Consider the following 230686-nt stretch of genomic DNA (forward strand, 5'->3'; position numbering starts at 1 on the left):
TAAACAGCTATGTTATAAAAATAGATGCCGATGGTGAACCTGCTGGTGTTGTTAATTTTGGTGCTATTAACAGTGAGCGCTTGCCTGATTTTCATCGTTTAGATGCTTCAATTTTACATGATTTTAATATCAATACTAGAAATAAGAAATTAAAAGCGCAATTAGGTATTTCCTTCTTAAATTTATACAATAGAGTTAAGCCTTTAAACCTAATTTATAAAGCTGAACGTAAGCCTTTAGACGATGGTGGTATTGCTGTTGAAGGAACTACAGGTAGTACTCCAGAGGAATTAGAGGTTATTTTAGAACAAGTTATTCAACGATTCTCTTTAGGTTTTACTCCTAATGCCGTTTTTAGAATTTACTTTTAATTTTTATAACTATATACAAACACAAAAGCTTAGAATAGAATTCTAAGCTTTTTTATTTTCTAAAAGTTTTATTTCTTTAACAAGAGCAGCAATTATCTGATGCTGTAGTTTCTTTAAAAGAAGCATCTACTCCATTGTTAATAGCACTTTTTAATTGTTGAAATGCCTTTTGAATTATTGAAAATGGCGAAGCTATATTCATTCTCATAAATTGTGTATGTCCTTTTTCAAACCAATCACCTGGAGTTAAAGCTAATTTTGCTTGATTTACAACTAAATGTTTCAATGCTTTATCTGATAACTTCAGCTTGCTAAAATCTAACCAAATTTGATAGGTTCCTTCTGGTTTGTATAGAGTAACTTCAGGCAATTCTTTTTGAATATAACTTTCTACCCAATTTAATGTTTTCTCTAAATAAACTAATAAATCATTTAACCACTTCTCTCCTTCTTTATAAGCTGCAATAGTAGCGTGTGCTGAGAGGATATTTCCATGATTTAAATACAACGATGCTACACTTGCTTTTACCTGTTCTTTAAAATTCTCATTAGGAATATATAAATAACCATTAGAAATACTTTGCATTCCAAATGTTTTGGCTGGAGATCCTATAACTGCGATATGTTTTTCACTGTTTTCTATAGATGCAATACTATTAAACTGGGAATTTGAATACACAATATCTGAATGAATTTCATCACTAATAATAGTTACATTATGTTCATTTGCAAGGTTTACCAAATTTTGTAATTCTTCCTTAGTCCATACTCTTCCCACTGGATTATGCGGATTACAAAGTATGAATGATTTTACATTTAACGTTTTAAACTTGCGTTCAAGGTCTTCAAAATCCATTTCATAACGCTCGTTTACTAGTTTTAATTTGTTCTGAATTACTTTTCTACCTGCCGATTCTATTAGCTTAAAAAATTGATGGTATACAGGTGTTTGAACCATAATACTATCGCCCTTTTCAGATAATTCTCTAATTAGAATCCCAATTCCCGTTAATACTCCAGAAACTTGTACAAATGATTTTGGATGTAACTTCAGGTTATTACGTTTAAGATTCCAATCTGAAATAGCTTTAAAAACTTCTCCTGTATTAAATTCATATGCATATACATTTCTATTCATTAATTTTTTCAAAGCTTCTTGGATGGGTTTTGCAACTTCAAAATCCATATCTGCTATCCATAAAGGCATAACATCTGTTGCTCGAAACATTGCTTTTAAATAACTTGAATTACTCTTTGCAAAGTTATTTTCTACTGTGTGTACTGTATCAAATTGATTCATTATAATTTTCTCTAATTCATTATTAATTCCATTCAGCTTTAGCAGCTTCAAAATCCTTTTGAAACGTACTCGTATTCCACATCAATAACAACATTCTATGAGCTATTTGTCTTGCAGTTTCATCATCACTAGGAAAATGTACTCCCATAATTTCTCTAGACAAACCTACTTCATAAGCTAAAGATATAAATTTACTTCTTTTTTCTGGAATCAACTCACTCAAGGTATAGGCCTGAATATAAGCCCATAATGTATGACCACTAGCAAATGAAGGAGTTGGTATTTTTTGTAACGGTTTTATGTTTGAATCTAAATGATAAGGTCTTGCTCTAATTTTATTAAACTTTAAAACAAACTCTAATAACCTTGCATCGTTCATAATTCCTTTTAATAATTTTGTTGTATTTGGAAACTTTTTTGCATTGTAACTTTCGTCAAAAGTTTCTCTTACTAAAAAGAATAAATCTTTTAAATTATGCTCATATCTATCGTCAGTTTTAGTGTAATTTTTATGAGGCCAATACCCTACTCTTGCTAATTCCATAACTCGTTCCTCTTGCTTTTCTGTTCTCTTTTTTTGAAGAGAAAGTAAAAAATCAAGTTCAGCTCTGGTTTGTTCAGAACTATTTGCTGGAAAATTCACGGACTGCATTATAAAGTCTACCTGATTAGAACTCAAATAGTATGGTTTATTCGAGGCATAAACCAATATAAAATCTAAATAATTGTCGGTAGGATATTCAATAGTATCCATAAACGCATATTCAGCTCTTTTTTCATTACTAAGTTTTTTAAATTCTTTATAATGATTTTTCACTGGTTCTATTTCATGAATTGTAGAAAAGATGGAGTTTTGTCCATACATTCCTAGAGTAACTGTTAGTACTATTAATGTTATGTTTAATCTGTTCATTCTTTTATTTTCTTTACTTCTTTAAATCCAACCTAATAACAATCCGAAGCCTAACAGTATTAGGGAAATTCCTGAGATTTGATTTATAATTTGTTTATTTTGTAATAATTTATCTGAAACTTTACTAAATCCGAAGCCCATTCCTATTAATAATGTTCCTAAAGGAATACTATAACCAATAGCAAACACAAAAAGAGTTAACCAACTTAGAAACAAACTACCTTGTAAGTATGATGTACCTAAAACTATTGGAAAAATTGGACTACAACCAACAGAACAGGCAGTTGCGAAACCTCCTAAAAGCAATCCAAATAAAAAGCTCTTATTAGCTAAACCTGCGATTTTGGATGAAAAACTCCCTCCAATTTTTAAGTTAAATGGAAGCATATTTAAACTCATCAAACCTAAATATACTACCAAAACTCCTGCTATAATTGTCCAGTATTTCCCTACTATTTGCCCAATAGATACACTAATTATCCCTGTTAAAGCTCCTATTAATGATAAAGAGATAATATTTCCTAATAAAAATGATAACCCCGTTTTTATATGTGATTTTTTGTTTTTTACACTTGCTTCTGAACCTGCATAGCTGCTTACAGCAGCTAAGACACCTAAATTACAAGCAGATCCTATTGCCGTAATAACTCCCAACATAAAAACTGCTATAAAAAATAGTGGAGAATTCAATTGATTTTCAATGATAGCATTCGTCCATTCCTGAATATTTTCCAACATACTTTCTAATTTTACTTATTGGAACTTTTACAAGAAGCTTTTTGCTTTGTAGCACATGTTTCTTTCAACTTTGTATTACAAGAAGCTTTACTATTTACCGAGCACGATACTTTTGAATCTAGAACTGAATCATAAGCTCTAATTAACGTTGTTAGATGAATATTTTTGACAATTGACACTCCTTTTCCCAAGACAACAATAGTGGGTATTTCTTTAATATTCAACTTAGAAACAACCTCTTTGAAATTATTCTCAGTTTTCTCTAATTCTAAATAATCTGCAGCCCCTTCTGAACTATTTAATTCTGAAACTACATTTCGAGTTATATTACTTATAACTTTATTTTTATTACTATCATTTCCTTTTAGAAATACGTAAACAACTTCTTTATCTGTTGCTATCCATTTAAAATCATCTTTTGAGACTACTTCTTTAGTTATTGAACTACAACCAGACTCAGCGCTTGTAGCTTCTTTAAAAGCTGATGTAATTGCTAAAATGAATGCTAAAGTAAAAATTCCCAGTCCTAGTTTAATTTTCATTCCTTTATTCCCTCCTTTCTTATTTGGAGAACAACAATTTGAAGGACAACTATCTAAATCTTCTGTGTTTTGCATTGTAATACTTTTATAGTTAATTTCTCTATAGACGCATCACTAAAAAAAAGACGCAAAAAAATAAGCCTCTTTTTTATTGAGACTTATTTTATGTGTGGATTAACTTATTTTTCAGCATAAACACCAAGGCTAATAACAGCATTATTGCTAGCCTTAAATGTTTCCAACTCTTGAGAATTCACATAGTTTAATAAAACATCATCAGGCATTTCAACTACTTTTTCTTTAGTAATTCTAATATTCTTAAATCCCGCATCTTTTATTGCTTGTATGTAGTCTTCTTGCTGTAAAGCTCCAGAAATACATCCTGCATACATTTCTGCTGCATTCATAATACCTCTTGGCAAATCACCCTGCAAAACAATATCAGACATACTAAAGTGACCTCCTGATTTTAAGACACGGTATACTTCTTCGTACGCTTTCTTTTTATCTGGAACTAAGTTTAATACACAGTTACTTACCGCAACATCAATACTATTTTCTTTTAGCGGTAAAGCTTCTATTTCTCCTAAAATAAAATCTACATTATCATAACCTAGTTTTTGCTTATTTTCATTGGCTTTTTCAATCATTGCTTCGGTCATATCTACTCCAATTACATGACCTGTTTCACCAACAATACTTCGAGCTACAAAAACATCATTTCCTGCTCCTGAACCTAAATCAAGAACTGTATTTCCTTCTTTTATATTGGCATGCTCTGTAGGAATTCCACATCCTAAAGCATAATCGGCTTCTGCTTCATAACCGTCAACTTTCGAATAACTTTCACTTAATGTCCAATCCTGAGCTGGCGATCCGCAAGAAGTAGGTCCACAACCACATCCTGCTCCTGAATTTGCTACTCTTGTATATGCTTCTTTTACTTGTTCTTTTATTTCTTGTGACATAATCTGTTTATTTAAAGTGTTTATTTTCACTCTATAGACGTCACTCTTTAAAAAAGATGCAAAGATTTTTTATTTACATGAAGTATTACATTTTTTCTCTTTATAATCTATAACATCTCCGTATACATCGGTAGATATTGTACAACATTCTTCATAAGCAGACTTTAACATTTCTCTTCCTCGCTGTACTCTCGATTTTGCTCCTGAATAAGAGATATTTAAACGCTGAGCTATTTCTTTTTGAGAAATATTTTCTAAATCTGCCAATACAATAGCTTCTTTATATTTATCAGGAAGAGAATTTATAAATGGACTTATACAACTTGTAAGTTCTGAGGTAAGAGTTTCTTCTGAAAAGTCTTCAGAGTCAATATTCTCTGAAGTCTCATTATATCTAAACTTTCTAAAATGAGAAACAATTTCATTTCTTGTAATTTGATATATCCAAGAAACTAATTTCTTTTTATTTTTTAAGGTCTCGTATTTAGTAAATACTTTTAAAAACACATCTTGAACGATATCTTTAGTCAACTCAGAATCATGGACTTTAGAATTTACAAAATTGGTTAATCTTGTATTCATATCGTTCCAAACATGTACTATTTCATTGCTCATAATAACAAAAATAAATCTTTGATTTATTTGTAGACGTATAAGATTAAAAAAGACGCAAACTTTTTTAATAAATTAAATCACACGCTCATCTGCTTTATAGGCTCCACGACGATGTAATATCCACTGAGCTTCATCTAAAGGATTTACTCCTTTATATTCTCTAATCACTCCTTCTCCTTCTGGACAAGTATCGTAACCATAAAATTGTAATCGTAGTCTTAATTTACCTCCTGTTATAGCATTTAGTTTAATACTTAAATCTAAGGAAGTTGCTACAGGAATGGTTCCTTTTAAACTAAAAATATCGTCTTTAAACTCTGGAGAATCAAAAATAGCTCTTCGAGTACTTAATTCAGAAACTATTTTTCCTAATAAAGCTTCTTTTGCTTTGATTTCAAAACTTAAGATGGGCTCTAATAAATGAGTTCCTCCAGCTTGCAATCCTTTCATAATCCCCATAGGAGTTGCTAAATTAAAATCGCCCGGTCTTGAATGTACATTATGATCCTCTCCTTTTATCAAGGTAATCTTTACATCGGTTACCTCCCATCCCAATATTCCTTGCGCTAACGCTTTGGGTATTGTACGCTCTACTTCATTTTGATACTTAATATGCACATCATTTTGTGATACAATAGAACTATAACTCACTCCTGAATTTAAAGGTGTTGGCTCAATTAAAAAAGTCATGATTGCCCAACAAGGTTTTGGCATCCAATACCTAATATAGCCTTCTGCTTTTGTGCTAATTGTTTCTTTATATACCACTTGTGGCTCTGTAAAACTTGCTTTGATTAAAAACCTGTCTTTTAAAACATGTTCTAAGATTTCAATCTGCATTTGCCCCATTAACAACAACTGTAATTCCTTTTCTGCTTTAAACCATTTAAAATTTAAAGAAGGATCTTCTCTATCTATTTGCTGAAGTGCTTCAGCCAAACTATTATAATCGGCTTTATTTTCTGGAACTACTTGAACACTTAGTACAGGAATATGCAATTGTGGAAGCTTAGGGATATCTTCTGGACTACCTAAAATATCTCCCGACTTTGTTCCTAAAACTCCAGTAATTACACCTATATCTCCCGATTTTAAAACTACATTATCAATATACTTAGTATGATGTAGCTGTTTGGTTTGATTAATCTTGGTTTCTAATTGCTGTGTATGGTTGTAAATTGTTGTTTTTGAAGATAATTCTCCCGAAAAAACTTTTACATGTGCCATGGTACCATATATCTTATGATGCTCTAACTTAAAAACAAAGGCTGACAATTCTTCTTTTGCTACTACTTTAGAAGTAGGACAATAGGCTATTATTCCATCTAATAAATCGGTTACTCCTATATTATTTTTGGCTATTCCTGTAAATACTGGAACTATTTTATGTTCTTTCGTTAGTTTAGAAATACTATTTAAATATTCTTCATCTGTTATAGCTTCTGAATTTAAAAAGCGTTCTAACAAATCCTCTTCTCCTTCTAAAATATGTTCAATCGATTTTTCTTTAACTATTGTGTGAGCATCCGTATTAAAAACAGGAACGGTTGTAGCATTGGTTAGCCCATCGTTTTCTGAAGCATACAATACAACTGGTTTAATTTTTAAATCCTGCTCTAATTGCGCTAGGGTAGCTTCGGTATCTGCTCCTTGGCGATCAATTTTATTAATAAAAATAATAGTCGGTATTTTCAATTCTTGCAAAGAATCCCAAATATTTAGCGTATGTGCTTGTACTCCTTCCACTGCCGATACTACTAGTACTGCGGCATCTACTACACATAATGCTCGTTCTACTTCACTAGAAAAATCTACGTGGCCTGGTGTATCAATTAAATTGATTTTTGTTCCTTTCCACTCAAAAGAAGTAGTTACTGCTTTTATAGAAATACCACGTTCTTTTTCAAGCTCTAAACTATCAGTACTTGTCGAACCTTTATCTACACTCCCTAAAGTTCTAATGGCTCCTGAATTGTATAAAAAATGCTCCGTAAGTGTTGTTTTTCCTGCATCTACGTGAGCCAATATTCCTATATTGATTGTTGGTTTTGTCATTATTTGGAGTGTTTTATCAACCTTTTTAATTAAATAGGTTCACTTGAAGTAATTACTACTATCTACTCTACAAACTTACTATATTTAATACTTCTTTGTAATATTGAGTATCTTTTATTTCAAACTGTATTTTAAATTAATTTTAAAAGTGATGCAGATCACTTCTTTTTTATTCATAATTCCTCATTTTTGTTTTTTAATACTATTTGTAATGCATCCACTTAGACAACATATAGAAGAAATTATTTCTCTTTCTGATGATGAGTTTGACTTTGTTTTAAGTCATTTCGAACATACAAAGAAGCGTAAAAACCAATATATTTTACAAGAAGGCGAAATTGCTAATAAGGAATATTGGGTACTTAAGGGATGTTTAAAAAGTTGTTTTTTTGATGACAATGGTAAAGAACATATCTTACAATTTGGTATGGAAAATTGGTGGATTACAGATTATGAATCATTTGTTAAACAAAGTCCTACCAAACTTTCTATTGATTGTATTGAAGATTCTGAACTTTTATACATTACCTATGAAAATAGAGAGAAACTAACTCAATCTATGCATAAAATGGAGCGATTTTGGGCTAAAAAAAGCAAATATGGTCGTATTGCTTTACAAAATAGAATATTATCTCTCTTAAAAAACTCGACTAAAGAGCGTTACGAATTACTTTTAAAACAATACCCTAAACTTTTTCAACGAGTTCCTAAAAAACTTATCGCTGCTTATCTAGGTGTTTCAAGAGAAACCTTGAGTAGGTTAAAATCATAATTCATTTTAATGTGATTTTTATCACTCATTAATAGCGACTTAACTCCTATTAGATGTCTCTGTTTTACTTGAATTTTGTACTGATATTAATTCACAAAATTTTAAAACATGAACATCTTAGAAAAAATTCAAAACAAGGAAATTGGTACTCTCATTCAAAGACTTAGTATAGGATTACTTATTCTTTTTCATGGTATCGCCAACACGAGTGCTAACTATTCTTTTATCAAAAGTTTATTAAGCGGAATAGGATTACCTGAATTCATTGCTTATTTAGTTTTTATTGGAGAAATCGTTGCTCCAATTCTTATTCTTATTGGTTTTAGAGCTAGACTTGCTAGTTTTATTCTAGCTTTCAATATGCTTATTGCTATTTTAATGGCACATGCTTCTGATATTTTTGCTCTGAATAAATATGGCGGTTGGGCTATAGAACTACAAGCCTTATTTTTATTTGGAGCTGCCTCTATTGTATTCTTAGGAGCTGGTAAACACGCTATTTCTACAAGTTCTAAATGGGACTAATTATTATTTCAATTACAACATATTAATCTTAATTCATAAAAACATGCCATATATTAATTTTAGAATCACCGACGAAAATGTAACTCAAAAACAAAAAAGACTTTTAATTGAAGGAGCTACCCAATTAGTTGTCGATATTTTAAATAAGAAACCAGAAACCACTCATATTGTTATTGATGAAGTTCCTATGGGAAATTGGGGCTATAATGGGAAACAGTACTTAGGTAGTAAAAAGGAGTAAAATTAGTAGGAAGTAATGGCTTGAGCTATGATTATACTAACACATTACTTCCTCTACTTCTTAGTTTAGCTTTTCTATGGTTATTGTTTTTTTAGTAAAGAAGAAGATTCTATTTTCAATCTGATCTATGATAAAATCATCCTGATCTTCGTTTAACTTGGTTACTAGTTTTTCATCTCCACTATCAACAAACAATCGTATTATTTTTTTGGTATCATCCTTATCATTAGCTACAGTTACCAATAAACTTTTGTCATTCTCTTGCCCTTTTTTATAACGACTAAATATTTGCATTAAACTCGAATTGAAGTCCATAACATTCAATTTCGTTAATTTTCCTAATGTTCCTTCGTAAGATTGATAGGTTCCATATACATCAGAAGCCATCGTGCTCAAAAAACCTAGGTCTTTTGTAACTAATACGTTTTTGAATGTTTGATTTAATTGACTTCCAACAAAACCAATAGCTGCTGTATATACACCTAGACCATCTTGTACAAATCCAAAAGCTTTTTCAAAAAATGATCGGTGCTGATTTGATGGATATTCTCTTTCGTAAATTAAGTTCCCTTTAAAATCGAACAGGTAAAACTTATTATCGCAATGCATAAAATATCCTTTTTCACGAATATCTAAATCTGGAATTTGTCCTTTAAAATTAAACTTGAATGATGATTTTGGTAAAGAATCATTGATATTAAACACGTACAACTCATTTTCGTTATACACAGGAAACTGTTGCTTTTTTTGGTCGTACCAAATTCTAAAAAAATGCTTTTTCAACCTTAAGTTTCTTACAATAAATCCTTCATCGTTTAAGGCGATTTCTTTATCCAAAGCTTTCCCAGTAAATAAATCAATAATATTTGCCTTAGAAGGTGTTATGTATAACACTTTTTCTCCTTCATTAAATAAATGTATTGGATTTTCATTAGGCATTAATGAAATTCTTACAGACTTTTTCCACTGCTTTTTCCCTTTTGTGTTAACAAAATTCAATTCCTTTTCTTGAACTACTAAATATCCTTTTTCTATTGGAACTATCTTTCTTATTAAGGGAAGTAATTCTGGTTTTTTCCATTGCTTTTGGCCTAAACTATCTATTACATTAAATCCTTTAGATGTAATAACCACCATTTTTTCATTATCAACAATCGTATTCTTTATGTTACCTACAATTTTTATAGGGGTTTCCCATACAGGTTCCATGGAATTGGTATGCTTAGCAAAAATTGCAGTTTCTTCGTTTAGCTTTTTTAAAGCTATCTTATCTGTAAATACAAAGACTATATCTTTTTCTCTATTCATCTCTATAGTATTCACATCCTTTTGGTGAAATACTATTTTACCAGTAAGCTTATTTATTTTTAGGAGCTGCTTATTATGTAACCAAAAGATATCGCCATGCTTATCTAACATTATTTTTTCAGTATCAAGAAAAGCTTCTTTAACTGCCTTGAAAAAACCACTTTTAGTTAAATCGTTTTCCCAAATAAGTTTTCCGTTATCGTAATTGTAAAGAGCCAATACTACTTTTTTCTTTTTTAATCCATTGACTAAAATAGCATCCTGCTCTGGTATTAATAATGTTTTATTTACTGCTTTAAACCCGTGTTTTTCTGAGTTAAAAAGTATTTTACCATTGATACTATTTAAGATAATTCTAGAAACACCTTTTGTTCCAAATGCATTGGATAATAGTTTAGAGCTTATTAAAGGATCTTTTTCAAAAATAACGATAGGTGTAAAAGGAATTTCTTTGTAGGAATCCATATCTACCTTCTTCAACTCTTTATTTTCCCAAGCTACGGTTTTATTTTCTGGATTAACTCCTAAAACTTCTTTCTTTGTTTTTACTATTAACATCCCAGTATTAGAGTTGACTACTTTTCCTTTTATTTTAGCTTTCGTAGTTATTACCTCCTGTGCTATAGAAGATTGGATACTAAAAATAAATAAGAGAATAATTACTTTTTTCATATTATATAAACTGAATATTTTGTGCTGTTAAACTGCCAACTACTACTAACTGCGCATTAAAAATACATATAATTAGCAGTTAACAACACTTTTATAATTAATGAAACTAAAAAAATTAATTGTTGCTATAGAACTTTATAAAATCCTATACTTATATTTCTTTTAAAGTTCTATTGTCTTATTTAAAAACTGCAATTTCTCAACATTTCTTAAAGTATTTTTACCATCTCTTGATGATGTTTTATCAATCACTGTAATTTCTCCATCTTCATCAATTACCTCATAATCTTCATAATTACCTGAAAATAGAACTGTATTAACTCCTTTATTTCCTGTGATGTCATTATCTAATTCATTTACCACAACATTAGTATTATTAGTTCCTAATAGCGTAATATCTTTCAAATACTGTGAATGATGTGTATAAGGTATTCCTTCATTAAATTTTAGAGAAAAGTTCCCTTCAAATCCCTTGTCTATTCTTGCATTATAGGTTAAATATGGATGAAAAAAGGTATTTTGCATCAACTCATAGGCTACAGGGTCTTTCTCTTTTAAATCCTTTCTTTCTTTTGGAGCGTAGAATCCCCACATTCCTCCTTCTCTTTTCTTAAACGCTCCCCATAAACCATAATATGTATCAATTACTGATGCTAAATACTCTTGCGACAAACTATTTTCTGCACTAATTTCTTCTAACCATCCTTTCATTCTTTCGTCATTTGCCCATAGTTTCTTCTCTAATCCATTTACTTGAGCAGCTCTAATTTCCTTTTGAAATTCTGGTGCAGCACCTGGCAATGTATTATTCTTTCCATCTACCCCAATTCCATTATCATGTACAAAGTGTAATATCTCTTCATAAGCAGCATCTCGGTGCTTATAATTCTGATTTACATACCATGGATGTCCTTCTACTTGGATTTCATTTTTATACAATGGTTGCGCATTTACTTTTACATCATTTGTTCCATCATCTTGTCCATTCATTAAAGCTAATACAGCATTATTTTCAGTCATCTTATTAGCAATCTCATCTTTATTTTCTCCAAATTTAGAACCCGGATAGTCTTTTAAATAATGCTCTAAAATACCTCTACATCTCACCGCTTGCTCATCGGTTACATCATCTTGAATTACAATATGAATTGGTTTTCCATTAGGTGCCATTACCTTGGTATATCTGTCAAAGTGTTTTTGATAGGATTTCCCTAAACTACTAGGAACTGCTTCTATACCTAACTCAGTATTAAAAACTCTTTTTATCGATTCTTTTTTTGATACTTCTTTTTCCTTATTAATCGCACAACTTTGTATCAATATTGCTACAAACAATAACAACTGACTTATTTTAATTGAATTTTTCATTACTCTTTTTATTGTATTACATAATTTACTTTTGCTACCTCTCCTAACCTAAAATATCCTAGTACTTCCTCATTTGAATCGGTTATATTTTTACAATTTCCTTTTAACTGTGCTGGTGTAGATGTAAATGGTCCTCCAGAACTAGACTGTTGTACTAAAAGGTTTATATAATTGTAATACTGCTTAGATATTCCGTATAAACTTATATTCAACGTACTTCCAACAACAAAATCTTTATTTTCATACTCCATAAAGTTTTGATTCCCATTGGTAAAACTATCGCTAATAGGATCCAATACGGGTACAGGCTCAGTAGCTGTTAAAAATTCTCCCAAATAATGATTCTCTTCATTTTCAGGATCATCAAAATAAATAGTTACTTCTTTATCTGTGGTACTATCCCCCTTGTCTGTTGTCTGCTCTACCTTTTTAATATCAACAACTGACATTAACGTTTCTGTAGCTTCATAAGTCTTAGAGTTATAGATGATTTCTAATTTATAAGTATCATTAACTACTGGTATAAAAGAATTGGTAGTGTACCTTCCATTTCCTTGATCGCTAAACACAAACTCAGCATTACTGTTGGTATTAATTACTTTTACTTGAGCTCCTGTTACTGGTACATCCTTATTTGTATCAAAATAAGCTGTTGATGTTCTTAATATTATGGTTTGATCTCCTCCTGTAGTTCCTTTAGTCCAATTTATAGAAGCTTCTACCACTAATCTTGGTCCTGCATTGGGTACTGAAACATTTATAACTTCAGTACAAGATATATGAAAGCATATTAGAACTAAAAACATGCTTATTTGCTTATATATTTTTTTCATTTTCTTAAAATTTAAAGTTATAACTCACCGCTGGCATGATTCCGAAAATAGAAGTTCGAGTCGCCTCATTTGCTCCCGTATCTAGGTTTTGACCAAAAGCTATTGATGCAGCGTTTCTACGATTGTATAAATTATAGATACCGAATACCCATTCTCCTTTCCATCTTCTATTTTTATTTTTTCGAGGCGTTAATGTCGCGGAGATATCTAATCTATGATAAGCTGGTAATCTGCTCGCATTTCTAGTAGAATAGGTTGCTGTTGAAATTCCGTTATAAATGAATTGTCCGTTAGGGTATGTTACAGGACGCCCCGTTTGGAAAGCAAAATTAGCTCCGAAGCTCCATTTATCATTAAGCTTGTAGTTTCCTGTTATTGATACATCATGTGTTCTATCGTAAGCAGTGTTATACCAATTTCCATTATTAATTCCTAGACCTCCAGCTTTTCCTCCTTCTGTTTTTTGCTCTGCTTTTGACAGTGTATAGGCTATCCAACCTGTAAAATTCCCTTTGTTTTTTCTGAACAATAATTCCAAACCATACGATCTAGATTTACCTGTTAATATTTCAGTTTCTATATTGTTTTGAGCAATTAAATCTGCTCCATTGATATAGTCTACTCTGTTTTTTACAGTTTTATAATAGGCCTCTGCTTCTAGTGAATATTCATTGTCATTTATATTTCTAAAGTATCCTACTGCGTATTGGTCTGCCAATTGTGGCTTTAAAAACTTCCCACTTGGCGCCCAAACATCTAACGGAGTTGCTGATGTTGTGTTGGATATTAAATGTAAATACTGTGCTGTTTTATTATAGCTCGCTTTTACCGACGATTTTTCATTTAATTTATACGACAGTGCTAACCTAGGTTCAAAGTTTCCAAACGATTCTATTACTTGTCCCTTTTTATAAGTAGTTTCTCCTATACTATTGGCTCTTTCATAAATTCCTAAGGCTTGATTATAAACCACTGGTGTATTGTTTGCATATTCACGTAAAGTTTGATCTCCTAGTCTCATAAAATTACTATATCGTATTCCATATTGAGCGGTTAACTTATCCGAAATCTTATGCTCTAAGCTCGCATAAGCGCCAGTTTCTAAAGCAAACTTATTATCTAATTTTCGTGGATTTACTCCCGATGATGGTGTTAATGGATTCAATCGCCCTGGATTGAAATCGTAGTAAATACCACTGACACCAAACTTGAATTTATAATTATTGTTCAAATAATATCCGACATCATACTTTAGATTGTAATTTTTAATATCTGACTTCCAATCTATTCCTGATGCGTTTATTTGTAAATTATAGTTGTACTTACTGTAGATTAATGATAGGTTAGAAAATAGCTTATCATTAAATAAATGATTCCAACGTAAGTTTCCTGTTAAATTCCCATAAGAGTTTTTAAAAGAGCTTCCGAAACCAATATCGTCATTTCCAAAATATCCTGATAAATACAGCTTATTATTATCGTTAATCTTATAATTGGTTTTAAAGTTGATATCGTAAAACTTAGTAGTATTGTTCTTAAATTCTTCAGAAAGTTTTAAAAACAAGTGTGCATACGATCCTCTACCTGATATTAAAAAAGATCCTCTATCTTTAAAGGTAGGTCCTTCAACAGTTAATCTGCTTGATATAAAACCGATTCCTCCTGATAGTTTTATATTTTTACTATTCCCGTCTTTCTGGCGAATATCTAATACAGAAGATACTCTTCCTCCAAATCTTGCAGGAATTCCTCCTTTGTATAACTTTATATCTTTTACCGCATCGGCATTAAAAACTGAAAAGAACCCAAATAAATGCGATGAATTATAAATGATTGCTTCATCTAACAACACCAAATTTTGATCTTCAGCTCCTCCTCTTACATTAAAACCAGAAGCTCCTTCTCCCGAATTGGTTACTCCTGGTAATAACTGTATGGATTTAATAACGTCAACCTCTCCTAATACGGTAGGTATTTTTTTAATGGCTTTTGCCGATAATTTTGCCACACTCATTTGTGGCGTTCTTAAATTAACACGTTTTGTTTCTCCTGAATTGATAACAACTTCGTCTAATTGCCCTGCATCTTCTTCTAGTTCTGTATTGAATTTAATATTCTGATTAAGTACTATTTTTTTAGAGATTGTTTTATATCCTAAATAAGATACTTCTAATACATAGGTTCCTTTAGGGGCTGTTATCGAGTAAAATCCATACTCATTGGTTATGGTTCCTATAGTAGTTCCTTGTAATAATACGGTTGCTCCTAATAGTGTTTCTCCATTTGCATGATCTTTAAGAGTACCGCTTACGGTAAACTTTTCTTGAGCATATCCCACCGACAAATAAAGAAGCATTATTAAGTTTAAAAAAGTGTGTTTCATGTACGTTCATTTTATTTTGCAAAAGAACGCAGTGATGTCTTAATATATTCTTAAAACAGGGGGCGTATGGGTTCGTTTAAGCTTAATCGAACTCTTTTAATGTCTGTTCGTACTGCTTAGGAGTCATGCCTTCTACAGCTTTAAAAGCACTATAAAAAGTTGATTTAGAAGAAAATCCAACCTCTTGAGCTAGTCCAAAAACCGATAATTGCTTAGATTTGGTAGATTTCATGCTTTTTTTGAACTCTTCCACTCTAAAACGGTTTATAAAGTGATAAAATGTAGTTTTTGAATGCAATTTGATGAGTGCAGAAATTCTATTTTCCTTCATTTCTAAACTCAATGCCAAATCTCTTAAAGTAATATTTTGCTTAGCATATAATCTTTTTTCTTGGATGGTTTCTTTTAAATAATCATATTCCTTTTGGCTTTTAGCTAAAGTATCTTCTTGTTTAATTTCTTTTATTTTATCCTTTGTTATATCTACAACATCATTAAATATTTCTGGCTGCGAAAAACCATTATATCCAATCCAATATACCATTGTAAATATGATTAAAGATGGAAAACTATTAAATAGTAATATGATATTGCTATTTTCTATAGGTAGTATATTTTCTAAAATGAAGGAAGCATGTAATAATATTATAAAATAAATTAAGCTCTTTAACCAAGTAAGTGTTTTTTGTTCAATATTAGAATAGTAATTATTCACCTTCTTTTTATGGTTTCCTAATATTTTAAACACATAAATTACTAATACTAAATCGAAAAGATAAAAGATTTTAAAAATATTCATCTCATCGTTATCTCTACTTAAATTATCGTTTAAAAACAATACAATATTCATTAAAATCCCAGGAATAAATAACAACCAATACCATTTTTTAAAGGGTTTATTTATGGTTCTTATTAAATAGAAGAATAAAAACACCAAGATAAACAAGCCTATTTCAAAAGTTGTCTCTAGTTTGCTTAAGAAATTATCACCTTCTATTTCTGATAATTGGATGTATGACAAACTCCACAAGAATAGTCCTAAAAATAAGTTTCCTTTTTTGTTTTTAAAATGTGCCGATAAAAATAGCAGTCCTATCATAAATGACGCTCCTATAGTTACCGTATTTATTAGTGTGTTAAAATTTCCCATTGGCGCAATTTACATTTAAAAAAGTATTTATTTACGATAATCTTTTTCTAGCTGGTTTTTCAATATTTTAGATTACAAAGAATAATTATTGTTCAATATGTTAGTAATATACATTTATGTTAAAAAGTTTTACTCTCTGAATCTTCAGTAGTATTTTTATGCCGTTTATTACATTGCTATGTTCTTAAATCTATTAAGAAACCACTATTGCATCTCAACAGCAAACAAATTTAAAATGAAAAAGATTTTACTAATTCTAATTTCAACGATATGTCTATTCTTATTGATTTTTATTATTGGCAATTATAACAAGAATACTAGTAGCATTATGCATTGGATATCCTTCAAAATAAAAACCTTACCTCTCATAGCTCTTTTACTTATTTATGCTGCCTTATTGTTTTATATTTTAAAAAACAAATAGAATATTGTTAGTTCATTTTACTCCTAAATTTTAACTGTTAAAAATCAATTTTTATACTAAGCTTAACATTTTATCAATATTTTAAAAATCATATTTGCTTTCTTTTATATCAACCCCCGATAGCTATGCATACTTTCAAAAAATATATTGAAAGGTTTATCAATTTTAAGGATGATTAGTTCTATTTAGCTTTCGTTTTTTCCCTTCTACAAAAAACAAATTATCGTGGTATTCCACATTAATCCAAGCTATAAAAGAATTAAACATGTATAATGTTTGTAAACCTAAATCAGAAATCTTAAAAACATATATTTCTGAATTTACATTACTTAAAAAAGAAAACTTTAAACCTATTAGTTACCTTGCTTTTCCCCACAATAATAGTTCTATTGCATTTTTATCTAAAGCAACAGTAATTCTAAACAACAACAAATTAACAATAAATCAAAGCCCCAACAATACACAATCTATCATTGCATTAGGGAAATATTTACATCCAGTTCAACTATTTTATTCAGATGCAGTTGATGAGATTGGTATCATTTTTACCCCCACCGGATTGAATTATTTTTTCAAACAAAATTTTAAGCAAATTGCTGGGAAACCAATTCAGTTTGTAAACAATGAAATCTGGACTAATTTTTCTAAACAATTGTTCAATTATCCCAAACAAGAAAGGATTGAACTTCTTGAAAAATTTCTATTATCACAATTACAAAAGAAGGACTTAAGTACCATTGAACAACTAACAAATATCTTAACAAACGACTTAACTATTAAGGTAAAAGATTTAGCTCTAAAAACAAATCTATCACCAAGAACTATTAATCGTTTATTTCATACGTATTTAGGACGTTCACCATCAGCATTCAAAAAAATACAACGCTTTAGAAATGCTATCGAAATGAAAAATAATCACAATTCATTAACTGAAATCTCACTACTAAATGAATACTATGATTCTGCTCATTTCAACCATGAATTTCAGGAACTTACTAATACTAACCCAACATCTTTTTTCAATAAAGTATCAAAAGTTGGCGATAAAAAGTTCTCATATATTTTTAAGTGATGTCCGTTTTATACAATTTTCCCTTTTCATTTTTTTAGAATTTTGTGGTACTAAAATTAATATTAAAAATAGACTTCCCCCTATTTAACTAAACAAAAACAAAAAAGTTAAACATCTATGATTAGTAAAAAAAGAAAACTTACCGCAATTATTTGTTCATTCGTTTTGTTCCTAATTATACAATCGTGTAGTAGCGATAGTACGGGAAATTTAATTGAGAATGATACTACACCCCCTGTTATCAAATCATTTACAGTAAATGATATTAAAAATGATAAAATTAAGACCCCAATAGTAATTAGTAATACTATTGAAATTGATGCCACGATTACCGATAATGTAGAAGTAAGCAATGTTGAAATTTTTATCGACGATATTAAAGTTACCAATACTACCAAAGCTCCTTTTGAGTTTGATATTAATGTTTCCAATTATGAATCGGGAGATCATACATTAAAAATCAAAGCTCATGATGCAGCTGGAAATACAACGCTTTCTGAGGTTGTTCCGTTTATTATAGACAATGCCTTACCGTCTATTACAGATATTTCTATTAAAGAAGCATCTATCATTAAAGGAACTAACAAGCTTACCTTTAAAGTAAGTGATGATAATGGTATTAATAATGTAGCAGTGCTTTTTGACAATACACCAATTGCCAACATTACCGATGGAAATTATACAATTGATATCAATACCACTAATATTACAGATGGTAAGCATACCTTAGAAATTATTGCTACCGATTCAAATAACAATGTCTCTAAAAAGCTGATTAATTTCACCTCTGATAATTCAGGTCCAAAAATTACCATTACGGCAATTAACGAAGGAAAAGTAATCTCTGAGATTATTCAATTTTCACCAAAGGTAGTTGATGATTTTTCTGAAATAGCATCTTTTGAAGTATTGTACAACAACAAACGTATTCAATATTTTGACAACGGAACTATCAACTCTTTTGACTTTGATCCAAAAGCTTATGCTACAGGAAATGGAGTCTTTAAATTTATAGCTAAAGACACTTTAGATAATACAAGTGAACTCGTTATCAATACCAAGATAGAACATATTCAGGCACTCATAACTCTTAAAATACCTGTTGATCATTTTGCGTCAAACATTGCAAAATCTTGGGTGTTTGCTTCAAAGCCTGACGGAAGCCCTATTAATACAGTTAAAATAGAAGCTGGTATGACAGAAGTAACTCTAAATTCAACAGAAGCATTTAGTGCTGCAGATGAATTTATGCTAACTTTTTTCGATGTGTTAACTAATGGAGTTAACAGAATTTCTACCATTAAGAATTTAACCATAAATGCTCCTGGTACTATGGAAGTACCTTCTAAAAATCCCTATTCAAAAGATTCAGAAGCAACCTATGAATTGAAGAATTTTACAGCAAATCACAATATTTATTCTGAAGGAATCGATTATAAAGGTAGAAAACTAGGAAATACGCAGTTTAAGGTAGACTATTTAGCTCCTAATAAAACGAACCGTATGTACTTCTATTCATATAATATTGCTGATCCTGCAAACAGCTATACTTATCAGTTTGTAAATAGTCCTGTAAACAATGGTTTTAAAGTAAATAGTACCGATTTTGATAACCAAAATATAAGTGTAAAACAGTTTACCTTAAAAGATTATTTACCGGGTGCAGACCTTAGACCTGTATTAACTATCCAAGGCTTTGAAAATCAAAATGATTATACAAACAATGTATATCACCAAATATTCAATGCGAAACTAGGAAGTAGTACTTTGGGAACAAATAAGCCAAACGACTATCCCTTAAATACCAACTTTGATGCATACAGACATCGTTTGGTTTCTAGAAATTATATTACAGAAAGAAAAGGAACTCCTTTAACTAATTTTGAAAAGCCTAATTGGAATGTAAAATACAACACTGTTACTGGAAATACAGTTAAAATTACCACTAGTGGAGCTACACATAATGTTGGTAGACTGTGGTTAAAAAACAAAATTTCTATAGGTGCTACCTACGATTATAGCTGGACTTTTGTATACGACAGTCAAAAAAACAGTAATGAAGTTATCATCCCTACGTTACCAGAAGCCTTAAAGAACTTAGATTTTTATAACTATAGTAAAAACACATTTTGGCAAATAAAACAAGTAGAATTAACACGTTATGATAATATTGTTACTTATGAAGACTATATAAATAAAGTTATTAAAAACAACGATCCTTATTATAAAACTTCAGATTTTGTAGAATCTGTATACCAAGTAATTAATTATAAAGAGTACCCCGTATATTTAAAAGACTTATTCAATTAAGCAACAGAAAAGGCAGCTAGTATTTAGCTGCCTTTTTTATTAGTATTTTACATACTCTATAACACTTCTTTACATAATTCATAAACAATTACTTCAATAAAAGAAACAGGGAAAAACCTTACTTTAAGTAAGGTTTTCTTTAAGTTTTATTTATTTTTTTACATTATATTCGGGAAATCAAACGTTTAGCTTAGGTTTCAAAACAAAAGCTAGCATTAAAAAATATAATTGAATATTATGAAAAGAATCTTATTAATTTTAGTAACAGTGCTTTTTCTTACAGGATGTGATAGCAATGATTTAGTTCCAACGCAACCTAGTCAATTACTTCATACTTGGAAACTAGTTTCTTTTGGAAACAAATCTAATAATTCAATTATTACTGAAACTAATTTTACCAATGCTAAAGAAATAACCATTACTTTTAAAGATGGAAACAATTTTGAAGGAACTACAAATACAAACAATTTTTGGGGTACCTTTTCTAGCGATGAAAGACCAAATCTCCTAACTCTTAATGGTATTGTAAGTACCGAAGTTAATGAACATGGATGGGGAGAAATGTTCTACGACAGTTTACAGTTTGGATTTATCAAACAAACTTCTAATTATCAATATACTTACGAAATTGAAAATGATATTCTAAAAATTCATTTTACAAATCAACAGTTTATGACTTTTGAAAAGTTATAATTGCTTATAAATATAACAAAGATTTAAGGGGATACTCACTTGATTGCTACTTCTCAAAGTCGGCAAAGGTTTTATATGTAGTTTGCTTTTTATTAATTTAGAAGCATAGAAAGTCACATAGATTAGCTTATATACCCTTATGAAAACAGAATTTATTGAAATATCACCTGTGTTGCCAAGTCAAAATATTGACAGGGATGTAAACTGGTACCAAACAAAGGTTGGATTTAAACTCTTGCATAAAGACAGCATGTATGCGGTGATGAGACGAGAAAACCTTTGTATACATTTACAATGGCATGCCGATACGGAAGACGATCCGCTTCTTGGTGGTTCTGTGATTAAAATATTTGTTAGAAATCTAATGCCCATTTTTAACGAACTAGTTGAAAGAGGAACCCTTAGTAAAGATAAATTAAGACTTAACACTCCTTGGAATACTAACGAATTTGGTTTTTACGACTTAAATAAGAATGCCGTGTTTTTTGTAGAAGGTATATAAAACAACCTCTCTCCTATTCTTTAACAATACTTGCTCATTCTCTTTCTTGTGAAATCTTCAGCTTGTTTTCTGATAGAAAAACTAAGAAAATCATATTCATTTTTATACTATATTCGAAATCTCAAAAATTTAGTGAATATTTTAAGTTTTATAAAAACACCAAAAAGTTTAGCATAGACTTAAACTAAGTGTAATTTAAAATCAATTATGTTATGAAAAACAAACTATTATTACTTCTTTTTACACTAATAGCTTTATCATCATGCTCTGTAAATGATGATAATATAGTATTACCAGAATCAGAATTTAGCGAACACGAAATTAATGTTATTGAGTATTTTAAAGAGGTGGCTTTAGGTTTTGAGTTTGGAAATGCAAGTAAAATAACTAGAAAATGGAATTCAGATCTTAATATATTTATTGGAGGAGAAAAAAATAAGGAGTTAATAACTGAATTAGAAAAAATAATAACAGAAATCAATGAATTGGCTACTGATGGTTTTAAAATAAATATTGTAAACAATTCTTCTCAATCTAATTATTATATTTTCTTTGGAAGTGGAAATGAATATGCTCAATTATATCCAAGTCAGGTTAATTTGGTTGATTATAATTGGGGGCTTTTTTCAATTTTTTGGAATAGTCAAAATCAATTAATCAAAGGACATATGTATGTCGATATTTATAGAGCCAATCTAGTTGAACAAAAACATCTTTTGCGTGAAGAGTTAACACAATCACTTGGACTCGCTAGAGATTCAAAAAAGTATCCAGAGAGCATTTTTCAATCAGAATGGACATCTACAAATAAATATACTTTAATTGATAATGATTTAATTAGATTGTTGTATCATCCAGACATGAGCGTTGGCCTTACTGAAACTCAAGTTGATGTAGTTTTAAAGGAGATCTTAAGAAAGGAATAAAAACACTTAAAAGTTCCGTATGCACATAAGCTGCAGTAATATGAAAAACTCTTTCAAAATTAAAAACGACTTGAATGATTTGTAAAAATTGTGATCAAGAATTTAGTGGTAACTTCTGCAATAATTGTGGACAAAAATCTAGTACCGATAGAATTAATTACAACTACTTAACTAATGAAATATTGAGTACAGTTTTTCAAGTAAATCATGGAATATTTTTCTCAATTAAGGAGTTATCAATTAGACCAGGACATAGTGTTAGAGAATTTTTAAATGGAAAAAGAAAAAAACATTATAAACCGATAGCTTTTGTTTTATTAACGTCTGCATTATATGTGCTAATTACATTGATAATAGATGAAAAAACATTTTTAGGAGATGCATTTTCAGGCGCGGCAAGAGCATTAAATGATAATAATTTAGAAAAATCAATAACCGCTAATATTTTAAATTGGTTGTCTAATAACTTTGGATATTCTTCTTTATTGCTTCTACCTTTTTTTTCATTAGCATCATACATTTCTTTTATCAATCAAAAATATAACTTTTTTGAGCATTTAATTTTAAACTGTTACATAACTGGGCAACAAACACTAATTTATTTAGCTTTCGCAATAATCTTTTTTATCCTTAAAATTGATGGATATTATACGAAAGCTGTTCCGTCTTTAGTTGCAACATTATTTGTGTTTTGGACTTTTTATCAATTTTTTGAAACCAAAAAAACATTTTCAAAAATATTGCTTACTATAATTACTTACATTTTATATGTTAGTTCAGCTATGCTTATTTCTATGATATTTGGATTTATTGAAATTATAATTATTAGAGGATAAAATACTACTCATCTACTCTTTAACAATACTAGTTATAATTCTTGCGAAACCTTCAGCGAGCTTTGTTTATAGAAAAGACTTAGGAAAACCATATTCTTTTTTATGTTATATTCGAAAACTCTTAAAAATTGCGCATATACAATAAGTTCTAGTTAATTATGATAAACAGTATTTTCCATAACAAAGAGTTTGAGTTATATGGAATCTCTGTGCCCGAATTTGAACTTAAAAAGGGAAAACTAATCCGACTTTATATTCCGAGTACAAGAATTATTGGATTTGACTTAACAATTGAATTAATAAAACATTTTCAAAATAAGAATGAGAATTTACCTTGGACAAAAAATTACTCGCAAAATTCAATTTTAGAAAAGTTATTTCCTCTTACAGTTGAGATGTATTTGATTAAGAAAAAAAAGATTGACAAACAAAACGCAATAAGAATTGTAGAAGAAATAGGAATTAAATTAAATGATAAATTTGAAGAAATAGGATTTATCAATCGAAAAGCATTAATAATAAAAGCTCTATTCGAAAAAAACAACTCTATTCTTATCGATTATTATGGTGCTGACGCAATTGGAATAAAAAAATTGGAACAAATTGTAAATACAGAAATTGAAAAAGGTAAAACTGGAATTGCATTTGACCTATTAGAATATATAGAGGAAAAAGAACCCTATGAAAACATTGAACGAATAAAAATAACAAAATGAAATATTACTCGATTTTAGCACTCCTCATTTTCCTTATGTCTTGTACTAATAAGCGAACTGAAATAATATTGAATGCAGAAAATGTTGATGGACTAACTACTGAAGCAAACATAACTCTAAACGGATTTGAGATTGGAAAAGTAGAAGACTTGAATTTAACCTCAGAAGGAACAATTGATATAAAGTGTAAATTAAAATCTGACATTAAAATTCCAGTTGATTCTAAATTTGCAATTGAAAATATCAATTTACTTGGCTCTAAAGGAATCTTCGTCAAATTAGGTAAAAGCCCAGAGAACTTGAAAAATGGAGACAATATAAAACTTTCAAAAATTGAATCAACAAACTTGGAAGACTCTTTAGCTATTAAAGTTGGAGATTTTCTAGAGAGTATAACAGGCAAACAAAAACAAGATTCAATATTGGTTGAATTACGCAGACTTAATGATAATCTTGAAAAACAGCATAAATAAAAACTAAAAGAAGATTTTAAGGAACTATAACATCTTCTTTATTTATATTGCATCTTATAAAATTGCTAAAAATAAACGGAACCTATTTTTTTTAAATTCCGCATATAAACAAATTGCTATCAATATGAAAAAATCAATAATATTACTTATAACTTTATTCTTGACAGTATTAACTTATTCTCAAAATAAATTTGTTGTAACCGCTGAAAACGGTTTGTTTTTAAGGGAAAAGCCTAATTCAAAAGGTAAGAAAATAGGAAAGCTATATTTTGGTGCTGAAGTTGGTATAATTGAGAAAACCAATAATAGTCAAACTATAATAGATAATGGACAAGAAATAATAGGTAATTGGGTAAAAATAAATTTTAAAAACTTTCCCACTTTCATTTCTAATGCAAAATATGGATATGTATTTGACGGATATTTAAAACCGAAAAAAGAAAGTATTGGAGAGATTCAAAATGAAATTAACAAATACCCAGAATTCGATAAGCTTACTTTAAACACTAGTATTACTCCTTTCTATTTGAAAGGTGATTTTTTCGGAGATAAAAAAAATGATCTTGTAATCTTATTAAAAAACTCTGATGGAGAAACAAAAATAGGATTTATCAATAAAGGAACTAAAACTAAAATATACATATTAGGAAATGAAAATGACCCTTTCAATATGACAGATTATAGTTGGATTGGTATATTTGAAAAGGTTAAGAAAGGAGAGGTTTTATGGTCAAATTACGAAGATGATTTTGTTGACTTTAAAGATGTCCCTGAAAGTAAAAAAGTTAAATTAAGTTACAACTCTCTATATATGCACGCTTCTGAAAGTTGTGGGGGTGGTTTTGTCTTTTGGAAAAATGGGAAATTTAATTGGCTACAACAAGAATAAAATACTAATGGAAACACTATTTTATTAAAAATTCCGCATATAAACAAGTTAGCTACAATTTAAAAAAATGAATGTTAATCATATACTGACCCAAGATTATATTGAGATAAATGGATATAAAATTTTTATTGGAAATAGTTTTAAGGAAATAGAAACTAAAATAAAATCAACACTTTTTATTTCTCAAAAAAACAATGACTCCACAATTGTATCTGAAGGAGATTTTCAACTTCATTTTAAAGAGAATCTTTTTTATATGTGGACTATTTCTCCTTACAAATCATTCTTGTTTTTTGATAAAACTAAAAGGAAGCTTAACGGAATAAAATTCAATCAGTTTCTTAAAATTTTATTTAAGGAAAAAATAAAATGGGAATTCAATCAAGAATTAACTTTTTCAGACCAAATTTCAATACAACTTGAAAACAAAGTAAATTTTATATTTAGGTTTGATGAAAAAAACAGAAAAGGTCATTTAGGTAAAATTGGATTGACAAAACAATTGTAACTAACACCGTATAAAATTAATTGCTGGTTTTGGCATACTTACAAAAGTCTAAACTAACCTTATGTATATGATCTATTTACTTATTTTAGTGCTTTAAACAAGCAACTAATCTTATACATCAACGTTAACCATAATATTGAAAAACGAAAAATGACAAAGCAAGAATATGCAAAGTATTTAGGACAAATTATTAATGAAGATATTGATATTGACTCAAATGATTTGAGTTGTCAATTTTATGGGTATTTTCAATATTTTATGCCTGATGGAAATGGGCTTGAAAAAGTTTTTAAACCTATCATAAACGGGAATTTATATTTTGAGAGATTAATTAAAATATATAGTGCAACCGAACAAAGATTTAACGAATTATCGAAAGAGGGAAAATCACCGGGTTATTTTTGCCCAAATCCGAGTGAAAACAAAGAATTACTAATATTAAATGGAGAAAAATACATAGAGAATTTAAAACTATTCTCTGAAATAGTTACCGACCAGGAGTTTATCGATACAATGGCGGGAATAAAAACTATTGAAATAATTGAATCTGACAAAAGAACTAATGAAAATAATACTAATGCAATAGTTTATGATTCAATATCAGACTGGTTTATAGACAATACTGATTTTGATTCAATTATTAAAATATTGGATGAAGCATATTATTCAATTAATTGTGACTATAACCTTTCACATTATTTTCAGTATCCGAGCTATCAAGACAAGTTAGAATTTGATTTATTTGCTCCTTATTTTGAAATTTGGAAAATGGGCTATTATTGTTGGTTTGACGAAGAAAAGTTAATTATCGGAAAATAAAAACTATGGCTAACATTGGCTATAAGTAATTGCTTTATTCTCGTCCACTACTCACCTATTCTTTAACAATACTAGTTATACTACTTTCGAAACTATCAGCAAGCTTCGTAAATAGAAAAACTTAAGAATACCATATCCTTTTTTTATGCTATATTCGAAAACTAAAAAAATTGTAAATATTTTGAGTTTTATTAAAACACCTAAAAATTCTGCATAGCCAGACATATTAGGTGAATAACAGGAACAAAGTTCCGTATATAAACGAATTGGCATTAAATAAAAACAAACTAATTTAAAAAGTGAATTTACTTTCAAAACTACGAGCTTACTTTCAAAAAACATCTAAAAATTCAACTAATTCTGAAATTGATAAGACAGATTATTTATCTGATTTTAAAGAAAAAAGAAAAGAAATGAGAGATAAAGAATTAGGTAAAGATTATGTTTCCGAAAAAATAAATGAATTAGCTCAAAAATTGCTTGAAGATAAAAAAGAGGAAGTTGATTACGAAGCAGAAATGATTGGCCAAAAACTCAAATTGGATGAAATGAAAAGAGCAGTAGATATTTATTTACATAATGCAGTAGATATGTATCCAGAGCCAATTAATTTCAAGCGAAGAGGAGTTGTTATTAGGTATTGTGTTGCATTTGGTGAAGGTATTTGTGAATACATAGACAAAATTGCTTTTGGAGAATATGATTGGACCCAATATGAAGCAATTGATTTATTATGCAGAATGGCTTTAATTAAGAACATAAGAAAAAAAACAACATTAGAGTTAATTGATAAAAACATTGATAACTTTAGATATACGTCATTAATGAATTCCTTACAGTCAATGCAATACTTTAAGGATGAACCAATAGTTCAAAAAATTTATGAAAGACAACTTGATGGGGCTAAAGATGATTACCAAGAATTTATTAATATTTTAGAAATGTATTATTATTCTAATCAAAATCGTTTTGAACAGTATTTGCCAAATCTAAAGAAGATTATTATTGAAAGTGGAAATAATGATTATTCTGTATTAGCTATGTCCCACATAATGAAAAGTGAGAATGGTGGAGAGATGGTTGCTTATAACGAAGATGGTAGTATTTTTAACGAAGAAGAAGGAATTGAAGCCATAAAACTAAAAGCTGGAATAATATATTATCTAACTAATAAAACAGATACTGAAGTAAATAATTATCTCAAATACATTAAATCACATTCGAAGTTTGAAAACCATAAAGAATACATAATGAAAACTATTGAATTATAACTATTACTAATAAAATACAAAAATAATAGTGGTTTAGTCGCTAAAACGTAAATTGATATATAAACTAACGACAGTAACAAACCGAAAAGTAAGGGCATAAAATCCATAACTGACGGTTATACGAGACCGTTGTGTGCAATATGAAAATGAAAAAAACAGATATCATATTTCAAGAATCAGAAGTCGAACTGGTCTTCCAAAAACTTATATCTGATTGGAATGAATTGACTGATTTCTATAATAAGGAAGTAAAGTTTAACTATAAAGATCCTAGTGATCGATTGGCTTACAGTGACATTGCAGACATTTCTAGATTCATAGTTGATAAGAAAAAATCAGGGCAAACTGAAAATTTTGAGAACTTTTTCAAGAATGTTGAAGAATTAATGATTTTTGGAGATGATTATGTTAAGAATTTGATTGTAGTAGGGTTATTTGAAGGAATTCAAAACATAGGAGGTTCTGAAATTGACTATTATAAATCCTTTGATAAATGGTTAAAGAAAAACTCATTAAAAGCTTGGAGGGACTTGATAAATAGCTGGGAAGATTTGGACTGGAAAAAGACTAATTAAAACCAAAAGATTTAAAATAAAAGAAAATAAACTACCTACAATAATAACTATAACCTATTAATTTCTTACTCTCGCCTACCACTCACCTATTCTTTAACAATACCACTTATAATTCTTGCAAAATCATTAGCGAGCTTTACTGATAGAAAAGACTTAGGAAAACTATATTCTTTTTTATGCTATATTCGAAAACTCTTAAAAATTGCACATATAAACAAATTGTAAATAATTATGAAGAACAGATTACATAGAACAATATTACTTCTGACTATAATTGTCATCAGTTCTTGCAAAAAGGAATTTAAAACTAACTCAAAAGAAAAAATATTATTCAATGGATTAAAGCAAAGTTTGTCTTTTGATAAAGTCAAAAATCAAAATGACAATTTATCTGATTTTACATTTAGAATTGACACTTCAAACATAACGACAACAAACTCAATAAAAGGATATTTTAAAAATATTGAATTCTATAAATTGAATATATCTCATTACGATTCAATTTATATCGGACAAAGGAATGATACAATATTTACACTTGACCAAGGAATGGATTTTGTAGAAGTGTTTTTAATTCTAAACAAAAATAACATCTCAAACTTAGGTAGACTTGGAAATGATCATGGAATTAATTTATTAAAATCTAATGATTCGATATTTGATTTTCACATTAGAGAATTAGAAGGTTCAAAATACCATGACGTGATTTATACCCCTCCTAGATATCCAAAACAAACGATTTCAGAAATTAGAACCGACCTAAATGGGAAAATTTTAAATATAAAAATAAGAGATAAAAATTAGTTACTTAAACCACACAACTAATCTTATACAAACACGCTAACAACAACCAACCAAAGCACCTCTTCAAACTCCTTATACCCTTTTCTTAGGCTATTTTAAACCCACTACTCACCTATTCTTTAACAATACCACTTATAATTCTTGCGAAATCATCAGCGAGCTTCGCTGACGTAATAAAAACTCTGCGAAACCTTCAGCGAGCTTCGCTGATGCAATAGAAACTCTGCGAAACCTTCAGCGAGCTTCGCTGACACAATAAAAACTCTGCGAAACCTCCAACGAGCTTCGCTGACGCAATAAAAACTCTGCAAAACCTCCAGCGAGCTTCGTTGACATAAAAAAAACAAAAACACCTCATTTTTAAATAATTACACTCTCACCAAACACTCACTAAGTGTTTCTCCTGATAAAAAAAGAGGGAAAAACCCTACTTAAAGTAAGGTTTTCCGCAAAGTCAGCTTCTTTTTTTAGGCTACATTCGGGGACTTTAAAATTTGGAGTAGATAATTTTTTAGGGATATTATGTACTCAAAACATATTATAAAAAATAATAGTAACAAAGTTCTATTTATAAACAAGTTAAAATTAATTTGAGAAAACCTTAAAAAATTAATGAATAAAAAACAATTAAACATCATAGATTTAACTTTATAATTAATAAACCTAACTAAATAATAATGACAAATATCTTAGATAAAAATATAGGATTCATTAAAAATCCATTTTCTAAGTTTTCTGCTGAAGAAGAAAAAGAATTTCATACTGAAATATTTTACCCACCTACTTTTTACAATACATTACTTGATGATTTAAAAACTGGAACAAGTAGATTTATTTTAGGACAGAGGGGGCATGGTAAATCCTCAATAATACATAAACTTAAAATTGACCTTGAAAAATCAGATGTATTAACCATTATTATTGATAGATTTGATGAAATTTCTTTAACAAACAATAAAATAGAAATTCTTAACTTAATACTTAATCAATTTGTAACTAAATACGTTATATTTCTAGAGAAAAATAAAGAAGTTTTAAAAAAATTAAACAAAAAAGACAAAGAAGAATTAGCACTTTTAATAAAACTTTTTTTTAAACCACTAACGAATTCAGAATTCGAAAAAAAATATAATAATGTAACAAAAATTGAAAGAAAAAACATTTTAAAAAAAATTTACAATTATATTATCCATCCAACTAATGCACTATTAAATACTGGTGTATTAATAACTGCTAAACTTGTTTCAGAATCTTTAAAATTACCGGAAGACATTGAAACTAAATACACTGATTTTTTAAAAGAATTTGATATAAAATCTGAGTATGATGCTAATAATGATGAAAAAAAACTATTAAAAAGTAAAAGGCAATTAAAAGAATTATTGGACAAATTAAATTTAATTGCAAAAAAATCTTATTTCAAATCTTCTGTAATACTTTTTGATAAGGTAGATGAATTTCAAGATTTAGAACAAGACATAGAGAAAATTGCAAATTTCTCTAAAGATTTACTAACAGATACAGAACTATTAATGCAAAATGATATAGCAATCGCATTTAGTTTATGGTCAGAGGTTAAACCTACATTATCAAAAACAGTTCGTTTCGATAAATTTAAAGAAATTGATATTCGTTGGACATCGAATGACATGATTCCTCTTATCGATCAGAGAATAAAATATTTTAGTGGAGGAAACAGAAAGTTTAATGACTTATTCGATTCAGGAACTGAAGTAAAAGAAGTTATAACTATTTCTAACAAATCACCTAGAGACCTAATATCATGTATGTCTGATATTTACGATTTCCAGAGTACAAGACCAGATGTTTCTCGATTTGATGGTACATCAGTTTCAAAAGGTTTAATAAAATTTGCTAAAAGATATGATTACTTGTCAATGTATCCTTCGAGAACCGCTAAAAACAAGGATGTTTTAACAACCATTAATAATATTTTACGGATTAAAAAGGTATCATTTTCAATAAAAGACTTAAACTTAACATTTAATCAAAAAAGTAATTGGTCTAGAAGACAAGTTGAATTAATGCTAAAATATAATCTAATAAAAGAAAACATGATTTTAGGTCCAAATAATGAAAAAATTTATGATGTATTAGACCCTAAAATAATTCATTTAATAAAACGGAATATTAAAAGTCTCGATGAACAATAAATACTAATTATTATAGATTTAACTAAATCTGAATCCAATCATATAGTTCGTAAAAAAGTAATTAATTGAATAATCAAATTGTTACTCATTTTAAGTTAAATACAAAGAAAACCAAAAAAAGGCAGCCCAACAGCTGCTTTTTTAAGTATCTACTTACACCACCTCCCTACTTCCAAACCTTTAAAAAGTCTAATTTATAGGTTTCGCTTATCGGGAACAGTTCTCCGTTAATATGTACTCTGCTGCCCTCTACATAGGTTATATGGGATAGATTCACTATATAAGATCTGTGAATTCTATAAAAAGTGGTGGAAGATAAATCGTTTAACACATCTTTCAACGCTCCATGTACCAATAATTTCCCATGGTTTTGAGTTACATACTTTACATATTCACTTTCAGATTTAATATACAATATCTCAGCAATAGGCACTCTATATTGTTTTTTACCAGAGCGAATCAATAAGGTTTCATCCGTAGTTTGAGTGTTTGTTTCTACCACTTCTCTTTTCTGGTACAGTTCTTTTACCTTTTCTACAGCACGTACAAAGCGATGGAACTCTATGGGTTTTAATAAATAATCAATCGCATTTAATTCAAAGCCTTCCAACGCATAGTCTCTATAAGCAGTGGTAAAAATAACTTTGGTATGATTGGGTTTGAGTAGTTTTATAAAATCAATTCCAGAAATATCAGGCATCTGAATATCTAAAAATAAAATATCAATCCTATTCTCATTCAACGTATCAAGGGCTTCCAAAGGAGATTTATAACTTCCTACTACCTGCATCCCTTTAATTTTAGTACAATAATTTTCGAGCAATCTCCTTGCTGGCTGCTCATCATCTATTATGACACAATTAAATACCATTTGTTTGTATTTTTAAACTCACTTTATACACTTGGTTCTCGTTGGTTATTTGTAAAGAATGTTTTTGAGGATATAATAACATCAATCGCCTCGTTACATTCTTAATACCAATCCCTCCTACTTTATCCACTGTTTTTCCTTCAACAAAAGAACTCACACAGCTAAAATTAATCTCGCTTTCGTTAGACGAAACTTCAATATCTACATACCCCTTGTCTACATCTTCAATATTCCCATGCTTAAAGGCATTTTCAACAAAAGGCAATAATAACATAGGCGCTATGCTGCTTCGTTCATCAACTTGTTCATGAGTAAAAGAAATCCTGTGAATACTATCGTCTTTTAACTTAAATAAATCAATAAAATTGGTAATATAAGTTACCTCACTCCTTAAAGACACATACTCGTCCTTGTTGCCATACAATGAATAATCTAACATTTTCGACAATTGCAAAATGGCTTCAGGACCTTTAGGATTGTTGTCAATAGTTAACGAATAGATATTATTCAAGGTATTGAACAAAAAATGTGGATTGATTTGCTGAATTAAGAAATTCTTTTCCGCTAAAATTCTCTTCTTCTCTTTCTCTTCTCTTTTCAACTCCTGATGATAGTTATGCAGAATTAACGCCACAAAAACACCTATAAAAGCAGGTACAGAATGCGCCATGAGGGTTTCAAAAATATCGTAACCACCGCCAAAAATTTCCTCTGCTCCTTCCTCTAAAAGCGTATTGATAAAGGCGGCTAAAATGATTAAAACTAGATTAGACAGTATAAAAAGCACATACTTTTTAACATCTAGTAAAAAAGGAAACAACAGCTTGGTATTCATACAAAAAGCAGCTAACTGAATTGTAAAGAAAATAGCCGTATGCTTTAAAGGGTTTTCAGTTTCTATTATAAAAGAAAACAAAAGGTATAGTAACAAACTATAACCTACCCACGCCAACATATTTTTAGTAAAAAACCTCATTTCTTTATCAAAAGTACTTTAAAACCATCAGTCTACATTCAAATTTCAGCGAAACAGCCAAAAAATTCAGCGAAATTAAAGTTAACTTAAATTAAGCAGCTATTCATCACTTTACTGATAAAAAACCTAGTTCCACAGAATTAGCGCTCACAGTTATTGAATCTTTTTTCTCAGTCTTTTGAACCTCTCGTTATTTGTACTTAATTAAAACAAGTCTAAATAAAAACTAAATGAGGTTTCTAAAAAACATCCTTTTTGTGTCCTTAGCACTTACACTATCAGCCAACGCACAAGAGATAAACATTGACAGTTTAAAACAACAAATAAAAAAAGAATTAAGAGAAGAAGGAATTACAAAAAGCTCAAAAAGCTTACTACGATGGCAGAACTTTAAACTGCGCGGTTATGGAGCAATTAACTACTACAACAATAACTTCGATACCAATCCCAATGAAAAGAATAAAGTAGATCCTGAGCGTTTAAACGTATACTTAGATTATCATTTTACACCAAAAATTGCTTTAAAAACAGAGATTGAGTTTGAACACGGAGGAACTGGTAGCACTTTAGAACTTGAAACCTTTGAAGAAGGTGGAGAATTTGAACACGAAGTAGAATCAGGTGGTGAAGTCAAGTTAGAACAGGTGTATATCAACTTCAACATCAACGAAAATCTAAACGTTAAGGTCGGACGCTTTAAAGTACAGTTCGGATTGGCACAAAACTTAGATACTCCAGACGAATACTTTACATCATACAGACCAGAAATGGAAAATCAGTTATTGCCTTTAGGATGGTACGAAACTGGTATAGATGTATACGGTTCTTTCTTTAAAGGGAAACTACGATACCATGTTGCCTTGGTAAACGGATTGGATGGTACCGGATTCAACTCTCAAAACTTTATTAGAGACGGTCACCAAACACGTTTTGAAATGATGAACGCCGAAAACTTCGCCATCTCAACTCGTTTAGACTATAAGTTTGGAAAACACAAAAATACCTTTGTTGGTTTTTCTACTTACTACGGAAACACTAGTGGTAACAGACCAAAAACAGACATTGATGTTGATGCTTTCTTAACCATGTTAGAAGGACATTTCTCTTATAATGAACATCCGTTACGAATTGCTACCACAGCTATTTGGGGGAACTTAGGAAACTCAGAAATTGTAAGTTTCTTTAATGCTAACTTATCAAATAACCTTGGTGTTAAAAGAACACCAGTAGGAAAAAATGCTTTAGGATTTGCTGCAGAAGTTGGGTACGACATTTTACCACTTTTTACCAAACAAGCCAATCAAATGATGTTATACCCATTTGTACGATATGACTACTACGATACTATGCAAACAGTTGCCAATGGAATTACCGACAATCCAAGATGGGAACGAAATGTAATTACAGGAGGATTCAACTGGTTTGTACATCCAAAAATTATCATCAAAGCACATTATTCAGAAAGAAAACTGGGCTCTAAAAACATTGATCCTGTTACGGGAAATCAACTATCCAACAACCAAATAGACAAAATATTTTCAACAGGTATTGGATTCACTTTTTAAACATTAAAAAAACGCGAAATGAACACACAATTTGTAAAAAAAACATCCATTTTATTAATCGCTCTTGGGCTATTTGCCTCATGTAGCAGCGATAATACGAGTAATGCTTTTAACAATCAAAAAGACTATGCTACAGAAATAACAAACATTACTAACAATGTAATTATTGCTACGTATAACAATTTAAACAACAAAGCGCAAGCCATGGTAACCTTAGCACAAACTTTTACCGTTGGAAATGCTACAGGTTTAGAAAGTTTAAGACAATCGTGGAGAGATGCAAGAGAACCTTGGGAGCAATCGGAAGGTTTCTTATACGGTCCAGTAGATACGGAAGGAATTGATCCAGCTATAGATTCTTGGCCTTTAGACTTAACATTTTTAAATACTGTTTTAGGAGGTACCGATCCTATTACTGATGCATTTTTAGCGAGTCAGAATAACAACGCCAAAGGTTTTCATACCATTGAATACTTATTATGGGGAATTGATGGAAATAAAACTGCTGCTGACTTTACAGCGAGAGAAATTGAATATCTAAAAGCAGCTACTAAAGACTTACAGAACAATACCCAAGCTTTATACGACGGATGGATTGCTTCTTCTGGTAATTTTTCTGCACAATTCTTAAGCTTACCATCAACTAACTATGCATCACAAAAAAATGTATTACAAGAAATTACAGACGGAGTTTCTATTATTGCTGATGAAGTTGCGAATGCTAAAATTGAAGTTCCTTTAAACGGAAACTCAGGAAGTGCAGCTCCAGACCAAGAAGAATCGCGTTTTGCACACAATTCAAAGGCTGATTTTGTAAACAATATGAAAAGTATTCAAAACATCTACTTAGGAGGATTGTCTACTGTAGTTGCGGCTTCTAATAGTGCTTTAGATACTACGATTAAAACACAAATAACGGATGCTATTGATGCCATTAACGCGATTCCTGGAACTTTTACAGATGCTATAATCAACAACAGATCGGCAGTACAAAATGCACAAATGAAGGTAAACACATTATTCAATACAACTGAAAATGAGTTAAAGCCTTTTATGAATTCATTAAATTAATAAAAAAGAGGAGATTCATTTCTCCTCTTTTCACAAAAACTAACAAAAACAAGTGAAAAAATTATTATTAATTACATGCATTACATTGATTATTAGCTGTTCTGACGAACCTGTTACTAATGAATATACACCTTTAACGGATTTGAAAGAAAGGGAATTGGCAGGAGGAGAAACAACTATTTTTTCTTCAACATCTTTCGCTTTTGAGAATCCAGCAGCCAATCTTACTGGGTTAAATTTAGATTTACACCTAGCCGGAGATGCTGAATTTGAAAATACATTTGTTACCGCTGGTTCGCCAATAAATCCAGGTTTAGGACCTCGATTTAATAATACCAATTGTGTTGCTTGTCACCCAAGAGACGGTCGTGCTGCTTTTCCTACAAACGTAAATGCAGTTAGCGGATTACTTTATAGAATCTCTTTAGGCAACGATCCTGCAACTGGACCTATAGCCGTTCCTAACTATGGAACACAAGCTCAAAACCAAAGTGTGATTGGTTTTGTTCCAGAAATGGATTATAAAGTAACTTGGCAAGAACACAACGAAACCTTAGCAGACGGAACTGTAGTAACCTTGAGAAAGCCTATATTTAGCTACGAAAACCCGTACATGCCTATACCATCAGGAGTTAAAATTTCTGCTCGTATTGCGCCTCCTGTATTTGGTTTAGGACTCTTAGAAGCCATACCTGAAAACGACATAGTAGCTTTAGCCGATGAAAATGATGTGGATGGTGATGGTATTTCTGGAAAGGCAAACTATGTAATCAATCCAGAAACAGGCGCTAAAGAATTAGGGAGATTTGGATGGAAAGCCAATACTTCTAACCTAAGAATACAATCGGCAGCAGCCTACCATGAAGACATGGGAATTACCAATGAAATCTTTTCAAAAGATATTCCGGAAGATGGTTTTGCCGATGATCCTGAAATAACTCCAGAAGTTTTAAATCAGGTAACTGTGTATTGTCAAACCTTGGCAGTACCAGCCGCTAGAAATATAACCGACGAAAAGATACAAAGAGGTGCTACTATTTTTAATCAAATCAACTGTGCTTCGTGTCATACGCCTAAACAGCAAACACAAGCAGCATCGATAAACGCTTTGGCAAATCAAACTATATGGCCTTATACAGATATGTTGTTACACGATATGGGAGATGGTTTGGCTGATAACCGTGGCGATTTCTTAGCAAACGGAAAAGAATGGAAAACACGTCCTTTATGGGGAATTGGTTTAACTCAAGTTGTTAACGGACATACCAACTTTTTACATGACGGTAGAGCTCGAAACATTACCGAAGCCATATTATGGCATGATGGAGAAGCAAAACAGTCAAAAGAAGCATTTAAACAATTAACTAAAAAAGATAGAGATGAGTTATTAGCATTCATTAACTCGCTTTAATCGTAACTTTTTATTTTTATTTAGATTTGGAAGAGGTTCACGTTTATTTGTGGCCTCTTCCTTTTATTTACTGAAAAATTAAAGCAACTCGTTGATTTTATTTGAAATCCCAAAACTCAAGTAGGTATTTAGCTAAAAAATAAAAACCATGTTAAAGTATCTATTTGTAAAAGTATTCGTTTTTTTCAGTCTCATCTCATTGGTAACATCCTGTTCAAGTGATCCTGGATATATTCCAGCTCCTGATACCGTAGCCTTTGGTCAGAACTTATCCGATTATAATATCTATCAAGGTAATATTGTAGATTTAACTCCTACTGCAGATTATCATTTAATCGAATTGTCTTCTTCTCTGTTTGTAAACTATGCAGAAAAACAACGTTTGATAAAGCTTCCAGCGGGAACTAAAATTACCAAAGTAGACAATGGTATTCCTAATTTTCCTAACGGTACTATCTTAGTTAAAACATTTTACTACTACAAAGACAAACGTAAACCTAGCTTAGGGAAAAAGGTAATTGAAACCAGACTTTTAATTAAAGAAGCTGACATGTGGAATGTTGCCACCTATGTTTGGAATGATGCACAAACGGAAGCTATTTTAAACCTTAATGGCGTAAGTAAAAATGTATCTTGGATTGATGCTAATGGAAATAGTAAAACTGTAAGATACCAAGTACCCACAGAGCAGAACTGTACTACTTGTCACCAAAAAACCTCAACAGTAGCGCCTTTAGGACCTACATTAAGCAATATGAATATTGAAGTTACTAGAAACAATACTGCCATAAATCAATTACAACATTTTCAAAATGCAGGGTTAATGGATAATTTCAATCATACGCAAATACCAACATTACCCGATTATTTTAATCCATCGTATACTATTTCAGAAAGAGGAAGAGCTTATTTTGAAATGAACTGTGCCCACTGTCATAATCCAGCAGGTTTTCCAAAAGCAGCTAAAAAGGGATATGATTTCAGGTATACTACTCCCCTTTCTCAAACGAGAATTCCTTCTAAAAAAGGAAAAATCAGCGGTGTAATTGCTTCTGGTGAAATGCCTTGGATTGGTACAACTACCTTAGATGTTGAAGGATACGATGTCGTAAAACAATACTTAAACAGCTTATAAACAACAACTAATGAAACATTTATTAAAAATCTTTTTACTCATAGTTACAACGTCGGTTTTGACCTCTTGTAATACTAAAGAAACTTATAAACCAGTGCAAGGTCAGTGGATTAAAGGTACTGATCAAGAAAAGTTAAAAACCATAGAATCGCAATTTAGAGGTTTCGACAAGGCGATGGTTGAAGTCGGATACCGATATCAAGAATTGTACTGGGCGGGTCAGGATGAAAATTGGGATTATGCTGACTATCAGCTAAACAAAATTAATAAAGCTATTAAACTAGGGCTTATACGCAGACCAAAACGAGCTGCTTCAGCTGAAAACTTTTTAAATTATGTAATTCCTGAAGTAAAAAAATCAATTACTGCTAAGAATAAAGAAACGTTTAATAAAAACTTTGAAATGATGCGTACCAATTGTACCAGTTGTCATATGGCTGAAAGAAAACCTTCTTTCACCGTTCAAATTCCTACAGATAGGCAATCTCCTATTAGAAAAGAAAAATAGTTCGTTAAAAATCAAAAGACAGTGATCATTAGTTCACTGTCTTTTTTACTACTGCTGCTTCTTTTGTTTTCTAATTAAATTCAACTGTAATAGTATTTTACTGAGGTACTTTTGCTTTGTAAATTACCGCAGTGTCTGTTGTTTTTATTTTGTACTTACTGCCTGCTTTGAAAAATACAGACTCTCCTTTTTTAAGATATAATGACGATTTTTCTTCTAAAACATCCACTTCTCCACCAATCACAATTAAAATCTCTACTGTTTTTGCTTCTGACTTATAAATTTCTCCTTTAGAAAGATTGATCTTACTCAGTTCAAAATCTTTTGCTTCTGTAGTATACACGCGCTCTAAACCATCTTCTTGCAAGTCTCCCAATAATATATTTGGAATAGTTTCTTCAAAAAGTACATGCTTTAAAAGTTCTGGAACATCCACATGTTTCTGTGTCAACCCACCTCTTAAAACATTATCAGAATTTGCCATCAGTTCAATGTTTTGCCCTTCTAAATAAGCATGTGGCATCCCTGCTTTCTGATAAATCGCTTCTCCTTCATTTGCTTTAACGATATTAAAAAAGTAGATTGAAAAAATCCCTCTGTCTAAATCGTTCTTATCAGTCGAAGTCGCTACAGCCTTAGCTGCCCAATAATCTGGCGAACTTTTTTCTAATTTGTTTTCCTTATACAAAGGCATTATCCTGTCAATTAAAGGAGCTAACATTGTATTAGTTTCCTCTTTTGACTTTTCCATCACATTCTTGTACAAACCAAAATATCCTTGGGTTTCAAAAATGCTAACTAAGTCGGCAAACTCAGGCGTTGCCTTTAATACTTTCATCAGTTTTTCTTCTGATAAAAAACCGTGCAACAACCAAAATTCACTCAAAGCAACCATAATTTCTGGCTTATGGTTATCATCTTTATAATTTCTATGAGGTGCCGTTAAGGGTATCCCCAATTCGTTTTCGTATTTAAATCCTTTTTCTGCTTCAATTTTACTAGGATGAACCTGAATTGACAACATCTTATTTACATCTAATACTTTGAATAAGAAAGGGAGTTTCCCATAGGTATCAACCGTTTTTTTGCTCAAGCACTTTTTTAAGTTTGCTTTTAAATACTCCCTTAATGATAAGTTTCCTTGCGATGTTTTAATTACCGAAGGTGCTTTGATATGAGCTCCAAGCCAATATTCAGCGGTTTTTACATTGGAAATTTTATTGTTCAACAATGTTGAAATATACTTTTTTCCTCCCCATGCATAGTTTTGCACTTTTCCCTTAAGGGCAAACATGTTAAACGATTGTGATGTATTACTTATCATAACACTATATGCTTTTTAAAGCTCAGAATTTCATCAATTGAGAAGATGTCTCTTAAAATTCTACTTTTCTTTCTATTCTTAAATAAATCAGTTCCTAGTTTAATTTGAGTTTTCAATGCTTTAAAATAGCTTAGCATGTTGGGTCTCATATAAACTATATAATCAATATCTGTTCTGCTAAATAAATATCTAGCACCAGCTTTAACAGCTGCATTGATACCTTTATTCTTTTTAATATCTAAAATTGATATGTCAATTTTCGCATCATCTCTAATTACCTTTAAGGCTCTTAGTGTATTATCTTTACTTCCATTGTTGATAAAACATATTTCGGAATCACTTTTTACATTAAATAACTTTGCCATTTCATACTCAATAATTTCTTTTTCGCTATTACAAAATAATATCAGGATTCCTACTTTCATATATTCTACGGATTTTAAGGATTAAAGAAAAACGACTTAATGCTAAACTTAGGCTGCGTGACGTTTTTCGTGTTTTTTATGTTTTTTTTTCTGTAAGACCAGGCTATTTGCCCTAATTGCCCTATAATTCTAATTGAATCTCTCATTGATAATTTAGAACCATCTGCATGTACCCATCTTTTCAATGGTTGCTCACACATCATTTCTCTGGCTTTATCTATTTTGTAGTATCTCTTTACTCTTAAAAAGATTTCTACATCAAATAACCATTTGGTAATAAATTTTTTATCGAACGCTATATTGATTACATCTCTATGGAATATTTTTGCCCCACACTGTGTATCTTTAAAGTTCATTGATAATATCTTTCTTATGATATAGTTTATCGTTAAACTTATAATTTGTCTCGCTGATTGCTTTGTAATGTTAGCCCCCATTCTACTAATTCTAGAACCGCTAACAATTTTAAAGTCTGAATTTTCTATCGTGGTTACTAAATCGTCAAAATCAGATAAGTCTGTAGATAAATCTGCATCTAAGAAACCTATATAATCTAAACCTTCATCTTCTGCCAAATGCAACATTCCCAATCGTACGGCTTCTGCTTTCCCCCCATTCTTTTCACAGTCGTAAACGCTAATAAAATCTTCTCTTCCTTTTCTAAGATTATTTAATACATCTAATGTTTTATCGGTACTACCATCATTGACAAAACACAATAAGTATCCGGTATGTTTATCTATAAAGTTGATAAACTCTTTACTTAATAATCTTTCTTCTTCGTTATAACAAGGAATTACCACTCCTACACATCTTTGCTGAATAATGGTATCGTTAAATACTTTTTTATCAGCTCCTTTTTCTGGTACTCCTATTAATCTTTTAACTCTTGCACAAACCTCATTTAAACTTAAAGGCTTTTTCATATAATCATTTATCCCTAAATCAAAACCTTCTGTTATGACATCATCATCAGTATTTCCAGATAGCACCATTACAGGGACATCAGATTTTTTTACTTCTCTTATATGCTTTATTACTCCTAATCCAGAAATTGTAGGCATGTTCATATCAACAATCACTAAATCTGGTTTAAATGAATCAAATAATTCAATTCCTTTCACAGCACTAATCTCAGTTTGAATTTCGTACCCTAGTTCCTTTAATCTATTTTCTAAAGGAATTAGTACTAATCTTTGATCATCTATAGCTAAAATCTTCATATATAATAGGTTGTTTGATGGTTATAGTCAAAAATAACTTTGATTGCAATAAAAAAAGTTTATTTTTACTTAAAGAGACAGTTTCCTTAGATGAATGGTTCTTTACTATAGATGAATTAAAAAATAAAGCGTTTAAATTCATTTATATTTACATAATTGCAAATGATTAACCCGCTAAATGAGAGGTACTTCTAATAAATTTTTAATTATCGCCATACTGCTTGGAGTAGCGTTCCATGGTACTGCTATTTTCTTTACTTTAGAAACCACTTACGATGCTTTAATTCATTTATTTTTTGCTGAGCATTATGCTAATAGTTGGTTTGAACCTTGGAACTATAAATGGTATACTGGTTTTACTGTAATGAGTTATCCTCCTTTGGTTCATCAAACCATGGCTGCCTTATCCTATATTGGTGGATTAAAGTTTGGGCTTTTTACACTTGCCATCATTGGAGTTATATTATTTGCAACAGGAACCTATCGATTTTCCTACTTAATTACTTCAAGTAAAAAAGCAGCTGGATACGCTTGTATTTTGGCCATGTTTTCATCTTCTTTTGTGGAAACGCTTCATATTTTCGGACAGTTGCCTAGTATTATGGGAATATCCATTCTAATGCATGCAATGCCCGAAATTTATCAGTGGTTAAAAACTGGTCGATATAAATATTTATTTACTTGTTTATCTTTAATTTCTGTTACGGTTACTTCCCATCATGTTACTCCTATTTTCGGAATGGTTTTTTTCATTTTTCCTTTGATAGGTATGGTTGTAATGGATGCTTGTAGAGAACAAGTAGAAACCTCAAAAGAAATAACCTTTAAACTATTTTTACAAGTATTTTTAAAACTCTTTAAACGAATTATTGGTTTTGGTTTTCTTTCGTTAATGACTATTATTTGTTGTTTACTGCCTTATTGGATTAACTCTAAGAAAAATCCGATAACTCAGGTACCAATTCCACATGGCTCAAGAGATAACTTTTTAGAAGTAACTTCTTCTGGTTTAGTATTTTTCACCATTCCTTGGGGAATATTACTTTTTATTTTGCCTTATATATTTTATCGTTATTACAGCAAGCGATATTTATTCTTTGGAATTTCAATTACTATGCTAACGATATTAGGTACTGGAGGAACTACCCCACTTCCTAAAATGATGTTAGGTGATAATGCTTTTAATATTCTTACGCTAGATAGATTTACTTTATGGGCATCCATAATGTCTATACCGCTTCTTGGAGAATTTACATACCGATTTGTTGAAGGTGATTTAAAGGAACTCATTCAAAAAAAATACGGTCCTCTTTATCATAGAGTTATTGGCGGATTTTTAGCCAGTTTATTTATAGGAACTGTAGTTTTCACCATGAGTTTAGGTTACTTTAGACCTTCACAACCGCAAAAGATTAAAATGCTACCTATTGTTAACTTTTTAACGCAAGATCAGCACGATCAATGGCGTTATTTAACTTTAGGTTTTGGTGATCAAATGGCTTGGCTTGGTGCTCAAACAAAAGCCTTAACTGTAGATGGAAATTATCATTCTGCAAGACGTTTACCCGAATTGACTACTAGACCAATTGAGCGTTTAGAAAATTCAAAATTTAAAGGAGTCGCAGGAATTGGATCTTTACAACAGTTCTTAACAACTCCTGCTAAATATAATTTGAAATACATTTTTTCTAACGATAAATTTTACGATCCCATTTTATATTTCTGCGGTTGGCAACGTTTACCTCAGTTAGAAAACGGTATTATGGTTTGGGAGCGTTTAAACATTCCACCAATGTCGTCCATCCTTCCTAAAGAAGATGTAGGTACTTGGCAAAAAATATTATGGGGCACCGTACCTTTTTTAACTTTTATTATAGCGCTATTTCTTAATACTAGATTGTTTTTTTCCAGGTATATAAATCCAAGAAAGTACATTCGTTCGGACTATTTAAAATTTAAGAATGATTATACTAAATTTTCAAACAATCTTCTACGAGTATCTCACGTTTGGGCAGTTATTTTAATAATCATATTCGTTTATGGTTATTATATATTCCATATGAAAAACGATTCGCAACGTTCTCCTCAAAATGTCGTTGCTGCCTATTATGATCATTTAGACTTTAAACGATTTATAAAAGCACATAAACTTATTAGTCCTAAAAGTAATGTCGCTCTAGACCAATACATGTTAGAAATTTCTGTTACCGATGGTTTATTAAGTTCTTATGCTAAATTGGATGCCTTAGAATCTACTGTTATTAAAAGTACTGACAGTTTAGCTACCTTAAAAGTAGACACCAAATGGATTACTCCTTTGGAAAAGGTTAGCTTGACTGATTATAAAACCGCGGTAAAAGAAAATGGTAAATGGTATTTAAAACCTGAACCTATAGATTTAGACTTACCTCCTGATCAGTTATACTCTAATAATAAAACCGCTTATTTTAATCAGGGAAGAAAAAGGATTACTACAGAGCAAACACATCACGAAGATGTTTTGAAACAACCTGTATTAGAAATTATTGAAGCTAAATTGGTGAAATATAAAGATCAGTATTCAATAATTGGTGAAGTACAAAACATTGATAATGTTCCTGCCGATGTTGTTTTAAAAGGAACGTTGTATAACGATGATAATAAAGAGCTTGCTATATATGATGCTAAATATCATATGAAACATAAATTGATGCCTAAAGAAATTACTTCATTTAGAATAGATTTTGAAGGGATTGCTTGGACAAAAATACAAGACTCTATTCCTAAAACATTTAATCCAGATGAGTTTACTCCTATTGAGTTAGAAGAGCAGCCTACTAAGTTTAACATACAAGCTGCTGGTAATGTTTCGGGTTCTGATTTATTTAAAAATGTGGTGTTAAGTGATCTTTTTATTGAAGGTCAAAAAGTTAGTGGAAGTTTATTTAATAGTGGTATTCAAGAAATTACAATACCTCAGCTCATTATTACTTACTACAATGAAAACAAAGACATTGTATGGGTAGATCAAATGTTTGTAGACGCTGGTATTAGACAACAACGAAAGCAATATTTTAAATATAATTTAGTTGACGATTCTGAAGTAGAAATTATTAGTACCGATATGGACTACTGTTATGTAAATGGATTACCTAACAACAACATTGCTGATGAAATAGTACCTAATAGAATTGAAAAACACACAGTTAAGGAACTTCAAAAAATTGATCATCCTGTTTTTAGTTTTGTTAAAATTGAAATGAATATTTATATTGGAGCTCCTAAATGATGCCTATAAAAAACATATACTTTTTACTACTCAGTATTCTTATACTTTCCTTTAACGAAAGTGTAAAAAAAGTGAATGGGCCAATAACATTATTAACTACTTCAAAAGAATTTAAAGCTGGTAGTAAAATTTCATTAAGCTTTTCTGGTATTGAAAATGATTCTATTAAGTTATACTGTTCTAATAGTTATGGTACTACTCTATTAACATCTTCTAAAACAGAAAATAATCAAACCCAATATATCTTTCCTGAATATATTAGTAATAAAATTGGTACGGTTAACTGGAAACTTTTAACCGATGATACAACGCTTTCAGGAAAGTTTATGATAACTCGTAAGCAACAACCCGTAAGTTTAGAAACTTATCTAGGTCCTCCAAGTATTGAAGCTGGCGGGAAAGATTACGCCATGATGGTTACCATTCCTACTGATGTTTTAGACAATCCTATTAAAAACAATACTAAAGTAACCTTACAATATCAGTTTTTAGCTTCGGAAAGAAAAGAACAAGTTTTTACTAAAAACTTAATTGCTTATAAAAACATTTATTCTCCTAAAAAAAGTGGAAGAATGTTATTATCTTCAAACTGCTTAAACTTAGATTCAAAAGAATATAATTTAAGCATTATGCCAGCTATATCTGTAAACTTTGAAATTTTTGCAGAAAGACATCATGAATATGCCGATGGAAATCAAATTACCACTTTTACTACTTCTATTTTAAAAGACAAACATGGTAATGTTGTTAGCGATGGTAGCTTTGTTGAATTTTTTATAACCAATTCTGAAGGAAATATTTTAAAAACAACAGGAACTACAATTAGAGGAATTGCTACCGCTCAAATGATTCATCCCGATCATGAAGAAAATTGGTCGATAAAAGCCTATGTAATTGGTATTTCTGAAAGTAATGTATTAAAAATTAGGTATAAAAAAATTATACACGATTTTAATGTAACCTTTTCTGAAAATAATAGAACCATAAAAATAGGCCCTATAAAAAGCTTTATGAACCAAATGATTCCTGATGGTTTAGAAGTACGTTTAGAAATTTACAGAGGTGATACAATTCTAGACGAATATTTAAAGGAATCTCGAGAAGGTTATGTTCGCTTCCATTTAAACGAAAATATATTTAAAAATGGGACCTATAACTTAAAGATAAAGTCGGCAGGTATTACTCAAAATTTTAAAGATAAAAAGCTATGGTAAAAATTGACAAAAATATTATGAGAGGCATTATTGTATTATCATATACACTTAGTGTTTCTGTTTTGATATTTCTTATCAGTTCGGCTTTTACTTATCTAAATACGGGTGCTGACAGAAGTAAACTTCTACATACCGAAGTAAGAAAACTAGATCAATATTTACCTAAAACCATATGGAAGTCTGATGGAAATGAGGGACGTTATGTAGATCCTCAAACACTTGGTGAAGTTGAAAATGATTATTTAGATGCCTGGTATGTACGACATGTAGCTTATAAATCGAATAAAACAGTTGGTATTGACGATTATTATACTGATAATGCTAGAAAGAACTTATTCAGTTTTATTGAACAAAACGCAAAGAATAACATTTCAATAGAATCCACCACAGTTGAACATCATCCTGATATTCTATTTTTTAGTGAAGATGGACAATTAATTGTTTTAAAAGATGAAAATGTAGTTGAGTACAAGAAAATTTATCATAATAAAAAGTTGATTTCTGAAATTACAGAAGTATCAAGTTATAAAATGATTTTATTGTTAGAAGATGGTTTTTGGAGGATTCGTCATTTGGTGAAAGAGAATACAGATACTTATAACGAACCTAAGAATGATGCTTCTTTAAAATATGCTAACATAAAAGGTATTAACTATTACCCACAAGCAACACCTTGGGATATGTTTGGTAAAAAGTTTGATATTGAAATCATAAAAAAGGATTTTAAAATTATAAAGGATGCTGGGTTAAATACTATTAGAATTTTTGTTCAGTATGACGATTTTGGCAAGGCAAAAGTTAAATATGAAAAGCTCGACAAACTAAAACAAGTACTGGATAATGCTGAAAAAGCAGGTATTGATGTCATAGTTACTTTATTTGATTTTTATGGAGACTATAGTACTTTAGATTGGACTTTAAACCATAGACATGCCGAAAAGATTGTTTCAACATTTAAAGATCATAAAGCAATTATGGCTTGGGACGTTAAAAACGAGCCTAATTTAGATTTTAAATCCAGAGGTAAGGAAAATGTAATTGCGTGGCTTAAAAGCATGATTACACTTATAAAATCTATAGATACAAAACATCCGATTACCATTGGGTGGTCTGATGCCGATAGTGCTCCTATTTTACAGGATGAAATCGATTTTATTTCGTTTCACTATTACAAAGAGTTGAATAAATTTGAAAATGAGTTTTTAAACTTAAAAGAAAAAATCAAGAACAAACCTATAGTACTTGGAGAGTTTGGAGTTTCTTCTTACGGTGGATTTTGGAGACCATTTGCAGGCTCGGAAAAGAAACAAGCACTATATTACAAAAAAATGCAAGAAGTCTTGAAAAAGCATAAAATTCCGTTTATTTCATGGACTTTGTATGACTTTAATAAAATTCCTGCTTCGGTAGTTGGAAGACGTCCTTGGAGAGTATATCCTCAAAAGAAATTTGGTTTCATAAATAAAGATGGCCAAAAAAAGCCATCTTTCGCGCATATATCAGAATAACATATGTTATCCTTTTAAACAATTAAATCTCTAACGTATACTTCTTTTTTAGCCATAATAGACTCAAATTCTTTCATATACATGTCTGTTATCCTTTCCATAGGAAAAGCAGTAGCTGCTTTGTAATTAGCTTTTCCTAAAGCAACTCTGTATAAATCATTGGTAACTATTGTTTTGATTGCATCGGCTAAACTAACAACACTTTCAGGAGCAAAAAACTCTCCCAAATAACCTTCATCTTTTACTAAAGAAGCTAAATCTCCCAAATCTGGCATTACAACAGCTTTACCATAACTACCTGCTTGGTGTAATACTCCAGAACTTCCTGTAGTTGATGTATATGGGAACACTACCACGGCACTATCATTAAAAATACCTTCAACATCTTCTTCTTCTACATAACCTGTAAAAGTTAACTGTGGTACATCCTTGTATTGATTCTTTACTCCTTCTAAATAACCTGGCACATTAGGATTATCTGTTCCTGCTATTACTATTTCTAAGTCTAAACCTGTAGCTTTTCTTACTTTCACCACAGCTTCAATCATATTCTCTACTTTTTTATAAGTTCCGAATTTTCCAAAACTCATAATTTTCATAGGTCCTTCTGGTAGTTCATAAGAAGGCTTTTTAGCTACTTCAAAAGTTCCATGTGGTATATTCATTACATTGTTAGTTCCATATTTTGAGTCTAAAATATCTACATATTTTTTCATGGTAACTGCAACTGTATCGGCTTTCAAAATTAATTTTGTTAGCGTTTTACCTATAAGATTATAGGTTTTTTGTAGAATTTTGTTTGAAGTAAAACCAGCACTTTCCAAATCAACTTGTTCCAAAATATTATGCAACAAAACTATGGTTGGTATTTTCTTCATTTTACATATCCAAGGTAACATTAACCCTAAAGCTGCTGCTACTTTTTTATCTCCAAACTTCATAAACTGAAGATTGAATAAAATAGCATCTGGCTTTGTCTTGTTAATTGCTTTTACAACCGAGAATATATTTCTATAACTATTAAATTTCCAGCATTCTTTTACTGTTATTTTACATCCTTTTTCTGTAAAGTTTAGATCTTTCTCTTTTGGAGTTTCATCTACCAATAAAATCAACTCTGTTATTTTCTCTTTCTGACGAAAACTTTTAACTAAATGATAAGCATACTCATTTAAAGTTACTTTACTTGGCGGGTACGAAGTTACAATGGCTAATTTCATCTAATTTAGTTTTAAGTTATTATATAAATTTGGCTTTTAAATATTAGAAACAACGGTATAACCAGTTTAAATACCATTATGTGTAGATAAAAGGAATAAAAGCTTAGATATTCTGCTGATTTAGGAATCCTTTTCTATTTTCCAAAAAGAAGAAAAACAGCTGTACAAATAGTAGTAAAAACATAGCTATAATCTGTACATGTACTACCTGGGCTAAGTCTTTATGAAAAAGGACAACTAGTACTATTTGTAGCATTCCGAAAATACCTGACAATACTACTGGAATATATTTTTCTAACGATAAATAATAATAAGCAAATATATTAGACAGTGCAAAGATACCCGTGGCTAGTGCATACTTCCATAGTAGTGGTGTTACGCTTAAATAATCACCTCCAAATAATATCTGAATAATTGTATTTGGGAATAAAAAACAAGCAAATATTATTGCTGCAGAAATTACTGAAATATATCCTACATATTTTAATAAAACTGTATGAGTAGACTTTCCTTCTTTTTTTAGTTGAACTACTGTTGGTAATAACATCATTACAAACATCCAAGCTATAAAATATACTACTCTACCAATTAATGCTAACGACGCATATAAACCTGCTTCATAAGCTTCAAAATAATGTTTAACGAGTAATATATCGCTATTATTAATAATAATTTGAGTTAGTTCGTAAAAAGCTGTGATAATAAAAAAGTTACGCACTAACTTCTTCTGTGAGTCATCTAAACTTACAGATTTGAAGAAAGATATGTTTTTTAGTTTATATGGAAATAATCCAAAAACAAAAGAGCATAAAATTCCTAATGCAATTATGATAGACGATTCTATATTGAGTATATATAATAATCCTAGAGTAATTAACAACCTACTTATCATTTCTGATTGATAGGTTATTGCCAAAGAATTAAATAATTTTTTCCCTTGAAAAACACCTCTATTTATACTCATCATAAAATAAAAAGGCACCCCTATTCCAAACACAACAAACATATTGCTTGTTTTGGTTTTGAAAAAAGCTTGAAGTTCTGGGGAAAAAATTACGATGAGTGCTCCAAATATAATCCCTGTAAAACAGGCACTCTTATAAACGTTTGATATAAACGTATTAAAAGCATCTCCTTCAAAAACGATAGCAAACTTGGCTGTTACCAATTGAAATGTCATAGCTATGAATGAAAGCACTAGTAAAAAAGTGATCATAATTGCTGCATCTGCAAACATTTCAGGTCCTAATATTCTACCTAATAATAAATTGTATAGATAATTTCCTCCATTTACAAAAAGAGCACTTATCATAAATAAATGCTCTTGGGAAATTTTTATTTTTACTTTTTTTGATAATACAATCAACATTCTTTTTCAATTTATATTACTATGATATACCAAAATTGTTAAGATGTTTGAATGCACCTTTGTATCCAACTGTTAGGAATTTTTTTCGCTTTTTTAATGCAATAGCTATCAATGTTTTTATTGCATCCATACCAGCCATATCAATCTCTTTTACTTTATCCATGTTTATGGTTACGCTTTTACTCTTTGATATGTAATGTTCGAAATAAATTATAAAAGATCTAACGGTAGAACAGTTAATTCTTCCATTTAAGTAATAAACCCCTTTTCTTTCTAAAATTTGTAAAGCCATGATAAAAAAGTTTAATTGGTTAATAGTGAAACAAATATCTTTCTTATATTTAAAAAAAAATGTAATTATCGTTGAAAGGCAATTTCCTTTCGATGAATGGTCAATAACAAATGCTTAAAGCGCATTTATTAAAAAAAGGTTATGATTTTAAAAAAAGTCCCCCACATCATACTTCTTTTTATGAGTATTTCTGTGGTTTCACAAAATATGAAAGAAGGTTTTACTTACTTAGAAACTGGAAAATATAAACAAGCCGAAACTTTTTTTAAAGAAATTTTAGGAGACTATCCTACCAATAAAACTGCAAGACTTTGTTATGGTAGAGCCGTTGGTTTAAATGGCGATGCTAAAAAGGCTAAAACCATTTTTATCAACTTATTAAAAGATTATGAAAATGATTTTGAAGTAAAGTTAAATTACGCTGAATCTTTACTTTGGGACAAAAGTTTTTCAGATGCAAAATCCTATTATAAAAAATTAATTGATGAAGATTCTAAAAGCTTTTCTGCATTACTAGGTTATGCAAATACCTTATCAAACTTAAAAGAGTATGAAGATGCTATTGTATATATAAATAAAGCTTTAGCGGTTTCTCCAGGGAATCCTAATGCTTTAACTTCTAAAAAATTTATTTACTTAGGATATGCTTATCAGCAACAACAATTACAAGACTATCCTAAAGCTGAAAGTATTTTAAAGAAAAACTTAACTTTTTTTAATAACGACAAACAAACTTTATTCAACCTAGCCAATCTATACCTAATTGCAAATGAATTGGATAAAGCAGAAGAAATTTATACTCTCTTAGAAAAAAAAGAAGAAAGTAAACTAGCTGCTTTAAATGGTTTAGCATTAGTTTCTCACTTAAAAGGAAAAGAGCCTGATGCTTTAAATACTAGTAAAAAAGCTTATAATTTATTATCAGATTCCTCTTCTCCTACTATAATTCAACAAACAAAAGAGCGTTATGTTCAAGCATTAATTTGGAATAAAAAATTTAAAGATGCTGAAAGTTTAATCAAAAATCTAGTCAAAGAATACCCCAATGAAAACTGGGTACTATCTTTAAGGGCAACTCTTAATATTTATAGAAGTGATTTTGAAAAAAGTGTTGCTGATTACAATTTGATTTTAGAGAATGATAGCTCTTCTTTTGATGGAAACCTAGGAAAAGCTAATGCTTTAAAAGCGCTGGGTAATTATGATAATGCTTATAAAAGTGCAGAGAATACTTTAGTTTTTTATAAAAATCAAAAAGATGCTAGTAACTTTATTAAAAAATTAGATGAAAGTTTTACTCCATTTATAGACAACAAAGCTTCTTACTCTTTTGATAATGGTGACAACGAAGCCTATTCTTATACTGCAAAAATTGAATTCCCTTTATCTACAAGATTTAAAGTTCTAGGGAACTACAACTTTAGAACCACAAAAAATACCGTTAGCAATATTAAAGCTACTTCAAATAACTTTTTAGTAGGAATTTCTTATGATTTATTAGGTAATTTAAATTTTAGCGGAAGTGTGGGGATTACTTCTTCAAAAGCAGAAACGAAAAGCTTTAATCAGATTTTAAGTGATGTTTCTTTTAACTACAAACCTTTTAAACTTCAAAACTTAAAAGTAGGTTATAAAAGAGAAATTCAAAATTTTAATGCGGAGCTTATCAATAGAGAAATTGTTCTAAATAATTTTTATGCTAATTATAGTTTAAACACAAACTTTAATGTTGGATTATTCTCTCAATACTTTTACACAACTCAAAGTGATGACAATGCTAGAAATTTACTTTTTGCCTCTTTGTATTATAATATTATGAATAAACCTTCTATAAAAGCTGGTTTCAACTTTCAAAATATATCATTCAAGAATCAAGTTCCTGCTATATATTTTAGTCCAAGTAAGTTTAATGCTTATGAAGTTTTTGTAAACATTATACGAAATGAAGTTGCTATTAAAAGTGAGGAATGGTTTTATGAATTAACAGCTGCTACTGGTTTCCAGTTCATTGAAAATGATGCAAAACAAAGTACTTATAGAGTTCAGGCTAAACTGGGTTACAAAATATCAGATCGTAGTTTGGTAAATATATTTGCTTCTCAAAGTAATATTGCCTCTGCAACTGCTTCTGGGTTTCGTTTTACAGAAATTGGAGTTCGTTTTAAATGGTTACTCTTAAAGAAACCTATATTCAAGAAAAAAGAGCAAAAGAATTAACTTTTGCTCTTCAAAACTTAAACTACTTTGGAATTAATATCTCATTTTTAATTAATGAGTAATTTTAATGTGCTATACTTTTTTGAATCGCTTTCAATTCTGCAGATATACATTCCTGACATTAAATCTTTTCTTCCTATTGGAATTAAATTCTCTCCTACTTTTGTAGTGTAATTTGTTTTATAAACCAATTGGCCTAAGTAATTATATATATTTAACTTTACTTCTTCATTAATTTCTGATGTGAAATAGATATTACCTGAATTGTTTATTGGATTTGGTAATGCTAAAACCTTGTTATTAAACTCAACTACTTCTTCTACTATTTGCTCAGCTTTTAATCCGAACGCTACATCATTTACATTCATTTCAAATGGAACATAAGTACTATAATCTCCTTGTAATGAGAATACAATTGTTTTTACATCTGTAATATTTCCTGGTTTTCCACTTTTGTCAAGAAAATCATTAAATGAAATACTGTATTCTTTTTCAAATTCGTTTGCTGGAATTTTAATTCTTAAACGGTTATCCCAATCTGTTAATCCTTCTTGTACTAAGATTACTTCAACTGACTTTGTATTTTGGATTTTAAATTGAATAGACTCATACTCTGATACATCTAATGTTTGATCTCCTGGTAATACATGTCTAAACAAGTTAATGGTTCCTTTTACTTGCCCGCTTACTGAAGGCTCTCTTTCTATTTGATAAATATTTTCGTCGTAATCTTCATCATTATTTTCTACAATGAAAGAGCTTACATTTACATTTTCTTCTAAATAATCAATTCCCCAAGGACCGTCTGCTAAATATAAAGCATCTTGCTGCTGTGATAAGTTTGTACTTAATGAAAATCCAACATCAAATAATTGACCTGTAGGAATAACTACTTCATCTTTCCAAGTACCTTTCAAGCTAATTACTTCTGACATGTTTGTTTTATCTGCCACTTCTGTTTTAGATAATACTGCTTCAAAATTCATAGAACTTGCTTTAACTTTGTTAACTATGTTTAAATGTAAGTTTCCATTTTTATAGTATCCAGAACTAACAAATACTGGTGGTACAACATCTTCTAACGATGTACTAACTAAAGGCTTAATATTTGTGAATGTATCTAAGATATGGTTACTCAATGTAAATACTTGTGAAAAAGAGCTACCCCATACTTGAAAATTATAATAATCGCCATTAGGATACTGTTCAATATTCCAAAAACTATATAATTCATTCGCTGCATCTCCTAACTTCACTGAAAATCCTAATGTATACTCTACTTCACCTGTAGCCCTTTTTATTTTTGAACTTATTATTTGATGCCCTCTAACTTTTACTGTTCTAATATCTTCTAAAACCGAGTTATTTAACCTATCACAAATTTCTTTTGAATGATCGTATACTTTTCCTTCTGTTGCAGTTGCTAAAACTGCTGATATTCTTTCTTCTCCTGTATATAAGTCTACTGAAAATACTTCTTTAGCATTGGTAATTCCTAATAAATCTGTTGGAGTTGATACATATGCTTTTTCAGATCCATACATTCCAGTTTCTGGTAAGAAAGCTTCAATACTTGATGGATTTGCTCCTTTTGCTAGTAACAATTGTTTCTTTTTGTATCTTTTTTGTAATGCTTTTTTGTTTAAAAGATTACCCTTTTTTTCACGCTTGAAGTTTCTCTTAGCAATTAAACTTGCTAACTTTCCATTACTTTCTAATCCTCCATCATGCGCTGATGTTACATCTGTTGCACTAGATACATCTGCAAAATTTGTAGAAGTAATTGCTGAATATGGATTTGCTGTTACATAAAAAACTGCATCGTTAAAATCGTTATCACAAGAACCATAATCTCTTCTAATATCTTCAAAACCTAAGATGATTCTTTCATTATCTGGATCATTTAATAATACATTATGGTGTCTTAAATTTTCATCTGCTTCAGGGTTATAATCTGGATTAGAATATACTTTCCAATATCCGTTCATAACTGTACTATAGTTAGCACTCCATGCATTTGCTAATAACACCCAACCAATACCAGTTCCTGCTGGAAATGTTCCTATTTTTACTTTATCTCCTACTTGAAGTCCACCTCCACTACCTAATGCAGATGCATTTGGAAAAATAATAGTAATATCTTCTGGTGCTGGTGCTGTAGGTGATGGATTGTTCACATCATATGTATAAAATCCTAATACATTTCTATATCCTGCTCCTTCACTAACAAAAGTTACATAAACATCTGCTTCTGCAGTTAATTTTAAATCTGTATCATAACCAGAAGAAATATAATGTGGATTGTAATCTGGCACAGGGTAGCTTTCAGGAATTGAGTTACTAATCATTTCTAATGTTTCTACAGATACATCATCTCCTGGGCTTTCTAAATAAAGAGGAGTTCCATTTGATGTAAACTCTCCTAAATACTGGTAATTCTGCGCGTAGATATTCGCCGTCGTTATTAGTATTAATAATGTAAGTAATATTTTCTTCATAGTGCTTAAGTTTTAATGTTATACTGTAAAATTAGGCACTTATTAGACTGTTTTCTTAAATCTTCGCTATGTAGAACTTAAGAGTAGTTTAAATACAAATTACTATAGATTAGGGCTTTTTAATACCATTCGTCGATACTAAACTCCTTTTTAAAGTCATAATCATTATCTGTAATTTTAAAAAAATATCCGCTTAGTTAAGCGGATATTATAATTTTAACGAGTGTTAAACAACTTAAAATTATTAGTGCACCATTTCTAATGCACTAATAATTTAACTGGCTTAAATGTATATTTTTTACTAATAATCTTACAGAAATACAATCCTGTATTCAAAGATTTACGTTCGAAGTTAATTTTATTAATTCCGACTTCCGCTTTGTAATTAGTTTTATATACTAGCTTCCCTAATTGATTATACACTACAAATTCTAGATCTTCTTGTTCTTGTGCTTTAAAATATAAGCTTGTACTTAATGTTACTGGATTGGGTACAGCAGTTACTAGTCCTCCTTCATATTCTATTAATTCAGTAAAATCTATTTTAGAAAAACGAATATTGGTTAAATTCATTTCTTTGGTTGTTACTGAACCATCTTCTGAAACCATTTTGAAAACTATAGTTGCAATATCATCTAATACTAATTCTCCTCCTTTTTTAGAAACAAAACTTGTAAAAGGTATCACGTAATCTTTAAAAGAATCAGATAATGCTATAGTGGTTTTATATTGATCTTCAAAAGAAGCAATACTTTTCTTAACAAAAGTAATTTCTAATTTTCCTGTTCCTTTTGCTTTTAGTTTAAACCCGTTGTAGTCCGACAAATCAACTGGCATAAAACGTGGAGTCAACGCTCTGTACGCTGCTATAAATGTACTTGTTGTTGCTGTTAATTCAACGTTTCTTTCAACTGGAAAATCTTTTGCTTCAAAAGTATAGTCGTTTGGTACTATTGCATAATTTGACACTACTGTATTTGCTCCCGAAGCATCTACTCCCCAGGGTCCATCAGACATAAATAAATCGTCTGGTGTTGCAATACCATCACCTATTCTAAAACCTATATCAAATAAGTTACCTGTTGCTACTTTTAAGTTTGTTATATAATTTTGTTCTAGGTTTATAGTTGAGTTTGAGTTTTTCAAACTACTAGTTTCTGTTTCTCTGTAACCTGCATCAAATCCTACTTCTCCACTTCTGTTTCTATTAATAATTTGTAAATCTAGAGATCCATTATTATACTTTCCTTTTCTAACAAAAACTGTAGGAGGTCTTGATGTTTTATAACCTGAAATTGGTTTCGCTGCATTTAACAAACTCACTACCTCATTTGCTAAAAGATATAAATCATCTAGTGAATTTGACCATATTTGAAAATTATAAAATCCTACATTGCTCTCATACTTATCTAAATTCCAATGACTTTCTATTTCAAAATTAGCATCGTTATTAACTACTTTTGCTGAAAGACTTAATGAGAATTCTACAGTGTTGTCTGCATTTTTAATTAACGATTTTATAAATTGATGTCCTTCAATTTCTATGGTTGATACTGATATTAACTCTGCTCCTAGTAAACGATCGCAAATATATTTGGTGTGTTCATATACTCCATTCTCGGTTTTTAAAGCTAGTATTGAAGCTACTGGAGTTCCTTGTTCTACATAATCAACTGCATAAATATCCGTTGCGTTTGTAATAGCAATTAAATCTTTTGGTGATGATTCCACTACTTCATCTTCCTTAATTACATCTAAAGGAATAAAGTCTTTTAATTCTATTGCTCCACCTTTCTTTTTATAATCTAAAGATTTAGTTACTCTTGCTGCTTTGCTTCTATCAAACTTGTAATTAACTTTTGCTCTATTGTAATTACGTTTGTTAATTTGTTCTGATAATCTATTATTACTTTCCAATCCTCCTTCGTTTCCTCCTGAAGTTGGAGCCAATATTACACTACAATTTCCATAACCAGAACATGATGGATCATCACAATCTACTAAACCATCTCCGTCATCATCAATTCCATTATCACAAATTTCTTGAGGTACTGGTGCTGTTGGACATCGTGCTCCATCATTACTTGAACTAGATGGTCCAAAGGCAAATAAATTAGAATCAATTGCATTAGAACCAGTTAAGTCTTGAACTGCTTGTATTACGTATATAGTACCTGTTTGGTTTGCAGATACATAAAATCGACCAGAAGCATCAAAATATACCGCTCCATAGGTATAATTTAATCCTGACATAATTGGTACTTCTCCTAAAGATTGTACAACACCATTAGAAGGATCTACTCTATATAGTTTGTTTGTCTTTTTTTCTACAGTGTATAAATTACCATCTACAGCATTAAAGGCCCAATCATGGATATTGATATTTGCCGATAAAGTTTCTGTTGCTAAATGTTGCCCGTAGGTTGGTGAATCTGGATCTAAATCTATTTTATAATAAGTTGTTCCACCTCCCTTAAGATAATATACACCGTCTGGATTAATTCCTCCAATGTATCTTCCAGTTGTAGGTAATTCATCAATGTAATAGGTAGTTACTTGAAAATCATTCCCTATTCGAACAATTGTTTTTGAAGGTGTACTTAATGACCCCCATATAAATCCATCTTGCGGATTGTAAGCTGCTGCATTGATGCTACCTGGAGTAATATCTTCTGCTACTAGATAAGAGTTTCCTGAAGCTAAATCGATTGAATAGACATCATTGAATTGAAATAAATAAGCATTGTAAACACAATTGAATGGCGTGTTTTGGGAAACAATACTTAAACTAAAAAATGCAATAAATATGCATAATAGCTTTTTTAAAAGAGTAATAGTTTTAATCATAATATAATAGTGTAAAATCTCTATTAAAAATAATTAACTATTAACTCTCCTCTTTAAAAGCTCGTTAAGTTGTAGCTTAAGTGTAGACGAAATGCAAAATTCCTTAGATTAAAAACTATAATAAGTCTAAACGCTTCATTAATTCAGGTCTTTTTGATCGACTAACTGGAATAACATTTTTCTTTATTAAAACACTATTATCCTCTATATCAATTATCTTTTTAACATTGATGATGTACGATCTATGTATTTTTAAGAACAATGATTCTGGTAGTTTTTCTTCTATTTTTTTAAGAGTAGAATGCACTACATAGTCTTTTTCTTCTGTTTTTATATTAATATAATCTCCTTTTGCTTCAACAAGATAAATGCTTGGTAAATCGATTTTTATTAAACGTCTATCAATATTTACATAAAAATCATTATTAATCTCTTGTTCTTTAGAAGAAGAAGATTCCTGAACTTTTGCTGCTTCAATACTCTTTTTATTCTTTGCTTTTTCTATAGCTTTATCAAAACGTTCTGCATCAATAGGTTTTAATAAATAATCTACAATACAATCATATTGAAAAGCTTCAATTGCAAATTGTGGATCTGAAGTAGACAGAATAATTAAAGGAGGATTCTTTAACGTTTTTACAAAATCAAATCCCGTAAAATCAGGCATATGAATATCTAAAAAGATAAGGTCCACTTTATTCTCATTCAAATACTTAATGGCTTGAATTGCATTAGGAAATTCCTCAACGACGGTTATACCTTCCTTTTCATTACAAAGTGCTTTTATAATTGACCTTGCTAGTTTTTCATCATCAATAATAATACTGTTCATAAAGTTTAAATAGTTTTCAAATATTCAGAAATTGTTTGTAAAATTTTGTCAAATCCTTCAGCTCCTTCTATACTATCTTCTCTAAGATTATGCTCATATTTATTAGCTTCTTCATAACTCTTAGTTAACCCTAAAATACTAATTTTATGTTTAATTTTATGAACATTTTCTTCAATCTTTTTATATTCTTTTTTTTCGAAGCTTTCTATATATTCTTGCTTTTCTCCAGGAAACTCTGATTTAATAACATCTATCAATGTATTTTTTACTGACTCATCTCCTCGAGCTAATTGATCTATGTATGATAAGTTTGGTTGTTCCATAATTTATTTTTTTAATGTAAAATAAAATGTTGTTCCTTTTGTTAGTTCAGACGCTATCCATATTTTACCTTCATACTGTTCTATAATTTTTTTCACTATGGATAATCCTATCCCTGCCGATTTATAATCGTTCTCTAATTTTTGAAAGGCTAAGAATATTTTTTCAAAGTATTGCTCTTCCATTCCTTTTCCATTATCCTTAATACTAAATTCCCAAAAATCTTTTGTATCTGTAAAATTAATTATTATCTCCCCCTCTTCCTTATCGTTAAACTTAACTGCATTGTCTATAATACTATAAAACAATTCTTCAAGTCTAAAATTGTCTCCCTTTACTATTGGTAATATTTCAGGGATACTTACTGCAATATTTTGAGGTATTGATACTTTCTTTAATACTTTGTTTACAATTTTATTCAGGTCTACTTCATAGGTATCTTTAATTAGTTTTCCAATGGTTGAATATTTGGCTATTCCTTTAACCAACTCATCCATTTTTTCTACATTTTCTCTAATTAAATTAATTTTTTCTCTTCCATCTTCTCCTAACGCTTCTTTATAATCATCTCGTAACCAAAACGTAAGAGCATCTATACTTTGTAATGGCGATTTTAAATCGTGCGTTACTAAATGTGTATATTCATTTAGTTCTTTATTTCTACGTTCTAAGTTTTCTAATAATCTATCTCTTTGTTTATTTATCTGAAGTATTTCTTTAGTTTGATTATCAATAACATCCACTAATTTTGAAGAATCTAATTCGGAGATTTCATCATTCTCTTCTGTTAAATCATAAGAGTTTAATGTACTTATTACATTCTTCAGTTTTTCTATTACTTCTTTTTGAGATTTCGACTCTTTTCTAAGTCGCTCATTTGCTTGATAAAGTTCTTCGGAACTTATGGCTGTTGCCCGTTGCAACATACTAAACTGCTCTTCAGAAGTATTATAGGATTTACTTACCGCTTCAACAAGACTCTTTACCTCTTCATTCTCTTGTAAAGAAGGGCTTAGGTATTTTCGTAACTGTCTTTTTATTAACGGGTTCATTATTCACTAATTAACGTAATTGTCATTGTTTGATTATGCAATTGGCAGTTCGTTTCATTTCTAAAAGGAGCAATTTCTCCATATGAATACAAGCCACAAATAGTTGTATCTTTTCCTACTACTTCTAACACTTCTTCTACTTCCTCCTCTACTCTTTGATCTAAAACTAATTTTCTTCCAATACAACTCACCAAGATGGCTAATTCTGGATCAGTTTTTCTTAATTTTAAAGCATCAGAAGCTGCTTTTTCAGAAGCATTTACAATACTATCTACATTTGTCATCATCAATTGAACTCTAGAACCTTCTAAAATATCTCCAGCTAAAATCATTGAGTTCTTTTCTTCATCAATATTTAAAATAGTTCTTACTATTGATTGTTTATCGTTTGTCGATTTTACTTTTAAAGGGTATAATAAAGCTGCTCCTGGCAATTCTTTTGATTTATCTCCCAAGTATTTTTTATATAAATCTAAGGCCGGTAAATCATCTAATTCATATAAAATATTGGCATCAGATTTTGTTACAATTCGTTCGGGACCAAAAGGAGTCCAACCTCCATTGATTGAAAAACTTACATCTAAGGTTTCTCCATATAATCCTATAGCTACTATTTCTCCTTTTTTAGGCTGTTCATTATAAGAAGCAATCGTTTTCTCAAAACGTGCTGCATCTCCACATAAAGCTCCTGTAATTAGCAATTCATTATCTGTAGCCGCATTCATTCCTCTTGCTAACTGACTTCCATTTATAAAACTTCCTTCAGAAACAATAAATACATGTTTTAAACCTTCACTTGAGAACTGTTTAATTAAGTTTTCTCCTGTTACAAAACTCTTCTTGTTAGAATCGTCGTTTAATACATTTGCTGTTTTTATAACATACTTACTTTTTTCAAATTCTATTGCTGTAATTGTTATACTCTCATCATCAACATATTTTGACGTGATATCTCCAGATGTTGACCCAAAAACAATATGTCCATCGTCAAATAGCCCTCTTACTTCATTATAAATATTTTCATCTTCTAATAAATATCTATTTCCAAATACCAATACTAAAGGCTCTTTTAACGAAACTTTTTCACTAATATATTCCCAATCTGAATTCTTCGTTTTTTTTAATTGTACAGTCTTCATATGTTATTATTTTTTAATGGTAAAATAAAAGGTAGTTCCTTTGTCTACTTCACTATCTAACCAGATTGTCCCTTCATATAAGTCAACTATTTTCTTAACTATTGAAAGTCCTATACCTGTAGATTCTTTACTTTTATTTAATGAATAGAAAATTTTAAATATGCGATCATGGAATTTTTTTTCTATTCCTATTCCATTATCTTTTACATAGAATTCATAAAATGAAGGTTCTTCTTTAAATCCAATATCTATAATTCCTTTTTCTTTATTTCCAAACTTTATAGCATTACTAATTAAGTTTTGAAATAATTGCTGGAACTTTGTTTTATCTCCTTTTACTATTGGTAAACCATCCTGTATATTTATAGTAGTATTTTCTGGTATGTAGAGCATTTCCTTTAAATCATTTAAAACCACATTCAAGTCTACATCTTGTGTTTCTGTAGTTACAGAATCTACACTTGAGTAGTTTAAAATATCTGAAATTAAACTCTCCATTTTTTCAAGAGTATTCTCTATTAAATCGAAATTTTGAAGTGTCATTTCGTCTAATTTCCCTTCATTATCTGCTTTTATCCATGAAGTAAGTGCGTGTACACTTCTTAGAGGTGATTTTAAGTCATGAGAAACGATATGAGCGTATTCGTTTAGCTCATTATTACTCTTTTCTAGTTTATTAAGTAATTGAATATTTTTCTTTTCAGCCTTTTCTCGTTCTCTAATATTCATAGCACTCTTTAGTTGCATTGAAACTAAACTTGCTATGTGTTCTAAAGTATCAAGGTGATCTTTTCTAAAAAAGTTTTTATCAGGGTGCTCAGAATCTATAACTCCTATTACCTTTCCTTCACTAATAATTGGTACTGATATTTCAGAAAACCTTTTTTGTCCGTCAATAACATAACGATCGTCTTTAGAAGTATCTTTGATAATCTCTGCTTTTCCTGAATTTGCTACGTGCCCTACTATACCTTTACAAATAGGTAAGGAAAATTTATCTATAATTTCTTTAGCCTCACTTACTTTTGCTCCATAGGATGCTATTTTTTCTAGCGTATTGTCTTCTCTATTTACTAAATAAATAACGCAATCGTCTGTACCTAAATACTCTGCTATTTTTTGAGTCATTTCCCATGCTATCTCAAAAATATTATTTTTCCCAAGGATAGATTTTGCCAAATCATTAATCATATCTATAATTAACGTTCTTTCTCTCTCATGAGTAATATCTTCTATAATAGCAACTTGAAATTTGATTTCCTCTTGACTATTTCTAACTGCATTTACATTAGTTTTTGCCCATAAAACTGATCCGTTTTTTCTTTTATATCTTTTGTTTAGCACAAAATTATCGATCTCTCCAGAGTTCATTTTATCAATTAATTTTTTAGACTCTGGATAGTCTTCTTTAAAAGAAATATCGGCTACAACAAGTTTAGAGAATTCTTCTTTTGTATATCCTAATGCTTTTTGAAAAGATTCATTGGTTCTTAAGATACTTGTACCTTCTGTAAGCACAATTCCAAACGGTGAGTTTTCTACAATGATATCAAGTTCCTTCTTTTGTTCTTCTATTAATGCTGAAGTACGTTTAGTTTCTGTGATGTTTCTGATAATTCCTTGTGCAGCAACAGGTTTATTATCTTTGTCATACACTATACTTGCATTAATTTGCACCCATTTAACTTGCTTATCTTTACTAAAAATTCTTGCAGTGTAATTTGAAAAGGTACCTTTATCCTTTAACTCCGTAAAAGATTTAAATGCATATACTGCATCTTCTGGATATATTAAGTTAACTACGTTTAGTTTTTCTTTTTCTATATCATATCCAAAAATATCAACTGCAGCATCATTCATTCGAAGCACATTTCCTTTTAAATCCATTATAAGGTATGCATCGATGAAATTTTCGAAAACCCCCTCTAATTGAGAAGATTTCTCGTTCAGTAAATTTTCGAGTTTAGCATTCGCGGCCTTTAACTCTTCAGACATCAAGTATAGCTCTCTTGATTTGTCTTCTAAGATTTTTTCTGCAGCTTTTCTGGCCGCTTTTTCTCTCGTTAAAGCGCGCTGCAATAGATCTGTCGTTGGGGGACTCATTTATTTTTCTTTTTAAAAACCCTTCTTAATTTTTACCCTTTAAAAAAAACAATAGCTAAGTATCTTTAAAAGTGCTAAATGTTACATTTTATCAGATATTAAATTCAGTATAGTTTATTAGCGTCTGTACCAAATCTAACATTTTTTTTTGATTTTTAAAAATTTTCACACAAGTTTTTTCACTCAAAACCAACCATTTATGGCTCTAAATTAAATTACGAGGTTTTAAAACACCTCCAACGACCTGATTATTTATTTACTTCTATTTTCGAAATAACTTTAATTTTTATTAATAATAAACTTTACTTCACTACCATCTTTCTTGGTTCTCTCTAGCACAATAGTAGCCGTACTGTTAAAGTATTCAAACGTTTTGTTCATTAAACCTAAGCCAAAGTGATGCATTGCTCTACTCGACTTATAGATTAAAATTAACGAACTCTTCGTTTTTTCTTCTACAATAAATGTAGGAAGCTCTGCTTTTGGGTATATTTTACGCACCTCTACATGAATATGATTCTCAATTGATGCCAATAGTTCTATTGGATCAGTATAAGTGTTTAAAAGCCCTGGATAACTTTCTTCTAAGACGCTAAAAAAATGCTCTCCATATACCAAAAGTAAATTGTCTGTCGAAATCCCAGTATTATTACTCAGATTTCCTAACAATTGAAGCATCTCTGAAAAACGATATGTTCCAATTGCAGTATAGGCCCCTCCAGATTCCAATTCAGATTGTGATATAATTTTATCAACCATTTCTAATCCAAATTTACTTTCTACGAGGTCCAAAAACTCTGTAAAAACTATCCCTTTCAAATGTTAACTATTCTTTAGTTCATTTATTGACCAATATGCTAGGGTTGCTTTTATTTTTTCCACATAATCATCATACTTTAATGGCTTTAACATATAACCAGATACCCCTATTCTATAACATTCGTGAATGTCTTTTTGGTTATCTGATGTTGTTAAAATCACCGTAGGTATGTGTCTTAGATCTTCATCTTTTTTTAAGATTGATAAAAATTCTATACCATTTATTTTTGGCATATTTAAATCTAATAAGATTAGATCTGGTAAATTCTTTTTTGTTTCTAAAATGACCAAAGCTTCCTCGGCCGTTTTAGCTTCTGTGATATTATGTTTTAGTTCTAATAATGAAACTGTTCTATTCATTTTCATTATTTCTATCATATTATCCTCAATTAATAGTACATCTAATATTTTTGCCATCGAATTATTACAAATAAATTATGGGTCCAATTTAAGTCTAATTATCAAAAATCAAAGATAGATTGCGTCTAAATTAAAATAAGTGTCGATAAACGGTAAAAAAGTGTCGGTAAACAAAATTCAGTTTCCTTTAACGGTTCTTTAAAAATTTGCTAATGAATTAATATTACCTTAAGTTTTTGTAAACATTATTAAATGTTAAAGTATATACAAATTAACAATATCTAATAATGAGTTTATTCCTAAAATTATTATTAAGAATAACGCTTGAAATCCAGCCAAAGGAACGTTTTTTTCTTTTAAACTTGGTTTTAGTATTACAAATAATATATATGAAAAGATTAATGACACTGAAAAGAGAACAAAAAAACTGATAATTGGAAAACTTACTGCTAAAACTCCAAAAAAGAAAAAATCTCCTAAGCCTATGGTTTCAAAAACACCTTTCTTCATCTTATAATTACTATAAATTTTAAGAATAAAAAATAATAGTAAGATGAATAGTAAATTGACACTAATATTAATTAAATATACATATGGTGTGGATTTCAAATAATAAATTATACCTCCTACAATAGCAGTAAGCATAAATAAAAAGATATAAACCTGCCTATCTTTTAAGTCTTGTATAAAGATTACTGCTAATAAAACTAAAAATATGAGAAATAAATACACCAATTTTTTATTTACAAAACTACTATAGTTTCTTTATAAACAATAGAATTAATTTCGATTTTATTACAACTAACTTAATTAAAAATATAGTTATGTCCTTGTTTTTAAATTTCATTACTTAAATTTGCAGGGCTATAATTTTTTTGCATGGAAAAGTTTTTGACAGATATACCTACTGAATTTTTACAAAAAATTAGTTCTGATATAGCTTATGGCTATCGTATTGTTCCTTTTGATTACCAAAATGGGACTATTCATGCTGTTACTGATACCGATAATTTATTGGATATTGCTTCGGAATTAGAGATTTTATTAGGTCAAAAACTTCATTTGGTTAAGAAAAACAAAGAATCTATAAACTTTTTATTACAAAAAAACTATAGAAAAACGAATAGCTCTACTATGAGTTATTCTGAAGATTTTCTTCTAAATTTAATTCACGAAGCCAAACAAATTGGAAGTAGTGATATACATTTTGAAGTTTTTGAGCATAAAAATAGAGTTCGCTTTAGAATTGATGGTAAACTATTAGAAAAGTATATTATTTCTAAAAGTGAATATCCAAAAATTGTAAACCGAATAAAAATAATGGCTGGCTTAGATATTTCTGAAAAGAGATTACCTCAAGACGGTCGTATTAATCTTTCAAATGCACAAGAAGATTTTGATATTCGTGTATCTTCTCTACCTACATTACATGGAGAAAAACTAGTACTTCGTATTCTTTCTAAAAACAGTTTAACTGTTCAATTGGAAAATTTAGGGTTTTCAGAAGAAGAGCTAAGTACTTATAAAAACTCAGTTAAAAGACCTAATGGTATTGTTTTAATTTCAGGCCCTACAGGATCAGGAAAAACAACTACTTTATATGCTACTCTTAAGCTTTTAAATACAAACGATACTAATATTTTAACTATTGAAGATCCTATTGAGTATACTTTAGAAGGAGTAAATCAAGTACAGTTAAAAGAAAGTATTGGATTGGATTTTGCTAGTACGTTACGTACTTTTTTACGTCAAGATCCAGACATTATTATGGTTGGAGAAATTCGTGATGTGGCTACTGCTAATATGGCTATACGTGCCGCATTAACTGGTCACTTAGTACTTTCTACAATTCATACAAACTCTGCTTGGGCTACAATTTCTAGGTTAATTGACATGGGAGTTCCTCCTTTTTTAATAGCTAGTACTTTAAATGTAAGTGTTGCCCAACGATTGGTTCGTAAATTATGTGACAACTGTAAAACTAAAGTCACTACTGATAAAAATGCTCTTCCTAAAGAAGCTCTCTTAAATGAGGAAATAGATACTCATTATAAAGCCGTAGGCTGTCCTACTTGCTACCAAACTGGTTATAAAGGAAGAAAAGCTATTTATGAAATAATCCCTATTACAAAAGAATTAGTTGAAAACATTCAGCAAAAAGACTTAGATATCACAGATTATTTAAAGGAAAAAAAGATTGCTACATTAAAAGATAATGCTATTAGTATGGTTAAAAATGGTGTTACATCTTTAGATGAAATTTATCCTTTATTAATTAACTAATTATCTACTCACATATATAATTATTACTATGAAAAAATTATTTTTTATTGCATTGTTATTCTCTTTGAGCTTATCTGCTCAAAATTATACACCTTTGAATTATTATTTTAATGGAACTCCAACACATGGAGTTAAAATTAAAACAAATTTACCATACACAGATGGTTCTCAAATGCCTACAATTATAATAGAGGGGTATAATTATGGAAAAAGTCAATCTATTGGACTTATTCTTAATTATTATATATACAATGGAGGCTATAGAAATTATGCCGCTACAAGTTTTGGTGCTTATGCTCCTCCAATTCAATTAGCTAATGAAAACGGAAAAGTTGTGATTTTCTTAGATTCAAGAGAATATTTTAACAGATTTCAGGTAAGAACTTACGCTAAAGGGTTATCTCAAGAATATGTTGAAGCAAATTTCCAAAATTGGCATGTTGTAGATGAAGTTATATCTGGCACCAACGTAGTTACCGTTCCATATAAAAATAACGTTACTGGAGATATGGAAATTGTGGGTAGTGTTAATATTGGAGGCACAGAAAATAAATCTCTTAGAGTAAGACATATAAACGGGAAAAATGGTGCAAGTGCTGACTTTGACCATTTATTTCTTAATTATAGTACAGGAAAAGATGTTTGGATAGGTAGCTCAGGTACAACTTCAAATTTAATCACTTATGGTAGAATAACAGGAAATAGTTTTACTTCTAAATCATCTATATCTGTTTTTTCTAATGAGGTCGGAGAACCTGATAAAAGATTAACCATAAATACTAATGATGCTGACAATACATATATTTACAATTATGATTCCAGTAATAATTCTTTTCATACAATTAACTTAGGAGGAACACATTCATTATCAAACGGATTAACTGTTTTTGGAAATGGTGATGTAGGTATAGGTACAGATGATACTCAAGGGTTTAAATTAGGTGTAGATGGTAGAATAGCTGCTACAGAAGTTAAGGTTGCAACTTATTCTAACTGGCCAGATTTTGTTTTTAACAAAGACTATAATTTACCAACTTTAGAAGAAGTTGAAAAACATATTAAAGAAAAAGGTCACCTTAAAAATATTCCAAGTGCTAAAGAAGTAAAAGAAAATGATGGTATAGAGTTAGGTGAAATGAATAGAAAATTATTACAGAAGATTGAAGAACTTACTTTATATACTATTCAACAACAAAAAGAGTTAAAGGAGCAAAAAAGTAAAATTGAAAAATCTCAAAGTAATAATGAAAAATTACTTTCCATCATAAAAAAATTAGAAAAAAGAATTAATAATCTCGAAAAAAATAAATAATGAAAAAGACTATTACACTACTATTTTTAATCATTAGCTCAATTTCTTTTAGTCAAAACAGTATCAGTCAAAATGGATTAAACTCAACTGTAACAGGTCAATTTGCTGCAAATGCATTACAAGCCAAACGATATGAAATAGCTAAAGTTATTTATAATGCACATCATTGGCAAAACAGCAGTATTATTGAGGTTGAACTATTTAATGTACGCTATTCTTCAGGCTATGAGAAGTTTTTAATTCAACTAGGATACGGTACAGGAACTACTGGTACCTCTCCTATAGTAACTCATTTAGAATCTTATGGTATTGCACATAATGCAAAAATTACATTAGGAGAACCTGTAAATCATAGTACTAGTTCTGGAGGTTATCCTAATAAAGTTATATCTATTTATGCTGATGTTCGATATTACAGTATTTACAAAGCTAAGATTTCTCATCTTAGACAAAAAGTATCTTCTTTTACAGCTCATCAACAAATTATAATTAATGAGAATCCAACTGGAACCGACATTGATGATTTTACACCTCCTGCTCTAAAAAAAGGAAAAGAAATATTTGAGACTTCTAATACTTCATTTGATTTAAGAGGTAGATCAAATAAAAGTTTAATGCTTTTAGAAATTAATAATGAAAGACCTACTTGGAAAGATCAAATTTCAATAGTTAGTAATTTAAGTACTCCTTATGGTATAGCTTTCTCAGGTAGTGGACATCATCGAGGTGGTTTATATGCTGAAAATTTAACTTCACCTGGAAGTGGAAATATTACTTTATGGGCTAGAAATAATGGTAAAGTTACTATTGAAGGTCATGATATTATTTTAAATAATAGAAATAAAGTAGGAATAGGTACTACTTCTATACCAGATGATTATAAAGTTGCTATTGCAGGAAATGTTATTACTGAAGAAATTAAAGTACAACTAAAAACTAATTGGTGGCCAGATTTTGTTTTTAACAAAGACTACAATTTACCAACTTTAGAAGAAGTTGAAAAACACATTAAAGAAAAGGGACATCTTAAAAATATTCCTAGTGCTAAAGAAGTAAAAGAAAACGATGGTATAGAGCTAGGTGAAATGAATAGAAAATTATTACAGAAGATTGAAGAACTTACTTTGTATACTATTCAACAACAAAAAGAGCTACAGAAACAAAAAGAAAAAAACAGTACTTTAGAAGCCCGTTTATTAAAGCTTGAAAAACTAATTTTAAAATAAATTGACTAAACAACAAAAAACATATTTATTATTAGCTGCTGTAATCCTTATTTGGGGAATTATTGGTTATCAGTTTTTTAATCAGTTTTCTTCAAATACACCAGAAGTAACTACAGCTTCTTCTTTTGAGTTTGTTCCCCAAAAAATAACCAAACAAGAAGCGTATACCGTAAAAGCTGATTATCGTGATCCTTTTCTTGGAAAATTACCTTCTGACAAAAAGAAAAAAGTAATTGTTAGAAAAAAAGCACCCAAAACCAACATTCCTTTTCCAAACATTACATACAATGGGGTTATTGAAGGAGGTTCAAAGTCTTTTATCCTTACAATTAATGGTAAACAAGAAGAGATGTCTATTGGACAAACCTTACATAAGGTTACCTTAAAAAAAGCAAATAGCTCAAAAGCAGTTGTTGTTTTTAACTCGGTTTCAAAAACAATTCAATTGTTAGAATAATGATTTTTTTCAAAAAGCTTAAAGCGGGTGCTTTACAATATGTATTAGCTATATCTACTATTATAGCACTCGTTTTATTTGCTTTTATTTCTTTAGTATACCTTCAACAAAAACTACAAACAAAAAACGCTTTTTTTAAAGAAGCTGTTCTTAATGTTCAATTCGGATTCCACTCTTTAGCCAACGATGAACTTTCTTACAACCAAGTTAAAGAACTCCAAGTTTCTGATAATATTCAAGAAAAAACAAGTATTGTAAAAAAACATTGGGGTGTTTTTGATCTTGCTACTGTAAGCTCTAACGTAAAAAACGAACATTTTTCTAAAACTGCTATTTTAGGAAATCACAATTTAAAAAGAGAAGCTTTATATCTTAAAGAAACTTATGCTCGTCTTATTTTAGTAGGTAATTCTAAAATTGTAGGTAATGTATCCTTACCAAAACAAGGTATCAGTACTGGTAATATTGCTGGAACTTCGTTTAATGGAGACAAACTGTTTTATGGAACTAGAAAAACTAGTACTAAGACATTACCTGAAATTGCAAACAAAGAATACTTTAAAAACTTGCTTCGTTTAAATTTCTTAAATGATAACACATCTTTTTTCGAATTAAGTGATGGTCTTCAAAAGCATCAATCTTTTACTGAAGAAACATTAGTAAATACCAATAATGGTCATTTATTTTTAAGTAATATTAAACTCAAAGGAAACATTATTCTCCATTCTAGCACTAAAATTATAGTAAGTTCTTCAGCAATTTTAGAAGACATTATTTTAATTGCTCCTGAGGTAGAAATTAAATCGAATGTTAAAGGGAATTTCCAAGTGTTTTCTTCTAAAAAAATTCATGTAAATAAAAACTGTCATCTTGCCTACCCTTCTGCTTTGGTTTTACTTAATAAACAACAACAAAACACCAATTCTAATAATAAAGACAAAGTATTAATTCAAATAGATGCTAATTCTTCTGTCAAAGGAGTTGTATTATTTGAGCAAGAATCATTAAAAACCAGTATCAATTTTACTCCACAAATAAAAATTTCAAAAAATAGTATTGTTACTGGTGATGTATATTGCAATAAAAACTTAGAATTACTTGGTACCGTTTATGGTTCTGTATATACAAGTAGTTTTATCACATTACAGTTTGGTAGTACCTATACAAACCATATTTACCATGGCGTAATCAACAGCGATAAGCTACCAAAACAATATTGTGGATTGTCATTTAAAAATCCCAAATTAAAAGTTGCAAAATGGGTTTATTAAAGCGTTTACATACATATATCAACAAAAAAGTTAAAGCATCTTCTTTAACAGAAGTATTGGTCGCTACTACCCTAATTTTATTGATTTTTGGAATCGCTACAGCAGCTTTAAACAATATTCTACATAATATTACCAGAGTAAATAATCAGGCTATTGAAACTGAGCTAAACGAACTACAATACCAATATTTAAATGGTACTTTGCAAGTTCCTTTTTATGCTGAAGACGATGAATGGAAAATTGAGGTTTTAAAACATACTGAAAACAATCATAGCTTTATTATTTTTGAAGCGACACATATACAGTCGAAAAAGAAACGTACTAAAAAACTAGTTGCTATTGAAAATAACTAAAAAAATACAAGCCATAACTTTAAGTGAAATGCTAATAGTATTGGTAGTTTCTAGTATAGTTATTTCTTTAGCCTTTGTTACCTTAACATTGGTACAAAAACAAGTATCTTCTATTAAAAACAATTTTCATACAAGACAAGAAACTCAGTTTTTAGAGCGCATATTATGGCAAGATTTTAATAAGTATCATTGTAAATATAATGCATCTATAAACAGACTTGAACTTGTAAATAGCGTTGATACTGTTTTTTATAGTTTTCAGAATGATTTTGTAATTAGAAATAACGATACTTTAGAGGTACAAATACAAAACAAACAATTGTTTTTAGATGGTGTAACAGTTACTAACGGAACAATAGATGCAATTCAGTTAGAAACTAGTGTGAGTTTTAGAAATAACAAATTGTTTGTGTATAAAATTAAAGACGCATCGTATTATTTAAATAGTAATTAATGGCTTTTCAATTAGATAACATCCCTAATCAAACCAAAGAAAAAAAAGAAGGTTTTGACATCGATTCTTTACTTAAGAAAGAAATTACGCTGTTTAGCAGTTTTTCTAATAAAAAGAAGGAAGCCTTTTATATTGAATTAGCAGTATTACTAAAAGCAGGCTTAGAACTAAAAGATGCCTTAGAGCTTATTGCTAACGAACAAAAAAAAGAAATAGACTCACAACTATTCAAAAACATAATAAACGACTTAATTACGGGTAAAAACCTTTCTGAGGCTATTAAAGCTCAGAATAAGTTTTCTGAATATGAATACTACTCTATTCAAATAGGAGAAAGAACAGGGACTTTACAAAGTGTTGCCGAAGAATTAGGTAATTTTTATAAACGAAAAAATGAGCAACGTAGAACTGTAATTAATGCTTTAAGTTACCCTATTGTAGTTTTATGTACTGCCTTTTTAGCTGTTTTATTTATGCTACAATTCGTAGTACCTATGTTTGCTGATATTTTTAAACAAAATAGAGTTGAACTTCCTTGGATTACTCAAAAAATTATTGCCATGTCTAATAGTTTTACCAAATATTATTGGGTATTCTTTTTATTCATTGTTTTAATATTTGTGTTTATCAAAGTTTTTAAAAACAAGGAATGGTATAAAAGAATTAGCTCTGCTATTCTTCTTAAAATTCCTTTTGTAGGTGGGTTTGTTCGTAAAGTTAAACTAGCACAGTTTACACAAGCTATCTCTTTATTGGTTGGGGCTAAAGTTCCTTTATTAAATGGAATTCAGTTGACTAAAAACATGATTGAGTTCTACCCGCTTCAAAAAGCTTTAGACAAAGTAGAAAACAGTATTTTAATTGGTAAAACCTTGCATGAAAGTATTTCATTAGAACCTTTTTTTGACAAGAAAATGAGTTCATTGATTAAAGTTGCTGAAGAAACTAACCAAACTGAAACTATTTTTAATCGATTGACTTACCAATACAACCAAGAAGTTGAAAATAAATCTAAAATGATTAGCGCTACTGTTGAGCCGTTAATTATTGTAGTTTTAGGAGGTATTGTAGCAGTTATTTTAGTAGCTATGTATTTACCTATGTTTAAATTAAGTACTGTAATGGGATAGTTTTTATAACTCATATGTACTATAACTTATTATTTTTCTTTTATACTCAACAATTTTACGAGGACTAAGTCAAGATTTATTTGATATCATCAGCGAGCTTCGCTGACCTAATAAAATCTTTGCAGAACCATCAGCGAGCTTCGCTGACGTAATAAAAACTTTGCAAAACCTTCAGCGAACTCCGCTGACCAAATAAAAACTCTGCGAAACCATCAGCGAACTTCGCTGAAAGAAAAAACTACCTTAATTAATTAAAATTAAGGTAGTTTGTATTTTTATTGTTAATAGTTATAAAACTATTAATCGTTCACTGTAAAAACTTACTCATGCTTGCCACTAGTTGCAAACTAGCGGGAACGGGGGCCATTACAAATGGCTAGTATATATGTTAGCTTATTTATTAACTTTCTTTAAAAACTTACCATTTCTGCTAACGCTCAAATATCAAGGTGCGGGAATGCCAGTTAGGAATAGCTGAATAGAATTGATAAACACCAGACTCTAGATAAAAGCGTAAAACATTATTACCAAATTTTTCAAAGTACTTATATTGATAATTTTGTTTTCTAAATAGATTAAAAAAACTGAACAAAAAATAATTTTGCTTCAAATTTTGCTCTAAAAACCCTTGTAGAGATTGATTCTTATTATTAAAAATCATAAATTCTCCAACTTCTCCTTTATAATTTGTAAAAAAATCAATTAATTCATCCAAATAAGCCTCTATAAAAAAATAATTATTTGAAAAATTAAATTTTGAAAAATACTTAGTAATAATATTTTTCTCTGAAATACTTAATTTAATAAATACCTTATTATTCTTTGTATAAATTTTCTGAATTAAATAAAGGTGAATACTATTCTGAAATACTTCATCAAATTTTTCTGACGTTCTCTTGTCAATACTGTAAAAGTTACTAATATAATCTGATGTAACATTTCTTTCTTTAAAGGTTTTAAATAAAATATAATTATTAATATTGGATTCTTTCATTTAACGCTTGTCTTATTTTCTTTTCTATTCCTCCTGCCTTTTTCGAAATAGGGCCTTTGTATAATCTTTTTAATCCATGTAAACCAGAAGTCTTAACAAACTTTATTATATCAAGATGATTACTCGCTTTTGAAATACCTTTTTGAATATAATGACCGTGTAATCTTTTCGCCCCACCAACAACTATTTGATGATAATCTAAAGAAAAAACCCTCTTACTAAAATACTTATGATGTCTAATACTAATACCTTTTAATGACTTATATCCATATCCAAAATATGTAATTCCTCTTTTCCCATAGTACTTTAATCCTTTAAATCCCTTACTTACAAGGTTAAATCGTCCAAATTTACCTACAAATTTACTAGCTCCTCCCAATATTGGTGGCATTGGTAAAAACATCATAACTGCCTGTGTAACTTCATGATTAAAAAACTTAGTTCCAGCACCTCTTACGGCATTTTGAAATTCCTGATGCTCTTCATAATATTCATTTTTATAATTTATATAACCAGCAGATTCTCCATTAACCACCACTTCGCTTAATCCAAAACGGAATTCAGTATTCCAAGCTCCATCTGAATAACTCCATGGATTTCCTCCTCCATCATATGCAAGTTCACCTGGTTTAGGTATTGGGCAAGGATTACCTTTATCATCAACACACCCTCCATCAGGATCAACCAGTAAATGTGGTTTGTTCCCCATTGCTAGATATGGCGAATCGTATTGACCATATGGATCAGGAGAAATCCATCTATTTATCCTTGGATCATACAATCTAAGTTGAAAAGCTGGCTTCCCAGTTTCTGGGTCTGTTTCGGCATATTCTCCTTGATACGCATATCTATATGGTTGGCCATTAATTATTTGCCTATTAGGCATTGGCATTCCGCCAGGATAATAATCTGTTTTTGAAATAGCAATGGCATTATCTCCATCTTTTACAATTACAGCACGTACATTTCCTAAATGATCTGTTAATTGATAAACGTTTGCTCCGGATACTTTATTGTGTATTCCTAATCTGCTTGCTCCATAAATAGGCAACTCTTTTTGTTGTTGACTTTCATAGATAGCCATCGTATTACCTGAAGCATCCAATACATAGTTTGTTTCCTTTATAACTGTAATACCATCGGAATCATAACTCAATTTTTGAATTCGATATCCTTTATCATTATACTTAAAAGCTACTCTTAGTTTATCTTCGTATAATACTTTGGTAACTAAACCGCTTGCATTGTACTCATACTTAATATCTTCACCTATGTTTTCTGTTAGCTGTCCTATACTATTGTACTTATAATTATCTCCATTTTGATCTTTAATATCATTTGAATTTGTAATTCCAGTAACTGAGTCATCAACTCTTAACAATTGGTTACCTAATAGTTTTTCACTGGCATCTTTTTTATATTCATACCTAAGCTTATCCATTTCATTTTTATCTACTCCGCCTATCTCTTCAGTACTCTTATTTCTATCTAAACTTAATAAATTCCCATTCGCATCATAAGTAATATTACTAACGTTATAATCATTTGGACCATAAGTACCACTAGAACTTGAACTTACTATTTTTGCAGAAAACTCTAATGAAGCACTTGCTTTAACTTCAAAACCTAGTTTGAAAACAATAGATTCTGTTGCTTTTAAATGCTGTGCACTTGTTATTTTATAATTCAATTCTAATTTTGTAGGAGCAGATGTTTGTTGACTTCCAAATCCATCAAAAATAGCTTCTTTTAACCAATCATTTCTATCATACCTATAATTGTATTGCAATGGACTACTCGTATCATCTTTTGTGCTCCTTACATTCCACTTCATAGATTTTATATTACCATTATACTGATCTTCAAATTCAGGCATATGACTTGTTTTAAATCGATCATCTTTTATATAATCACCTACGTGATAGTCTAACTTTAACCCAAACAAATCATTTCCTTTTGGATTTAACGTTGGTTCTTGAGCTAAAGTTGGATCATTAATTCCTTTTAACTGTCCATTTAAATTGTATACATAATCAATATCTTGAATCCCTTCTGCTAAAATTGTTCTTTTTAAAGAGCCATCTTTATAGTATTCATAAGTTGCGTGTATTGTAAAAGTACTATTATCTTTCGATGTTTCTACCATTACTAAAGCTTGTGTGTCCGGATCATAAGTATACCTATGAATAAAACGTTCTCCTTCATTGTCTTTTTCAAAATCTACTTTTACAACTTGACTCGTTACAGGGTCATATTCATAATCTATTGTTTTAGCATCATCTAATCCTATATTTTTTTGTACTATCCATTTTACACGTCCATATACATCGTAACTATAATAAGTTTCAGAGACATCATTAAAAGTCCTTGCTACATTTCCTGATAAAAAAGTCGGATTTTTATAATCATCTCCTGCTTTATTTTCTAACCATGTTTTCTGAGTATTATTTATAAAATCGTACTGAGTATATTGTACTTCTTTTAAAGAAGTATATGGAAAATATATAGTTCCTGGTAAACTTCTTTCAGGGTCAGCAGAAGAAAAAGATCCTCCTACTGCAACTCCACTTTGATAAGGTCTTCCCAATTCATCATAATGTGTAAAAGAATATTCACCTGCTAATTTTTGCTTACTATTTTGAGAAAAACGTATTTGCCCATCTTTACCATATTTAAACCATGCTTCTCCCTCATCTGGACTTGTCGTTCTTTTTAATTCTCCTAACGAAGTATATTCGAATGTGCTTCTTAAATTATTATTATGATCTATAGAAGCTTTTTCTTTTAAACCAGTTAAACAGTCTTCATTAAAACCTAAGGGTTGTAAACTTGCTGTTAACTGCCCTACGGTATTATAATAATTTAAACTATAATCATAATAGTTTACTTTATAACGTATTCCCGCTGCATCTGATAATACTGGTTGGATTACTTTTGAAGATTTATCTATATAAGTTAGCCCATGACTTTTGGTAAGCTCATTAGTCCCTATATATTCTATCCTGTAAAAACCTGGTTCTGTAATACTTCCTATAATTTGTTCTGTTTTTAAATTATATATTTTATAATCAGCACTATTTCCTAAAAAAGATAATGTGTTATGACATTCTTTTGGAATATGTATATCAACAAACTTTTGTTCTCCAATTAAAGACAACACCTCATATTTTTTTGTTCCTCCAGAACGTGCAGCACCTAACGTTTTTCCATCAGTATCAGTAAATACTACTGATTCATTCCCATGTACATCTTGTACTACTGTTTTTCCTGCCTTTAACCAAACTATATGATTATTACTTCCATTTAAAACCGATGTAATACCTGCATAAGTACTTGCTTCTGATGGATTGTGAGGAAAAGCATCATAACCAAATACATAATACATTTCTTGTCCCGCTGGCATTGAAAAAATATAACCTCTTTTCCATTTATCATTGTCCTCATCTATAGTACCATTCCCATTAGTATCGTGCTTATTTCCTCCTATAACCTGCTTTACACTTCCAGGTATTAAACTACTATAAATGTTACGAGAATAAGGACGATCAGTCTTATCTTGAAAAGGCTCTGAAGCATTAGAATTACTATAATACCACCCTAAAGAATTCAATTCATCTCCTATTTTAGGGGAATTTTCAGGTAATACTCCATCAAAATCGGTTCCTTTATAAACAGTTCCATCTGGTTTCTTAACAAAATCAGATTTAAAAACTAAAGTCTCATTTGAATAAGCTGGGCTACTTAATGTTTGTACAGATAAACGCCCTTCTGCATCATAAAAAGTATGAGATCCCCAAACTTTTTTAGTTTTTATATCTAAACTCAAGCCTTGTTCTATCTTACCCAAATCGTTATAATAAGTTTTAGATTCGCTTGTAACTTTCTTGTTAATCAAATAACTCTTCTCATACAAAGAGTTTCTTGCTTCAATAACAAACCCTTCACCAACTGGACATCCTGAATTTGCCGAACTACCCGCATTCAATGGACACTTATCATCCTTATTAGTCACATACCCCTCCGCTTCACAAACACTAGTAAACGTACTATTATTAGCATAATGTGGTGTATTTGGATCTCCCAATCCATCATTATCTTGGTCCCTATACAATTTTATAACTCCTACACTTGAATTAGAATCATTGCAATCACCTTTTTCCAAAGACCAACCGGATAATACATTTCCTAATGCACATACCACCTTTGACTCACTTCCGATTCCTATTCCGTCTCCATCTGCATCTCGATACCATGTCAATGGTTTTATGTCAGCCTCAGTATCATCACAATCTCCTACTACCAAAGACCATCCTGTTAAACTATTGCTTAATACACATTCTATTTTAAATTCAGTATCTAATCCAAACCCGTCTCCATCTGCATCTCGATACCAAGTTCTAGGCTTTACTTCCGCATTATTATCATTACAATCACCATTTTTAATCGAGTATCCAGGTGTACCAATTGTTAATCCACAAATCTGTGAACCCGCACCATAGCCATCTCCATCTGCATCTCTATACATACACACTGTAGTGCTTCCTCCTCCTACATCTGGATCTTCAATCTTAATCTGTGCTTTAACTGAAAATACACCTACCAATATGAAAACTAAACTTACTATAAACTTATTCATTTTTCTTAGCTTTTATTGTTCTTCTATTTCTTTTATATCTCCATCACCATCGCCACATGCTCTAATATGTGTACCTATTGCCTCTCTAATAGCTCCCGTAACCTTATCTTTTACTTGGCATCTGTAATATTTTCGTTCATCGCAATCTAAGTACATAGGTATTTCACTAAGGGTATCACTCCATGAACTATAAGTAGTATTTGTACTTGATGAATTAGGTAATACCCATCTATACTCAAAATCTCCACTTCCGCCTGAAATATAAGTCCTAACAACATAACTACCTGTACTTGAATTCAATAAAGAAGCTCCTAAACTTAAATTTATTGTAGTATATACTTCACTTAATTCTAACTCTCCATTTCCATTTGTATCCATTTCTACAAACTTCTTATAGGTATACCTATACTCTTTTATCTTTACTTTACCTTCAGTTATCCCTGTATCATTCGTAACCTCAGCCCAAATTTCAGATAACTTCCCTACTGCATCATATTTATAATGTGTATATAACCCATTAGTTCCTATTATGTGTGTTACTTGATCCCATTCGTTATATACATAACTCATCATACCCGAACTCATTGGATGTAACCTAAAATCATCTAACTGCACTTGTACACTTGGACTCTTAATACTAACTGTAGTTCCTTCACTTGGAATTGTAATATAGCCTTGCTTTTTTACCCAATTCCCAGCTCTAACATCTTCTCCATCTTCAAAATCTAAATCTCCTATAGAACTTCCAACATTTATTTTTAATGTTGGAACAGTTCCATTACTTAATTTTTTAACCCACACCGAAAGCTTAAAGCGTTGATAAATTGCCTTATTTCTTTCTTTTCTTTCAGGCACTAACGTTTCAAAAGCAGGAATATTTGCTCCAACCTCTACAATACCTCTTCCTGTATGCGCTTCTGATTCTAAAACAGTTTTATACCCAGTAGCCTTTATTCCTCCATCGAAATAAGCTCCGTCAACATATTCCGCACCACTATAGTATACATCATCATAATTTGCATTAGCAGTTGCAATTACTTTAGAATACGAATCTCCCATCTTTGTAGTGGCGTAATTACCATTAATATCTTTTACCTCTATTGGCTGAGAATAGTGATCATAACGAGTAGTTTCATTAAGTAGTTGCCAATTATCACTTTGATCAATTCCAATAGTCCAATTAAAATCAACTTCTCCTTGTGTTTCAGTAAAACCTAAAGTTCCATCTTCATTTTTAAGTCCTTTCCAAACATAACTACGATGTTTTCTCCAAATATCATTTGTTGAACTAGTTGTCCTATTATTAAGAATGTAATCCCAAGAATTCTTCCAAGTAGTAATTCCAACTCCTAGAGCTTTCCATGTATTATCTCTAAATATATAACTGTAATTAGCAGCTTCCTGAACAAGCATGTTTTTATTGGTTTCATTGTCAACTTTTGAGCCCATTTTTGAGTAAGCACCAATTGTATGAGCTGGAACTTTTTTGGTTTTATAAAGTTCTCCTTGGCTCATATAAGATTTAGTTTCAAGTAATTCTCCTGTATTAAAATCATATTTACTAAAAACATCTCTTCTTAATTGACCTCCTTCGGTAATCACAGTTTCCTTTAATACTGACGGAAATACTGATTTAGACGTAATACTTAATTGATATGTTTTGTAAATTTTGTTCACATCCCAATAATCTCCAACTACTGAATACGTATTAAAAGATTCGCTTTTAACACCTTGTTTAATTTCACTTAAAGGCAAATATTTATTTTCATGTTTACTTAGTAATTGTTCTTCTTTATTATAAACATTGTGTTCTAATAATTTACCAAGCATTGAAAAATTATTTTTTATTTCATACTTCCCTTTATTTAATTTATTAATAGAAGTTTTTAAGTGATCTCTGTTATAATAAGTAACATCAATTGGAAGGTTTTTTTCATCTTGTACTTTGCTGATTTGAAGTACATCTCCTAAACTATAACTAGTACCAGATTCAACTTCCTTAGCTAGTGTTTTAAACTTATAATTATTTATAAATTCATCACTCTCAACAACTACATTACCATACAGTACAGAAGGTGCAGGTAATTCTGACATATATTTAATATTCTTATTATATTTAGAAGGAGCGTATGATGTTACTCCAGATGATTTATAATTGATATCATTCTTGTTTTTATCAAAACCTTCTTGATTATAATAATAATTTGTAGTATATGTTTTATTATCTCCTTTAACCCTAATTTGTTTAACTCTTACACCTCCACCGTTTTTATTTTCTTCAGTTATATTAGAAGCAATATTATAATAAAAAACGTGTTTTGTAGCATCAGGACAACCTCCACCCATGTCAGGACAAAGACCTCTCTTTCTTAATTGTAAATCTTTCATATCATAAGAAAACTCTCTACCAAATAAGTAACTATCTCTACCACTCCTATGATCTTTAGAAAAATTTAAATCTGTTTCAAAAACTACTTTATTATTAACAACACTAACTACATCTACAAGTTTATCTTCAATATTTACCTTTCCCCATCTCACTTGACAATCCCAATCTCGATATTCATGTCTCGTACAAGCCCAAATATTAACTTTTGCTTTTAAGTTCTCCTTAAAAAAATTTAAGAAGTTTACGTTATTTGGATTATTTGAATATAAGTTTGTCACATCAAATCTTAACTTCCCATTATAGTTATAAAAAACAAACTTCAAACCTTCCTTAAAAAAAGTCTCATAATTGACTGCTTCAGAATAATCATCATTTTCATAGTCAATTATTACTTCTGAACCTATTGGATCAATAATTTTATTCATACTCCAAGCCGCCGCACTATATTTTTGATACCCCCAATCATCTATATCTTTATAACTATACGAGTAATTAGCTCCATATTCAAACTGGTAAGGAGGAACCAATCTAATACCATTCCTTCCTTTCAATTGTACTTTCTTTAACGTTAATCTTCCACTCAATGTATTATTTGCATTAGGTGTTCTCGTAGCTAAGCTATAGTCTTGTATTAACTCTATGGTGTTACTAGATAAATTATCTATGTTGGGTATATGATGTAATAAATCCTCTTCCTCTAACACATTTTCATGGTACTCACCTTTCCAACTTTTATCATGAATTGTAACTGGTGCTTTATAATTATCCCAAGAAGATACTGCTCCCCAATTATCTTCAGATAAAGTTATTTGTTCTACTAACTTTATCCTTGCCTTAATCTGTGAAGTTGACTCACTTGGATTTGAATAGTTAAAATCACTTGGTATTAACTTATTCTTTAATACCACTATTTTATTAAGTTTTAATAAGTCATGATTATATCTATTATACTCAACGTTAACTTTATGAACAGTTCTATACTTACCTGCACTAAAAGTTCCATAACCTTTAGGTAAAGTTTCTCCTAAACCTTTAAAATAATAGCCATCATCTTCAGGATTATACTCAAACTTTTTTATAACATAATTATTAGCTTGATAGTTTTTTGAATTCAACTTAGCTATTGACTTATTATCTTTTCTTTTTCCTTTAATAAACAAAGCTGTATGCGTCCTTGTCTTAACTGCGTTTAAATAATATACTTCTCTTACACCCCATTCATAAGTTTTAGAAGTAGGTGTCGTTCTAAGGTCACTTCCTCTAGGTGTTCTCCATGTATATCCATCACTCCATTTTCCATAATCAAACATTACCCAATAACCTAAATCATTTTCTGATAATTTACCATCTCCATCATCCACATAATCAGATCCAGTAATTGCCGTTAATAACCAATGAGTAGCATAAGGGGCCAACTGAAACTCTTCATAAAATTTTTCATTAATATTCTCATCATACTTTGCAAATCTTGAAAATCGTTCTCTTTGATAAACTGGTACAGAATAATGGTATGTTTTACCATCTGCCGTAGTTATTTTAAATGCTCCAATTCCATCCTTTGGAACTTCAACATGATTCCTATTAAAATTTGCAGGACTATAAACTAATGAAGGGTTATCAATTAGTTGCTTATTTGTATATGTTTCAATAAAATCTCCTTTTTTCAATCTTTTGGATACTTTATTCAAATTATCATATTCAACTCCATCAATAGTTACTTTGGAACTTAAGGTAGATGTTGGTGAAGCAATATCTGAAAACTCATAAACACTTGCTGGAGTAGTTCCCCATTGATTTGCATTAATATTTAAATATGAAGAATTTTCATTGTTAAAATAAAAATATATATTGTCACTATTATTACTAATCTCCTTAGTAAAAGAATCTCTAATATATGACTCTGTCATATATCTTACTCCTTTCAAATTAAAATCTCTCTTCTTTGGTGTTAAAGAACCGTATTCAAACAAATTAGGGCTTATATTACCTGACACTCCTTGACCAGATACTGAATAAAAATCATAAGAAGGCAAATAAATTTCTTTATTAAGTACAGACTCATCTGTTTGGTCATACGTACTAGAATAAGTATCAAAACCTACAAGGTTTCCAAACATCTCACCATCTCTTACCTTTTTATTATTACCAGCATACAATGTACCAATACTTTTATAGGCTTTAGAATCAAAATGCCAATATCTAATTTTACTACTTGAAAAATTAATATTCAATAAAAAAATAGAAATATTTAAATTAAAACTATCCCCTGCAGGTGCAATACTCATTGAAGAATTTAAATCTCCACTACCTCCTCCTAAAGAACTTAAACTACTAATACCCACCGAACCTTTGAATTTGGATTTAGCATTTGCTCCTGTTCCTGTTCCTGTACTACTATTTTTTTCTACTCCATAATCTACTGAATAAGCTATAGAAAAAGCTCCTTTCTTAAAGGAATAACCTATACCAATAGCACCTCCTGCACTAACAGAAGTATTTTCATTCTTTGAGTTATATCTTTTGCCAAAAGCTAACCCTACACCATCAGTACCAGCTCTTCCTTGTAAATTCCCATATCCACCAGAAACCCCTAGATCAAAACTATATGTAGTTTCTCCTCCAAACGCTTTATTTTCAGCATACGAAGCATACAACCCTACTGAATATTTACCTTTTCCCCAACCTACTCCAATACCAAAATCATGACTAGTAACCGTACCTCCTATATCATACACTAATGAAGAGAGCTTTTCTTCTTTCCAATCATCTGGAACTCCATTGACAGATCTATTAATTGCTCCAGGATTAATATTCCAACCTAGACCAACCCACGAAGCTTCTTGATCTACAGCAATTCCTGCATGATAACTTAAAGTTAATGGATAACCTCCTTCTGGACTTGGCACATTTAATATGGGTAAAACATAGGATAAATCTCCAGTTACCAAATTTACCATATCCATTGCATCTACTGGTTCAAAAGTTGCAGCCTCAGGTGCTACAGGACCTTGTGCTCTTACTCTCCATGAAAACAATACCAATAAACTAACAACAATAGCAATTCTTCTAGTTTGTTTATTCTTTATCATAATTTTAGTATTTTCTCTTTTTATATGTTTAATACCTTATAACTAATTAGTAGTACAACTTTATTTAAAATTCAGTATAGGTTCGTTCTTTATTAATTTGGTTGGAATCTTAAACTTTACTTCTCCTGTATAAGTTCCTAAATCACCTATTGTTAAGTTTAAATACTCTTCCTTTAAATATTTGTTATCTCTTGGATACACAAACAACATTGTTGTTGCTCTACTCATCCCATACATTCTTGGATATACATAATCCAGCAATCCTAATGTATCCTTCTTTGGTGTAAAAACATGTACTTTTTTATCCATTCCAAAGGCTAGCTCATTCACCATTCGTCCAAACTCATTTCGATTTCGTGGTGTGGTACTCAATAACTCTTTGTTATTTCTTGACATCGATAAAGTGAAATATAAATACTGTCTGTATTTATCTCGAAGTTTTTTTATTTTTTCTTTATCATTTACCTCACCTAACTCTTGTAGTACTAATAAATCTGTAGGTTTATATAGCAACGAAAAATCATAGTTATTTACATTTTTCTCTTGTAAATAACCATGATCTGTATCTTGTAAGTAGCTCCACATTTCATCTTTTGTATCAAAAGATTTTGTTCTGCAACTACTTAACAATAGTATACCTATAAGCAATACATAATAACGATTCATAGCTTAATCGTGTTTAACTCTTTTTATTTATAGCAATATTTAAATTCTATTTTACTTTCCTTGAAACTCTTTATTTAAGCCTTCTAATACTACAGCTGTTAAATCTGAACTTTCATCTGCATACATTACATTACCAGATCCACTTGCTCCAAAGATAATTTTATAACCATTCTCTTTTCCGTATTCTTTTACATAGTCGTTAATATCATTTACAACAGTCTGAGTAGCTTTTTTATCAGCTTCTTGAATTTGCTTCTGAATTGCTTGCTGATAATTATTTATTTGCTGTTGTTTATTCCCTAACAATTCTTGCTTTAATTTCAACTCTTTCTTCGAATATCCTGAACGCTCCTTTTCATATAACTTTAACTCCTTTTGCCAGTCAACTACCAAACTATCTACATTCGATTTTAACACCTTGGCTTTTTTCTCAAACTCTGCTCTTACAACCTTAGTTCTCTTATAACCATCTAATAATTTATTCACATCTACATACACCAACTCTGATGAATTCTGTGATAAAAAAAAGGTTAAGATTGAAAATATTAGAGCTAAAGCTGCTAAAGGAAAAGCTAGTTTCTTCATGCTTGTTTTTTAATTATTTTATTGATTGAATTTGCAATTTTTTGGAAGACAAATATATTATTTAATTTTTGTTAAAAAAAGCTTAATTTATTTATTCTTTAATCTTCTTAAATAGATTTTGGCTGTTAAAAACTCTTTTCTTGTTCTATAATTTTTTTTCTTTTCAAAACTCACAGAAAATAGTTCTCCTAAATTACTTTTTTCTATATAGTTGATGAGTTTTAATATTTTCATATAACTACCTTTTATCTCAAAAGAATAGGTTTCTAATACTGTAGAATTGTTTTTCTGTATATGAGGTTTATTAAAAGCTTTTATTTCTACTTTGTCTTCTAAAGAAAACTGCGTTATTTTTTGCAATAATATTTGCTGAAACGAACTATTTACAGATATTTTATTTTCTTTTAAAAAAGCATCTAAATGCCTTTTCTTTTTATTCAAGTAATTAATTTCCGCTGTAGCATTATCTAACAGCTGTTTCTCTTTCAATAACTCAGAATATTCTGACTTTAATTCTAATGTATTTTTTATTGCTAGCTTGTACACTATAAATAAAGCTGCTAAAAAAACTACAGGTATCAATATTTTTTTCTGAGAACTATTCATCTCCTATATGTATTAATAATTCAAATAATGAATTAGCAGTTTTTTCTTTTCCATATTTAATAATGGTAATATTTTCTACCCAATCATTCTTTTTTAAACTTGATACTAACCTCAAAAAGTCTTCATTGCTTTTTGTAATTCCTTTTATCAAAATATTCTTTTCATCAGCTAATATTGGTTTATCTTTTTTTACCTGCGATTTTATTGGCTGATACTTCAGCTCTTTTAATAATATTGTATTAGGAATTTCTTTAGCTATGATATCTAAATATCTTGATACATTTGATAATGATGCTGTTTCTAAACTTTTAACTACTTTTTCTTTTTGAGCTATCTCTTTTTTTAATCGTAGTAAAAATTCTTTTTGAGTTTTATTCAGAACAACATACTCATTTAATTCATTAACTTTTGAATTATAACTACTGAATAACAAGAAGTTTATCAACAAAACAATAAATAAAAACCCTAAGCCTACTTTCAGGCTTATATCAAATAGTTTTTTAGATGTAAAACTCTTTAATAATCTTGAGTTTTGTTCCTCTAAGCCTTTTTGAAATATACTTTTATCAAAAAAAACACTTAATACACCTGCTAATCCTAATACCTCATTATTAGCAATACTTAAATCATTAATTGAATACGTTTCTTCTTTAACTTCTAATTTACTTATCTCTTCAACTCGCTTATTATTAATTGCAACATAAGCATTAGAAGTATATAAACTTCTTTCATAAAAAGGTAATAATTGTTGAACTGATAAATTACCTAATGAAAAACCTACAATTGATATTTTCAACTTTTGGTATTTTTTTATCAACTCGTCAACATAGTTCTTTCTACATATAGCTATAAAAGTACTTTCTTTATTTGAATACATTTCATAATAAAAATCACCTAATACTATATTTGGAAATGTGTTTCTTACAACTAATCTTTCGTCTTCATCTACAATATTTACCTTTTTTGATAATACTTGCTGATTATTTATTACTAAATATGAATGCTTTTGTGTTTTAAAACTAGTTAAAACTTCTTCTGGTGTTTTATATTGATTCCTATCTGTTATTACTAACTCATTCTTTTTTTTGGAAACATTCAAAACATTTATTTTCTCTGAATTATCAGAAATAAAATGTTCTATAGTGCAATAACTATTCTTATAAAACAACCTTTGTTTTAACTTATTCATCTTCCTGCATTTTTAATACTAACGTATAATTGTTGGTTTAATTAATACTGAAAGCTTGGTTTTTGAATCCGTTCGAGTTTTTTTACTAAAAAGCCATTTTATTACTGGCACTCTTGATAAAAATGGCACTCCTCTCCCTGAATCATTCTTTAAGTTTTCTTCTAACCCTCCTAAAATAATTACATCTTGATCTCTTACTCTTATAGTTGAATTAAACTCTCTAGAATTCATACCTGGAGGTGCTTCTGGCTCTATACGTTCTCCATTAAAATTAGACTGCACTACATTTATACTCATCGTAATCTGTTCATTTCCAGAAACCATAGGTTTAATCGCTATTGATAAATCTGCATCTATTGGAACATAATTCTTAATTTCAGACGTTTGTGGATTTTGAGACCCTATAATATCTCTTCTTGTTACCGCATAGTATTTACGCTGTCCATTAGATAAAGTAGCTTGGTGTCCGTTTAATGTTGATAATTTAGGTGTAGATCTAATTTTTACATTACCGTTAGATTCCATTGCTTGAATCTTAGCATAAAAATTAGGTACCACTCTTCCTATATTTTTAGATCCGAATCCTTTAAACCCACCAATAATTTTATTAATTGAAGTTGCTCCTAAAGTTAAATCAGTTGCTGAAAATAAGGTTCCTTGATCAGTCGTAGGCTCTTTTCCTAAACCTAACTCTACTCCAGCAGAAACCGTAGCTGATTTCTGTACTTCTAAAATCATAACCTCTATTAAAATTACTGGAACAGGTTTATCTATTTTCTTTATAAAATCTTTAAACCTTTCTACTTTTTGTGAGTCTCCAGTTACAACAAAACTATTCAACTCCCTATCTGTTTGGACATCTAAACCATTAGTTATATCTTTTGGTATAATATTAATTAGAGCTTCTGATTTTGAACTATAACTACCAAAATTGCTATTTTGAGTAGGTACATTTCTTCTATTATTATTGAAATTATTGCTATTGTTATTAAAATTTCTATTTCCGTTAAAATTCTGATTCTGGTTATTGAAGTTATTCGTATTAGACGTATATATTCCTCCTGTATTGTAGCCTGGACTAAAACTATTTCTATTAGTCCTACTTTGCATTGGCTGATTCATAACCTCTATTGAACGATGCATTAAGGAAATAATAGCTGTTGTTTTTAATGAAGCTTGAGTTTCTTCTCCGAAATAATAAACTCCATCTTTCTTTTTAAAAGTAAACTTTTTATCCTCCAATAATTTTTCTAATAATTTATCAAAAGTGATATTATTAGCTTTTACCGAAGCCATCCCAATGTTATTTAAAGGTGCATTGGTAAACATATTTACGTTTAATTCATTCGCTATATCCTTTATAACAGAACCTGTCTTTATATTTTCAAAATCAACATCTAGGAGCTGTTTTACACTATCTTTAACTTTAAAAAAGAAATTCGATTCTCTATACCTTTTAGGTTTAATTATCCCTCCATTTCTTCCATTTCTAATCCTTTGAGAATTACTAGAAGCTATTTCTCCATCATTTTCAAATAAATAATAATCGTCTTTTGTTTTTGTTACTCTTAATTGATTTGAAAAAGCTAATTTATCTACAGCGCTTTCAAAAGATTTGTTTTTTATATATCCTGAAAGTTTCTTTCCACCTAAACCAGGAGAAAAAACTAGGTTCTTACCAGTTACATCCGTTATTTTTTTAAAAGCTACTGCTAAAGAATCATTTCTTAAATCTATTGAAAATAAATCTCTTCCCTTATCATACTCTACTAAAATATTTCTCGGAATATAACTTGGTTTTTCTGGAACTGGTATAAATTTCCTTAATGAAATAATATTACCTGTAACATTAAATGTTAACTTATATTCTTTACATAGATATAAAACTATATCTCTAACTGAAGCGTTTGTAAAATTATGAGTTAATACTATGTTTGCAACTCCTTCTAGTCGTATACTTAAGTTTACTTTAGACTCTTTACTAAGTGTTTTAATGAATAATGGTAATTTTAAATTTGTAATATTAAAATTTACTTTATTCTCTAAATTAGGTATGGTATTCTTTAATGTAGTTAAAGTTGTTTCTAGTTTGTTTATTCTTTCAAATTCTGTTTCTTTTTGTGCTAAAAGAACACCTGAATAGACAAAAAACAGTACTATGAATATTTTTTTTATCAAAATAGTATATTTTTTTGGTAAGAAGATTTTCTCTCCTCTTTCTTAGTCATTTTTATTTCACTTCTATAGTGAATGTACTACTCTTTTCACTTTTGTTACCCGCTTTATCAAAAGATTGTACATACCAATGATACGTGTCTTTCTCAACATTATCTTTTGTAAAAGCTTTGTTTGCCCCTATTCCTTTAAAGCTTAATGTTGATAAACTAGCATCTGTAAACACATAAATACTATCTACCTCTTCCGTACCTACTATATCAGCTCTTTTCCATGTAAAATTTATTGTAGTCTCCGTTTGTGAAGTACTATTCGCTGGAGTTAAATTTTCTGGAGTATTTGGTTTCTTTGAATCAATGGTAATTAATCTTGAAGAATATTTACCATTTTGTGATGCACTTTGTGGTCTTACTTTCCAAACAAAATCACCTTCTGTAAAATCAAAAGTAAATGAATTATCTGTTACTATTACATCCTTTATATTGGTTCCTTGGTCGTTTGGTTCCCAAATTTGCAATCTGTATTCTGTAGCACTTGCTAACTCTTTCCAACTTAATTTTTGAGTTACTTGATTACTTACAGCTTTATCTATTGGTAATAACAACTCTACTTCTGCATTGGTTAAATCGGCATTTATCACTTCCATTCCCTGAGTTGTATAACCCGTTTCATATTCTGTGTTCTTTGCCTTTACTCTCCATTCGTATACTCCTATTTTTAGAGTATGTGTAAATGAATTTTTAGTAATAACTGTATCCAATACAATTTGAGAAGCTTGAGCAAATGTTGGCTTAGCTATTTGTAATTGATATGATGATGCATCTGCTATGCTTTCCCATATAAAATTTACTGCACCTTCTTCAACTGTAACATTATCTGTTGGTGCTACAATTTCTACAACACTATCTGATATATCCTCTAATAAGATTGCTTCGCATGCAAAAAAAACAAATACTAAAAGTGCTAAGCTCTTTTTTGCTATTCTCTTTATTTTATTCATAGCTTTTAAAATTTAAAAGTACTTTTTCTTAATTCTTTTTCTAATTTCTCTACATTTTTATTTGTAGCATTTTTGCAAGTCTCTCCTTCTTCAAGAATCGTTGCTAACTTTAATTTCTTTCTATCAGTTACCATCCAACAAAAAGACGCTTTTTTATAAGCAAAAACATCGTTTTTACTCATATCTATTTCTCCAACTTTACTTTGGTTTTTATAGATATATAAACGCTGTTTTTTCTGATTATCGGTTGTCAAATAAAAAGCATCTGCACTAAGTAATTTGTTACTTAACGATTTTGGAGCAACAAAACGTAAACTTGTTACAATTTTTGCTTCTGGAGTCTTTTTTAGATAATTAAATAGTAATGAATTACTATTTATTGCATTTATCACTTCTACTTTATCATTAAGATTTATTTCAAAGTATTTAGGTTTATTTTCAATACTATCAATATATTTAACACTATTCAATACTTTTTTGTTTTTAATAGCTTTTAAATATTGATTATAATTTTTTTTAGTAAAGTTTTTTTCTATTAAGGAAATTTTAATAAGGTTTTCATAATTAGGTATACCTATTTCTTCAAAATCAGTTTTGTGAACTGATTTCTTCTTAACTCCAATAACTCCTAACTCTACATTCTTTTGTGTTTTGTTAAAATTATTTTTATGGGGCAATACTCCACAGGACATAAATATTCCTACCATGAATAAGCATAGCAATTCTCTTATTTTCATATCTTTTTTTATTTTCTAAATAATCCCAGCAAACAAAAGTAGTATTTTTTTTTATTTTTGTCTCTCAAAACAATATCTATGAAAAATAAAAATATAGTATTCAAAAAAACTGATGCCTTTAACTTACAGGAATTATTAGTTGTTTTAGTTATTATTGGAATCTTAATATTAATAGCATTACCTAACTTAATGCCTTTAATTACAAAAGCAAAAAAAATAGAAGCTCAAACCCAATTAGAACACATATACAATATGCAACGTAATTATTTTTATATGAATTCTAAGTACTCTAATGATTTAAGTGCTGTTGATTTTATTCCTCCAAAAACTATAAATCAAGGTGGAACTTCTAATTATAACTACGAAATAATACAAGCTACAAATAATGCTTTTAAAGCCAAAGCAGTTGCTATAACCGATTTTGATGGTGACGGAGTTTTAAATATTTGGGAAATTGATCAGGATAATAATTTAGTTGAAGTTGTTAAAGACTAATTTACCTATTGATATACAATAAAAAACCAAGCATTTAGCTTGGTTTTTTTTATGTTTTTTATTTCTTTACTAATATTTTATACTCCCATGGTTCTAATGAGATTTCTTCTCCACTTAACTTAACTTCTTCTCCCGACATATAATCAACAAAACTCCCTTCATATTGAATATTTTCTTTAATTGGTTGTTTTGATAGATTTCCGATAAATATCACTTCTTTATTATTTTTTTTTCTTGAGAATACTAAAGCTTCTTTTGTTGTATTGAATAAATCATATGATGCTGCTACTTTTCCTCCATTTAAAGCTACATTAGTTGTTTTAAGTTCTCCTAACTTTTTTAATAAGCTCCACTCTTTTCCTTTTGTATGTGGAATAGAATCTTTTTCAAAAAACTTTAACCTGTGGTCTAATCCATATTCTTGACCTGAGTATATTAATGGCATTCCTGGAGCTACATAGGTTAACGCTGTAAAAAGCTCTGCTGCATCTCCCATTCTTTCTTTAATTGTACCATTCCAAGAGTTTTCGTCATGATTGGTTACAAAGTTCATTAGAATATCATCTTTTTCATACAAAGTATCTATTTGTACCATTCTTTTATTCCAATCTTTTACACTTTCTTCTCCTTTTGCAATATGATTCATTCTATGGTGTGTATCCCATCCATATCCCATATCAAACAAACCTTCTTTCATTAATTCTGGTTCCCAAGCTTCTGCTAACATAAAAATGTCTTTTTTAGCTCTTAATTGTGGAATTGCTTCTTGCCAAAAGTCAGTAGGTACTGATCCTGCAACATCACAACGGAATCCATCCACTCCTTCTTTTGTAATCCAATATTGCATGTCTTTTACCATCTCTTTACGTAACTCTTTGTTATCGTAATTTAAATCTGCTACATCTGCCCAACCTACTGGTGTTCCATCTTCATTTAAAGGGTCTGTAATTTCTCCTTTATCATTTTTAGTATAAAATTCTGGGTTTGTTTTTAACCATGTATGATCCCATCCTGTGTGATTTGGTACCCAATCTAAAATAACATACATATTATTTTCATGTGCTGTTTTCACTAATTTTCTAAAGTCCTCTATAGTTCCAAACTCTGGATTTATCTTAGTAAAATCTGATACTGCATAATAACTTCCTAATGCTTTTGCTTGTTCTTTTGGATCGGTTAATTTTGATGCAAAATCTCCTCCTGTTGCTTTTCTTTTTGTTTGTGAAATTGGAAAAACTGGCATTAACCAAATAATTTTCACTCCTAATTCCTTTAACTGAGGAATGTCTTTTGTAAACTGCTCAAATGTCCCTTCTTTTGAATATTGACGAATATTTGCCTCGTATATAATAGCATTCTCCATCATTTCATTTGTAACTGGAGCTATTGAAACTTCTTTTGTTTCTTTTACCTCTTTTTTAGCTACTTCTTTTTTCTCTGTTTTACAAGCAAACAACATTGCTGCTACTAAAAAAATACTAATTGTTTTTTTCATTCTTTATTGTTTAATAATACTCATAGCTACCCCCCCACCTGAAGCTAATTTTATGTTCATTTTAGTTTTATTGGTTACTTCTATTGTTTCTATTTCTAAATCTAATGGATTGTTGTTCCAATGCGCATTTTTACCATCTTTATAAATGGTTACTTTATAAGTTCCTTCTTCTAAAAAGTTAAAATCTAATGGTATCTCTCTTGATTTTTCATTTGTAATTGCTCCTAAAAACCAATTATTGGTATTTCTTTCCTCTCTTGTAATTATTACATATTCTCCTACCTCTCCATTTAAAACTTTCGTTTGTTTCCAATCTACACCTACCTCTTTTATAAATTGTAAGGCTTTTGGATTTGCTTCATAATGTTCTACTAAATCGGCCGCCATTTGTACTGGACTATAAATAACAATATATAAAGCTAATTGCTGTGCTAAAGTGGTATTTACTTGATTATCTTTTTTAAACTCATCAAACTTTATATTGAAAATCCCTGGTGTAAAATCTATAGGTCCTGCTAACATTCTTGTAAATACAACTATTGGTAAGTGCTCTGGTGGATTTCCACCATCAGAAGCCCAAGCGTTGAACTCTTGCCCCCTCAACCCTTCTCTTGATATTGTATTTGGATATGTTCTTCTTAATCCTGTTGCTTTAATTGGCTCATGAGCATTAATTGCTATTTGATATTTAGCTGCTTTCTCAACAGTATTGTTGTAATGATTTACCATTTTTTGCCCATGATGATACTCTCCTTTTGGTAATATCTTACCTACATAACCTGTTTTTACTGCATGCATTCCGTACTTTTTCATTAATGCAAAAGCAGTGTCTTGTTGCTTTGTATAAGTAGCTGTTGCTGCTGAAGTTTCATGGTGCATTATAATATCTACTCCTTTTTCTTTTCCATAACGAACTATTTCTTCAATATCATAATCTGGATATGGCGTTACAAAATCAAAAACTCCTTCTCTATCTTCAAATCCTATCCAATTTTCCCAACCTGTATTCCAACCTTCTACTAATACTCCTTTGATATTATTCTTTGCTGAAAAATCGATAAATCTTTTCACATTTTCTGTCGTTGCTCCATGTCGTCCATGAGCTTTACCAGTATCTACCCATTTTCCATTTTCATCTTTAGTCATTCCGTAATCCCAAGACGATTTACCTAAATGCATTTCCCACCAAACTCCTGTATACTTCATTGGTTTAAACCAAGAAACATCTCCTAATTTATTTGGTTCATTTAAATTAACTATCAAATTAGATGCTATTAAATCTGGAGCATTATCTGTTATTTGAATTGTACGCCAAGGTGTATTAAACGGCAGTGTTCTTTTTACTTTATAATCATTGTTTTTTGAGCCTACCAAAATACTCTTCAGCTTTAATTCTTTTTCATCTACTCCTAATGTCATACCTGAGTAATCTACTAATGCAGCCTCATGAAAACTTAAATGCAATCCGTTTTTACCAACCATAGTTACTGGTGTATTAACAGCATTATGTGGTATTTGTGTTTGTGCTAAATTTCCGTGATTTGCTTTTGCTAATGCATCTATTTTCGACAATGGTGTTGTATTGTATAAATGCTCATAACTATCCCAATCTCCTGGAATCCAAAAAGTTTTATAATCTTCCGTTAAATTAAATTCTGTATGCTCTTCTGTTATTAAAACTTCTGATAATCCTTCTTGTTTTGGAAACTCGTATCTGAAGCCTATTCCATCATTATAAACTTTAAATACTACTGAGAACTTACGTTTTGAACCATCTTCTTCTAATTTTACTTTTAATTCATTGTAATTATTTACAACTTCTTCTTGTTCTCCCCAAGGCATTTGCCAAGTTTCATTAAAAGTACTTGTTTCTGTATTTAATACTTTTAAGTTTTCTTTTAATGCTTTTGCATTTTTAAACTCAAAACCTAAATACGATGTATCTATCACTATTTCGTTTTTTCTTTTAACGATATAGTATGAAGATTTACTCTTATCTAAACCAAACTCTACTTTTAATTGCGTATCTGGTGAAGTTATTTCTATATCTTTTTTACTCTTACTACATGAAAATAAGAGTACTGTAACTGCTAATAAGGCTAGTTTTTTCATCTTTAATTTATCTTTTCTAATAAAACTACTGGCTGACTTCCTTTTACCGCTATTTTTCCTTCTTTTACTTCGCAAGTAAGATTTGAAAAAGTATCTTTCAGTTTATCTCCATCTTTAAATATAGGAGAAACCACAATCTCATTGGTTTCATTAACTAAGTTTAATCCAACCACGACTTTATCTGTATAATCTCCTTCTTTATAAACTCTAGAAAAAACATAAGGTTCTTTAGTTATCATCTGATGTTTTCCCGCTCCTACTGCCGGATGATTTTTACGAAACTGCCCTAACTTTTGCCAGTATTCTAATACTTTTTGCGTTTGTTTATTATTCGTTATTTCCTCCCAATTCATAAATGAACGTAACGTTGCATCTCCTTCTGTTCCTTCTATGACTAAAGAACGTGCTGACTCATCACCATAATAAACTTGCGATGTTCCTAATCCTAATAATAATCTATTTGCTGTTTCAAATGGCTTTTCTCTCTTTGGATCAAATGGCTGACCGTCATCATGTGAACTAACATAATTTAAAGTTCCATAACCTTTTAATTTTTTATTTAAAATACTATCGTACTTCACATTCGAGTCTTCATAACTCAATTGTTTTGCATTCCATTTAAATTCAAAATTGATTAAACTATTAAATGCTTTATCAAAATAGTTCACTTTTTTATCGCCAAAATCATAGTTTTTTTCACCACTTATTCCATATCCATATACTTCCCCTACTAAATAAAATGGCGTTTTATCTAACACTTTCTCTGGGTGATCTTTTTTCCATTTTTCAAATGCATAATCACATTCTTTTTTAAATTCTTGCCATACATTTTCTTCTGTATGCTTTACTGTATCTACTCTATACCCATCTATTCCATATTCTGTAATATAGTCTGTTAACCATTTTATAATATAAAATCTTGGTGCTCTTGGGTAACCTGTTCTAGCAAAAAACTCATCTAATTCTTTTACTTCTTCTTCATATCTACCTTCTTGCTTCCATTTTTCTACCAGTTGTGATGGTAATTCTACATTTTCATTACTCTCTGTTTTTATATCTGGTAAATTTTTAACCAATGTACATGTTACTGTATTTTTATAATTATTATATACACATTGTGGCTCTGTTCTTACCCATTCTGATGGCCATACTGGATCTTTTTCCGTGACTGGACCTGTATGGTTTATTACAGCATCTAACAAAATTCTAATTCCGTTTTTATGTGCTGTTTCTACTAGTTCTTTTAAGTCCTCTTTGGTACCATAATTAGGATCTATTTTTGTCCAATCTTTTGTCCAATATCCATGAAAACCATAAGTTACTCCTGTTCCTTCATCTGTTCCTCCATGTATTTGTTCAACTATTGGAGTCATCCAAATAGCATTGATTCCTAATTTGGTAAAGTAACCTTCTTTTATTTTTTGGGTAATTCCTTTGATGTCTCCTCCTTCAAAACCTCTTAACTTCCCTGGTTCTTTTGTTCTATCAAAATTAACGTCATTGCCTGTATCACCATTATTAAATCTATCGGTTAATAAAAAATATAAGTTTGCTCCGTTCCATACAAAAGGAGTTTTTTGTTCTTTTTTTACTGGTTCCTGCACTTTTGTTTTACAAGCGACCATACTTACCACTAGAAGAATTACAATTGCTAGTTTCCTCATTTTTTAAAACTTTATTTTTATGTTTTTTGAAGTTGTTGCTTTCCAAGTAACTGGTATTCTTAAAACTTTTGTTTTAGCATTCCAGTCTATTTTTTCTTTCTTTTTCCCTACTTTAATTCTTGTAGGCTTAGCATCAATATTGTGAATTATTAAATTAATTTCTTTTTCAGAAGTAGCATATTCTTTTCCTTTTTTTGAACTTAATTTAATCTCTAAACCTTTTTTGTTTGATTGACTTTCAAAAGTGATCAATTCAAATTTTCCTTTTTCAAAAGCTTTTACTGTTCTTCCATCATCATTATATAACTCTCTTTTACTTTTTTCTACTGAGGCATCATGATAATAATGAACATTTATTTTATTCTGATTGTACTCTTCTGTATTTTGAATTGTTTCTGTCATCGGAATAAAAGCCCCTGCTCTTACGTAGGTAGGTATTGATGTTTCTTTTACCTGTACTTTTTGTGCCTTACCTCCAGTAATTTTTTCATCTGTATAAAAGTCAAACCAAATATTGTTTTTTGGAAAATATACCTCTTGCTCTCTAATTTTGGATTTCATTATTGGTGTTACTAAAAAATCATTCCCCCATAAATAAGTGGTTGATTTCCCTTGTAAAACTTTGTTTTCTTTTTCTTCAAAAAACAGTGGTCTCATTAATGGTTTTCCATATTGGTTATTTTCAAAAACTAAGTGATAGTTATAAGGCAACAACTGATATCTTAATTCTATCGATTTTTTTGCTAATGCTTTTGTTTTTGGCTCTCTAAATACTGGTTCACTCGCTACTTCTTCTTGTGCGTGTGGTCTGTATATTGGCTGAAATACTCCATATTGTAACCACCTAGTATATAATTCGTCATTTAAGTTTGCTCCTGCAAAACCTCCTAAATCTGAATGCATATACCCTAAACCTTGCATTCCCATTTGTAATGCTATTTCTGGCTGACTATGTAATCCTCCCCAAGTTCTATTTACATCTCCAGACCATGGTACCATTCCAAATCGTTGTGATCCTGAATATCCTGCTCTCATTAATATAAATGGTCTTTCATTTGGATATTCTTTTTGGTAACCCTCAAAAATTAACCGTGCCCAATCATGTCCGTAAATATTATGTACTTCATCTGCACTTCCTGTTGCATGTTGTACCCAAGTTGGATGTACTTCTGGTTCTCCTAAATCTCCCCAAAAACCTTGTATTCCTAATGATTTTATATCTTTATAAATATTCCAAAACCATTCTTTTCCTTGTTTACTGTATATATCTACTATTCCTGTATTTCCAAAATAGAAATCGTAAGTAGCGGGATTCCCTATAGAATCTTTTGCTAATACATTTTTAGCTACAGCATCTTTCCATTTTTTTGATGTTGATATTATAAATGGCTCTGTTATTAAAACTGTTTTAACTCCTTCTTTTTTAAAATTTGAAACCATCTTTTTCATGTCTGGGAAAGAGTCTTTATAAACCTCTAAATTCCCCATTGTTCCTTGAATATCTTTACCAAACCAATATAAATCAAGGATTACTGCATCTACAGGTATTTTTTCTGACTTAAATTTCGCTATGGTATTTTCTGTTTCTTTTTGTGAATGATATCCAAATCGACTTGAAAAATTTCCTAGCGCCCAACGTGGTAACATTGGTTGTTTCCCCGTTAAATCGGTATAATTATCTATTAAATTCAACCAAGAATCTCCTGCAATTACCTGATAGGTTTTTCGTCCAGAAATAGTTTCATAAGTCAATGTATTATTTTTCTTACTATCTAAATCTAAATAACCAATTGGTGCATTATCAAAATGAATAGCATACAGATTCGAAGAGTACACTAATGGCATTGTATAGTTCATTAGTTTCGATTTCTCTTCATAACCATAATGCGCTCTATTATACAAACGTAAACGATTCCCTCTTCTATTCATTCCTAAGGCTCTAGCCCCTCCGCCATATAAAACTTCGTTTGGTTGTAAGTTAAATTGTAGCGTTTCAAAATCGTCATTTCTTTGATAACCATTTTTCTCTGAAACTAACTCTTTTCCTTTGTACCAATACGAAATATTAAATGGTCTTTTTTGAATGACTACAGAAACATCTTTTGTACTAAACTTTATTTTTTCTTTACCTTCTTTAAACTTAACATCTTTATATACTGAATTAATAACCACTGCATGTGATGCTTTTTTAGCTTCTTTTTGATCTTTAGGAACAAAGGTTGTTTCTACAATTTTAGAGTTTAAAAACTTAATCAAATAAGAACCATCAGAAACCTTTATTTTTAATTCATCTTTTACAAATTGTACAAAATCGAATTTTCTTTCTTCTATTTCATTTTTAAATAGCCATAGAATAGTTTCTTCAAAATTTGTTCTCCATAATTCTTCATTATGCTTTCCTTCTGGAACAACCTTTACTTTTATATTTTCTGATGGGAAGTTCTGTTCTTTAAGAACATCTACCATCAAATTCATATCTCTTACTGTCTTACTTATTTCATTAAAAGCTGTATTTCCACCTTCTTTTCCTCCTGCTAAAAAATACATTTTTGTATCTGATAGATTTCCTCGTTTCTTTGAAAACTCTACAACCTCTGGAGCAAACCAAAAAGAAGGAGAATACACTCCTATTTTACCAAATACTTTTGGATATTTTAATCCTGCATAGTGAGAGATTAATCCTCCCATAGAACTACCAATAATTCCTGTATTTGATTTATTCTTTAATGTTCTGTACTTGCTATCTATATATGGTTTTAATGTTTTTACAATAAATTCTAAGTAAGCCTCTCCTTCTCCTCCTCCATATCTATTATTCTTCCATGGTGAGTACTCATCTAATCGTTTAGAACCTCCATTGTCAATTCCTATAACTATAAGCTGTAAGTTTTTATCCTCATACAATTTATTTAACGCTTCATCAACTTCCCATTCTCCTGAGAAAGAGGTTTGTTTATCAAAAAGATTCTGTCCATCGTGCATATACACTACTGGATAAGATTTTTTCGATTTTGTATAACCTGGTGGTAAATACAGTCGAATTGTTCTTTTCCTATTTAATTCAGGAATTTCAAATTCTTCTGATATAACTGTTACGTTTTTAGAAGCTGTTGAACTTTTCTCTGAACTTGTTAAATGAGACCAACCGGCTATTTTGATTTTTAAAGTATCATTTGCTTTATTGAACTTATATGATCTATTATCTATACTTGTTCCATCAGCTGCCGACTCTGCAGTTTTCCAAGAACCTTGAGTAAACTTGAATAAAATGTTTTTTGATTGATGTGGAAGTGTTATGCTATAAACTCCCTCTTTATTGTCTAGTTGATATTCTTTTTTACCACCAGACCAACCTTCAAAATTTCCAGAAATGAATATTGGAGTATCTTTTGAAGTTCCACTTGGTAATTCATCTATTGTAATAGTTACCTGTGCTAATAAATTGTAACCTATAAATAAAAATAATATACTTAAAAGTTTTTTCACTTAGTTTTATTGTTTTGTAGTTAATAACAAGCTTCCTTTTTTATTTAAAAGAAGACTATCTTGCCATACAGTAGTTTTGTTTGTAATTATATTTTTAAACGCTTTTCCTTTAAGATTCATTTCTTTAAAGCGACTCAAGTCTAATATATAAGGTTTATCGTTCTTATTTAAAATCAGCACTACTACTTCATCTTCATATTTTCTAAATAAGACATATACTCCTTCTTTTGGAGCAAAATGCACTGTTTTTCCATCTTGAATTGCTTTACTCTTCTTACGATAAGTTAATAGTTTTGCAACAAAGCTTTGCATTTCTATTTGTTCTTTAGACAAACCGTTTTTTGTAAATGCATTTATTTTATCGCCTTCCCAGCCTCCTGGAAAATCTGTTCGAATTAATCCATGATCTCCTGGTTTAGCTGTATCGTCCATTAAAATCTCAGTTCCGTAATATACTTGTAATATTCTTGGTAAAACTGCATAAGTAGCTAATGCCATTTTTGTATTTACAACATCCTCTTTAAGCTGCGTGTAAATTCTACTTTTATCATGGTTATCTGGAAAAATTAAAATGTCTTTTGGTGTTTTATAGTGAAAGTCGTTGGCTAAACCTTCATATATTTTAACTAGTCCTTTATCCCATTTTTCTGGTTCATTTAAAGCATCTACAACATTTTTTTGCATTGCAAAATCCATGGTAGACTTTAAATTTGATTGATAACCATCTCTATTATTTTTTCCTTTCTGCCAATATCCTATTAACAATGGATTATAACTCCACTCTTCTCCTACAATTGAAAAATTCGGATATTCATTCATAATAGCATTTACCCAATTTGCCATAAACTTTTTATCAGGATAAGGGTAGGTATCTTGTCGAATTCCTCCTAAACCTAAGGTTTCTATCCACCAAATTGAATTTTGAATGATATAGGTAGCCATAAAAGGATTACGCTGGTTTAAATCTGGCATATCGGAAACAAACCAACCTTCAGTATTTTCTTTCGCATCTATTTCTGAAGCATATAAATCTTGATTTGTTGTTCTTTTATGATTTGAATGCTTTACAGTTTTCCATGACCAATTTTCTTTATTTTTTTCATAGTGTGATTGATAATTAACCCAATTATCAAAAGGTAAGTCTTTCATCCACCAATGCTCTAATCCACAATGATTAGCTACCTGATCCATTATTAATTTCATTCCTTTTTTAGACAATTCTGATGATAATTTTTTATAATCATCTAAAGTTCCAAATCGAGGATCTACTTTATAATAATCGGTCATAGCATAACCATGATAAGAAGCATTAGGCATATCATTTATTAAAACTGGAGTTGGCCAAATAGCCGTAAAACCTAAGTTTTCTATATAATCTAAATGATTTATAATTCCTTCTAAATCTCCTCCATGTCGTTTATAATCATCATTTCTATCGACATCTGTTTCTTTAAGATTTTGAAAACTATCATTCTTTGAGTTTCCATTTGCAAAACGATCGGGAGTTATTAAATAAATTGCATCTGAACTATTAAAACCGATATACTCATCTGCTGATTTTTTTCTTGGTTTTAATTCGTACGTATGTGTTTTTTTTGAGTTATCGTTTAAAGTAAAAACGATATCAAACTTTCCTGGTTTTGTGTTTTTATTAATCGTTAAATCGATGAATAAATAGTTGTTACTTTTTGCCTTATGAATCTTGTTTATAGTTATTCCTTTGTAAGAAATTGCAGGTTTTGAATTTCCTATATTTTCTTCTTTCACTAGTAACTGAAGTGTATCATTTGTAAAACCCACCCACCAGTTTGGAGGCTCTGCACGTTCTAAAAAAGTATTTGAAACAGCTACCTGAGTTTCTTTTATTTCACCTTCTTTTTTTTCAGAGTTACATGAAATAAAAACTAATAAAATAATATATAAACCTATTTTTTTCATAAGAATAAAACCTCACAGAAATTCATCTGTGAGGGATTAATTTTGATTACACAGTAATCATACTATTAGGGGATATTTTTATGCTTTTTGATTCGAATAAAACTTCTAATTCTTCAGTTCCTTCTAATTCAAATTCAGTCTTTTCGTGATTTACAGATACTTTTAATATTTGATTTCTAAAGTTAACTTTAAAAGAGTATCCATCCCATTGCTTAGGAATTTTTGGTTCAAATGAAAGTTTATTTTCTTTAATTCTCATTCCTCCAAAACCTTCAACAATACTCATCCAAGTTCCTGCCATTGAAGTAATATGTAACCCTTCTTCTACTTCTTTGTTATAGTCATCTAAATCTAAACGGGAAGTACGTAAATAGAATTCATATGCTTGATCCATTCTATCTAATTTAGCTGCTTGAATACTATGTACACAAGGCGACAATGAGCTTTCGTGAACTGTAAATGGCTCGTAAAAATCGAAGTGTTTCTCTAATTGTTCTTTTGAAAAATGATCTTCAAAGAAATAGAAACCTTGTAATATATCTGCTTGCTTAATATATGGTGATCTTAATATTCGATCCCAACTCCATTTTTGATTAATTGGTCTTTGCGACTTATCTAAATCTGCCACTGACACCAATTCTTTATCTAAAAATCCATCTTGTTGTAAGAATACGTCATGCTTTTCCGAATACGGGAAATACATATTTTCTGCTACTTTTTTCCAAGCTTCTAACTCTTCATTAGTTATTTGTGTTTTTTCTAAAATTCGCTCGTAATCTTTAGCATACTCCTTAGCTACTTTAGCAATGCTTTCTAAAGCATATTCTATACACCATTTGGCAGTATAATTTGTATACCAGTTATTGTTTACATTGTTTTCGTACTCATTTGGACCTGTTACTCCAAGAATTACATACTTATCTTTTGCAGTTGAGAATGTAGCTCTTTGCTGCCAAAAACGCGCAATTCCAATAAGTACTTCTAATCCTTTTTCTGGTATATATGAATAGTCTCCTGTATATCTGAAATAATTGTAAATAGCAAACGCTATAGCTCCATTTCTATGAATCTCTTCAAAAGTAATTTCCCACTCGTTATGACATTCTTCTCCATTCATTGTTACCATTGGATACAATGCAGCTCCATTGGTAAACCCAAGTTTTTCTGCATTTTCTATAGCTCTATCTAAATGATGGTAACGATATTCTAACAAGTTTCTTGCTACTTTTTCATCTTTTGTAGCCATGTAAAATGGTATACAATATGCTTCGGTATCCCAATAAGTACTTCCACCATATTTTTCTCCTGTAAATCCTTTAGGTCCTATATTCAATAAAGGATCAGTACCTAAATATGTTTGATTTAATTGAAAAATATTAAATCTAATTCCTTGTTGAGCTTTTACATCACCAGAGATTGTTATATCTGCAGTTTCCCAAATCTTTGCCCAAGAGTTTTTCTGTAGTTCTAGCAAGTCATTAAATCCTAATGACGTAGCTTTTATTAAAACTGATTTTGCAGCTAAAACTAACTCGCTTTTATCATGATTTCTATCAGCAGTGTATCCAGCAAACTTAAATATGGTATAGCTTTCTTTTTCCTTAACTTCTTTTGTATAATTAAAAGAAACTTTCTTTTCAGATTTTACTACTTCTGGCTGAATACTTAGTTGTTTTCCGTTCAATTCTAATTGAGACTCCATGAATGTACAAGTATGGAACTCAGTTTTCATTGTATGCGCCTCTATAAATGCTTGACTTCCTTCTGTTGATACATTTAAAGTATTCCAGAATTTCGCATCCCAGTTGGTATCTTCATTAGTAATTCCACTATCTAAATATGGCTCAAAACTAATTATGGCATCAGAATTTAAAGGAGTTATTGCATACTTAATAACACCTACTTCATCTAACTCTAAACTTAAAAAACGTTTTGCTTCTACAGAAATTTCTATTCCATTTTGTAAAGTCGCTTTGAAGGTTCTTGATAACCAACCTTCCTTCATATTCAACTCTCTTCTGAATTCTGTAACTTTTGAACAGGTATTTAAATCAACTTGTTCATCATTTACTTTTACGTTAATTCCTATCCAGTTTGGAGCATTTAAAACTTTTGCAAAATACTCTGGATAACCATTCTTCCACCATCCAACTCTTGTTTTATCTGGGTAATATACCCCTGCGATATAACTTCCTTGAAAAGTGTCTCCTGTATATGTTTCTTCAAAATTGGCGCGTTGCCCCATAGCCCCATTTCCAATACTGAAAAGGCTTTCTGATGATTTTACACGTTCTGCATTAAATCCCTCTTCTATAATACTCCATTCGTTGGATTTGATATAATCTTGATTCATTTTAAATCATTCTATTTTTTAAAACTCTACTTAAGTTTTATATTCTATTTCTCTATTAACTCTTTTAAAAAGGCGATGCTTATCTCAGTAAAATCACTAAAAACATAATCTGCTTCTTTTAAAACATCTTTATCTCCAATACCTATTGATATCATATTTGCATTGTTAGCAGCTTGAACTCCTGCTAAAGAATCTTCAAATACAATACAGTTTTGCGGAATCATTTCTAACGATTTCGCTGCGTTTAAAAACACTTCTGGATCTGGTTTTGCTTTTGATACATCATTACCATCAACAATAGCATTGAAGTCTGAAATTAAATTCACCTTTTTTAAAATTTGTCTAGCATTTTTACTTGCTGACCCCAGCGATATTGGCTGGTCTTCTTTTTTTAAGTAATTCAATACTTTAGGAACATCTGGCAAAATCTCACTTTCATCCATCTTGGCTATATAACTCAAATAATCATTATTTTTTTTTGCCATGAGTTCCATAAACTCGTCTTCTGGGATTGTTTTATTTCCCCAAGACAATATTTTTTCTAAAGATCTTACTCTACTTACTCCTTTTAATTGTTCGTTTTGAGTTTCGGTAAAATCTATTCCTATATCATTTGCTAATTTTTTCCAAGCTAGAAAATGATATTTTGCGGTGTCAACAATAACACCGTCTAAATCGAAAATAAATCCTTTCTTCATTTTTATTCTTCTACTGTTTGGTAAGTAATTGCTTTAGGGTTTGTTATTAAGAAGTTTGCTAAACCAGCTAATAGTAAACTTACCCCAGCTACTGTCATTGCATTAATAGCTTCTTCACCTAATAAACCAGAAATAAAATTAACTCCTCCTAAGGCAGCAACTATTTGAGGTATCACAATAAACATATTGAATATCCCCATAATTACTCCCATCTTTTTAGGATCAACGGAACTTGATAACATTGCATATGGCATTGACAAGATACTTCCCCAAGAAAATCCTATTAAAACAAACGAGATTGTTAAATATTCTGGCGATGGTATAAACTTCATCATTAAGAAACCTAATCCCCCAAGGATTAAAGAAACCATGTGAACATACTTTCTATTAATTCTTCTTTTTGATGTATATAACACTAATAATAATGCAAAAGCCATTGATGATAATCCATATGTCCCCATATATGACCCCACCAAGTTTGATGATTTTTGAAAAGCTGTATTTGCTACATTAAATGCTTCTGCTTGTGCTGCCACAGCCATATCATAGTTCGCTTTAATTGGTGCGGGCGTTTTAAATACGTGCTCTGTAAGAGCAGGGTTCGCCATACTCCACATAGTAAAAAAAGCAAACCAACTAAAGAATTGTATTACACCTAACCTTTTCATTGTTGAAGGCATGCTTCCTACATTATTTAAAATATCTGGAATAAATTGATTCTTCTTAGCTTTTTCTTTTTCAAAAGCTTCCATATCCTCTGGAGGATACTCTGAAGTAGTAAAAACTGTGTAAAGAATACTTACTAAGAAAACAAAAGCTCCAATTGCAAAGGCTACTTTTACCGACATTGGCACCACTCCTGAAGCAGCAGAATCACTTACTCCAAATTGTGAAACCATCCACGGTAAATTACTTGCTACCCAAGTTCCAATACCTATAATTAATGTTTGTACAACAAACCCATAAGAACGCTGAGATTCTGGTAACTTATCTGCTACTAAAGCTCTAAAAGGTTCCATAGACACATTAATTGACGCATCTAAAATCCATAGGAAACCAGCAGCAATCCATAAAGCTGGAGAATGCGGTACTAAAAATAATGCTAAGGAACTTAAAATAGCTCCTATTAAAAAATAAGGACGCCTTCTCCCCCATTTCACACTCCAAGTTCTATCACTTAGATATCCAATAATTGGTTGAACTAATAGTCCTGTTAATGGAGCAGCAATCCAAAGCATAGGAATGTCATCCTTAGCAGCACCAAGAGTTTGAAATATTCGAGACATAAAGCCTCCTTGTAAGGCAAAACCGAACTGAATCCCTAAGAAACCGAAACTCATGTTCCAAATTTCCCAGAAACTTAATTTACGCTTTTTCATTATCGTAATTAATTAGTTTATACTACGATAAGCGCTATGACTTATCTATTTATTTGTGGAATAAAAATTATTGATAAGTCTTTTTGTCGTGATAAAGATATAACTTAGATTGTTAACTATAAAAAAAAGTTACTATTACGATTTCGTAGATTCTCTAATCTTCAAGTTACTGGAAATCACTTTTGTTTGAAATCTTTTTTTATCATCTCCATTTTCTATTCTATCTATTAACATTTCCGCTGCTTGTTTCCCCATAGTAAACCCATGTTGAACTACTGTAGTAATAGATGGTGATGAATATTCTGATATTAAACCATCTGTAAATCCGACTATTGAAATATCCTCAGGAACTCTCAAACCTTTTTCTTTTGCTATTCGTATAGCGATAGCTGCATAAATTTCGTTTACAGCAAAGACAGCATCTACATCATGTACAAACAATTCTTTTATTTGAGTATAAATATCCTTTTCTTCATCTACCTCAATAATTAAATCCCTATCAATAACTTCTCCTCGCTCCTTTAATGCTTTTTCGTAACCTTGTTCTCTATGCAAACCTACTGTTACATGCTCAGGAGTTGTTACAATTGCTATTTTTTTACAACCTAAATCTAATAAATGTTTGGTTGCTTTATAACCAGCCCCTATATCATCTACTATTACCTTATCACAGTTTATAGATGAGTGTGTTCTATCAAACAATACTAAAGGAACTTCATTTTCTGTTAATCTTTTAAAATGAGAGAAAGTGTTATTCTCTAATGTTTCTTTTGCTATTGAAACTAATAAACCATCAACACTTCCATTAGTTAAAACATCTATGGTTTCTGCTTCTTTCTTCTCATTATTATTAGAAAAGCAAACCATGATATTATACCCCCTTTTATTCGCCTCGTCTTCAATACCTTTAATCACTGTTGAAAAAAAGTGATGTACAATTTTGGGTAAAATAATACCAATAACTTTTGTTTTCTGATTTCTTAATTGTAACGCTAAATTATTAGGTCTATAATTATAGTAATCAGCATATGCTTTTATACGATCTTTCGTCTCTTTACTAATTTCATAACTATCTCTTAATGCTTTAGAAACAGTTGAAACTGACACACCTAACTCTTTTGCTATTATCTTTATGGTAATTTTTGGCTTCATATTTTACAAAACTGATAAATTTTTCGGTTAATATTATCGATATGTTAAGTTAAAGTAAAAAAGTTATTAACACGAAAACGTTTTCGCAGCATTAATAGTACCTAGAAAGACATTTTAATGACTACCTTCACGGAGTGGAATTTAAATTATTGATTGCTTATTAATCAAATTTACAGTTATTATTTAATAATTTATACATGAAAAATTTAAAATTATTGTTCAGTGGAATTCTACTACTTTCCTCTATAACAATGTTTGCCCAACAAACTGTTACAGGTAAAGTTACAGAAAAAGACACGGGTGAACCTTTACCCGGTGTAAGTATTATCATAAAGGGGACAATTAAAGGTATTGATACCGACTTTAATGGTAATTATAGTATTCAAAATGTTAAACCTACAGATGTTCTAATCTACTCCTTTATAGGTTTAAAAACAAAAGAAGTCTTAGTAGGTAACCAAACAACAATCAATGTTTCTTTAGAAAACGACAACCAAAACTTAGATGAAGTTGTTGTTGTTGGTTATGGTACTACTACGGTAAAAGATGCTACAGGTTCTGTAGAAGCTATTACTGCTAAAGACTTTACAAAAGGTAATGTTGTAACTCCAGAAAATTTATTAAGTGGACGAGTTTCTGGTGTAGAAATCAAAACAAGTGGTGCTCCAGGTTCTGGTTCTCAAATTACCATTCGTGGAGGTTCTTCTATTACTGCTTCGAACTCTCCTTTAATAGTAATTGATGGATTACCTATTGAAGAAAATAGTGTAGCTGGTTCTCGTGGTGTTTTAGCAAATATAAACCCTAACGATATTGAATCATTCTCAGTATTAAAAGATGCTTCTGCTACCGCTATTTATGGTTCTCGTGCCTCTAATGGTGTAATCATTATTACAACTAAAAAAGGTAAGAGAGATTTCACTTTAGATTTAGATTATCAATTTACTTATGGTGAAATTAGAGATAGAATTAATGTTTTTTCAGCTGATGCCTTTAGAAGCTTAATTCAACAAAGAAGACCTCAAGATGCTGGTTTATTAGGTAGTGCTAATACTAATTGGCAAAATGAAATTTTTAGAACTACTGGTTCTTCATTAACAAACTTAACAGCTAAAGGTCAAATCTTCGGAGCTATCCCTACTAGGTTGTCTTTAGGGTTCGCAAGTCAGGAAGGTAACATACTAACTTCTAATTTTGATAGAAAAACTATATCGTTATCGATGAATCCTTCTTTATTAGATGATCACTTAAAAATTAACTTAAATTATAACAGAAACTTCGAAGACAGTAGGTTTGGTGATGCTGGTCAAATTGGTGCTGCATTACGTTATGATCCTACACAACCAGTATATGATGCTAGTTCTCCTTTTGGTGGTTTTTACCAACACAGAAACGGAAACTTAGTTTTAAACGGTACCCAAAACCCTGTTGCTGCATTATTATTAGCTAATAGTAGAGGTAAAGTATTTAGACACTTTGGAAACTTAAACCTTGATTATAAACTTCATTTCTTCCCTGACTTAAGAGCAGTTATTAATGTTGGTTTTGATAAAGCTGAAGGACAAACAACTTATACAAACCCATATGATATTGGAAATGCTGATGAAACATTACGTTTTGCTGGTATTAATTCTTCTGGATACTCTGAAAGAAGCAACCAATTATTAGATGGTTATTTAAATTATACTAAAAAATTAGAAAAAGTAAACTTAGATGTTACTGCTGGTTATTCTTATCAAAAATTCAAAAACTTTGGAGGTGACTCAGGAAATACATCAAACCCAGATTCTTTTGCTACTACTTTTGCTGATCCTAATGTTGTAAACATTGGTTTCTTTGGTAGAGTAAAAGTTGATTATTTAGATAAATATTTACTTACCTTAAACTATCGTAGAGATGGAACTTCACGTTTTAGTAGTGAAAATCGTTGGGGTGACTTTGGAGGAGCTGCTTTAGCTTGGAAGATAAGTGAAGAGGATTTCTTAAAAGATTCAGAAATATTATCTAACTTAAAATTAAGAGTTAGTTATGGTTTAACAGGACAACAAAACTTACCTGGGGTAAATGATGTTTATTTAAACAGATATCGTTTCGGAAACCAAAACTCTCAATTTCAATTTGCAAATAACGTTATTAAAGCAACTATTCCATCTGTTATCAACCCTAACTTAAAATGGGAAGAAACAGCTACTTTAGAATTTGGTATTGATTATGGATTATTTAACAATAGATTTGATGGTTCTTTAAATTACTTTAATAAAAAATCAACAGATTTATTATTTAACACAGGTTTACCTGACGGAATTAATTTTAGTAACCAAGTAATTCAAAATGTTGGTGATTTAGAAATTAACGGTATTGAATTCACTTTTAATGGAGATATTTTAAAAACAGAAGATATCAACTGGAACTTTACTTCTAATGCTACATATCTTGACAGAAAGATTACTGCTTTAGCTAATAACAGTGATATTAGAACTGGTGGTACTGCCGGTGGTACAGGAAATACTATTCAACTTTTAAGAGAAGGATTTGCACCAAACTCTTTCTATGTATTCAAACAATTATATAATAGTGCAGGAAAACCTATTGAAGGTTCTTATGCTGATTTAAATGGAGATGGTATTATAAATGACAATGATCGTTACTTAAAAGAGAACCCAGCAGCTGATTTAATTTTTGGTTTTCAATCAAACTTTAACTACAAGAACTTCGACTTATCTTTTAACTTAAGAGCTAATATTGGGAATTATGTTTATAACAATGTAAATTCAGCAAGAGCTCAGTACGCTTTATTACAAGATAACGCAGTTTTAGGAAATGTTCCTACTTCAGTTTTAGCAACTGACTTTGTAAATACATCGGATGTTTTAAACTCTGATATCTTTATAGAAAATGCATCATTCTTAAGAATGGATAATATTACTATTGGTTATACATTTAATAGACCTATTAAAAAGTTTTCTAAAAATAGTATTCGTATTTGGGCTGGAATGCAAAATGTATTTACCATTACAAATTATAGCGGTTTAGACCCTGAAGTATTTGGAGGAATTGATAATACTATTTATCCAAGACCAAGAAACTTCCTTATCGGTACTAATATTAAATTTTAATACTAAAAAAATGAAAAAATATATTCAATCAATAAAGTTCATAGCTTTCATAGCAAGTATAGCTTTGGTTGTTTCTTCGTGTACTAAAGATTTAAATATTACACCACAAGATGACCAAACTGTATTAAGTGAGGAGTTATTTAAAAATGAAAGTGCCTACAAAGAGGTTTTAGCAGGTGTTTATGCTAACTTATCTTTAACAGGTGTAGATGGTGCTGGAAGTTCAAACGTACAAGGTTTGGATGCAGGTACAAGTCAATACGGACGTGTATTAGTATACTTACAAACTTTATCTGCCGATCAAATGATTTGGTCATACGAAAACGATCCAGGTACTAGAGAAATTCAGCGTAACATATGGACTGCTCAAAATCCATTATTATATGGTTTCTTTGGTAGAGCTACAGTTTCAGTTTCTTTTGCAAACAACTTTTTAAGAGAAACAACTGATGCTAAATTAGATGCTAGAAACGTTTCTGCTGCTACTAGAGCTGATATTAAAACTTTTCGTGCAGAAGCTAGATTATTAAGAGCTTTATCTTACTATCATTTAATGGATTTATTTGGAAAAGCACCAATGGTAGTTGAAACAGATCCTGTTGTTAATTTTAATCCACCACAAGCAGATAGAGCTACTCTTTTTACTTTTATAGAAAGTGAATTAAACGCTATCGAAGCTGATTTAATGGATCCTATGGCAAATGAATATGGACGTGCTGATAAAGGTGTAGCATGGATGATATTAGCTAAAATGTACTTAAATGCAGAAGTATATGTTGCTCAAAATAGATATACTGAATGTTTAACGAACCTTAATAAATTAATTAACGGTGGTTATACCTTAGCTCCAAATTATCTGAACAATTTCATGGCAGATAATAATACAAATGCTGCTACAAATGAAATTATCTTCCCTTTAATTTCTGATGGTATTACGACACAAAACTATGGACCAACAACTGTTATGGTAAACGGAGAAGTTGGTAGTATTGAAGCAAACGGTGTTTCGTTAGGTGTTGGTGCCGGCGGATGGGGAGGTGCTTTAAGAGTAAGAAAGCAGTTCGCCGACTTATTTAACGGTGGTGTATTTAATAACGACACAAGAAATACATTAATTACAGCACAAAGAGATGTAAATATTAATGATATATCAGATCAAGACCAAGGATATATTATTGCTAAATATTCTAACCGTACTTCTACAGGAGTACAAGGTAGTAATCAAACGTTTGTTGATACAGATTTCCCTTTATTTAGATTAGCTGACGTATATTTAATGTATGCCGAAGCTGTATTGAGAGGTGGTACCGGTGGTACGAGTGCAGATGCTGTTAACTATGTTAATCAGTTAAGAACTCGTGCAAACAACCCACAGACAATTACAGATGCTGAGTTGACTTTAGATTTTATTTTAGATGAAAGAGCTCGTGAATTACACTGGGAAGCTCACAGAAGACAAGATTTAATTCGTTTTGGAAGATTTACAGGTGGAAACTACAATTGGGCATGGAAAGGAAATGCTAGTAATGGTATTTCAATCCCTAACCATATGAATGTATATCCAATTCCTAGCAATAGTTTAGCTTCAAATCCTAATTTAACTCAAAATACTGGGTACTAATATTTGAAAACATTAATTATGAAAAATAAATTTTTAAAACTAACAAGTTTAGTCATAGCAATAGTAACACTTAGTGTGTTTAATGCTTGTGATGATACTTCAGATATATTTACAGTATCCGATGGAACTGCATCGGTATTAGCCGATGTTAGTATTAATAAAATAACATTAGATCCTGTTAACACTACAACACCAGCGCTAACTTTAAATTGGTCTAATGCTGATTATGGACAACAAACGGCCATTAATTATGCTGTACAATTTTCTAGTGATGAAGCTTTTACTTCACCTGTAACAGCTACTACCTTAACTGGAAAAAACGATGTAACTTTTTCTATGGCTGAATTAAATTCTGCTGCAGGAAATGCAGGTTTAAATCCTTTTGAATGGAGTACTATTTATGTAAGAGTTGTTTCTTCATTAGGTACACAAAATGGAAATCCAGTGAATTCTAACACAATTAATTTAATGGTTTATCCATACTTTAACTATGTGTTTAACGACTATTATTTAGTTGGAAATGCAACTGCTGCAGACTGGAATAACAATAATAACAACCCTGCTTTATTCCGTAATCCTAACGATGAAAATGAATACACTTACACAGCTTATTTTGGAACAGGTGAATTTAAAGTTCTTGAAACAAAAGGTTTATGGCAACCTCAATGGGGTACTAATGATGGTGTATTAGCAGGTGGAGAATATTCAGGTACAATTGAAGTAAACCCTGGTGGAGGAACTGATCCAGGTACATTCCCTGCTAATAACAATGGTATAACAGCAGGTTTTTATACTTTAAAAATCAACTTTGCTAGTAAAACATATTCTTTCAAATCTTATGATGCAACTGGAAAAACTAGCCCTGCTTCATTAGCTTTACAAGGAACTGCTGTAGCTGCTTCTACTCCACTAACAGCATCTACTTTTGATGGACATATTTGGAATATTAACAATGTTCATTTAACACCTGGAAACTTAAAGTTTGTAACTGGAGCTGGAGCTTCTTGGGGAAGTAATACTTCATTTTCAGGAACTGCAACTGATGGAGGAGCAGATATTCCTGTAGTGGTTGAAGATGATTACGATGTATGGTTTAATGATTTAACAGGAGAATATATCCTTGTTCCATTAAACTTATAAAAAATAGATTTTAACATAATCACAAAAAAAATGAAATATTTACATAAATTAAGTCTGATATTAATAGCTTTCACGCTAATATTCAGCTCTTGTGATACAGAAGAAAGTTTAAATATTGTTACTCCAGAAGCTAAATTTGTATTAAACACTCCTGGAATTTCAAATGTGTTTTTAAATTTTTCTTTACCAGATAACCCTGCCTTTACTATTACCTGGATTGACGAAGTTACAGGAAGTTCAGAATACATGGTAGAAATGGCTTTAGAAGATACTTTTGCTAGTCCGGTACTTTTAGGAACTACAGATAAAGATAGTTTCACAATGACAGTATCTGAATTCAATACTGTTTTAAGTAACGCAAATATTAAATCATTTACAGAAACTGGTGTTTATATCAGATTAAAAGCAGGTAGTGAAACTTCTAATACTATTTTATTACAAGTATCAAAATTTGCTGTAAAAGTTCCTGTAATAACTAGTCCTGATAATACATTTACTAAAGTATTATCTGATACAGATCCTAGTTTAACTGCATTAACAATTAATTGGGACGATCCAGAAGCAGCTGATAATAGTAGTGTTAAAATTACTTATGAAGTAGAAATGGCACTAGGAGGAACTAATTTTGCTACTGTTAGTAATATTGGATCAACAGAAAATAAGTCTTTTGAAATTTCTCACGAAGCTTTAAATGATGCGGTAATCGCTGCTGGAGGTGTTGCTAATACTGCTGCAAACTTTGATTTTAGAATTAAAGCAGTTGCAAAAACAGCTTCAGGAGATTTATTTAGAACATCTGAAATGATTACTATTTCATTAACTCCATACAAAGGTGCAGTGCCAGATAACTTATTCATGGTAGGTTCTCATAATGGATGGAATAATGCAGATGCTACGCAACAATTTTATAATGATGGAAACGGTGTATTCTCAAGAGTACAAATGTTCAATGCAAATGATGAATTTAAAATGTTACCAACTTCAGGATCTTGGGATGGAGACTGGGGAGAAGATCCAACTAATGCTGGTAAAATAGTACAAGATGGTGAACAAAACATTAAAGTTACTAATGCAGGAAACTATATCGTAATTATCGACTTTAACACATTAAGCTTTAAGCTTTCTAAAATAGATAACTTATACATGGTTGGAGCTCATAATGGATGGAATAATGCAGATGCTACACAGCAATTCAACACTTCTGGAAATGGAGTATTCACAAGAATTCAAACTTTCTCTGCAGGTGATGAATTTAAAATGTTACCAACTTCAGGATCTTGGGATGGTGATTGGGGAGAAAATAAAAACTCTTCAGGAAAAATTATCCAAGACGATGAACAAAACATAAAAGTAGCTGACGCTGGTACTTATATGGTAACTGTAGATTTCAATGACTTATCATATTCATTAGTAACTGTTCCTGCTGCATTACATTTAGTAGGATCAATTAATGGATGGGATAACACCACTGCTGCTCCATTCACAAAAGTTTCAGAAGGAGTATTTGAGATTAATCAAGTATTAACTGCTACTGATGAATTTAAGTTTTTACCAATGCAAGGATCTTGGAATAACGATTGGGGTGAAAGCTCTAAATATCCAGGAATGATTGTTAGAGATGGTGAAAGCAATGTTAAATCACCAGGAAACGGTACATATAAAATTACTGTAGATTTTAACAAAGGTACAGTAACTGTTGAATAATTTTTTGAAAAGGCTGGTTTACAAACTAAACCAGCCTTTTCTTTTTCTACCAAATTACAATGAAAAAAATCCTACTATCCCTTTTTACATTTATAGCATCAATAAATTTGTTTTCTCAACAACAAAACATTGATTTTGCTATAAATCCAAATACGTTTAATGAAACAGATGATATAACAATTACTTTTTCAAATATAAATCCTGCAACATGGGGTGTTACTGATTTATATTTATGGAGCTGGTCATACGATACAAATGATTTAAATTCAATGGATGCTCCAAATAATGGTACTTGGACAAACTCTAATGAAGCTCAAAAACTAACAAACAATAACAACGGAACATATTCAATTACATTAAAACCAACTACATTTTACAACAGAACTGGTATTGGTAAAATAGGTTTTCTAGTAAAAGCAAAAGATGGTTCTGGAGATAAAAAATCGCAAGATATGTATGCTGAAGTTGGTGCTGCAATACCAGACCCAACTGTAACTGAAGCAACATTACCTAGTGGAATGAAAGATGGGTTAAACTTAGACCCTAATGACAATACAAAAGCTACTTTTGTACTATATGCACCGCAAAAAAAGTTTGTAAATCTTATTGGTAGCTTTAATAATTGGCAAAGAGACGATGTAAACTACCTATTAAAAAAAGACAGTGCTAAAGACCGTTTTTGGATTGAAGTAACAAACTTAACTCCTCAAACAAATATCACCTATCAATATTTAGTAGATGGTGATTTAAGAATAGCTGACCCCTACTCTACCACAATATTAGATCAGAATAATGATTCTGGTATAAATGCTACAAGTTATCCGAATTTACCAGCATATCCAACAGGAAAAACAGAACATGCTGTATCCTTATTCAAAACAGGAGAAGCTGCTTATAATTGGCAAATTACCAACTTTACAAAACCAGCTAGAACAGATTTAGTAATCTACGAACTATTAATAAGAGATTTTGATCAATTACATAGTTTTGATGCTGTAAAAAACCGTTTAGATTACATCCAAAATTTAGGAGTTAATGCAATCGAATTAATGCCTGTTAGTGAATTTGATGGAAATGAATCATGGGGATATAATCCTTCTTTTCATATGGCATTGGATAAATACTATGGAACAAAAGAAGCGTTTAAGCAATTTATCGACGAATGTCATAAACGTGGAATTGCTGTTATTTTAGATGTGGTTTATAACCATGCTACAGGGCAAAATCCATATTTCAGAATGTGGAATACAAGTAATGGTGGTTACGGAGGTCAACCAGCAGCAGATAGTCCTTTCTTTAATGTTTCTGCAAAACATTCATTCAATGTTTTCAATGACTTTAATCATAGCAAACAAGCTACAAAAGATTATGTAAAAAGAACCTCTCAATACTGGATTGACGAATTTAAAATTGATGGATTCCGTTGGGATTTAACCAAAGGTTTTACTCAAAATTGTTCAGATGGCAACGATTCTTGTACAAATGCATATCAAGCAGACAGAGTTGCTGTTTTAAAAGAATATGCCGATTACCAATGGGAAAAAGATACTGATTTCTATGTTATTTTCGAACATTTAGGAACAAATCAAGAAGAAACCGAATGGGTTAATTATCGTTTAAACGAAGGAAAAGGTATTATGTTTTGGAGCAATTTAAATCATCAATATAATGAAGCTACATTAGGATATCATGATAGTGGAAAATCAGATTTTTCTTGGATAGATTATCGCAAAAGAAACTGGACTACTCCTGCTAACATTTCTTATATGGAAAGTCATGATGAGGAACGCTTAATGTATAAAAACTTACAGTTTGGTAATTCAAATGGAAGTTATAGTGTTAAAAATTTAGCAACAGCATTAGAAAGAATGAAATTAGCTGGTGCGTTTTATTTTACCATACCAGGTCCTAAAATGATTTGGCAATTTGGTGAATTAGGTTATGATATAAGTATTGAAGAAAATGGTAGAACTGGTAATAAACCTATTCTTTGGAATTATGAAAACGAGACTAATAGAAAAGCTATTTATGATACTTGGAAAGATTTAATCAAATTAAAAAATGGAGAACCTATTTTTAAAACTGAAGATTTTACTTTAAATGTTTCTGAAACTACAGGTTTAAAAACTATCCATTTAACACATAGTTCTGCTACAGGTAATGAAGTTAAATATGTTACTATCATTGGTAATTTTGGAGTTACAACACAATCAATAAATCCAAAATTTCAAGAAACTGGTGATTGGTATGAGTTTTTAAATAACAACTTAAAAACAACTATTACTGATGTTAATGGATTAATTTCACTGGCGCCAGGAGAATTTAAAATCTTTGGTAATAATCCTTCTAATTTATTTGCAAATAATGATACTGATGGTGATGGGGTTTTAAATAGTGATGATAACTGTCCAAATACTCCTGCAGGAGCTAAAGTAGATGTTTTTGGGTGTGAAATATTTACCTTACCTGCAAACAACTTTTCTTTACAAGTTTTAAGTGAAACTTGTAGAACTAGTAACAATGGTAGTATTATAATTTCTGCTCAAAAAAATTTAAACTACACAGCAACGCTTACTGGTAATTCAGTTTCTTTAACTAAAACATTCACTACAACACATACTTTTGAAAATCTTTCAGCTGCAACTTATGAAGTTTGCATTACTGTAGATGGGCAACCTAATTATAAGATATGTTTTAATTCAGTTATTACAGAGCCAGAAGATATTACGGTGGTTTCTAAAATTGCAAAAGAAAATAAAACAGTAGAGCTTAAATTAGACGGTAGTAAAAACTATAATATTACGCTAAATGATGAAACTTATAAAACATCAAACTCGTTTATAGAATTACCTCTTTTACAAGGAAAGAATACATTAAAAGTTGTGGGGAATAAAGATTGTCAAGGAATTTTTGAAAAAACAATTTATTTAGGTGAAGAAATTAGCACTTTCCCTAACCCATCAACTACTCATATTAATGTTTATTTAGGTACTTTAAAAGAAAAAGCATCAATAGATATATATGCGTTGAATGGAAGTTTAATTTATCAAACATCAGCAAATTCTGAAACAAAAAGAATCGATGTTTCGGATTTAGCTAAAGGAATGTACATCTTATATGTAACAAAAAACAATGAAAGTAAATCGTTTAAAATAATTAAAGAATAATGACTTTTCGTAATATATATTTTATCCTTTTTTCAGGTTTAATTTTAACTTCTTGTGGAGGTGGTAGTAGTGCGGAAGATATTCCACCAGCTGCTCCAACTAAAGCTACATTAGTTTTTCCTGAACAAAATTCTGAATGCAACGAAGGAACTATTATTAGTGATACTAAAAGTTCAGTAACGTTTAATTGGTCTGATGCGACAAACACAACTAATTATGAAATTTTTGTAAAAAACTTAGACACTGACGTTACTTCTACTTATACAAGTAGCGATTCCGAGAAAATTATCACTATTAACAGAGGAACTCCATACTCTTGGTATGTAGTTTCAAAAAATTCAGGTACACAGATAGCACAAAGTGATACGTGGAAGTTTTATAATGCAGGTCAACCTGTTTCATCACACGCTCCTTTTCCAGCCGATTTAGTTAGTCCTGCTATGGGAGCTAACTTATCTAATAGTACGACCTCAGTAAATTTAAAATGGACAGGTAGTGATGTTGACAATGATATCAGTAAATACACAATTCAATTAAATACAACAAGCCCCCCTACTAGTTCTATAGGTACAGTAACGACAACTTCGTTAGACACCAATGTAAGCTCTAATACGACATATTATTGGAGAGTAATAACTGAAGATTCTAAAGGTAATACATCAACCTCAGAAATATTTCAGTTTAAAGTTAACTAGAAAAAAAAGGCATTTACTAAGTAAATGCCTTTTTTATTTCCTCTCTTTAGTGGTAAACACTAGCCCTAACCTATTATTTTTCAAAAAATTAAAAAAGAATAGCATTAATTCAAAAAAAAGTATACATTTGAATCGATGTTAAACAACAAAGGAAATATTAATTCTTTACCAGTCGTAAACTTTACGACTTCTTTTGTTGGTACTACTACAATTACTACTATCATTACGGGTACCCTTTAGGGGGTTCATTTTTTACATATCATCTTAGGCTATAGTTATATTTTTGAAAGACTCAAAAACAGATAACTCACTCAAAATCAATTTATAATTTCACACATTAAACAATGAAAGTTTTAAAATTTGGTGGATCATCAGTTGCCAATCATAAAAACATCAAAAAGGTTTTACATATTGTAAAACAAGTATCTAAACGCGAAAAAGTTGCGGTTATAGTCTCTGCTTTCGGAAAAACAACCGATAAATTATTAGCAACAGCACAAGTAGCTTTAAAAGATAATAGTAACGTTAATCAATCAATTATAGAATTAGAAGAGTTACATTTTTCTGTAATTGAAGAATTAATTTCTGAAGAAAAACAACCTAAAGTAATTCAAGAAGTTCAGTTTTTATTTAACAGATTGAAAGCTATTTATGAAGGTATTTTTCTCTTACAAGAGCTTTCTCCTAAAACTCTAGCTAAAGTAGCTAGTTTTGGTGAAAGACTGTCATCTTATATTATTGCCAATGCTGCAAAGGAATTAATAAATGCAACACATAAAGATAGTAGAGAACTTATAATTACAAATAGTGATTCTTTAAATGCTCAGGTAAATTTTGAACTAACTAATAAAAACTGTAGTAGCTTTTTTAAAGAAAATTCTTTTGATGCAGTTATCTTAGGTGGTTTTATAGCTTCCAATGTAAAAAATGAAACAACAACTCTAGGACGTGGTGGTTCTGATTATTCTGCAGCCATTTATGCAGCTGCTCTTAATGCTAATGAACTTCAAATTTGGACAGATGTTAGTGGAATGTATTCAGCAAATCCTAGCATAGTAAAACAAGCATTTCCTATTACTCAAATTTCATATGAAGAAGCAATGGAATTATCGCATTTTGGAGCTAAAGTCTTGTATCCTCCAACTATTCAACCAGTATTAGAAAAAGAAATTCCTATTCGAATCAAAAATACATTTGATCCAGAAAATGAAGGAACTCTAATTTCAAAAGAATCTACCAATCATAAGCCTGTAAAAGGAATTACGCATATAGAAAATATAAACCTCTTAACTCTTGAAGGAAGTGGCATGATTGGTATTCCTGGTTTTTCAAAGCGAATGTTCGAAACATTATCACAACAAAATATCAATGTAGTATTTATAACACAAGCTTCTTCTGAGCATTCTATTTGTATTGGAATTTACGAAGAAGACGCTTCACTAGCGAAAGAATCATTAAATGAAGCTTTTTCTTTTGAAATTCAACAGCATAAACTTAATCCAGTTTTGGTTGAAAACAACCTTGCTATTATAGCTTTAGTAGGTGATAAAATGAAAAATCACCAAGGTTTGAGTGGACAAATGTTTAGTGCTTTAGGAAAAAATAATGTAAACGTAAGAGCGATTGCACAAGGAGCTTCAGAAAAAAATATTTCGGCTGTTATAAATAGTTCAGATGCAAAAAAAGCGCTGAATACATTACATGAACAGTTTTTTGAAGAAAAAGTAAAACAATTAAATCTGTTTGTTACTGGTGTTGGAAATGTAGGTGAACGGTTTTTAGCACAGGTTTACCAACAAAAAGAGTTTTTAAAAGAAAACTTAAAATTAAACATTCGTGTAATTGGAGTTTCTAACTCTAGAAAAATGGTATTTCATGAAGAAGGTATCGATTTATCGAATTGGAAAGAACAGTTAAAAAATGGCGAAGAAAGCTCGATACAGTCATTTTTTGAACGTTCAAAATCTTTCAATCTTCGTAATTCTGTTTTTGTTGATAACACCGCCAATCAATCGGTTTCTGAAGTTTACGAAAACTACCTACGTAATAATATTGCAGTAGTTACTTGCAATAAAATAGCTTGTGCTTCAGATTTAGAAAATTATAAAAAACTAAAGAAAGTTTCTAATAAGTATAATGCTCCATTTTTATTTGAAACTAATGTTGGTGCTGGACTACCAATTATAGATACTTTAAAAAATTTAATCGCTTCTGGAGATAGAGTTCATAAAATACAAGCTGTTTTATCTGGAACTTTAAATTTTGTATTCAATAATTTTAATAACAAGAATACTTTTCATGATGTTGTTGCTGATGCACAAGCACAGGGCTATACTGAACCAGACCCGAAAATTGATTTAAGTGGAATTGATGTTGCTAGAAAAATATTGATTTTAGCTCGTGAAAGTGGTTTTAACTTAGAATTATCAGACATTAAAAACAATGCATTTTTACCTGAAAAAAGTTTAAAAACAACCAATAATGATGAATTTTACGTTAGTTTAACTGAATATGAAGCTCATTTTCAAAAAATATTCAAAGAAGCTAGCGATCAAGATTGTCGTTTAAAATATGTAGCTGAATTCGAAAATGGTAAGGCTAATGTTGGTTTACAGCATATTCCTTCTGACCATCCTTTTTACAATTTAGAAGGTAGCGATAATATTGTGTTATTCTTTACAGATAGATATCCTGTAAATCCATTGCAAATAAAAGGTGCTGGTGCAGGTGCAGATGTAACTGCTTCAGGAATTTTTGCTGACGTTATTAGAATAGCTAATAATTAAATTTGAATGGTAAATAAGTATCAACATATCATAGAAACTTATAATAAGGTATCACAGCAATACCATGATAAATTTATGGAAGCAACTGTATATCATCATAGTTACGATAGGCTTTTAAAACATTGTAAAAATGACCATAAAACAATCTTAGATGTTGCCTGTGGTCCTGGAAATATTACTAAATATTTACTTAATAAAAGGAGTGATTTTAAAATTCTAGGGATAGATGCCGCAGAAAATATGATTCAATTAGCTAAAGAACATGTTAAAGATGCTAGTTTTAAAGTTGAAGACTGTAGAAACATTAAATACTTAAATCAAAAATTTGATCTTATTATTTTCGGTTTCTGCTTTCCATATGTCCCAAAAGAAGATTGTATTCAGTTAATTGAAGATGCTTATACTATCTTAAATGAAAATGGATTACTTTATATAAGTACAATGGTGGGTGATTATAATACTGACTCTGGATATAAAACTAGTTCAGATGGAAAAAACAGCTTATATATTCACTACCATAATCAAGAATATTTAGTTGATGCTTTACAAAACAACAAGTTTCAACTAATAGAAAATTACACAAAAAAATACCAAGAAGGTACTACGATTGGTGATACCGACTTATTTTTAATTGCAAAAAAATGAACTATATAAAAATATTTGCTCCAGCAACAGTTGCTAATGTTTCTTGCGGATTTGATTCTATGGGATTTGCCGTAGATACTATTGGCGACGAGATGACTTTTACAAAAACTGTAGAAAAGGGAGTTAAAATAACACAAATAACTGGCGCTAAAGGTTTGTCTTTAAACCCAAAAGAAAATGCGGCAGGAGTAGTTACTTTAGCTATGCTTAAAGAACATTCAGTAGACTTTGGTATAGAAATTACTATGCATAAGGGATATTCACCTGGAAGTGGATTAGGAAGTAGCGCTGCAAGTTCTGGAGGTGCTGCTTTTGGTGTAAATGAATTACTAGGAAAACCATTCTCTAGCTTAGAGCTTACAAAATTTGCAATGTTAGGTGAAAAAGCTGCCTGTGGGACTCCTATAGCTGATAATGTAACTGCAGCTATTTTTGGAGGTTTTGTCTTAATAAGAAGTTATGAACCTCTAGACATTATAAAGCTGCCTGTTCCTAATGAATTACAATTAGTTGCTATACATCCACAAATAGAAGTAAAAACTAAGGACGCTAGAGATGTATTACCTCAAAAAATATCTTTAAAAGATGCTACTACTCAATGGGCCAACGTTGGTGGTCTTGTAAGTGGATTGTATACAAGTAATTATCAAGTAATAGCCAATTCATTAACTGATGTTATTGTAGAACCAGCTAGAAAGCATTTAATTCCTCATTTTGATTTAGTTAAAAATGAAGCTATCAAAGCAGGTGCATTAGGAGCAGGAATATCTGGTTCTGGCCCTACAATTTTTGCATTATGTAAAGGTGAAAAAACAGCTAATAATGTATATGAAGCTATACAAAATGCATACAGTGATAAAAACATTGATTTTAATCTTTTTACATCTAAAATAAATACACAAGGAGTTAAAATATTAGAGACAAAATAAACACAACACAAAATGAAATATTACAGTTTAAATAAAAAATCACCAAAAGTTAGTTTTCAAGAAGCTGTTGTAAACGGATTAGCTCCTGATAGAGGTTTATATTTTCCAGAAAACATCACTCCTTTAGATAAAGACTTTATTGAAAATATTGGAGAATATTCTAATGAAGAAATTGCATATAAAGCTATTCAACAATTTGTAGGAGATGAAATACCTACCAAAACTTTACAACAAATAATTAAAGAGACATTGTCTTTTGACTTTCCTGTTGTTTCAATTGAAGAAAATATTGGAACCTTAGAATTATTTCATGGTCCTACCATGGCTTTTAAAGACGTAGGAGCTCGTTTTATGGCACGTTGTTTAGGATATTTTAATAGAAATAATAACAATAAAGTAACTGTTTTAGTAGCTACTTCTGGCGACACTGGAGGTGCTGTTGCTCATGGCTTCTTAGGGGTAAAAGGTGTAGAAGTAGTTATACTCTACCCTAGCGGAAAAGTAAGTGATATTCAAGAAAAACAATTAACTACTTTAGGGCAAAACATTACAGCTTTAGAAGTTAATGGAGTATTTGATGACTGTCAAGATATGGTAAAAACTGCTTTTCTAGATTCAGAAATAAATCGTGTTTTAACCTCAGCTAACTCAATTAATATTGCTCGTTGGTTACCTCAAATGTTTTATTTTTTCTTTGCTTACAAGCAGATCTATAAACAGCAAAAAGATGTTGTATTCTCTGTTCCTAGTGGAAACTTTGGAAACATTTGTGCTGGTATTATGGCTCAAAAGTTAGGACTTCCAATCAAACATTTTGTAGCGGCTACGAACGTAAATGACACTGTTCCTAACTTTTTAAAAGACGGAAACTATAACCCAAAACCATCAATAGCTACAATTTCTAATGCTATGGATGTTGGAAACCCTAGTAACTTTATACGTATTCAAGAATTGTTTAATAATGATTTAAATGCTTTAAAAAGTACTTTTTCGTCCTATTCTTTTACAGATGAAGAAACACGTAGTGCAATGAAAGCAATACACAAAAAAAGTAATTATATTGCCGATCCTCATGGAGCTGTTGGTTATTTGGGTGTTAAAGAACATCAAAAAGAAAACCCAAATTCTATAAGTTTATTTTTAGAAACAGCACACCCAGTAAAGTTTTTAGATGTAGTGGAAAACACATTAGATATTCAAGTAACTATTCCTGAACAAATTCAATCAATTATGCATCAGAAGAAGAGTGCTATAGCTATAAACTCATATGAAGATTTAAAAACTTTTCTTAATTCTTAAAATAAAAAAAGCCTCAAAATATTGAGGCTTTTTTTAATATTTTAATCTTTCTAAAGTATGCTTTTTATATAAATCTCCAATTGGAATTTCTATAGAATCTATTTCAATATCCTGTTTAGTGTAAGCTGTTACCTTTTCTGAGTTTATAATATACGATCTATGTACTCTTATAAATCTATTATCTAATTTATCTTCAAAAGCAGAAATTCCGTGTTTTATGATAATTTTCGACTTCTCAGTATGAATTTTAATATAATCTTTTATACTCTCTATATATAAGATATCACTTAACTGTACTTTAATATTTTTTTTATTGCTTTGCACAAAAATATGTGTCGATTCTTGTGTAGTTTTATCTTTTTCTTTTAAAACGATCTGTGTATCTAAAAACTTCTCAATTGCTTTAAAAAATCGGTTAAAAACTATTGGTTTTAATAAATAATCAATCACATTTAACTCATAGCTTTCAATTGCATATTCTCTATGTGCTGTTGTAAATATTACTTTTGGTTTATTAACTAAGTTTTTTAAAAAATCTGTTCCCTTCAATAAAGGCATTTCAATATCTAAAAACATTAAATCAACAGTTTCATTTTTTAAAACACTATTAGCTTCAATTGCAGAAGCACAAATTGCCGCAATTTCAAAATCTGGTAATTGGCTTAAGTGTGTAGCAATTAATTCTCTTGCTAACTCTTCATCATCAACAATTATACATCTATATTTTTTCATTTTACTTAAGTATTAACTCCAAACTATAGTCCTTATTTGTTTCATTAACCTCCAAAGAATAAGCATCTGAATATAAAAAATCTAATTGTTTGGTAATATTTTCCATTCCAATTGATTTTCTCTTTTTATTACTATTGTATAAACTTGGTTTAGTATTTTTTAATTTAAACTTTATTTCGGCTTCCGATGCTACTATGATTAAAGTTATAAACCCTTTGTTAATTTCCTGGCTTATACCATGCTTAAATGCATTTTCTACAAAGGTTAATAATATCAGGGGAGCAATTTTTACATCACTTTTAATTTGTTTTTCAAAATTGACCTCTACCCTATTTCCATATCTTACTTTTTCTAAAGCAATATAATTTTCTAACAATTCTATTTCTTTATCTAAAGAAACATAATTGTCTTTACATTGATATAAAATGTAATCTAATATCTCAGAAAGTTTAGCTATCACTTCAGGAGTTTTGTCAGATTTCTTTAAAGCTAAAGCATATAAATTATTTAATGTATTGAACAAAAAATGAGGATTTAATTGATTCTTCAATAAATTAAGTTCAGTTGTTTTCTTTTGTTCTTTCAACATTATAAGATCCTTTTGATCTCTATAATACTTTATCGCTATAAATATAACTGTTGGAAAAAGTACCCATGTAATATTTCTTATGAATACAAAAACCGAAACCATTCTATCTTTTAAAACATAAGGCGGCATTCTCTTATAGATTTCAGGATAACTACTAGCAAAATAATAAACTCTGACTACCCCATATAATGACTGAATTAAATATATGGCTATTAGGCTTAGTAATACAAAAAGGAATTGTCTTTTTTTATTTAAAAATGTAGGAATTAAATAATAAACTATTGTAACACATAATAAAAACTGTAAAAAAACCTTAAATCCTATGTAAGTTACAATATAGGCCTTATCGTGTTCTCTATACCAATATGAACTAAGTAAGTATAGAAACATAATACCCCAAAAAATTGAATTTCTAGTAATATTTTTTGACAGAATATTCTTCATTTATATTAAATACAAGCTTTTCTTTCTTAGAATAATTGCTAAATAAACAAATCTAATAAGAATATTGTTTTATGGTGTTTTTTGTAGACAAATCTTAATTACGAGAAGTTAAATCCTACGTTACAGACAATAAATCGGTTTTATCTGGAAGAATTTACTCTCATTCTTCTCTTTGTATTTGTATGTCTACAAAAAAATATAGCTCTTGTATTTCAAATAAATTGCATCGATATCAAATTATAGAAGCACATTATGAAAACTAAAAAACATTCTTTACTATTAATTACAATACTATTTTCTGCTATTATACTAGCTCAAAAAAAGAGTTCTCATAAATATTTTAGGCATCTAAAATATAATCATGTATCTCCTTACATTAAACTAACAGGGATATTCCCTATTGATAAAGAAACTGCTAAAAACACCTCACATTATGTTTTTACTTATGATAATGATAACAAACTAACTCTTATTACAAACAAGCATTATTTTACTGAAAGAAGACATCCTTTAGGTTCTATAGGAGCTTACAAAACAGTAATTACTTATAAAAAAGGAAAAGAAACTCGTATTTTCTTGGATAAAAACAACAATAGAATTACTAATGACAGAGCTGTTTTTAAAGAGGTATTTACTTTTGATAAAAATGGAAACTATAATCAACTAGAATTTTTCAATCTTGATGACTCTCCTATGGAGTCTAACTGGAAAATTGCTAAATACATTTGGTTCAAAAAAAATAAGATGATTATTGAAAAAAGATATAATCTAAAAAATGAACCTCAAAATATATCTACTTATTTTGAATTTGGGACCACTGGTATGAAGTTTAACAAAGATGGTAGTCCTATTGTAAACTATAATTTAAATAAGGATTTACAAATAACAAACAATTCTTTTGGAGTAGCTTCTTATCAAGATATTTATGATAAAAACGGAAATCATATAAAATATACTTACCATGATAAAAACAACAAACTTGTTATGAATCAGTTTGGTTTTTCTGTAGGTATAAAAGTATATGACTCTATAGGAAACTATATAAAACAACAACATTACGATACTAATAATAAGTTATTAAGGCAAAGAACCATACCTAACAATCAATATGTTTCTTTGAGTAAAAAAGCATCGAAAAAAGATAGTTTGGAAATTAAACGAATCTCTTTAGGTTATTTAATCGCTTTACAAGATTTAAAACCTGAATTAATGAAAGAAGTAATGAATGATAGTTTAAATAAAGTTACTGTTGGATTTAATAGAAAAGTTAGAAAAGAAGTTGCTAGAGCTACCTCTAAAAAAAGAATGATTGAGAATGCTAAAAATTGGAATAAATCAAATACTAAATTCCCTTCAACACCTAATAATCAAATAAAAATATTAGACATATATCATCGAATTGCGACTGTAAAACTATATTCAGATAATTGGGTTGAATATTTACACTTAATCAAGTTAGATGGTAAATGGAGTATTATAAATTTATTATGGCAACATAAAAATGTAAAAATGTACCCTTTTTAAAAACTACTTTGTAAATAAAAAGTCACTTCAAAAGTAGAAGTGACTTTTTTTTAAAATTTACAATTTATTCTTCGCTATTTTGAGTCCTTCCTTCATTAACTTATCAAACTCAGATTTAGGGTACTTCTTTATACCTTCTTCAAAAAACTTAACAGCATTTTTATAATCTTTATGCTTTAAATAGAATTGAGCTAATCTGTTTTTCCAATAGGCACTATCATATCTTCTCGTATCTAAAACATCTTTAAACTCTTCCATAAAAAAGCTGAAATATTTAAAATTGTCACGTCTCCATGCTAACCATATCAATGAATTCTTAGTGCTATTATCTATTTTACCATTACCTCCAAAACGTTTAGCTCTTTCTTTAAAAAAAGACTTTAAATACGGAATTCCTCCCGCTTTTTCATAAGCTTCAATACTTTCAAAGACTAAGGAATCGTAATTATGATAATAATACATAATCCCCTTGTACATAGCTAAATGTGGCATTGTTTCATGTACTTCATCATTAAATAATTCATATTTCCAAAGTAAATTTTCTGGATTATGTTCTTTTAATCCTTTACTAAACGCTTCTGTTGATGCTATATAATAAATATCCTTTTTAGAATTCGCTATGTATAGATACACATCTTTAGTCGATTTAAAATTTTTAATAATCTTCTCAGATGCAAAGCCTCCATCAGTTATAATAGCTCCAGTAAACAATTCGCTTTTTTCTAAAATAAGTTTACTAACATAATATGCTGCCGCTTCCCATCCATATATAATCCGTTCATTCGTAGTTCTAAAGTTACTATCTATGAAACTAATCACTTCTTTCTCTAAAAATGATGTAAACTTTGTTCGCTCATTATTAAACAAGGTTCTTCTTAATGGATTTTTATTTTTAATTCCAACAATAATCATTTCTGGAATGGCTCCAGGAGTTCTTAATGATTTTTGAATTCCTACTCCATTTGTAAAAAACCACTGCCCGTCCAAAATATACATTACTGGATACCTTTCCTTTGAACTATTATAACTATCAGGTAAATAAACCTGAATTTCTCTATTTTCATTTAAGATAGTTGATTCAATTATATAATCAGTACCAATGGTTATCTTATCACCTTTCTTTTGAGAATAAGAATGAAATGTAACCAATAACGTTAAAATTAAAATTGCTTGTTTAACCATAGTTTGAATAGTTTTTTCTCAAATTTAAAAATATAGTTATCATATAGTTAACCTTTTAGTCTCTTTATAAATATTTTAACTAAAATTATAATCTTATTGTATTGTCTACTAAATTTTCATCTGATCTAGTACCATAAGGATCGATTGCAATATATTTTGGCTTTTCTTTTACAATTATTTTTATTTCAGTTTCTCCCTTTTTTATTTGGGTTAACTTATAATGAAGTATGCTACTTTTATTTTTAACTTCTGAAGGATGTTTGGTAAAAACTCCAAGCCTAATAGGTTCATTCAATGAAATTTCTTTTATCTCCCCATTATTTTTTGTTTCAAACCTATTCGCTTTTATTTTTATGGATACTTCATAAGTTCCATTATTTAATTTTTTATAATCACCACTTTCAATACCTAAATCATAAGTGATTACTCTTTTAAACCAGTCATCTACAAGATTATGATACTTAGTTGGAGTTTTCTTATATACACGTTTTAAAAATTCAATAGAAGTTACCTCCAATGTATTTATTCCTCTATACTTATCAGTTAATTCCTTTATAACTTCATTAATTTTTCCTTCTCCAATTAAATCTTTTAAAGCTAACATCACTGTTAATGCCTTCCCATAAGAAATATAACCTTGCCCAAATACTTTATATACTGGTGGTTCTAAGTCACCTGCATAGGCTCTTCCCCTAAAATATCTACTTCTTGCATTTTCTACTAATTCATAAACAGCAGTTTTTCCATATAATTTTTCTAATATTACAGCTTCTGTATACTTTGCGAATCCTTCAGTAAATAATGATCCTCCTGGAACTGGCTTTGAAGATAGAGTGTGCCCCCACCACTGGTGAGCTACCTCATGTATTGTTCTCTTAGCAACTAAATTAAAAGCATCCTCTTCTCTTATATCGCATAAATACAATCGATCTTCTACCATACTAATAACTCCAGGATGTGCAAATCCTCCAAAAGACCAATGTGAAGGTACTTCAGCTATTCTTATATAATCAAAATTGTATTTTCCAAAATTTGCTTGACAATAATCTAAAGTTTGTTTAGTACTCTCTTCTATGTCTTTTATATTAAAATCATGATTTTCATCAAAAAACTGCTCTATTGAAACCCCTTTATAGTTTACCTTTTTAGTTTTATATTTTGCTGAAAAATATGCAACCATTGGTATCACTTCCCCTTTAGTTTTATAATGATAATAACTTCTATTATTCTCTGTCCATGTTTTCAATAATTTACCTGAACTTATTCCTGTTTGATTTTTTGCAGTAGATAATATAACTTCAAATGGAATTTTTTCATTTTTGTAATCTTCAAATTCAATATGAGTATCGGAATTATCTTCTTCTTTTCTTTTAGGTAAATTTCTTTTTTCTCGTTCTATTTTATCTGAAATTTCTAAATTGGCATTATATCCTAAAACAGGTTCAAAACTTTGATGCATTATATAAGTTCCATTCTTTAGAATTGAATTATCTTCCTCATATACTTTCAATGACTTACTTATTTCATAAGAGTATTTTATAGAATCATTAGGCTTTAATGGAGTTTTCAGTTTAAAATTATAAGTTCCGTAATTGGTGTCATGATTTACTAAACTTGCATTTTCGATAGTAATATCTTGCAATGGCATTCTCTCTGTTATAAACACTTCTTTTAATGGCTCATCACTTTTGTTTTTCAATAAATAATAAGCCTTAACAGTATATTTTTGATTTTCGGGATAAATAGCTACTTCTGTTTTTATTGAAACAGGATATAAACGATCTAAACTTTCATATTGCTTAAACTTACGTTCATAATTTTCTCTAAAACTTAGTCTATCTTCTACAGTAACATAATCAGAAATAATATTGGTATTTCTATATATAAAACTTGCACTGCCTACAAATAATACCAATAAAACTAAGCTAATTACTTTTTGAACTTTAGTCCAATTATACTTAAACTCATTTATTTTACTTAAAAAACTTGTATTACTTCCTCTATGCCATAACTTAAAAGAAAGTACTACTAACAAGCTCCCTAAAGTTCCCCAGTATATTGCTAAATGATGAAACATTTTTACCCCATAAACACCATTCATATTAGTATATGCTGCTCTTGGCATAAAACCAATGCTAGTTAAAGGGTGTTCCAAACCAAGTAGATTAGCTTTAAAACTTAAAATAACTAGTAAACCAGAAATTCCCATTCCTAAATACTTACTTTTTGCTATACTATTTATAAATAATATAATCATACAAAATATAGCTAATTGTAATCCGTAATAATAGAATAGAGAGAGATATACCCCAAATTCAAAATTTGTATATCCAAAACTTATCTGAAACGCAATACACATTAAAATTCCAGTGACTATTAAAATAATTGGTAATAACAGTATTGCAAAAAACTTAGATAGAAAAAACACACTGTTTTTAATTGGAGTAGCATCTATGATAAGATTAAAGTTTAAGTTTCTTTCTTTCCAAATTATTTCTGAGCTATAAAAAACAATTAAGATTAAACTAAAAATAGTTAATGGGTCTATAATCAACTCAATAAGTTCATTTGTATAGGGATATAAGCTAACATTATATTCTCCTCCACTTGTAATAGTTGAATATAATTCAGAAAAAATAATAAAAAGCCACATTAATAACACTGCTAAAAAAGGTAAGCTTTTAAAAACGCTTTTTAGTTCCAACTTTAACAAAGAAAAAAATGCTAATTGTTGCGCTTTAAAATTATGAACTGTTTTTAGGGGATTATATACTGTTTGTTGAACATTACTTATTTGTTCTATCTTTTCTTTTTTTACTTTCTTCGTTATTTTTCTAAAAGAAAATATTTTATAAGTTATTAAAAGAAAAATTAAACTACTTGTAATCCAAACGAATCTATTTAATAAAAACAAGCCTGAAAACGACAATAATTGAGTATTCTTTTGATATGGTGTCCAATATTGAGTTTGTTCAAAAAAAGTTGCAATTCCAAAAGGATCTAAAACTGCTGCCAAACGCATTGCTTCTGGTGAAGCAGGAACCGATTGAGCTAATAGAGGGGAATTTAAAAACATAGAACAAACAAAATATAGCATGTAAACAAATACTGCACTTGCATAAGTTGCAACACTATTCTTAGTAATAGTACTCACAGAAAAAATTACGGCTGAACAAATAAAAATATTTGGTAAAATCATATACAGCCATGGCTGTAAATAAGTTAGTATTTGAAAATCTCCAATACGCTCAGGATCTAAATCAAAAAAAAAGTTTCCTACTATATACCCTAGCATAAAAGGACTGAATGCTAAAACACTAAAAAGAAAAGTTCCTAAAAATCTACTCCAGAAATAATATCGTTTTTTAATTGAAGAACTATAAATTAATCCTTCCATATGATATTGTTTATCTCTTAGCATTGCACTAATAGCAAAAAACATAATTATGAATACACTTCCTAAAGTAAAAATCCCTGTATGAAAATATACCTGATAAACTGCATTAAAGTTTACTCCTTTTGGCGCAAATCCTTGTTTTCCTATAAAAATTCCTAAAACGAAGAATAAAAGAACAAACAATGGAAAAGCTTTTTGCTTTAATTGATAAAAAAACTCAAAATCTAATAATTTTCTAAACATAGCTTACTTCTTTTTTTGGTTATATAGTGTAGAGAAATAATAATCTTCTAAACTCGGATTAATCATTTCAAAATCTAACTCAGGCTTACTATTAGATAAAACCCTAATTTGAGTTTCTCCAGAGATTAACTTTGTTGAAATTATATTGAACTTATTTTTATAAAATTCAATTTCTTTTTTAGCAATAATTTTACTCCACACCTTTCCTTTTACACTCTCAACCAACTCTTTAGGATTTCCTTGGGAAATAATTTTTCCTTCAGAAAGAATTGCCATTCTCGGACACAAATTTCTAACATCTTCAACAATATGAGTTGAGAGAATTACAATAACGTTTTCCCCTATTTCACTTAAAAGATTTAAAAAGCGATTACTTTCTTCTGGATCCAAACCAGCTGTAGGTTCATCCACTATTATTATTTTTGGACTTCCTAATAAAGCTTGTGCAATTCCAAATCGTTGACGCATTCCTCCTGAAAAAGTATATACGGCTTTCTTTCTATGTTGATATAAATTTACTTGTTGCAATAAAGCTTTAACTTGTTCTTTTCGTTCTTTTTTATTTAAAATACCTTTTAATACTGCTAAATGATTTAACAATCTTTCTGCTGAAATTTTTGGATACACTCCAAATTCTTGGGGTAAATAACCTAAGCACTTTCTAATTTCATCTGGTTGTTTTACAATATCTATTTCGTTAAAAAGAATACTTCCTGATGTTGGTTTTTGTAAAGAAGTAATAGTACGCATTAAAGAAGATTTCCCTGCTCCATTTGCTCCTAGCAACCCAAACATACCATTGGAAATTTCAATATCAATTCCATTAAGAGCTTTTACTCCATTAGAATAAGTTTTGCTAAGATTTTTTATTATTAATGTATTCATTTGCAATGATAATTTTTAAATTATATCACGAATGTCTACTGCTATTTTTCTCTTTCAAATAAAAAATGATGTATACCTTTATTTTTATACCATATAAAACAATATTGGCTTTATACCATAGTTGAACATTAAAACATATATGTTTATCTAAAAAATAATACTGTACATCAATATTATTGCAAAAATTCAACAACATTAGTAGCTTTGAAGTATGATTCAATTTATAAAGAAATACAAAGCCTTTTTTATAGCATTAATAATTATTCCTATCATTTATTTACTAGATTTAATTGGCTTTTTAAATGTACCTACTAATAGGCCTTTTGAAGTTTTTCTTGTTACACTATTTTGGTTTTTAGTCATTGCGCTTCCAATTCATAATTACCATTATCTAAAACATAAAAAAAAGACATTTATTAAAATAGGAATTTTATTACTTCTCTTCTTTTTTGCATTACTAGTAGATACCTCTATGAAATTACCAGATAATCCAATAACATTTATTTTATTAACTGGATTTTGGTTAGGAATAGCTTATTTATTAGTTCCTTCATTCATTTTAAAATATTGGAAATTTATTCTATTTCTTTACCTTCCTTTATTTATCTATTTCCTTTATTTACGCTTGTTTTCTGGTGATTTAGAAGCTTATCTAAAAATTAAAGAAAATTCTCCTTTTTACATATTCTTTATTCCAATTCCTCTTTTCTTTTTTCTTTGGGTTTTTGAACAATGGAAATGGTTGCAAAACCTAAAAGCTGAAAAAACAAAAACAGAATTATCTTTATTAAGAACTCAGATAAATCCTCATTTTTTCTTTAATACTTTAAACAACTTATATGCTTTAACAGTCAAAAATTCTAAACAAGCCCCTGAAGTAATTTTAAAGCTATCAGACATGATGCGTTATACTATTTATGAAGGAGAAAATGAGAAAGTAAGCATTAAAGAGGAAATTACATATTTAAAAAACTATATTGAATTACATAAAATTAGGTATAAAAAAACCGTAGATATTTTATTTAATCATAATGTAGATCCTGAATTACATATTGCTCCGTTATTATTTATTATTCTTTTAGAAAACGCTTTTAAACATGGAATAGAAACACTTACAGAAGATGCTTTTGTACACATAAATCTATATGAATCTAACAATTATATTTGTTTTGATGTTGAAAATAATTTTGATTCAAAGGAAATAAACAAGTCAAATGGAATTGGTTTAAATAATTTAAAAAAGAGACTATCATTGTTATATAATAATCAACATGAATTTTCAATTAAAAAAACCGAAAACATCTATAAAACTACTTTAAAAATAAAAAAGCATGTTTAAATATATTATTATTGATGATGAACCTTTAGCGCATGAAATTATAGAAGAATTCTGTAGCATGTTACCACATTTACAATTGGAACAAAATTGTTATAATGCCATAGAAGCTATAAAGTTTTTAAATGAGAACACTGTTGACTTTATGTTTTTAGACATCAACATGCCTAAATTAAAAGGTTTAGACTTTCTAAAAACATTAACAAATCCACCTAAAACAATTATTACTACAGCTTATAAAGAGCATGCTATAGAAGGCTTTGAATTAAATGTAGTGGATTATATTTTAAAACCATTCAGTTTCGATCGTTTAGTAAAAGCAATTAATAAAATTTCCAAATCGCAAGAATCGAAAACTACTATTAAAGAAGTTAATAATACTAATGCTCCATCTAACCGTCTTTTTGTTAAGGGAGACAAAAAACATCATCAAATAGACTTAAAAAACTTACTATTTATTGAGGCTTATGGAAATTACACTAAACTTTTTTTAAATGACGAAATGATTATAAGTCATGAAAAAATATCTCACTATGAAACTATTTTAGATTCTTCCCTTTTTTTAAGAGTACATAAGTCGTTTATCGTAACTGTAGATAAAATAAAATTTATTGAAGGAAACAGAATCATTATCGATAATCATAAAGTACCAATAGGACAAACTTATAAAAGCACTGTAAGTAAGTTATATAATTAACTCTTTCACTTTTTTTTCATAGATTTATGGCAAACCGCTTACATTTATGCAAAAACCTACAGAAATTACTCGCCTTTTTGATTTTCCTTATTACCAGTTACATACATATCCACAACAAAAATGCTTAGTTTACAAAGAAGAAAATGCTTGGAAAAATATCTCTACTCAGAATTATATAGAACAAGCTAATCAAGTAAGTAGAGCTTTATTAAAATTAGGAATAAAAAAAGGAGATAAAATAGCTGTAATAACATCTGTAAATCAACCAAAATGGCATATTTTAGATATAGGTGTTATGCAAATTGGAGCCATAAATGTACCGCTATATCCTACATTCTCTGAAAAAGATTATGCATATATTTTAAATCACTCTGATAGTGTATTCTGTTTTGTTTCTGATGATGAATTATATCAAAAAGTAATCAAAGTTCAAGATCAAACGCAAATTAAAAAAGTATACACTTTCGAAGAAATTGATACTGATTATAGCTGGACTTCTTTCTTATCTCAAGGAAAAAATAATGAATTACAGTCAACTGTAGAAAGCTCAAAAAATAATGTGCAACCAGAGGACTTAGCTACTATCATTTATACATCAGGAACTACAGGTACTCCAAAAGGAGTTATGCTTTCACATCAAAATGTAGTAAGTAATATTTTTGCTGTAGGTAATTCTTTAGATTTACACGACAATCGAAAAAAGGCTATTAGTTATCTTCCTATCTGTCATATTTTCGAACGAGCAGCTTCCTATTATTGTCAATACATGGGCTTTGAAATTCATTTCGCCGAAAGTATTGAGAAAATTGGAGATAATTTAAAAGAAGTTAAACCTAACTTTATGGCAGTAGTGCCAAGATTATTAGAAAAAGTTTTTGATAAAATTGTAGATAAAGGAAGTAACTTATCAGGTATAAAAAAGCGTTTATTTTTTTGGGCACTTAAGCTGGGGGAACAATACAAACCATATAAAGCAAATGGTTGGTGGTATGAATTTCAACTAGGAATAGCTAGGAAACTTATTTTTTCTAAATGGCAAGAAGCTTTAGGTGGTCAGTTAGATTTTATGTTAGCAGGAAGTGCACCAATGCAGCCAAGACTAATTAAAGTTTTTACAGCAGCAGGAATCCCAGTTTTTGAAGGTTATGGAATGACCGAAACATCTCCTGCCGTTTCAGTAACAGATATGCGTAATAATGGATTTAAAATAGGTACTGTTGGAAGAATCATTAAAGACGTTGAGGTTAAAATTGCTAACGATGGAGAAATCTTGGTAAAAGGTCCAAATGTAATGATGGGATATTATAAAAATGAAGAACAAACTAACGAAACCATTAAAAATGATTATTTACATACTGGAGACATAGGAGAAATTGACTCAGAAGGCTTTTTAAAGATTACAGATAGAAAAAAAGAAATTTTTAAAACATCTGGAGGTAAATACATAGCTCCTGCTGTATTAGAAAGTGAATTAAAAAAATCACGTTTTATTGAACAAGTGATGGTTATTGGAGAAAGTGAAAGAATGCCCGCAGCATTAATCCAAGTATCTTTCGAATTTGTATACGAATGGGCTAAAAGACATCATCATACAATTACCGATATTTCTACAGATCAAAAACTGATAAATCGTATTCAAAAAGAAATTGATTATTACAATAAAAAATTTGGTAATTGGGAGCAAATTAAACGATTTGAAATTACTTCAGATGAATGGACTACCGATGCTGGACATTTAACCCCAACATTGAAAATGAGACGTAAAATTATCTTAGAAAAATACAACGATTTATATAAAAAAATATATAATTCACAATAAATCAACCATTAAGCTCAAACTTGTGCAATCGGTCTATTTTTCATAATTTGCAGAGCCCAAAAATTTGAACATATGTCGATTGAAATTACTCGTCTTTTTGATTTCCCTTACTATCAACAAGAAACTTATAATTTAAAAAAAGCTTTTACAACGAAATATAATGGTAAATGGCAATCAATATCAACTCAAGAATATATTGATCAAGCGAATGCTATTAGTAGAGGTTTACTTCGTTTAGGTGTACAGCCAAACGATAAAATTGCAGTAATATCAACAAACAACAGAACTGAATGGAATGTTTGCGACATAGGAATTTTACAAACTGGTGCTCAAAATGTACCTATTTATCCTACTATTTCTAAAGAAGATTACGAATATGTTTTAAATCATTCAGAAGCAACTTATTGTATTGTTTCTGATACTGAAATTTTAGAAAAATTAAATCAAATTAAAGGCAATACAAAACTTAAAGATGTATATACTTTTGATGAAATTTCTGGAGAAAAAAATTGGAAAGAAATTTTAGAATTAGGTAAAGATAATAGCAATCAAAACGAAGTAGAAGAACGAAAAAACAATGTAACTTCTGATACACTAGCTACGCTAATTTATACTTCAGGAACTACTGGTAGACCTAAGGGGGTGATGCTTTCACATGGAAACATTGTTTCTAATGTTTTATCTAGTGAAAAAAGAGTTCCACTTTTATATGGAGAGGAACGTGGACTTAGCTTCCTACCTGTTTGTCACATTTTCGAGCGAATGATATTGTATTTATACCAATATTGTGGAGTTTCAATTTATTTTGCTGAAGCAATTGATAAATTAAGTGAAAATGCTCAAGAAGTAAAACCTCATGTAATGACAGCCGTTCCTAGGTTATATGAAAAAATATATGATAAAATTTATGCCAAAGGAGCTGATTTAACTGGAGTAAAGAAAAAATTATTCTTTTGGGCTATTGAATTAGGACTTAAGTACAAGCCATATGGTGCAAATGGATGGTGGTATGAAAAACAACTAGGCATTGCACGTAAATTAATTTTCTCTAAGTGGCAAGCTGCTTTAGGTGGAGAATTGAAATTAATGGTTTCTGGTTCTGCTGCACTTCAACCGCGTTTAACAAGAGTATTTGCTGCGGCTGGAATGCCTGTTATGGAAGGTTACGGACTTACTGAAACTTCTCCTGTAATCTCTGTAAACGATGTGCGTAATGGTGGTTTTAGAGTTGGTACTGTAGGTCGTATGATAGATGGTGTTGAGGTTAAACTAGCCGATACAGGAGAGATATTAGTAAAAGGACCTAATGTTATGAAAGGATACTATAAAGATCCTGAAAAAACAGCTGAGGTACTAAAAGATGGATATTTCCATACAGGTGATAAAGGAGAAATTTGTCATGATGGATTCTTAAAAATTACAGGACGTACCAAAGAGATGTTTAAAACTTCAGGTGGTAAGTATGTTGTTCCACCTTTATTAGAAGGTGAATTAAAACAATCTCGTTTTATAGAGCAAGTAATGGTTATTGGTGAAGGTGAAAAAATGCCTGCAGCACTTATACAACCAAATTTTGAATTTATTAGAGAATGGGCTGTAAGACATCATGTAACTATAGGCGATAATGAAGATTTAATTAAAAACCCTAAAGTTATAGAACGTATTCAAGAAGAAGTATCTCTTTGTAATTCTAAATTTGGAAAATGGGAGATGATTAAAAAGTTTGAATTAACATCAGAAGAATGGTCTATAGATGGTGGACACCTTACTCCTACCATGAAAATGAAACGAAAAATAATTAAAGAAATTTATAAAGATTTATACGATAAAATTTATAATAACTAATTTTACTAAAGTGTTGTGTAAGCAACACTTTTTTCTTTTTAATATATGACTAAGTTTATTCATTTTACATCTAGTATAAATGCTATTTCATTACCTCAAAAATTTGATTATCCTCATAACTATTCCCCTCACAAGTTAGCTATAATAGCTGCAAATGAATTACAAGAGTATTTAAAAAAACAAACAGATTTTGAGCATAACTTTGGAATAGAAAACAATACAGCTAAAGATGCTTTAGGTAAAATGTTTGGTGTTTTAGTAGTAAAAAACTCAAACGAAGAAATAGGCTATTTAGCAGCTTTTTCAGGAAAAATTGAGAATAGTTCTGTACATCAACATTTTGTTCCGCCTGTTTATGATATACTAGATAAAAATGGTTTTTATATACAAACTGAAAATAAACTCAATCAAATTAACCAAGAGCTTTTTGAACTAGAAAACAATACTCAGTTCATAACAATTAAAAGTGATTACAATACACTTTCATTAACTAATGAAAAACTTTTAAACGAAGAACACTCTAAAATAAAAACAAGAAGAAAGCTAAGAAAACAACTAGGTAAACAAAACAATCAATTAAATATTAATGAAGAGTTTTATTTACGAGAGTATGAAGTTTATTTAAAGGCTAAAATCCTTCCTTTAGAAAAAGAATTTTTAAGCTACCAACAAAAAGTTAATCAATTAAAAAAACAACGAAAAAAACTTTCTGCTTGGGTACAAACTGAAATTTTTAAACACTATCAGTTTTTAAATCAAGAAAAGGAAACTCAAAACCTTTTAGATATCTTTAAAAACTCAAAGCAAAACATTCCTGCTGGAGCTGGTGACTGTTGTGCCCCTAAACTACTTCAATATGCTTTTAAACATGGTTTAACACCTATTTGTATGGCAGAATTTTGGTGGGGAAAACCTTTAGCTACTTCTGTAAGAAAGCATAGAAACTTTTACCCAGCTTGTACTGGAAAATGCAAGCCTATTTTAACACATATGTTAAAAGGTATGTTAGTAACTGAAAATCCTTTATTAGAGCAATTATTAGTGAATATAAAGGAGATTACAGTTATTTATGAAGATGATGCTTTAATGGTTATAAATAAACCAGAAGAATTGCTTACAGTAGCTGGTAAAGAAATACAAGATTCTGTTTATCAACGTATCAAAAATAAATACCCAGAGATTACTGGTCCAATAATCGTACATCGCTTAGATATGTCAACCTCTGGTATTTTATTAATTGCTAAGAATGAAGAAATATATAAAGCTTTACAAGCTCAATTTATAAATAAAACTGTGCATAAACGCTATGTAGCTTTACTAGACGGAACTTTATCAAAAAGTAATGGATCCATAAACCTACCTTTAAGAGTTGATTTAGATGATAGACCCAAACAATTAGTTTGTAATGAACATGGGAAACCTGCTTTGACTAAATGGGAAACAATTGAAGTCTATAATGGAAAAACAAAAGTACATTTCTACCCAATTACAGGACGTACGCATCAATTACGCGTACATGCTGCTCATAATTTAGGTTTAAATACTTCTATTGTTGGCGATGATTTATATGGTAAAAAATCTAACCGATTGCATTTACACGCAGAGCATATTGAATTTATACACCCAATAACCAAAGAAAAAGTGAGTTTTACCTCAGCCTGCCCTTTTTAAAACTATTCTACATACTTTGTTTTCTTAAGAGTACTTAAGATAATGAACGATATTAAAAAGAAAATAGCCAAACATAATACACTCCACTGCATTGAGTTTGTAATTGCATATAAAGCACCATAAACAGCGGTTCCTAATACAATTGCTATTTTTTCAGTAACATCATAAAAACTAAAGTAAGTAGCATGATCTTCAGTTTCTGGTAATAATTTAGAATAGGTAGATCTAGTTAATGATTGAATAGCTCCTTGTACCAAACCTAACAAACCTCCTAGTCCATAAAAATATAATTCAACATTCTCTTGACTTTTGTCTAGCATAAATGCTGAAAAACAAACTAGCATCCATATTCCTATAGTAACTTTTAAAGCTGTAAAATTCCCATATCTATCAGAAAATCTTGAAAAGAAAAAAGCTCCTACAATAGCTACTACTTGAACCAATAATATGGTGATTATCATGTTTGTTGAAGGTAACTCTAATTCAGTAGAGCCAAAAATAGCCGCCATTAAAATTATGGTTTGTACTCCAATACTTAAAAAGAAAAAAGCTACTAAAAACTTCTTTAAAGTAGGATAATTTAAAACCTCTTTAAAAACAATTTGCAACTCTCTATATCCTTTCCATATGTAATCATTGTCAGGCTGCTTATTATAAATATCATCTGGTAGCTTACGAAAAGTAATTTGTGCAAAACCAATCCACCAAATTCCTACCATTACAAAAGAAAGTCTAGAAGCCATTCCTGTGGTAATTCCTAAAACATCAGGAAACATAATCATTCCTAAATTGATAATTAATAAAATTACAGATCCAATATAACCATATATAAAACCTTTTGCACTTGCTCTATCCTGTTGCTCTGGTAGTGCTATTTCTGGTAAATAAGCATTATAAAACACCCAACTTGCCCAAAAACCAATACTTGCTAAGATGGTAAACCAAATTCCAATCCATACAGTATCTACTCCATCAAAAAAGTATAATGATGCTACAGACAAACCTCCTAACCAACAAAAGAATTTCATAAACTTTTTCTTACTTCCTGTATAATCAGCAATCCCCGATAAAATAGGTGAAATAAAAGCAACTACTAAAAAAGAAAAAGACAATGCGTAACTATATAAACTATCTGGGTGCTCCCAATCCATTCCTAAAAAACGAACTGTTTTACCTTTGGTTACAGCACTATAATACAATGGAAAAACGGCTGTACTAATTACTAATGAATATACTGAATTAGCCCAATCGTAAAATGCCCAAGCATTAATTAGCTTCTTATCTCCTATTTTATACATATTTATTCTATTCTTTATACAAAAAAAACCGTTCAAAAAAATGAACGGTTTGCAATATAATATAAATTATTGAGTGCTATTATTTTTTAGCAGGCACATTGTATTTTGCTGCTAAACTCCTTGCTTCAGGTAAAAATGCTCTTAATGTTTTAATACGCTCCTCGTTTGAAGGGTGTGTACTTAATATTTGTGCAGGCTGTTTACCTTTAGATCGTTGACTCATTCGTACCCATACCTCAGCAGCTTCTTCTCCATTATATCCAGCCATAATCATAAAAACTAATCCTAACTTATCTGCTTCCGTCTCATGCTTTCTACTAAAAGGTAACATAACTCCTACTTGAGAACCTATACCATATGCCATATTCCAAATTTTAGCATTCTCACTATTTTGAGTCCCTAAAGCCACTGCTGCACCACCTAATTGTTGTAACTGTCCAGTAGACATACGCTCTTGTCCATGCTTAGCAAAAGCATGAGCTACCTCATGTCCCATAACAGCAGCTACACCATCTTCATTTGCACACATTGGTAAAATTCCTGTATAAAAAACCACTTTTCCTCCTGGTAAACACCAAGCATTTACTGTTTTGTCTTCTATTAAATTAAATTCCCATTTATAAGCATTTGCTTCTGCTACCATTCCATTAGCTCTCATAAATCGATCAACAGCTGCTGAAATTTTCTTCCCTACTCTTTTTATCTGATTTGATTTAGCTACATTTTTAGACAGTTTATTTTTTTCTAAAAATCCTTTATACTGAGCAAAACTTGCTGGAAGCACCTGAGAATCACTTACAAAATTAATACGTTTCCTTCCTGTAATTGGCACCGTGCTACACTGTATTAAGAATACTGTTAAAAAAGCTAAGGCTATACTTCTTTTCATTATTAATGTTTTTATTTGTTTGAGTTATATAATTATGACACATCATTCAAAATAATGTCACAATTTTAGAACGCTTTATATCATTTAAAATTACAAATTCTATCTTTATCCAAAAAATCAATTTCATGAATTTTATGAATTCAAATATATTTCCTCCTAGTTTAACAATTCCTAAACCAGTTATTGCTATTGCTAAGTTTACACAATTTTTTTCAACTTCTTTAACCGCTAAACTTGCTTCAAAGCTTTTTATAACTCCTATTGGTTTTTCAATACCAAAAAGAGAAAAAGTAATGTTGGAAAGTGCTCAAAAGAAAACGATAAATGTACCTTCAATAAATCAAAACATTCAAGTTTTATCTTATGGATATTCCAAAAAGAAGGTTTTATTAGTTCATGGTTGGGCAGGTAGAAGTACACAACTATTTATGATTGCCGATAAACTTTTAGAAAAAGGATACATGGTAATTTCGTTTGATGGACCAGCACATGGAGCATCAACTGGAAAAACTACTATGATGCCTGATTTTTTAGATACTATTAATGAAATTGATCAACAGTTTGGGCCTTTTGAAGCTGCTGTGGGACATTCTTTTGGAGGAATGTGTTTATACAATAGTATTGATAGAGACAGTTTTAATATAAAAAAACTAGTTACTATTGGTTCTGCTGATAAAATTTCAGATGTGATTCTAAATTTCACCAACAACTTAAAAGTGAAACCTATAGTTGCTAAAAAGATTAAAGCTAAATTTGACAAACAATGGCAAACTAATATTGATAAACATTCTTCAAGTACTGTAGCAAAAAGCGTTTCTATTCCAACTTTAGTTATTCACGACTCTCAAGATGGAGATGTTCCTGTAAGTTGCGCGCAAAACATTCGTCAAAATTTAAAAAGCGGAAAATTACTCATTACACAAGGTTTAGGGCATACTAAAATTTTGCGTGATAAAAATGTAATAAACCGTGCCGTTAATTTTATTATACAAAACGAATGAAACAATTACTAGCTATCTTATTTTTAGGACTTTTTATTAGCTGTGCAGGAAACGCTCAAACTAAAAGTAAAAAAAAGTACAAAGTTGAAAAAACAGCTTCTGAGTGGAAAAAAACACTGACTCCAAAACAATACTATATACTTAGAGAAGCTGGAACAGAACGTCCATTTAGTAGTAAGTTAAACAAAGTTTATTCTAAAGGAACTTATGTATGTGCTGGTTGTGATACTCCTTTGTATAAATCTGAACATAAATTTGATTCTGGTTCTGGTTGGCCATCTTTTGATAGAGAAGTAAAAGGTAATGTTGAACTGGATGTTGATTATAAAATAGGATATGCTCGTACTGAGTTAAAGTGTAATACTTGTGGTGGACATTTAGGACATTCTTTTAACGACGGACCTCGAGATACTACAGGAAAGCGTCATTGTATTAATGGAGCTGCTTTAAAATTTATTCCAAAGAAATAAATTCAAAAAAACAACGTAAATTAGAGCTAATTAAATTAGCTCTTTTTTTATGGATACATCTTACTTAACTAGCGTTAAAAAACAATTTGAATACTATAAAAGTTTAGGCGATAAAACTTTTATTCAGCTTACTGAAGAACAATTTTTTTGGCTTCCAAATGCTGATGATAATTCTATAGCTATTATTGTAAAACATATAGCTGGAAATATGCTTTCTAGATGGACAAATTTTTTAACTGAAGATGGTGAAAAAGAATGGCGAAATAGAGATGATGAATTCATTAACTCTTTTACCACCAAAGAAGAAGTTATTGCTTATTGGGAAAATGGATGGCAATGTCTTTTTAAGGCTTTAAATTCTATAACTGAAGAGAATTCTAACACTATTGTTTATATCAGAAACCAAGGACACACAATTACAGAAGCTATAAATCGACAATTATGTCATTATTCATATCATGTAGGGCAAATAGTATTCTTAGGTAGATTACTTTTAGGTAAAAACTGGAAATCATTATCTATAGCAAAAAATGCTTCTAAAGATTATAATGCAGAGAAATTTTCTAAAGAAAAATCACGTACACATTTTACCGATGATTTATAAGTAAAATTATAAATTTGCTTTATGCAAAATTATCTTTTTACTTCAAATCGTTTAGGTTTTAGAAATTGGACAGATTCTGATCTTGATGCTTTACATGAGATTAATTCTAATCCTGAAGTTATGCGTTATTTTCCTACTATTTTAAAAAAGGAACAAACACTAGACTTTATTCATCGAATGCAAAAACAATTTAATGAAAAGAAACTTTGTTATTTTGCTGTAGAAATTATAGAAACTAAAGAATTTATTGGTTTTATTGGTCTTTCTGAACAAACCTATGCTGCCGATTTTAATCCTTCTATTGATATTGGCTGGAGATTACATCCTAATTTTTGGGGCAAAGGTTATGCTACTGAAGGAGCTAAAAGATGCCTTGAATATGGTTTTTCTCAATTAAAACTTAAAGAAATTGTTTCTGTTGCTCCTATTGTTAATACTCCTTCAATTATAGTGATGGAAAAAATCAATATGAAAAAAGTAAAAGAATTTAAGCATCCTCTTTTAGGCAACTTTCCTAAAATAGAAGCTTGTGTTTTGTATAAAATTAGTGATTAATTACCTTCAAACCAGCTTTTAAAAGCAGATACTTTTTCTCTACTTACAATAATTTCTTTCTCTACATTTACTTTAGGAGTTATTTTTAAACGACTATTTGAGTATACTATAACATCTTCTACTCCATTAAGACTTACAATAAAAGTTCTATTTACTCTAAAAAACTCTGAGGGCTCTAAAACTTTAATTAAGTCTTCAAGCTTATAATCTAAAATATACTTTTTATTTTCTTTAGTTACTAAATAAACTGTTCTTCCTTCAGCATAGAAAAGCAATATATCTGTAGTTTTTATAGAATGAATATGATTACCTAAACGAACTAAAAATCGATCTTTTGTTTTTAATTTTGTTACACTATTTTTTACTTTATTGATAGCCTCTTCATTTACAAACAAACTTTCCATTGTTTTTAGTTTCACCATTGCCTTAGATACATCGGTAAATGTTATTGGTTTTAATAAATAATCAATACTATTTACTTTAAATGCATCTATTGCATATTCATCAAAAGCGGTAGTAAATATTACTGGTTTTGTTATTTTTACTTGATTAAATATTTCAAAACTCAGACCATCTGTTAATTGAATATCCATAAAAGCGACATCATAATCAATTCCTTTTTCAAACCAAGTTACTGCATCTACTATACTACTTAGTTTTATTAAAACAGATACATTTGAATTATACTTTTGTATATATCGCTCTAACTTTTCTGCTGCTAAATGCTCGTCTTCTACAATTACTATCTTCATCCCTTTTAAGCTTTTTCTATAGTTAATTTTGGTAGTAAAATTTTTCTCATTGCACTTGTTTCTTCTATTTGAATCTCATAAGTACTATAAATACTAAAAACTCTTTCTATTTCTTTTAAATTTTCAGGTTTAAACTGTGTTGTAATTTTATCATTTGGACTATATTCAATAACCCAATAGTTTTCCTCCTCTTTAAGAAAAATCTCTAATGTTAAAGAAGAAGTTATTGTTGTTCTTACAATTTGTTCTATAACAAACAACAAACTTTTAGGTACTGTTAGAAAGTTAGACGCTATTTCATTTATTAAAACTATATTTCTATAAGGTAAATAATTGAACAAATTAATTAATTCGTTTACTATTTCTATTTCCTCTTCAATAGCTACTAATTGTTTTTTGTTACTTGATAGTATGTATCTATAAATAGTTGCTAAATAATCTATGAAATCGTCTGCTTTATTTTTTTCTTGCTGTATAAGAATTAACAATACCTCTAAGCTTTCAAATAACAATTTAGGATTTATACCTTGTTTAAAATCTATAAAATCGGCCTCTATAATTTGTTTTATTTCCTGCTCTTTAAATAGTTTTTCTGTATTTGTTTTATGTAGATACTGATTGCTTATAAATAATAAAATATAAATAAGTGTTACTACACTGAAAACACTATTAAAAAGCCATAATTCTTCTGAATTTGGTGAAAAACCTAATACTTGTTTATAGTACACTGTAATAGACACACTAACTATTATAATACATAAAAACAGTGAAACAATTATTTGCAGTCCTATATTCAATAAGATACTTTCTAACTTAGGTACTTTTTTAAAAAGGATAAGTAATATTCTAGAAAACTCTTGAACAATGTATGATAATCCTATACATACATACAGTTCTTCTCCTAAAAATTGCTCTTGTAATTGTGATACATTGTTATTTACTAGTAGTATCAGCAAATAAATAACGGCCCCACTAAATACCGGACTTAATAACCTAAATAAAGGCTTATGGATAAATAATTTTTTCATCGTATGATAGGTATTTTAACAACAAAATTATTTCCATTGGTTATGATAATTCCTTCACCATGTAACAATAAGTATCTAGAACTAATATTTTTCAATCCAATTTTAAAAGAGTTTACTTTATATGGCATTGAAGTTATATTATTTTGAATAGTAATATGTTTTTGATCTGAAGTAATATGAATAGACAATGGTTCTTCATTACTCATAGTGTTATGTTTTACCGCATTCTCTATCAACATTTGTAAAGCTAAAGGTGGAATTTTAGTTTCTAATAAATTATCATTTATTGAAATTTCACAACTAAATTTATTTTCAAAACGAGTTTCAACTAAATAAATATAGGAATATACAAACTCTAATTCTTCTCGTATTGTTATCAATTTTGAATGATAACTTTTTAAGGTATAATCGTACATTTTTGCCAGCTTACGGATAAAAAGCTTAGCTCTGGTTTCGTCTTTATAAATTAATGATGAAATTGTATTTAAACCATTGAATAAAAAATGAGGGCTCAATTGAGATTTTAAAGCATTTAATTGTAATTCTACTTGCTTTCTCTCCTGCTTTACTTCTTCTACCTGTAAAGAAGCATAAGAATAATAAGAATAAAGAGCAAAATATATTATTTGATATATAATAGTTAGTATAAATAAGAGTATTCCTAATTTTATAAATACTGGTTGATATTTACTCAATATGTCTTCGATATCAGAAAAGTTATAAATACTAAAAAGAATAAAAAACAACGAAAAAGACAGTACAAAATGTGCTATAATCCCTAATAATAATCGAGTTCCAACTTGCTTTTTCCAAGGAATACTTTTATCTAAAAATTTTGTTATTAGATAACAACTATATCCTATAACTACACCACTAAATGCTGTTAGAAAAAACTGAGGAAGCGTAAAATTTTGTTGCTCTCCAACTAGCAAATAATATCCTAGTAAGACACCAATTAAAGCTCCTAACAGAGTTATGAAAAAATGTTTTTTCAATTTAGGTTGATTGATTAGCTGATTGATTTTTTGCATGAAACTAAGGTAAGTAAATTTCGTTCTGAATATTTACTTACCTCAGTGAAGTTTTTAATAAATAGCCTTCATAGCTCTTCCAAAATAGGTATCAGAACTTATTGATTTAGCTACATTCATATAAGCATCTTTTACTCTTTGACTATTATTCTTTACCTGAGGTCCGAAAGCAACCAAAGAACTCGATAAATAATTATTAGAACTCATGCTCTTCTTCATAGATTCAAATGTTTTTATCAATTGACTTTCTGTTAGTCTCTTCTTTGCTAATTTTTTATAAATTCCAGAAGCATAATAGTCAGAACTTACATTTTTAGATATTAACTCTAATAGTTTATCTAATGATTTATTATCTAAATCTTTTTTCAATAGTTCTTTTATAATATTTGATGCATAATGATCAGATCCCACATCGTCCATTGAAGAAATAAAAGTATCGTAGTTTTCAGAAGATAAATTCTTCTTTTTTAAAGCTTTCTTTAAAACTTGTGTTTTATAGTAATCTGAACCAATACTTTTTGAAAGCTTCATAATTTTATCCATATTCGACTTATTCAATTCTCTATTTTTTAGAATGTCTGATAAAACTTGCGATAAATAATAGTCCGAACCAATACTACCTGAAATTTGTAATAAATCTGTTAATTGATTATCTGAAATATCATCAGTTTTTATGGCTTTTCTTAACACTTCTGATAAATAATAATCAGATTTTATGTTTTCTGAAGCTCTAATATAAGCAGATAAGGTTTGTGGATTACTTAAAAATGCTTTTTGATTTTTTTGTAAAATTTGCGATAAATAATAATCAGACTTTATATTCTTTCCTGCCGATTGTAATATTTTCACTAAAGCATCATTATTTAAATCTTTTTCTAGTAAGAATCCGAAATATTTAGACTGTACAAAATCACTTTGTAGCTCTCTAATTTCAGCCAACACAGCATCTACCCCTCCTTTATTATAAAACCTATTTACTCTAGACTCAGCCGCTATTGCTGTAGTCCTTACTATTTCAGGTAAAATTTCAGCTAACCATGCTTTTCCTTCAGGATTATATGCTTTTTCATTCCATCCAACATAATACCTTTTATTCAACTTTCCACTTTCAGCTTCAATAACAACTTTTCGTTTTTTACCAAAACTCGATTTTTTTATAATGATAAAACCTCCTCTTGAAATAGCTATAATATCTTTATCGTCATCAGATAAAGTAATATCTCCCTCATATTCAACACTAAAATTATTTTTATCATTCTTTACATTAATTCTATGTACTCCTGTTTCTGTTGAAGTAACATGTGTGTAGTTATCTGAAGATTTTTTTTGTGCAAAAATAAAAGTAGTACTAAGTACAAATAAAAAAGCAGCTACACTTATAGTTCTTTTTAAATTAAATATTGATTTCATAATGTTTATTTTTTCATTTGGATACCTCAAAAGTATTTCCTCATTGGAATAAAAAAAAACTCAATGTAGTGAACTGCAGAATTTATGTATTCAATTGTATTTCTTTTTAAATTTCATATTTTTAAACCTCTAAATAATGTTATTTATGAATAAAGAAGGTATAGTTAATTTACTAGAAGAAAAGCATCAGGAATTTTTTAAATGGATAGAGAATCAGCCAGAAGATAGTTTTGAAAAAGGACCTGAAGGTAAATGGACTTTAGGACAACATACGGTTCATTTAGTGGATTCTTTAAAAAAATTAAACACAGCTCTGAGTGTTCCTAAATTTATTCTCAAATATAAATTTGGCATTTCAAATCGTGCACTTCGTTCATACGATGAAATCTCAAAACGCTATCAAGAAAAACTATCTAAAAACCTTGATAAAGCAAGAGAGTTTAACCGTTCAGTAAAAACACCAAGTAAAAAAAAGTTTCAACAACTACTTACTACTCTTCAAGTTCAAAACAAAAAATTACAGTATAAAACACAGCATTGGAAAGATAAAGATAATTTAATTTTACCACACCCTCTTATGGGCAAAATGCCTGTTCGTGAAATAATTATGTGGACAGCCTATCATACTGATCATCACCTGAATATTTTAAAAGAGAAACATTAATTTTAATTTTTCTATTTAAAATTAAAAATATTCAGATAAACTGCTTATAAAAACCTACAGTCCTAACAACTAAATTATTATATTTGTGCCTCTAAAAATGAAGTAGACACATGTTTAATAATTTAAGCGAAAAGTTAGATAAAGCGTTACATACGCTGAAAGGACACGGAAAAATTACCGAAGTTAATGTTGCTGAAACACTAAAAGAAGTTCGTAGAGCTTTATTAGATGCCGATGTTAACTTTAAGATAGCCAAAGAGTTTACTAAAAGAGTACAGAAAAAAGCCATAGGACAAGATGTATTAACTACATTAAATCCTGGTCAGTTAATGGTTAAGTTAGTTAAAGACGAATTAACTGAATTAATGGGTGGAGATACTGTTGGTATCAACTTAAAAGGTTCTCTTACGGTTATTCTAATGTCTGGTTTACAAGGTTCTGGTAAAACAACCTTCTCTGGTAAATTAGCTAACTTCTTAAAAACAAAGAAATCTAAACAAGTTTTATTAGTAGGATGTGATGTTTATCGCCCAGCCGCTATTAATCAATTACAAGTTGTTGGAGAACAAATTGGTGTTGATGTTTATGCTGAAGAAGGAAACCAAAATCCTGTAGAGATTTCATTAAACGCTATTAAGCATGCAAAAGCAAACGGTAAAAATGTAGTTATTATTGATACCGCTGGTCGTTTAGCTGTTGATGAAGAAATGATGAATGAAATTTCTAACATTCATAAAGCTGTAACTCCACAAGAAACATTATTTGTTGTAGATTCTATGACAGGGCAAGATGCTGTAAATACAGCAAAAGCATTTAACGATGTTTTAAATTTTGATGGTGTAGTACTTACAAAATTAGATGGTGATACACGAGGTGGAGCTGCATTATCTATTAAAACGGTAGTAAACAAACCAATAAAGTTTATCGGTACAGGTGAAAAAATGGATGCAATTGATGTATTCCACCCTGATCGTATGGCTGATCGTATTTTAGGAATGGGAGACGTTGTTTCGTTAGTAGAACGTGCCCAAGAACAATACGATGAAGAAGAAGCTAGAAAATTACAAAAGAAAATTGCTAAAAATCAATTTGGTTTTGATGACTTTTTAAGTCAAATACAACAAATCAAAAAGATGGGTAGCATGAAAGATTTAGTAGGAATGATTCCTGGTGCTGGAAAAGCTTTAAAAGATGTTGATATAGACGACAATGCTTTTAAAGGGATTGAAGCTATTATTCAATCCATGACACCTCTTGAAAGAAGTACTCCTTCTACCATAAATGCAAGCCGTAAGAAAAGGATTGCTAAAGGTTCAGGAACCTCTGTACAAGAAGTAAATCAACTGATGAAACAATTCAACCAAATGAGCAAAATGATGAAGATGATGCAAGGTGGTGGCGGAAGAAAAATGATGCAAATGATGAAAGGTATGAGATAATATAAAGAGAAGTTACGGCTTCTCTTTTTTTTATATACAACATAACAACAAACCCACAACACACTAAAAATGATTTTACTAGACGGTAAAAAAACATCCGCCAACATTAAAGAAGAAATTGCTCTAGAAGTATTAGAATTAAAAAACCAAGATAAAAAAACACCTCATTTAGCTGCTGTGATAGTAGGTAATGATGGAGCGAGTTTAACCTATGTAAATGCTAAAGTAAAAGCTTGCGAGCGTGTTGGTTTTGAATCGACTTTAATTAGATTACCTGAAGAAACTACTGAAGAAGAATTATTAAACGAAATAAATATTTTAAATGTTGACAATGATATCGACGGTTTTATAGTTCAACTTCCTCTACCCGATCACATTGATGAACAAAAAATAATAATGGCGATAGATCCTAATAAGGATGTAGACGGTTTCCATCCAACTAATGTTGGAAAAATGGCTTTAAACCTACCTACTTTTATTTCTGCTACACCTTTTGGTATTTTAGAATTATTAGATCGTTATAATGTAGAAACTAGTGGTAAAAATGTAGTTGTAATTGGACGCAGTCATATCGTTGGAAGTCCAATGAGCATATTACTATCTCAAAAAAGAAAAGTAGGTAATGCTACAGTTACTTTAACTCATAGTAGAACACAAAACTTAAAAGAAATAACTTTACAAGCTGATATTATTATAGCGGCTATTGGTATTCCTGAGTTTTTAAAGGCAGATATGGTTAAAGATAATGTAACTGTAATTGATGTTGGAATCACTCGTGTAGCCGATCCTTCTAAAAAAAGAGGTTTCCGTTTAGTAGGTGATGTTGCTTTTGATGAAGTTTCTAAAAAATCAGATTTTATAACTCCAGTTCCTGGTGGAGTTGGACCAATGACTATTGCTATGTTATTAAAAAACACATTATTATCAGTAAAAAATAAGCAAGCTTAGTTTTTAAGCTACTATATAAAATATAATGGAGGTGTTATTAAATAACACCTCCATTTTTTATTTATTTAAAGTTTAATCTAAAAAGTAAATATTGTAGAAAATATTTAAAGTACTACCATCAACTTTATTTACAAATACATGTTGGCGATTCCAATCTAATGCATCTAAAATAGTATTACTTGCACCTGGCCTACCACCATGTCCAGTCCAAGTTTTAGACGCTGCACTGTATTCGTAAAATACTGGAGCAACTCCTCCATTAGGTAAAACTGTACAGGTTGCATCACATTCTCTAGCTGTTGATACAACTCTAAAACGCTCTCCATTAATTTCATCTATGTCAAAGTCTACAAAACGACTTCCTCCTAAAATACTATAACTATTGCTATACTTATAATAATCTCTTTGAGTATGCTCTACTCCATACCCCCACCAAAAAGAACTAACAACATCATACCATTGATTTAAATCTCTATCGTACTTTTGTACTTTAAACCATCCTTGAATTTCTAAACCTGAGGTATTATGATCATATGAATAATAATCTAATAAAACTGCTGTAGGGTTAAAACGTACTCTTCTTCTAGTTACTAACTCACAATTTCTTTGTGTATATTTTACATTACTAACTACCTTAAATGGAGAATTATTAGACACATAATTAACCTTGTATGAAATTGGGTATCCTGGATTAGTTCTAGATACATTTGCTCCTTTTTCTAAGAATGCATTTATCGCATTTAAATCACCAGCCATTGCTCTTAATCCAGCTGTAATACCTGGCTGAGCATCACCTCCTATTTGTTTAACTTTTACTGTAGTATTCTGTAATGTTTGACTATATTTTGTTGACACATCTGCTGTTACAGAACCTATTGCTCCTTTATAGGCAAAATTTAAAGCAGCCGATACATTTCTAGCACTTTCAGATGATTCATAGATTAAAGTAAATAATCTACCATAAGTAACAGATTCTACATAACCAGCTGGATTCATATCAACATTTGAAACTTCACTTTTAAAGTCAGTTACATAAGGAGCTAAATCGTTTGGAGTAACATTAGAATTATACCAACCTCTTTTACCTATTAACTCAGCTTTAGGAGTCACAGTTGCTGTAAAAAAACGTTGCTTTAATGTTACAACATAGCGAGTTTTTTGCTCGTTAAAATTGATACCTAATTCTCCAGCAACATCAACTCCATAACCAGAATATCCTGCTTTTAATGCAAACTGTAAATCACTTGCATTGTGAACTCTTTCTATAGAAACTTCAAACGCCGCTGGAAAGCTAGCACCAGAGTCATAGTAATTCCCAAGAATTCTATTTAACTCATTTCTAACAGTACCAGGAGAAGGGCTTCCCACTACTGTAGATGTTGATGCAGCTGTTCCAGAAATGACGTCTAATCCTATTTCTATTGAATTTCTATCTTCTCCATAAAATGGAACAGATGTTGGTGCTCCATTTTGAATTGATCTTAAAGCAACAATATTACCTGGCCATAATAAACTACCATTAGGGTTAATTAAGAAGAAATTAGAATCAGTTTTATCAAAACTTACTTCTTTTTCTACACAATTAGCTTCTACTTCTGATCTTGAAGCTAGATTATTCTTAATTTCTTTGACTTCTAAATTGCTAATTCCATCAGGAATATTTTCATTTAAAAATTGTCCTTTTGATAATTCTAAGTTTTTTTCTACTAAAACCTCATCATTTTTACATGATACAACCATTGCTAAACACAATGAAAGTATTGTATATCTAATATATTTTTTCACGTTGAAAAATATTTTTTTGTTAATTATAATTTTGATTTAATAAAAATAAGGGAAACAAATCAGCCAAACCGTTTGTTCAAAAAAGGTATTCCTACCGAAGAAATTAATCTCTTTATGTTATTTCTAAGAAATGAAATATTCATAAATAGACTTTAAACAATAATGAAATTATATAATCTCATTATGTAATTCAATTGCATCCGGGGGGCTATGCTATCGCTTATTTTTTCAATAACCAACTATAATTATAGATGACTAGTATACTTAACTAAAGTTAAATTATTGGCTGCCAAAACTACAGCTTTATATCTAAAAAACAACACTTTAATGAAAAATATTTATTTTTTTTAGAAAAAAAATACAGACTCCCTATTAAAACAAGGGTTTTCATGAATTAATATTAAATCAAACACTTTTGATTTTTTCTGTTTTTAACTCAAAAAAATATACAAAAACAAAAAAACAGCTAAAATGTATGCATACATTTTAGCTGTTTTTAACTTGAGTTATAGAATTATAATTATTCTATTTCTTTCACTTTAATTTCTTTTCTTTCTTCTGCTTTTATAACATTTTCCCCTAAGATAGATTTGAACTTTCCAAAATCTAAATTCTTTTCATCTAATTTAGACTTTTTCATCATATCCATAATTTTTGCAGGATTCATATTATCTCCTAAAAGGCGAGCAATTCCTACTCCCATTTCTTTGCTATACCCAAAAGCAATAATTTCATCAATAGCATCTGCTTCACCTGTGTAATAAATCACTGCTGTTGCTCCATCTTTTTTGAAATTTATTAATCTTTTATAGTCAGAATTCTTAAAAATCTCTTTTAGTTTATTCTTTTCAGCTTCATAAGTAGCCTCATCGGTATCTTTAAAAGGTAATCCTGTAACATTTATTTTACGAATACTTTCGTAAGCTTTTTTATCTTCCTCTGATGCGTTATCTGTACTTAACTGTAAAAGACTAGCAGGTAAATCAAGAGAAATAAATCCTTTTTTGTCTTGGCTTTCTACTAAATAACCTTGTAATGATTGTTCTTTTTTACAGGAAATAGTAGCAAATGCCACTAATAATAATGAATATATAAATAGTTTTTTCATCAGAGTATTTTTATTGATTAACAAATAGAAGTTGAGATTTTCTCAACTTCCATTTTTTTATATTTGGTTTTAATTATTTCTTTTTATCAGAATATTTACTAGCTATTTTAGATAATTTATTTACATCAATATCACCAGTTAAAGAAATAATAGTTGAGCTTAATTTACCATTTTTATTTCCTTTGTTAGAGTTTTTTACAAACATTAACACTTCACTAACAATATCTTTGTTTTTAGTAGCTTTCACGTAAATTTTCACTCTAGATCCTTTATCTTTAACTCTCATTAATTGTGTTAAATTAGATCCTTTAATTGCTGAATTTACCATGCTTTCCATTCTTGAAGCAATACTAGAATCTTCCGTTGAAAACACTTTTAATTCGTTTAATCCTTTTGCTGTATTAAAAATTTCCATGTCTTCAGATTTAGCATCTGGGAATTTTTTAATTAATTCAAAAGCATCTTTTGTTATAACAACTGATGATACTTCATCAATATCTTCTAATTTATCAAACAATGATTGTCCGAAACTAAAATTTGCTGTGATAACAAATGCGAATAATAATATTATTTTTTTCATGATTTTCTTAATTTAAAAGTACTTGGTTTACTTGTGGTTTACTTAATAATTTACTTTGTTTATAACTTTGTTTACAGTTTCTCCGTAGGTATTCAATTGTTCGATGGCTTCATTTCCTTTGTTTAAGTTGTTTGAAACTGCATACAATGCTTCGTTTCCTTTGTTTAAATTGACTGAAACCATTTGCAATGCTTTTTTTACTTCCGTAAACTGTGCTAGCAATTGTTTCTCTTGTTGATGCTCATCATACCTTTGCTTTCCTACAAAAACGCTAAACAATAAGACTACTGACGCTGCTACTGATAACCATTTCCAGTTCTTCTTAGTTTTCTCAGGTTTTAACTGAATGGTTTTTGTAAAGGTTTCATCTTTGCTTTGTTTAAAATACCCGAAAAGCATACTGTATTCTTCTAAATGTGGTGCCACATTTCCTGAAGTAAAGTAGTCTTGTAATACTTGTTCTTCTTGAAGAGTTGTTTCTGCCTCTAAGTATTTATCTACTAATTTTTCTATGTTAGCTAACTCCATAGTTATGTTTTTTTATTAGTTCTTGTCTTATTGTTTTTCTTGCTCTTGATAAGGCTACTCTAACAGCGGTTGGTTTCATGTCCACCATTTTGCAAATCTCATCAAAATCGTATTGTTCTATATCTCTTAACTGAATAATTATTTTCTGTTGTTCAGGTAATTTTTCAATTAGTTTATGTACTTGGTTTACACTATCATTATGTTCTACTCTCTTGTCTAAAGACGTATCTTTTTCTTTATAATTACTATGAACTAGTGTTAAATTACTAGCTTGCTTTGATTTTAATCGATCGTAGCAATAATTTTTCGTCATCGTCATAGCAAATGCTTCGACATTTTTGTAATTAGACAATTTCTCTTTGTTTCTCCACAATTTAAAATACAGTTCTTGCGTAGCATCTTCAGCTTCCTCTCTGGAAACCAGAAGTCTTTTTGCTAAGCGAAAGACTTTGTCTTTAAATGGTAATACAACTTTTAAAAAGTCTGATTGGTTCATTGTTTAGTTAATTAGTTTAATGTAAAACCCAATAAAATTGTTTATTATTTTAAGGTTTACATAACTACGACGACGTAGTTACAAGTTTGTTACATCAATTTTAAAAAAAATAATATTATTGATTAAATTGCGTTGTATTATAGCTAATATATTCCATATGAAATTACTTAAAGTATTTTTAGTTTCTTTTTTAATAGTATCAATAACCTCTTGTAGCGATAAAGATGATACTCCAGCAAATATTCAAATCCCTAACTTTGTTTGGAAAGGTTTGAATGCTTATTACTTATGGCAAGATCAAGTTCCTGATTTATCTGATAGACGTTTTTCTAACGATCAAGAATTATATAGTTATTTATCTACTAAAAATGATCCTGCTGCTTTTTTTAGCAGCTTATTATACCTACCTAATGAATATCCAAAAGATCCTAATAGAACTTATTCTTGGATTGTTGAAGACTATATTGCTTTAGAACAAGCTTTTCAAAGCAATCGTTTAACAACTGGTATGAAAGTTAAAGGGAAAAGTTTTTCAGATGGTTCTGGTGGATATTATGTTTATGTTTATGATGTTGCTAAAGGTTCTGATGCTGAAACCAATGGAGTTACAAGAGGAATGCTAATTACTCAAGTAAATGGTACTACTATTACTGAAGCAAATGTTAATTCGTTATTTAATAATGATTCTTTTACCATACATTTAGCAAATTACAATGCTGGAAATCCTGTTGCTAATGGAACAACTATTTCATTAACCAAATCGCAATTAATTGAGAACCCAATAAAAGAAGCTAAGGTTATTACAAGTGGTAGCAAAAAGATTGGCTACATTATGTATAATCAATTTTCTAATTCTTTTGATGGTGACTTAAATGCTGAATTCTTGAAGTTCAAAAATGATGCAATTGACGATTTAATTATTGATTTAAGATATAATGGTGGGGGCTCTGTTCAAACTGCTGTTTATTTAGGTAGTATGGTTACTGGACAATTTAAAGACGAACTTTTTTCTAAACAAGTTTGGAATAGTAAGGTAATGGCTGTAACTGATCCTAACCAGTTAATTAACAATTTTACCGATCAAATTTTAAATAAAGATGATAGCGGGAATGTTGTTTTAGATGAAGCTATTAATAGTTTAAACTTAGGTACAGTTTATTTTATAGTATCTGATAATACTGCTTCTGCTTCTGAGCTTATAATAAATGCTTTATCTCCATATATTAATGTAAGATTAGTTGGAGTTCAAACTTATGGTAAACATGTAGGTTCTATTACTTTATATGATTCTGAAAACTTTAGAAAAAATGGTCCTAATTTTAGAACGAATCATACATGGGCTATGCAACCCATTGTTTTAGAAATTCAAAATAAAAATGGAGAAAACAAACCTGAAGGTTTTATTCCTGAAGTAACTTTGGAAGAAAACCCTGGAAACTTAGGGATTATTGGTGATCCTACAGAACCTTTATTACAAAGAACTATTCAATATATAACAACTGGTTCTAAAGGCTTTCCTTCAGCACCAACAATAAGAACTCATACTCCTTGGAATTCATCTATGAGTAATATTGATTACAACAACATGTATGTTGATTTAAAATAAAAACAAATAAAAAGACCAGCTTTAAAGCTGGTCTTTTTACTTACAACAAACTCATTTGTTGACCATTATCTTCGTTTGGTATTTTTAAATTAATACTTAACTCTTTATTTAGCTTCTTAATAAAATGAGCTGCTAATAATGGAGATTCGACTTCTAAATTCTGATGTATAAAAAAGTGAATATTCTCCAAACCTAAATCAACCCATTCTTTTAATCTTATAACCCAATCGTCTAAACGAGTATAATCTGATACATGATTAGCTCCTACATATCGTACAAACGTTTCATTATTAGTTAAACGCATATGTGCCATATCTCTTCTTCCTGCTGTATCAACCAATACATTGGCTATCTGATTTTCTTCTAACAACTTTGTAAACTCATCAAAAATAGATGAATCTTCATACCAATCTTTGTGTCTTAATTCTACTGCTAGTGGAATTCCTTTTGGCCAGCTTACAACAAAGTTCTTTAGTGCTTCAAAGTTTTTAGGCCCAAAATTAGAATGCATCTGTAAAAAAATAGTCCCTAACTTTTCTTTTAAATGTGCCGAATTATCTAAATACAAATTAACTGCATCTTGTACACCTTGTAAACGTTTCCAATGACTTATCTCCTGCCCTAACTTAGGGAAAAACTTAAAGTTTTCAGGTGTTTTCAATCTCCATTTTTCAAATTGTTCTGCTGAAAATTGACGATAAAAAGTAGCATTCAATTCTATCGAATTGAATTGCTTAGAGTAATATGCTAATTCATCTTTAGTTCCTCTAGGATAAAAACCTTTTAAATCGGCCTTGTTCCATTTAGCACAACCTACATAAACATTCAATTTATTTGTCTTCTCCTGAGAACTTAACAAATCAACTGTTTTTGTATGTGTAGTGGGCAATGAAAAATCTATTAATTCTGGATGATCTACCTTTCCAAATTTCATAAAACTAAGAGTTTTCTAATCCTTCTTCTATTTCTTGATTATCTATCATTTCAGGTCTAAATTCACTCATTTTTTCTTCATTCAATCTTTTAGCATATTTATAACCAGACTTCCACCATTTTTTCATCTTCTCTTTCTCAAAAACTAAAGAATTGGTTGTTAAAACAGTAGGTGTATAATATAGATTCAATTTTACATCGTGCTGTTTAGCAGATAACTTTCCTATAGTAATATTATGTTTTTCAACATTTTCTAACATAAAATCGAAAGTATCCATCATTAAAGAAAATGGATTTCTAGCTGGTAATCTATTTATTTGAGTAACTTCAGTAGCTAAAATAATAGCATCTACTTCTTTTGCTCCTCTTAAAATAGCTTCTCTAATAGGAACTAAACTACCAAAACCACCATCTGCATATTGACAATGGTCTTTTTCTAACAAACTCATAAAAGGCACATAATTGCACGAACCCCAAACCCAATCGCAGAAATCATCATAACTACAATCTAAAATAGATTTATATTCAATTTGATTGGCCGTTAAATTAGAAACCGTTACTACAACATCTTTATTAGCTTCTCGTATTTGGTGGTACATTTTTTTAGTAACACTTTTTTTTATCAGCTTTCTTAGATTCTTACTTTCTCCAAAAGTTTTTCGTCCATTTAAAAAATTCCAAAAAGTATTTCTATGTCTAATAGAAATTACTTTGGCGCCATTTACTTTTTTAATTTTAAAAGGACTGTTACTAAAAATAGATTTTTGATCTACTGAAGTATAAACATCTTTTAATTCATCAACCATCCCTAAAGCTAGGTGCGAAACCATTAAACTTCCTGTTGAAGTTCCTAAAAACATATCGTAATCCTTTCCTTTTTCTTTCATTAAATATTGAGCAACGCCACCTGCGAATGCTCCTTTACTTCCACCTCCAGAAATTACTAATGCTTTCTTCATAGAATTAAATTGATTTATCTATTTTTATTTCTGTAAAAATATCAAAAAATGAAACGAATTTCACTTTTAATTTTAGTCGTAATTATTTCTTTTTCTTGCAAAAAAGAAAAAGAATACTCTCCAAGAGAAATTACTAATATTAACATTCAAAAATTCAAAAGAGATAGTTCTAGTATTAGAGCTATATATGCTCTAAATACAGATACTTTATACTATGCTGGATCTAAAGGAGACTTTGGAGTAACCATCAATGGAGGCAAAACTTGGGATATTATGACCATTAAATATCAGGACTCTATATTGCCACATTTTAGAAGTATTGCTTATGGTAAAAATGGTTTTTTTGCTTTATCAGTAGCAAATCCAGCACTTTTATATAATATTGGTTTCTATGGTCCATACTTGACTTACAAAGAAGAGCATGAAAAAGTATTTTACGATTGTATGAAATTTTTTGATGATGGCTTGCATGGAATTGCCGTTGGAGACCCTACAGAAGATTGTCCTTCTATCCTATTAACTATTGATGGAGGTGTAATCTGGTCAAAACTTCCTTGTGAAAAACTTCCTAAATTTGAAGAAGGAGAAGCTTTTTTTGCTGCAAGTAATACCAATATTGCTATTATAAATAAAACCGTGTGGATAGCTTCTGGTGGTAGCAAAGCTAGAATTTTAAAGTCTGTAGATTATGGGAACACTTGGGAAATTTACAATACACCAATTGTACAAGGAAATGGTCCTCAAGGAATTTATTCTATTGATTTTTATGATGAAAACAACGGTATTGCTATTGGAGGTAATTATTCTAAAGAAGATGATAATTGTGCTAACAAAGCCATTACTAAAGATGGCGGTAAAACATGGACTATTGTTGCAGACAATCAAAACCCTAGTTATAAAAGTTGTGTACAGTATGTACCAAATACCAATGGAAAAGAAATTTTTGCAGTAGGTAAAACAGGAGTTTCATTTTCTAATGATGGTGGAATCTCATGGAAAGAAGTTAGTAAAGATAAATACTACGCCATTCAATTTGTTGATGAGAATACAGCTTGGCTTTCAGGGCATGAAAAAATTGGAAAACTTAAATTATCATCAAAATAACTCTTAAACTTTTAAATTCTTAATTATTTGTTAAAACAGGATGCTTTCTTTTTAGAAAAAGATACCTTTAACCATTAATCAACTTAATGTTCAATGAAAAAAACACTATTACTCCTATTATTCATGTGTTTGTCTACAGTATATGCACAAGAATATTTTCCTAATAATAAAGGAGTCAAAACATCCAAAAACAATGTATTTGCTTTTACCAATGCTAAAATTTATGTAAATCCAAATACTATTATCAAAAAAGGAACACTACTTATCAAAGATGGTAAAGTTGTAAGTAGTGGTAAGTCTGTTTCAATTCCTAAAAATGCGCAAGTAATTGACTTAAAAGGAAAAACTATTTATCCGTCATTTATCGATGTCTATACTACTTTTGGTATACAAACACCAAAAAGAGAGGGATGGTCAGGTAAACGTCCACAGTACGAAGCTGGTAGAAAAGGATATTATTGGAACGATCATATTAGACCTGATGTAAATCCTTTAAATCAATTTAAATTTGATACTAAAAAAGCTAAAGAGTTATTAAACTTAGGTTTTGGTGTTGTTAATACACACTTAGAAGACGGTATTATGCAGGGTAATGGAGTATTAGTAGCGCTAAACCCAAATAGTACTAATGCTTACAGAATTTTAGACAAAGAATCAGGAAACTATTTATCGTTTAGTAAAAGTAAGAAATCGCGTCAAACATATCCAACTTCTCGTATGGGAGCAATGGCTTTGTTAAGACAAACTTATTTAGATGCTGACTGGTATGCTAAAGGTAATATGAAAAATACCGATTTAGCTTTACAAGCATTAAATGACAAGAAAAATTTAGCTCAAATATTCAGAGGAGGAAACTATTTAGATGATTTAAGAGCTGATAAAATTGGAGATGAATTTGGAATTCAATATACCATAGTAGGTGGTGGTGACGAATTTGAGCGTATTAATGATATAAAAAATACTAATGCTACTTTTATTATTCCAATTAACTTTAGAAAAGCTTATGATGTAAGTAACCCTTTTTTAGCCGATAAAGTAGCACTTAGCGATATGCGTAAATGGAACCAAGAGCCTTCTAATCCATTTGTATTAGCTAAAAATAAAGTTCCTTTTGCTTTAACTACATATCAATTAAAAAAAGCAACTGACTTTACAGCTAACTTAAGAAAAGCTATAAAATATGGATTAAATAAAACAAAAGCTTTAGAAGCTTTAACTACAATTCCTGCAAATATTCTTAAAAACACTAAGATTGGTAACTTAAACAACGGAAGTTATGCTAACTTCTTAATTACTTCAGGAGATATTTTTGATAAGAATACTACCTTATATGAAAACTGGGTTCAAGGAGACAAAAATGTTGTGAACCCTATGAACATTAAAGACCTTTCTGGAGAATACACTTTAACTACTAATGGTAAAACATATAATATGACTATTAGTGGAAAAGGCGCTAAACAAAAAGCAGCTATAAAGCAAGGTGATAAAAAAGTGAACTCTAAATTTTCTTTCAAAGATAACTGGGTTACCATTACTTTGAGAGAAGGAGATAACTTCACACGTTTATCAAGTTTTGTAGAAGATAAAAACTTAAAAGGAACTGCCATAGATAATAATGGAAACACATCGCAATGGACAGCAGTTTTCAACTCTAAAAAGAAGGACAAAAAAGCTAAAAAAGGAGAGAAAAATAAAACTCCTGAAATATTAGCTGTTACTTACCCAAATGTTGGATATGGTAATACTAGTAAACCAAAGCAAGAAAATATTTTAATTAAAAACACAACAGTTTGGACTTCAGAAAATGGAACTATTTTAAACAATACTGATGTTTTAATTAAAAATGGAAAAATTAGTCAAATAGGTAAAAATATTTCTTCTAGAGGAGCTAAAGTTATTGACGGAACTGGAAAATACTTAACTGCCGGAATTGTTGATGAGCATTCACATATTGCTACATCAGCAGTAAATGAAGCAGGACACAATTCAACTGCTGAAGTTACTATAGAAGATGTTGTAAATCCTGATGATATTAATATTTATAGAAACTTAACTGGTGGTGTAACTTCAATACAAGTATTACACGGTTCGGCAAACCCAATTGGTGGGCGTTCTGCAATACTTAAATTAAAATGGGGTGAAAACGCAGATAAATTAATTTACAAGAACTCTCCAAAATTTATCAAGTTTGCTTTAGGTGAAAATGTAAAGCAATCAAACTGGGGAGATTTACAAACTGTACGTTTTCCACAAACACGTATGGGAGTTGAACAAGTTTATATTGATTATTTCCAAAGAGCTAAAGAATACGATGCTAAAAAGAAAAGTGGTCAACCATACCGTAAAGATTTAGAGTTAGAAGCTTTGGCTGAAATTATAAATAAAGAACGTTTTATTTCATGTCACTCATATGTGCAATCAGAAATTAATATGTTGATGAAAGTTGCTGAAATGTTTGATTTTAATATTAATACATTCACACATATTTTAGAAGGATATAAAGTAGCTGATAAAATGAAAAAACACGGTGTTGGTGGATCTACATTTGCCGATTGGTGGGCTTATAAGTACGAGGTAAATGATGCAATTCCATATAATGCAGCAATCATGCACAGACAAGGTGTAACGGTTGCTATAAATTCTGATGACGCGGAAATGTCTAGAAGATTAAATCAAGAAGCTGCTAAATTGGTAAAATATGGTGGTTTATCAGAACAAGAAGCTTGGGCTACAGTAACTATAAATCCTGCTAAATTATTACACTTAGATCAACAAACCGGAAGTATTAAAGAAGGTAAAGATGCCGATGTTGTTTTATGGAGTGGAAACCCACTTTCTGTATATTCAAAAGCAGAAAAAACAATTATTGATGGTACTATCTACTTTGATATTGATTCCGATTTACAAAAAAGAAAATCAATTAAAGAAGAGCGTTCTAAATTGATTAATATGATGTTACAAGAAAAATTAAAAGGAGCTAAAACTCAAGCACCTTCTAAGAAAACTAAAAAATTATTCCACTGTGATACTGAATAAGAACTTAAAAAAAACAAACATGAAACTAAAAGTAATATATAGTCTATTGTGTTTCTTATTCATAGGAAATATAATGGCTCAACAAACGCCAGCTCCTAAACAAACTACCGATTATAGTATTGAGGGAGCTACAGCTCACTTAGGAAATGGAGAAGTAATTGAAAACTCTTTAATTATGTTCTCTAAAGGTAAAATTTCTTTTGTTGGTAGTGCTAATATGAGAATAGCTCGTATAGGTACAGTAATTAATGCCAAAGGAAAGCATGTATATCCAGGTTTTATTGCTGCTAATACCTCATTAGGTTTAGCTGAAATTGATGCTGTAAGAGCTACTAGAGATTTTGATGAAATTGGAAATATGCTTCCTCATATACGTAGTATTATTGCTTATAATACAGAAAGTAAAGTTGTTGAAAGTATGAGGCCTAATGGTGTTTTTATGGCACAAATAACTCCAAGAGGAGGTGTAATATCAGGAACATCATCAGTTGTACAATTCGATGCTTGGAACTGGGAAGACGCTGTTTTAAAAACAGATGATGGTGTTCATATGAATTGGCCTAGTAGTTTTAGACCTACAAGCTGGAGCTTTGGTGGTGTTGGAAATTTTAAACCTAACAAAAACTACCAAAAAAATATTGATCATATAGAAAAATACATTACCAATGCTAAGAGTTATTTAGTTGGAAAAAAGGAAGCAAAGATTTTACCATACGAAGCTTTACAAGGAGTATTAAATGGTACTCAAAAAATGTTTGTACATGTAAATGGTCAAAAATCGATAACAGATGCTGTAAATACTCTAAAAAAGCTTGGCATTAAGAATATTGTAATTGTAAAAGGTAGAGAAGCAGAAAAAGTAGCTGATTTATTAAAAAGCAATAATATCCCTGTAATTTTAGAAAGAGCCCACAGATTACCTGGAGGTGAAGATGAAGATTATGATTTACCTTTCCGTGCTGCTAAAATGCTAAGCGATGCGGGAATTTTAGTAGGTTTAGGTATGGAAGGAGATATGGAACGTATGAATACAAGAAATCTTCCTTTTTATGCTGGAACTTATGCCGCTTATGGTTTAGACAAAGAAAAAGCTGTACAACTGATTACAGAAAACAATGCAAAAATTTTAGGAGTAAACGATAAAGTAGGAACTTTAGCTGTAGGTAAAGACGCAACTTTATTTATTTCTGAAGGTGATGCATTAGATATGCGAACAAATATTTTAACAGACGCTTTTATACAAGGAAGAAAAATTAGTTTGGAAACACATCAAACAAAATTATGGAAACGATATTCCAACAAGTATAAAAATCAATAACAAAGAAGCTCGGTACTAACCGAGCTTTTTTTATACTTCAAAATTTATCTGAAAACTAGTAAGTCAAATACGCTATATTCAATATTTTTGCAACATGAAAATAATTAGCAGTACGCAAAATTCTTACATAAAAGATTTATTAAAACTACAAGACAAATCCAGAGAACGAAAGAAAAAAGGATTGTTTTTAGTAGAAGGAAAACGTGAAATATCTTTAGTAATTAAAGGAGGTTATCAAATAGAAACAATTTTATTTGTTCCTGAATTATTTTCAGAAAAAAGTTTACAGGAAATACAAAAGCATACAACAAACTGTATTGAAATAACCAAAGAAGTATACCAAAAATTAGCTTACCGAGATACTACCGAAGGCGTCATTGCAGTGGTTAAAACTAAAAGTTTTGAATTGAATTCTATCCAATTTAACACTCCTACTCCACTTGTTTTAGTATTAGAAGGGATTGAAAAACCTGGAAATATTGGAGCTATGTTACGATCGGCTGATGCAGCCAATATTGATGCAGTATTAATAGCAAATCCTAAAACAGATTTATTCAATCCTAACATTATACGTTCTAGTGTTGGTTGCTTATTTACCAATCAAATAGGTGTAGGAACAACGGATGAAACTATTGCTTTTTTACAACAGCAAAACATTCATATTTACAGTGCCACATTGCAAAATTCTAATGAGTATCATAAAAACGATTACAAACAAGCCACAGCATTAGTAGTAGGAACTGAAGCAACTGGATTAACACAAGAATGGCGTGACAAAGCAACTCAGAATATAAACATTCCTATGCAAGGAGAAATAGACTCTATGAATGTTTCTGTAGCTGCTGCTATATTAATTTTTGAAGCTAAACGACAACGAGATTTTAAATAAAATCTATTTGTCTGCACTTAATCTTTTAACTATTTTTGCAGTCGATTATTTACTTATGGAAAAATTAAAACAACGTTGGGGTATTGAAAATAATTGGGCAATCATAGCAATCCTAATTGTTTTCGCTATTAACGGTTCTTTTGCAGCTTGGGTTGCTAAACCTATTACAGCTTTCTTAGGTCTTCACCAAGAAACAACTGCTGCTTGGATTTATTGGCCATTACGTATTTTATTAATTTTCCCTATTTATCAAGCAACATTACCTATAGTTGGTTGGGTATTTGGACAATTTAAATTCTTTTGGGCTTTTGAAAAAAAGTTTTTAGGTCGTTTAGGTCTAGGTTTCTTATTTAAAAACTAAAATTCCTTTTTTTCTCTTTTACTAAAGAAAGGAACTTGAAATCTATCAGTTCCTAATTCTCTGCAAGAAGAAATCACTCTAAATCCCTTTAGTGATTTTCCCCTTCTCGAAAAGGAAAAACACCTATATTTTATTATCTCTACTTTTATAGAAATCTCTATACCTACCTACAAACAAGATGTTTAGAAGAATTCTTCTTATAAAAACTCTATTACATTCTTTAAGGTCTCATTTCTCTTTAACAACTTATTTTTAAGTTTACTAGTAGCTAACTAACGAGTTATAATAACTTTTTATGTCCCCCTTTTATCTCTTTAGTTTTTAATGTTAGCATATAAAAGGTCCAATAATTAGTTATCAACTAACCAAACTCAAAATAACCTAACAATGACTAACAAAAACAAAGTAAAACCAACAGCAAATAATGTAAAGTGTTGGGATAGCAACGGAAGTACACCATTAGTAACACAACGTCTTGAAGAGATGTTTGTTGAAATGGGACAAAAAACTAGAATTGAAAAAGGGCAAAAACCAGCTGAACGTGCAGTTTTTAGAAAACAACATGGAATCGTTTATGGAAATTTTATCATAAATAAAGATATTCCTGAAGAATATAAAATAGGAATATTTGCCGGTGATTCTTATGAATGTGCAGTGCGTTTTTCTAGTGATATTTCTCCTACTTCACCTGATTTACATAGTACTGTAGGTGTCGGATTAAAACTATTTGGAGTTGAAGGACCTAAATTATTTGGAGAAGGAAGTACTGCTGATTTTATTTTTCAAAACATTGACCGATTTTTTGCTAGAGACGCTCAACAAATGTGCAGTTTTACAACTGCTGGTACCATAGACCATGATTATGATGCTTACATCAACAAACATCCTAAGCTTAGAAACATATTAAAAGCTATGGCAAAGGAAGAAGCTAGTTGTTTAAGCGCTAAATATTGGGCCATTTTACCTTTTCAATTAGGAGAAAATAATATTGTTAAATATCGACTTGTACCAGATGATACCTACAAAGGTGCTCCTTTTGACGATAAAAATTATTTAAGGTTAGATTTAGAGAAACGTCTTCGAAATAAAAGTGCCAAGTTCAGGTTTGAAATACAACCTAGAACCAATGATAATATGCCTTTAAATAATGCGCAGGATGTTTGGAGTGAAGAAGATAGTCCATATATATGTATTGCTGAATTATATTTAGAACAACAAGATATTACCGCTATTGGTCAAGCTGAATTTGGTTCTAATTTATCATTTAATATTTGGCGAACTTTGGAAGCTCATAAACCAATAGGTTCCATAGCAGAGGCAAGAAAAACAGTATATGCAGCAAGTGCAGAAGTACGTCATCAAGCAAATGGGCAACAGCAACAAGAACCAAAAGAACGTGCTAAGCATTTTAAAGGAAATATTGATGAAAGCAGCGACTGTATTGTAAGAGCTGCTATTTATCCTCCAATAGGTATTACCAGAGTTGGAAATAGTAAAGATGAATATTTTATTGGTCCTTTAGTTGATGAACCAGAAGCTAAAATGGATCAGTACGCTTATAGAGATAAAACTGGTGCATTAAAACGACAAGCAGCACAATTTAGAATTTATGGTTTTAATGCCGCTGGAAAAGCTGTAAAAGAATTAACTTCTGATAATGCTAAAATTACTTGGCATAGCCATTTAGCAAATCAAAAAGCTTCTTGGTATCAATTTCAAATAGCTTTAGACATACCTGATGCTCAAGATCCTAATATTCCACCATCGTTACTTAGAAATATTGATGTAAAAGATAGAAGTACTTTATTAATAGATGGTGGAGCACAAAGCATTTCAACACCAAATGTAAAAGAAGGACATGAATTCAGAGGAGAATTTCAATCGAAAGAAGTATACCTTGGAGAAATGCGTACTGATCAAAAAGGACGCTTAATTATGCTTGGAGGTCATGGAAAATCTGAAAACTTAAAAGGAGATATCGCTATTACTTTTGCTAATAATGAAGGATGGTATGATGATACTTCAGATGGACCAATAACTGCAGAAGTAGAATATGAAGGAGTACAATTAAAAGTTGAACCAGCCTGGGTTGTATGTGCTCCACCAGATTATGCACCTATGCAAAAATCTGTTCGTACAATGTGGGATTTAATGCGAGATGTTGCTGTTAAATCTGGAATGTTAGAACGTCCAGCACGACCTTCATTTAAAAAAGACATCTTACCTATTTTTGAAAGAATGACAAATTTACAATGGGTAAATGCTGGTTTTGCTGCAGCTTTTGGTTGGGGTGGTCAATTTGATTACACGACTGTTGAATGGGTAAAAAAATTGAATGATCCATCTTCAGCTAATTACGAAATGCGACGTACTATTTCTAACAATTTCCGCCGTTATGATGTTTCTGGTGCAGAAGCTCCACAGTTATGGCCTTGGACATATGGTGATGCCGTTTCTATCCCAACTACAGGATCTGTACGCCAACACTCTACGCTATCTGGTTTACAATTAGAATTTCTTGATCAATGGGTAGAAGGTGATTTCGATGCTGATTTTGTTGATATGACTGGTTGTCCGCATATTCCAAAACCACTAGAAATAGATGATTTACCTGTTGAAGAACAACCTGATATGCTTACGAAAGCTGCTATGGAATTTTGTTTAGCTGATGCTTTTCACCCAGGATGTGAAATGACTTGGCCAATGCGTACTTCTGGAATGTACTCTGCTCCTTTTAGATTAAAACATGCACCCAAAACACCACTAGTAGATACTTCTTATTATGGCTCAACTATGAATAGCGATGTTTTAACTTTATCAGCTGGACCTCTTTTAGGAGGGCAAGTGCCTGGCGGAATTACTCGTTGGATGGCTATACCTTGGCAAACTGACACGGCTAGTTGTAGAGATGGTTATACGAAAAGTTACGATCCTTATTTACCAACATTTTGGCCAGCTAGAGTTCCTAATAATATCTTAAGTGAAGAACGCTATAAAGAAACTATAGACTCTAATATTTCAGAAGAAACTCGCAAAGAAGCTTTTGCTTTCAGAGAAGCTTGGTTAGATGACTTACCTTTAGATGGAGAAGCTCCTACACAAACAAATCAAATCAATAGTATGATTAAATACTTCGATAAACTTGCTGTTGTACAAGCACGTCCAGGAACACCTGATGACTCAAACTTTCCTCCAAAAATGCAAGTTGGTATTATTCCTAGTGTAGAGCAAGAAGAACTTCTATTCAAGGAAGCTATGAAAGAACTTCATGAAATTTTAGAGGATAAAACACGTTTAAATACTACTGAAGAAAACCTATTAACAGCAGCAGTACAACAATTATCTGATAAGAAATTATTGACTGAACAAGAGTTAATGGAAAGTGCCAAAGGACAATTAATAGCTATGGTAGAACATGAACTAAAAGAAGATTTTAATGCTACTGAAAGTGTTCAAAAGCTATTAAACTTACTAGCTTCTAAAACTCATGATAAAACCAAAGTTCAAACCATGCAACATCAGAAAACAACAAGAAAAGAAGTTGGTGTTCCTGAGAAAATGGTTCGTTTCCAAAGATTCATGCCTAAATAGAAAATAGTTGACTCATTTAGAAACAGATATTTTAATTATAGGTGGCGGCATTGCTGGTTGTATTGCCGCCATTTCATTAGCTCATACACACAAGGTTATTATAATTGATAAAAATACAGCACCTAGTAATCGTATTGGAGAGTCTTTAGCTCCTGCTGCGCAACGCATTCTTAAAGAACTTAATTTATTAGAAGACTTAGAAAAAACTACCCAACAACATAATCCCGTGTATATTAAAAATATGGGAATGCAATCCTTTTGGGGCAGTAATCAGGTTCATATTGTAGATCATTTGAGAAATCCTGATGGTTTTGTTCAAAGCTTAAATAGAAAAAGTTTTGAAAGTTTTCTTAGAGACTCTGCCATAAAAAGAGGTGTTAAAATCCTTAGTCCATTAAAACTACAAACAAGCAAACTTGAGAATAACTATTGGTATGTGACTGCTAAAACTAATGAAAAGACAACTGAGAAAGCTTATTATATCAAATCTAAGTTTGTTATCGATGCTACTGGAAGACAATCTCATTTTGTTAGAAGCTTAGGAATTAAACGTAATACTATTGATAAATTAATTGCTTGTTGGGCAACAATGCCAAATTATTTACAAAATACAATGAGTACTATCTCTGCTTCTGAAAACGGATGGTGGTATAGTGCTGTTGTTCCAAATAATAAGAGAGTTATAGCTTTTCAAACTGATGCTGATTTAATTGATAAAAACGAAATTAAAAAAGTTGATTTTTTTATTGAGTTAGCTAAAAAAAATAAAGCTATGGAAAGTATTTTAAAAGAGTCCAAAAGCACTCCTAGCCTTCATGGAACTGTAGCGGCTAATTCTTCCAAATTAACTCAAGTTATAGGCAAACAATGGGTAGCTATTGGTGATGCTGCCATAAGTTTCGACCCTCTTTCTTCACAAGGTATGTATAATGCTATGGCTACTGCTATGCAACTTACATCTCTCATTATTAAATACGATTTAGTTCATCATTTTGATATTGAAAAAGAGAAAATTGTTCAAGAAAAATATAATCAGCAAATAAATACTATTTGGCAATACTATTTACAACATAAGAAACTGTTTTATAGTGCTGAAATGCGTTGGAAACACTCTCCTTTTTGGAAGAGAAGAATCTAAATACTTTTTATACTTTTAACACTTTATGAATAGGAATTGGAAGTTGTACTCCTTCAGCTAAAAAACGTTTGTGTACAGCTTCTTTTAAAGCACATTTTGTTTTAAACTCTTGAAAAGGTTCATTCAACCAAACATAAGCTCGCATATGTATGTGATCTGGATGTATATCTATTACACGTACATCTACTTGCTCTGCGTTTGCCATTACTTGTTCTGGAGTTCTAAAATCAATTACCGTTGGTAATTTTATGGCTTCTTCTTGTATAATTTTTCTAGCTAAATCAATATTAGCCTTTATACCTAGTTTAAAATTATTAAAACTTAAAACATGAGAATCTTCTATCGTATGATTCAATACTGAATCGGTACTAATTACCGAATTTGGTATAATTAATCGTTTGTTTTCAAAATTATTAATTACCGTATGACGTAAAGTAATGTCTTCTACTATACCAACCCTTGTATCGTCTAATTTAATATAATCTCCTACTCTAAATGGACGGAAAATAACAATAAAAGCTCCCGCTATTAAGTTCGATAAAGCTGCTTGTGCCGCGAAACCGATTATCGCAGCTAATATACCGGCTCCTGAGAATATTAAAGTAGCTTTACTTCTAAAAGCTGGCACAGTCATAATAATATAGGCTATACCGAAAAGACCTAGAAAAAACTTAACCGAATTTCTAAAAAACAAGATACTTGTTCTTCCATAACGGTCTGTTTTTCTTCGTTTTATTATTTGAACTATAATATAACGTGTAATTCTAGACAGTAACCAAACTACTAATCCCACGAGAAGTATATAACCTACAATTCCAAAAAAAGAATTTAAATCAAATTGGTATGTATGTAGTTCTTCCATTATTTTGAAAGATTAAATGCTTTTGTTGCGTGAATAGTTGTAGTGTCAAAAACAGGAATTGAAACATCTTCTTGTTTTATCAATAAAGGTATTTCAGTACATCCTAAAATAACTCCTTCTACACCTTGCTCCTCTAATTTACGTATAATTTTTAGATATGCTTCTTTAGAGTTCTTATTTAAAACTCCTTTAGCTAATTCATTATAAATAACTGTGTGAATAATAGTTCTATCTTCTTTATCAGGTATTATTGTTTCTATACCCATACTTTTTAATACATCTGTATAAAAAGTTTTCTCCATGGTATACTTTGTACCTAACAATGCTACCTTTTTTAATTCCTTTTCTAAAATTACTTCACCAGTAGCTTCTGCAATATGTATAACAGGAATTTGTATAGCTTCTTTAACCTCATTTATTGTTAAATGCATGGTATTGGCACATATTACAATACAGGATGCTCCTGCCGCTTCTAAATTTTTTGCTGCATCAACCATGATAGTAGCCAAAACATCCCATTTACCTTCGGTTTGAAGTTGAGATATTTGACCAAAATCCATAGAATTAATAAGAACTTTTGCCGAGTGCTTTTCACCAAACGATTCTGTGGCTAATTTATTTAGTACTTGATAGTACATAATAGTCGACTGCGGTGTAATCCCTCCTATTAATCCTATTGTTTTCATTTAAAATAAGGCTGTTTGACTATCGTCATCTTCTTCAGCATTCTTTTTCTTCTTTTGAAGTGCTCTTGCCAATGCTTTCTTAGCTTTATCCTCTTTAGTTTCTACAAATTCCTTTTGCGGAGCTTCCTCTACTTCTAAAGGCAATGTTTCTTCAATTGTTTCTTCTTCGTTTACCTCTATTTCTTCTACTTTCTCCTCTTCTGGTTCTTCGTATGGTAAAGACTCTAATAAATTAACTGTTCTAATTTTATCAGTTGTTAATTGATTTCCTAAAGCTTTGATACCTTTTATAGAAATAAACTCTTCAAAGTTTACCTGAATTCTTTCTAAACTTCTCTTTGAAAAAACAACCTCAGCCATTGGTCTATAATCCGTAGCAATAATCTCTAATTTAGATTTTTCACTTTCAGAAATAAAAACCTCTTCCTTGTCTGGAGTTTCTATTAAGAAGCGTTTCACATAGTAACGCTCTTTTGCTCCTTCAAAATAAATAGCTGATATTGGCTTCTTAGGATTCCATTTCTCCAGTACAATCATATCACTTTCAAAATGCATTGCTAAATCTGGTGAAACTGCTTTTATTTTTCCTGATTGGGTTGCTATTAAAATTTTGTCTTCTGCTCTAAATTCTCCTAATAAATCACCTCTTCCATCTACATTTAATCGTTGAACAGCATCGTCGAACCAAATCTTACGAGGTTTTAAAGTAGAAACTCCTGCTGATTTAAATTCGATTTTTTTAATTGCGAATTTTGTTATTTGGTTTCCTCTTACTCCTCTTCCTTTTATAGCTAAATCGGCAAAATCAATATCCCATTTTAACTTTTTTATACTACCTACAGCACGTAAGTTAATTGTAACTACCTCTGCTTCTCCATTTGGATTTGCTGAAAAGTATAAAACTTTTGAACCTTTATTTCCATTGGTTAAATCGTATTCTTTGTCGCGAGTTACACTCGTTACATTGAATCGCTTCATATAACTTGGTCCTTTGGTTCCATCTTTATACATCATATTGTACACCGTACGTTTGTCTTTCTTTTTAAAGACTGCTATGTGTAAAATTCCTTTTCCTACAAAGGTTTTTGATGCTACTTTTGTTACAATCATAGTACCGTTATCTCTGAACACAATGATATCATCAATATCGGCACAATCGGTAACGTATTCATCTTTTCGTAAGGAAGTACCTATAAATCCTTCTTCTTTATTAACGTATAATTTGGTGTTACGCATTACTACCTTAGTAGCTACGATATCATCAAATATTCTAATTTCAGTTCTACGTTCGCGTCCTTTTCCAAATTTTACTTTTAAAGCTTTAAAATAGTCAATTGCAAAATCAATCAAATTATCTAAATGATGTTTTACCTCTGCTATTTTTTCTTCTAAAGCCTCTATATGCTGTTTCGCTTTGTCAATATCGAACTTAGAAATCTTTTTAATTCTAATTTCTGTTAATCGAACAATATCTTCCTCAGTTACTGGACGCTTTAAATGTTTTATATGTGGTTGTAATCCTTTATCTATTGCTTCAATTACTCCTTCCCATGTTTCTACTTCCTCAATATCACGATAAATTCTATTTTCAATAAAAATACGTTCTAACGAAGCAAAATGCCATTGTTCTTCTAATTCGTGTAATTGAATTTCTAACTCTAACTTTAACAATCTAACAGTTAAGTCTGTTGAATGTTTTAATATTTCAGATACTCCAGCAAATACCGGTTTGTTATTTTCAATCGTACATGCTAATGGTGATATTGAATTTTCACAATTCGTAAAAGCATATAGGGCATCTATGGTTTTATCTGGCGAAACATTTGGAGGTAAATGCACTAATATCTCTACATTAGCTGCAGTGTTATCCTCTATCTTCTTTATCTTTATTTTACCTTTATCGTTAGCTTTTAAAATACTATCTATTAACGATGTAGTAGTTGTTGCAAATGGAATTTCGGTAATTACTAGCGTCTTCTTGTCTAATTGCGATATTTTAGCTCTTACTCTTACCTTTCCTCCTCTTTTACCATCGTTATAATTGGTAAAATCGGCAATACCTCCAGTTAAGAAATCTGGTACTAGTGTAAAACTTCTTCCTTTCAAATATTTTACCGAGGCATCTATTAACTCATTAAAGTTATGTGGTAATATTTTAGTCGATAATCCTACAGCAATACCTTCTGCTCCTTGTGCTAATAATAACGGGAACTTTACTGGTAAATCTATTGGCTCTTTTCGTCTTCCATCATACGACATTTTCCATTCTGTAGTTTTTGGATTAAAAACTACTTCTAAAGCAAACTTTGATAAACGTGCCTCAATATAACGTGATGCTGCTGCTCTATCTCCTGTTAAGATATTACCCCAGTTTCCTTGCATATCAATTAGCAGCTCTTTTTGTCCCATTTGTACCATGGCATCAGCAATAGACGCATCTCCATGTGGGTGATACTGCATGGTATGACCTACAATATTGGCTACCTTGTTATAACGTCCATCATCTAAATCTTTCATCGAATGCATAATACGACGTTGTACAGGTTTAAACCCGTCTTCTATTGATGGTACAGCACGTTCTAAAATTACATACGAAGCATAATCTAAAAACCACTCTTTATACATTCCTGTAACCTTGGTAATGGTTTCAGTTTGTTCGTGATTTTGATTTGCTAATTCTTCGTCGTGTTCGTAATTGTTGTTTTCTTCACTCATTGAATAATGTGTATTCTTTTAAGAGTTCTTATTTGTTAGTTTTTTACTACTCAAGTATATTATTAGATACACTAAAATAGCAACTATCATTCTTACATAATTCTTACTATTTCTACTCCAACTTAAATCATTAAAGTCGAGGTTAGAAACACTGATAATAAAAAATGTTGCAGCTACAAGTAAATATATTTTTATTCTTCTCTGCTTATCCATTTTTATGAATTCTCCTCAGCTAAGTCTAATTCTACCTTTAAATTTTCTATAATAAACTTTTGGCGATCTGGTGTATTCTTACCCATGTAGAATTGTAACATTTGATCTATAGACATTTCTTTATCTAACATTACTGGATCTAAACGTATATCGTCTCCAATAAAATGTACAAATTCATTTGGCGAAATCTCCCCCAATCCTTTAAATCGAGTTATTTCTGGTTTTCCTCTTAATTTATTTATAGCTTCTTGTTTTTCTTCTTCTGAATAACAATAAATCGTTTCTTTTTTATTTCGAACTCTAAAAAGTGGCGTTTCTAAGATGTATAAATGTCCTTCTTTAATTACTTCTGGGAAAAACTGTAAGAAGAAAGTTATTAATAACAAGCGTATATGCATTCCATCGACATCGGCATCGGTTGCGATTACAATATTGTTATATCGTAAATCTTGTAAACCATCTTCTATATTTAATGCAGCTTGTAATAAATTAAACTCTTCATTTTCGTATACAATTTTCTTAGTTAATCCGTACGAATTTAAAGGCTTACCTTTTAAACTAAATACTGCTTGTGTATTTACATTTCTCGATTTTGTAATCGATCCACTTGCCGAATCTCCCTCCGTAATAAACAAAGTAGTATCTAAGTATGCTTCCTTTTTTGTGTCTCCAAAGTGAATACGACAATCGCGAAGTTTCTTATTATGCAAACTTGCTTTTTTAGCTCTATCTTTTGCTAATTTTCGTATTCCTGAAAGCTCTTTACGTTCCTTTTCAGCTTGTAAAATCTTTCTTTGTAAAGCTTCTGCTACTTCTGTATTCTTATGTAAGTAATTATCTAATTTTGTTTTAACAAAATCGTTGATATAGGTTCTTACGGTTGGTAAATCGCCTCCCATATCTGTAGAACCTAACTTTGTTTTTGTTTGACTTTCAAAAACTGGTTCCATTACCTTTATGGAAATCGCCGAAATAATAGACTTTCTAACATCAGAAGCCTCAAAATTCTTTCCGTAAAATTCTCTAACGGTTTTTACAATCGCTTCTCTAAATGCAGCTTGGTGAGTACCTCCTTGTGTAGTATGCTGTCCATTTACAAATGAATGATACTCTTCTGAATATTGTGTTTTACTATGTGTTATAGCAATTTCAATATCGTCTCCTTTCAAATGGATTATTGGATACAACATATCATCTTGATTGTTGTTATCCTCTAATAAATCTTTTAATCCATTTTCTGAATGAAATTTTTCTCCATTAAAAACAATAGTTAACCCTGGATTTAGGTATACATAGTTTTTAAGTAATCGGATTATATATTCTGGACGGTACTTATAATTTTTAAAGATAGAATCATCGGCAATAAAAGTTACTTTAGTTCCTCTTCTACGTGATGTTTCTTCTAAAAACTCTTGATTTGTTAAACTTCCTTTTTCAAACTCTGCAGAGGCTGACTTCCCGTCTCTTGTAGATTCTACTCTAAAATACGTAGATAAGGCATTAACCGCTTTGGTTCCTACCCCGTTTAGTCCTACCGATTTTTTAAAAGCTCTAGAATCGTATTTTCCTCCCGTATTCATTTTCGACACTACATCGACTACTTTTCCTAACGGGATTCCTCTACCGTAATCTCTTACAATTACTTTTTCTCCTTGAACAGATACTTCTATTGTTTTTCCAGTACCCATTACAAACTCATCAATAGAGTTATCTAAAACCTCTTTTACCAAGATATAAATTCCATCGTCTGGAGATGAACCATCTCCTAGTTTTCCAATGTACATTCCCGGACGCATTCGGATGTGTTCTTTCCAATCGAGCGAGCGTATATTATCTTCGGTATATTTTGTTTCTTGAGTCATAAAATTTAAGGAAATTGAAGTCTCTGCTAAAATAGTATTTACTCTGTAAAAACAAAAAACTCTGTTGAATTAATTTTCAACAGAGCCCGTCTTTTTGCTTAAAATGTGTATTATTCAAGCTCTAAAACTTCAACTAATAAATTTTATGCTACAGCTTTCACCTTTATGGTTATTGTTGCAGTAGATGTTAATTTTCCATCCGATACCTCTACATCTATCAAATATGTTTTTGGTGAAATTTTCTTTCCTGGCTGTACTCTTAAAGTTCCATCATTTAAGAACGCAAATAAGTTATTATCGTCTTTTTTTATTGAGAATGTTAACGCATCATCTTCTAAATCTGACGCTACTATTTTTAGACTTAATATCGCATCTTCTTTAACCTCAAAAGCCTGTGCTTTTATTATTGGTGCAGTGTTTATCACTGTATCATCCTTTGAACATGAAGCGAATTGTATTAATAAAATTAATGCGAATAATTTGGTAATTTTTTTCATTTTATGTTTGCTTTTATAATTTTCTTCGGCAAACATATTGGCTTGTTTTTCCCTTTTATTCTTTTTATTTCCCAACGTTCTTTTTTTATTTCCGTACACAAAAAACGCTGTTAGTTTAAGTTCTAACAGCGTGTTATTATTATTCTTTTGCTAATCGTTTTTTTTCCCATTTGCAAAAGGTTCTCCCCAATTTTTCTGCTCTTTTAGCTGTAGTTGTTTTAATTTTTACTTTACATGTTAACAACCCCTTGCAATCTTTTTTTAAGTGATATCGCTTACTAGCTACACTTACACAGATAAATACTTTTTTTTCTTCTTTCTTTTTAAATGCTGTTATTATTAAAAATATCCCCGCAATTAATAATAGTTTTTTCATGTTAGTTTAGTTTTGTCAGTTTATTTATAGCATCTATTCTTACTTCCATTTGATGCTTAATTATTCTTTCATAATCATTCTCTGAATCTGCTAATTTTGATATCAATACAAATAATTCAATAATTAAAAAAAAGAGCAACCATAAACCCCATACTATCATTGATACTGGAGATGATAATAAAATTCTAAACATTATTTTCAGTTCATCTAAAAAACCTTTACTATGCAATAACTCTTTCTCTGTTTTCTCTCTAGCATCTATTATCTGGTGAGATAATTGCGACCTTTCTTTACGTAGTTTGCTTATCTGTTTGCCTGCATCCTCTATTAGTTTTGCTTTTGGATTTAAAACAGACTCAGTAATATATTTTTTTTGAATTAAAATTGTATCTCTACCATCAGATGTTTTACTTGGTATCCTTTGTGTTTCATACTTAGGCAAACGAATAGATGGAGTTTTAGTCACTTCTATTATTAACAAATCTCTTTCTTTTTCTTTTTTTTGCATTAATGAATCTAATTCATTGACTTGAAGATTAATTTCGTTAATTTTTTGAGGTAAAATCTGACTTACTTCCTCATTAACATTCATCATTTTTTCTTTAATTATATCTTCCTTAAAAATTATTTGATCAACTATTACTGACCCCAATAATGCCATTACTAAACCAAGTGTAATTCTAAAAGCTGTTGTATTTCTATTTTTTGAACCAAGAATAATCTGTCGTTCAATTTGAACTATAATAATCATTAACACTACACCTGAAATTGCACACCCTATAATTGGTAACCTTAAATATTCTCTTGAAAATAAAAAACCTATTAATAACCACATTATCATTATTATTAATAATGCTGCCGTATATTTTTTCACTGACTTTTTACTAGCTTCACTACACGACATTAACAAATTATAATTGTACCCTGTCAAAAAACAACCGAATCGAAGCCATCTATTTTTTTTCTTAAACATTTTTATCTAAAATTTGATCAGACATCGCAGCTAACCCTCTCATAAAACCTCTTTTATAAGACAGAGAAATTCTTTCTATTAAACCAACTTCATTAGAAAAATCTTCTTCTATTACTTTTACTTCTTCTATTGAGTCTTTTGTTTTCATTAATGTTGTTTCTAATAATTTCACTGTATCAATCAAACCTGCATTACTTCTTGATTGAATATGAAACTCTATATCCTTTATATAATCTTCATATGTTTTATAAGCTCGTTTAATTAAGATTTGAAAATCATATTTTAACAATTTTATATTATCATTACTATAAGAATAATCTGGATTTACTAGTGCATCATCATAACCTTTTTCTTCAAAATCTTTTGATGCAAATGCGTATATCTTATCTAGATTATAATTCTTAGCTTCAAATAATTCTTCTTTACCCGTAGCGACTTCTTCTATAAATAGTTCTTTTGAAACATCACTAGTTGTTGTTTTCTCTTTTTCTTCTAAAACTTCTACTACATCAGTAGTTTTCTTTTTAAATAAATTAAATAGACTCATTTTTAAATATATTTTATCGGGACTTCAAATTTATTATGTCCTTTTTGATGACACTTTTTACATAAACTAATTAATAAACGATTAGGATATTCCCATGGTTTTCTAAATTTTCTTAACACAAGAGAATAATGATATTGCCTATGATGTACTTGTAATTCTTCTTCTGAATTACAAACTCTACATTTATTTCCATCCCTTTTCAAAATTTCTTCTCTTTTTTCTCTCCATTCAGATGTTAGTAATAAACCTCCATAACTTCCATGAGCTTTTTTAACTAACTTTTTCTGTTGCATATTCTTCATAATAATCAATCGTTTTTAAGAGAGCTGTATCGAATTTGTATATATCTTCTATTGATTCAATTTTTTCTTTTACCTCTTTCCTAGTCTCATTAAAAACTCCCAAATATTTAGTTTTCCCATTAAAATGGAGTCTACACAATGGTTTACGATTATTATCATCTAATAAAATTCCGAAATATGATTGGGTATCTCTAAAAGCTATTCTTTCAACAGGAATTCTCTTTCTTAAAATTGCAACAACAATTCTAAACCCTTCCATTTCTTCTTCCGTAGTAATAATTTTACTTTCTTGTTCTGGCTCCTTATTTTCCTCTACAAACTTTTCTTCTTCTTTATTCAAGGCACTATGCAACCTATCATTTACTTTTTCACTAATAAATTGATTAATAGATTTTGAGACTAATTCTTTAAACTGTTCAATAACTTTTTCTGTTTGTCTTCCTGAGTACACTCTCGAAGTAAAAAACCTAATGAAATCACTTTCGGGCTCAACAAGTTGAGTACTAAATATTTTTTTTATTTCTTTAGAATACTTTAATGAACTGGCATTATTTACTATTTGATTGATATCAAAATTTGCTTTATGAAACTTAGCTATTTCATTAATAACAGGTTCTTTTAACTTAGTTATATCAAACTCTAAAAAAGGTTTCTCATCCATTTTATTTGTTGCATCCAAATCTGTAAAGAACTTGTATTCAACCCCATTTGTTAACAATGCAAATTTTGATTTTGATGTATGAAAATATCTAAATAATTGAGAGTTATGTGTATCTAAATTCTCTTTCCAATGTTTACATTCTATAATTAAAATAGGCACTTTATTTTCAATTATAGCATAGTCTACTTTTTCTCCTTTTTTTAAACCTATATCTGCTGTAAATTCAGGGATTACCTCCGTAGGATTAAATATATCATACCCTAGTAAACTTATAAAAGGTAAAATAAAAGCTGTTTTTGTAGCTTCTTCTGTTTCTATCTGATCTTTAAGATTTATTATCTTTTCAGATAAGTTTTTTAGTTTATTGGTTAGTTCCATAATTTATTATTTTTTCACTTCAAATCTAACCCCTCTAAAAACCAAAAACTTACGGAAAACCGTAAGTCTTTACTAAACTGTTAAACACTGTAATTTAATCTCACAAAATTTTTTCTGCTAAAAACTTTTGTACATCATAAACATTTACATTTTTATTAAACTTTTTGCTTACAATTGGTAAATTTCCATTAGATATCCATATCTTCAATTCTGCATCTAAATCAAAAGTACCTGCTGTTTCTAATGAAAATCTAGAAATATTCTTATAGGGCATTGATTTATATTCAATTTTACTTCCTGTTAATCCTTGAATATCAATCAAAATCAATCTTTTATTAGTGAACATAAATATATCTCGAAATAATTTAAAGCCTAATTCTATTATTTCTTCTTTAGTTAACAATCGTTCATACTTCTCTGTTAATTTTTCCGTAGAAACCTCACTAGCATTTCCTAAAAGGTTATTTAATAATCCCATATTTTTAAAATTATAATTATTCAATATCAAAATTAACTCCCTATAAAAACAAAAGCTTACGGTTTGCCGTAAGCTTAAAACATAGTTATTAAAATCTTTTTATCTATCTAATAAAAAAACTTGTTTGTAATGAACAAATCCAATACTCTCCGTTCTTTTAACTTTTACTTTTACCCATTCACCAACCATAGATAAAAGAAATAACTCTTCTCCTTTTTTTAATTTCTGTATCACATAATAATTCCAACCTCCACCACTTCTTAAAGGAGCTCCTTCTATTTGAACTATCAAAGTTCTCATATAATAAGGTTCTTCACTAATCTTCTCATTTTCTATAGTTAAGCTATTAACATTATTCCTTCCGTCATAAATATTTCTTTGGTTGGTGTTTGATTTTCTACGAAATGTTGTTTTTTTTCTTTTTGGAGTACTTCTTCTTTTTCCACATACACCACAAGAACCTCCACTATTACAATACTTACAACGACTACAATTTCTACAAGCTCTACAATAAACGGAACCAGTACAGCGACCAGCTACTTCTACATAACAGCCCATTGGAGTATTTGAAAAATGTTTTTTTGTTCTTTTTTTTAATTCAAACCCTTCAAATAATAAAACTATTGAAGTAATAAAAGCAAGGGTTAGAATAATTGTTCTTTTATTTAATAAATCCATAGAAGTTTTAAAATTATATTTTATCAAAACTATATTTCTAAGAATACAAAACCCTACGGGTTTCCGTAGAGTTCTAATAAAAAACAATCTATAATTTAAGACTATCTATTCTAATCTTAGCTTCTTTAAAGGCTTCTTTAATATTAGATATATCTTTTATAAAAATTGTACTATTTGTTCCATATTTATCTAAAGTTAAAAACCAATTATTTTTTTTATTATTTATATAATAACCCAATTGTAAACCATCATCTGTTACAAATTTATTCTCTAAATAATCAGCTGATGACACTATATCTTTTTCTACTCTCTTTTCTAATTCAGATATTGACTTTAATAATTCTATTAAATCTTCATACGCTATAGAAGCACTTTTCCCTTTATATTTTCCTTTTTTTGATATATTATAAAAATATTTTACACTTCCTCCTGCTATATATTTTCTAATCTTTGTTTTCACTACTCCATAACTTGATTTGATATTTGGTAGATTATACTCTGAAAACTTAATAATTAGACCTTTTCTTGAAGTAAACTCTTCAACTTTTGAAATATTTTTTACTTCTTTTTTTTGTGCACAAATACTAAATGATAAACAAAAAACTTACTATAAATAATATTATTCTACTCATAAAACTTCTTTTAAATTAACTTACATGACAATCGTTAGAACAGTAATAACACCCATTAACTTTTTTATATATTTTTTTTGCCTCTCTTACAGCTCCTTTACAAGTTATAAAATCTCCTAAAAAAATTCTATTTTCTTGTTTCGGCATCCATGAACATCCTAATTTATGGACTTCATGATCTCCATTTACTTGAGTATTTTTATTTACATAATACCTTGCCATTATTTATATGTTTTAAATTAATATTAACCCAAAACTACATTCCAAAAAACACAAAACCCTACGGATTTCCGTAGGGCTACATTTATTTTACACAAAAAAATTAAGATCGCTGTATTTGTTTCAAATTAAGAATTCATATAGTATTAAATCAATCCAAAATCTTTTGTAATCGCCACTAATTGTGTAGGATTATTTGCATTAAAATTTTCTTTTAACAGCTTTAATCTCTTTTCAACTGAACTTATACTATTGGGTTTTACTTCCTTCAATTTTAACTCTTGACAAATTTCTTTTTGATCTAATCCTTCTGCCAAATATTTCAACAAAAACACATCATAATCTGTAATCTCAAAAGCTTCTTTTTTTCTTAGCGTATGTGATAATTTTGGTGATATAAAAAAGCCTTGATTATATACTTCTTTTATCGCCATTTTTAATTCTCTTTCTCCATGAATAGATTTCCAAACATACCCATCTACTTTTAACTCATTACACAGTTGCTGTACTCTATAGGGTTTGTCTTCTACTGAGAAGATAATGGTTTTAAGCCCTACTTGTACTTCTTTTGCTGCTTTTATCAAATCTTCTCCTGTTTTCAATCGTTGTGGATTTGGGTTTTCTACAAACGACAAATCGCTAATTAACAAATCGAACGGTTCTTTTTCATTCCAAGCTTTTTTTAACTTTAAAAAAGCTTCATCGCAATACTTAGCGTGTTCTATGACTGGAATTTGCAAACTTTCTAATGCAGCTTTTATTCCACTAGACATAAAATCGGCATCTTCAGCTATTAATACTTTTTGAAACATACTTACTTTTTAAATTGAAACTTTGATTTAAATCCTTTTTCGTTTTCTGATTCAAAAATAATAGTTCCTCCTATGGATTTTATACGGGTTTCCATATTCTTTAAACCATTTTTTATAGTTACTGTATTTGTACCTATGCCATTGTCTTTATATTGTACTTGTATGGTATCTTTTTGTAGCGAAAAGGAAATCACTGCCAAGCTTGCCTGACTATGTTTTGTCATGTTTACCAAGAGTTCTTGTAATAATCGATACAATACAATTTGTTTTTCTTTTCTTAAATCGTTTACCTTAACATCCGATAACCCTTTGTTCATTACTTTACAAGTATCTGTAGTAAAGTCTACAAATAATTGTTTTAAAAAGTCTTCAAACAGCTCTCCTGTTACCACAGGACTGTTTTCATGTGATATGTTTCTGGTAAGTGAATATATTTTTTCTAAATCGTATAGTATTGAAGTATCATCTCGTTCTTCTTTTTGTAATTTGTTCATAGCTAAATACATGTCATTAGCTAATTCATCATGTATTTTTTTAGCCAAACGAGTTTCTGTTTTATATACCTCTATAATTTTTTCTCTTTTGGTTTTGTTTCTTTTGTAGAAAACATAGCTTATAAATCCGAAAAATAAAATGAACCCTATAAAAATCCAAAGTTGTTTCTGATTTTTTTCCTCTACTAATAAAAAATCTTGCTCAAGTTTTTCAGACTTTGTTTTTGCTAATTTGGTTTCTACTTTTAATCTTTTATTTTTTTCTTCATCAAAATTATAAATTACAGTTACAATTTGATTTCTGAGCTTTTGACCTGCAATAACTATACTATCTTTTAATTTACTCCTTTCAATACTTAATTTTCTAACTTTAGATTGAGGTTCCGACAATATAATTTTATTAATAGCGAAAATTCTATCATTTGGTCTATTATTTTTCAAAGCATAATCATACATTAAATTAGCATAATGTTTTGCTCTTTTATAGTTTCCTTTGCTACGATGAAAAAAATTCAAATATGAATAATTTGTAAATACTCCTGGAATATCATTTATCTCTTTTTTTAATTTTTGCCCTAATAAAAAATCAGATTCATATACGGTATTATTATTTAACAATTTTGCATAAGCATAGTTATCTAAAATTTTACCTTTTAATTTTAGAGGAATACTATCATAGTATAAATTTTTGGTAATTGTATCATATATTTTTTTTGCAAAATCATATTTTTTAATTGAAATGAAATTATTTGCAATGTTATTTTTATATCTAATCTTACTTATAGAATCTCTAACAAAAAACAATGCTTTTTTGTACCAATATATAGCTTTCCTATAATTCTTTTCCAAGTTAGCATTGACACCAAGTGAATTATATAAAGAGATTGTTATACTGTGCTTATTCTTATTTTCACCTAAAAGTTTTAAAGCTTGAACAAATGTAGAGTCACTTTTGAAAAATAATTCATTTTCTGACTCTAGTTTTCCTAAACTGAACATTTTTTCAACGACCTTTATAGTGTCTTTAAACCTATCATATAATTCTTTCGATACAGATATATACTTATAAGCACTATCCAATTGATTATTTTTTTTATAAAAATATCCTAACGAATAGTATTTACTTGCTTTTTTTATTCCATCTTCAGTTACATTAATTACATTTTTAAGATTACTTATTTTCTTTTCATATTTTAATTTATTTTTTTGTTGACTTATACAAATAGTACTATTTATAAACAAAAAAAATAGGAGGACTAAATATTTAACTTTCATCCTCCTAAATTATTAATTTAATTTTTAATTTCCTTCAGAACCATCATCTTCTGGTTCTGGATCCGGATCGTGATCATTACCTCCTCCATTAGAGCCTCCAGTATCACCATCACCTGTAGTACTCTGAAGTTCTTGTTCTACTTTTTCTGGAACTACTTTTCCTTCTAAATCTGTACAAGATGTAAATACTCCACTAACTATTAAAACTATGATTGCTAAAACTGTTTTTTTCATGTCTTTTAAAATTTTTGAGCATTAAAATTCCTTTCCAAGCATTGGTGCTCAGTTATAAATAGTGCTTGAAAAGCCTAAAATTTTAAAAGAGTCGCGCGCCTCTTTCGCGGGAAGTGAAGATGAAAATCAGCGGCATTTAATAGCTTCCCTTCTAAGAAAATTCACTGATTTAAAATCTTTTAATAGTACCAATCGATTGTTATTATTTTTTGTTTATCGATTAATTCTGGTACAAACATAGAGGTGATTTCAAAGTAGATTGTAGAAAATAAATGGAAAAAGTATGGAAACTTTTTTTCCATTTTACGGGTTTCCTTTTCCATACTTTTTCCATCCATTTTACCTTTGAAAAAACTAACATATTACCATGGAAAATGACATAAAGACTATACCTGAAGAAGTAAATTTTATTTTTTGCGTAAAACATTTTTTTAAATGTTTTTCATCTAGAAAAAATAAAAAGAATCCATTAAAAGAACTTTTTAGTGAGTTATTGGAGCAATTAATGAAAGATGAATTAATTAAAAATAAAACTATTAATGGATGCTTTACTTATTTTGTGAACACATATTTAGGAAATGATGAAGGTAAACCTAAGTATGCTATTAATAAAAAAACTTTAATTAGTTATCATAACAAGTATGCGAACAATATTCTAAACAAATCAGGAGAACCTGCTAATGAATTGAAAGACTTAATGTCTCAATACATAGGTTATAAAAATTACGAAGACTTTTTAAATAAAAATCGAAATAAAAAAATTTGTATTCTATGTATTACTAAATATAAAAAAACTTTCTTACTTGGATTTTTTTCTATACTCCCATTCTTTATCTATTTTTCTTTAAATAAATCAAATGAGAGCTGTATTGTATGGAAAGGCGATCATTATGAGAAATCATCTTGCTTTAACATAAAAGCTATTAATAATAATAAGTACAATATTAATATTACTCTCTTTAAAAAAATTCATGCAACTGATACCACTACATTTTTTATAAATGGAGACCCGGTTATTTGGTATGGAAAAAACAAAAAAAAAGAGTTTGAGTTTTTTAATCATAGAGGTATACATCCAGAAACTCATAAAGAGCTTAAACCTATTACTCCTACTATTATAAAACAAGCGAAATTGTATCGACCATAAAAAAAAGCCGTTAGTTTTGTACTAACGGCTCTTACATTTATTTTTTCTCTAATTATCCTCATCATCTTCTACAGGGGTAGGTTCATCTTCTCCTCCTGTATCAAACATTTTTAGAGTTTTTGATTCCTCATCTTCATCTTCTTCATCTGGATCATGATCATTTCCTCCAGTTTTTATCTGATTCGTGATTTTTGCTTCTTTATCAGGATCTTCATCTTCATCAGGGTCTTGATCTTCTTCACCACCAGTCATTTCAAGTTCCTGTTGTGTTTTATTTTGTAAAATATCTTCTGATACATCTGTACAAGCTGTAAACATTCCACTTGCTACTAAAATTGCGATTGCAATGATTTCTTTTTTCATATGTTTTTAATTTCTTCAAATATAAAAAACGCCGCTAGTTTTAAAACTAACAGCGTTGTATAATTTATATTTAAATAGATTTTATCTTCTACTATAATTTGGTGCTTCTTTGGTAATTGCTACATCATGTGGGTGACTTTCGTTAATTCCACTTGCTGTAATACGAACAAATTTCCCTGTATTTTTCAATGTCTCAATATCCTTTGCTCCACAGTATCCCATACCTGCACGTAAACCTCCTACAAACTGATGAATGCTTTCTACCAATTCTCCTTTATATGGTACACGTCCAACAATTCCTTCTGGTACTAATTTTTTAATATCATCTTCTACATCTTGGAAATAACGATCTTTTGAACCTTGTTTCATCGCTTCTACTGATCCCATTCCTCTATACGATTTGAACTTTCTTCCTTCGTAAATAATTGTTTCTCCTGGCGATTCTTTTGTTCCTGCTAATAAAGATCCTAACATAACACAATCAGCTCCTGCTGCTATTGCTTTTGGAATATCTCCTGTATAACGAATACCTCCATCAGCAATTACTGGTACTCCTGTTCCTTTAATCGCTGCTGCTACTTCTATAACCGCTGAGAATTGTGGAAATCCTACTCCAGCAACTACACGTGTTGTACAAATAGATCCTGGTCCTATTCCTACTTTTACGGCATCTGCTCCTGCTTCTACTAAATATTTTGCTGCTTCTGGTGTTGCTATATTTCCTACTACAACATCTAATTCTGGATATTTATTTTTTACTTCTTTCAATACCTTTACAACACCTTGTGTATGTCCGTGTGCTGTATCAATAATTACCGCATCCACTCCTGCATTTACTAATGCTTCTGTTCTTTCAACTGCATCATGTGTTACTCCTAAGGCAGCCGCTACTCGTAAACGTCCATAACTATCCTTGTTTGCCGTAGGCTTTAAAGTAAGCTTTGTGATATCTCTAAAAGTAATTAAACCTACTAACTTATCGTTATCATTAACAACTGGTAACTTTTCAATCTTATTTTCTTGTAAAATTACTTCTGCTTCTTTTAATGAAGTTCCTTCTGCTACTGTAACTAAATTTTCTGAAGTCATTACTTCAACAATCGGACGCTCATTGTTTTTCTCAAAACGTAAATCACGATTCGTTACAATTCCTATTAATTTTCCTGCTTCGTCTACAATTGGAATACCTCCAATTTTATGCTCACGCATTGCTTGTTTTGCATCTAAAACAATAGCATTTAACGATAAAGTAATTGGATCGATAATCATTCCACTCTCTGCACGCTTTACTTTACGTACTTCTTGTGCTTGTTGAGCTATTGTCATATTTTTATGCAACACTCCTATTCCTCCCTCTCTAGCAATAGCAATAGCCATAGCTGATTCGGTTACAGTATCCATTGCAGCAGATACTATTGGAACATTTATCGTTATGTTTTTTGTGAATTTTGTTTGGATTGAAACTTCTCTTGGAAGCACTTCAGAGTAAGCTGGAACTAATAGTACGTCATCGTACGTTAAACCTTCGCCTACAAATTTTGATTGATGAGCTTGCATGTGCAATTAATTTAGTGTGTTGTTAATTAATTGCGTACAAATATACTATAAAAAAAGTGAACTTTATCTTTAAATTATAGTTAACAAAGTGCCTTTAGCATTTCATTTTAAATAACTACAGATAAATTAGAACGTTTTTTAATGTACTTCCTCTTTTTTACATATTGTCGAATAACTTTTTTACGTAAGACTCTTCTGGTTTTTCATGTACCTCTTTTGTACTTCCTTCTTGTAAAATGACACCTTGTTTTAATATGATAATTTGATCTGAAATAGTAATCGCATCTTTTATATCGTGCGTTACAAAAATAGCTGTGGTATTTGTCTGTTTTATTATTTGTAGTATGTCTTGCCTTAATTGACTTCTTAAAATCACATCTAAATTACTAAATGGCTCATCTAATATTAAAAGTTCTGGTTTTGGAGCCAAGGCTCTAGCTAATGCTATACGCTGTTGTTGTCCTCCTGATAATTCGTGAGGATACCTTTTTTCCATCCCTGATAAACCTACCAATTTTAATACTTCTCTTACTCTTTCTTCCTTATTTTCTTGTTTAGAAAGTCCATATGCAATGTTTTTAAATATTGTAAGATGTGGAAACAACGCATAATCTTGGAATACCATCCCAACATTTCTTTGTTGTGGTTCTATAAATACTGAATTAGAAGAAACAGTTGTATTATTTATTTCTATCTCTCCACTATCTAATGTTTCTAAACCTGCAATTAAACGTATTAAGGTTGTTTTTCCACTTCCACTTTCTCCTACTACAGCCAATACATTTCCTTTTTCTAAAGAAAAACTAACATTATTTAAAGCCTTTACTTTACCTGAATTAAATGCTTTATGTAAATTTTGTATTGCTAATAATTTAGTACTCATTACTATTCTTTAGAGATTAATCGATTTAAAAATAATACAGGGATAATTCCTGTTAGAATTATAAACAAGGAAGGCAGTGATGCTTCTGCTACTAATTCGTCACTTGCATATTCGTATGCTTTTACTGCTAGTGTATTTATACTATATGGTTTTAAAATTAACGTTAAAGGTAATTCCTTCATAACATCAACAAACACTAAAATAAAAGCGCTTAATATTGCTGGTTTTAATAAAGGGAACTCTACTTTTTTGAAGGTATAAAAGTTTCCTTTTCCTAAAAGTTTTGATGCTTCTGATAAAGACTTACCAAATTTTAAGGAACTTGCTTCAATCGGATTATAAGCTACCGCCATATAACGTACAATATACGCATATAATAATGCTATGATTGTTCCATTTAGTATAAAACCTATTTTATAATCTGCTACTTCTTTAAAAAATGTTACCAACCATTTATCTAAAGAAAGTGTGGGAATTAAAACCCCTACTGCTATTACTGCTCCTGGAATTGCATAACCTAACACACCTATTTTTGCAATGGGTTTTAATAAAACTAGTCGATTCCATTTTGTTAAAAATATTAATAACAACGCAAATACTACCGTTGCTAATGCCGCTATAATTGCAATTCCTAAACTCTGTAATGAAATAGTTATAAAACTTTGAGTAAATACATCTTCATAAGTTAAGTATGCCCAATACAACAATTGGAAAACGGGTAATAAAAAACCAAATAAAACTGGTATAAAAGCTACTGTTAACAAAGCTGTTTTTTTCTTAGCTGTACTTTGTTCTCTTTTTGCTTTCTGATGATTTCTGGTAGTATTCGAATATCCTATTCTTCTCCGCTGCCATTTTTCTAAACTAATTATTAGAAAAATTATCGCCACCAATATAGCCGATAAGTAAATAGCTGTTTCTGGCTCTTCTAATGAAAACCATGCTCTAAAAATCCCTGTTGTAAATGTGTTGATACCATAATATTTAGCTGCTCCATAGTCGTTTAAAACTTCCATTAATACTAAGGTAAGTCCACCTATAAATGCTGGACGAGATAATGGCAATATTAATTTAAAAAAAGTTTTAAATTCTCCTGCTCCTAACAATTTTGAAGCTTCAATAATATTGTTTGATTGATTCAAGAAAAAGGCTCTTGAAGCCACATATACATATGGATATAATGAAATACTTAAAACAAAAATAAGTCCAAAGTGATTCATTACATCTACCTTCACAGCAAAGAGTTTTTCAAAAACACCTCCATAATCAAAGATTCCTGCATAGGCATAAGCAGTAATATAGGATGGTATGGCTAAAGGCAAAATTAATAGCCACTCTAACTGTTTTCGAAAAGGAAAAAAATATCTAGATACTGCATAAGCAGATGATATTCCAAATACTAATGTAAGAATGCTAGTTCCTAGAATTAACCAAAAAGAATTTAGTAAATAATTAGGTAATAAATTAGCTACTAAATGACTCCATGTTTCACCAGGTCCGTAAAATAAATTGATAAAAATGGTAATAACTGGAACTGTTATAAACAAAACAATGGTCAATAAAATTATTGACCATTTGTTTGTGTCTCTTTGTATGTTTTGTAACCTGTTTATCACTAGGAATTATCTAATTAAAAACAACAAAGGTATTGATTATTTCCATTGAGCTGAATCAAAAACTAAAACAGCTTTTTTATTGTTTTCTCCTAACTTAGTTAACGATAATGTATCTTCTTTAAATTCTCCCCAAGATTTTAATAAATCTGATGAAGCAACTTCTTTGTTTACTGGATACTCGTAATTAGCTTTTGCAAATACTTCTTGCGCTTCTTTACTTGCTAAAAACTCAATAAATTTAATTGCATTTGCTTTGTTTGGTGCATATTTAGCAACTCCTGCTCCACTTACATTGATATGTGTTCCTCTATCTGCTTGATTAGGGAAAAATATTTTAATTCCTTCTCCAGCTTTTACTTCTTCTGGATTCTTTGAATTTAATAATTTACCAATATAGTATGTATTTACTACTGCTACATCTCCTTCACCAGCAACAACTGCTTTTACTTGATCTCTATCATTTCCTTTTGGTGAACGTGCCATATTTGCTACCATTCCTTTAGCCCATTCTGTTGCCTTTTCTTCTCCAATATTTGCTATAATTGAAGCTAATAATGATTGGTTATAAATATTTGATGAAGAACGAATTAATATTTTATTTTTCCATTCATCATTCGTTAATGCCTCGTAAGTAGATAACTCTTCTGGTTTTACTTTTTCTGGATTATAAACTATTACACGTGCTCTTTTTGTTAAGGCAAACCAATTATTATCAGCATCTTTTAAATGTGCTGGAATTGTTTTATCTAAAAACTCAGAAGTAGCCGATTGTAACAATCCTTTATTCTTTGCTCTTACTAAACGTCCTGCATCTACAGTAATTAATACATCTGCTGGAGATTGCTCTCCTTCTACCGTCATTTTCTGCATTAACTCATCTGCTTTTGCATTGACAACATTTACTTTAATACCTGTTTCTTTTTCAAACTTGGCAAATAATTCTTGATCTGCTTTATAGTGACGGTGTGTGTAAACATTTACCACCTCTTGTTTTTTCTCTTCCTTCTTTTCTTCTTTTTTTTGCTCATTTTTACACGATGTAAAAACTATTGCTAAAGCTAAAATTGTGAATATTTTTTTCATTCTGATTGATAAATTTAGTACTGCTAATATATATGTTATAAAATAACTTTAAAGTTTAAATTGTAATGTTACATAATAACTTCTTGGTGAAGAAGGAATTATTCCTGGCCCTGGATATCCCGTAGCTCTTCTTGTAAAATAGGTTTCGTCTAATAAATTATTTACTCCCGTTTCTATTTTCCACTTTTTGTATGAATATGAAAAAGAAGCATCTAATATAGAGTATGCTGGTATAGGTCCAACCAATCCTTCTCTACTTGTTCCTGCTAATACTGTTTCTCCATTAGTTGCATCGGTAAATTGTTTTGATAAGTGCGTAAACTGAAGGCTTCCTAAAAAGTTTTTATATCCAAACTTTACTCCTGTTTTTAAGTTTACTAACGGAATAAACTCTACTTTTTTACCTACGATACTACTTTCTTTTGATTTTGTATACTCCGATTCTGTTATTGCAATATTGGTAAACCAATTTAATACAAACTCACTGTTAGAATTATTAAATGTTGATAATAAATTCCAATCTACAAAACTCTCAATACCGTATATGAATGCTTCTCCAATATTATCTCTTACTCTATCTCCTTTGTTTGGACCTGTAGAAACTAAAGTGACTCCTATACGATCTTGGTAAAACAATCCATAAGCACTTATATCATATGATAAAAAGTTTCTCCATCTACCTCTTAACCCAATATCTGCTGTTGCTCCTTTTTCATCTCCTATATTCTCTGCAACTAAGAATGATGGATTCACCGTTCTGATATCACTAAAGGTTACAGATCGATAATTTTGTGAAATATTTCCGTATAACTCAAAACTTGCTGATGGTTTATAACTAGCTCCTAATCCTAATAACACAAAGCTTCTTTCTTTAACTTGGCTCTCAGTTTCTGTACTAATACCTCCTGGTAATGGATTTCCTGCTCCATCTCTTAATACTCTTGTATATAAACCATTAGCTCCTGTTTTTATATGTTCTAAACGAATTCCTGGCGTAATGGTAAAACTATCAGAAAGTTTAAAAATATTTTCTCCAAACACTGCTATGTTTTCATTTGGGAATTTAAAGAATGAGCTATTATAATCTTGTTTATCTACAAACCTAAAATCAGCATCACTATTACGTGAACCTGCACCTTGACGCTCATCATTATTTGCTTTATAATACTTAGCTCCTACTAAAAATATACTTTTTTGATTCCCTAAATTATAGTTTGATAAGAAACGAGTTTCTACTCCCCAGTTTTTATAATTCCCTACTATTAAATCTCTAAAATCATATTGTCCATTATCTAACTCATCTGGTGTTGATACTGGATTTAAACCTACAAATCTATAATTTCCTCTATACCCCAATGCTTTTCTTGATGCATTCAATCCGAAGAAATTTAAGCTTAACCTTGTATCTTCTGTAAAATCATGTTCCAATTTTAATACCCATAAATTCCAATCAATATCAAACCAGTTTCTACTTCTTAAACTTTGTAAAGGATCTTGGTTGAATTGCGTATCGGTAAGACCTCCTGATTGTTTTGCCAAATAATTTAAGTGGGTAAACTCTGCTATTAAAGTTGTTTTATCTGATATTTTATGATCTACGTGTGCATAAATATTTTTAGAATTGAATTTTGAATTAGGTCTAAATCCATCACCTCTTTTAAAATTAAAATATCCGTAATATCCTGTTTTCCCAACAGTACCTCCTACGCTTGTAAAACTATTAAACAGCCCAAATGATCCTGCTGATTGTCGAGTTACTAATTCAAACTCTTTGTTTCTATTAGGTTCTTTAAACTTAAAATTCAACAATCCTCCAAACTGAGTTCCATACTGTAAAGATGCTGCACCTCTAATAACTTGTATTTCTTTTAAAGCTTCTGCTGGCGGTGTATAGTAACTTTCTGGATAACCTAATACATCTGCACTAATATCATATCCATTTTGTCTAGTATTAAAGTTAGATGTTCTGTTTGGATCCAATCCTCTACCTCCAATATTTAATTGTAATCCAGCATCATCGTTTTCATAAATATTTAATCCAACTACTTGACTATAAATTTGACGTGCATTATTTGCTGCTTTGTTTCCTATAGACTCATCTACTAAAACAACTTCTGTTTTTTTTCCTGCAAAAATTGCCGTTCCTTCTACTTCTTGTAATCGTTTAAGCGCAAAGACTTTTTTCTTTCTTTGGCTTATTACTACTTCCGACAATTCTTCTTCTATTTTTTGTAATACAACATCTAATTTTAAATTTTGGTTAGAAATCGTTACTACTTTTTCACTGATTTCATAATTATAAGAGAAGAATACTATTGAGTACTTTCCTGGTTTTAAAGAAGTGGTTTTGTAATCTCCTTGTGCATTTGTTTTTGCTAAAGTTCCCCCTGAAGCATTATAAATTTCTACACTATTAATAGCCTTTCCTTCATTATCTACTATTTTCCCCGAAATAGTGTACTGAGCAAACAAATTTTGCATTGCAAAAAACAGTACTATAATAATGCTATAATCCTTTAATTTTAATTTCATGATTAAATGGTATAATCCAATTTTTGTGTTTAAAACTATCTTTCTCTTGGTACAAGTCTACTTTTGAATCTATAAATCGTGAACTTAACCTTCCGTTAAGAGTTACAAAACTTTCTACATAAACCTCTGGGTTCTTTATTCCTTTGTTTTTATAGGTATCGCCTAAAAATTGAGCGAATTCCAATATAAAATCGGGTTGAAAACTCATTTGTTTCTCTTGTAAAACAGTTAAATAATCTCTATTCTTTATATAAAAATACTTTCCAGTATCCCCGTCTACTATTTTAAAATCTGCTATCCCTGCCTTTTCCATTAACATCACTCTCCATGAAAAACGATATCCTTCTTCCGTCCAAAACAATTCTCCTGGGTATGCCAAATACCTAAAAGGAAAAAGTAATTGAATTATAAAAAAGACTGCAAATATATTCACTATTACTCTTTGTTTAACGGAATATATTAATGTCTTTCCATGATCAAAACTCTCCCTTGATATTCGTAATGCTTTCGCTATTAAATTGATTATCTTATGATGGAAATCTGGTGAAAAGAATATTAGTGTACTTACTATCATTATAAAAGGAAACATTCCTATTGGAAATAATATTCTTGTAAATACATGAAAAACTACTACCATAAAGAATGCAAACAAACGTGTTCTTTTATATAATAATAGAAAAGGTATGGTTAAATCGTATAAAGCTCCTGCCCAACTCATCGCAAAATGAAACCAAGTTTTTGGCATTAAAACTCCTACAATTGGTAAATCGTACTGTACAGGTAACCATATGTTTAAAGGTGAAGCTCTAAACAACCAATCGGAATTTAATTTTGCTAATCCTGCATAAAAATACACTATACTCAACATTAGTTTTATTACATCAACAGTATATTGAGGTACTTTTTGGTAAGATAGCTTAGGATTTAACTTTGCATCTATTGAAAAGTAAGCGTTTGCAGGTAAAAAAATTAAAATAAAACTTACTAAACTTATAAAGTAATAATGGTTTAGATAGGTAGTTTTATCCATTAATTCAATATAGGTAAAACTTAGAAAGAAAATAACAATAGCTATTCTATATTTATAACCTATAGCAATTAATAAGGCTGAGATAGCGCATATTGCAAATAATAAATAAGTATAACTTCCTAGAGTTTTTACCCATTCAAATCCGTAGTAAGTAAAATGAAATTTGGGATTTATGTACAATGATTCTATCCAACCATGGTACCAAAAACGTATGATGCTCCCCAACATCATAACACCAAAAAAAATACGAAAAACAGCTAAAGTAGCTGCTTCCGTAGTTTTTTCTAAATATTTTTGTATTTGACGACTAATCGCCATCGTTATCTTCAATAGTAATTTTTATACTCATTGCACTTGCCATATCTACTTTTAAGTCTTTTACTAAAAGCTGTAATTTATCAAATGTCAATGTCATTTTTGTATTATCATTATTAATCTGATCTACAAAATTATTATCTAGTACTCCTATGGCTGTTTTCGCATCAGCTATTTTTGTATTAATAGCTGTTATCAAATCAGTTCTGTTTAAAAATTCTAAGTACGATTTTAAACTTTGTCCTGTACTAGCACTACTATATGCTTTTCCATTGAAAAAATCTTCAGTAGCATTAAAAGCTGTAGTTAATAATAACTTAGAAATATCTTTTTTGTAATATGCTTCTGTATTTGTTGGAACTGGAGTACCTGTTCTAGCTCCAGAAGGGAAAGATATTTTCTTTTCACGTACTTCTCTTTCAAAAAATGAAACAATATAAAAGTTCACTAACTTATCTACACTACTAGTAGCTGAAGAACCGTCATTTTCAATAAATAATGTTTTGAAACCTCCATTCCAATCTGCCAACACTTCTTTTGCCAAAGCATCAATTCTAGTTGCTAAATCATTTAAATACTTGTTGTACTTAGCTGCATCTGCTCCTGTATAATTTGCTATAATAGCAGTATCATCTGCTCCTGCTCCATTTAACAAATAATCTAACGCAGGAAAACCTTGCTCGTCATATTCATTTTGTGAAGTTAAATCATAATTCCCTGAAGTGATATTTAAAGTTAAATCACTCACATTTGTAGGATACGTATTCATGGTATTTACCATGTTTAATGTTTCAGCTTTTCCTATTTGAAATATTGAAACTTTTTGCCAAACAACATAAGCATCTTGCCAAGTTGTTCTTAAAGCTCCTAAATTTGTTGGATTTGGTGTAGTTGTAAAAGTTTCTGTTGCTGTTTTTAAAGCTCCTGTTTTCTGAGCAAAATCAGTATATCCTGGGATAATTATATTCTCTGCCCAATGCGTTAACATTGCCTTTCTATTAAATCCATCTCCAGTATTCACATTCGAATCAGAGCTTGAACTACAAGCGTACATTACTAATACTGAAACAATTAAAAGTAAACTAACTTTTCTTAACATATTATTACTATTTATTCTAAATAAAGGTGCACAAATATAAAAAAAGTAGCCGACTAATCGACTACTTTTTTTATACATATTTATTAAAACCTACTAGTTACTAGCGTCTTTAGCTTCGTCTACTGTAAATCCAAATGCAGTTGCAATTTCATTAGAAATAGTATCTAACGTTGCTGGAGTTACATCCCAGAATCCATCTCCTGTCATTAAAGTAGTTAAGTATCCTTTTACTTTAGTTTTATCTAAGTGAGGTACTCCAGAAGCGTTACGAGTAAAACGTAAACTGTATACAAAACCATATCCTTCTGATAAATCGTGGAAAGCTGCAGTTTTATCTGAAGTCAATCTATCTTTACCTGCTTGTAAATAGTATACTGCTCTAATAGCAATAACTTTAGAAATAGCTGCTCTAATAATTTCAGCTTGTGCATCTCTTACCGTATAATTTTTAGCTACAATTGCTGCTCTACCTAATTTGAAAGCATCGTAAACTTCTTTTGCTATTCCTTTGAAACTAGGATCATTTTCAACTCTAGTTAAGTATTTATTTAAAAAGTCATCTGCTGCTAAAGCTGGCACTGCAGGATTAGCTTCTGTACCATATAAGTATCCGTAAGCCTCATCCCATTTGTGCTCCATCTTCGTGTAATTTTTCCCTGATTCTAATACTCCATTATCGTTATTTGCTACATTAGGAGTTGCATCAAGTACACTTTTACTTAAGTAATTGTTTAACATTTGGTCTGCCATTAAAGCTCCAATTAAAGACTTTCCAAAAGCTTGATTTAATTCTAATCCTTTTGCATTTACATAACGGTATGATGCTGGGTTAGAGTTTAACTTTTGTAATCTTCCCGCGTTTCCTTTTGAAGCGTCATCGTTCCATTTTGGAAATACGTTATCTACTTGAGAATCTATCCAACCATCAAAATCAATTAATAATTGATTTCTTTCTGTTGTATTAGCTTTAAAGTAATCTTCAGAAGCTGCAACTTTTTCACGTACTTTTTTCCCTGATGTATTTAAAGATGCTTCTGCGAAACCAGTCCCATCTTTAAACATTTCTATCAATCCAGCCTTTGTACTTGCAGTATTTGATAAACCTGCCATGATTTCGCTAGACATTTTAATTCTAGCTGTTTGTCCTGAAAAACTAACAGTAGTGTTTCCGTTTCTTTCAAACTTATATGTTGCTGGTGCAGTAACGTTATTTGTTGGTGAATTATCATCTGAACACGATGTTAACACCACAGCTGAAGCAGCTAATACTGAAAAAATTACTCTTTTCATTTTTATTTAGATTTAATTTTGATAATTTTCTGCAAATCTACAGAACAAAACTAAATCTCCAAACTTTATTTAGATTTATTTCAATTAAAAATAACTAATTAACTATTTTGTCTTTAAATATTCTATAACTGCTTTCCTTATGTCAAAGCTCAATTCTGACTCTTTTGGCTTATAAACATTAAGTACTCCTGGATTCTTGTCTGATAACATAGGAATATCTAATCCTCTTAATAAGTAATCTGAAAAAGCTACTTTATAAACTTTAGTATCGTTTATTTCTTTTCCATTTATAAACCATTTACCTTCTTCTTGTTTTACATTATAACGTTGTAGGTATGCTCCTGTTCCTGCTGCATTAAGCCCATAATCTAAAACTTCTTTTAATAAGTTTCCTTTTATATCAACTTTCAATACAGCTCCTCCATATGGTAATACTCTGAAAATATCAATAACAGTAACATCACCTGTTAACTCATCATCTATACGAACAGAACCTCCATTAACCAAAGCACAATCTACTTCGTTATCATAAGCAAGACTCATTGATTTTGCAATGATATCTCCCATATTTGTTTGTACTGTTCTAATTGGTGTTTCTCTAGCGTCTAAAGGTGTTTCTGTTTTATAAATTACCTCATAAGGATTAGGAACTATCTCTTTTATTTTATTATTTAAAATCTTCTGCCATTTATCAACTATCACATTTACTTTTTCATCAGCAACAATTTGATCATTGATTTCTTTTAATTCAGATTTAAACGTTACTTTCTTAGTTGTTGGATCGTATTCAAAACGATGTATATAAGCAGTTTTAGCATTAGCATCTGCTTTTGTTATAACAACATCTCCTACTTTATCGTAACTATTTGTATGCTCATGACCTCCCATAATTAAAGGTACATTAGGTAACATTTCAGCTATCTTTTTATCTTGCGCTAAAGAACCATGTGTTAAACCTATTACTATATCTACCTTGTCTTTAATATCATTATAAGAACGTTCTATTTCTTTGTACATATCTCCATAATACACATAACTTCTTGGGTTTGATGGAATACAAACACTTATAAAACCTACTTTTAATTGAGCTCCATCTTCATTTTTAAACTCTTTTATAAAAGAATCTTCCAAATACTTTTTCTTACCATCAACCATTTTATGAAAATACTCATGTTTCCCATCTATATTATGCAAAACATTCGCTGATATCCAATCGAACTTACTTTCATTAAGTCTTTCTTGTAAATTTTTATAACTCAAGTCAAATTCATGATTTCCAAATGCAACTAAATCAAAATTCATCGCATTCATCACTTCTACCATTTGTTTTCCTCTTACTCTAGACCCATCTACTTTCATTGTACCTATTAATGATGGATTTAAAAAATCTCCTGCTAATACTAGCATTGTATTTTTATCTTCCTTTAATAAGTTTTGATGTACGGTTTCTACTCGTGCCATACCTCCATACTTACCTCCTTGAATAGGCGCTATTTCATAAACATCATTAAGCTGTAAAATTGTAAACTTTGTTTTAGCTGTTTCTTTTTTTGAGGCGCAACCAATCATAATAACAGCCAATGCTGCTACCATTAAATATTTAATTTGTTTCATTAAGTGTATTTTTAATAATTACCTTTTAGGCTTGTAATGTAAGTATTGACGTGTATTTTTCCTTATCAATCTTCTGTATTCAACTAACTCAGGAAATTGGTAAAAGAAATTTATTTTTTTATGAGCAATTGTACGTGGCTTTCTAATTTTTGGTCTAAGAACAAAAGCAGTCCAACTTTCTACAATATCTTCTTCAGGGCTTTCAGCAGCATAATCTGTAACAAATTCTGTACGATTATTGTCATACAAGTCGTATAACTTTTCTACACAGTTAGCCTCTGTATAACAATATTTTTTTTGAATGGTATCCCATCTATCTAATAATCTACCTTTCCAAAATAAATTAACGAATCTATTAATGTAACTATTCTTATATGCTTCTCCTTCTAAAGTTAAATACAACTCTCCTTCTTCTTGGGTTGCTTTTGTAGTAGGTCTTATCTGCGTTCTATTTAGAGTCAATAAATGCCCAAACTCATGAACCATTGTGTATACAGACTCATGAAGTCTTCTTCTGTCTTTTGTTTTAAGATTTACATCTTGAACATCAATTTCTAATTGCCATTTATCATTTCTAGAGTTTAAAGATACTAATGCACCTGTTTTTTCATCAATCCCATCAGTCATTAAAACAATACGTTTTATATACTTCTTTGTCAATTCTTGAGGAAAAATTCTATTAAACTCCTTCCAATAATAATTAGCTAGCTCGTTTTTATTTGATTTATTTTTTAATAAAACTCCATTTTTTATTTGCCATACTCCTATCCTTCTATCAAGTGTTGCTTGATAAAATGAAGAAAAAAAGAAAAAAAGAGTTAATATTTTAATTTTCATCATCTATTAAAAAACTTCTAACGCTTTGTTATAAGCGCTTTCAAAACTCATTGGTTTAATATTTGTTTCAACTTTTTCAGCTGTAAAATATGATAACAACTTTTCAGTTGGCATATTGCCCGTTAACTCATCTTTTGCCATTGGACAACCTCCATATCCTTTAATTGCTCCGTCAAAACGGCGACAACCAGCTTTATATGCACTACTAACTTTTTCGTGCCATTTCATTGGTGTTGTATGTAAATGCGCTCCAAATTCAATTTGCGGATAACTAGGAATTAAATTTGAAAATAAATAATCTATATCTTCTGGTGTTGAACTCCCTATCGTATCTGATAACGATAAAATCTTAACACCTAATTTAGATAATTTTTCGGTCCACTCTCCTACTATATCTACATTCCATGGATCTCCGTATGGATTTCCAAATCCCATTGACAAATATGCTACAACTTCTTTATTTGTCCTATTTGCTATAGCCAATACTTCCTTTAACGTATCTATTGACTGTTCTATTGTCTTATGTGTGTTTCGCATCTGAAAATTTTCAGATATTGAAAAAGGATATCCTAAATAATCAATCTCTTCAAATTGTGATGCATCATTTGCTCCTCTGACATTTGCTACAATTGCTAATAATTTACTTCTAGTTGTAGACAAATCTAACATTGATAAAACCTCTGCTGTATCTCTCATCTGAGGAATCGCTTTAGGCGACACAAAGCTTCCAAAGTCTATTGTATCAAAACCTACTTTTAACAATGAATTGATATATTTTGCCTTCAACTCTGTTGGAATAAAGTGACTTTTAATTCCTTGCATTGCGTCCCTAGGGCACTCTATAATTTTAACACTGTCAATCATTGTGCCAAATATACATATTTTGATTCATTTTTTCTGTTGAACTTCCTTATCAATTCAATAGAAAATAAAAAACTACATAAAACACTTAAAAACAACAAATTAAACATCAAATTCAGATGTTTTACAAAAAAAAGTTACTTTTATTTAAAATAAACTGTCACAATTTAAAAAGTAAATTGTCTCTAGTATAGAATGATTTCTTTGGAGTCTAAAAAAACACATATCAACCAACTAATCGAACGCTGTAAGAAAAACGATAGCACTGCTCAAATGCAGGTGTACGATGCATATTATAAAGCAATGTACAACACCGCTTATCGTATTTTGAAAGATGAGTTTGAAGCTGAAGATTTAATTCAAGAAGCTTTTTTAACCGCTTTTTCAAAGTTACATACTTTTAAAGGTGAAGTTACTTTTGGTGCTTGGCTAAAAAAGATTGTGATTAATAAGAGTTTAACTCAATTAAAAAAGAATATTCGTTACGATGAAGTAAAAATGGAAGTAGTATCTAATTATGAGATAGAAGATACTGCTATAGATTATAGTTCTTTAAACGTTAAACAAGTACTAGAAAGTTTACAAAGTTTAAAAAGTAATTATCGGATTATCCTTACTTTAAATTTGATTGAAGGGTATGATTATGAAGAAATTTCTCAAATAATGAAGTACACCAATGAAAATGTGCGTACAACAATATCGAGAGCTAAAAAGAAATTAAAGCAAGTTTTACTTGCCAATACTAATAAAACACAAGTGTATGGAGGATAAATTACATCAATTTTTTGATGAAAATGATTTCGATATTTTCGAACCTCATTCAGGGCATTCGAATCGTTTTCAAAGAAAACTTCAGCAATCTAAAAAAAATAACAAACCAACGCTATTTTGGATGAGTATAGCCGCATCTGTAATATTGGTTTTAGGTTTTTACCTTGGTAGTTATCAACAAAAAAGCGTTTATGATTTAGCTGATGTTTCACCTAAAATGGCAGAAGCGCAAAGCTTTTTTGTGTCAACAATTAATCAAGAATTAAAAGAAATTGAGCAATATAGAAACATTGAAACAGAATCTATTATTGAGAATTCTTTAGATGAAATTGAAGATTTAGAAGATAGATATCAAAATTTAATAAATGAACTATCAAACAATGATAATAAAAGGCAAATTATTCAAAAAATGATTAACAACTACCAACAAAGATTGGAAATCTTAGAAAGACTTTTATTACAATTAGAATTACAAAATAACCCAGCAAAACTAGAACTTAAAGACGATGAAATTATATAAATTACTTTTCTTATTTTTTCTTATTCCAACTGTTATAACTGCAAACAACGATAGGAAACACGAAAAAAGCAAAACTATTAATAAAAACTTTACGGTAAATAAAAACGCTACTTTATACATTAGTAATAAATACGGTAATTTAAATGTTACTACATGGAATGAAAATCGTATTGAAATTAAAGTAAAAATAACTGTCAAAGGTGATGATTTAAGTAATGTAGAGCAGAAATTAGAGTCTATTGATGTTCTTTTTGAAGCTACTGAAAACTTAGTCGAAGCTCGTACTAAGGTTGAAAACACCAAATCTAAATGGTCTTGGTGGGGTAAAAACAACACCAACTACAAGATAAATTACTTTGTAAAAATGCCAATAAGCAACAATGCTGATTTAAATAACAAATATGGAAATATTGAATTATCTAGCTTAGAAGGCAAAGCCAACTTAAACTGCGACTATGGTAATATAGAGGTAGATAGACTTTTAAACGATACAAACTCTATTAGTTTAGACTATTGTGGAAATTCAGAAATCAATTACATAAAATCTGGTATTGTAAGTGCCGATTATTCAAAATTACGAGTTGAAAAAACTGAAAATTTGAAAGTTAGCGCTGATTATTCATCTATAAAAGTTGGTGAAGCAGAAAACCTTAAATTCAATAGTGATTACGGAAGTATTTCAGCTAGAAAAGTTACTACTATTTCTGGTGGTACTGATTATGCTGCTGTAAAAATCGGAGACTTAAAAAAGCTCTTACAAATTAATACCGACTATGGAAGTATTAGAGTTCAGAATATAATGAAAGGCTTTGAGAGCGTTACAATTCATGGAAGCTATGCAGGTATCAAACTAGGAACTAGCAGTGACAATAACTTTAAATTTAATATTGATTTAGGTTACGCCGGATTCAACTACCCTAAAAGCAAAGTAGACATGTTTAAAAACGTTAAAAAAACAACTAAAAAATATTACGAAGGTACTTTTGGTAAAGGAAGCTCTAATTCAGTTATCAATGTAAAATCTAGATACGGAGGTGTCTCTTTAAAACTTAACGACTAATTTTCTTTCGTTCGATCATAGAGACACAAATCAAGTAACGAGCTACATAATACATAGTTGTATAAACAATTACGTAAATTATATTATAGTCTAAGAATTTATTAAAAGCTATTAAAACATCTGCGGTTACAATAAGTAAAACACCAAATAAAAAGAATTTACTTCTTTTATTCATTTCATTTAAATAATTGAAAAAAGATAAACCTATTATTATTGCAGATGTGATACCTAGTAATATAAACGAAACAGAAATTTCTTGAAGATATGGTTTTAACAACACAAAAATAGTTGTAAACAATAGCAAGCTAGGAATTACATAAATTAATAACATTTTGGGTTTTGTTTTAAACAATGCTCTTCTAGATAAAATAATATATAAAAATCGATTGGCTAATAGTAAATAAATACCAAGCATCATAAAAGCATCATCAAAAATTAGAAATGTATCGGATGCTATGGAATTCATTAAAATTAATAAATAGAAATAATTAATTTTTTTTGAAGAGCTTAAATACAAAAACGACAAAAACATTAATGAGAAAATTTTAATAATCATCTCAGTAATTGAATTGCCCGTATCAATAAAGAACAAAGAGACAATACATGCTAAAAAATAAGCGACACTATATAAATTGATTTTTTGGGGCATATAAAACTTAAATATAACCAATTTTAACTTTAAAATACACAAAATGAAAAAACAACTTATTACAACTCTTATAATTTTACTTTCACTTAACATTAACGCACAAAGTTGGTGGAATTCTAAAAAAATAAAAGGTAACGGAAACGTAGTTACTAAAACAAGATCTATCGGCTCTTTTGACAGAGTAAACGTTGGTGGTTCTTTTGACGTTAATTTAGTAGCTGGAACTGAAGGAGAAATAACTATTAAAGGAGAATCTAATATTATTCCTTATATAGAAACTGAGGTAAAAGGTGGTAAATTAAAAATCCAATTTAAAGAAAACACAAATATTAGAACTACAAAAAAATTAATAGTAACTGTTCCATTTGAAAGAATTAGAGCTGTTTCATTAGGTGGTTCTGGTAATGTACGAGTACAAAAAAGAATGAAAGCTGATGATACTTCTTTTAACATTGGTGGTTCTGGAAACATCTCGGCTGATGTTGATGCGAATACTGTAAAAGCTTCTATTGGAGGTTCTGGAAATATTAAATTAAAAGGTAAAACAGATAACTTTAAATGTTCTATTGCTGGGTCTGGAAGTGTAAAAGCTTACGATTTAGATGCGAATACTTTAAAAGCTAGTATTGCTGGGTCTGGAAGTGTACAAACTAGTGTAAGCTCTAAAATTAAGGCTAGTGTTGTAGGATCTGGTAGTGTTTACTATAAAGGAAGTCCTAAAATTGACAGCAATTCTATTGGTTCTGGTGATGTTATTGACAGAAACTAATACATTGACTTTATTATAATTTAAAAAACCTCATAGAGATTATTTCTATGAGGTTTTTATATAATGTAGAAAAATGTTAGTTTTTTTGTTCTAATAGTTTTTCTAATTTTTCTAGTCGGTCAGACAATCCTTGTAGTTTTTTCAATTCTTTTTCTTGCTCTTTAATTTTCTTTTCTTGTTGAATGGTATATAAAGTTAGCTCTTCTATTTTCTCTAATAATTTACCATTCATTTCCCCTAAATGAATACCATTTTTAAGCACTTCTTTTGCAGATGGTATATTTTTTAAGTGTCCTTTTTCTTTGATATGCTTTTCTACTTCTTCTATTGTTGGTAAGTTATAATCTTTTTCAAATACAAAATCATACCAACCTGTAGCCTGTACCTTAATTTCCCTTGCACCTATAGAACCTTCTACTGCTAACTTATGAATTCCTGTTTCCTCTGTTCCTATTCCTACATTACCATTAGAGTTAATAACAAATCTTCGTGTTCCAGCTAAAGAAATTTCTAATCCATCATTACTAAATCCTGAAATATACGGGTTAATATCAACATGATTTCCTCCTGTAAACCCTGTATTTAACCTTAACGCATTAACTCCAGGACCACCACTTTCTACATAAATTTCTTGTTTTGCTCCTGGTGTCTTTGTTCCTATTCCTACTTTATCTCCTTGTATTCTCATAACCTCATCTGCTTCTTTCTGTACATTACTTGTAGATGTAAAAAAAGCTAAAGCATTAGCAGTAGTCCATCTTCCTGCAATAGCTTTAATTGCTGATTGACTATAATTCGTACCGTCAGGACTCGAATGAAATTTAAGAGCCCCTATAACTTCGTTTTCTGGAGTCCCATGAGATTTGATTACAATACTTCCGTCTCTTTCTGAACCATTATTAAGATATAACAAAGAGTTATCTAAACCATCAGTATTTGTTCCTACACTACCTTTTACAATAGACAATAATGATTTTGGTGTATTTGTTCCTATACCGACATATCCCCCAAACTTTGCATTTCCATTTTTAAAATCATGGTCTCCTCCTGAAGAAATTTCATATTTCGTGGTGGCTATAGATTCTAAATTTGTTGATGTTTTAAACCTTAAACTAAACTCAGGTCCAGATGCTGCATGTATTCCAGAAAAAGCTTCTATCTCTGCGCCAACTCTTACTCCTGGTGCAGTAGCATCTAGTGTTTTCCATTGAAAACTTCCTAAAGACACATTATCCCACGATCCATTATCTAAAGATCTATTATCTGTTAAAACCATATTGGGATTTGCTTTCTCTACGCTCAAACCACCTCCTATTTTAATATTTCCTGTCGCGTCAATATCACTTATAAATAACTTTTTAAACCTATTATTTTGCTTACCTAAATCCCATTCATTATTGTTTTGTCCGTAAATTGATTTCAATGCTGATATATGAAACCTAGTAGTATAATCTAATCCCTCTGAGTCTTCTGCTGTAAAAGTTAGAGAGTTGGTGTTTCCTCCTCCTGAAAGAGTTATATCCCAAGTATTATTGAAACTATTCTCTAACCTCTTTAGTTGTAAATGATTCCTAAAAGCTGAATTCTCTACAATTGTTTTACCAGTAAACAAACCTCCTCCTGAACTTACATTAAAATTAATTTTAGACGTTCCTCCAGCATCCCTAAAACTAAAATTTTGATTTCCGAATGCTCTAATATAACTACCTGTATTACTAGCTGCCAAAAACAACGTATTTCCAATTCCGTCTGTTGACTTTATAATTCCTTTTACATCTAAAGGAGTTTGAGGAGACGTTGTTCCTATACCCACTTTACCTGTTTTATTTACTAATGAAACATTCCCATCTTTATGAACTAACAATGGCATACTTCCCATTGAATACACATAAAAATCACCTTCTTTTGCTCCCTTTTCTATTATATCTTCGTGAGCGACACCTACCCTAACTAATCCATCTAAACTAGGCGTTTGAAATCTAATTTCTGGATATTGAGATGATATTATTTTTAAATATCTTCTTACACTTAAATTTCCTATATAAGTATTTCCATTTACATCTAATTTAGCTTTTGGTTGTGTAGTACCTATTCCTACATTTCCATTACTAGATGTTTCAACTTGCCCTCGTATTCCTAAAACAAACCCTAGAATAGCTATAACAGCTATTTTCACTTTTTTCATAAAATAAATTTAAATTATACAGAAATAAAAATGCAAAGTAATTGTGCAGTCATTCATAGCAATTTTATTTCTTTTTCAATGCAAATGTACATTATAAAAACAAAAAAGAGTTCTTATTTAGAACTCTCTTTGTGATAAAACAATTATTACTTATTTACTTTTTAATAGTTTTTCTAACTTAGACAACCTATCAGATAAATCTTTTAATGATTTTAATTGTTCTTCTTGTTTTTTAATCTTTTCTTCTTGCATATTCATTTTTTTCTCTTGCTCATTAATTTTCTTTTCTTGTTGAATTGTATACAAGGTTAACTCTTCTATTTTCTGTAATAATTTACCATTCATTTCTCCTAAATGAATACCATTTTCAAGCACTTCTTTTGCTGAAGGAATATCTTTTAAATGTCCTTTTTCTTTAATATGGTTTTCTACTTCTTTTATAGTTGGTAAGTTATATTCTTTTTCAAACACAAAATCATACCAACCTATTAAATCTACCTTTACCTCTTTCGTATGTATTTTACCGTTTACAGCTAATTTTGAATCTGGTGTTGTTGTTCCTATTCCTACGTTTCCATCTCCTCTTACAGTTAATGTTTCTGTTCCATTTTGTTTTCTCAATAACAATATATGATCACTTGAGTCTTCCCCTGCAGTAACGACCAAACCACTATTAGTAGCTCCTACTCCTGTATTTTCAAACCATCCTGCCCAACCTGATTTGTTTGCAACACTTTTAAAATCTCCAGTTAATGTTAGCTTAGAAGTTGGCGAAATAGTACCCATTCCTATTTTTCCATCAGACTGAATATAGAAACCATTTGTAACGCTATTTACATTTAATAACACGTCTCCTTTTCCATTTTGCCAAAACTCTGCTCCATTACCTGAATTATAAGAACCTGATAATTTAATTAAAGGAGAACCTGGTGATTTTACTCTTAACTGTTTATAATCATCAGCATTACTAACAATATCCATTATATACTCAGGGTTTGATGTTCCAATTCCAACATTACCTTTAGAAGAAATAGTCATTCGTTCTTTTACATCTTCTAATGCATTTGTGTTATAATCTTGAAGTGAAAAAACCATTTTTGGATTTACATAACCAGGATTTGAGTTTGTATTTTCAATTCTAATACTCCCTGAATAAAAATCAGATTTAGCTTCTCCAAAAATTATCTCAGCTTTGTCTCCTTTTGCTCTTGTATTACCTGATTTTAAAATTTTAATCTCGTTTTTTACCGTTAATTGTTTATCAGGTGTTGTTGTACCTATACCCACATATCCTGAACCGTTAGGATCACTTGCTCCACTTATATACATGTTTACATGATCTTTTGTTGAAGGGTTTAACGTAGCTGTAGAAAAACCAATACCATAATAATTCGATATAAACGATTTTGAATTTTGAGTTCCACCTACATCAGGTATTACCTTCTCTTGGAAAACCACTGTGTTACCTGAACTCATCACGAACTTATTATTATAGTCATGATTTGCTTTTATTTTAAGTTCATAATTTCCTGTTGCATCATTAGTACTTAATTTTAATCCACCATTTTTTATTTCTAATTTTTCAGAAGGAGTAATTGTTCCAATACCTATATTACCTCCATTTAAAATAGATAAATTTTCAATATCTCCTCCATCCATAAAGGACAATCTATCGGTAGTTAAGGTTTTATTATAAACTACACTAAATCCATTTTTTCTTTCCGCCACTCCTGCAAAAAACTTTAAACTTGATTTTCCCATCGTATTCTTATTTAAAGTACCTATTGCTATTGTTGGGTTATTTCCACTATCTACATGTAATAAATAATTTGGAGTTATAGTTCCTATACCAAAATAACCTGCATTATTCATGGCTATTTGCTCTGTACCACTATTCCCAAAAGAAATTCCATCTGTATAAGAGGTTAAAAATAGTTTTCTTCCTACCGATTCTATTCTATTTTTAGAGCCATCCCATTGGCCTAATTCAATTGAACTTGTGTTCTCTTTAACTTTAAATCGAGTATTTACCTCATCGTTTTGCGCTTTAATATTAGCACATAACATTAATAACAAAACTCCTAGTATTGTTTTTTTCATTATTATAAATTTATTTTTTTTTTATTATTGAAGAAATAAAAAATGCAAAGTAATTGTGTAGTCATTCATAGCAGTTTTATTTCTTTTTCAATGCAAATGTACACTATAAAAACAAAAAAGAGTTCTTATTTAGAACTCTCTTTATTACAAACCAATTATTGCTTATTTACTTTTTAATAGCTTTTCTAGCTTATACAACCTATCAGACAAATCTTTTAACGATTTTAATTGCTCTTCTTGTTTTTTAATCTTTTTCTCTTGCTCTTTAATTTTCTTCTCTTGTTGAATAGTATACAAAGTTAGCTCTTCTATTTTCTGTAATAATTTACCGTTCATTTCACCTAAATGAATACCATTTTCAAGCACTTCTTTTTCTGAAGGAATGTCTTTTAAATGCCCTTTTTCTTTGATATGGTTTTCCACTTCTTCTATTGTTGGTAAGTTATAGTCTTTTTCAAACACAAAATCATACCAACCTGTAGCCTGTACTTTAATTTCTCTTGCACCTATTGAACCCTCTACAGCTAATTTATGAATTCCTGTAGTTGTTGTTCCTATCCCTACATTACCATTACTTTTAATCATCACCTTTGCTGAATTATTTGTCATAATTCCGAAATCGTGATTAGAAACTGTACCTACTCTAGCATTTCCTCCTGTGTGAGCCCATAAAGATGTTTTTACACCTGTATTTCTCTCCTCTATTAATATTCTAGAATGCACATTATCATCTATATTAATCGTTTGTCCCCATGATGTTGGATTTTCAAACACTTCATCTCCAACATATAAATGACCTCCATTAATATCTAACTTTGCAGAAGGTGTTGTAGTTCCAATTCCTACATTACCATTATAATCAACTCTCATTCTTTCCAAAGGAGCTGCTGACCCAGAACTTAACTCTTTTGTTGAAAACGTAATCGCACCTCCTCTATCTGCTGTAGAATGTCCTCTCTCTATAAAAGAGATTCGATTTACTGCATGCGGAGTACTATTTTGATAAGTTCTTCTATAATCAACTATTCCTGTACCAAATCCATTATATCCTACATCTGAATGACTTGTTGTTAGGTACACTAAATCCTTAACGGATGTTCTTGTTCCATCATTATTTTGTTGTATTTGTAAACTTGTTTTAGGAGTAGTTGTACCTATCCCTACAAAACCATCAGAATTAATATTCAATGCATTAATATTATTACCTGATTTTGTTATTACATTAAACATTATATTCTCCTCTAACAACCTCATATAAGAAGCTCCTCTTTCATTACTTATCCTTGTTAAATATGGTGAAGTTGATAAATTAATTACATTATTTCCTATACCTACTCCTGAATAAGTCAAACCTGGTTCACTTGCCCATAACATCAAATCAGCATAACGCGTTTCTATACCTCCCCCTACTGAATGTAATAAAAGCCTAGTATTTGAATGATTACCTTTTACATGCATTAAATGTTGTGGTGTGGAGATACCAACACCAGCAAAACCAGTTGCTTCTAATTTATTTTGAGCATTTACAATTAAACCTGTTAGCACTAAGCTAATTGATAGAATTGTCCTTTTCATAATTTATATATTTAGTTTTTAATTATCTATTGTAGAAATAAAGACCTGAAGTTATAATATGATTTTTCATAGCTTTATTTCTTTTTCATTTCAAAAGTACATTTTTCTCATAAAAAAAGCTCCCAAAAAGGGAGCTTTAAATTATATACTAACATCTATTTAGGCTAGAGACGCTAAACTCGATTTAATCGTTTCAATCTTAGCTAATGTATCCGATTCTTTTTTACGTTCTAATGCAATTACTTGTTCTGGTGCATTACTTACAAAACGTTCATTTGATAACTTCTTTTGAATTCCAAATAAGAAACCTTCTGCTCTTTTTAATTCTGCATTTAATTTCTTTGTTTCTGCTTCTACATCAATATTTTCAACAGAAATAGGAACAAAATATTCATTAGACTTTACTCTAAACGAAGCTCCTTCTACCTTTTCTGACACATAATTAATTACTGATGCATTTGTTAACTTCTGAATAACTACATCAAAATCATTACCAACATTCTCATTATTTACTACAAATAACTCAACTGCTTCTTTAAACGAAATATTTTTATCTTTTCTAATTGTTCTAATACCTGAAACAACATCTGTAGCAAATTCAAACTGATTGATAATTTCTGTATCTACCTTTTTAATCTCTGGATATTTAGCTATAATTAAAGCTTCCTCTGGTGTTCTTTCTGTAATGTGCTGCCAAACTTCTTCTGATAAGAAAGGCATAAACGGATGTAATACCTTTAAGTTATCTTCAAAAATAGCAATTACTGCATCAAACGTTTTCTTATCTATTGGTTGTTGATATCCTGGTTTAACAGTTTCTAATAACCATGAAGAAAAGTCGTCCATGATTAATTTATAAATCGCCATTAAGGCATCTGATAAACGATATTTTGAAAAATGGTCTTCTATTTCAGCTAATACTGTTTGAAACTTCGCATTATACCATTCTAATCCAATTTTTGCAGCTTCTGGTTGCTCAATACTTGCATCAACTTCCCAACCTTTTACTAAACGGAAAGCATTCCAAATTTTATTTGCAAACCCTTTTCCTTGTTGACATAAATCTTCATCAAACATTAAGTCATTTCCTGCAGCAGAACTTAATAATAATCCTACACGAACTCCATCAGCTCCGTAATCATCTATTAACTTTAATGCATCTGGTGAATTCCCTAACGATTTAGACATTTTTCTACGTTGTTTATCACGTACTAAACCTGTTAAGTATACATTTTCAAATGGACGTTCATCCTTGTACTCGTATCCAGCAATAATCATACGTGCTACCCAGAAAAATAAAATATCTGGCCCCGTTACTAGATCGTTTGTAGGATAATAATATTTGATTTCCTCATTCTCTGGATTACGAATTCCATCAAAAACAGACATTGGCCATAACCAAGAAGAGAACCAAGTATCTAATGCATCTTCATCTTGACGTAAATCTGCTACTGACAATGAGCTATTACCTGTTTTTTCTTGAGCCAATTTAACTGCAGCATCTATATTTTCAGCTACTACAAAATCTTCTTTTCCATCTCCGTAGTAAAATGCAGGAATTTGTTGTCCCCACCATAATTGACGAGAAATATTCCAATCACGAATATTTTCCATCCAGTGACGGTAAGTATTCTCAAACTTTCTTGGAAATAATTTCACTTCTCTATCTTCACCTAAAACTGCATCGATAGCTGGTTTAACTAACTCTTCCATTTTTAGGAACCATTGATCTGATAATCTTGGCTCAATTACGGCTTTAGTTCTTTCTGATGTTCCTACTTTATTTGTATGAACTTCTGTTTTTACTAATATTCCTTTTTCTTCTAATTCTTTTGCTATTTCTTTACGAACCACAAAACGGTCTTTTCCTTCGTAGTGTAAACCAAATGAGTTTAGTGATGCGTCTTCATTAAAAATATCTACAACTTCTAATTGATGTTTATCTCCAAGAACTTTATCATTCTCGTCGTGCGCTGGAGTTACTTTTAAACATCCAGTACCAAACTCAACATCAACATATTCATCTTCTATAATAGGAATTACTCTATTACAAATAGGTACAATTGCTTTCTTACCTTTTAAGTGTGTAAAACGTTCATCATTTGGATTGATACAAATTGCAGTATCTCCAAAAATAGTTTCAGGACGTGTGGTTGCAATAGTTAACTTATCTTCAGAACCTTCTATTTTATACTCTAAATAATACAGATTTCCTTGTTTCTCTACATGAATTACTTCTTCATCAGATAAAGTTGTTTTTGCTTCAGGATCCCAGTTTACCATTCTATATCCACGGTAAATCAATCCTTTATTATATAAATCAACAAATACTTTTATTACTGATTCAGACAACGCTGGATCCATAGTAAAAGCTGTACGTTCCCAATCACAAGAAGCTCCTAACTTTTTTAATTGCTCTAAAATTATCCCACCATATTCGTGTTTCCATTCCCAAGCATGCGCTAAAAACTCTTCTCTTGTTAAATCGTTTTTATCAATTCCTTGTTCTTTTAACTTCGCCACTACTTTTGCTTCAGTAGCTATCGACGCGTGATCTGTTCCAGGAACCCAACATGCATTTTTACCTTGTAAACGCGCACGACGAATTAACACATCTTGAATTGTATTATTCAACATATGTCCCATATGTAATACTCCAGTTACATTCGGTGGCGGTATTACAATTGTATATGGTTCTCTTTCATCTACTTCAGAATGAAAATAATTGTGTTTCATCCAGTAATCGTACCACTTTCCTTCTACCTCTTTTGAATTATATTTTGATGGAATATTCATATATTTTTATATCTTTATAACCAATTATTGTCTAAGACTTAAATTTTGGCATTATTTTTGAAATTTCGAAAGCAAAAATACAACTATCTCTGAGGTACAGAAAATAAGATGTTGTTTTTTTGGAACTAAAAAAATAATACTAAATTTGTAACGGTTTAAATTAAACCCCTTAATTAATTTCTAAATTATGAAAACAATTTTATCATTCCTAGCTGTTTGTTTTATTACGTTAACAGTAAATGCTCAAGAATTTAAATTTGAAACTGAAACTATTAACTACGGTAAAGTAGCTATTGGATCTGAAGGTAAGCGTACATTTGAATTTACTAATGTTGGTGACGCTCCTTTAATTATTAAAGATATTAAGTCTACTTGTGGATGTACAGTTCCTAAAAAACCTGAAGCTCCAATTATGCCAGGACAAAAAGGACAAATTGAAGTTTCTTACGATACTAACAGACCAGGTGGTTTTTCTAAAGCTATTACTGTAATTTCTAACGCTAAGAAATCTAGAACAATGCTTAAAATTAAAGGATTTGTTTCTAAAAAAGCAGCTCCAGCTAAAGAAAAAAGTATGATGAATGATAGTGAATAATTAATTTCACATTTATATAAAAAAAACATCACCAAAATTGGTGATGTTTTTTTTATATCCTTTTTTCTAATCTAAACTCAAATTTAAAATCTTCAATCCCTCTCTTTATTTTCATTCTTATTTTTCTATTGGGCTTAGTTTGAAATAAACTGATAATTTCTTCTAAGCTAAATTGATGAGCTGGTTTATTATTTATATTCAATATAATATCGTTAACCTTAATACCAGCTTTATCGGCAGGTGAACCTTCAACAATTTTATCAATTTTGTACTTCGGTTTAAATCTATAATGATATGTATTTACAAATGAAATTATATTGTTTGTATTTTGAATTCCTTCACTACGTGAATCCAATAATCTTGTCACTGCTTTTTCCCTTATCAATTCCTGTCCATCGTAAATTACATGTATTCCACTCATATTATAGTAAAATCCATCTCTTAACGAAGCATTCTTTTTTAGAGTAATAGTCTTATTAGGATAATCAATCCAAACCTTAAAACGTTTCAATATATTACCTCCAATACTACCGTTTCTCTGTTTAAATTGACGAGCATTAAAAGTTGATGTTGAATCTAAAAAAGAAACTGTTGGCTCCTTCAATTTAAATCTTCCAATAGACACATGAGGAATTTTACTTCTATTTCCATAAATAGTTCCACTTATACCTTCCCCCATAATATCTTCAAAATGTTTTATAGGTGTTTTTATAATTTCTTTTGTGTCTTCAAACAACCACATTGCATCACTCCCTCCTGTATCTACTAATAACTTCAAAGGGGTCTCTACATTATTTATAGTATCGATTCTAGCTTTTACATCTATATAAGGTTTATTTCTATAAAATTGTAAAGGAAAAACTTCACACTTTCTACATTTAGACTTTTTATATTTTTGAGGATTATAAAAAACTATTCGTTTACTACTATAATTCACCCTAACAATAACATCTTTAAGCAAATCATAACCTATAATACCATGAATTGTAACTCCCATTTTAGCTGAAAGGTTAAATGCATCTTTTAAAATAACATATAGCTCTTGATTTGAACCAGATATATTTTTTACTCTAAAGTTATTACCTTTAGACAATAATGCTTCTATAGGCTCACCATCTCCTAAACCTCTAATAAAAACTTTTTCAATATTATTTAATCCTATACTATCGTTCTTTGTTAAATTAAATAGAATAGTTTTATTGACACCTGTATCTAATATGAAAGACAGTTTATTTCCATTAATTTCTAATGGAATTACAATTAAATTATTTATCAATCTAAACGTTAACTCTTGTTTATCAGTTTTTTTTCCTAAAAAACGGAATTTTTTTTGGGAATAAATTGATAAACATAAAAAGAAAGTAATAATGTAAAGTAATCGTTTTTTCAAAAGGGAAAGTTTTAAGGATAATTTTAAATATACAACCTTCATTTTATATTTTCATTTTTTTAAGATTTTTTTAACCTCTCATTTTCATAAAAAACAAGTTAATTTTATCAAATATATTTCGCAAATTTGCCAAACAAATAACTAATTCTATTTACAATGCCATCTATTTCTATAAAAGGAAATTCTATGCCACAATCGCCAATTCGTAAATTGGTGCCTTATGCTGAAGCTGCTAAAAAGAACGGAACTAAAGTTTATCACTTAAACATTGGTCAGCCAGATATTAAAACTCCTCAAGTTGCACTTGACGCTGTTAAAAACAATGCTATTGAGGTATTATCTTATGCTCGTTCTGAAGGTTCTGAAGAATACAGAACAAAATTAGCTAGTTATTACGCTAAAAATGATATTCATGTAAATGCTAATAACATTATTGCTACAACAGGTGGTTCTGAAGCTTTATTATTTACTATTGGTAGTATTACTGACCCAGGAGATGAAATTATTATTCCTGAGCCTTTTTATGCTAACTACAATGGTTTTTCAACTGCATCTGGAGTAAAAGTAGTTCCAGTAATTTCTAAAATTGAAGATAACTTTGCTTTACCTGCAATTGAAGATTTTGAAAAACTTATTACTTCAAAAACTAAAGCTATTTTAATTTGTAACCCAGGAAATCCAACTGGATATTTATATAGTGAAGAAGAAATTGAAAAATTAAAGCAAATAGTTTTAAAACACGATTTATTTTTAATTGCTGATGAAGTTTACCGTGAGTTTACTTATGATGGTGAAAAGCACAACTCAGTAATGACTTTAGAAGGTTTAGAGCAAAATGCTATCATGATAGATTCTGTTTCTAAACGTTATAGTATGTGTGGAGCTAGAATTGGTTGTATTGTTTCTAAAAATGAAGAATTTATTAATACAGCTATTAAGTTTGCACAAGCTCGTTTAAGCCCTCCTACTTACGCTTTATTAGCTAGTGAAGCTGCTTTAGATACTCCTCAAAGTTATTTTGATGAAGTTATTGAAGAGTATGAAGATCGTAGAAATACTTTAATTTCTGAACTACAAAAAATTGAAGGCGTTAAAGTAGCAAATCCTAAAGGTGCTTTTTATTGTGTTGCTGAATTACCTGTTGAAAATGCTGATGATTTTGCTCAATGGATTTTAGAAAAATTCAATCACAATAACGAAACTATTATGGTTGCACCAGCTAGTGGTTTTTACTCTACTAAAGGAGAAGGTAAAAACCAAGTTCGTATTGCATATGTTTTAAACAAAACTGACCTAAAACGTTCAGTTGAAATTCTAAAAATCGCTTTAGAACAATACAATAAATAACATTGAATATTCAAGAAAATATATCATTAAAAAAGTACAATACGTTTGGCATTGATGTTAATGCCAAACGTTTTGTTTCTATTGATTCTCTCTATAGTTTACAACAACTTTTAAAAGAAGAACAAGACTTATTTCTAATTAGTGGTGGTAGTAATATGCTATTAACTAAAGAAATTGAAAAACTGGTAGTTCATTTAAACTTAAAAGGGATTTCTATAGATAGAGAAAATCATAATGATATTTATCTAACTGTAAATGCTGGTGAAAATTGGCATGATTTTGTTCTTTGGTGTGTTTCGCAAGATTATGGTGGTTTAGAAAATCTATCTTTAATACCTGGTAATGTTGGTACCTGCCCTATTCAAAATATAGGAGCTTATGGGGTAGAAGTAAAAGATACGATTACTCGTGTGGAAGCTATAAACATTGAAACAGGAAAGTTAGTAGAATTTTCAAATTCCGAATGTAAGTTTGGTTATAGAAACTCTATTTTTAAAAACGAAGCCAAAGGTAAATACATTATAACTTCTGTGAGTTTTTTACTTACTAAAAACGAACACCAGCTAAACACTTCTTATGGAGCTATTGAAACTGAATTAGCTTCAAAAAATATTACTAGTCCGACTATAAAAGATATTTCAGATGCAGTAATTGCTATTAGACAAAGTAAATTACCAGACCCTAAAGAAATTGGAAATAGTGGTAGTTTTTTTAAAAACCCTGTTATTTCAAAAGAGCACTTTGAAAAACTTCAAAATACATTTCCTAACATACCTAGTTATGTTGTTTCTGATACAGAAATTAAAGTTCCAGCTGGTTGGTTAATAGAACAAAGTGGTTTTAAAGGAAAACGTTTTGGTGATTATGGGGTACATGAAAAACAAGCTTTGGTTTTAGTCAACTACGGAGATGCTACAGGTAAAGAAATTTATGAGTTAGCTCAACAAATTCAAAAAACCATTGAGAATAAGTTTTCTATTGAATTAGAAATAGAAGTAAACGTTATTTAACCTTCTTTTTTTAAGATTTCAATATGACGAATTAGTCTTTCTGTATCTAAGCCTAAAGTACCGTTATAAACACCTCTAATACGTCCTTTTTTATCTATTAGCACAAAATTTTCTGTATGGATAAAAGCATTTTCATCTTGTGTTTTTGCAAAATCTTCATCAGCAAAATATGCTTTTCTAGCTAGGTTATAAATTTGCTCTTTATCGCCAGTTACTAAATTCCACTTATCTGAATTTATATCATTTTCTATTGCATATTTTTTTAATACAGGTACAGAGTCTTTTATTGGCATTACAGTATGTGATAATAGAAGTACATCCTTATCATCTTTAAATTTTTCTTGAAGCTTACTCATATTTTTTTCAAGAATAGGACAAATCCCTGGACAAGACACGAAAAAGAAATCTGCTACATAAATTTTCCCCTTATACAAATTACGGCTGATTCCCTTTCCGTCTTGATTTACCAAATTAAAATCTGGTATAGTATGTATTTTATCATATTTGGATGAGTCTTCTGAAATCCATTCTGGTGTAAATTCTGCCGAATTAAAAAATGGTAGTGTAATTTCTTTATTTATCTTTTTTTCAGTTTTACAAGCTGTTAAACCAAAAGAAAGAAGCATTAAAAAATAGATTACTCTACTTTGACCTATACTACCTATAATTTTATTTGAATGACTCATCTTTAACATTTACTGAATAACACTTTTTTAATCCTATTAACCCAAATCTTTCACCATTTTTGGTTACAAAATTTGCTCTTAACTTCCCATCACCTTGCCACATCTTTTGACTTCCACTCTCTTTACCTTCTTTGTAATTAAAGTCTTTATATAATTGTCCGTTTTTATACCAAATTTTAACATTACCATTATACTCTCCTTTCGTATTGAAGTGATAAATAAATTTTTGATTTCCATTCTCCCACCAAGCTTTATGGATTCCAGACTTTAATCCTTTTTCATAAAATCGTTGCTCAGCTAAACTTCCATTTAAATATTTTTTTAACTCTTCTCCTTCTTTTTTTCCATTCAAATATTGAGCTGAATCATTTGTTTTATTTACTTCATTATAAGAAATTATAGTGCCTGAAAATGGAACTCCTTTATAAAAAAGGACTCCATTTTTCAATTCTATATTATTATTAGGGTATTGAATTTTTAGTGCAATTTTCTCTGGATTTTCTCCACAAGAAAAAAAACTAACACATAACCATATAAAAAATAACTTCTTCAATTATTGTGAAATATTTCCAGGTGTACCATAAAATGCATTTCCATTAATATACGGATCATCAGCGGTAATATGATAATGATAAATTCCATTTGGAAAATCTGCAGTTGCTGAAGTATGCCCATGGTAAATATCTAAATCAGCACTTGTAACTGTTGTTCCATTTTCCTCAGGACCATATACTGGAAAACCATCAGCTAATAATCCTAAAAATGCACTTTTTCCATTTTGAGCTGTAAGAAATAATGGTTCTTGGTGATAATGATATTGACCTGAATTTTGCGGATGCCCTAAATACTGATCAAAAGAATTTATCTCATTTGTCAATGGTTGATTATTTGGCCCAGCATACTGATTATAAAACGCAACTCCATTTATAGCTAATCCCATTGGTCCAAGAGAAGTATTCGTTTTAGTAGATGCTTCTGATGGATTTAACGGTATTTGAAACGTTATATTCTGAGAAGCTATTGTATTAGGATTTTGATTCCAATTTGGATTGGTTCCATTATATGCTTCATAATTTGCATTTCCAACTCCCCAATATGGGCTTTTATGATTAGGTAAGTTATTTGTTGTGAAGGTTACTACATTTCCATTTATAGCATACGTTACTCCAGAAACTCCATCAAACTTGGATAAAATTGGCGTAATATCATACGTTGTTCCTGAAGGATTACTTCCATCACCACCACTTACATCGTCACTTGAACTACATGCATATAATACACTCGTTACTACTAATAATCCTAATAATGCTTTAACTAGTTGATTTAAATTCATTTCTATGGGGTTTTTAGTTTATACAATATACTCATTTCTTCTAAGACCTTCAAAAACTCAAAAAGTTTAAAAATCAATTATTTTTTTTCAAAAAAAATAGATATCATTAATTATGATGTCTATTTTAAACCTTCAATAAAAGTAATACTATTCTTTATTTATCAAGTTTTTATAAATAACTCTTGCTACAATTGCTCCTCCAATTGGTGCTATCCAAAATAACCAAGATTGAATTAAATATTCTCCTCCGACAAACAATGCTTGACTCATAGAGCGTGCTGGATTTACCGATGTATTTGTTATTGGAATACTTATTAAATGAATTAAAGTAAGACCTAAACCAATAGCTATAGGAGCAAAACCTTTTGGAGCTTTCTCACTAGTACTTCCTAAAATGATTAACAAGAAAAACATTGTTAATACAAATTCTGCTACAAAAGCAGCTATTAAATTATACCCCCCAGGAGATAATGTTCCATAACCATTGGCTGCAAAACTTCCTATCGATTCAAAACCTTCTTTATTAGAAACTATTAAAAACAAAAAACTAGCCGCTAAAATAGCTCCCAATAGTTGTGAGGCTATATAAGGAACTAATTCTTTAGAAGAAAATTTTCCTCCAGCCCATAAACCTAATGATACTGCCGGATTAAAATGTCCTCCAGAAATATGTCCCACAGCGTAAGCCATGGTTAAAACTGTTAAACCAAAAGCTAATGCTACTCCTAAAAACCCTATCCCTAAATCTGGAAAATTTGCAGCAAAAATTGCACTACCACAACCTCCAAAAACTAACCAAAATGTTCCGAAAAATTCAGCAAAATATTTTTTCATATGATTGTATAATAAATTAATTGATTACTAATTAGGACACTTAAAAAAATAAAAGTCACAACCTTATAAACTGCACAATAATCCATTTATATAATCTAGGAAGTTTGTATCTTTGCTGCACTAAAATTTTTCAAGAAATGAAATTAGTTTTCGTAACAATTGGGTTATTAGCGCTTGCATTTGCAGGAATTGCTATTAAAATTTGGGCTAAAAAAGATGGTGAATTTGCTGGAACTTGTGCTAGCCAAAATCCTGTATTAAATCAAAGTGGTGAATCTTGTGGTTTTTGCGGTAAAACACCAGACCAATTCGATTCTTGTAGTGAACCACAACACACAAACTAAATTTATTTTATTTATATGATCTTTACTGTAGTTTTCTACATTTTTGTAGCAGTTACGATTATACAAATAATTTATTTTTTAAGTTTTTCTGTTTTTGCTTTTAAAAAAGAAAAAAAAGCAATTTCTAACAATATTCCTATCTCAGTTATCATTTGTGTTAAAAACAAAGCAAATGAGTTAGCAGATTATATTCAAGAGTTTTCTAAACAAAATTATACTGATTTTGAAATTGTTTTAATAAACAATGCTTCTTCTGATGATACACTTGGTGTTATGGAAAATCTTCAACAGGAATATTCTAATATCAAAATTGTAAATGTTGTAAATACTGAAGCTTTTTGGGGAAATCGTAAATATGCTTTAACCCTAGGTATAAAAGCTGCAACTCATGAACATTTATTATTTACAGACATTTCTTGCAAACCAGATTCAGCCTATTGGATTGAGGAAATGAGTTCTAATTTCTCTCAAGAAAAATCAATTATTTTAGGTTATCAAAAAATAAAGCCTAAAAAATTATCTTTCTCAAACCTACTTATTAGATTCGATAATATTTTTAACCATATTTTATCTTTCTCTTTTGCTAAATTTGGAAGTCCTTTTAGCGCTAATATTAAAAACTTAGGATATACTAAAAGTGAATTTTTTAAAGTAAATGGCTTCATTAAACACATGGATAGCTTTTTAGGTGAAGATGATTTATTTATAAAAGATGCTGCCAATAATAAAAACACAGCTATTTCTATAGCTGAAAATAGTCGTGTAACTTCTAATTCTTATATTTCTTTTAAAGATTGGTTTACACAAAAAAGGAAGTTATCTATTATATTTCCTTTGTATAAGTTTAAACATCGTTTTTTCTTAAACCTTTTCAACTTTACGAAAATTATTTTTTTCCCTTTAGCTGTTTATGTACTTATCATAAAATGGAAAATGGCTTTACCAATTGTTTTATTATACTATTTTATACAGTTTTTAATTATTGGGAAATCTGCTTTTAAGCTTCATGATAAAAAAATTCTTTTCTTGTTACCCATACTTGACATTTGTTTAGTATCATTACAAATCATTATATTTATAACAAATACAATTTCTAAACCTACACATTGGAAGTAAATAAAGAAAAAGTTCTTCACCACATTCAGCTTGCTAAGAAAGGAAACCAAATTTCTTTTAATTTTCTATTAGACACTTTCTGGGGAAATGTATACAACTATCAATTATCAAAAATTAAAAATGATAATGATGCGGAAGATATTACCATTCAAACTTTTTCTAAAGCTTTTGATAAAATAAACACCTTTAATGAAGAATATCAATTCAAAACTTGGTTAATTACTATTTCTAAGAATGTATATATTGATTTTCTGCGTAAAAAAAAGTCAACAATTTCAATTGACACTTCTAAAGAACAAGAAGAAGCTGCTTTTCAAGTAGTCGACGATGCTCCTTCTCCTGAAGATAAAATTATTACGGAGCAAAATTTAGCGAAACTTTTAAAGGATATAAAAAAGCTAAAACCGAAATACCAAGAAATAATTAATTTACGTTTTTTTCAAGAGTTAAGCTATAAAGAAATCTCAGAAAAAATAGGAGAACCAATGAATAATGTGAAGGTTAAATTATTGAGAGCTAAAAAATTATTAGCAGAAATAATAAAGAAATCTTAAATTGCCCCAACTTTAGCAATTAAAAAACTAAAGAATTGTATAATTTATTATACAGTATCAATTAATTTAACATTTTCTTTCATTTCCCTTTATGAAAAAGTCTTTTTTAAATTTACTTGGTCCTGGTTTATTATTTGCTGGTGCTGCAATAGGAGTTTCTCACTTGGTACAATCTACAAGAGCTGGTGCTGATTTTGGGTTTGGTTTACTTTGGGCTTTATTAATCGTTAATATTTTTAAATATCCTTTTTTCCAATTTGGACCTCGTTACGCTTCTGCTACTGGCGAAACTTTGTTAGATGGCTATAAAAAACTAGGTAAATATGTTTTAGTTAGCTATTATATTTTAAATTTTGCTACCATGTTTACTATTCAAGCTGCAGTAACAATTGTAACTGCAAGCTTAGCTTCTAACATCTTTGGTTTTACCAATGATTTAGTAATATGGTCGATTATAATAATGTTTATTAGTGTAATTATTTTAGGAATTGGAAAGTATAAACTACTTGACAACCTAATGAAGTACATTATATTAACATTAACCATAAGTACTATTTTAGCTGTAAACATTGCTTTATTTAGTACTCAAAAAGGATTTAGTTTTCAACAAATAGTACCTAGTGGTACTGCTCAAATAACTTTTTTAATAGCTTTTTTGGGCTGGATGCCTGCTCCTTTAGATATTTCTATTTGGCATTCAATATGGTCGGTTGAAAAAAGTAAAACTACTTTCGAAAAAATAAAACCTAAACATGCTATTTTCGATTTCAATGTTGGATACATTGGAACCTTCTTTTTAGGTGTTTGTTTTGTAATGTTAGGAGCTTTAGTTATGTATAGATCTGGTGAATCTTTTTCTAGTAAAGGAACTGTATTTGCATCTCAACTAATTAATTTATACACAAAAAACTTAGGTGATTTTTCTTACTTATTTATTGGTATAGCTGCCTTTACAACCATGTTCAGCACAACATTAACCACACTAGATGCTTCACCTAGAGCCATGAGTAAAACTTCTACCTTAATTTTTAATAAAAAAACAAAGGCTTCTTACTGGTTCTGGATGTTATTTTTAGCTATTGGTACTTTTCTTATCCTAAAATATTTTTTATCTGACATGGGATTTTTGGTTAAAATAGCTACGGTATTATCTTTCTTAACAGCTCCATTCTATGCTATTTTAAACTACATATTAATTACCGGTAAACATACTCCTGAAAAGCATAGACCTGGTTTAGGCTTACGTATTTTAAGTATTACTGGTATTGTATTTTTAATCGCATTTAGTATTTGGTTTTTACTCAATTTATAATTCTTTTCTTTGTAAATTTGCAGTTCAATTTTTTTATAAAATGGAAAACAAATCTGTAGTATTACCTGAAAGAACAAAAAAACCAAAATGGTTACGCGTAAAGTTACCCGTTGGTAAAAAATATACGGAACTTAGAGGTTTAGTAGATAAATACAAATTAAACACTATTTGTACTAGTGGTAGTTGCCCTAATATGGGAGAATGTTGGGGAGAAGGAACTGCTACTTTTATGATTTTAGGAAATATTTGTACTCGTTCTTGTGGTTTTTGTGGTGTAAAAACCGGTAGACCAGAAACTGTTGAATGGGACGAGCCTGAAAAAGTTGCTCGCTCAATTAAATTAATGAGTATTAAGCATGCTGTATTAACTTCAGTAGATAGAGATGATTTAAAAGATGGTGGATCTATCATTTGGGCTGAAACAGTAAATGCTGTTAGAAGAGCAAACCCTAATACTACTTTAGAAACCTTAATACCAGATTTTCAAGGAAATGAAAAATTACTTGATAGAATTATAGAGGTAGCTCCTGAGGTAGTTTCTCACAATATGGAAACTGTTCGTAGATTAACTCGTGAAGTTCGTATACAAGCTAAATATGATAGAAGCTTAGCTGTTTTGAAATATTTGAAAGACAACGGTATGCGTACTAAATCTGGAATTATGCTAGGTTTAGGAGAAACTGAAGAAGAAGTTATTCAAACGATGAAAGATTTGCGTGGTGTTGGGTTAGATATTATTACAATTGGTCAGTATTTACAACCAAGTAAAAAGCACTTACCAGTTAAGCAGTTTATTACTCCTGATCAATTTAAAAAATATGAAACTTTAGGTTTAGAAATGGGCTTTATGTATGTAGAAAGTGGCGCTTTAGTTAGATCTTCTTACAAAGCACATAAGCATGCTAGTTAATCAAAAAGTCATTTTATTAATAAATTGTTAAAATTAACAGTTTACTTATACATTTGTTAACACAAAGACTATATATCGTTAAAAAATTGTGAATTCTCAAATAACGCTTTTAAAAACATATAAGTAATTCGTAATTTTGGCACAGAATTTGAAAGCAATAATTCGTAGACAAGTAACATTGTTTTCATTGTGTAAATTATTTGAATTAGTTGATTAACAAAAGCCCGCTCATATGAGTGGGCTTTTGAATTTTATCCCATAAAAATTTATTATTTTTGGTTACAACCTTATTTAATATGTTTTTAAAAAAGATCTTATTCTGCAGTATTATTTTTTTCATCTTATCATGTAAAAATACCTCAACAAAAAATGATACTAAAAAACATAAATACACCAATAGCTTAATTCACGAAACAAGCCCGTACTTATTACAACATGCACACAACCCTGTAAACTGGTATCCTTGGAATGAAAAAACATTAGAACTTGCTAAAAAAGAAAACAAACTTTTATTAATTTCCATAGGATACTCTTCTTGTCATTGGTGTCATGTTATGGAAAAAGAATCTTTTGAAAATGATGAAGTTGCTAAATTAATGAACAACAATTTTATCAATGTAAAAATTGACAGAGAAGAACGTCCTGATATTGATAAAATTTACATGACAGCTGTACAGCTTATGACTGGAAGTGGCGGATGGCCATTAAACTGTATAGCTCTACCTAATGGGCAACCTGTTTTTGGTGGAACTTACTTTCCAAAAGACCAATGGATTAATGTTCTTAACCAAATTTCTTCTCTATACACAAAAGAACCTCAAGAACTAATTAATTACGCTGAAAAACTAACAGAAGGCATTAAAGAAAATTCTTTAATTTCTATTAATAACAAAGAGCAAGACTTCAACAAATCTTATTTAAAAAATTCTTTAGATAACTGGATCAAGCACTTCGATAATTCTTTTGGTGGTATTGATAGCTCTCCTAAATTTCCAATGCCTGTTAATTATGAGTTTCTATTACAATACGCATATCTCACAAAAAACGAAGAACTTTTATCTCATGTTAATACTACTCTAACTAAAATGGCTTTAGGTGGTATTTTTGATCAAAGTGAAGGTGGTTTCTCTAGATACTCCACTGATAAAAAATGGCACATTCCTCATTTTGAAAAAATGCTCTATGACAATGGTCAGCTAGTTAGTCTATATTCTAATGCTTATACAGCTACACAAAAGCCTCTTTACAAGGAAACTGTGTATCAAACACTAAACTTTATAGAAAAAGAATTAATGGACAAAAGTGGTGGTTTTTATTCATCTCTAGATGCAGATAGTAGTAACGAACATGATAAACTTGAAGAAGGAGCTTATTATGTATGGAATAAAAACGAACTTACTTCAATTATCCCTAAAGATGATTTTGATTTATTTTCAAATTATTTTGGAATAAACTCATATGGATTATGGGAAGAAGAAAAATATCATTTCATAAGAAAGTTTACCAATGAAGAGTTTTCTAAAAAACATAAAATACCATTAGACAAACTAAACAATAAAGTAGCGCAATGGCGTTCAGTATTAACAAAACATAGAAGCAAAAAAAACAAACCTAGATTAGATGACAAAATCCTTACTTCTTGGAATGCTTTAACTTTAAAAGGTTATGTTGATGCTTACAAAGCTTTTGATGATTCTCATTTTTTAAATATTGCTCTAAGAAATGCCAATTTTATTAAAGAAAATTTAATTGAACAAAATGGTGAAATTTTCAGAAATTACAAAAATGGTAAAGCAAGTATTAATGCTTATTTAGAAGATTACGCTACCCTAATTAACGCCTATTTAAGCCTATATCAAGTTACATTCGATTCTCAATGGCTATCACTATCAAAGAAGCTTACTGACTATGTTTTTGATCATTTTTACGATGAAAAAAGTAATTTCTTTTATTATACTTCTAATCTAGAAAAAGAATTAATCACTAAAAAGATTGAAACTGACGATAATGTTATTGCTTCTTCTAATTCAATCATGGCTAAGAACTTATTTTTATTAAGTCATTTTTATGAAAATGAAGAGTAC

General features: G+C 30.0%; 188 protein-coding genes (2 of these 188 only partly in view). 82 read left to right on the top strand and 106 right to left on the bottom strand.

Annotation, left to right across the window (positions count from 1 at the left end; all coding sequences use genetic code 11):
• On the top strand, nt 1–371 hold the 3' portion of the coding sequence (locus tag MHN29_RS09325) for a TonB-dependent receptor (protein WP_235274871.1). Its footprint begins 2299 nt before the window's first position; the window shows 371 of its 2670 coding nt (coding positions 2300–2670); its start codon lies off the left edge, out of view; the stop codon is at nt 369–371.
• A 76-nt stretch (nt 372–447) separates the two neighbouring features.
• On the opposite strand, the gene MHN29_RS09330 is transcribed toward MHN29_RS09325, so the two are convergent.
• The 7 genes from MHN29_RS09330 to MHN29_RS09360 form a co-directional block, all read right to left on the bottom strand.
• Nucleotides 448–1722, bottom strand: a complete 1275-nt coding sequence (locus MHN29_RS09330; RefSeq protein ID WP_235274870.1) for a MalY/PatB family protein — start codon at nt 1720–1722, stop codon at nt 448–450.
• A complete protein-coding gene (locus tag MHN29_RS09335; protein ID WP_235274869.1) occupies nt 1694–2584 on the bottom strand; it encodes a phosphatase PAP2 family protein in 891 nt (296 codons plus the stop codon). The genes MHN29_RS09330 and MHN29_RS09335 overlap by 29 nt, the downstream gene beginning before the upstream one ends.
• Before the next feature lie 21 nt (nt 2585–2605).
• Nucleotides 2606–3322: a cytochrome c biogenesis CcdA family protein gene (locus MHN29_RS09340; protein WP_235274868.1), complete on the bottom strand. Its 717-nt coding sequence runs from the start codon at nt 3320–3322 to the stop codon at nt 2606–2608.
• An 11-nt stretch (nt 3323–3333) separates the two neighbouring features.
• A complete protein-coding gene (locus MHN29_RS09345; RefSeq protein ID WP_235274867.1) occupies nt 3334–3939 on the bottom strand; it encodes a hypothetical protein in 606 nt (201 codons plus the stop codon).
• A gap of 104 nt (nt 3940–4043) precedes the next feature.
• Nucleotides 4044–4832, bottom strand: coding sequence for an arsenite methyltransferase (arsM, locus tag MHN29_RS09350; RefSeq protein ID WP_235274866.1), 789 nt, complete (start codon nt 4830–4832; stop codon nt 4044–4046).
• Between the two features lie 69 nt (nt 4833–4901).
• A complete protein-coding gene (gene sigZ, locus MHN29_RS09355) occupies nt 4902–5447 on the bottom strand; it encodes an RNA polymerase sigma factor SigZ (protein ID WP_235274865.1) in 546 nt (181 codons plus the stop codon).
• A gap of 72 nt (nt 5448–5519) precedes the next feature.
• Nucleotides 5520–7502, bottom strand: a complete 1983-nt coding sequence (locus MHN29_RS09360; RefSeq protein WP_235274864.1) for a translation factor GTPase family protein — start codon at nt 7500–7502, stop codon at nt 5520–5522.
• A 211-nt stretch (nt 7503–7713) separates the two neighbouring features.
• Here MHN29_RS09360 and MHN29_RS09365 point away from each other — a divergent pair, with 211 nt between their 5' ends.
• From MHN29_RS09365 to MHN29_RS09375, 3 genes are all read left to right on the top strand, one after another.
• Nucleotides 7714–8274, top strand: coding sequence for a Crp/Fnr family transcriptional regulator (locus MHN29_RS09365; RefSeq protein WP_235274863.1), 561 nt, complete (start codon nt 7714–7716; stop codon nt 8272–8274).
• A gap of 108 nt (nt 8275–8382) precedes the next feature.
• On the top strand, nt 8383–8799 hold the full coding sequence (locus tag MHN29_RS09370) for a DoxX family protein (RefSeq protein WP_235274862.1): 417 nt from the start codon (nt 8383–8385) through the stop codon (nt 8797–8799).
• A 43-nt stretch (nt 8800–8842) separates the two neighbouring features.
• Nucleotides 8843–9040, top strand: a complete 198-nt coding sequence (locus tag MHN29_RS09375; protein WP_150899503.1) for a 4-oxalocrotonate tautomerase family protein — start codon at nt 8843–8845, stop codon at nt 9038–9040.
• A gap of 60 nt (nt 9041–9100) precedes the next feature.
• On the opposite strand, the gene MHN29_RS09380 is transcribed toward MHN29_RS09375, so the two are convergent.
• From MHN29_RS09380 to MHN29_RS09400, 5 genes are all read right to left on the bottom strand, one after another.
• The gene (locus MHN29_RS09380; protein ID WP_235274861.1) at nt 9101–11020 is read right to left on the bottom strand and encodes a hypothetical protein; all 1920 of its coding nucleotides are present in this window, start codon (nt 11018–11020) and stop codon (nt 9101–9103) included.
• Nucleotides 11021–11182: 162 nt separating this feature from the next.
• Entirely contained in the window at nt 11183–12388 is a 1206-nt protein-coding gene (locus MHN29_RS09385; protein WP_235274860.1) for a hypothetical protein, read from the bottom strand.
• An 8-nt stretch (nt 12389–12396) separates the two neighbouring features.
• Nucleotides 12397–13221, bottom strand: a complete 825-nt coding sequence (locus MHN29_RS09390; protein WP_235274859.1) for a DUF4249 domain-containing protein — start codon at nt 13219–13221, stop codon at nt 12397–12399.
• 4 nt (nt 13222–13225) lie between these two features.
• Complete coding sequence (locus tag MHN29_RS09395; protein WP_235274858.1) at nt 13226–15604, bottom strand: TonB-dependent receptor; 2379 nt, start codon at nt 15602–15604, stop codon at nt 13226–13228.
• A gap of 82 nt (nt 15605–15686) precedes the next feature.
• Nucleotides 15687–16754, bottom strand: a complete 1068-nt coding sequence (locus tag MHN29_RS09400) for an AraC family transcriptional regulator (RefSeq protein ID WP_235274857.1) — start codon at nt 16752–16754, stop codon at nt 15687–15689.
• Between the two features lie 689 nt (nt 16755–17443).
• Between MHN29_RS09400 and MHN29_RS09405 the strand changes: the two genes are divergently transcribed.
• From MHN29_RS09405 to MHN29_RS09475, 15 genes are all read left to right on the top strand, one after another.
• Entirely contained in the window at nt 17444–18250 is an 807-nt protein-coding gene (locus MHN29_RS09405; protein ID WP_235274856.1) for an AraC family transcriptional regulator, read from the top strand.
• Between the two features lie 117 nt (nt 18251–18367).
• Nucleotides 18368–20560 carry an Ig-like domain-containing protein gene (locus tag MHN29_RS09410; RefSeq protein WP_235274855.1) on the top strand — a complete coding sequence of 731 codons (2193 nt, stop codon included), beginning with the start codon at nt 18368–18370 and terminating at the stop codon, nt 20558–20560.
• Between the two features lie 237 nt (nt 20561–20797).
• Complete coding sequence (locus MHN29_RS09415) at nt 20798–21253, top strand: lipoprotein (RefSeq protein ID WP_235274854.1); 456 nt, start codon at nt 20798–20800, stop codon at nt 21251–21253.
• Nucleotides 21254–21392: 139 nt separating this feature from the next.
• A complete protein-coding gene (locus MHN29_RS09420) occupies nt 21393–21755 on the top strand; it encodes a glyoxalase/bleomycin resistance/extradiol dioxygenase family protein (protein WP_235274853.1) in 363 nt (120 codons plus the stop codon).
• Between the two features lie 212 nt (nt 21756–21967).
• A complete protein-coding gene (locus MHN29_RS09425; RefSeq protein WP_235274852.1) occupies nt 21968–22681 on the top strand; it encodes a DUF2927 domain-containing protein in 714 nt (237 codons plus the stop codon).
• A gap of 74 nt (nt 22682–22755) precedes the next feature.
• A complete protein-coding gene (locus MHN29_RS09430; protein WP_235274851.1) occupies nt 22756–23517 on the top strand; it encodes a DUF3667 domain-containing protein in 762 nt (253 codons plus the stop codon).
• Nucleotides 23518–23675: 158 nt separating this feature from the next.
• Complete coding sequence (locus MHN29_RS09435; RefSeq protein ID WP_235274850.1) at nt 23676–24233, top strand: hypothetical protein; 558 nt, start codon at nt 23676–23678, stop codon at nt 24231–24233.
• Complete coding sequence (locus MHN29_RS09440) at nt 24230–24706, top strand: MlaD family protein (RefSeq protein WP_235274849.1); 477 nt, start codon at nt 24230–24232, stop codon at nt 24704–24706. The genes MHN29_RS09435 and MHN29_RS09440 overlap by 4 nt, the downstream gene beginning before the upstream one ends.
• 124 nt (nt 24707–24830) lie before the next feature.
• Nucleotides 24831–25595: an SH3 domain-containing protein gene (locus MHN29_RS09445; RefSeq protein ID WP_235274848.1), complete on the top strand. Its 765-nt coding sequence runs from the start codon at nt 24831–24833 to the stop codon at nt 25593–25595.
• Nucleotides 25596–25662: 67 nt separating this feature from the next.
• On the top strand, nt 25663–26103 hold the full coding sequence (locus tag MHN29_RS09450; RefSeq protein ID WP_235274847.1) for a hypothetical protein: 441 nt from the start codon (nt 25663–25665) through the stop codon (nt 26101–26103).
• Nucleotides 26104–26253: 150 nt separating this feature from the next.
• Nucleotides 26254–26922, top strand: a complete 669-nt coding sequence (locus MHN29_RS09455; RefSeq protein ID WP_235274846.1) for a hypothetical protein — start codon at nt 26254–26256, stop codon at nt 26920–26922.
• A 299-nt stretch (nt 26923–27221) separates the two neighbouring features.
• Nucleotides 27222–28193 (top strand): hypothetical protein, encoded by a 972-nt coding sequence (locus tag MHN29_RS09460; RefSeq protein WP_235274845.1) that lies wholly within the window; start codon nt 27222–27224, stop codon nt 28191–28193.
• 146 nt (nt 28194–28339) lie between these two features.
• Nucleotides 28340–28768 carry a hypothetical protein gene (locus tag MHN29_RS09465; protein ID WP_235274844.1) on the top strand — a complete coding sequence of 143 codons (429 nt, stop codon included), beginning with the start codon at nt 28340–28342 and terminating at the stop codon, nt 28766–28768.
• 231 nt (nt 28769–28999) lie between these two features.
• On the top strand, nt 29000–29572 hold the full coding sequence (locus MHN29_RS09470) for a hypothetical protein (protein ID WP_235274843.1): 573 nt from the start codon (nt 29000–29002) through the stop codon (nt 29570–29572).
• A 677-nt stretch (nt 29573–30249) separates the two neighbouring features.
• Nucleotides 30250–31746, top strand: a complete 1497-nt coding sequence (locus MHN29_RS09475; protein WP_235274842.1) for a P-loop ATPase, Sll1717 family — start codon at nt 30250–30252, stop codon at nt 31744–31746.
• Nucleotides 31747–31912: 166 nt separating this feature from the next.
• Here the strand turns inward: MHN29_RS09475 and MHN29_RS09480 are convergent, their stop codons facing one another.
• Both MHN29_RS09480 and MHN29_RS09485 read right to left on the bottom strand, forming a co-directional pair.
• Nucleotides 31913–32617, bottom strand: a complete 705-nt coding sequence (locus MHN29_RS09480; RefSeq protein WP_235274841.1) for a LytTR family DNA-binding domain-containing protein — start codon at nt 32615–32617, stop codon at nt 31913–31915.
• The gene (locus MHN29_RS09485; protein ID WP_235274840.1) at nt 32607–33572 is read right to left on the bottom strand and encodes a sensor histidine kinase; all 966 of its coding nucleotides are present in this window, start codon (nt 33570–33572) and stop codon (nt 32607–32609) included. The genes MHN29_RS09480 and MHN29_RS09485 overlap by 11 nt, the downstream gene beginning before the upstream one ends.
• A gap of 251 nt (nt 33573–33823) precedes the next feature.
• On the opposite strand from MHN29_RS09485, the gene MHN29_RS09490 reads away from it, so the two are divergent.
• The 5 genes from MHN29_RS09490 (at nt 33824) to MHN29_RS09510 (ending at nt 39283) form a co-directional block, all read left to right on the top strand.
• The gene (locus MHN29_RS09490) at nt 33824–35158 is read left to right on the top strand and encodes a porin (RefSeq protein ID WP_235274839.1); all 1335 of its coding nucleotides are present in this window, start codon (nt 33824–33826) and stop codon (nt 35156–35158) included.
• Between the two features lie 18 nt (nt 35159–35176).
• Complete coding sequence (locus MHN29_RS09495) at nt 35177–36229, top strand: imelysin family protein (RefSeq protein ID WP_235274838.1); 1053 nt, start codon at nt 35177–35179, stop codon at nt 36227–36229.
• A gap of 52 nt (nt 36230–36281) precedes the next feature.
• Nucleotides 36282–37640 (top strand): di-heme oxidoredictase family protein, encoded by a 1359-nt coding sequence (locus MHN29_RS09500; protein WP_235274837.1) that lies wholly within the window; start codon nt 36282–36284, stop codon nt 37638–37640.
• Nucleotides 37641–37788: 148 nt separating this feature from the next.
• Nucleotides 37789–38775, top strand: a complete 987-nt coding sequence (locus MHN29_RS09505; protein ID WP_235274836.1) for a hypothetical protein — start codon at nt 37789–37791, stop codon at nt 38773–38775.
• A gap of 10 nt (nt 38776–38785) precedes the next feature.
• Nucleotides 38786–39283, top strand: a complete 498-nt coding sequence (locus tag MHN29_RS09510; protein ID WP_235274835.1) for a hypothetical protein — start codon at nt 38786–38788, stop codon at nt 39281–39283.
• 97 nt (nt 39284–39380) lie between these two features.
• On the opposite strand, the gene manA is transcribed toward MHN29_RS09510, so the two are convergent.
• The 3 genes from manA to MHN29_RS09525 are packed head-to-tail and all read right to left on the bottom strand — an operon-like array spanning nt 39381 to nt 42255.
• A complete protein-coding gene (gene manA / locus MHN29_RS09515; protein ID WP_239176073.1) occupies nt 39381–40607 on the bottom strand; it encodes a mannose-6-phosphate isomerase, class I in 1227 nt (408 codons plus the stop codon).
• Nucleotides 40604–41032, bottom strand: coding sequence for a glycosyltransferase (locus MHN29_RS09520; RefSeq protein ID WP_235274833.1), 429 nt, complete (start codon nt 41030–41032; stop codon nt 40604–40606). Before MHN29_RS09520 ends, manA begins: the two co-directional genes overlap by 4 nt.
• 14 nt (nt 41033–41046) lie before the next feature.
• Nucleotides 41047–42255: a response regulator gene (locus MHN29_RS09525; protein ID WP_235274832.1), complete on the bottom strand. Its 1209-nt coding sequence runs from the start codon at nt 42253–42255 to the stop codon at nt 41047–41049.
• Between the two features lie 178 nt (nt 42256–42433).
• Here MHN29_RS09525 and MHN29_RS09530 point away from each other — a divergent pair, with 178 nt between their 5' ends.
• From MHN29_RS09530 to MHN29_RS09540, 3 genes are all read left to right on the top strand, one after another.
• Nucleotides 42434–45523 carry a hypothetical protein gene (locus MHN29_RS09530; protein WP_235274831.1) on the top strand — a complete coding sequence of 1030 codons (3090 nt, stop codon included), beginning with the start codon at nt 42434–42436 and terminating at the stop codon, nt 45521–45523.
• 71 nt (nt 45524–45594) lie between these two features.
• Nucleotides 45595–46737, top strand: coding sequence for a hypothetical protein (locus MHN29_RS09535; RefSeq protein ID WP_235274830.1), 1143 nt, complete (start codon nt 45595–45597; stop codon nt 46735–46737).
• The gene (locus MHN29_RS09540) at nt 46731–48245 is read left to right on the top strand and encodes a cellulase family glycosylhydrolase (RefSeq protein WP_235274829.1); all 1515 of its coding nucleotides are present in this window, start codon (nt 46731–46733) and stop codon (nt 48243–48245) included. The genes MHN29_RS09535 and MHN29_RS09540 overlap by 7 nt, the downstream gene beginning before the upstream one ends.
• A 14-nt stretch (nt 48246–48259) precedes the next feature.
• Here MHN29_RS09540 and MHN29_RS09545 read toward each other — a convergent pair whose 3' ends face one another.
• From MHN29_RS09545 to MHN29_RS09555, 3 genes are all read right to left on the bottom strand, one after another.
• Complete coding sequence (locus tag MHN29_RS09545) at nt 48260–49465, bottom strand: glycosyltransferase (RefSeq protein ID WP_235274828.1); 1206 nt, start codon at nt 49463–49465, stop codon at nt 48260–48262.
• Between the two features lie 103 nt (nt 49466–49568).
• A complete protein-coding gene (locus MHN29_RS09550; RefSeq protein WP_235274827.1) occupies nt 49569–50834 on the bottom strand; it encodes an oligosaccharide flippase family protein in 1266 nt (421 codons plus the stop codon).
• A 19-nt stretch (nt 50835–50853) separates the two neighbouring features.
• Nucleotides 50854–51126, bottom strand: a complete 273-nt coding sequence (locus tag MHN29_RS09555) for an STAS domain-containing protein (protein WP_235274826.1) — start codon at nt 51124–51126, stop codon at nt 50854–50856.
• A 141-nt stretch (nt 51127–51267) separates the two neighbouring features.
• Here MHN29_RS09555 and MHN29_RS09560 point away from each other — a divergent pair, with 141 nt between their 5' ends.
• Nucleotides 51268–53343 (top strand): tetratricopeptide repeat protein, encoded by a 2076-nt coding sequence (locus MHN29_RS09560; protein ID WP_235274825.1) that lies wholly within the window; start codon nt 51268–51270, stop codon nt 53341–53343.
• Between the two features lie 47 nt (nt 53344–53390).
• Here the strand turns inward: MHN29_RS09560 and MHN29_RS09565 are convergent, their stop codons facing one another.
• The 10 genes from MHN29_RS09565 to MHN29_RS09610 all read right to left on the bottom strand — a co-directional run bounded on the left by MHN29_RS09565 (nt 53391) and on the right by MHN29_RS09610 (nt 65824).
• A complete protein-coding gene (locus MHN29_RS09565) occupies nt 53391–55841 on the bottom strand; it encodes a DUF4114 domain-containing protein (protein WP_235274824.1) in 2451 nt (816 codons plus the stop codon).
• 258 nt (nt 55842–56099) lie between these two features.
• Entirely contained in the window at nt 56100–58688 is a 2589-nt protein-coding gene (locus MHN29_RS09570; RefSeq protein ID WP_235274823.1) for a T9SS type A sorting domain-containing protein, read from the bottom strand.
• 115 nt (nt 58689–58803) lie between these two features.
• The gene (locus tag MHN29_RS09575; protein WP_235274822.1) at nt 58804–59520 is read right to left on the bottom strand and encodes a LytTR family DNA-binding domain-containing protein; all 717 of its coding nucleotides are present in this window, start codon (nt 59518–59520) and stop codon (nt 58804–58806) included.
• Nucleotides 59521–59525: 5 nt separating this feature from the next.
• Nucleotides 59526–59843, bottom strand: coding sequence for an Hpt domain-containing protein (locus MHN29_RS09580; RefSeq protein WP_235274821.1), 318 nt, complete (start codon nt 59841–59843; stop codon nt 59526–59528).
• Between the two features lie 3 nt (nt 59844–59846).
• Nucleotides 59847–60893, bottom strand: a complete 1047-nt coding sequence (locus tag MHN29_RS09585; protein WP_235274820.1) for an ATP-binding protein — start codon at nt 60891–60893, stop codon at nt 59847–59849.
• Nucleotides 60893–62032, bottom strand: coding sequence for an FIST signal transduction protein (locus MHN29_RS09590; RefSeq protein WP_235274819.1), 1140 nt, complete (start codon nt 62030–62032; stop codon nt 60893–60895). Before MHN29_RS09590 ends, MHN29_RS09585 begins: the two co-directional genes overlap by 1 nt.
• A gap of 6 nt (nt 62033–62038) precedes the next feature.
• The gene (locus MHN29_RS09595; RefSeq protein WP_239176074.1) at nt 62039–64135 is read right to left on the bottom strand and encodes a PAS domain S-box protein; all 2097 of its coding nucleotides are present in this window, start codon (nt 64133–64135) and stop codon (nt 62039–62041) included.
• A 279-nt stretch (nt 64136–64414) separates the two neighbouring features.
• The gene (locus tag MHN29_RS09600) at nt 64415–64954 is read right to left on the bottom strand and encodes a heme NO-binding domain-containing protein (RefSeq protein ID WP_235274817.1); all 540 of its coding nucleotides are present in this window, start codon (nt 64952–64954) and stop codon (nt 64415–64417) included.
• A gap of 3 nt (nt 64955–64957) precedes the next feature.
• A complete protein-coding gene (locus tag MHN29_RS09605; protein WP_150899558.1) occupies nt 64958–65371 on the bottom strand; it encodes a response regulator in 414 nt (137 codons plus the stop codon).
• Nucleotides 65372–65569: 198 nt separating this feature from the next.
• Complete coding sequence (locus tag MHN29_RS09610) at nt 65570–65824, bottom strand: hypothetical protein (protein WP_235274816.1); 255 nt, start codon at nt 65822–65824, stop codon at nt 65570–65572.
• Nucleotides 65825–66193: 369 nt separating this feature from the next.
• Here MHN29_RS09610 and MHN29_RS09615 point away from each other — a divergent pair, with 369 nt between their 5' ends.
• The 8 genes from MHN29_RS09615 to MHN29_RS09650 are packed head-to-tail and all read left to right on the top strand — an operon-like array spanning nt 66194 to nt 73800.
• Entirely contained in the window at nt 66194–67597 is a 1404-nt protein-coding gene (locus tag MHN29_RS09615) for a GspE/PulE family protein (protein WP_235274815.1), read from the top strand.
• Nucleotides 67598–67625: 28 nt separating this feature from the next.
• Nucleotides 67626–68909 carry a hypothetical protein gene (locus tag MHN29_RS09620; protein ID WP_235274814.1) on the top strand — a complete coding sequence of 428 codons (1284 nt, stop codon included), beginning with the start codon at nt 67626–67628 and terminating at the stop codon, nt 68907–68909.
• Complete coding sequence (locus tag MHN29_RS09625; protein WP_235274813.1) at nt 68909–70135, top strand: hypothetical protein; 1227 nt, start codon at nt 68909–68911, stop codon at nt 70133–70135. Before MHN29_RS09620 ends, MHN29_RS09625 begins: the two co-directional genes overlap by 1 nt.
• A gap of 1 nt (nt 70136) precedes the next feature.
• The gene (locus MHN29_RS09630; RefSeq protein WP_235274812.1) at nt 70137–70592 is read left to right on the top strand and encodes a hypothetical protein; all 456 of its coding nucleotides are present in this window, start codon (nt 70137–70139) and stop codon (nt 70590–70592) included.
• The gene (locus tag MHN29_RS09635) at nt 70592–71863 is read left to right on the top strand and encodes a hypothetical protein (protein ID WP_235274811.1); all 1272 of its coding nucleotides are present in this window, start codon (nt 70592–70594) and stop codon (nt 71861–71863) included. The genes MHN29_RS09630 and MHN29_RS09635 overlap by 1 nt, the downstream gene beginning before the upstream one ends.
• Nucleotides 71851–72216 (top strand): type II secretion system protein J, encoded by a 366-nt coding sequence (locus MHN29_RS09640; protein WP_235274810.1) that lies wholly within the window; start codon nt 71851–71853, stop codon nt 72214–72216. The genes MHN29_RS09635 and MHN29_RS09640 overlap by 13 nt, the downstream gene beginning before the upstream one ends.
• Nucleotides 72203–72670, top strand: a complete 468-nt coding sequence (locus MHN29_RS09645) for a hypothetical protein (protein ID WP_235274809.1) — start codon at nt 72203–72205, stop codon at nt 72668–72670. Before MHN29_RS09640 ends, MHN29_RS09645 begins: the two co-directional genes overlap by 14 nt.
• Nucleotides 72670–73800 carry a type II secretion system F family protein gene (locus MHN29_RS09650; RefSeq protein ID WP_235274808.1) on the top strand — a complete coding sequence of 377 codons (1131 nt, stop codon included), beginning with the start codon at nt 72670–72672 and terminating at the stop codon, nt 73798–73800. Before MHN29_RS09645 ends, MHN29_RS09650 begins: the two co-directional genes overlap by 1 nt.
• Nucleotides 73801–74230: 430 nt before the next feature.
• Here MHN29_RS09650 and MHN29_RS09655 read toward each other — a convergent pair whose 3' ends face one another.
• The 10 genes from MHN29_RS09655 to MHN29_RS09700 all read right to left on the bottom strand — a co-directional run bounded on the left by MHN29_RS09655 (nt 74231) and on the right by MHN29_RS09700 (nt 91866).
• Nucleotides 74231–74794 (bottom strand): hypothetical protein, encoded by a 564-nt coding sequence (locus MHN29_RS09655; RefSeq protein ID WP_235274807.1) that lies wholly within the window; start codon nt 74792–74794, stop codon nt 74231–74233.
• Nucleotides 74775–79430: an RHS repeat domain-containing protein gene (locus MHN29_RS09660; protein WP_235274806.1), complete on the bottom strand. Its 4656-nt coding sequence runs from the start codon at nt 79428–79430 to the stop codon at nt 74775–74777. Before MHN29_RS09660 ends, MHN29_RS09655 begins: the two co-directional genes overlap by 20 nt.
• 12 nt (nt 79431–79442) lie before the next feature.
• Nucleotides 79443–84908: a hypothetical protein gene (locus tag MHN29_RS09665; RefSeq protein WP_235274805.1), complete on the bottom strand. Its 5466-nt coding sequence runs from the start codon at nt 84906–84908 to the stop codon at nt 79443–79445.
• A gap of 60 nt (nt 84909–84968) precedes the next feature.
• Nucleotides 84969–85574 carry a hypothetical protein gene (locus MHN29_RS09670; RefSeq protein WP_235274804.1) on the bottom strand — a complete coding sequence of 202 codons (606 nt, stop codon included), beginning with the start codon at nt 85572–85574 and terminating at the stop codon, nt 84969–84971.
• A gap of 51 nt (nt 85575–85625) precedes the next feature.
• A complete protein-coding gene (locus MHN29_RS09675; RefSeq protein WP_235274803.1) occupies nt 85626–86159 on the bottom strand; it encodes an OmpH family outer membrane protein in 534 nt (177 codons plus the stop codon).
• 87 nt (nt 86160–86246) lie between these two features.
• Nucleotides 86247–86765: a hypothetical protein gene (locus MHN29_RS09680; RefSeq protein WP_235274802.1), complete on the bottom strand. Its 519-nt coding sequence runs from the start codon at nt 86763–86765 to the stop codon at nt 86247–86249.
• The gene (locus MHN29_RS09685) at nt 86758–87954 is read right to left on the bottom strand and encodes a hypothetical protein (RefSeq protein WP_235274801.1); all 1197 of its coding nucleotides are present in this window, start codon (nt 87952–87954) and stop codon (nt 86758–86760) included. Before MHN29_RS09685 ends, MHN29_RS09680 begins: the two co-directional genes overlap by 8 nt.
• Before the next feature lie 18 nt (nt 87955–87972).
• Nucleotides 87973–90132: a type II secretion system protein GspD gene (locus MHN29_RS09690; protein WP_235274800.1), complete on the bottom strand. Its 2160-nt coding sequence runs from the start codon at nt 90130–90132 to the stop codon at nt 87973–87975.
• A gap of 52 nt (nt 90133–90184) precedes the next feature.
• Complete coding sequence (locus tag MHN29_RS09695) at nt 90185–91129, bottom strand: hypothetical protein (RefSeq protein WP_235274799.1); 945 nt, start codon at nt 91127–91129, stop codon at nt 90185–90187.
• Nucleotides 91130–91134: 5 nt separating this feature from the next.
• Complete coding sequence (locus tag MHN29_RS09700) at nt 91135–91866, bottom strand: hypothetical protein (RefSeq protein WP_235274798.1); 732 nt, start codon at nt 91864–91866, stop codon at nt 91135–91137.
• A 78-nt stretch (nt 91867–91944) separates the two neighbouring features.
• Here MHN29_RS09700 and MHN29_RS09705 point away from each other — a divergent pair, with 78 nt between their 5' ends.
• Entirely contained in the window at nt 91945–92361 is a 417-nt protein-coding gene (locus MHN29_RS09705; protein ID WP_235274797.1) for a type IV pilin protein, read from the top strand.
• A 58-nt stretch (nt 92362–92419) separates the two neighbouring features.
• Here the strand turns inward: MHN29_RS09705 and MHN29_RS09710 are convergent, their stop codons facing one another.
• The 9 genes from MHN29_RS09710 to MHN29_RS09750 all read right to left on the bottom strand — a co-directional run bounded on the left by MHN29_RS09710 (nt 92420) and on the right by MHN29_RS09750 (nt 108638).
• Entirely contained in the window at nt 92420–93856 is a 1437-nt protein-coding gene (locus MHN29_RS09710) for an alpha-amylase family glycosyl hydrolase (protein WP_235274796.1), read from the bottom strand.
• 3 nt (nt 93857–93859) lie between these two features.
• Nucleotides 93860–95968, bottom strand: coding sequence for a glycoside hydrolase family 97 protein (locus tag MHN29_RS09715; RefSeq protein ID WP_235274795.1), 2109 nt, complete (start codon nt 95966–95968; stop codon nt 93860–93862).
• Between the two features lie 2 nt (nt 95969–95970).
• A complete protein-coding gene (locus tag MHN29_RS09720) occupies nt 95971–97632 on the bottom strand; it encodes an alpha-amylase family glycosyl hydrolase (RefSeq protein WP_235274794.1) in 1662 nt (553 codons plus the stop codon).
• Between the two features lie 3 nt (nt 97633–97635).
• Nucleotides 97636–101118, bottom strand: a complete 3483-nt coding sequence (locus MHN29_RS09725) for a TIM-barrel domain-containing protein (RefSeq protein ID WP_235274793.1) — start codon at nt 101116–101118, stop codon at nt 97636–97638.
• 6 nt (nt 101119–101124) lie between these two features.
• On the bottom strand, nt 101125–103056 hold the full coding sequence (locus tag MHN29_RS09730; protein ID WP_235274792.1) for a glycoside hydrolase family 13 protein: 1932 nt from the start codon (nt 103054–103056) through the stop codon (nt 101125–101127).
• A gap of 46 nt (nt 103057–103102) precedes the next feature.
• Nucleotides 103103–105409, bottom strand: coding sequence for a glycoside hydrolase family 65 protein (locus tag MHN29_RS09735; protein ID WP_235274791.1), 2307 nt, complete (start codon nt 105407–105409; stop codon nt 103103–103105).
• Between the two features lie 44 nt (nt 105410–105453).
• Nucleotides 105454–106107 carry a beta-phosphoglucomutase gene (gene pgmB, locus MHN29_RS09740; RefSeq protein ID WP_235274790.1) on the bottom strand — a complete coding sequence of 218 codons (654 nt, stop codon included), beginning with the start codon at nt 106105–106107 and terminating at the stop codon, nt 105454–105456.
• A 2-nt stretch (nt 106108–106109) separates the two neighbouring features.
• A complete protein-coding gene (locus tag MHN29_RS09745; RefSeq protein ID WP_235274789.1) occupies nt 106110–107486 on the bottom strand; it encodes an MFS transporter in 1377 nt (458 codons plus the stop codon).
• Between the two features lie 135 nt (nt 107487–107621).
• Nucleotides 107622–108638 carry a LacI family DNA-binding transcriptional regulator gene (locus MHN29_RS09750; protein ID WP_235274788.1) on the bottom strand — a complete coding sequence of 339 codons (1017 nt, stop codon included), beginning with the start codon at nt 108636–108638 and terminating at the stop codon, nt 107622–107624.
• 197 nt (nt 108639–108835) lie between these two features.
• On the opposite strand from MHN29_RS09750, the gene MHN29_RS09755 reads away from it, so the two are divergent.
• The 10 genes from MHN29_RS09755 to thrC all read left to right on the top strand — a co-directional run bounded on the left by MHN29_RS09755 (nt 108836) and on the right by thrC (nt 125740).
• The gene (locus MHN29_RS09755) at nt 108836–111754 is read left to right on the top strand and encodes a SusC/RagA family TonB-linked outer membrane protein (protein WP_235274787.1); all 2919 of its coding nucleotides are present in this window, start codon (nt 108836–108838) and stop codon (nt 111752–111754) included.
• Between the two features lie 10 nt (nt 111755–111764).
• The gene (locus MHN29_RS09760; RefSeq protein ID WP_235274786.1) at nt 111765–113375 is read left to right on the top strand and encodes a RagB/SusD family nutrient uptake outer membrane protein; all 1611 of its coding nucleotides are present in this window, start codon (nt 111765–111767) and stop codon (nt 113373–113375) included.
• 18 nt (nt 113376–113393) lie between these two features.
• A complete protein-coding gene (locus MHN29_RS09765) occupies nt 113394–114515 on the top strand; it encodes a SusE domain-containing protein (RefSeq protein WP_235274785.1) in 1122 nt (373 codons plus the stop codon).
• Nucleotides 114516–114545: 30 nt separating this feature from the next.
• The gene (locus MHN29_RS09770; protein ID WP_235274784.1) at nt 114546–116219 is read left to right on the top strand and encodes a SusE domain-containing protein; all 1674 of its coding nucleotides are present in this window, start codon (nt 114546–114548) and stop codon (nt 116217–116219) included.
• A gap of 59 nt (nt 116220–116278) precedes the next feature.
• On the top strand, nt 116279–119386 hold the full coding sequence (locus tag MHN29_RS09775; RefSeq protein WP_235274783.1) for an alpha-amylase family glycosyl hydrolase: 3108 nt from the start codon (nt 116279–116281) through the stop codon (nt 119384–119386).
• Nucleotides 119386–120081, top strand: a complete 696-nt coding sequence (locus MHN29_RS09780; RefSeq protein WP_235274782.1) for a hypothetical protein — start codon at nt 119386–119388, stop codon at nt 120079–120081. The genes MHN29_RS09775 and MHN29_RS09780 overlap by 1 nt, the downstream gene beginning before the upstream one ends.
• 344 nt (nt 120082–120425) lie before the next feature.
• Complete coding sequence (gene thrA / locus MHN29_RS09785) at nt 120426–122867, top strand: bifunctional aspartate kinase/homoserine dehydrogenase I (RefSeq protein WP_235274781.1); 2442 nt, start codon at nt 120426–120428, stop codon at nt 122865–122867.
• A gap of 6 nt (nt 122868–122873) precedes the next feature.
• On the top strand, nt 122874–123512 hold the full coding sequence (locus tag MHN29_RS09790; protein ID WP_235274780.1) for a class I SAM-dependent methyltransferase: 639 nt from the start codon (nt 122874–122876) through the stop codon (nt 123510–123512).
• Nucleotides 123509–124441 carry a homoserine kinase gene (locus MHN29_RS09795; RefSeq protein ID WP_235274779.1) on the top strand — a complete coding sequence of 311 codons (933 nt, stop codon included), beginning with the start codon at nt 123509–123511 and terminating at the stop codon, nt 124439–124441. Before MHN29_RS09790 ends, MHN29_RS09795 begins: the two co-directional genes overlap by 4 nt.
• 12 nt (nt 124442–124453) lie before the next feature.
• Nucleotides 124454–125740, top strand: a complete 1287-nt coding sequence (thrC, locus tag MHN29_RS09800) for a threonine synthase (RefSeq protein ID WP_235274778.1) — start codon at nt 124454–124456, stop codon at nt 125738–125740.
• Between the two features lie 33 nt (nt 125741–125773).
• Here the strand turns inward: thrC and MHN29_RS09805 are convergent, their stop codons facing one another.
• Both MHN29_RS09805 and MHN29_RS09810 read right to left on the bottom strand, forming a co-directional pair.
• Complete coding sequence (locus MHN29_RS09805) at nt 125774–126472, bottom strand: LytTR family DNA-binding domain-containing protein (protein ID WP_235274777.1); 699 nt, start codon at nt 126470–126472, stop codon at nt 125774–125776.
• Between the two features lies 1 nt (nt 126473).
• On the bottom strand, nt 126474–127505 hold the full coding sequence (locus tag MHN29_RS09810; protein ID WP_235274776.1) for a sensor histidine kinase: 1032 nt from the start codon (nt 127503–127505) through the stop codon (nt 126474–126476).
• Nucleotides 127506–127757: 252 nt separating this feature from the next.
• On the opposite strand from MHN29_RS09810, the gene MHN29_RS09815 reads away from it, so the two are divergent.
• Nucleotides 127758–129029, top strand: coding sequence for a nuclear transport factor 2 family protein (locus MHN29_RS09815; protein ID WP_235274775.1), 1272 nt, complete (start codon nt 127758–127760; stop codon nt 129027–129029).
• 57 nt (nt 129030–129086) lie between these two features.
• On the opposite strand, the gene MHN29_RS09820 is transcribed toward MHN29_RS09815, so the two are convergent.
• The 3 genes from MHN29_RS09820 to MHN29_RS09830 form a co-directional block, all read right to left on the bottom strand.
• On the bottom strand, nt 129087–130211 hold the full coding sequence (locus MHN29_RS09820) for an alpha/beta hydrolase-fold protein (RefSeq protein ID WP_235274774.1): 1125 nt from the start codon (nt 130209–130211) through the stop codon (nt 129087–129089).
• A gap of 85 nt (nt 130212–130296) precedes the next feature.
• Nucleotides 130297–133851 (bottom strand): M1 family aminopeptidase, encoded by a 3555-nt coding sequence (locus MHN29_RS09825; protein WP_235274773.1) that lies wholly within the window; start codon nt 133849–133851, stop codon nt 130297–130299.
• A 3-nt stretch (nt 133852–133854) separates the two neighbouring features.
• A complete protein-coding gene (locus MHN29_RS09830; protein ID WP_235274772.1) occupies nt 133855–134736 on the bottom strand; it encodes an ABC transporter ATP-binding protein in 882 nt (293 codons plus the stop codon).
• Nucleotides 134737–134947: 211 nt separating this feature from the next.
• On the opposite strand from MHN29_RS09830, the gene MHN29_RS09835 reads away from it, so the two are divergent.
• From MHN29_RS09835 to MHN29_RS09855, 5 genes are all read left to right on the top strand, one after another.
• Nucleotides 134948–136075 carry a sensor histidine kinase gene (locus MHN29_RS09835; RefSeq protein ID WP_235274770.1) on the top strand — a complete coding sequence of 376 codons (1128 nt, stop codon included), beginning with the start codon at nt 134948–134950 and terminating at the stop codon, nt 136073–136075.
• Nucleotides 136068–136769: a LytTR family DNA-binding domain-containing protein gene (locus MHN29_RS09840; RefSeq protein ID WP_235274769.1), complete on the top strand. Its 702-nt coding sequence runs from the start codon at nt 136068–136070 to the stop codon at nt 136767–136769. Before MHN29_RS09835 ends, MHN29_RS09840 begins: the two co-directional genes overlap by 8 nt.
• Before the next feature lie 46 nt (nt 136770–136815).
• On the top strand, nt 136816–138588 hold the full coding sequence (locus tag MHN29_RS09845) for a long-chain fatty acid--CoA ligase (protein ID WP_235274768.1): 1773 nt from the start codon (nt 136816–136818) through the stop codon (nt 138586–138588).
• A gap of 72 nt (nt 138589–138660) precedes the next feature.
• Nucleotides 138661–140433 (top strand): long-chain fatty acid--CoA ligase, encoded by a 1773-nt coding sequence (locus MHN29_RS09850; RefSeq protein WP_235274766.1) that lies wholly within the window; start codon nt 138661–138663, stop codon nt 140431–140433.
• A 45-nt stretch (nt 140434–140478) separates the two neighbouring features.
• Nucleotides 140479–142104 (top strand): pseudouridine synthase, encoded by a 1626-nt coding sequence (locus MHN29_RS09855; protein WP_235274764.1) that lies wholly within the window; start codon nt 140479–140481, stop codon nt 142102–142104.
• A gap of 2 nt (nt 142105–142106) precedes the next feature.
• On the opposite strand, the gene MHN29_RS09860 is transcribed toward MHN29_RS09855, so the two are convergent.
• Both MHN29_RS09860 and MHN29_RS09865 read right to left on the bottom strand, forming a co-directional pair.
• Entirely contained in the window at nt 142107–143402 is a 1296-nt protein-coding gene (locus MHN29_RS09860; RefSeq protein WP_235274763.1) for an MFS transporter, read from the bottom strand.
• A 79-nt stretch (nt 143403–143481) separates the two neighbouring features.
• Nucleotides 143482–144291: a M48 family metallopeptidase gene (locus tag MHN29_RS09865; RefSeq protein ID WP_235274762.1), complete on the bottom strand. Its 810-nt coding sequence runs from the start codon at nt 144289–144291 to the stop codon at nt 143482–143484.
• A 125-nt stretch (nt 144292–144416) separates the two neighbouring features.
• Between MHN29_RS09865 and MHN29_RS09870 the strand changes: the two genes are divergently transcribed.
• The 4 genes from MHN29_RS09870 to MHN29_RS09885 are packed head-to-tail and all read left to right on the top strand — an operon-like array spanning nt 144417 to nt 146921.
• Nucleotides 144417–145292 carry an alpha/beta hydrolase gene (locus MHN29_RS09870; protein ID WP_235274761.1) on the top strand — a complete coding sequence of 292 codons (876 nt, stop codon included), beginning with the start codon at nt 144417–144419 and terminating at the stop codon, nt 145290–145292.
• On the top strand, nt 145289–145762 hold the full coding sequence (gene msrB, locus MHN29_RS09875) for a peptide-methionine (R)-S-oxide reductase MsrB (RefSeq protein ID WP_235274760.1): 474 nt from the start codon (nt 145289–145291) through the stop codon (nt 145760–145762). Before MHN29_RS09870 ends, msrB begins: the two co-directional genes overlap by 4 nt.
• Before the next feature lie 49 nt (nt 145763–145811).
• Nucleotides 145812–146366, top strand: a complete 555-nt coding sequence (locus tag MHN29_RS09880; RefSeq protein ID WP_235274759.1) for a DUF1572 family protein — start codon at nt 145812–145814, stop codon at nt 146364–146366.
• A 21-nt stretch (nt 146367–146387) separates the two neighbouring features.
• Nucleotides 146388–146921, top strand: a complete 534-nt coding sequence (locus tag MHN29_RS09885; protein WP_235274758.1) for a GNAT family N-acetyltransferase — start codon at nt 146388–146390, stop codon at nt 146919–146921.
• On the opposite strand, the gene MHN29_RS09890 is transcribed toward MHN29_RS09885, so the two are convergent.
• From MHN29_RS09890 to MHN29_RS09905, 4 genes are read right to left on the bottom strand one after another with little or no spacing between them, the layout of a single operon-like run.
• Nucleotides 146918–147673 (bottom strand): LytTR family DNA-binding domain-containing protein, encoded by a 756-nt coding sequence (locus MHN29_RS09890; RefSeq protein WP_235274757.1) that lies wholly within the window; start codon nt 147671–147673, stop codon nt 146918–146920. The genes MHN29_RS09885 and MHN29_RS09890 overlap by 4 nt on opposite strands.
• Nucleotides 147674–147678: 5 nt before the next feature.
• Entirely contained in the window at nt 147679–148701 is a 1023-nt protein-coding gene (locus tag MHN29_RS09895; RefSeq protein ID WP_235274756.1) for a histidine kinase, read from the bottom strand.
• Nucleotides 148698–149732 carry a sensor histidine kinase gene (locus MHN29_RS09900; RefSeq protein WP_235274754.1) on the bottom strand — a complete coding sequence of 345 codons (1035 nt, stop codon included), beginning with the start codon at nt 149730–149732 and terminating at the stop codon, nt 148698–148700. Before MHN29_RS09900 ends, MHN29_RS09895 begins: the two co-directional genes overlap by 4 nt.
• A gap of 54 nt (nt 149733–149786) precedes the next feature.
• Nucleotides 149787–151142, bottom strand: a complete 1356-nt coding sequence (locus MHN29_RS09905; protein ID WP_235274753.1) for a hypothetical protein — start codon at nt 151140–151142, stop codon at nt 149787–149789.
• Nucleotides 151143–151287: 145 nt separating this feature from the next.
• Here MHN29_RS09905 and MHN29_RS09910 point away from each other — a divergent pair, with 145 nt between their 5' ends.
• The 3 genes from MHN29_RS09910 (at nt 151288) to folD (ending at nt 154193) form a co-directional block, all read left to right on the top strand.
• The gene (locus MHN29_RS09910; protein ID WP_235274752.1) at nt 151288–151806 is read left to right on the top strand and encodes a DinB family protein; all 519 of its coding nucleotides are present in this window, start codon (nt 151288–151290) and stop codon (nt 151804–151806) included.
• A 110-nt stretch (nt 151807–151916) separates the two neighbouring features.
• Complete coding sequence (gene ffh / locus MHN29_RS09915) at nt 151917–153245, top strand: signal recognition particle protein (RefSeq protein ID WP_150899598.1); 1329 nt, start codon at nt 151917–151919, stop codon at nt 153243–153245.
• Nucleotides 153246–153314: 69 nt separating this feature from the next.
• Nucleotides 153315–154193, top strand: coding sequence for a bifunctional methylenetetrahydrofolate dehydrogenase/methenyltetrahydrofolate cyclohydrolase FolD (gene folD / locus MHN29_RS09920; protein WP_150899599.1), 879 nt, complete (start codon nt 153315–153317; stop codon nt 154191–154193).
• Nucleotides 154194–154265: 72 nt separating this feature from the next.
• Here the strand turns inward: folD and MHN29_RS09925 are convergent, their stop codons facing one another.
• From MHN29_RS09925 to MHN29_RS09945, 5 genes are all read right to left on the bottom strand, one after another.
• Entirely contained in the window at nt 154266–155978 is a 1713-nt protein-coding gene (locus tag MHN29_RS09925) for a thiol-activated cytolysin family protein (protein WP_235274751.1), read from the bottom strand.
• 520 nt (nt 155979–156498) lie between these two features.
• Entirely contained in the window at nt 156499–157086 is a 588-nt protein-coding gene (locus MHN29_RS09930; RefSeq protein ID WP_235274750.1) for a DUF4252 domain-containing protein, read from the bottom strand.
• 73 nt (nt 157087–157159) lie between these two features.
• Nucleotides 157160–157666 carry a DUF4252 domain-containing protein gene (locus tag MHN29_RS09935; RefSeq protein ID WP_235274749.1) on the bottom strand — a complete coding sequence of 169 codons (507 nt, stop codon included), beginning with the start codon at nt 157664–157666 and terminating at the stop codon, nt 157160–157162.
• Between the two features lie 42 nt (nt 157667–157708).
• Complete coding sequence (locus tag MHN29_RS09940; RefSeq protein ID WP_235274748.1) at nt 157709–158194, bottom strand: hypothetical protein; 486 nt, start codon at nt 158192–158194, stop codon at nt 157709–157711.
• Complete coding sequence (locus MHN29_RS09945) at nt 158181–158690, bottom strand: RNA polymerase sigma factor (RefSeq protein ID WP_150899604.1); 510 nt, start codon at nt 158688–158690, stop codon at nt 158181–158183. Before MHN29_RS09945 ends, MHN29_RS09940 begins: the two co-directional genes overlap by 14 nt.
• Nucleotides 158691–158847: 157 nt before the next feature.
• Here MHN29_RS09945 and MHN29_RS09950 point away from each other — a divergent pair, with 157 nt between their 5' ends.
• The gene (locus MHN29_RS09950) at nt 158848–160296 is read left to right on the top strand and encodes a S41 family peptidase (RefSeq protein ID WP_235274747.1); all 1449 of its coding nucleotides are present in this window, start codon (nt 158848–158850) and stop codon (nt 160294–160296) included.
• 40 nt (nt 160297–160336) lie between these two features.
• Here the strand turns inward: MHN29_RS09950 and MHN29_RS09955 are convergent, their stop codons facing one another.
• Together MHN29_RS09955 and MHN29_RS09960 are read right to left on the bottom strand one after the other, a co-directional pair.
• Nucleotides 160337–161230 (bottom strand): DUF72 domain-containing protein, encoded by an 894-nt coding sequence (locus tag MHN29_RS09955; protein ID WP_235274746.1) that lies wholly within the window; start codon nt 161228–161230, stop codon nt 160337–160339.
• A 4-nt stretch (nt 161231–161234) separates the two neighbouring features.
• Nucleotides 161235–162188, bottom strand: coding sequence for a patatin family protein (locus tag MHN29_RS09960; protein ID WP_235274745.1), 954 nt, complete (start codon nt 162186–162188; stop codon nt 161235–161237).
• Between the two features lie 48 nt (nt 162189–162236).
• On the opposite strand from MHN29_RS09960, the gene MHN29_RS09965 reads away from it, so the two are divergent.
• The 7 genes from MHN29_RS09965 to MHN29_RS09995 all read left to right on the top strand — a co-directional run bounded on the left by MHN29_RS09965 (nt 162237) and on the right by MHN29_RS09995 (nt 173625).
• Complete coding sequence (locus MHN29_RS09965) at nt 162237–163292, top strand: oxidoreductase (RefSeq protein ID WP_235274744.1); 1056 nt, start codon at nt 162237–162239, stop codon at nt 163290–163292.
• A 93-nt stretch (nt 163293–163385) separates the two neighbouring features.
• A complete protein-coding gene (locus tag MHN29_RS09970) occupies nt 163386–166328 on the top strand; it encodes an amidohydrolase family protein (RefSeq protein ID WP_235274743.1) in 2943 nt (980 codons plus the stop codon).
• Between the two features lie 19 nt (nt 166329–166347).
• Nucleotides 166348–167646 carry an amidohydrolase family protein gene (locus MHN29_RS09975; RefSeq protein WP_235274742.1) on the top strand — a complete coding sequence of 433 codons (1299 nt, stop codon included), beginning with the start codon at nt 166348–166350 and terminating at the stop codon, nt 167644–167646.
• 94 nt (nt 167647–167740) lie between these two features.
• The gene (locus tag MHN29_RS09980; protein WP_235274741.1) at nt 167741–168535 is read left to right on the top strand and encodes an RNA methyltransferase; all 795 of its coding nucleotides are present in this window, start codon (nt 167741–167743) and stop codon (nt 168533–168535) included.
• 55 nt (nt 168536–168590) lie between these two features.
• On the top strand, nt 168591–168896 hold the full coding sequence (locus MHN29_RS09985; RefSeq protein WP_235274740.1) for a DUF6787 family protein: 306 nt from the start codon (nt 168591–168593) through the stop codon (nt 168894–168896).
• 387 nt (nt 168897–169283) lie between these two features.
• Nucleotides 169284–172487, top strand: a complete 3204-nt coding sequence (locus MHN29_RS09990; RefSeq protein WP_235274739.1) for a LodA/GoxA family CTQ-dependent oxidase — start codon at nt 169284–169286, stop codon at nt 172485–172487.
• A 7-nt stretch (nt 172488–172494) separates the two neighbouring features.
• Nucleotides 172495–173625 (top strand): NAD(P)/FAD-dependent oxidoreductase, encoded by a 1131-nt coding sequence (locus tag MHN29_RS09995; protein ID WP_235274738.1) that lies wholly within the window; start codon nt 172495–172497, stop codon nt 173623–173625.
• A 7-nt stretch (nt 173626–173632) separates the two neighbouring features.
• Here MHN29_RS09995 and MHN29_RS10000 read toward each other — a convergent pair whose 3' ends face one another.
• From MHN29_RS10000 to MHN29_RS10080, 17 genes are all read right to left on the bottom strand, one after another.
• Nucleotides 173633–174487: a mechanosensitive ion channel family protein gene (locus MHN29_RS10000; protein WP_235274736.1), complete on the bottom strand. Its 855-nt coding sequence runs from the start codon at nt 174485–174487 to the stop codon at nt 173633–173635.
• Entirely contained in the window at nt 174487–175173 is a 687-nt protein-coding gene (locus MHN29_RS10005) for an aspartate/glutamate racemase family protein (protein WP_235274735.1), read from the bottom strand. The genes MHN29_RS10000 and MHN29_RS10005 overlap by 1 nt, the downstream gene beginning before the upstream one ends.
• Complete coding sequence (locus MHN29_RS10010; protein WP_235274734.1) at nt 175174–177888, bottom strand: DNA gyrase/topoisomerase IV subunit A; 2715 nt, start codon at nt 177886–177888, stop codon at nt 175174–175176.
• A gap of 215 nt (nt 177889–178103) precedes the next feature.
• The gene (locus MHN29_RS10015) at nt 178104–179963 is read right to left on the bottom strand and encodes a DNA topoisomerase IV subunit B (protein WP_235274733.1); all 1860 of its coding nucleotides are present in this window, start codon (nt 179961–179963) and stop codon (nt 178104–178106) included.
• A gap of 143 nt (nt 179964–180106) precedes the next feature.
• Nucleotides 180107–180460 carry a cadherin repeat domain-containing protein gene (locus MHN29_RS10020; protein ID WP_235274732.1) on the bottom strand — a complete coding sequence of 118 codons (354 nt, stop codon included), beginning with the start codon at nt 180458–180460 and terminating at the stop codon, nt 180107–180109.
• Between the two features lie 139 nt (nt 180461–180599).
• Nucleotides 180600–180836 carry a hypothetical protein gene (locus MHN29_RS10025; RefSeq protein ID WP_235274731.1) on the bottom strand — a complete coding sequence of 79 codons (237 nt, stop codon included), beginning with the start codon at nt 180834–180836 and terminating at the stop codon, nt 180600–180602.
• A 1-nt stretch (nt 180837) separates the two neighbouring features.
• Complete coding sequence (locus tag MHN29_RS10030; protein WP_235274730.1) at nt 180838–181740, bottom strand: DUF4407 domain-containing protein; 903 nt, start codon at nt 181738–181740, stop codon at nt 180838–180840.
• Nucleotides 181741–181801: 61 nt separating this feature from the next.
• Entirely contained in the window at nt 181802–182356 is a 555-nt protein-coding gene (locus MHN29_RS10035) for a hypothetical protein (protein WP_235274729.1), read from the bottom strand.
• Between the two features lie 2 nt (nt 182357–182358).
• A complete protein-coding gene (locus MHN29_RS10040) occupies nt 182359–182658 on the bottom strand; it encodes an HNH endonuclease (protein WP_235274728.1) in 300 nt (99 codons plus the stop codon).
• Complete coding sequence (locus MHN29_RS10045) at nt 182627–183697, bottom strand: type I restriction endonuclease (RefSeq protein ID WP_235274727.1); 1071 nt, start codon at nt 183695–183697, stop codon at nt 182627–182629. Before MHN29_RS10045 ends, MHN29_RS10040 begins: the two co-directional genes overlap by 32 nt.
• A gap of 100 nt (nt 183698–183797) precedes the next feature.
• On the bottom strand, nt 183798–184175 hold the full coding sequence (locus MHN29_RS10050; protein WP_235274726.1) for a PH domain-containing protein: 378 nt from the start codon (nt 184173–184175) through the stop codon (nt 183798–183800).
• Nucleotides 184176–184274: 99 nt separating this feature from the next.
• Nucleotides 184275–184853, bottom strand: coding sequence for a hypothetical protein (locus tag MHN29_RS10055; RefSeq protein ID WP_235274724.1), 579 nt, complete (start codon nt 184851–184853; stop codon nt 184275–184277).
• Between the two features lie 88 nt (nt 184854–184941).
• Nucleotides 184942–185313, bottom strand: coding sequence for a hypothetical protein (locus tag MHN29_RS10060; protein ID WP_235274722.1), 372 nt, complete (start codon nt 185311–185313; stop codon nt 184942–184944).
• Between the two features lie 187 nt (nt 185314–185500).
• On the bottom strand, nt 185501–185707 hold the full coding sequence (locus MHN29_RS10065; RefSeq protein ID WP_235274721.1) for a hypothetical protein: 207 nt from the start codon (nt 185705–185707) through the stop codon (nt 185501–185503).
• Between the two features lie 143 nt (nt 185708–185850).
• A complete protein-coding gene (locus MHN29_RS10070; protein WP_150899627.1) occupies nt 185851–186516 on the bottom strand; it encodes a response regulator transcription factor in 666 nt (221 codons plus the stop codon).
• A gap of 2 nt (nt 186517–186518) precedes the next feature.
• Nucleotides 186519–188285 (bottom strand): sensor histidine kinase, encoded by a 1767-nt coding sequence (locus tag MHN29_RS10075; RefSeq protein ID WP_235274720.1) that lies wholly within the window; start codon nt 188283–188285, stop codon nt 186519–186521.
• 24 nt (nt 188286–188309) lie between these two features.
• Nucleotides 188310–188519, bottom strand: coding sequence for a hypothetical protein (locus tag MHN29_RS10080; RefSeq protein WP_235274719.1), 210 nt, complete (start codon nt 188517–188519; stop codon nt 188310–188312).
• 367 nt (nt 188520–188886) lie between these two features.
• On the opposite strand from MHN29_RS10080, the gene MHN29_RS10085 reads away from it, so the two are divergent.
• The gene (locus MHN29_RS10085) at nt 188887–189666 is read left to right on the top strand and encodes a hypothetical protein (RefSeq protein WP_235274718.1); all 780 of its coding nucleotides are present in this window, start codon (nt 188887–188889) and stop codon (nt 189664–189666) included.
• A gap of 48 nt (nt 189667–189714) precedes the next feature.
• Here the strand turns inward: MHN29_RS10085 and MHN29_RS10090 are convergent, their stop codons facing one another.
• From MHN29_RS10090 to MHN29_RS10145, 12 genes are all read right to left on the bottom strand, one after another.
• Nucleotides 189715–190029 (bottom strand): hypothetical protein, encoded by a 315-nt coding sequence (locus MHN29_RS10090; protein ID WP_235274717.1) that lies wholly within the window; start codon nt 190027–190029, stop codon nt 189715–189717.
• Nucleotides 190030–190110: 81 nt separating this feature from the next.
• Nucleotides 190111–191586 carry an IMP dehydrogenase gene (guaB, locus tag MHN29_RS10095; protein WP_150899632.1) on the bottom strand — a complete coding sequence of 492 codons (1476 nt, stop codon included), beginning with the start codon at nt 191584–191586 and terminating at the stop codon, nt 190111–190113.
• A gap of 157 nt (nt 191587–191743) precedes the next feature.
• On the bottom strand, nt 191744–192469 hold the full coding sequence (locus tag MHN29_RS10100) for an ABC transporter ATP-binding protein (RefSeq protein ID WP_235274716.1): 726 nt from the start codon (nt 192467–192469) through the stop codon (nt 191744–191746).
• Nucleotides 192470–192471: 2 nt separating this feature from the next.
• A complete protein-coding gene (locus tag MHN29_RS10105) occupies nt 192472–194085 on the bottom strand; it encodes an iron ABC transporter permease (RefSeq protein WP_235274715.1) in 1614 nt (537 codons plus the stop codon).
• A gap of 36 nt (nt 194086–194121) precedes the next feature.
• On the bottom strand, nt 194122–195168 hold the full coding sequence (locus MHN29_RS10110; RefSeq protein WP_235274714.1) for a Fe(3+) ABC transporter substrate-binding protein: 1047 nt from the start codon (nt 195166–195168) through the stop codon (nt 194122–194124).
• A 48-nt stretch (nt 195169–195216) separates the two neighbouring features.
• On the bottom strand, nt 195217–197700 hold the full coding sequence (locus tag MHN29_RS10115; protein ID WP_235274713.1) for a TonB-dependent receptor domain-containing protein: 2484 nt from the start codon (nt 197698–197700) through the stop codon (nt 195217–195219).
• Complete coding sequence (locus MHN29_RS10120; RefSeq protein ID WP_255689376.1) at nt 197675–199048, bottom strand: HTTM domain-containing protein; 1374 nt, start codon at nt 199046–199048, stop codon at nt 197675–197677. Before MHN29_RS10120 ends, MHN29_RS10115 begins: the two co-directional genes overlap by 26 nt.
• Nucleotides 199038–200144: an imelysin family protein gene (locus MHN29_RS10125; protein ID WP_235274712.1), complete on the bottom strand. Its 1107-nt coding sequence runs from the start codon at nt 200142–200144 to the stop codon at nt 199038–199040. Before MHN29_RS10125 ends, MHN29_RS10120 begins: the two co-directional genes overlap by 11 nt.
• 93 nt (nt 200145–200237) lie before the next feature.
• Nucleotides 200238–201434, bottom strand: a complete 1197-nt coding sequence (locus MHN29_RS10130; RefSeq protein WP_235274710.1) for a DUF4856 domain-containing protein — start codon at nt 201432–201434, stop codon at nt 200238–200240.
• 102 nt (nt 201435–201536) lie between these two features.
• Nucleotides 201537–203048, bottom strand: a complete 1512-nt coding sequence (locus MHN29_RS10135; protein ID WP_235274709.1) for a bifunctional UDP-sugar hydrolase/5'-nucleotidase — start codon at nt 203046–203048, stop codon at nt 201537–201539.
• Between the two features lie 18 nt (nt 203049–203066).
• The gene (locus MHN29_RS10140) at nt 203067–203888 is read right to left on the bottom strand and encodes a hypothetical protein (RefSeq protein ID WP_235274708.1); all 822 of its coding nucleotides are present in this window, start codon (nt 203886–203888) and stop codon (nt 203067–203069) included.
• A 3-nt stretch (nt 203889–203891) separates the two neighbouring features.
• A complete protein-coding gene (locus MHN29_RS10145) occupies nt 203892–204749 on the bottom strand; it encodes a hydroxymethylglutaryl-CoA lyase (RefSeq protein ID WP_235274707.1) in 858 nt (285 codons plus the stop codon).
• Between the two features lie 201 nt (nt 204750–204950).
• Between MHN29_RS10145 and MHN29_RS10150 the strand changes: the two genes are divergently transcribed.
• From MHN29_RS10150 to MHN29_RS10160, 3 genes are read left to right on the top strand one after another with little or no spacing between them, the layout of a single operon-like run.
• Nucleotides 204951–205517, top strand: coding sequence for an RNA polymerase sigma factor (locus tag MHN29_RS10150; RefSeq protein ID WP_235274706.1), 567 nt, complete (start codon nt 204951–204953; stop codon nt 205515–205517).
• Nucleotides 205507–206037 carry a hypothetical protein gene (locus MHN29_RS10155; RefSeq protein WP_235274705.1) on the top strand — a complete coding sequence of 177 codons (531 nt, stop codon included), beginning with the start codon at nt 205507–205509 and terminating at the stop codon, nt 206035–206037. Before MHN29_RS10150 ends, MHN29_RS10155 begins: the two co-directional genes overlap by 11 nt.
• The gene (locus tag MHN29_RS10160) at nt 206024–207097 is read left to right on the top strand and encodes a DUF4097 domain-containing protein (RefSeq protein WP_235274704.1); all 1074 of its coding nucleotides are present in this window, start codon (nt 206024–206026) and stop codon (nt 207095–207097) included. Before MHN29_RS10155 ends, MHN29_RS10160 begins: the two co-directional genes overlap by 14 nt.
• On the opposite strand, the gene MHN29_RS10165 is transcribed toward MHN29_RS10160, so the two are convergent.
• On the bottom strand, nt 207087–207839 hold the full coding sequence (locus MHN29_RS10165; RefSeq protein WP_370642798.1) for a lysoplasmalogenase family protein: 753 nt from the start codon (nt 207837–207839) through the stop codon (nt 207087–207089). The two genes, MHN29_RS10160 and MHN29_RS10165, sit on opposite strands and share 11 nt — an antisense overlap.
• Between MHN29_RS10165 and MHN29_RS10170 the strand changes: the two genes are divergently transcribed.
• On the top strand, nt 207790–208515 hold the full coding sequence (locus tag MHN29_RS10170; protein WP_235274703.1) for a head GIN domain-containing protein: 726 nt from the start codon (nt 207790–207792) through the stop codon (nt 208513–208515). The genes MHN29_RS10165 and MHN29_RS10170 overlap by 50 nt on opposite strands.
• 76 nt (nt 208516–208591) lie before the next feature.
• On the opposite strand, the gene MHN29_RS10175 is transcribed toward MHN29_RS10170, so the two are convergent.
• The 4 genes from MHN29_RS10175 to MHN29_RS10190 form a co-directional block, all read right to left on the bottom strand.
• Nucleotides 208592–210700, bottom strand: a complete 2109-nt coding sequence (locus MHN29_RS10175) for a hypothetical protein (protein WP_235274702.1) — start codon at nt 210698–210700, stop codon at nt 208592–208594.
• Nucleotides 210701–210850: 150 nt separating this feature from the next.
• Nucleotides 210851–212800, bottom strand: coding sequence for a tail fiber protein (locus MHN29_RS10180; protein WP_235274701.1), 1950 nt, complete (start codon nt 212798–212800; stop codon nt 210851–210853).
• Between the two features lie 162 nt (nt 212801–212962).
• Complete coding sequence (locus MHN29_RS10185) at nt 212963–214375, bottom strand: hypothetical protein (RefSeq protein ID WP_235274700.1); 1413 nt, start codon at nt 214373–214375, stop codon at nt 212963–212965.
• 159 nt (nt 214376–214534) lie between these two features.
• Nucleotides 214535–217171 carry a valine--tRNA ligase gene (locus tag MHN29_RS10190; RefSeq protein WP_235274699.1) on the bottom strand — a complete coding sequence of 879 codons (2637 nt, stop codon included), beginning with the start codon at nt 217169–217171 and terminating at the stop codon, nt 214535–214537.
• Between the two features lie 187 nt (nt 217172–217358).
• Here MHN29_RS10190 and MHN29_RS10195 point away from each other — a divergent pair, with 187 nt between their 5' ends.
• Nucleotides 217359–217766, top strand: coding sequence for a DUF1573 domain-containing protein (locus MHN29_RS10195; RefSeq protein ID WP_150899648.1), 408 nt, complete (start codon nt 217359–217361; stop codon nt 217764–217766).
• Between the two features lie 52 nt (nt 217767–217818).
• On the opposite strand, the gene MHN29_RS10200 is transcribed toward MHN29_RS10195, so the two are convergent.
• Nucleotides 217819–219156 carry an aspartyl protease family protein gene (locus tag MHN29_RS10200; protein ID WP_235274698.1) on the bottom strand — a complete coding sequence of 446 codons (1338 nt, stop codon included), beginning with the start codon at nt 219154–219156 and terminating at the stop codon, nt 217819–217821.
• Nucleotides 219157–219312: 156 nt separating this feature from the next.
• On the opposite strand from MHN29_RS10200, the gene MHN29_RS10205 reads away from it, so the two are divergent.
• Complete coding sequence (locus MHN29_RS10205; RefSeq protein WP_150899650.1) at nt 219313–220503, top strand: pyridoxal phosphate-dependent aminotransferase; 1191 nt, start codon at nt 219313–219315, stop codon at nt 220501–220503.
• A 2-nt stretch (nt 220504–220505) separates the two neighbouring features.
• Nucleotides 220506–221513, top strand: coding sequence for a UDP-N-acetylmuramate dehydrogenase (gene murB, locus MHN29_RS10210; RefSeq protein ID WP_235274697.1), 1008 nt, complete (start codon nt 220506–220508; stop codon nt 221511–221513).
• Here murB and MHN29_RS10215 read toward each other — a convergent pair.
• The 4 genes from MHN29_RS10215 to aqpZ form a co-directional block, all read right to left on the bottom strand.
• Nucleotides 221510–222199 carry an SCO family protein gene (locus MHN29_RS10215; RefSeq protein WP_235274696.1) on the bottom strand — a complete coding sequence of 230 codons (690 nt, stop codon included), beginning with the start codon at nt 222197–222199 and terminating at the stop codon, nt 221510–221512. The two genes, murB and MHN29_RS10215, sit on opposite strands and share 4 nt — an antisense overlap.
• Nucleotides 222183–222752: a toxin-antitoxin system YwqK family antitoxin gene (locus MHN29_RS10220; RefSeq protein ID WP_235274695.1), complete on the bottom strand. Its 570-nt coding sequence runs from the start codon at nt 222750–222752 to the stop codon at nt 222183–222185. Before MHN29_RS10220 ends, MHN29_RS10215 begins: the two co-directional genes overlap by 17 nt.
• Complete coding sequence (locus tag MHN29_RS10225) at nt 222753–223532, bottom strand: YHYH protein (RefSeq protein ID WP_235274694.1); 780 nt, start codon at nt 223530–223532, stop codon at nt 222753–222755.
• A gap of 147 nt (nt 223533–223679) precedes the next feature.
• A complete protein-coding gene (gene aqpZ, locus MHN29_RS10230; protein ID WP_235274693.1) occupies nt 223680–224366 on the bottom strand; it encodes an aquaporin Z in 687 nt (228 codons plus the stop codon).
• Nucleotides 224367–224503: 137 nt separating this feature from the next.
• On the opposite strand from aqpZ, the gene MHN29_RS10235 reads away from it, so the two are divergent.
• The 6 genes from MHN29_RS10235 to MHN29_RS10260 form a co-directional block, all read left to right on the top strand.
• Entirely contained in the window at nt 224504–224710 is a 207-nt protein-coding gene (locus tag MHN29_RS10235) for a membrane or secreted protein (protein WP_150899655.1), read from the top strand.
• Nucleotides 224711–224725: 15 nt separating this feature from the next.
• A complete protein-coding gene (locus tag MHN29_RS10240) occupies nt 224726–225826 on the top strand; it encodes a glycosyltransferase (protein WP_235274692.1) in 1101 nt (366 codons plus the stop codon).
• Nucleotides 225817–226380: an RNA polymerase sigma factor gene (locus tag MHN29_RS10245; RefSeq protein ID WP_235274691.1), complete on the top strand. Its 564-nt coding sequence runs from the start codon at nt 225817–225819 to the stop codon at nt 226378–226380. Before MHN29_RS10240 ends, MHN29_RS10245 begins: the two co-directional genes overlap by 10 nt.
• A 91-nt stretch (nt 226381–226471) precedes the next feature.
• Complete coding sequence (locus MHN29_RS10250; protein ID WP_235274690.1) at nt 226472–227692, top strand: Nramp family divalent metal transporter; 1221 nt, start codon at nt 226472–226474, stop codon at nt 227690–227692.
• Between the two features lie 40 nt (nt 227693–227732).
• Nucleotides 227733–228602, top strand: coding sequence for a lipoyl synthase (gene lipA, locus MHN29_RS10255; RefSeq protein WP_235274689.1), 870 nt, complete (start codon nt 227733–227735; stop codon nt 228600–228602).
• Nucleotides 228603–228898: 296 nt separating this feature from the next.
• On the top strand, nt 228899–230686 hold the 5' portion of the coding sequence (locus MHN29_RS10260; RefSeq protein ID WP_235274688.1) for a thioredoxin domain-containing protein. Its footprint extends 333 nt past the window's final position; 1788 of the gene's 2121 nt are visible here — the first part of the coding sequence; its start codon is at nt 228899–228901; its stop codon lies off the right edge, out of view.

The organism is Tenacibaculum sp. Cn5-46, assembly GCF_022347705.1.
GTDB lineage: Bacteria > Bacteroidota > Bacteroidia > Flavobacteriales > Flavobacteriaceae > Polaribacter > Polaribacter aiptasiae.

Coding starts and splice junctions, on each gene's coding strand:
- MHN29_RS09335 (WP_235274869.1), bottom strand. CDS start 2,584: ATGAACAGATTAAACATAACATTAATAGTACTAACAGTTACTCTAGGA.
- MHN29_RS09340 (WP_235274868.1), bottom strand. CDS start 3,322: ATGTTGGAAAATATTCAGGAATGGACGAATGCTATCATTGAAAATCAA.
- MHN29_RS09345 (WP_235274867.1), bottom strand. CDS start 3,939: ATGCAAAACACAGAAGATTTAGATAGTTGTCCTTCAAATTGTTGTTCT.
- arsM (WP_235274866.1), bottom strand. CDS start 4,832: ATGTCACAAGAAATAAAAGAACAAGTAAAAGAAGCATATACAAGAGTA.
- sigZ (WP_235274865.1), bottom strand. CDS start 5,447: ATGAGCAATGAAATAGTACATGTTTGGAACGATATGAATACAAGATTA.
- MHN29_RS09360 (WP_235274864.1), bottom strand. CDS start 7,502: ATGACAAAACCAACAATCAATATAGGAATATTGGCTCACGTAGATGCA.
- MHN29_RS09365 (WP_235274863.1), top strand. CDS start 7,714: ATGCATCCACTTAGACAACATATAGAAGAAATTATTTCTCTTTCTGAT.
- MHN29_RS09370 (WP_235274862.1), top strand. CDS start 8,383: ATGAACATCTTAGAAAAAATTCAAAACAAGGAAATTGGTACTCTCATT.
- MHN29_RS09375 (WP_150899503.1), top strand. CDS start 8,843: ATGCCATATATTAATTTTAGAATCACCGACGAAAATGTAACTCAAAAA.
- MHN29_RS09380 (WP_235274861.1), bottom strand. CDS start 11,020: ATGAAAAAAGTAATTATTCTCTTATTTATTTTTAGTATCCAATCTTCT.
- MHN29_RS09385 (WP_235274860.1), bottom strand. CDS start 12,388: ATGAAAAATTCAATTAAAATAAGTCAGTTGTTATTGTTTGTAGCAATA.
- MHN29_RS09390 (WP_235274859.1), bottom strand. CDS start 13,221: ATGAAAAAAATATATAAGCAAATAAGCATGTTTTTAGTTCTAATATGC.
- MHN29_RS09395 (WP_235274858.1), bottom strand. CDS start 15,604: ATGAAACACACTTTTTTAAACTTAATAATGCTTCTTTATTTGTCGGTG.
- MHN29_RS09400 (WP_235274857.1), bottom strand. CDS start 16,754: ATGGGAAATTTTAACACACTAATAAATACGGTAACTATAGGAGCGTCA.
- MHN29_RS09405 (WP_235274856.1), top strand. CDS start 17,444: ATGTATAATGTTTGTAAACCTAAATCAGAAATCTTAAAAACATATATT.
- MHN29_RS09410 (WP_235274855.1), top strand. CDS start 18,368: ATGATTAGTAAAAAAAGAAAACTTACCGCAATTATTTGTTCATTCGTT.
- MHN29_RS09415 (WP_235274854.1), top strand. CDS start 20,798: ATGAAAAGAATCTTATTAATTTTAGTAACAGTGCTTTTTCTTACAGGA.
- MHN29_RS09420 (WP_235274853.1), top strand. CDS start 21,393: ATGAAAACAGAATTTATTGAAATATCACCTGTGTTGCCAAGTCAAAAT.
- MHN29_RS09425 (WP_235274852.1), top strand. CDS start 21,968: ATGAAAAACAAACTATTATTACTTCTTTTTACACTAATAGCTTTATCA.
- MHN29_RS09430 (WP_235274851.1), top strand. CDS start 22,756: ATGATTTGTAAAAATTGTGATCAAGAATTTAGTGGTAACTTCTGCAAT.
- MHN29_RS09435 (WP_235274850.1), top strand. CDS start 23,676: ATGATAAACAGTATTTTCCATAACAAAGAGTTTGAGTTATATGGAATC.
- MHN29_RS09440 (WP_235274849.1), top strand. CDS start 24,230: ATGAAATATTACTCGATTTTAGCACTCCTCATTTTCCTTATGTCTTGT.
- MHN29_RS09445 (WP_235274848.1), top strand. CDS start 24,831: ATGAAAAAATCAATAATATTACTTATAACTTTATTCTTGACAGTATTA.
- MHN29_RS09450 (WP_235274847.1), top strand. CDS start 25,663: ATGAATGTTAATCATATACTGACCCAAGATTATATTGAGATAAATGGA.
- MHN29_RS09455 (WP_235274846.1), top strand. CDS start 26,254: ATGACAAAGCAAGAATATGCAAAGTATTTAGGACAAATTATTAATGAA.
- MHN29_RS09465 (WP_235274844.1), top strand. CDS start 28,340: ATGAAAAAAACAGATATCATATTTCAAGAATCAGAAGTCGAACTGGTC.
- MHN29_RS09470 (WP_235274843.1), top strand. CDS start 29,000: ATGAAGAACAGATTACATAGAACAATATTACTTCTGACTATAATTGTC.
- MHN29_RS09475 (WP_235274842.1), top strand. CDS start 30,250: ATGACAAATATCTTAGATAAAAATATAGGATTCATTAAAAATCCATTT.
- MHN29_RS09480 (WP_235274841.1), bottom strand. CDS start 32,617: ATGGTATTTAATTGTGTCATAATAGATGATGAGCAGCCAGCAAGGAGA.
- MHN29_RS09485 (WP_235274840.1), bottom strand. CDS start 33,572: ATGTTGGCGTGGGTAGGTTATAGTTTGTTACTATACCTTTTGTTTTCT.
- MHN29_RS09490 (WP_235274839.1), top strand. CDS start 33,824: ATGAGGTTTCTAAAAAACATCCTTTTTGTGTCCTTAGCACTTACACTA.
- MHN29_RS09495 (WP_235274838.1), top strand. CDS start 35,177: ATGAACACACAATTTGTAAAAAAAACATCCATTTTATTAATCGCTCTT.
- MHN29_RS09505 (WP_235274836.1), top strand. CDS start 37,789: ATGTTAAAGTATCTATTTGTAAAAGTATTCGTTTTTTTCAGTCTCATC.
- MHN29_RS09510 (WP_235274835.1), top strand. CDS start 38,786: ATGAAACATTTATTAAAAATCTTTTTACTCATAGTTACAACGTCGGTT.
- manA (WP_239176073.1), bottom strand. CDS start 40,607: ATGATAAGTAATACATCACAATCGTTTAACATGTTTGCCCTTAAGGGA.
- MHN29_RS09520 (WP_235274833.1), bottom strand. CDS start 41,032: ATGAAAGTAGGAATCCTGATATTATTTTGTAATAGCGAAAAAGAAATT.
- MHN29_RS09525 (WP_235274832.1), bottom strand. CDS start 42,255: ATGAAGATTTTAGCTATAGATGATCAAAGATTAGTACTAATTCCTTTA.
- MHN29_RS09530 (WP_235274831.1), top strand. CDS start 42,434: ATGAGAGGTACTTCTAATAAATTTTTAATTATCGCCATACTGCTTGGA.
- MHN29_RS09540 (WP_235274829.1), top strand. CDS start 46,731: ATGGTAAAAATTGACAAAAATATTATGAGAGGCATTATTGTATTATCA.
- MHN29_RS09545 (WP_235274828.1), bottom strand. CDS start 49,465: ATGAAATTAGCCATTGTAACTTCGTACCCGCCAAGTAAAGTAACTTTA.
- MHN29_RS09550 (WP_235274827.1), bottom strand. CDS start 50,834: ATGTTGATTGTATTATCAAAAAAAGTAAAAATAAAAATTTCCCAAGAG.
- MHN29_RS09555 (WP_235274826.1), bottom strand. CDS start 51,126: ATGGCTTTACAAATTTTAGAAAGAAAAGGGGTTTATTACTTAAATGGA.
- MHN29_RS09560 (WP_235274825.1), top strand. CDS start 51,268: ATGATTTTAAAAAAAGTCCCCCACATCATACTTCTTTTTATGAGTATT.
- MHN29_RS09565 (WP_235274824.1), bottom strand. CDS start 55,841: ATGAAGAAAATATTACTTACATTATTAATACTAATAACGACGGCGAAT.
- MHN29_RS09570 (WP_235274823.1), bottom strand. CDS start 58,688: ATGATTAAAACTATTACTCTTTTAAAAAAGCTATTATGCATATTTATT.
- MHN29_RS09575 (WP_235274822.1), bottom strand. CDS start 59,520: ATGAACAGTATTATTATTGATGATGAAAAACTAGCAAGGTCAATTATA.
- MHN29_RS09580 (WP_235274821.1), bottom strand. CDS start 59,843: ATGGAACAACCAAACTTATCATACATAGATCAATTAGCTCGAGGAGAT.
- MHN29_RS09585 (WP_235274820.1), bottom strand. CDS start 60,893: ATGAACCCGTTAATAAAAAGACAGTTACGAAAATACCTAAGCCCTTCT.
- MHN29_RS09590 (WP_235274819.1), bottom strand. CDS start 62,032: ATGAAGACTGTACAATTAAAAAAAACGAAGAATTCAGATTGGGAATAT.
- MHN29_RS09595 (WP_239176074.1), bottom strand. CDS start 64,135: ATGAGTCCCCCAACGACAGATCTATTGCAGCGCGCTTTAACGAGAGAA.
- MHN29_RS09605 (WP_150899558.1), bottom strand. CDS start 65,371: ATGGCAAAAATATTAGATGTACTATTAATTGAGGATAATATGATAGAA.
- MHN29_RS09610 (WP_235274816.1), bottom strand. CDS start 65,824: ATGAAGAAAGGTGTTTTTGAAACCATAGGCTTAGGAGATTTTTTCTTT.
- MHN29_RS09615 (WP_235274815.1), top strand. CDS start 66,194: ATGGAAAAGTTTTTGACAGATATACCTACTGAATTTTTACAAAAAATT.
- MHN29_RS09620 (WP_235274814.1), top strand. CDS start 67,626: ATGAAAAAATTATTTTTTATTGCATTGTTATTCTCTTTGAGCTTATCT.
- MHN29_RS09625 (WP_235274813.1), top strand. CDS start 68,909: ATGAAAAAGACTATTACACTACTATTTTTAATCATTAGCTCAATTTCT.
- MHN29_RS09635 (WP_235274811.1), top strand. CDS start 70,592: ATGATTTTTTTCAAAAAGCTTAAAGCGGGTGCTTTACAATATGTATTA.
- MHN29_RS09640 (WP_235274810.1), top strand. CDS start 71,851: ATGGGTTTATTAAAGCGTTTACATACATATATCAACAAAAAAGTTAAA.
- MHN29_RS09650 (WP_235274808.1), top strand. CDS start 72,670: ATGGCTTTTCAATTAGATAACATCCCTAATCAAACCAAAGAAAAAAAA.
- MHN29_RS09655 (WP_235274807.1), bottom strand. CDS start 74,794: ATGAAAGAATCCAATATTAATAATTATATTTTATTTAAAACCTTTAAA.
- MHN29_RS09660 (WP_235274806.1), bottom strand. CDS start 79,430: ATGAATAAGTTTATAGTAAGTTTAGTTTTCATATTGGTAGGTGTATTT.
- MHN29_RS09665 (WP_235274805.1), bottom strand. CDS start 84,908: ATGATAAAGAATAAACAAACTAGAAGAATTGCTATTGTTGTTAGTTTA.
- MHN29_RS09670 (WP_235274804.1), bottom strand. CDS start 85,574: ATGAATCGTTATTATGTATTGCTTATAGGTATACTATTGTTAAGTAGT.
- MHN29_RS09675 (WP_235274803.1), bottom strand. CDS start 86,159: ATGAAGAAACTAGCTTTTCCTTTAGCAGCTTTAGCTCTAATATTTTCA.
- MHN29_RS09680 (WP_235274802.1), bottom strand. CDS start 86,765: ATGAATAGTTCTCAGAAAAAAATATTGATACCTGTAGTTTTTTTAGCA.
- MHN29_RS09685 (WP_235274801.1), bottom strand. CDS start 87,954: ATGAATAAGTTAAAACAAAGGTTGTTTTATAAGAATAGTTATTGCACT.
- MHN29_RS09695 (WP_235274799.1), bottom strand. CDS start 91,129: ATGAATAAAATAAAGAGAATAGCAAAAAAGAGCTTAGCACTTTTAGTA.
- MHN29_RS09700 (WP_235274798.1), bottom strand. CDS start 91,866: ATGAAAATAAGAGAATTGCTATGCTTATTCATGGTAGGAATATTTATG.
- MHN29_RS09705 (WP_235274797.1), top strand. CDS start 91,945: ATGAAAAATAAAAATATAGTATTCAAAAAAACTGATGCCTTTAACTTA.
- MHN29_RS09710 (WP_235274796.1), bottom strand. CDS start 93,856: ATGAAAAAAACAATTAGTATTTTTTTAGTAGCAGCAATGTTGTTTGCT.
- MHN29_RS09715 (WP_235274795.1), bottom strand. CDS start 95,968: ATGAAAAAACTAGCCTTATTAGCAGTTACAGTACTCTTATTTTCATGT.
- MHN29_RS09720 (WP_235274794.1), bottom strand. CDS start 97,632: ATGAGGAAACTAGCAATTGTAATTCTTCTAGTGGTAAGTATGGTCGCT.
- MHN29_RS09730 (WP_235274792.1), bottom strand. CDS start 103,056: ATGAAAAAAATAGGTTTATATATTATTTTATTAGTTTTTATTTCATGT.
- MHN29_RS09735 (WP_235274791.1), bottom strand. CDS start 105,409: ATGAATCAAGATTATATCAAATCCAACGAATGGAGTATTATAGAAGAG.
- pgmB (WP_235274790.1), bottom strand. CDS start 106,107: ATGAAGAAAGGATTTATTTTCGATTTAGACGGTGTTATTGTTGACACC.
- MHN29_RS09745 (WP_235274789.1), bottom strand. CDS start 107,486: ATGAAAAAGCGTAAATTAAGTTTCTGGGAAATTTGGAACATGAGTTTC.
- MHN29_RS09750 (WP_235274788.1), bottom strand. CDS start 108,638: ATGAAGCCAAAAATTACCATAAAGATAATAGCAAAAGAGTTAGGTGTG.
- MHN29_RS09755 (WP_235274787.1), top strand. CDS start 108,836: ATGAAAAATTTAAAATTATTGTTCAGTGGAATTCTACTACTTTCCTCT.
- MHN29_RS09760 (WP_235274786.1), top strand. CDS start 111,765: ATGAAAAAATATATTCAATCAATAAAGTTCATAGCTTTCATAGCAAGT.
- MHN29_RS09765 (WP_235274785.1), top strand. CDS start 113,394: ATGAAAAATAAATTTTTAAAACTAACAAGTTTAGTCATAGCAATAGTA.
- MHN29_RS09770 (WP_235274784.1), top strand. CDS start 114,546: ATGAAATATTTACATAAATTAAGTCTGATATTAATAGCTTTCACGCTA.
- MHN29_RS09775 (WP_235274783.1), top strand. CDS start 116,279: ATGAAAAAAATCCTACTATCCCTTTTTACATTTATAGCATCAATAAAT.
- MHN29_RS09780 (WP_235274782.1), top strand. CDS start 119,386: ATGACTTTTCGTAATATATATTTTATCCTTTTTTCAGGTTTAATTTTA.
- thrA (WP_235274781.1), top strand. CDS start 120,426: ATGAAAGTTTTAAAATTTGGTGGATCATCAGTTGCCAATCATAAAAAC.
- MHN29_RS09790 (WP_235274780.1), top strand. CDS start 122,874: ATGGTAAATAAGTATCAACATATCATAGAAACTTATAATAAGGTATCA.
- MHN29_RS09795 (WP_235274779.1), top strand. CDS start 123,509: ATGAACTATATAAAAATATTTGCTCCAGCAACAGTTGCTAATGTTTCT.
- thrC (WP_235274778.1), top strand. CDS start 124,454: ATGAAATATTACAGTTTAAATAAAAAATCACCAAAAGTTAGTTTTCAA.
- MHN29_RS09805 (WP_235274777.1), bottom strand. CDS start 126,472: ATGAAAAAATATAGATGTATAATTGTTGATGATGAAGAGTTAGCAAGA.
- MHN29_RS09810 (WP_235274776.1), bottom strand. CDS start 127,505: ATGAAGAATATTCTGTCAAAAAATATTACTAGAAATTCAATTTTTTGG.
- MHN29_RS09815 (WP_235274775.1), top strand. CDS start 127,758: ATGAAAACTAAAAAACATTCTTTACTATTAATTACAATACTATTTTCT.
- MHN29_RS09820 (WP_235274774.1), bottom strand. CDS start 130,211: ATGGTTAAACAAGCAATTTTAATTTTAACGTTATTGGTTACATTTCAT.
- MHN29_RS09825 (WP_235274773.1), bottom strand. CDS start 133,851: ATGTTTAGAAAATTATTAGATTTTGAGTTTTTTTATCAATTAAAGCAA.
- MHN29_RS09830 (WP_235274772.1), bottom strand. CDS start 134,736: ATGAATACATTAATAATAAAAAATCTTAGCAAAACTTATTCTAATGGA.
- MHN29_RS09835 (WP_235274770.1), top strand. CDS start 134,948: ATGATTCAATTTATAAAGAAATACAAAGCCTTTTTTATAGCATTAATA.
- MHN29_RS09840 (WP_235274769.1), top strand. CDS start 136,068: ATGTTTAAATATATTATTATTGATGATGAACCTTTAGCGCATGAAATT.
- MHN29_RS09845 (WP_235274768.1), top strand. CDS start 136,816: ATGCAAAAACCTACAGAAATTACTCGCCTTTTTGATTTTCCTTATTAC.
- MHN29_RS09850 (WP_235274766.1), top strand. CDS start 138,661: ATGTCGATTGAAATTACTCGTCTTTTTGATTTCCCTTACTATCAACAA.
- MHN29_RS09855 (WP_235274764.1), top strand. CDS start 140,479: ATGACTAAGTTTATTCATTTTACATCTAGTATAAATGCTATTTCATTA.
- MHN29_RS09860 (WP_235274763.1), bottom strand. CDS start 143,402: ATGTATAAAATAGGAGATAAGAAGCTAATTAATGCTTGGGCATTTTAC.
- MHN29_RS09865 (WP_235274762.1), bottom strand. CDS start 144,291: ATGAAAAGAAGTATAGCCTTAGCTTTTTTAACAGTATTCTTAATACAG.
- MHN29_RS09870 (WP_235274761.1), top strand. CDS start 144,417: ATGAATTTTATGAATTCAAATATATTTCCTCCTAGTTTAACAATTCCT.
- msrB (WP_235274760.1), top strand. CDS start 145,289: ATGAAACAATTACTAGCTATCTTATTTTTAGGACTTTTTATTAGCTGT.
- MHN29_RS09880 (WP_235274759.1), top strand. CDS start 145,812: ATGGATACATCTTACTTAACTAGCGTTAAAAAACAATTTGAATACTAT.
- MHN29_RS09885 (WP_235274758.1), top strand. CDS start 146,388: ATGCAAAATTATCTTTTTACTTCAAATCGTTTAGGTTTTAGAAATTGG.
- MHN29_RS09890 (WP_235274757.1), bottom strand. CDS start 147,673: ATGAAGATAGTAATTGTAGAAGACGAGCATTTAGCAGCAGAAAAGTTA.
- MHN29_RS09895 (WP_235274756.1), bottom strand. CDS start 148,701: ATGAAAAAATTATTTATCCATAAGCCTTTATTTAGGTTATTAAGTCCG.
- MHN29_RS09900 (WP_235274754.1), bottom strand. CDS start 149,732: ATGCAAAAAATCAATCAGCTAATCAATCAACCTAAATTGAAAAAACAT.
- MHN29_RS09905 (WP_235274753.1), bottom strand. CDS start 151,142: ATGAAATCAATATTTAATTTAAAAAGAACTATAAGTGTAGCTGCTTTT.
- MHN29_RS09910 (WP_235274752.1), top strand. CDS start 151,288: ATGAATAAAGAAGGTATAGTTAATTTACTAGAAGAAAAGCATCAGGAA.
- ffh (WP_150899598.1), top strand. CDS start 151,917: ATGTTTAATAATTTAAGCGAAAAGTTAGATAAAGCGTTACATACGCTG.
- folD (WP_150899599.1), top strand. CDS start 153,315: ATGATTTTACTAGACGGTAAAAAAACATCCGCCAACATTAAAGAAGAA.
- MHN29_RS09930 (WP_235274750.1), bottom strand. CDS start 157,086: ATGAAAAAACTATTTATATATTCATTATTATTAGTGGCATTTGCTACT.
- MHN29_RS09935 (WP_235274749.1), bottom strand. CDS start 157,666: ATGAAAAAAATAATATTATTATTCGCATTTGTTATCACAGCAAATTTT.
- MHN29_RS09940 (WP_235274748.1), bottom strand. CDS start 158,194: ATGGAGTTAGCTAACATAGAAAAATTAGTAGATAAATACTTAGAGGCA.
- MHN29_RS09945 (WP_150899604.1), bottom strand. CDS start 158,690: ATGAACCAATCAGACTTTTTAAAAGTTGTATTACCATTTAAAGACAAA.
- MHN29_RS09950 (WP_235274747.1), top strand. CDS start 158,848: ATGAAATTACTTAAAGTATTTTTAGTTTCTTTTTTAATAGTATCAATA.
- MHN29_RS09955 (WP_235274746.1), bottom strand. CDS start 161,230: ATGAAATTTGGAAAGGTAGATCATCCAGAATTAATAGATTTTTCATTG.
- MHN29_RS09960 (WP_235274745.1), bottom strand. CDS start 162,188: ATGAAGAAAGCATTAGTAATTTCTGGAGGTGGAAGTAAAGGAGCATTC.
- MHN29_RS09965 (WP_235274744.1), top strand. CDS start 162,237: ATGAAACGAATTTCACTTTTAATTTTAGTCGTAATTATTTCTTTTTCT.
- MHN29_RS09970 (WP_235274743.1), top strand. CDS start 163,386: ATGAAAAAAACACTATTACTCCTATTATTCATGTGTTTGTCTACAGTA.
- MHN29_RS09975 (WP_235274742.1), top strand. CDS start 166,348: ATGAAACTAAAAGTAATATATAGTCTATTGTGTTTCTTATTCATAGGA.
- MHN29_RS09980 (WP_235274741.1), top strand. CDS start 167,741: ATGAAAATAATTAGCAGTACGCAAAATTCTTACATAAAAGATTTATTA.
- MHN29_RS09985 (WP_235274740.1), top strand. CDS start 168,591: ATGGAAAAATTAAAACAACGTTGGGGTATTGAAAATAATTGGGCAATC.
- MHN29_RS09990 (WP_235274739.1), top strand. CDS start 169,284: ATGACTAACAAAAACAAAGTAAAACCAACAGCAAATAATGTAAAGTGT.
- MHN29_RS10000 (WP_235274736.1), bottom strand. CDS start 174,487: ATGGAAGAACTACATACATACCAATTTGATTTAAATTCTTTTTTTGGA.
- MHN29_RS10005 (WP_235274735.1), bottom strand. CDS start 175,173: ATGAAAACAATAGGATTAATAGGAGGGATTACACCGCAGTCGACTATT.
- MHN29_RS10010 (WP_235274734.1), bottom strand. CDS start 177,888: ATGAGTGAAGAAAACAACAATTACGAACACGACGAAGAATTAGCAAAT.
- MHN29_RS10015 (WP_235274733.1), bottom strand. CDS start 179,963: ATGACTCAAGAAACAAAATATACCGAAGATAATATACGCTCGCTCGAT.
- MHN29_RS10020 (WP_235274732.1), bottom strand. CDS start 180,460: ATGAAAAAAATTACCAAATTATTCGCATTAATTTTATTAATACAATTC.
- MHN29_RS10025 (WP_235274731.1), bottom strand. CDS start 180,836: ATGAAAAAACTATTATTAATTGCGGGGATATTTTTAATAATAACAGCA.
- MHN29_RS10030 (WP_235274730.1), bottom strand. CDS start 181,740: ATGTCGTGTAGTGAAGCTAGTAAAAAGTCAGTGAAAAAATATACGGCA.
- MHN29_RS10035 (WP_235274729.1), bottom strand. CDS start 182,356: ATGAGTCTATTTAATTTATTTAAAAAGAAAACTACTGATGTAGTAGAA.
- MHN29_RS10040 (WP_235274728.1), bottom strand. CDS start 182,658: ATGAAGAATATGCAACAGAAAAAGTTAGTTAAAAAAGCTCATGGAAGT.
- MHN29_RS10045 (WP_235274727.1), bottom strand. CDS start 183,697: ATGGAACTAACCAATAAACTAAAAAACTTATCTGAAAAGATAATAAAT.
- MHN29_RS10050 (WP_235274726.1), bottom strand. CDS start 184,175: ATGGGATTATTAAATAACCTTTTAGGAAATGCTAGTGAGGTTTCTACG.
- MHN29_RS10055 (WP_235274724.1), bottom strand. CDS start 184,853: ATGGATTTATTAAATAAAAGAACAATTATTCTAACCCTTGCTTTTATT.
- MHN29_RS10065 (WP_235274721.1), bottom strand. CDS start 185,707: ATGGCAAGGTATTATGTAAATAAAAATACTCAAGTAAATGGAGATCAT.
- MHN29_RS10070 (WP_150899627.1), bottom strand. CDS start 186,516: ATGTTTCAAAAAGTATTAATAGCTGAAGATGCCGATTTTATGTCTAGT.
- MHN29_RS10075 (WP_235274720.1), bottom strand. CDS start 188,285: ATGAAAGTTAAATATTTAGTCCTCCTATTTTTTTTGTTTATAAATAGT.
- MHN29_RS10080 (WP_235274719.1), bottom strand. CDS start 188,519: ATGAAAAAAACAGTTTTAGCAATCATAGTTTTAATAGTTAGTGGAGTA.
- MHN29_RS10085 (WP_235274718.1), top strand. CDS start 188,887: ATGGAAAATGACATAAAGACTATACCTGAAGAAGTAAATTTTATTTTT.
- MHN29_RS10090 (WP_235274717.1), bottom strand. CDS start 190,029: ATGAAAAAAGAAATCATTGCAATCGCAATTTTAGTAGCAAGTGGAATG.
- guaB (WP_150899632.1), bottom strand. CDS start 191,586: ATGCAAGCTCATCAATCAAAATTTGTAGGCGAAGGTTTAACGTACGAT.
- MHN29_RS10100 (WP_235274716.1), bottom strand. CDS start 192,469: ATGAGTACTAAATTATTAGCAATACAAAATTTACATAAAGCATTTAAT.
- MHN29_RS10110 (WP_235274714.1), bottom strand. CDS start 195,168: ATGAAAAAAATATTCACAATTTTAGCTTTAGCAATAGTTTTTACATCG.
- MHN29_RS10115 (WP_235274713.1), bottom strand. CDS start 197,700: ATGAAATTAAAATTAAAGGATTATAGCATTATTATAGTACTGTTTTTT.
- MHN29_RS10120 (WP_255689376.1), bottom strand. CDS start 199,048: ATGGCGATTAGTCGTCAAATACAAAAATATTTAGAAAAAACTACGGAA.
- MHN29_RS10125 (WP_235274712.1), bottom strand. CDS start 200,144: ATGTTAAGAAAAGTTAGTTTACTTTTAATTGTTTCAGTATTAGTAATG.
- MHN29_RS10130 (WP_235274710.1), bottom strand. CDS start 201,434: ATGAAAAGAGTAATTTTTTCAGTATTAGCTGCTTCAGCTGTGGTGTTA.
- MHN29_RS10135 (WP_235274709.1), bottom strand. CDS start 203,048: ATGAAACAAATTAAATATTTAATGGTAGCAGCATTGGCTGTTATTATG.
- MHN29_RS10140 (WP_235274708.1), bottom strand. CDS start 203,888: ATGATGAAAATTAAAATATTAACTCTTTTTTTCTTTTTTTCTTCATTT.
- MHN29_RS10145 (WP_235274707.1), bottom strand. CDS start 204,749: ATGATTGACAGTGTTAAAATTATAGAGTGCCCTAGGGACGCAATGCAA.
- MHN29_RS10155 (WP_235274705.1), top strand. CDS start 205,507: ATGGAGGATAAATTACATCAATTTTTTGATGAAAATGATTTCGATATT.
- MHN29_RS10160 (WP_235274704.1), top strand. CDS start 206,024: ATGAAATTATATAAATTACTTTTCTTATTTTTTCTTATTCCAACTGTT.
- MHN29_RS10170 (WP_235274703.1), top strand. CDS start 207,790: ATGAAAAAACAACTTATTACAACTCTTATAATTTTACTTTCACTTAAC.
- MHN29_RS10165 (WP_370642798.1), bottom strand. CDS start 207,839: ATGTTAAGTGAAAGTAAAATTATAAGAGTTGTAATAAGTTGTTTTTTC.
- MHN29_RS10175 (WP_235274702.1), bottom strand. CDS start 210,700: ATGAAAAAAGTGAAAATAGCTGTTATAGCTATTCTAGGGTTTGTTTTA.
- MHN29_RS10180 (WP_235274701.1), bottom strand. CDS start 212,800: ATGAAAAAAACAATACTAGGAGTTTTGTTATTAATGTTATGTGCTAAT.
- MHN29_RS10185 (WP_235274700.1), bottom strand. CDS start 214,375: ATGAAAAGGACAATTCTATCAATTAGCTTAGTGCTAACAGGTTTAATT.
- MHN29_RS10190 (WP_235274699.1), bottom strand. CDS start 217,171: ATGAATATTCCATCAAAATATAATTCAAAAGAGGTAGAAGGAAAGTGG.
- MHN29_RS10195 (WP_150899648.1), top strand. CDS start 217,359: ATGAAAACAATTTTATCATTCCTAGCTGTTTGTTTTATTACGTTAACA.
- MHN29_RS10205 (WP_150899650.1), top strand. CDS start 219,313: ATGCCATCTATTTCTATAAAAGGAAATTCTATGCCACAATCGCCAATT.
- MHN29_RS10215 (WP_235274696.1), bottom strand. CDS start 222,199: ATGAGTCATTCAAATAAAATTATAGGTAGTATAGGTCAAAGTAGAGTA.
- MHN29_RS10225 (WP_235274694.1), bottom strand. CDS start 223,532: ATGAATTTAAATCAACTAGTTAAAGCATTATTAGGATTATTAGTAGTA.
- aqpZ (WP_235274693.1), bottom strand. CDS start 224,366: ATGAAAAAATATTTTGCTGAATTTTTCGGAACATTTTGGTTAGTTTTT.
- MHN29_RS10235 (WP_150899655.1), top strand. CDS start 224,504: ATGAAATTAGTTTTCGTAACAATTGGGTTATTAGCGCTTGCATTTGCA.
- MHN29_RS10240 (WP_235274692.1), top strand. CDS start 224,726: ATGATCTTTACTGTAGTTTTCTACATTTTTGTAGCAGTTACGATTATA.
- MHN29_RS10250 (WP_235274690.1), top strand. CDS start 226,472: ATGAAAAAGTCTTTTTTAAATTTACTTGGTCCTGGTTTATTATTTGCT.
- lipA (WP_235274689.1), top strand. CDS start 227,733: ATGGAAAACAAATCTGTAGTATTACCTGAAAGAACAAAAAAACCAAAA.